Here is a 194581-nt window from a genome sequence, read left to right as displayed (position 1 = left end):
GATACGAGGGCGTGTCTGCGATGAATGCGAATGATGAAGCGACCCCGTCACCCCACACTCCGTCATTGCGAGGAGCCCTTGCGACGAAGCAATCCAGAATCCCTCCGCGGAGGCACTCTGGATTGCTTCGCTTCGCTCGCAATGACGACGTGGAAGCAACTGCGCCCCATCACCCCGCTCTCGTGCCCCGGACGCAGCGCAGCGTCTTTTCGACGCTGCGCTGCCGAGCCGGGGCCCATGTCTCGGCATTACCGTGGGGCTGCCGGGTCCCGGCTGTGCGCAGCAACGCCAAGAGCGTTGCAGCGCGTCCGGGACACGGGAGGAGAGAATGGCGGATCGGCACGCTCCGGCCATAAAGCGGCATACCCCAGACATGAGAAAGCGCCCGTGGGGGGCGGGCGCTTTCTGTAGTCGACTTGGGGTTGGGGTCGTCTACATATCCACGTGGCGACTTTGGGGGGCTGGTAAAGAGCCGCGTGAATTCACAAAACTCGTCAGATCTCCTCAGCGAACGAGGGACGCGTTCGAACTGGTGACAACGACCGGCTTGCCGGCCTTGATGACGCGGGCGGTCTGGGTCAGGCCTTCATCCGAACCCGAGCGCGCCGTCATGCCGAGGCCCGCCACCGCGATCCCTGCGACGAGCGCCACGACCACAATCTTCACATGGGTCGAGCGATCGGCGCTGTAGATCGAGTGGTTCATGGAAGCCTCCTGCCGCCATCTACCCGAAGTGGTCGCCAGCCCGTTCAGGCAGGTTCATGCTTCCGGTGCCCAACAACCTAGTATTGGGGGGATTCGTTCCCAAGAGGCGATCACAAGGGCGTGACAGGACGTGAAAGATCGCGATCAAAAGCGATCCCCTGATCGTTCTTTTTTATAATTATTTCAAAGCTGTAATGTGCCTGCCAGGCGTTTTTTCTCCCCTTGGTCGACCAGGCGCCAGGAACTCAAAAACCATTTGCCTGTGGCCGAAAAACACACGGCTTCTTAAGGCAAATCAGATGCTTCCGACCGTTTTCAACCTCGCCCTGGGGTGGATTTCGGCCTGCGACAGCACGGTGGTCTGGGCCCGGAACCGCTCCACCAGGGACCGCACAAACGGACGAATCGCCGCAGAGGTGACCAGCACCGGCGCCTCGCCTTCGCGGGCGGCGCGCTCGAAGGCCTCGCGCACGGCGGTCATGAACTCCGACAGTTTGGAGGGCTGCATCGCGAGGCTGCGCTCCTCGCCCTGGCCGATGATGGATTCGGCGAAGGCCTGCTCCCATTTCGCCGACAGTGCGATCAGCGGCAGATAGCCGTTGTAGGAGGTGTTTTGCGCGCAGATCTGCCGCGCGAGACGCGCGCGGACGTGCTCGACCATGGTCGCCGGATTGCGCGAGAAGGCGAGCGAATCCGCGATGCCTTCGAGGATGGTGGAGAGGTCGCGGATCGAGATGCGCTCGGCGAGCAAGAGCTGCAGCACGCGCTGGATGCCGGAGACCGTGACCTGGCCCGGGACGATGTCCTTGACCAATTCGCTCTGCTCCTTCGGCAGCTCCTTGAGCAGCTTCTGCACCTCGCCATAGGACAAGAGGTCCGACATGTTGGCCTTGAGCAGCTCGGTGAGATGGGTCGAGAGCACGGTCGCGGCGTCGACGACGGTGTAGCCCTTGAGCGAGGCCTCCTCCTTGAGGCTGGCGTCGACCCAGGTCGCGGGCAGGCCGAAGGTCGGCTCGGTGGTGTGGATGCCGGGCACCTGCACCTGGTTGCCGCCGGGGTCCATGACCATGAACTGGTTCGGCCAGATCTTGCCGGTGCCGGCGTCGACCTCCTTGATCTTGATGATGTAGGTGTTGGCCTCGAGCTGGACGTTGTCGAGGATGCGCACCGCCGGCATCACGAAGCCCATCTCGATCGCGAGCGAGCGGCGCAGCGCCTTGATCTGCTCGGTGAGACGGTCGGTGCCATCAGGGCCGTTGACCAGCGGCAGCAGCGCATAGCCGAGCTCGATCTTGAGGTCGTCGATCTTGAGCGCGGCCGAGATCGGCTCTTCAGTCGCGGCAGCGCCGGGCGCACCCGGCATGCCCGGCGCGGGCGCGGCCTTGGCGGCTTCCTCGGCCTTGACGGCGGTCTTCTTGTGGTTGCGGGCATGCCAGGCCAGCGCACCGGCGCCGGCGCCGAGCGCCAGGAAGGGGATGGTCGGAATACCCGGCAGCGCCGCCAGCACCAGCATAACCGCGGAGGACATCGCCAGCGCCTGCGGATAGCCGGAGAACTGCTTCATCAGCGCCTTGTCGGCGGCCCCGGAGACGCCGGCCTTGGAGACGAGCAGGCCGGCCGCGGTCGAGACGATCAGCGCGGGCACCTGGGTGACGAGGCCGTCACCGACCGTCAGCAGCGTGTAACTGCGCCCGGCATCGGCGAAGGACATGCCCTGCTGCGCGACGCCGATGATCATGCCGCCGACGACGTTGATGAAGACGATCAGGAGGCCGGCGATGGCATCGCCGCGGACGAATTTGGAGGCACCGTCCATGGCGCCGAAGAAGCCGCTCTCGTCCTCCAGCTCCTTGCGCCGTTCCTTGGCGACCTTCTCGTCGATCAGGCCGGCGGACAGGTCGGCGTCGATCGCCATCTGCTTGCCGGGCATGGCGTCGAGATGGAAGCGCGCGGCGACCTCGGCGATGCGGCCCGAACCCTTGGTGATGACGACGAAATTGACGATGATCAGGATGGCGAAGACGATGATGCCGATGACGAAATTGCCGCCCATCACGAAGCTGCCGAACGCCTCGATGACGTGACCTGCGGCGGCCGTGCCCTCGTGCCCGTGCGACAGGATCAGGCGGGTCGAGGCCATGTTGAGCGACAGGCGCAGCATGGTCGAGATTAGCAGGATGGTCGGGAAGGCCGAGAATTCGAGCGGCGCCTGGATGAACAGCGACGTCATCAGGATCAGGATCGAGAGCGTGATCGAGATCGCCAGGAACAGATCCAGCACGATCGCGGGCAGGGGCAGGATCAGCACCACCAGGATGGTGAGGATGCCGAGCGCCAGCGCGATGTCGCCGCGCTTGAGGATGTTGACGATCTCGTTGAGGGAGGGGATGCCGGGCTTCGCGCTGCCTACGCCCTGTCCCGCGGTGACGTCGACCATGGTAGCTGCCTCCCCGCGCGACTGCCGTCCGCGCGCCCCAAATGTCTGCGCGGCGGCCGAAGGGCCGCCGTTCCGAAAGTGAGGCACCGCACTGGCGTCCACGGGGGCTCTCCCGTTCTAAACGCGGCCGACGACACTCGACTTCACCCGGCAATTTTTGCCCGGTGTATGGTTAGCAAAGGGTTAACGGAGGGGCGGGGAGGGGACGAAACGCGGTGTTTTGGGGGAAGCTTGGCGTCGTTCCGGGGCGGCTCGAAGAGCCGAACTCTGGTGCGCAGTTGCGCACCTGAGAACCTCGAGATTCCGTGTTCGATGCTGCGCATCGCCCCGGAATGACGGGAAAGGGAAGCCGCCCTACTTCGCCTTCTCCATCCTGGTCACCGTATACCCGCTCGCCGCCTCCTCGGCCTCGAAGGTCACCTTGTCGCCGGCCTTCACCTGCTTGAGCATCGCGGTGTCCTTGACGCGATAGACCATGGTCATGGGCTCCTCCATGCCGAGGCTCTTCGCCGGTCCGTGCTTGAGCGTGATCTTGCCGGCGCCTTCGTCGATCTTCTTCACCTCGCCGCTGATCGCGGCGCCCCCGGCCGCGAGAGTCCCGGTTGCAAGGCCCACAGTCAGCGCCAGCGCAGCGGTGATACGGATGATGCGGTTCATGCTTAATCTCCTTCGTTACTTCACGGTGACGTGGCCGATCATGCCGTAGTCGCGGTGATCGGGAATCAGGCAGGAAAATTCGAACGTGCCGGGCTTGCTGAACTTCCAGAGGATCTCGGCCGTCTTGTTCGGAGCAAGACGAACGCCGTTGGGATCGTCATGCTCCATGTGCGGATGCTTCTTCATCACCGCGGCATGCGCGAGATTCTCCTTAGGTGTGGCGAGCAGGAATTCGTGGTCCTCCTTGCCGACATTGCGCAGCACGAAGCGGATCTGCTCGCCGCGTTTGACCTCGATCCGGGCGGGCGTGTAGTCCATCTCGTTCATCAGAATCTCGATCGTGCGCGCGGGCTTTTGCGGATTGCCGGGCTCGCCGGCCGAAAAGTTTCCGTGCCCGTGCTTGTCGTGAGCAAAGGCCGGTGCGAGCGAAAGCGCGGCCAGCGCAAGGCCGAGCTTGATGGTGGTCTTCATCGTGGTCTCCAGTTGGTGGTTCATCGAAACGCTCACATCTTGTGCTTCATCGGCGGGCTGCCGGGTTTTTGCCGGGCCGGCTCTGCGGCCGGCGCTGCGACCTCGTAGGCGACGGTGCCTTGCGGGAATTTGTAGGGACCGGGATCGCGGTAATCGTCGCGCGCGAGGCCCTCACGGATCTTCATCACCGTGAACATGCCGCCCATCTCGATCGGCCCGAACTGGCCGGTGCCGGTCATCATCGGCAGCGTATTGTCGGGCGCGGGCATCTCCATATTGCCCATCGCCATGCCGGTTGAACCCATCGCCATGCCGTCGGGCGCGAGCTTGCCAACGGCCTTGGCGAGATCCTTGCGCGACACGCCGATGAGGTTGCGCACGTCGTGTCCCATCGCGTTCATCGTGTGGTGCGACTTGTGGCAATGGAACGCCCAGTCGCCGGGATTGTCGGCGAGCACGTCGAACACCCTGACAGCGCCGACCGGAACGTCCGTGGTGGTCTCGGGGATCTGTGCGCTCTCCGGAACCCAGCCGCCATCAGTGCAGGTCACCGCAAAGGCGTGGCCATGCAGATGGATCGGATGGTTGGTCATGCTGAGGTTGCCCATGCGCACGCGCACCTTGTCTCCGAGCCTGACCGGCAGCGGATCGATCCCGGGAAATACCCGCGCATTCCAGGTCCACATGTTGAAGTCGGTCATCTCGTTGACATGCGGCAGATAGGTGCCGGGGTCGACGCGATAGGTGCTCATCACGAAGACGAAGTCGCGGTCGACGGGCCGGAAATTCGGATCGCGCGAGTGCACGACGATCATGCCCATCATGCCCATCGCCATCTGCACCATCTCGTCGGAATGCGGGTGGTACATGAAGGTTCCGCTCTTCTTCATCTCGAATTCGTAGACGAAGGTCTTGCCCGGCTCGATGTGCGGCTGGTTCAATCCGCCGACGCCGTCCATGCCGCTCGGAATGATCATGCCGTGCCAGTGCACGGTGGTGTATTCGGGCAGTTTGTTGGTGACGAAGATGCGGACCTTGTCGCCCTCGACGGCCTCGATGGTCGGGCCCGGCGATTGCCCGTTGTAGCCCCACAAATTCACCTTCATGCCTTCGGCGAACTCGCGCACCACCGGTTCTGCGACGAGATGGAATTCCTTCCAGTCGCCGTTCATGCGGAACGGCAGCGACCAGCCGTTCAGCGTGACCACGGGGCGATAGTCCGGGCCGCTGATCGGATGCAGCGGCGGCTGCATCACGACCTTATCCATGGTGGGCGCTTCCGGAATCGAGGCGGCCTGCACGCGGCCTTGAATAGCCGACGCGCCGGCAAGCGCGGCGGTGCCCAAAAATCCTCGGCGTGAAAACATCTTGGCCTCCATCTCAGTGGCCGCCGCCATCGGCAGGTGCTGCCGCGGCGATGGTGGTTGGATTGTCGCTGATGGCCGCCGGCGCGCTGCCGCCATTGACGGCGGTCTGCAGATCGGCCTGGGCGAGGAAGAATCTCTGCCTGGCGTCGATGGCGCCGCGCAGCGAGGCCAGACGCTGCCGCGCCTCGGTGAGCAGCGCGAAGATATCGACCTGCATGCTGGAGAAGCGCAGCTGCATCTCCTCGGTGATGATCTTGCGCAAGGGGATGATCTCGCGCTGGTAGTGGCCGGCGATGTCGTAAGCGGAGCGGTAGACGCGATAAGCATCGCGCGCCTCGGAGCGCACGTTGACGGCGCGCTCGGTCAAGCGGTTGAAGGCAAAGTTGTAAGTCTCCGCTGCCTGGCGCACGCGCACCTCGCCGCCGTCGAAGATCGGAATCTGGAACTGCACGTCGAAGCCGCGCTCGCGGAACGGCGGCCCCTCCGGATCCTGGGTGCGGCGGGACATGCCGGCGAGATCGAGCAGTGTCACGAAGCGCGTCGCCTCGGTGAGGTTCAGGGCCTTCGCCAGCGCCGCCAGCTCCAGCCGCGCGATTTGCAAATCGATGCGATGGGCGACCGCGTCGGCCTCGATCGCCGGCAAGGCCAGCGGCCGGCGCGGCAGCGGCGGCAATGCGTTGGGCAGGCGGAAGTCGAGGCCGTCGTCCCACAGCCCCATCAGGCGCGCCAGCCTTTCGCGCGCGCTTGCTGCCGTCTGCCGCGCGGTGGCGAGATCGGCGGTGGTCTCGGCGTAAAACACCTGCTCGCGGGCCTGGTCGAGCTTGTTGAGCGAGCCGGTCTCGCCGAGCTTGACCGCGAGCTGTGCGGTCGATTCCGCTGTCGCCTTCGCGTCGGTCAGCAGCACCACCATCTCGTTGGCGGCAACAGTGCGGATGTAGGCGCGGCGCACGTCGGCGGCGAGCCGCAGCGTCGCTAGGGCAGCGCGCAACTGCGCTCCGCGGAAGCGGTCGCGGGCGATGTCGGAGCGGAACGGCAGGGTGGCGAGCGCGAGGATATCGCCGACCACCTGACGCTCGATCTCGCTGGCGCCATTGCCTGATATCCGCGAGATCGAGAACACCGGATTGGGCGGCAGGCTCTGCTCGACGAGATCGGTCTCGGCCAGCGCCAGCTCGTTATAGGCGGCCTGCAGTCCCTTGTTGTTGAGCAGCGCGATCTGCACGGCAGCGTCTGCGCCGAGCGTCCGCGACAACAGCTGGCGAACGCGCGCGTCGACAGCTCTGGCGCCCTCGGCCGTTCGCACAAAGGCGACATCCTTGTTGATGGCGTGGCTCGTCAGATCCGAGACGGTGGTCATGCCGCCGTCGGGCGAGAACGCGGCGCAGCCGGAAACGCTGAGCGCCGTGATGACGAGCAGGCCTCGCGCAAGATGGCGTGTCATGGCGCGCTCCTACCGGTCTTGCTTTTGCTGCGGCGTCACCGCGTCGTTGCGGCCGCGCCATGGCGCCGGCGTCGCAGGCCGCAGGCTGGTGTAGGGCGCGATGGTCGAGCGATAGCCGATGCGCGCCACCTTCGCCGCGGGATCGGCGGGGTCGGCACTGGCGAGCTGTGTCGTTGCCGGCATGCAGCCGGACAGCGCCAGCGCGGCAACGGCGAGCAGCGGCCAATTGAATCGAAGATATCGTCGACCCACCGCAGATGCGGCGGACTTCGCCCCGGAAAGCGCAAACATGACCTAGTCCTTGATCTGGAGACCACAGGTTCGCGCGCGCACAAAGCGCGCTCGGCCCGAAATCGTCGCGTCAGATCAGGCGATGGGGGGGCGGTAGTGCTGCGGCGGCGCCGCGCTGTGCAGGCTGGCCACGATCTCGGGCGCGCAGGCGGAGACGGGCAGAACCGGCTTGGCGACATCAGGCAAATCGGCCGGCAGCGCGCTGACGCACATCATCGCGCAGCAAGGACCCACTGTTCCCTTGCCGTCATGATGATGCGGAGCGGGGGCATCCTTCGCGGCAGTCTGGTGATCGGCGTGGGTTCCCGCATGTTCGTGCGAGACGTCACCATGCAGATGGCTCGCCATCTGGTGATGCACCGGCACGAGGTCGGCGAGGAGCGCGTCGTCGACGCATGGCGCGGGACCAGTGCCCCAAGCGAGGCTTGCTGCCGGCGCGAGCACGCAGAACAAATAGGCGAGGGCGATGATTCGCCCCACCTTGATCCGCATCGATCGCGTCAATCGCAACACCATTCCGCCGATAGGCTCCTCGCGCGGCAAGATTGCACACGCTGATTGCAAACTAGTGTCAAAACGCGTGTTCGCCAAGCTCCTTCTTACCGCAGTGCACCGCGCATGCCCAATATATCGCCACGTTGCTTGACCGTGTGGCGATCCGCGGGCCATGGTCCGGCCCGTGCACGCGCCAAATCATTCAGGACAAACACCTGGTTCCTTCACCCCTGACTCCCGTCAGGCCTGGGTACGCTTGGTTATTGCGCTTGTGATCGGCTCGATCGGCGCTGTCGGCATGTGGGCGGTCGTGGTCGTGATTCCCGTGGTGCAGGCCGAATTCGGTGCCACGCGCGGCGCGGTGTCGCTGGCGTTCACCCTCATGATGTTCGGCTTCGGGCTTGGCGGCGTGATCGCCGGCAAGATCACCGACCGATTCGGCATCGTGCCGGCAATGGCGATCAGCATCGCCTTCCTCGGCGTTGCCAACGTGCTCGCGGGTCTGTCGACGCAGCTCTGGCAATTCGTGGCGGCGTATTTCCTCATCGGCCTCGGCACCTCCGCGACCTTCGCGCCGCTGATGGCCGAAGCCTCGCATTGGTTCGAGCGCTATCGCGGATTGGCCGTGACCATCGTCGCCAGCGGCAATTATGTGGCGGGAACGATGTGGCCGCCGATCGTGAGCTGGGGCACGCAGGAGATCGGCTGGCGCTACACCCATATCGGCATCGGCATCGTCTGCGCCGGCCTGATGGCGGTGCTCGTGCTGATCCTGCGCGCGCAGATGGGCGACGACCATGTCCGCGATCATGCCAACGCGCCGCCGCCGCGGGTCGATCTCAGGCTCTCGACCAACACGTTGACGGTGCTGCTCTCGATCGCCAGCATCTCCTGCTGTGTCGCCATGGCGATGCCGCAGGTCCACATCGTCGCCTATTGCGGTGATCTCGGTTATGGCGTCGCGCGCGGCGCCGAGATGCTGTCGCTGATGATGGGCTGCGGCATCGTCAGCCGGATCGGCTCCGGCTATCTCGCCGACAAGATCGGCGGCATCCGCACGCTGCTGGTCGGATCGCTGGCGCAGGGCTTTGCGCTAGTGTTCTATCTGTTCTTCGACAGCCTCACCTCGCTCTATCTGATCTCCGCGATGTTCGGCCTGTTCCAGGGCGGCATCGTGCCGAGCTACGCCATCATCGTGCGCGAGGCGATGCCGGCGAGCGAAGCGGCGACCCGCGTCGGCATCGTGATCTTTGCGTCCGTGTTCGGCATGTCCTTCGGTGGCTGGGTGTCCGGCGTCATTTTCGATGCCACCGGCTCATACGCTGCGGCATTCGCGAACGGCGTGGCGTGGAATGCGCTGAACATCGGCATCGTCGTGCTGCTCTTGATCCGCGCGCGGATGAGCCCGGTCAAGACCGGCCCGGGTTATGCCACTTAAACGGCCTGTCCTGCCTTCAGCAGCGAGCAGCCGGTGATCTTGTAGCTGCCGTCGCCCTGCTGCTCGAGCGTGTAGAGCGCCTCCCAGGCCTCGCCATTGGCGTCGATGATATGGACGCGCTGGGCGATCCAGCCGCCATCGGTCTTGCTCTCGCCGAATTCGAAACTCTTGTGACGGTAGACCGGCGCGTAGCCGTTCTGCACCATCGACATGAAGATGTCGGGTGCTGGAAAGATTTCCTTGATCGCCGGTGCCGCATAGGAATAGGCCGCCGTGGCATCGTCGCGAACGAACGCCTGCTCCTGGGCGCGGATGACGGTTTGGGCCGCGGCAACATCGCCGGCAAACGCTGAAGCGTGACTCCCGACAACAATGAGAGCGACCAGCAAGGCTGCGATGCGCATGACAGGCTCCGCGTTGAAATCCCGGCGGAGGCGATCTTAGCACATCCGCGGCGCTGGGGGGTGTACTCAGAAATCACGCGCTTAGCTTGGGTGCGGCAGATGCCCGCTCATCCCTCAACGGCGGCACAAACAGCGGACATCGTTGAAGGTCGCCGATGGGCCACAAGCGGAAGTTGGCGCAATGGCCCGAAAGTGGCAAGATGGGATAATTGCTTCAGGCGTGGTGGGACTTTGTAGTCACCTTGGTGCAATCAGGGACGCACGGCCGGACAGCATCGAAATGACTATTATCACAATAGAACTCGACGCTAGCAGTTGGGAAACAGCAACCGATTTTCGATCCGCACTTAAGGCTGCGATAGGAGCACCGGAATGGCATGGCGACATGGCGGGTGCTTTCCTGGACTCAATTTTCGGGGGAGGCATGAATGCCCTCAAGCCTCCATACATCATTAAGGTCGTGAATACCGCACAGCTTGCGCCGGAGCTTAAGAAGCTGATCCACGACCTTTCCTCAGCAATGGAAGCAACACGAACGCGTCGGCTCGCCCGAACAGGCGAGAACGTTGCCGCCAGTCTTGAAATTGCGAACTGAGCCGGCCTGCGAGCATCGGCTTTGATCGCGGTGCGTCCGCAAGCAGCAGTGCTCTGGCCGATCAGCAGATTTCCGCTCGGCCCCAGGAGCCGACATTATGAGTACAGGGCCTAACGCTTTCGCTTCGTCGCCGGATTCGTCGCCTTGGACGAGCGCGCCTTGACCTTGCTGGGCGGCTGCATCCGCAAACCATCCACGAACACGTCGAGCATCCGCAGCACCGAGGATTGCCAGCCGGGCTGGTCGTGCATGTAGCACATGCCGACAAGCGCCCGCAGCAAATCCTCCGGGCTGATATCGGCGCGCATCTGGCCGGCGGCGACGGCGCGGTCGAGCAGCGAGCCGATCGCCTTGGTCAGCCGGTCCATCGAGAACGCCGCAAGCTCCGACGAGCTCTGGAACGTCAGCGCCAGCGCGGCCGACATGCCTTTCTTGGTGGCGACGAATTCGACGTTGGAGCGCAGCCAGCGACGCAGCGCATCCACAGGGTCGTTGGCATTCTTCAGCTGCTCGGCGAGCTCGCTAAGCTGCTCGACCTCGCGCCGGTACACTGCCTCGAACAGATCCTCGCGGGTCGGAAAATGCCGGTAGAGCGTGCCGATGCCGACGCCGGCGCGTTTGGCGACGGCCTCGAGGCTCGCCTCGCGGCCGCCCGCGCTGAACACCACCTTCGCCGCTTCGAGCACGCGCTCGCGATTGCGCACGGCATCGGCGCGGGGCTTTCGGGTCTGGTCGGTGTGGTCGTCCATGGCGCGCAATGTAGATCACGAATTGGTTAGATTGAACCCTCGCCGGACCCGCGCAGCGCTGCATCGCGTTGGTGGCGCAGGGGCTTTTGACGAATTCCAAATATTTTTGGGCGGCCCTTGTTAAGCGGAGGGTGCCTCCGTATCTTCGCTCACGTGCCGGCCCGCATCATGCGGGCGGCACGCAATCGACGGCGGCCACGGCGGTGGCGCGCCGCGCGATCACTCATGTCCATCTCTGATCGGAGCCTTGTATGAACCACTCCATCAGCCTCACCGTGAACGGTGCGCGGCGCGACTTCGTCCTCGACGATCCGCGCGTCACGCTGCTCGATCTCCTGCGTGAGCGCCTCCATCTGACCGGAACCAAGAAGGGATGCGACCGCGGCCAGTGCGGCGCCTGCACCATTCTCGTCGACGGCAAGCGCATCAACTCCTGTCTCGCGCTCGCCATCAGCCATGACGGCGCCGACATCCTCACCATCGAAGGCATCGCACGCGGCGACCAGCTTCATCCCGTGCAGGCCGCCTTCATCGCCCATGACGGCTTTCAATGCGGCTTCTGCACGCCCGGCCAGATCGTGAGCGCGATCGGCATGATGCGCGAAGCCCAGGCCGGCGATGATCCCGAGCGCATCCGCGAATGCATGAGCGGCAATCTTTGCCGCTGCGGCGCTTATGCCGGCATCGTCGATGCCGTGCTGGAAGCGCAGGCCGGGATGGACGAGACCAATCAGAGGCGCTCCGCATGAAACAGTTCGACTATGTCAGGCCCGGCACGATCACCGAAGCCGTTGCCGCCGCGGCCCAGCCGGGCGCCGTCTATCTCGCCGCCGGCACCAACCTGCTCGACCTGATGAAAGGGGGCGTCAGCCGTCCGGATCGGCTGGTCGACGTCACGCATCTCGAAGGGCTCGATCAAATCGAGACTCTCGCCGACGGGTCCTTGCGCATCGGCGCGCTGGTGCGCAATGCCGATCTCGCCCATGATGCGGACTTCGCGCGGTCCTATCCCGCGGTGGCCGAAGCGCTGCTCTCCGGCGCGTCGGCTCAATTGCGCAATGCCGCCACCGTCGGCGGCAATCTCTTGCAACGGACGCGCTGTGCGTATTTCTACGACACCGCCAGCCGCTGCAACAAGCGCGAGCCGGGCTCCGGCTGCGACGCCAGCGACGGCGAGAACCGCGGCCATGCCGTGCTGGGCTGGAGCGAGAGCTGCATCGCCACGCATCCGTCCGACTTCTGCGTGCCCCTGGTTGCGCTCGACGCGATCGTGGAGATCGAGGGCAGGACCGGCCGGCGCGAGATCGCGCTCGACGAACTGCACCGCCTGCCGGGCGATGCGCCCGAGCGCGAATCCGTGCTCGAGCCCGGCGATCTCATCGTCGCGGTGCGGCTGCCGCCCGCCGCGCGCGGCTTTGCCGCGCATGCGCGCTACCTCAAGGTTCGCGAGCGCACCTCCTACGCCTTCGCCGTGGTCTCGGCCGCCGCTGCGCTGCGGATCGAGAACGGCAGAATCGCGGAGGCGCGGCTTGCACTCGGTGGTGTCGCCGCAAAGCCCTGGCGCGCTCGCGCAGCCGAGGACGTGCTTAGGAATGTTGCGCCAACGGCAGACGCGTTCCAGGAGGCGGCATGGCGTGCGCTCGCCGACGCAAAACCGTCCGGCGACAACGCCTTCAAGATCGAGCTCGCGCGTCGCATCGTCGTGCGCGCGCTCCTACTCGCCGCCGCAGGCACGCCCGCGCGCCTGCCGGCGCTGCCGGCCTCTCCCTTTGCCTCGACCTCCGGAGCCATCCATGCCTGAGCTCAACCTGACCAGCGCTCCCGCCCATCTGCGGCACGGCTCGAATATCGGCCAGCCGCTGACCCGCCGCGACGGCGTCCTCAAGGTCACGGGGCGGGCGACCTACGCCGCCGACAATCATCCACCCGGCATGCTGTTTGCGGCGATGGCCGTCTCCAGCATCGCGCGCGGCCGCGTGGTCTCGCTTGATGTCGCCGCCGCAAAGCGCCATCCCGGCGTCGTCGACGTCATGACGCCCGACCACAAGCCAGCACTCGCGATCGACCCAGACATCAAGACCAATCCGTTCGTGTTCCGGATGGAGGTGTTACAGAGCAGTGAGGTCCGCTACGCCAACCAGCCGATTGCGGTCGTGATTGCCGAAACGCTGGAGGCCGCGACGGAAGGCGCGGCGCTGCTGGCGCCGCGCTATGAGGTGCTGCCGGCGCTGGTCGGCCTCGATGCGGGCGAGAGCTACGTGCCGCCGGTCGTCGGTGTCGGCAACCCCGCGGAGCATCACCACGGCGATGTCGAGGCGGGCCTTGCCTCTGCCGAGAAGCAGATCGAGGCGGTTTACGAGACGCCTCCGCAATATCACAACGCGATGGAGCCGCATGCGATCGTCGCCAGCTGGGACGGCGACCATCTGTCGGTCGACATGCCGACCCAGGGCTTGATGCTGTCTTTGGCGCGCATCGCCGAACTGTTCGGCATCACGCACGACAAGATCCACATCCGCAGCCCGTTTCTCGGCGGCGGCTTCGGCTCCAAGGGGCTGATGGCCGGCCCGCCGACCCTCGGCATCATGGCTGCCAAGCTGGTCGGCAGGCCAGTCAAGCTCGTGCTGCGCCGCGAGCAGATGTACGGCCCGGTCGGCCATCGCGCGCCGACCCGCCAGCGCCTGCGCCTCGGCGCCGACGGCGAGGGCCGCCTGACTGCGCTCGATCATCACGCCAGAACGGTGTCGAGCACCTTCGACGATTTCTACGAGCCCGCCGCCGATGCTTCGCACACGCTCTATGCGGCGCCTGCGATCCGCACCTCGCACGATGCCGTGCGCGTCAACACCGGCACACCGCTGTTCATGCGCGCGCCGGGCGAGGCGACCGGTTCGATCGCGCTGGAGAGCGCGATCGACGAGGTGGCCTGGGCCTGCGGCATGGATCCGCTCGCCTTCCGCCTGAAGAACTACGCCGAGGTCGAGCCGATCAGCGGCAAGCCGTTCTCCTCGAAAGCGCTGCGGGCCTGTTACGAGAAGGGCGCGACGCGCTTCGGCTGGGCCAAGCGGCCGCTCCAGCCGCGGCAGATGCGCGACGATGCCGGCCTTCTGGTCGGCTGGGGCATGGGCACCGCGACCTTCCCGGCGCTGATGTTCCAGGCCGAGGCGCGCGCGGCGATCCGCCGCGACGGCTCGGGCGTGATGGAGATCGGCGCGCATGACATGGGGCAGGGCGCCTGGACGGCGCTGGCGCAGATCGCGGCCGATGCCGTGGGTCTCGATGTCGATCGTGTGGAATTCAAGGCCGGCACGTCCGACCTGCCGGATGCCGGCATCGCCGGCGGCTCGGCGCACACGGCAACTGCAGGCGCTGCGATCCACAGCGCCGGCGCGGCCGTGATCGCAAGGCTCGCCGATCTCGCCACGACCGACGAACGCTCGCCGCTGTTCGGTGCCGGCAATGCCGGCGTGATCGCGCGGGACGGCAGGCTGATCCGTCGTGACGACGAGAGCCGCAGCGAGAGCTATGCCGAGATCCTGGCGCGCGCCGGCGTTGCCGAGATCGAGGCCCGCGGCACCGGCGCGCCGAATCCTGCGGCGATGGAGGAATATGCCATGCATGCCCACGGCGCGGTGTTCGCGGAGGTGAAGGTCGATCCCGAGCTCGGCCAGGTCCGCGTCACCCGCATGGTCGGCGCCTTCGCCGCCGGGCGCATCGTCAATCCGCGCATGGTGCAGAGCCAGCTGTTCGGCGGCATGATCTGGGGCCTGTCGTTCGCGCTGCACGAGGAGGCGATCACGGACCGCCGCAGCGGACGGATCATGAATGCCAATCTCGGCGAGTACCATATCCCGGTGAATGCCGACGTGCCGCCGCTCGACGTCATCACTGTCGAGGAGCACGATCCGCACGTGAATGCGCTCGGCATCAAGGGCGTCGGCGAGATCGGCATCACCGGCAGCGCCGGTGCAGTCGCCAACGCCGTTTGGCACGCGACCGGCGTGCGTGTCCGCCGCTTCCCGATCCGGATCGAGGAGTTGCTGACGCAGCTCTGAAGCGCGATGAAATGAGGCCAAATCGCTGCAATGACGGAGGTGCGCTCCCTCTCCCGCTTGCGGGAGAGGGTTGGGGAGAGGGTGCTTCCGCGATGGGACAATCCCCAAGACGAGAAAGCCCTCACCCGGCGCGCGGGATGATGCTTCGCATCGCCCGGACGCGCCGACCTCTCCCGCAAGCGGGAGAGGTGAACGAGCCGCGCCGGATGCGCCGATCTCGCCTTCAGAACGTCGGTGGCGTGCAGGCCGAGATCACCTCGCACGGCTTGCCGCCGACGCAGCGGAAGCGATGTGGCCTGCGGCTCTCGAAATAATAGGCATCGCCGGGATTGAGGATGCGGCGCTCGTCCTCGACCGTGACCTCGAGCTTGCCCGAGATCACGATGCCGCCTTCCTCGCCGTCATGGACGAGATGGACGCGCCCGGTGTCGCTGCCGGGCTCGTAACGCTCCTTCAGGATCTGCAGGCTGCGGCCGAACAGATTGTCGCCGACTTGCCGATACGAGATCGGCTTCTTGCCGACCTCGGTCAGCTCCTCGGCACGGTAGAAGATCTTGCGCCTCGATTCCGGCTCCAGCGCGAAGAACTCGGCGAGGCCCATCGGGATGCCGTCGAGGATGCGCTTGAGCGCGCCGACCGAGGGGTTCATCTGGTTGGATTCGATCAGCGAGATCGTCGAATTGGTGACGCCGGCACGCTTGGCCAGCTCGCGCTGCGACAGCTTGTGGCGCGCCCGGATGAATCGCAGCCGTCCACCGATGTCGACGCTCATAGCCCAAACCCTGTTGCAGGTGTTGCGGATCGCGCAAATATGGACCGGCAGCCCCAGTCAAATCAATGGCTTGCAGGTCACCAGAAAAGGACTTGTTGCGGTTTCGAAGCCGTGGCTCAGCTATGGCGTCAGCAAAGGAGCGCGGCCGTGACCCTTCATCAGATTCCGAACACCATCAAGACCGATTCGTACTGGATGCCGTTCACGGCCAACCGGCAGTTCAAGAAGGCGCCGCGCCTGTTCTCCTCGGCCGAGGGCATGTACTACACCAGCGTCGACGGCCGCCAGGTGATCGACGGCTCCGCCGGCCTTTGGTGTGTCAATGCCGGCCACGGCCGCAAGCAGATCGCCGCCGCCGTCGAGCGCCAGCTGATGACGCTGGACTTCGCGCCCTCGTTCCAGATGGGCCATCCGCTGGCGTTCGACTTCGCCGAGCGTCTCGCCGAGATCGCGCCGAAGGGCCTCGACCGCGTCTTCTTCACCAACTCCGGCTCCGAATCGGTCGACACCGCGCTGAAGATCGCGCTCGCCTATCACCGTGCCAACGGCCAGGCGAGCCGCACCCGGCTGATCGGCCGCGAGCGCGGCTATCACGGCGTCGGCTTCGGCGGCACGTCGGTCGGCGGCATGGTCGCCAACCGCCGCGCTTTCACGACCCTGCTGCCGGGCGTGGATCACATCCGCCACACCCATGATCTCACCCGCAATGCCTTCGCCAAGGACCTGCCCGAGCACGGCGCCGAGCTCGCCGACGATCTCGAGCGTCTGGTCGCCCTGCACGGCGCCGAGACCATCGCCGCCGTCATCGTCGAGCCGGTGCCGGGCTCGACCGCGGTGCTGCCGCCGCCGAAGGGCTATCTGCAGCGCCTGCGCGAGATCTGCGACAAGCACGGCATCCTCTTGATCTTCGACGAGGTCATCACCGGCTTCGGCCGTCTCGGCACCCCGTTCGCCGCCAACTTCTTCGGCGTCACGCCGGACCTGATGACCACGGCCAAGGGCATCACCAACGGCACCATTCCCTGCGGCGCGGTGTTCGCGAGCCGCAAGGTGCATGACGGTCTGATGGTCGGTCCCGAGAGCCAGATCGAGCTGTTCCACGGCTACACCTATTCCGCGCATCCGACCGCCTGCGCCGCCGGCATCGCAACGCTCGACATCTACAAGGCCGAAGGCCTGCTCACGCGCGGTGCCTCGATCGCCGAGTACTGGCGCGATGCGCTGCATTCGCTCAAGGGCCTGCCGAACGTCGTCGACATCCGCAATTGCGGGCTGATGGGCGCGGTCGAGCTGGCGCCGCGCGACGGTGTCGTCGGCGCGCGCGGCTATGACGTGATGGTCGACTGCTTCAACACCGGTCTCTATCTGCGCATGAGCGGCGACAGCTTCGCGATGTCGCCCCCGCTCATCGTCGAGAAGAGCCACATCGACCAGATGGTCTCGATCCTCGGCGACGCCATCAAGAAGGTGGCCTGATAATTGCTCTCGCCGTTGCGAGTTGTTTCCTGGCAGCGGCGAGCGTGATGCCGCGGGAGTTTGACCAAGCGTGAAAGTTCTGATCCTCGGCAGCGGTGTCATCGGTGTCACCTCTGCCTACTACCTCGCTCGTGCCGGTCATGAGGTGACGGTCGTCGACCGTCAGCCGGAGCCGGCCCTGGAGACCTCTTTCGCCAATGCCGGCGAGGTGTCGCCCGGCTATTCCTCGCCCTGGGCCGGCCCCGGCGTGCCGGTGAAGGCGGTCAAGTGGCTGTTGATGAAGCACGGCCCGCTGGTGATCCGGCCGAAGCTCGATCCGGTGATGTGGGTCTGGCTGCTCAAGATGCTGCGCAACTGCACCAGCGCGCGCTATGCGGTCAACAAGAGCCGGATGATTCCGATTGCGGAATACAGCCGCGATGCCTTGCGCGATCTGCGCCGCGACATCGGCATCCAGTATGACGAGCGGTCGCAGGGCACGCTGCAGCTTTTTCGGCACCAGGCCCAGCTCGACGGCACGGCCGAGGACATCGCCGTGCTCAAGCAATATGGCGTTCCTTTTGAGCTGCTGAGCCGCGAAGGCTGCATCGCGGTCGAGCCGGCGCTATCAGGCGTGAAGGAGAAGTTCGTCGGCGGGCTTCGCCTGCCGCAGGATGAGACCGGCGACTGCCATATGTTTACGCAGTCGCTCGCCAAGCATGCCCAGGCGCTCGGTGTGCGCTTCATGTTCAACACCGGCATCGATCGCATCGTCACCGACGGCGCGCGCGTCAGCGGTGTCGCCACCAGCGCCGGCCTGCTGCAGGCGGACGCTTACGTGCTCGCGCTCGGCAGCTGGTCGTCTCGGCTGGTGGCGCCGCTCGGCATCTCGCTGCCGGTCTATCCCGTGAAGGGCTATTCGATCACGGTGCCGATCAAGGACGCTTCCGGCGCGCCGGAATCCACCGTGATGGACGAGAGCTACAAGGTCGCGATCACCCGCCTCGGCAATCGCATCCGCGTCGGCGGCACCGCCGAGATCTCGGGCTATTCGGACAAGCTCTACGATGCACGCCGCGCCACGCTCGATCACTCGCTGACCGATCTGTTCCCGCGCGGCGGCGATCTCGCCAAGGCGACGTTCTGGAGCGGCCTGCGCCCGATGACGCCGGACGGCCCGCCCGTGATCGGCCCGACCCAATACGGCAACCTCCACCTCAACACCGGCCACGGCACGCTGGGCTGGACCATGTCCTGCGGTTCGGGACGCGTGCTCGCCGACATGCTGTCAGGCAGGAAGCCGGACATCGACGTGAGTGCGTTGACGGTGGAGCGGTACAAGTATCGGTTTGGGTGATTGACGCTGTCATTCCGGGGCGATGCGCAGCATCGAACTATGGTGCGCAACTGCGCACCTGAGAATCTCGAGATTCCGGGTTCGCCGCTTCGAGGCGCCCCGGAATGACGCAACCAGGCTACACCGCCCCCGTCACGCAATTCACCCACAGCACCACCGCCTTCGCATCCTGCGCCGGATTGGAAAACCGGTGCGGCCTTCGGCTCGCGAAGCGAAAGCTGTCACCCGTCTTCAGCGACCAGGTCTCGCTGTCCACCGTCAGCATCATCTCGCCTTCGAGCACGAGTCCGGCCTCTTCGCCATCATGGGTGTAGAGCTCGTCACCGGTGGAGCCGCCGGGCTCCAGATGCACCAGGAACAGGTTGAGCTTGTTGTCCGCATTGGCCGGGCTCAGCAATTGTTTCGAGACGCCCGTGCGCCACAGCTTCAGCTCCGGCCGTTGCAGGCCGCGCGTCACCACCTGGTCGGATCCGCCGTCGGCGCTCGGGCTCGCGCCGAACAGCGCGGCGATGCCGACGCCGAGCACGTCGGCGAGCGTTGCCAGCACGCGCAGCGAGGGCGACGACAGGCCGCGCTCGATCTGGCTGAGAAAGCCGATCGACAAATCAGTGCGGGCAGCGACGGTCTCCAGGGAGAATTGCCTAACCCGCCTGAGATCCCTGATGCGGCGGCCGACCGCGATGTCCATCGCGGGCTTGGCCGGCTTGGCGACAGCTTTGGCTCTCGCCTTCCTGGCCGGCTTTGCGGCGGCCGGCTTGCGCATTCTTTTGCCACCGCTCACGTCAGGCCGCTTCCTTCATCTGCATGAAAACCGCTTGCATCGTCCGCGAAAGTGTGACCAAATTTTCATATTGGTGAAAATAGGCCGAAACGGCGCGGCCCGCAACGTCTGATCACGACATGCGTGAGCGCCGCCACCGGCCAGGCCCAAAGGGGGATGCGATGAAGCGTTTTGTTCAGGCCGCAGTCGCGGCACTCGCCATTGCCACAGCCGTGCCGGCTTCGGCACAACAAGTGCTGAAGGTCGGCTCGACGCCGACGGGCATTCCCTTCACCTTCCTCGACACCAAGACCAACACCATCCAGGGCATCATGGTCGATCTCATCACCGAGATCGGCAAGGATGCCGGCTTCAATGTGCAGATCGAGCCGATGCAGTTCTCGGCGCTGATCCCCTCGCTGACCTCGGGCAAGATCGATATCATCGCGGCGGCGATGTTCATCACGCCGCCGCGCAAGGAGGTCGTCGACTTCTCCGACCCGATCTACACCTACGGCGAGGGCCTCGTGGTGCCGAAGACCGACACCAAGGCTTACGCCACGCAGGACGATCTGAAGGGCGAGACGGTCGGCGCCCAGGTCGGCACCGCCTTCGTCGACGCGTTGAAGAAGACCGGTCTGTTCGCCGAGGTGAAGGCTTACGACACCATCCCCGACATCCTGCGCGACGTGAACACCGGCCGCCTCAAGGCGGGCTACGCCGACTATCCGATCCTCGCCTACAATCTGAAGCAGGGCGGCTTCCCCGAGGTGCGCCTGGTCGACGGCTACAAGCCGGTCACCGTCGGCTCGGTCGGCATCGGCGTCCGCAAGGGCGAGACCGCGCTGCTCGGCAAGATCAATGCCTCACTGGCGAAGTTGAAAGCCAACGGCACCATCGACAAGATCCTCGATAAATGGGGCCTGAAGGCGCAGGGTTGATCGATAACGTCTGATCGATGAAGGCTGCCCGATGAAAGGCTTCTGGCGCGACGCCGTCGAGTTCTTCCCGATCCTGCTGAACGGCGTCGCCCTGACGATTATCGTCACGGTGGGCTCGCTGCTGCTCTCGACGGTACTCGGCCTCGTCTGGGCGATGATGCGGGTCTCCGGCATCAAGGCGCTGTCGATGCTCAGCGCCAGCCTGATCAACGTGATCCGCGGCATCCCGATCATCGTGCTGTTGTTCTACCTCTACTTCGTGATGCCCGATCTCGGCGTCACCCTGACGGCCTTGCAGGCCGCGATTCTCGGGCTCGGCATCGCCTATTCGGCCTATCAGGCGGAGAATTTCCGCGCCGGCATCGAGGCGATCGACAAGGGTCAGATCGAGGCGGCGCAGTCGATCGGCATGGGCTGGTGGCTGACCATGCGCCGCGTGGTGCTGCCGCAGGCTGTGCGCATCGTGCTGCCGCCCTACGGCAACGTCATGATCATGATGCTGAAAGATTCCTCGCAGGCCTCCACCATCACGGTGGCCGAGCTCGCATTGCAGGGCAAGCTGATCGCCTCATCGACCTTCAAGAACACCAGCGTGTTCACCCTGGTTGCGTTGATGTATCTCACCATGAGCATTCCGCTGATCCTGCTGGTCCGTCACTTCGAGAAGCGGGCCGGCAAGCGATGATCGAGCTGAACGATATCCACAAGAGCTTTGGCAAGGTCGAGGTGCTCAAGGGCATCACGGCTTCCGTTGAGAAGGGCGAGGTGGTCTGCATCATCGGGCCGTCAGGCTCCGGCAAGTCGACCATTCTGCGCTGCATCAACGGCCTCGAAAGCTATGACCGCGGCGAGATCGGCGTCGAAGGCTTGAAGGTTGATCGCGACGCGCCGTCGATCGTGAACATCCGCACCCAGGTCTCAATGGTGTTCCAACGCTTCAACCTGTTCCCGCATCGGACAGTGCTGGAGAACGTGGTCGAAGGGCCGCTCTATGTGAAGAAGGAATCGCGAGCTGCCGCGCTGGAGCGCGGCCGGGCGCTGCTCGCCCAGGTCGGGCTTGCGGAAAAGGCCGACGCGCATCCGCCGCAGCTCTCCGGCGGCCAGCAGCAGCGCGTCGCGATCGCGCGGGCGCTGGCGATGCAGCCCAAGGCGATCCTGTTCGACGAGCCGACCTCGGCTCTCGACCCTGAATTGGTCGGCGACGTCCTCGGCGTCATGCGCAAGCTCGCCGACGATGGCATGACCATGGTCGTCGTCACCCATGAGATGGGCTTTGCCCGAGATGTCGCCGACCGCGTGCTGTTCATCGACGGCGGCGTCATCGTCGAGCAGGGGCCAGCCAAGGCGCTGCTCAACCAGCCGCAGCACCCACGCACGCAGGACTTCTTGCGCCGCGTGCTGCATCCGCTCTGACCGGACTTCGCCATGACGCGCCTGCCTCTGCCGCCCTCGCTCTATGCCGATACTGCCGTTGCGCCGGTCGCCACGCCGCCGCTCGATGTCGACAAGAATGTCTCCGTCGCGATCGTGGGCGGCGGCTACACCGGCCTGTCCACGGCGCTGCATCTGGCCGAGCAGGGCGTCGAGGCGCTGGTGCTGGAGGCGCAGGAACCCGGCTGGGGCGCATCCGGCAACAATGGCGGCCACACCAATCCCGGACTGAAGCACGATCCTGATCAGATCGAGGCCGATTTCGGCGCAGATCTCGGCCGCCGCATGATCGCGTTCTCCTACGGCACGACGAACTTCACGCACGACCTGATTCGCCGCTACCAGATTCCCTGCGAGGCGCGGCAGAACGGCACGCTGCGCGCGGCTTACAATGAGACCAGCGCCGCCGCGATCGAGAAGACCGCGCAGCAATGCATCCGCCGCGGCATGCCGGTGACGTACCTCAACCGCGAGAAGCTGCGCGAGATGACCGGCACCGACCGCTACCTCGGTGCCATGCTGGATACGCGCGGTGGCGATCTGCATCCCCTGAGCTACGCCCGTGGCCTTGCGCGCGCGGCGATCTCGGCGGGCGCGAAGGTCCATGGCGAGACACCGGCATTGTCGCTGCGCCGCGACGGCACGCGCTGGCGCATCGAGACGCCGCGCGCAGTGGTTCATGCGGATAAGGTCCTGCTCGCCACCAACGGGTTCACCGACGATCTCTGGCCGGCGCTCCGCCGCACCATCGTGCCGGTGTTTTCCTCGATCGCCGCGACCGCGCCGCTCTCCGACGCGCTCGCCCGTTCGATCATGCCGACCCGCCCCGTTCTCTACGAGAGCGGCCACATCACGGTCTATTACCGCATCGATCAACAGAACCGTCTCTTGATGGGCGGCCGCGGCCCGATGCGCTGGATCAAGTCGCCGTATGACGTGGCCTATCTCATGCGCTACGCCGAGCGGCTATGGCCCCAGCTCAAGGGCGTTGCCTGGACCCATGGCTGGAACAGCCGGCTTGCCATCACCGGGGATCACTATCCGCATGTGCATGAGCCCGCGGAGAACATCCTGATCTCGCTCGGCTGCAACGGCCGCGGCGTCGCGCTCTCGACCGCGATGGGCGCCCACCTCGCGCGCCGGCTGATCGGCGGCGCCAAGGCCGAGATCGACATGCCGATCACGGGCATCAAGCCGATCCCGCTGCACGCGTTCTGGCCGGTTGGGGTGACGACAGCGGTGATCGCGGGCCGGGTGAGAGATCGGTTGGGGATATAGAGAAGGCGCTGCCGAGGCAGCGCCTTGCTCGATGCGATGTCAGCAGCGGCCCTGTTTCCACAGGCCGGGCGGGCAGCCCATGCCGCGCCAGCCGACCTTGCGCCCGTGGTACCATCCCGGCGGCGTGCCATGGTAATGATGGCCCATCGCGTGGCCATGACCGTGTCCGTGCCCATGTCCATGCCCGCCCTTGGCCAGTGCAGGGCTGGTAAATGTGAGGCCAGCCGCAACGATCAGCGACGCGGCGAGCGCAAGTTTCTTCATCATGTCCTCCACTGGGGTGAGCGCATTTGTCCGTTCAATGAACGAACGGAGGGCAGGTAAGTTCCCTGTGAATGTGGAGGAGTCATGACGCTCGCGCAGATGCGCAATTGCGTATTGGCTCAACGAGCGATGGCATAATCTCGCATTGATCCGTGTGCTCAGCCTTCCACCACCGCCTCGGCCCACGGATGAAAAATCTCGACCGCGCCAAAATTCGTGTCGCCCTCGCGCATCACCACGCTCGGACAGGCGAATTTATGCGACAACGCCTGCACGCGGCTTTCTTCGTAGTCGAAGCGCGCGGCCAGCGCCTTGCGTGCTTCTTCTGGAAGCCGGCCGTCTCCGATCACGACCGCGCCCTCGCTGGCGTCGATGCGCGGCTGGTGGATGGCGGCGTCGAGATCCATGCCGAAATCCATCGCGAAGGATACGAGCTGCATCACCGAGGGCAGAATGCGACGTCCGCCAGAAGCGCCGATGGCAAGGCGCGTGCCGTCCTTCGTCTCGGCAATAACAGGCGTGTAGTTGCAGAGGCAGCGCTTGCCGGGTGCCAGCGAGTTGGTGGTGCCCGGCGCCGGATCGAACCACATGATGCCGTTGTTCATGGCGATACCGGTGTGCGGCGTCACATATCTCGAGCCGAAGGACGAGAGCAGCGTCTGCGTCACCGCCGCGATGTTGCCGTGACGGTCGACGACGGAGAAGTGCGTGGTGCAGGCGGGCGCCAGATATTCCGCGCCAAGCGAGCGCTTGCCGTCGGCATCGCCCATATCCTTGAGACGCTCGCGGAAGGCTGCTTGCAAGGCGAGCGCATATTCGACATAGGCGGCGGCATCCGGCGTGCCTGCCGGCGTCAAGTTCTGCTGCAACAGGCGCAGCGCATGCGCCATCGTCGGCCCCGCCGTGAGCTCCGGCGTCGCAAGCACCTTGCCGCCGCGATAGGGGATCGCCAGTGGCTCGCGCAGATGGCTACGGAACGCGGCGAGATCCTCCACCGACAGCGAGCCGCCGTCGGCCTTGATGTCGGAGGCGATGCTCCTGGCGAGGTCGCCCTGGTAAAAATCGCGAGGGCCGGCCTCGGCGAGATGTGACAGCGTCGCCTTCAGGGTGTCCTGCGGCAGCCGTGTCTCGGACTTGATGCCCCATGGCGCGCTCGGCGGCAGGCCGTCTTTCAGGAACGCTGCCGCGCTTGCGGGATAGCGCCTGAGATCGGCGGCCGAGCCCGCGATCGTCACCGTCGTCCACCAATCGACCAGCAGGCCTTCGCCGGCGAGCGCGGCGGACGGCGCGACCAGATCCTTCCACGGCATTTTGGCGTAGCGGCGATGCGCCTCTTCCATTCCGGCAGCGACGCCGGGCACGGCAATCGAGCCGGGACCATGGATGTTGCGATCGTCCTTCACCCGCGGCCAGGGAAACAGGTCGGAGGCCGCGCCTTCGCCACTGAGCGGATAGTCGGCCGCGCGCAGGCTCTGCGGCGCGCACATGCCGTAGTCGATCACCTCGTAGCGATTTTCCTTCGCGCGGTAGAGCACCATCGCACCGCCGCCGCCGATACCGCTATTCCAGGGCTCCAGCACGTTCAGGGCAAAAGTGGTCGCGACGATCGCGTCCACGCAGTCGCCGCCCGCGGCCAGCACCTGCGCGCCGACTTCAGCAGCCCGCCGCGATTGCGAGGCGACAATGCCGCCCTTCGATTCCACTGCAGGTTTGCGGACGGTTTGGTTGAGGCTGAACAGGTGAGGCATGATGTCGTCTTGATCTGTGTCTTGGCTTCATTGCGGGACCCCGCAATTAGCGGAGCGCGCGAAGAATGGCACATTGCCGCCAACGAGAACATCGAAAGCGAGGCGCGACATGGCAGGTGTGAAACAAGCGCGGGATGGCGCGGTCGGGATCCTGAAGCGCAAGGCGAAGTTTACCGGGAGGTGAGGGTGGGGTCCTGTCGCCACGTCGTCATGGCCGGGCTTGTCCCGGCCATCCACTTTTTCTGGATGCAAAGACGTGGATGCCCGGGACAAGCCCGGGCACGACGGAGTGGAGGAGACGGTTAGCCGAAAAAGGGGGACCGCCGCCTCAGCGCATGCGATCCAGCCGGCTGGCCTGATATTTGGCGTGCCATTTCGGGCCAGGTCCGCGCATGTAGTGCAACTCGGGGCGGTAGGGATTGCCCGCGACGCGGATCAGCGTCTGCCATTTGCTGGCGACGAAGCTCAGGGGCTGGCGGAGCAGGCTCAAGGAAGCGAGCAACATGGCATCACCTCAATGCGGCTTGCCGAGCATGGCGGTGAAGGGGAGATCGAAGATCTCCTCGCCGTCATCATCGCTGACATGGATCACCCAGTCGCGCCAGTCTTCGGCACCGGGCGTCTGGATCATCGAGTTCATGATCTGGGTGGCGCGGTCGCGCGCCTCGGTCAGATTGGCGACGGCGGCCCCGTAGCGGTCGATCAGCGTGCCCTCGGTATTGGAGCAGTGAAAATAGACCTGGACCATGAGCGCCTCCTGTAGAAAGCGATTGGGACGGCAAACCGCTACCACCCTAAGCATTCGCGAAACATTCGGGTCGAGCCCGGTAAGGGAATTTACGGAGATTGGTCGGCACCAAGGTCGTTACAGGTTTAATCACAGGCGGGTGATGGCTGGACGGGGCCCAGGCGGCGTGAAACAACGTCCGCGGGAAGTCGGGGGCGACCGTGAGCCAGTTCACATTCGAGAGCAGACGGCGAAATCTGCGCTTGCTTGCGGCGGTCTTGGCCGTGGTCTTGGCGGCCGCGCTGCTCGGCTTCGCTCCGGCGTCGTCCGAGCCGGTCAGGAAAAGCGGCTATGCGATCGGCACGGAATCGTGCGGCAGCGGCGATCTCGCCTTCCCCAGGATCCAGCTCGACATGAAGGCGGGATTCTGCGCCGGCCTCGTCGCCAGCGAAGAGGACCGCCTCAAGTTCCCGCGCTCGATCGTCCAGGTGCCCGGCCGTGACCTGTTCGTCGTCGCCGCATGGGCGGCTGGGGTCATGCCGACGGGCGGCTGCTCCTGCTCGATCCGCATGCACCCCAGGGGCAACGCTTCAAGGAGCTGCTGACGGGGATAGAATATCCGTTCGGCCTCGTCATCGGCCCGGACAGGAAGCTCTATGCCTCGACCGCGGAGGCGATCTTCCGGTTCGATCCGCTCGCCGACAATCCACGGAGCACGGTCGAGACCATCATCCGCCACTTGCCCGGCCGCAGGATCACGTTGCCTGACGGCACGAAGCTGGACGAGAGCGCGCATCCGCTCAAGCAATTCGTGTTCGACAAGTCCGGGCGCCTGTTCGTCAATGTCGGCTCGCACAGCGATGACTGCATCACACCGGCGCCGATCACAAAGCCCTGCGCTGCGGCCGAGGGCGCCTCCGCGATGGCATCGATCTGGCTGTTCACGCCGCCCGCAGGCGTCTTCCCGGCATTGAAGCCTGGCGATCCCGACCCACCGCACGCCGTCTATGCGCGGGGCTTGCGCAACTCGATGGCGCTGGCGCTGCATCCGAATTTTCCGGATGCCGGCTACGCCTTCCTGCAGGGCGAGAACGGGCGCGATCTGCCCGACATCTTCAAGCCGAACGAGGAGATCAACGCGATTGAACAGGGTAGGCACTACGGCTGGCCCTATTGCTACGATCTGTCGACGCCGAGTCCGGAATTCAGGCTCGTGCTGCAATCCGGGGCCTACAAGTCGCTCTGCACGGCCAATGCGCTCTACAAGCCGCCGCTCTCGCTGCTGCCGCCGCATGGCGCGCCGCTCGCGATGCTGTATTATCACGGTGGCAAATTCCCGGAGCTCGAGGGCAAGCTGCTGGTCGGCCTGCACGGCTATCGACCGACCGGCAGCCGCCTGCTCGTCTATGACGTCGACGATCACGGCTTCCCCAAACCTGCCCCGGCACCAGTGCGCTATCATGTCAGTTGCGCGGCTGAGCCGACCCGCAGTTTCCAGACCGATGCTGGCGAGGTCCCTGCCGCGCCGTTCGAGGAGCTGATTCCAGGCTGGCACCGCGTCAACGGCGCGCGGCCGCAAGGCGCGCCGGTCGGCATGACGGTCGCGGAGGACGGCGCGATCTGGCTGGTGGAGGACAAGAACAAGACCGTGATCCGCATCGATCGCGCCGCGGGTGATTCGCCGTCACCGCTACCCTGCGACACGCGCAGCCAGGCGATGATCGATCAGCTCGCGGCCTTCGTCGCCAGGGATGCACAGAGCAGCGTTCGCCTGACCACGCTGCGCAAGGGCCTCGTCGAGAAGCATTGCGTCGGCTGCCACTCGGATTTCGGCTTGAAGCCAGGCCAATCGGAGGCAGAGAAGGACGGCGCCGTGTTCCGTTTCATGCTGTCGCAGGACGGCTGGATCTATCCCGGTGATCCCGACGCCGGCAAGCTGCGCACGCGCCTGCGCGGCCTTGGCGCTGAGAAGCTGATGCCGCCGGGTGGTGAGAGCCTGCCGAAGACCGAGCCTGGTTACAAACGTCTGCTGGATGCGGCGGATCTGCTCGTCGCGAAGATGGTTCCGGGCACGCGGATGCGGATCAAGCCCGGCCCGCCGCAGCGCAAGTTCTTTGGCAAGACCAACAAGGAATGCGGCGAAATACCGGCCGCCAAGGTCGTTGTCGTGACACAAAGGAGCGCTGTAGACAAACCCGGCTTCAGCCGATTCTTCCGGCCGGCCGATCCCTATCTGAACGGCGAGTGCACCGACGGCGATGGCTATTACATCCGGCAGGAATTTCTGGTGCCTGTGCGGTAGCATCTTTGTCGTCATCGCCACGGCGCCCGCCTGGGCCGAGACCAAGCTGTTCGAAAGCGTACAGGTGACGCCCGCTGGCGAATACACGTTCGGCATCGAAGGACCCGCCGCCGACCTCGACGGCAACCTCTTCGTGGTCAATCTCGGCAAGCCCGGCACTATCGGCAGGCTGCCGCCCGGCGGCGCGGCGTCGGAGCCATTCACGGTGCTGCCCGAAGGCAGCGTCGGCAATGCCATCCGCTTTGCGCGCGACGGCACCATGTTCATTGCCGACTACAAGAAACACAACATCTTCGCGATTGCGAAGGGCGCGACCGAACCGTCCCTCTGGTTTCATTCCGACGAGATGAACCAGCCCAACGACATCACCATCGCGCACGACGGCACGATCTATGCGAGCGATCCGAACTGGAAGGGGCGCGAAGGCCACATCTGGCGCATCGCGAAGGCCGCCGACGGCACGGTGCAGGGGCAGATCATGCCGGCGCCGCGCGCGATGGGCACCACCAACGGCATCGACCTCAGCCCTGACGGCAAGACGCTCTATGTGGGCGAATCCAGCAGCGGCCAGATCTGGTCCTATGCGATCAGTGGCAACGAGCTCACCGGCGCAAGACTCGTCAAGACGTTTCAGCCCGACACCGTCGACGGCCTGCGCACCGACGTCGCCGGCCGTCTCTATGTCGCGCGCATTCTCAAGGGCACGATCGCGCTCATGAAGCCGACCGGTGCGGTCGAGCGCGAGATCCCGCTGAGGGCCAAGGAGCCAACCAACCTCGCCTTCGGCGGCAGCGACGGAAAAACCGTCTTCGTCGCCCAGCGCCAGGGTGGCTTCATCGAGGCCTTCCGCACCGACCAGCAGGGCCGCGAGCACTGCCTCCAGCGCGGGCGCTGCTAGAGCATGATCTGCTTCCGATCCAGAGCCGCGCGCACGGGTGCGGCATTCTTCTTGCTTGCATCTCGCCGCCGCGGAGATCAAGACTTTCGTGGCACGTCAAGAGAACCTGCGACCACGGAGTGTTGAGTGAAAGCCGTCCATACTGAGCTGCACCGCAGCCATGATCCGCAATTCTTCCTGGTTCGCGGTGTCGTCAAGCGCACCACCGAGCAGCCCGAGCGCGCCGACCGCCTGCTCAAGGGATTGAAGGATGGTAAGCATCAACTGGTCGAGCCGGCCAAGTTCGGCCAGGGGCCGCGCGCACGCATTCACAGTCCGGAATACCTGACATTCCTGAGCGAAGCCTGGGACGCCTGGACCACGCTCGGCGATTCCGGCCCGGAGATGATCGGCAACATCCACCCGGTGCGCCATGCCGCGACCTATCCGACCCATATCGTCGGCAAGCTCGGCTGGCACACCGCCGATACCGCAGCGCCGATTGGTCCTGGCACCTGGGCTGCGGCCTGCGCCGCGACCGACGTTGCAGTGACCGCCGCGCAGATGGTGATGGACGGCGAGGATGCCACTTATGCGCTCTGCCGTCCGCCCGGCCATCACGCCTATCGCGACATGGCCGGCGGCTTCTGCTTCCTCAACAACAGCGCGATCGCAGCCGCGCATCTGCGGCAGAAGCACGAGCGCGTCGTGATCCTCGACGTCGACGTCCACCACGGCAACGGCACGCAGGGCATCTTCTACGCACAGCCCGACGTCTACACGATCTCGATCCATGCCGATCCGACCGCCTATTATCCGTTCGTGTGGGGCTATGCGCATGAGCGCGGCGAAGGGCCGGGCCTCGGCACCAATCTCAACATTCCGCTTCCCATCGGCACCGGCGATGACGGCTACATGCAGGCGCTGGATCTCGCGCGCAAGGCGATCGAATCCTTCGCGCCCGGAGCCCTCGTCATCGCGCTCGGCCTCGATGCCTCCGAGCACGATCCGCTGAAGGGATTGGCCGTCACCACGCCCGGCTTCCGCCGCATCGGCCAGGCCATCGCGAAGATGGGCCTGCCGACCGTGTTCGTGCAGGAAGGCGGCTATCTCTCGGACATCCTCGGCGGCAACCTGACCTCTGTGCTGGCGGGCTTCGAAGAAGCGCGGTGAGATCTCTTCGCCTCTCCCCGCTTGTGGCAGGGCTATCGCAGTTGAGAGCCTTCCCCGCGGCCATCCTTAGACGCCCGCTTGAGGCGGGCTCCTCAGGATGAGGACGGAGTGCTTGGCTGCAGTCTCAAGGAGCACAGTGCTGCTTAGCCTCATCCTGAGGAGACCGCTGGAAGCGGTCGTCTCGAAGGACGAGGCGTGCGCGCGGCTGCAGCCAAGAGCGATATGCGATCGGCCTGCCGCAATCGGGGGAGAGGGAGAAAGACTCAAAAACATCCCACTCGGCGCAAGCGCCTTGCGGACACGAGCCGGCGTCATTCAGCCGCTTCCTGGAGCGGCCAGGCATGGCGGCTGATGGGAAGGCCGCCGTCCGCACCCGAGCCATCGGCAATCGCGAGGCGATGCGAGGGCGATGGCGAGCACAGCGAGAAGCGCCAGCCGTCCGGATCGTCGGCAATGCCGGGCTTGAAGCTGATCTCGATCGCCTCGCGTGACACCTGCATCGCGAAGGCGTCGAGCGGCAAATTGAGCCCGAAGCCCCTGGCCTTCAGATAGGCCTCCTTGAGCGTCCAATAGTCGAAGAAGCGCTCGATCGCCGCGGGCTCCGGCAGTCCGCGCAGCGTTTCGACCTCCTCCGGCGCAAAGAAACGATGCGCGGTGGACAGCGGGGCGACACGCCGTGACACGGTTTCGACGTCGACCCCGACGGCCTCATGCCGCGACACCACGCAGGCGACGCAGCCGTCGGCATGCGACAGGCTGAAATGCAGCGCGGCCGAGATGACGGGCGCTGCGACGAACGGTCGCCCATAGCGGCCCGCGCCAAACGACCAGTCGGAGGGCGCGACGTTGGAGGCGACCTGCGACAGCGCCAGGCGCAACATGGCATGTGCGAAGATGTACTGCCGCCGATGCCGCTCGAACATGAAGCGATCGGCCCGGGCCCGTTCGTCGACCGAGAGCAGGCGTCGGCATGCCTCGACCGCGCCCGGCGCGTCGATGGTCTCGATCAGCCCGACAAAGAGTTCAATTCTGTCGTCTGCCATCAATTGGGCCCATGGCGTCAGGCGAGGCCAAATCCCCGGTCCCGACGGAAGAATCAGCTGAACAGGAATCAACCAAGAGGACCTTTGCTAACGGTCCACCCGGGCGAATTCTTGTCGATTTGCAGGCCGGTTTACAGGCTCAAGCTTGTGCGAGACCCCAACTCGACGAGCGAGCGGCCCAATTCCGAAAACTGAAGCTCGAAAGTTGAAGGCTGGAAATTCGTGCGGCGTCCCGGCCGACGAATTTTACTTCTTTTTCTTCTTGGCCTTCTTCGACGCACCCAGCATCGAAAGGCTGGCGTCGACGTCCTTCAGCGCGGACTGGAGCTTCTTCTTCTCTTCGGTCAGCAACTTCTGCAGGGCCTTGCGGTCCTTGTCGCTCAGCGAGGTGCCCTTGGTAAATTTGATGAAACCCATAACACTCCCCCGGTTGAAAATAATCGTCCAAATCAAAACGCGGGAATAATCTTGCGCGGTGACGCCAAATAATCAAGATGCAACTTGATCATTCACAGCTTTGGCGCGTGAATCCGTACTCGTCCGGATGTAACCCGCTTCAGGCCGCCCTGCGCGCGAGTAACCGGCCGAGCGGTGCATTGGGTTGGGCGACGGCCGCCGTCAGCAGCGCGACGAGGTCCTCCATCCACTCGCCGACCATCCGGTCCTCGAGCAATTCGCGCTTGTAATTGCACGAGCCGGTGATGCCGGTCGGGCGCTCCTTGAGCATCAGCGACAGCCAGGTCTGGTCGATCGGCAGCACCGGCTGGCCCTCGCGCGCGATGTTGCCGATCGATCCTGTCGCGATATCCGGGAGCTCGAGCGGCTGGCGCAGCGGATTCTGCAGCGTGAAATAGACCTGGAGCAGCGAGGCCGGATCGATCCCCTCCTGCTCCAGATGATCGGCCAGGATGTTGAACGGCAGCTCTTGCCGCGCATGCGCATCGAGCACGCTCTGGCGTATCAGCGCCAAGGCCTGCGCGAACGACAGATCCGGCGTGATCCTCGTGCGGACGATCACCGTGTTCTCGAACGGGCCGATGATTCGGTCGGTGTCCGGGTGGGCACGATTGGCCATGGCGGTCGCGATCGCGATGTCGGTTCGGCCCGTCCGGGCCAGCAGCATGGCCTTCAGACCGGTGAGCAGGCACATGAACAGCGTGCAATTGTGCTGACCGGCGAACGCCGTCAGCCGGCTGATCAGCTCGCGCTCGAGGCTGATCGGATGGTGCCCGGTGGACGCGCCCGGGCTTGATTCGCCGTCGAAGACGGGGCCCGCTCCGCGCAGATTCTCGGTCCAGTCGGCAGCCTGGCGGCGCGCGGCGTCGGTGCCGCACCACCAGCGCTGCCAGCGTGCGACATCCGAAAAGGCCGGCGGCGGGCTCAGTAGCGGCACCGACGGATATCCAGCCAGCGCCGCATAGCGGCTCGACAATTCCTCGAACAGCACGCCGATCGACCAGCCGTCGACAATGGCGTGATGCAGCGTCAGCAGCAGGACATGATCATCGTCATGGAGCCGCAACAGCCGGGCGCGCAACAGCGGCGCGCGCGTGATGTCGATCGCGGTGTAGGTCTCCCGCTGGATCAGGAGATTGATCTTCCTGAGTTCGAGCGCCTTGCGCCGCTTGTTGTTATGGGGATGACCGTCGCCGATCGTCTCGACCGTCATGATTCGGCCGAGGGTGCGCGGCGCGACGATGCGGCGTTTGGGCTCATCGCCGTTCCAGCCGAACGCGGTGCGTAGCGATTCGTGCCGGCGAACGACATCATCGATCGCCCTTGCCAAGGCGGCCGAATCGAGCGGGCCCTGCAGGCGGAAGGCGAACGGCAGGTTGAACAGCGGCAGCTCCGGCAGCTTCCGCTCGATCCGCAGCATCTGGTCCTGCGCGATGGAAAGCGCAGGAGGTCCGCCTGCAGCCAATCGCGGCATGCTTGCGGCAGTCTTGTGCGGCTTCGCCGCCACGGCCTCGTCGACCCGGCGCGCGAGCGCTTCGATCGTCGGTGCCTCGAAGATGGTCTTGATCGGCAACGACACGCCGAGCGCGCGGGCAACGCGCGCCATCGCCTGGCCAGCCAGCAGCGAATGGCCGCCGAGATCGAAGAAATTGTCGGTGACACCGATGCTCTCGACCTTCAGCAGGTCGATCCAGATGTCGGAGAGCACCTTTTCGGTGAAGCGCCGCGCCGGCACGGCCGCATCCGGCCCGGGCGTTTCCGGCTGAGTTGGCGCCAGCAGCGCGGATCGGTCGATCTTGCCATGGGCGTTGAGCGGCACCTGATCCAGGAACAGGAAGGCGGACGGGATGGCGTGGGCCGGCAGCCTGGCTTTCAGGAACTCGCGCAGCTCGCTGGCGCTGCTCCGGCTGCCGGGCTTGGCGACGATATGGGCGATCAGCCTGATATCGCCGCTCGCCTCGCGGCGCGGCTCGACGATGCCGGCGCGCACGTTTGGATGCTCGGCCAGCGCGTTCTCGATCTCCTTGAGCTCGATCCGATAGCCGCGGACCTTGACCTGCTGGTCGGCGCGGCCGAGGCATTCGATGGTCCCGTCAGCGCGGCGCCGGGCAAGATCGCCAGTCCGGTAGAGGCGGCTGCCTGCCTGGCGCGAGAACGGATCGGGCAGGAAGCGCTGCCGGCTTTGCGCGGGGTCGTTGACGTAGCCGCGGCCGATTCCGGCGCCGCCGATGCAGAGCTCGCCGGCCACGCCGATCGGTTGCGGCTGGAGGTTTGCGTCGAGCACGTAGAGCTGGGTGTTCGGCAGCGGCGCGCCGACCGGAACGTTGCCCGCCGCAATCGCCGGCGCCTTGGTCAGGCGATGCAGGGAGACGTCGTCGGAGCATTCCGATGCGCCATAGGCATTGATCAGCGGCACTTTCGGACAGCGGGCGAACCAAGCGCGGCAGAGATCGACGGGCAACGGCTCTCCGGTCGAGATCAGCAGCCGCAATTTGGAGAAGGCGCTAAGCATCGGCGCCTCGTCCATACGATCGAGAATGACGCGCAGCAGCGAAGGCACGATCTCGAGCACCGTGATGCCCTCGCGCTCGATCTCCCGCGCCAGCAGGATCGGGTCCTGCACGATCGCGTTGCCACAGACATGGACGCGCGCGCCGACCATCGGCCCGGCGAGGAATTGCCAGACCGAGATGACAAAGCTCTGCGGCGCGGTTTGCGCGATCACATCCCTGGCTGAGAGCCCGAGCTCGGAGATGAGCGAGGCCAGATGGTTCGACAGGCCGCGCTGCTCGATCATGACGCCCTTCGGCGTGCCGGAGGAGCCGGACGTATAGACGAGATAAGCGAGGCTCGAGGCGGCGCGCCGCAGCGCGCGGGCCGACTCGTTCGCCCCCGGCGCGATCGCGTCTTCGAGCCTGGCCACCTGGATGCGCTCGACCAGCGGCTCGAGCAGGGCCTCGGCCATGGCGGACTGGGCCCGCCCGGTCAGCAGCAGGCGGGCGCAGCTCGATCCGAGGATGGTCGTGAGCCTTGCCGGCGGCTGGTCGGGATCGAGATTGAGGAAGGCCGCGCCGACGCGCTGCACCGCAATCATCGCAGCCAGCAGGTCGGGCCCGCGCTCCGCGAGCAAGGCGACGACGCTCTCAGCGCCGACACCCTCGCTTGCCAGCCAGCGTGCGGCCGCCTGGCTGCGGCGCGCCAGCTCGCGATAGCTCAGGGACGCGCGGCCGTCCGACACCGCAACGACGTCCGGTGTCTTCTTCGCCTGGCGGTCGAAGCGTTCGCTCAAATTGCCGCGTGTGGTGAAATTGGCCGGCACGCCCCGGCCTTTTGCCAGCAGCCGTTGGCGTTCGGCCTCGGTCAGGAGCGGCAGGCGCGAGATCCGCTGCTCCGGATCGGCGATGACGGCCTTGAGCAGCGTCTTGAACTGGCCGGCCATGTCTTCGATCGTCGCCGCGTCGAACAGGTCGGTGGCGTATTCGAAGAAGCCGGTGAAACGGCCATCGGCCTCGACCAGTTCGAGCGTGATGTCGAAGCGCGCCACCTTGGGATCGACTTCCAGCCGCCGCGTCGACAGGCCCGGGAAGCGTGCCGCCTCGATCGAGGCGTTCTGGAGGATGAACATGATCCGGATCAGCGGATTACCGTCGCTGCGGCGCGCGATCTGGAGCGCGCGCAACACCTCCTCGATCGGGAGGTCCTGGTTGCGATAGGCATCGAGCGTGACCTGCCGCACCCGCCGCAACATCTCGCCGAAGCTCGGATCGCCGCTGAAATCGTTGCGCAGGATCAGAGTGTTGGCGAACAGCCCGATCAGGCGCTCGCTCTCGATCTGATTGCGGTTGGCGATCAGCGAGCCGGTGGCGACATCCTCATGCGAGGTATGGCGGAACAACAGGCACTGGAAGGCGGCGAGCAGCGTCATGAAGGGCGTGACGCCCTGGTTCTGGCTCAGCGCGCGCAGTTGGCCCGAGAGCGTTTTGGAGAATTCGAGATAATGGCGCGCGCCGTGACCGCTCCAGACCTCCAGCCGTGGCCTGTCGGTCCGTAGCGGCAGCGTGGTGACGCCGTCGAGCTGGGCTCTCCAATAGTCGAGCTGGTCCTTCGCCGCCGGCGTCTGCGCCCAGCTCTGCTGCCAGAGCGCAAAGTCGCGATACTGGAAGGCAGGCGCAGGCAGTGTGGCCGGGTGCTTCTTGCGCGCCGCGGCGTATTGGATGGCGAGCTCTTCCCAGAACAGCCGTTGCGACCAGCCGTCGGTGACGAGGTGATGGACGTTGATCACCAGCGCATGGCTGTTCTTGTCGAACGACAGCAGCGAGACCTTCAGCGGCGGCTCGCGGGCCAGATCGAACGGATGTTGCGCGAGCTTGAGCGCCTCGCGCCTGACAACCGCGGGCCGCTTCTCCGCAGGGCAGGGCTTGAGCTTGATGCGCTCGAAGCGCGGCGGCGATGACAGCACAAGCTGTGCCGGCTCGCCCTGGGGTTCGATGAAGATCGAGCGTAGCGCCTCATGGCGCGTGCAGATCGCAGTGAGGCTCGCAGACAGCGCGGCAGCGTCGACCGCGCCATCGAGGAGCGCGACTTCGACGACATTGTAATTGTAGCGGGTCGGGTCGAGCCGCGAGAGCACGTACATCCGCTGCTGCTGGAACGACAGCGGTGCGTCCGTGCCCGCAGCGCGGCGCCAGGCCGGCAGCGCCGTCGCGCGCCGGCTTGCGGCGGTCTCAATCCGGGCCGCAAGCGCTGTGACCGTGGAACAATCGAAGATGTCCTCGAACGAGAAGTCGACATTGAAGCGTTCGCGCAGGCGCGAGCGCATCTGAGTCACCGCGAGCGAGTCCGCACCGAGCGCGAAGACATCCTGGTCGACGCCGACCTGCGGCAGCTCCAGGAGGCCGGCCCAGATCTCGGCGAGCTGCGTCTCCAGCGCGTTGCGCGGCAGTCGCGTCTCGCCGGCATCCGCCGTCTCCGCGATCAACCCGGCTAGCGCGTTACGCTTGACCTTGCCGCTGGCGCCTTTCGGCAGCGCCGCCACGCTGCGGATCAGGCTCGGTATCTTGTAGGCTGCAAGTCGCTTTCGCGCGAACTGGCGCAACTGGTCGGAGGTCGCCTCGGAATTCGGCCGCAACACTACGACGGCGGCGACGTTCTCGCCGAGCTTTTCGTGCGGAACGGCGAACACGCCGGCCTCGAGCACGGCGGGATGGCTGAGCAGGACCTCTTCCACCTCCAGTGGCGAGATCTTCTGCCCGCCGCGGTTGATGACGTCCTTGATACGTCCGACGATGAAGAGATAGCCGTCGGCATCGAGATAGCCGAGGTCGCCGGTCCGGAACCAGCCGTTGCGGAATGCGGCCTGCGTCGCCGCATCGTCGTTATAGTAGCCGCGGCTCATGTTCGGCCCGCGCAGCATGATCTCGCCATGCGTGCCGCTTGCGAGCGTGCGGCCCGTCTCGTCCATGATCGCGATCTCCGGGCCGGCGGCGCGGCCGACCGATCTGACTTTGCGCAGCTCGAATGGATTGGCCGCGATCTGCGAGGCCGCCTCCGTCATCCCGTAGGTCTCGAGCACGGGAACGCCGAACGTCGCCTCCAGCCCTTCGAGGATCGCCGGCGCGAGCGAGGCCGAGGCCGAGCGGATCACGCGCAGCGACGACGGTCGGGCGCGGTCCGGGTTCGCTTCCGCTGCGGTCAGCAGGGCGCGATGAATGGTCGGCACCGCGGTGTACCAGGTCGGTTGCAGCTCCCGCATCCAGCCAAAGAAGGAGGATGCGTCGAAACCGTCGGTGCAGATCACGCTGGAGCCCGCTGCCAGCGCGGTGAGAAGACCGGAGATCAAGCCATGGGCATGAAACAGCGGGAGGACGTTGAGCAGGCGATCGTGCGAATTGAGCGACAGCACATGGCCGGCATTGTAAGCGGACAGGCAGACATTGCGATGGGTCAGCGGCACCATCTTCGGCCGCGCCGCCGTGCCCGACGTCAACAGGATGAACGCATTGTCGTCGCCGTGCGTGCCGTCGCTGGCATTCGCCGGCCCGATCGTCGGCGCGATGAACGCGCAGCCACCGAGATCGTTGGCCGGTCCCGGCACGAAATCGATCGCCGCGATATCGAGTGCCCTGGCGACGTCGCGGCTCGCCGAGTTCATGTCGGCGCGGGTCACGAGCGCCGTCAACGTCAGTTCGCTGAAATAGCGTTGCAGCTCGTCCGCGGTCAGATCGGGATTGACGGGGACGCAGGCGCAGGTTGAGGCGACCGCGATCAATGCCAGCGCATTGTCGGCGCCGCGCGGCAGGGCAACCGCGATGCGGTCTGCGGGGCCGATGCCGAGTTCACGCAAGGTACGGGCCAGTTGCCGGATCGATCCGTCCAGCGCGCCATAGTTGAGGACCGGCCTGCCAGGGGCGAGGAGTGCGGGCGCCGCCGGTGTCGTGCGGGCGTAAAATTCGAGAAGGCCGCCGATATGCGCGAATATCCTGGTTTCGGCCGTCGTGCCGGCTGATCCCGCTTCCGCTCCGGATGCAATGTCCGACAACGCCATTCCCTTTTGATCTGATTGAGCTATTCTTCCAAGAAGTTAAGGAACGCGTCCAGTCCGAGGTGAAGTTTGGGCCCCAAAATCTGTGGTTGAGGAGCCCTAAAGCCCTTCGACGGAGTGATGGTCGGGCAGAATCACCATGCTGGATAATGAGTCGGGCACGGGATCGGAAGGCGGGCTGAAGCGCTGGCTCGATGGTATCGGCCTCGGGCACTACACCGATCTTTTCGCGCAGCACCGTCTCGATCTCGATGTCATGGGGGACCTGACCGAATCCGACCTGGTCGAGCTTGGATTGCCGCTCGGCGATCGCAAGCGGCTGCAGAGGGCGATGGCGGCGCTGTTTCAAGCGGAAACGGCGGAGGCGCCAACCGCGGCGGTGCGTCCGCAAACACGGGCGGAGGTCGGTGCCGAACGGCGCCAGCTCACCACCATGTTCTGCGACATGGTGGATTCCACCTCGCTTTCCGCGCAGTTCGATCCGGAAGACGTCCGCGACATGATCGCGGGGTTTCGCGAAACCTGCGTCCGCGTGGTCAAGCAGTACGAGGGCTTTGCCGCCCGTTTCGTCGGCGACGGTATCCTGGTCTATTTCGGCTATCCGACCGCACATGAGGACGATGCTGAGCGAGCGGTGCGCGCCGGGCTCGAGATCGTGCGGGTGCTGTCGACGGCGCGCGCGGTCGAGCCGCGGGGCGCGCTCAGCCATTCACCCGCCGTCCGCATCGGGATCGCGACCGGCCTCGTCGTCGTCGGCGACCTCGTCGGGCAAGGCACCGAAGAACGCGACTCCGCGGTCGGAGAAACCGTCAATCTCGCGGCGCGTCTGCAAGCCCTGGCGCCGCCCAACGGCGTGGTGATCTCCGCTTCGACGCAGTCGCTGCTGAAGGGGAAGTTCGACTACCGCAATCTCGGCGTCCATGACTTGAAGGGGATCTCCGAGAAAGCACAGGCCTGGCACGTGGTGCGGGCCTCGCGGGTGGAGACCCGCTTCGCTGCCGCCATGGGCACGCGGCTGACGCCGCTCGTCAACCGCGAGGAGGAGATCGCGCTGTTGATGGGACGCTGGCAGCAGGCCAAGGACGGCGACGGCCAGGTCGTGGTCAAGTTCGGCGAGCCCGGCATCGGCAAGTCGCGCATCATCCAGGAAATCTTCGAGCGGATATCGGGCGACCGCCATGGACAAGTCTCGCTCCAGTGCTCGCCTTACTACACCTCCACAGCGTTCCATCCGTTCGTCGAGCAGCTCAAATTCTCCCTCGGCCTCGATCGCGAGGATTCGTCCGCCCTGTCGCTGGCGAGCCTCGAGACCGCGATCGCCGCCGCGCATGGCGATATCGAGCAGGTCACGCCGCTGTTTGCCGCGCTGCTGTCGATACCGACCGGAGACCGCTATCCACCGCTCGAACTGTCGCCGCAGCAGCAGAAGGATGCGACCGTCGCGGCGCTGGTGAACCATTTCCTCGGCCTTGCGCGCGAGATGCCGCTGGTGATCGCGTTCGAGGATTTGCACTGGATCGACCCGACGTCCCGCGAGGTGATCGATCTCCTGGTCGACCGGGTGCAGAACCGGCCGATCCTGGTCATCATGACCGCGCGCTCGGAATTCCAGCCGAGCTGGAATGCGCATTCGCACATCACCACCCTGGTCCTGAACCGCCTGAGCCGGCAGCTCCGCACGACGCTGGTCGAGCGTGTGGCGGGACGCGAGCTGCCCAAGGAGGTCGTCGAGGAGATCATCGTCAAGACCGATGGCGTGCCGCTGTTCCTGGAAGAACTGACCAAGACGGTCCTCGAATCCAACCTCCTGACCGAGCGGCACGGGCGCTATGTGCTGTCGGGACCCTGGCGGCAGCTCGCAATCCCGGCAACCCTGACCGATTCGCTGATGGCGCGGCTCGACCGGATGGGGCCGTTCAAGCGGATCGCGCAGATCGGCGCCACGATCGGCCGCGAGTTCTCCTACGAGACACTGCACGCCGTCGCCAATACGCCGGCCGCGCAGATCGAGGCGGCACTCAATCATCTGGAGGAGGCGGGGCTGATCATGCGCCGCGGCCATCCTCCGGACGCGCTCTACTCCTTCAAGCACGTGATGATCCAGAACGCCGCCCATGCGAGCCTGTTGCACAGCGAGCGGCGCAAGCTGCATTCCCGCATCGTCCAGGTGCTCGCCGAGATGTATCCGGAGAAGACCGAGCGCGAACCGGAGCTGCTCGCCCATCACCTGACCGAATCCGGCCAGAGCGAGGGCGCCGCCAGCTTTTGGCTCAAGGCCGGCAAGCAGGCGGCCAAGAGTGGCGCCAATCTGGAGGCGATCGGCCATCTGCGACGCGGCCTCAGCGTCGTGCAGGCCAATGCCCGCATGCAGGGCGCGGACGAGATGGAGCTCGAGTTGCGCATCGCGCTGGGCAATGCGCTGATCGCCGCCAAGGGCTATGCCGTGCAGGAGGTCGAGCAGAACTACATTCGCGCGCTGGAACTCGGCCATCAGCTCGATGACGACGAAAAGGTCTTCGCTGCGACTCGCGGGCTCTGGGTATGCCATTTCATCCGCGCCGATCTCACGCGTGCGCACGATCTCAGCGTCGAGCTGCTGAAGTTCGCCAAGCGCGAGCGGCTGAACGAGCGGACGCAGCCGGCGCAGCAGACCGGCTATCTGATCGAGGCGCACCGCGCGATTGCGATGACCATGCTGTATCGCGGCCGGTTCGGCGCCGCCCAGCATCATTTGCATCGCTGCATCAACCTCTACAGCCCCGATCTGCACTCCGACCTGATGGAGCGCCACGGCATCGACCCCGGCGTCGTCTCGCTGTCCTATCTCGGCTACCTGCTGTGGTTCCTCGGTCGGCCCGACGCGGCGCGCCAGCACAGCGAGCAGGCGATCGCGAATGCGGAGAAGATCCGTCACCCCTTCACCCTCGCGTTCGCGCTCGTGTTCGGGGCATATCTCTGTCAGCATTTGCGCGACGTCGAGGGCACGCGCGATCATGCCAACCGCGCCATGATCATCGCCACCGAGCACAATTTCCTGCATTGGAAGCAGCAGGCGGCGATCCTGCGCGGCTGGGCGCTGGCCCAGCTCGGCGAAGCCGACGAAGGTCTCAGCCAGATGCGCTTCGGCCTCGACGAGTACGAGGCGATGGATTCCTGGCTCGCCGGCTGCTGGTTCCGCTGCCTGCTCGCGGAAACCTACGCCAAGCTCGGGATGCGCGACGCCGCCTTGCGCGCGCTCGACGGTGCGCTTGCGACGGCAAGGCGGACCGGCGATCACTCTTATCTCGCCGAGGTCTATCGCCTGCAAGGCGAGATCACGCTGTCGGATGGCGACCCGGCCTCGGTACAGGAAGCCGAGGACCTGTTCGGCCTGTCGCTGGAGATCGCACGCAAGCAGGGTGCGCTGTCCTGGGAGCTTCGCACCGCCGTCAGCCTCGCGCGCCTGTCGCATGAAGGCGGCAAGCGCGAGCACGCAAGTCTCCTGCTCATGCCGATCGTGAACAAATTCAGCGAGGGTTTTTACACCCCGGACCTGAAACAGGCGATGCAGCTCGTCAACGAGCTCGGTACGAACGCGTCCGTTCGCGAGCAGGCCGATCTGTGACATGAGCGATCTTGCCGCCGCGCGTGCGCGCTATGTGGAGTTGATTGCCAGGCGCGAGCGGATTGTCTCAAAACGCCTGCTCGACGCGCTTGCCACGGTTCCGCGCGAGGATTTTCTGCCAAGGGGACCCTGGCGCATCAAGAGCGAGACGGCGCGCAGCTATCGCCTGACGCGCAACGCAGATCCCGTTCATCTCTACGACAATGTGCTGGTCGCGATTGACGCACGCCGCAAGCTCGACACCGGCCTGCCGAGCCTGTGGGCGCATTTCATCGACCTGCTCGACATCAGGGAGAAGGACCGCGTCGTGCAGATCGGCTGCGGACTGGGTTACTTCTCCGCGGTGCTGTCGAAGATGGTTGGCCCAAAGGGCAGCGTCCATGCGATCGAATGCGACGAGCGGCTTGCGGCCCGAGCGGCGAGCTGCTTGCACGGCTATGGTAACGTCAGGGTCGTCGACGGCGACGGATGCAGGGACGTCGGCGAACCCGCCGACGTGATCATCGTGCATGCCGGCTTCTCGCAGCCGCACCCGCTCTGGCTAGAGGCGCTCCGTCCGCGCGGCCGCCTGCTGGTGCCGCTGACCCAGCGGGACCGCGAGGGCGCGGCGATCAAGATCACGCGCAAGGGCAGGGGGTTCGAGGCCGAGGCGGTGCAGCAGATCCGGATCTTCCCCGGTCTCGGCCGCGGCGTGACCGCGCTCGACGACCGCGTCGCCGACTGGTGGCAGCGCGCCTCAGCCCTGGCACCGCTGCGCTTTCGCCGGATCGAGCAGGGGCTGCCGTCGGATGGTTAATACTTCGTTTCATTTTACCTTGATTGGGATAGCAAGTTTCCAACGTCCGCCATTGCGGCTATGAGTGCCGCCTGATCGCCATTCGAGCGCGCCCATGCATTCCGTTGCCCTGCTGACTGCCAGCTACGCCAAGGACATCGAACGCTTTTCGCTGCTCAGCGAGAGCATCGATGCCTGGCTGACGGGCTACACGCGGCATTATGTTCTCGTTAACGATGAGGACGTGCCGCTGTTCGCGCGGTTCGCCTCCGACAAGAGGGTCATCGTCCCGGCCTCGCGCTATTTGCCGAGATGGTTGTTTGCGCTGCCGCCGGCCCTCCAGTTCGGTAACCGGCGCGTCTGGCTGTCGCTGCTGTCGTCACCGGTGCACGGCTGGCACATCCAGCAGATCCTGAAGATCGCCGGCGTCCTCAACACGCCGGAGCAGCGCGTCTGCATCCTGGATTCGGACAATCTGTTCTTCCGCGAATTCGACGTCGGCCAATATGCCGGCGCCGAGAAGACGCCGCTGTTCGTCACGCGCAAGGCGATCGGCGCCGACCACCCGCTGCATGGCCTCTGGCTCCGCACCGTCGATCAGCTTCTGGGTAGCAAGGAGCGCTCGTTCCCGGCGGACGATTATGTCGGCAACGCGCTGGTCTGGGACAAGGACACAGCCCGTGCGATGACAGACGCCATTAGGTCGGCGACCGGCTTGAGCTGGGCTCTGGCACTGTGCCGGAAGAAAAAATTCTCCGAATATCTGCTTTACGGAAACTTCGTCGCGACCTCGCCGGAACATCTGGCGAGACATCGGATCACCGAAGACAGCATCGCGGTCTCGCACTGGGACGACACCCCCCTCGACCGCCCCGCCATTGAAGCGATGATGCGCACGGCCTCGCCCGAGCAGGTCGCGCTTTGCATCCAGTCCTATTCGTCGACCTCGATCGACGACATCCGCGACGTGTTCCGTCTCTCCTCACGCGATCGTCGCAGCCCGAGCCTGGCTCCCGATCACACCGGAGATGCGGCGGCGTTCGAGGCGCCCAAGACACGCTAGTCTTCAAGCGTCCTTCGTGAACTTGCTGATGACGTCCATGAACGGCTTCGGCTTGAACTCGCCGTCGAGCGGCAGGGGGCGGTTCGGCTGCTTGTCCGCGCGGGCAAAGGTGCCGTTGATCCAGCTGTAGCGATCCGAAAGGCCCCAGGTCAGGATCGAGCGCACCGGGCCGCTGGTTGAAACGGCCGTCAGCAGATCGTCGACGCGCTTGGCAACGATGGCGTCGCGCTCTGCCGGATTGCCCGTCAGCTTCTGGTCGTCGACGTCGAGCTCGGTGACGAGCACCTCGAGTCCCCAGGAACGCAGCTCGGTCACGAATTCGGCGAGTCCGTGCGTATCGATCTCGAGCTCGGCGTGCAGATGCGATTGCAGCCCGACGGCGTGGAGCGGCACGCCCTGGTCGAGCAGATCCATGATGAGGTTGCGATAGGCCGCTCGCTTGGCGATGAATGAATCTTTCGCCGACTCGATGTCATATTCGTTGATCGCGAGCTTGACGAAGGGATCGGCCGCAGCCGCGGCGCGGAAGGCCAACGGAATCCAGCGGTCGCCGAGATGCTGCGTCCAGAACGTGTCGCGCCGGTCTTTCGGGCTGCGCGGGTTATCCGGAATCGGCTCGTTGACGACATCCCACGACGTCAGTTTGTCCTTGTAGTAGGAGACGACGGTGCCGATGTGGTCGAGATAGGCGCGCTCGACGCCGCGGGTGCTCTTGATCTGCTTGGTCCAGTCCGGAATGTCATGATACCAGGCGAGCGCGTGGCCACGCATCGTCAGATCGTTGTCTTGCGCGAAATCCAGGATCGCGTCGGCGCGCTCGAATGCGAACGTATGGGCGTCCGGCCGCAGCATCGGCCATTTCAGCTCGAGCACCGGCACCACCTGCGTGCAATAGGTGCTGATGGCCTCGCCGAGCCGCGGGTCGGCTTGCAGGTCCCAGAGCGTGGCCGCAGCGCCAAAGCCGGGACGGCGCTGGGCGCGTTTCGACGCCGGCACCGCGGACGCAGAAGCGCCCGCCGCGAGCGCTGCGGCGCTGCCGAGGAGAAATTCGCGTCTGTCGAGCCTGGTCACGGCAGTCCTCAATCGAGCCAACGCGGCACCGTACCAAGCGGCGCCTTGCGACGCCGGGGTTTTGCCTTGTTGGGTTAACCTCTGCCGTCCGCAAGTCATGGTTTCGTTCCATGATCAGGTCTTGCCGCCTAGGGAAGGGCAAATTTAACGCTAACGCGCGAAAGCGGCTTCACAGCCGCATTCGTCGCCCGATCTGCAGACTTATGTGACACTCTTGAGCGATGCTGCGGCGCAGTTCGTTCGCCAAGGTCCCATTGATTAACGGCCGTCATAATCGCAAGACCGCTGCCGGTCCCGTGCTCGCATGCTGAACCGCCATTTCTCGATCTATCTGGTCGCCTATATCCTGCCTGCGGCGGTGGGCTTCTTCGCTGTCACGGCCTATACGCGGCTCCTGAGCCCGGCTGAGTACGGCATCTATGTCGTCGGCATCAGCCTTGCGGGCATTCTGGGCGCGATCTTCTTCGCCTGGATCAAGCTGTCGGTGTCGCGCTATCAGGCGATGTCGGCGGAGGTCGATTTTCGCGGCACGGCGATGGTCGCCTTTGCCCTCACGGTCGCGGTGCTTTGCGCCACCACACCGCTGGTCTTCCTGTTCCGCAGCGACATCAGTGTCGAGCTGCTGCTCGCCAGCATGTTCGTCGCGATCATGGCCAACGGGGTCGATGTCGGCCAGGAGTTCGAGCGCGCCAAATTGCGGCCCTATCGGTTCGCGGCGATCTCGATCGTGCGCAGCGTCTCCAGCGTCGGCTTCGGTCTGCTCGGCATCTGGTTCGGCTGGGGTGGATTGGGGCTGCTGGCCGCGTTTGGTCTGGGATCGCTCGCCGGCATCATCCTGAACCTCGCAGGCGACCGCACCAGGATCGCGCGCTTCCAGCGCAGCCAGTTCATGCAGCTGGCGCGCTACGGCCTGCCGCTGACCTTGGCAGGATTGTCGGTTGCGGTCTATTCGGCCTGCGACCGGCTCATTGTCGCCTATTTGCTTGGCAAGGACGCTGCCGGCATCTTCGGCGTTGCCGCCGATCTGCCGCGCCAGTTCATGGTGATGATTGCATCAAGCGTCGCCGCGGCGACCGTGCCGCTGGTGTTCCGGTCATTGTCCGAGAACAGCAACGAGACGACGCGCGAGCGGCTGACCGAAAGTCTCGAGCTCCTGCTGGTCGTCGTGGCACCCGTTGCGGTCTGGCTCGCGCTTGCGGCGGACCAGGTCGCCGGCACGCTCGTCGGCATCGACTTCCGCGCCGGCGTCTCGGCGCTGCTGCCGACGCTGGTGCTCGCGCGGCTTTTCGGTATCGCCAATCAGTTCTACGTGCAGATCAGCTTCCAGCTCGCCGAGCGACCGTTCATGCTGGCGGCGCAATCCTTTCTCACGCTGGTGATCAGCGTGATCCTGATGTTCGCGCTGATCGGCGGTTACGGCCTTTACGGCGCGGCGCTGGCGACGCTGGCGACCGAGGCGATCGGCTTCCTCGTTGCCGTCGTCCTGATGCATCGGGCTCACCCGGTCCCGTTCGAGCTCAATCGCCTTGCCGGCATTGCCTTCTCCGCAGCGGTGATGGCGGCCGCGATTCTGGTTGCGCGCTCGCAAGCGGGCGGCACCGGCCTCGTGTCGCTCGTGATCGTCAGCCTTGCCGGCGGCTTTGCTTATGCGGTTGCGGCCTGGCTGCTGAATGTTGCGAACGTGCGAACCTTGTCGCTGCGATTCCTCCGCACGTTCAACCGCAAGGCGCTGGGCGTCTAGTTGCGCGCCGGTGGGCGTCGCCGTCACGCCCCCCGGGGCGGCTAACCGGACATTCTGCCGCAGCGATCGTGGCCAGCTTCACGCCAGCTTCGACCGGAGGCCGCCTTCCGCCTGTGGCAGCCGTCGTATATGAGTGATTTGTCGCGGGAACATGCCGAATCTCGCCACAGAGGGAACGTAAGGCGGCTGCGATTTCTTAATGCAATGATTCCAATCTGACACGTGATCGGCACAGGCGGACTGGCATTTCGACCGAGGATGACATGAAAAACCGACTGACGACGGCGCATTTCACCGTGGCGATGCGGCGTTGGAGGCCCGTCGGAATTGTGGCGCTGGCCGCGATGGCCGCATTGACTGCGGCGGCCCCGGCGACCGCCGCCAAGCAGCCGCGCCAGGTGACCGAGGCGGTGGCGCCACGTGTCGCCGGCGAGCCGATCATGGCGATCGTGTCGATCAAGAGCCAGCAGGTCACTTTCTACGATGCCGACGGCTGGATCCTGCGCGCGCCGGTGTCGACCGGCACCACGGGACGCGAGACGCCGGCCGGCGTCTTCGCCATCATCGAGAAGGACAAGGATCACCGCTCGACCATGTATGACGATGCCTGGATGCCGAACATGCAGCGCATCACCTGGAATGGCATCGCCCTCCATGGCGGACCACTGCCCGGCTATGCCGCCTCGCACGGCTGCGTGCGCATGCCGTTCGGCTTTGCCGAGAATCTGTTCGAGAAGACCAATATCGGGATGCGGGTGATCATCTCGCCGTACGACACGGTCCCGACCGACTTTTCTCACCCCTCGCTGTTCGTGCCGAAGCCGGAGGCCATCGCGGCCGTGCCGAGCCGGGCCGACAAGCTCTCCGCCGAGGCCGACGAAGCCACAAGGGCTGCCGACGAGGCCAAGAAGGCTGCTTCCGCTGCCGCGAAGGAAGCTGCCTCGCTCCCCGCCGCGCTGCGCAAGCTGGAACAGCAGAAGGCCCGTGCAGATGCCGAGCTCGCTTTCGCCGACAAGATGCTTGCGAACGCCAAGAACGATCAGGCCCGCGCCAAGGCCGAGGAGCTGAAGCAAAAGGCGGCAGCCAAGGCCGCGGACGCGGCGACGCAGCTCGACGCCGCCAGGGCCGCCGCGCAGCCGAAGCGCGATGCCGTGGCCGCCACGAAGGAAGCCGCGAAGGCGGCCGCGGCCAGGAAAGCCGACGCCGTCAAGGCGGCGACCGACGCAAAGCTCGCGGGCGAGCCGGTCTCGGTTTACATCAGCCGCGCGACGCAGAAGCTTTACGTGCGGCGGAACACGCACAAGCCGGCGCCCGACGGCGGCGGCGAGGTGTTCGACACCAGCATCGAGGTTCCCGTCACGATCCGCAATCCCGACCAGCCGCTCGGCACGCATATCTTCACGGCGATGGCGAAGACCGCTACGGGCCTGCGCTGGAGCGTGGTCACGATCGAAAACGGCGACGAGGCGCGCAATGCGCTCGACCGCGTCACGATCCCGCAGGACGTGTGGGATCGCATCGCGCCGACCGCGTTGCCGCGCTCCTCGATCATCATCTCGGATGAGCCGCTGAGCAGCGAGACCAATTACCGGACCGAGTTCGTCGCGGTGCTGAGCAACGAGCCGCAGGGCGGCTTCATCACGCGCAAGCCGACCGCGCCTGCCATGATCGCCAGCGATGACGGCTGGGACAACGGCGGCAACGGCTTCGGCTTCTTCTTCCAGCAGCGCGATCCGTACGTCCAGCCGGCCAACCCGCGCCGGCGCAGTCAATACCAGTATTATCAACCGGCGCAGCCGATGCAGCGGGGCTTTTGGTAAGGACGTGCTGCGTCGGTCGACGCCCGCAACTATGGGCGCGCCTCGATCACGATCGCCTGGATCTTGCCTTCGACCGGTCCGGACCCATGGCGCCTCCGGATCACCTCGGCAACGATATCGGTTGCAGCCTGGAGCTTGCTGGCATCCCTTGCCTCGATCTCGCTGCGCAGCGGCGTGCCCTGGCAGAGCGCGGTGGCGACATATTCGGCCGACGGCGCGCGGCTGATCTCAGGTCGGGTTTCAATCGATATGTCACGGAAGCCCGCTTGTTCGAGATCGTCTCTGATGACGGCCTGGTCGTAATAGCCGTGCGGCGTCCGAACCATGAAACGCGGCGGATCGTCGGGAAACAGCGTTTCGAGCGCGACCGTGGCTTCCTGCGTCAGCACATTGTCCTCGATGCGGTCCCAGACGTTGAAGACGAACGTGCCATCCGGCTTCATGACGCGCTTCACCTCTCCGTATGCCTTGATCCGGCCCGGAAAGAACATCGCGCCGAACTGGCAGCAGACCACGTCGAACTCGGCGTCGCCGAACGGCAGGGCCATTGCGTCAGCCTGGCGCCAGGTGATGCGGTCATCACCCGCCTGGCGCCGCGCGGCAACCGCGAGCATCGGCTCATTGAGATCGGTCGCGACGTAGCGGATGCCGCGCGGCAGCGCCGCCGCCACGGCGCGCGTCACCGCGCCGGTGCCTGCCGCGATCTCCAGCAGCACGGAGGGAGAGCGAGCGGCGACGCGTCTTGCGATGTCGTCGGCGTAAACGGCGAAGATCATCGGGACGAGATATTCGTCGTAGATTCCTGGGATCGAGCCGGCGAAAACCTTGTCAGTCGCGGACATGCTTGCCTCGCTGAACTCTGTGACGGGTCGGCGATGCCGATCATGTCTCATTTCGCCCTCGCGCGGCAAGGGTCCTATTCCGTTCGGGTGGCAGCGACAGCGTGGGAGATCGCCTATGCCGTGCTATCGGACGAGAGCGTCTACGTCACCGCACAGACGCTCGCGGTGGATCCGCGCTACGGACTTGCGCGTGCCTATCGCGCGTGCGATCGCGCGCGACAGATCAGATGGTCGAGCGAGATGTTCCCAGGTCCGTAAGCCATGAGGGCAAGTGCCATCGCCGCCCAGGTGAGGTGAATCGGCCAGCCGTCGGGCACCGTGAGCTCGACGATGACAGTCATGAACAGCAGCCCGAGCGCTGCGAACCGAGTGCCCAGTCCCAGCACCAGCAGGATCGGGAACATGATCTCGCCGGAGCCCGACAGGAACGCCATCACCGTCGGTGCCGGAAAGTGATACGGCCCGCCCGGCAGATGCAGCATGAACTCGTCGCTGAACAGCGCCACCGCCGTGTCGTTGAGCTTGAGGAAGCCGCCCCATTTGAGCATGCCCGAGCGCCAGAACGGCACGGCCAGCGCGAGGCGCAGCACGAGCTGGACGAGCGACGGCGTCGCGAGCGTCTGCACCAGATGATTGGCCCTGTCGAGGAGCGCGCCGGGCGACGGCAGGCCGCTGTCGGTGCTCATGTGGTGGTCCGTGATCATGATGGGTCTCCGCAAGAGAGCGAGGTGAAGGCGCCGGCTTCGATCAGCCCGGCGATGTTCGCGGCGATGTCGAATTCGCTTGCAGCCTCCAGCGCCAGCGCCGCGGCCTCGCCGAGTGGCCGCCCTGAGATAAGGCTGTCTGCGAAGACCGCGCCGCCGGGCGGAAGGCGGCGCACGGTGACGTCGAATTCGCCTCGTGTGATCAGGGCATCCTCCGGCGTCGAGGCATCGATGCGCATGACCGGTGCGCCGTCGCGATTGGCGGCAAAGATTGTCACGGCCGCGTATTGAGAACGCAGGCATCGCGCGGCCGGGTGCGGAATGAACACCAGATCGGCCAAACGGTCGGGTGTCACCGCCGAGAGCCGGGCCGGCGACAGCGGCACGGCGTCGGCGGCGTGATAGGCATCGAGCCAGGCCCGCTCGATACGCGCGACGTCGGCGAGCCAGGGCATTTCTCGCGCATGCTCGTACTGCGCAATGAACTCCGGGAAATCGCGGCCGTATTCGAACAGCAGCGGCGACGTCGGCGGATTGCTGCGCACATGGAAGCGCGCCATGGCACGGAAGAAGTCGGTGCCGGTAATGCGCTGCACGGCAGGATAGATCGCGGCGAGCGCGTCGATCAGGCTGACCGTGACGTTGTTGCGGTAGACGTCGTAGCGCCGGTTTGCGGCCTTGCCGCTTGGGCCGGTCACGATATCGGGCGTGCTGCGCGCCGGATCCAGCAGCGCCGGCGCGAACGAAGCGGCGAAAGACAAGCCGGATTCAGGCAGCATGACGGTCTCCTGCCATTGCTGTGGACTGATGACGGTCGAGGATCGCCTGTGCGGCAGCGGCCTCCGCTTGCAGCACCGGCCAGTCCGGAATCCTGCTGTCCCATTCGATCAGCGTCGGCACCGCGCCGCGGCGCCGGATCACGACTTCATAAAGTTTCCAGACGGCGTCGGCGACCGGGCCGTCGTGGCTGTCGATCAACAGCAGGTCACCTTCGTCGTCGGCCTGCTCGGCATGCCCCGCAAGATGAATCTCTCCGACGCGCGACAGCGGGAAGTCCGCGAGGTAATCGAGCGCCGAGTATCCCTGATTGCTGGCGGAGACGAACACATTGTTGACGTCGAGCAGCAGGCCGCAGCCGGTGCGCTCTGCAATTGCGCGGATGAATTCGGTCTCGCGCATCGACGATTCTCGGAAGGCGACATAGGTCGAGGGGTTTTCCAACAGCAGCGGACGGCGGATCGCCTCCTGCACCTGATCGATGTGATCGCAGACGCAAGCCAGCGTCGCTTGCGTATAGGGCAGGGGCAACAGATCGTTGAAGAAGCTGGTCTCATGCGTCGACCAGGCGAGATGCTCGGACACCAGCGCCGGCTGATAGCGCGCGACGAGGCCGCGAAAGCGTGCCAGATGCGCCTTGTCGAGCGGCCGGGGGCCGCCGATCGACATGCAGACGCCATGCAGCGACAGCGGATGGTCGCGGCGGATCGTCTCCAGCGTACGATGCGGCGGGCCGCCGGCGCCCATGTAGTTCTCGGCGTGGACTTCGAAAAAGCCGCGCCGAGGTCCGCCCTCGAGGATCGCCGGAAGGTGCTCGGGCTTGAAGCTCGTCCCGGCAACGCCGCCGATGGGCGTTGCGAAGCGGAGCGGCATCGCTGCTGGTGGGACCGGCTTGAACACCGTGCTCATCGTGCTGCTCCGTTCGTGTGTCTCCGTTCGTGTGTCCTGGCGATGTCGCGCCGGCCGTCAGACCGGCTTCAGCGAGCCCTTCTTGCCGCCCGGCAGCTCGATGCTGGTGCAGGTGCCGCCCTGCACGAATTTCCAGGCGTTACCCTGGAAATCGACGGTCGAGGTGCCTTGGCAGGTCGTGCCGGGTCCCGCCGCGCAATCGTTCTGGCCCTTCAGCGCGACGCCGAAGCACTTCTCCTTCTTGGCAGCGACGGCGGCATCGGCTTCGGCCTTGGTCAGGGGGGCGGCGGAGGCAAGGGTCGCGAGCGCGGTCGACATCGCGCCGGCGAGGACGAGGGAGGTAACGACATGTTTGGAAGACATCGAGGTTCTCCTGTTCGAGATGGCATCGCCCGACAGGGGATGCGCATGATCTCCTTCGCTCCGCGCGCCGCCCGCGTTACTGCCAGGCTGCTCACGAATCCGTGAGACCGATTGGATCGGGCGCACGAGCGGTGCGCTTGGGCCGGGATTAGCGGGCAAGCGTCGGCGCAAAGCCAATGCCCAGCTTCTATCGAGACGTTAGCCTCCGGGCATTGGCGACCGGCGTCCGTTCCTGCCAGACGTAACGAACGAGCGCCGGCGGCGTAAGGCAATGTCAGTGACCCAACGAGGCGCAGGCGAAGACAGCGATGAAGGTCGATCCCGAACGACGGCTTCATGCGATCGCAGGGCTGACGGTCAGCATCCGCCTTGCGGTGTCCGCGCTGGTGCTGGCCGCGATCCTGCTGACCGCCGCGCTCTCCAGCCTGCTGTGGTGGCGCACGGCGGAGGCGACCAGCCGGCAGCTCGCCTCGACCATCAACGAGCAGATCGTGGCGGCGGTGCGCAAGGAGGTCTCGGCCATCGTCGACGAGGCGCGCGCCGCCCACACCGCGATCCGCACGCTGTTCCTCCAGAACGTGCTCGACACCCGCGAGGCCGACAAGCGCGAGTTCGTCTTTCTCTCGCAATTGCAGTCGCAGGCGACGATTTCCTGGGTGGCGTTCGGTTGGCCTGACGGCTCCTTCTTCGCCGCGCACAAGCTCGGCGATCGGCGTCTGGAAATGATGGAGATCTCGCTCACGGATCATCAAGGCCAGCGCCGCGTCGACGAATATGACGTGGTGCCCGGCGACATCGAGTTCGCCAACCGCCGCTTCGAGCCGACCTCTTTCCATGTCGCCGACCAGGCCTGGTTCAAGGCCGGGCTCAGCGCGGACGACCCGCAATGGTTCAGGGTCATCGACCATGCGACCGGCGAGCGGCCGTCGATCGCCTTTGCCGGCCCGATCGACGTCTATCAGGAGCGGCAGGGCGTGCTTGCCGTCATCATCGAATACACCAGGCTTGCGCGGTTCCTGTCGCAGCTCGAGGTCGGACGCACCGGCACCGCCTTCATCGTCGATGGCAGCGGCGAGCTCGTTGCGGCGCCGGACAAGGAGGCCGACGAGCTGCACCCTGCGCGCGGCGACACGACGCTGCTGCCGCTCGCGCGCCTCGCACTCGAAAAGGCGGGTGAGGCCGGCCACAAGGAGGCCTGGCGGAGCCAGCTGACGTCAGGCGGCGCGGCCTATGAGGTTGCGCTGACGCCGCTGCCGTTTCCCGGCTGGTCGCTCGCGACCGTGATTCCGGAGGCTGAATTTCTCGGGCCGGTCGAGACGACGTTGCACCGCCTGATCCTTGGTCTTGCCATCGGCGCTGTGCTCGCGGCGCTGGCCTCGGCGATGCTGGCGCGGTCGGTCATCGCCGCGCCGCTGTCGCGCGTCGTCGGCGAGCTTCGCCATGTCGAGGCCTTCGCGCTGGAGCAGGTCCGCCGCCATCCCTCGCGGCTCAAGGAGATCGCGAGCCTGTCCGGTGCGATCGCCGAGATGGCGGCCGGCCTCTCCGCCTTCCGCAAGTTCATCCCTGCGGATCTCGTCCGCGGCCTGCTGCGCCAGGGCGTCGAGGCGAGGCCCGGCGGCAGCGTCCAGGAGCTCAGCGTGATGTTCATCGACATTGCCGGCTTCACCGGGCTGTCGGAGCGGCTCGGCGATCGCGTGGTGCCGCTGCTGTCGCGCTATCTCGACCTCACCTCGGAGATCATCGTCGCCAATGGCGGGACCATCGACAAGTTCATCGGCGACGCCGTGATGGCGTTCTGGGGCGCGCCGCAGCCGCAAGCCGATCACGCCGCGCGATGCTGCCGCGCGGCGCTCGCCTGCCGCAGGGCGGTCGACGAGTCGGGCCTCGTGGACGATCTCGGTCAGCCGCTCCAGATCCGGATCGGCATCAATTCGGGCCGCATGCTGGTCGGCAATATCGGTTCGGAGCTGCGGCTGAATTACACCGTGATCGGCGATGCCGTGAACGTTGCGAGCCGGCTCGAAGGCGCCAATAAATCCTATGGCACGCAAATCCTGATCGGCGCGGCGACCGAATGTCTGGCGCGCGGCACGCTCATCACGCGCGAAATCGACAGCGTCGCAGTCTACGGACGCGAGGAGGGACTCTCCGTTCACGAGCTGATCGGGATGGTGAATGATGACGCAAGCGAAGGCGGCCCCTGGATCGAGGACTACGAGCGCGGCCTTGCCTTCTATCGCGCAGGCCGGTTTGCAGCGGCGCTCGCCGATTTCGAAGCCGTGTTGAAGCAGCGCGGCCACGATCGTCCGGCCGAGCTGATGCGGGACCGCTGCCAGCAGCTCGCTGCAGCCGCGCCCGACGTCATTGGCGGCCGGTGGCAGCATTGACGTCGAAATAGCGATATCATCCGGGCCACAAACTCGGGTACAAACCCCGACGTTCCCGGACGACCTCGAGACATGAAAATCACGCTGCTCAAACCCGAAAACTACACCCGTTCGCCCTGGAAGAACGGCGGCGGCATCTTCACCGATATTGCGGACGCTCATCGGGCCGATGCGCCGCAGAAGAGCTGGGACAGCCTGCTCTGGCGCTTTGCCTCGACGCCGATCGTCGCGCCCGGTCCCTTCTCCCATATGCCGGGCATCGATCGCTTGCAGATGGTCGTCGACGGGCGTGGGCTGGTGCTGAAGTCGCCGACGCAGGAATTCGACGAACGTGAAGCTTTTACGACCGTACGCTTCGCCGGCGAGCTCGAGATCGTGACCGAGCTCGAGGCCGGTCCCGTCGAGGTCGTGAACCTGATGGCGCGGCGCGGTGCGGCGGAGATCGATCTCGTCGCGCTGAGGGAGCCCGTCGGCCGGCGGCTCGCCGCCGGCGCGCATCTGGTTTACGCCCCCCGCGGCGAATGCCGCATCCGTCTCGACAATGAGGACCTTGCGATTCCCCGCAACGGCACGCTGAAAGTCGAACTGGCCGGACCATCGCAGCTCGCGCTCGTGTCGGGCCTGGCGGTGCTGGGATCGATCCGGCTCCTCGGCTAGCTGCGCACAATCCGTGCAACTGGCTAGGTTGACGCCGCCCGGCCGGAGCACGATATCTGCTTCGCGATAGGCTGCAGCTCGAGGGGAAGGATATGAACGTGCCAGACAACCATGCCCCCATGCAGGCCGACGGCGTCGTCGACTGGCTGACCAACGGCACGCGCGACGAGCGCTTTCTCGACATCATCTTCGCGCAGATGTGCATCCGCCTGCAGCAAGCGGGCATTCCGGTGCAGCGCGCGACGCTTCACATTCTGATCCACCACCCGCAATGGCTGGGGGCCCGCATGATGTGGTCCGACGGGATGCGCGAGGCGGAGATCGCGCGGGTCGACTATGACGTGCGCGAGCGGTCCGAATATATCGGCAGCCCCGCCAACGAGATCCACGACGGCGCCGCCGAGGTGCGCGAGCGGCTCGAGCAGGATTCTTCGCTCGGCCGCAAGCACGCCCTCTATGACGAGATGCGGGCCAAGGGCCTCACCGATTATGTCGCCTGGCCGCTCTACCATACGCTCGGCAAGCGGCACATCGTCACTTTCGCGACCGATCGGCCCGGCGGTTTCGACGATGGCGATATCGCCGGCCTTAAGAAGTTGTTGCCGGTGCTGGCGCTGGTCAGCGAGATCCGCGTCAAGAACCGCCTGGCGCGCACGCTGCTGGAGACCTATGTCGGCTCCCATGCCGGCGAGCTGATCCTTGCCGGCGCCACAAGGCGCGGCAGCGGCACGACGGTGCGCGCCGCGATCATGATCTGCGACCTCAGGGATTTCACCAAGATTTCCGACAACTGGCCGCGCGACGACGTCATCGACCTGCTCAACGACTATTTCGACGCGATGTCGGAGCCGATTGCACGGCACGGCGGCGAGATCCTGAAATTCATCGGCGACGGACTGCTCGCCATCTTCCCTCTTCATGCGCCCAACGCCTGCGCCAATCTGCTGCATGCCGTGGCCGAGGCCCGCAAGGCCATGGTCGCGCTGAACGAACGGAACAGCGCGACCGGCCGCGCGCCGCTGAACTACGGCATCGGCGTTCATGTCGGCGATGTCATGTACGGCAATATCGGATCATCGAGCCGGCTCGACTTCACCGTGATCGGCCCGGCCGTCAACATGGCTTCCCGCCTCGAGGCGCTGACCAAGAAGCTCGGCAGGAACGTGCTGCTGTCACGCGATTTCGCCGAGCTGGTGGAGAAGCAGTTCGGGCTGGAGCATGTCGGCAGGCACGAGGTGCGCGGCTTCAGCGATCCGATCGAGCTGTTTGCGTATCAGGGGTGAGGGCAGGGCTAAAGCGGGATGGCTTTAGGTTGAATCGATTGCTGTGGCTCATTCACCTCTCCCGCTTGCGGGAGAGGTCGGCGCGAAGCGACGGGTGAGGGCTTTCTCCTCTTGGGGATTGTCCCATTGTGGAAGCACCCTCTCCCGCAAGCGGGAGAAGGAGCGCACCTCCGTCGTTGCAGCAATCAAGCCTCATTTCATCATGCTATCCCCGGGGCGCTCCGAAAACACGCGTGATGGCCCGATCGTTGCTAGGAAAATGAAGTCTTCCTCGACGGAGCAAGGTCAAGCGCCGCCAATCGCCCGGACGACGGTCCCACTTCCGCCGCAGGTAGCGCAGGGGGCGCCGTCGATGCGCCCCTTGCCGTGACAGTCGGGACAGACGTCTTCGCCGGTGCCGATGGTTCCGGGCGGGGCTTCATCGCCAGGATTGAGCGTTGGCTGGATCGCGGTCCTTGCGTCCTGCGTCTGGGAAGCCTTGGTCTTGGTCATCTGCGCCTCCTCGAAAAGAGCGCAACGCGCCGTGCCGCAGGAAGTGCCAATCGAAGCTCGCGGCGCCGCAGTCAACGGAACCGCGCTGCCTGTTCCACCCATGTCTCGACCGCCCCTGTACCGTGCCGCGCGTCGTGCGGATGCGCAATTGAGGTCGGCTTGGTGAAAGAGATTACCGCGCAGGACTCGTAAGCTGATTTCGTTGGCGGCTGCCCCCAGAGAACCGTGCGAGGATCCCATGACGCTCCAGATGTCACGACGAGGCAAGCAATACATGGAAACGGCGCAGAGCCTGCTCCGTGCAGCGCGGAGCATGACCGACGAGGTGGTTGCGACCCGGCTGCAGCTGCTGGCCGATGATTATCAGCGGCGCGCCGAAAAGGCCTCGAGCGCCGATGCCGCCGAATCGGTGACGCGCTCGGCCGCAAGAGCGGAATACGACTGGTCGACGGAGCTCGCGTGAGATGATCAGGATCATCGCCGTGCTCTGCAGCCTGTCGTCGCCGAAAAACTGCCGTGGGAGTCCGGTTGCCAATGCCGGGTTGTGCGACTAGGTTTTGCGCCAAGCTACGCGCAAACGGTCCTTGGCCGCACGTTCATGCCGAAATTCCTTCGCATCGGGGTCCATCAGTCGAACGTCTCCGGATACACGTCGAAGGCGTGGTGCGTCAGGCGCGTCGGCTCGGCAGTCTTCCTGAAGTGGGGCGCCGTGGAGGTGCACGGCGCCGGCGATGGGCGCAAGGTCTATTGGTCGCGTCTGCCGCAGGAGAAGACAGTTCGTTGCGGCTCCGCGCAGCGCGCGCAGGACTACACAAAAGCCGCGATCGCGCGGCGCCGCAATCATCGCTATGAGCCGCTGACCGGACCGATCGCGAACCGGCGCCCATCGGCCGCACGCAGCGCGGAGCTCAAGCAGGCGCTCGCCACCATCCTGATCGTCGACATCGTCGGCTCGACCGCGAAGGCCGCCAAGCTCGGCGATGCGCGCTGGACCAAGGTGATGGGCCATTACTATGCCGCCGTCCGCAAGGAGCTGAAGACGTGTCGCGGCAAGGAGGTCGTGACCACCGGCGACGGCGTGCTGGCGACGTTCAGGAAGCCCGCCGCCGGCATCGCTTGCGCGACCGCGATCCAGAAAGCCGTGCGCACGCTGGGCCTCGAGATCCGGGTCGGCCTGCACGCCGGCGAATACACCATCAGCGGCGGCGAAATGGTCGGCCTCGCCTTCCACATCGGCACCCGCGTCGCGGCGAAGGCGCGCGCGGGAGAGGTGCTGTTGTCGAGCGCGGTGAAGGAGCTGATGACGGCGCAGTCCGCGATCAGCCTGAAGGATCACGGCGTGCACCGGCTGAAGGGGGTGCCGGAACGATGGAGGCTGTATAGGGTGGAGGGGTGAGGGGGCGTGCGGCAGCCTGCAGCGCCTTCAGCTTTCGAAAGGCGCGGCGTCGATGATGTCACAGGCGTTCGGAATCTCGCCCCGACTCGAGTTGCAGCCAGGCCGCCGCGGCGGCGCTGGCGCTCGGCCTTGTCGTGCTCATCGCCTGGAGCGTGCTGGGCGACCAAGTGGAAGCGCGGCTTGCGCATCGCCCGCTTGCTGATCGGCAGCTACGTCACCTCGCTCGACATGGCCGGGTGCTCGCTCACGTTAAGCCCTCTTGATCGTACCAATTCGTCTGCGAAGCGAGGCCCCTGGTGGGATTGCCGCTCGCTGACGAGGCGATGGTCGCCGGCCCATCCGAACTCGCGCAGTCCTCGGCGAAACGCCTGCAGGGTGCGCCCGCCAACGGTGCCCCAGGCTTCCTCCTGGGCGCGCACACTGAACGGCAGTGCAACGATCTGCGGCCTGGGTTTGTTCTTGATCAAGTTCAGCAGCGTCGCCGCCACGATCATCGTCAGGACGCCACCAACGCTGAGCGTGATCTGCATCGCAACCCCCGCCGATATGTCGAGCAGCGCCAGGAGGCTAGCGAGCGTGAGCAGGACGCCGAGGCAGAAGATTGGCAACGAGTGTCTGCCACAGAGGATGGCGCCGCGCATTACCGCAGTCGTCAATGCTTGTCGATTGGGCGGCACAAACCATACCGCCACAACCGCAAGGGCCAAGAAATGCAATAGACGCAACGGATCGAGATTCGATTTGTCCACCTGGTAAGCCAACTTCGTCAGCCCCTGCGGGATCAACGTTTCCAGCGGCTTGATTCTCCAGCTCAATACGATGACGAGGCTGAGGACGAGATAGAGAACGGCAGGCACGAGCGCCATGCGTGACGTTAGCCAGGGCCGCACTCTTTCGCCCTCGATTATCACCCACGCGCCAAGGACCACCAGCAGCTGCCAGGCCAGCGGATTGAAAGCCCAGTGGCCGTTTGGCCACGCCGGCAAGGACCAGCCGAACATGTGCACCAGCGCATAAAGCGCCAGGGAGGCGCCAAGCGTCACGTTCGGCAGTCGGAGCAGCAACCACAGCAACGGCGCGAACAGGAGGTGGAGAAGCACGAAGATCGGCAACACGTCGGTATTGACGGGGCGGTATTGCAGAATCGCCGCGTGCGCGAGCGTTGCGCCCGGCTGGTCCAACAGAATGCGCGTATTGCTCTCGTCGGCAAGGCGTTCCACGCCAGCGATGTGGACGAGGATGGCGCAGGCGAGCGTGAGCAGCAGAAATGCGACATAGATGTCCCAGCTGCGCCGCAGCGTCCGGCGGATCACGCTGCTCCATCCCTCGCAGCTCCATACCTTGCCGTAGGCCAGTGCGCAGGTGACCCCTGAGACGAACATGAACACTTCCGCGGCATCGCTGAAGCCGTAGTTCCGCAGCGTCAGCCAGCTTCCAACGTTATTGGGGACATGATCAAGAAAGATGCACCAGAGCGCGATGCCACGGCAGGCATCAATGCGCACGTCGCGGCCGTTGGCTTTCAGGTCCGGCAGCGCGCCCGCCGATGGCGTCAGGGTGGCAGTTCGATCATGCATTGGCTTGCCTCGTCCAGCGTGCGCGCACGCTCCAAGAGGAACGATGGAGATGTATCGAATCTGACAAAAAAGCGCGGCCATGCTGCGGGTTCGTGACAGCGCCGCAGTTCAGAGTTGCTTCACACCGACCTGGCCACGACAGCAATTGAGCAATGGCCGCGCTGGGCAAGACGCTGATGGAGAGGACGGACTGTCGACATCATCATTCAAGTGGCGCAGTGTGTAAATCGGCCGAAGGTCGGTACAGAGAGGTGCCTAGGTCCTATGACCAAGGTACCGTCGGGCCACGGCATCTATTTGACACGGGTCGGCACGTGATGGACAATTTATCGCTCGCGTGGACGAAGGGCGGGCGAGCGGCGCGCTTCACGCAGTGCGCTCCTTCCTTACGATTGTGTGCCGATTGCAACTATAGCACACAGCAGCGCGCGGCGCCTACTTTGAGTGCCTGACGGCGAGCCGCCGGACCAGAGATAAGATGGACGGTTTCGAAGGTGGGTGTATGATTTTTCATTGATCTCCGGGCGGCCAGAAGACGGAGAGCATTTTTATGAAAGTACTTATTGTTGACGATCACACATTGATTCGCGAGGCGTTGCACGCTGTCCTGAAGCAATTGAAGCGAGAAGCCGTGATATTGGAAGCTTCGAGCAGTCGAGAGGCCATGCACCTCGTCGAGCAGCATCCCGATATCAGCCTCATTTTGCTCGATATCAATTTGCCTGACCGCGACGGCTTCTCCGTCCTTTGCGAACTGCGCCATCGCTATGCGACGATTGCTATCATCATTCTCTCGTCCTCCGATGATCAGGATACGGTCAGGCGCGCTTTCAAACTTGGTGCGCTGGGTTTCATCCCGAAAACCACGGAACGTGAGGTGATGCTCAACGCTATTGAGTTGGTGTTCTCCGGCGGAGTTTACATTCCCTCGAAGATTCTGGAGGAAACAGCGGGTCCGCCGTTCGCAGATAAGCCATTGGCGCGCGCCTCGCTCAAGGGGCTCGGATTGACCGATCGTCAGATCGACGTACTTGCGCTGCTGATGAAAGGAAAAAGCAACAAGGTCATTGCCAGGACGCTCAATATGGCCGTGCCGACAGTGAAGAATCACATCACGGTCGTTCTCAAGGCGCTCGGCGTAGCAACGCGCACTGAGGCTGTCATAAAGGTCGGAAAAATGGGCTGGGAATGGCCGCCGAAATCTGAATCATGAAACTGCTCCGGTGCCTCTTCCACCGTCATGATCCCGAAGGAGCTCATGCATGACAGCGCGGAGCTGCATCGGGTCGACGGGCTTGTGCAGCAAAATGTATCCTCTGTCCCTAGCGTCCCGCAAAGGTTCAGCTGCCGTATCGCCGCTGATGAGAATGGCGGGAATTGACGAGCCAAACGCCGCATTGATTTGTTCAATTGCCCGGATTCCGGTCTTCCCGCTTGCGAGATGATAGTCCGAGATTATGAGATCGGGGCGTTGTTCGCGCTCGGCAACTCGGACAAGGGCAGCTTCGTCGGATCCGGCGGCTAGAACCGAGTATCCCCATTTGCTAAGCAATCCGCCCGTTCCCTCCTGCACGATTGGAGTATCGGCAATGACAAGAATGGCCTTGCCGTCGGCCGTCAAGGTGCCGGGGTGGGGTAAGTCCGCGGGCGCCGCGGATCTGACGCATTGATCGACTTTCGGAACCAGGATCGCAAATCGCGAACCTCGGCCCACAGTCGAAGCCAGGTCGATTTGATGGTTGAGAAGCAGGCAAAGCCTGTCGACAATGGCCAGGCCCAGGCCCAGTCCGCCGGACCGGTTGTGTTCTGAGGTGAGAACCTGGACAAACTCGCCAAAGATATTGTGCTTCTGATCCTCGGGAATGCCAGGGCCGGTATCGTATACTTCGATGCGCAACATTTCACCGCGCCGACGGCATCCTATCAGGATCCCGCCCTGCAACGTATAACGCACAGCATTGGATACCAGATTCAGCATGATGCGTTCGAGCAGCATCGCGTCGCTACGCACCCAGGCGTCACTTGGCCTGACGCGTAGCCGCAGACCTTTTTTCTGCGTCGCCTGGTCAAACGCCGTCTCGATTTTTTGCAACAGGCGCTCGATCGGGAACTCAGTGATCTTGGGGGTGAGCATCCCGGCATCCAGCCTGGAAATGTCCAGGAGCGAATTGAACATTTCATCCATTTCCTTGCGGGTTGCGTCGAGCCGTTCGATCGTCCTTGTCCTTTCCTCCGGTCTGAGCGGCGTGCGCAGCTGTGCGACGAACAGTCCCAATGCATGTAAGGGCTGCCGCAAATCATGGCTTGCCATGGCGAGAAACCGCGATTTCGCTGCGTTAGCGAGCTGCAGTTCCTGCGTACGTTCTGCGACCTTCTGCTCAAGTTCGACATGCGCGCTGCGCAGGCTTCCTTCCGCTTTCTTGCGGACCTCGACGTCGGCGCTCAGCAGCAAGCTTGGAACGGTAATGCTGATCAAGAACATCAACACCAGCAGGAATGACGCATTGAGATCTTGGGTCGCGAAGGGGCCGCCGCCCGTGTGAGTCCCCCAAATCGTGATACCCGCAAGCACGAGGGCAACCGTTGCGGTATCGCGTGGACCGCGACGCAGCGCCGCCCATAGCATGGGCAGGATCGCCAGAAAACCGAGTGGATCTCGGCCGGGCGTCTGCTCGATCAGGGGGCTGAAAGCAATGAGGCCAACAGCCGCCGCTGTCGCGAGGACCCCGGCCGTCTCCACAACATCGTGCCGGTTGAAGGCATGATGGTGGTTTGGTGCCCACAGCACGATAACGGGGGTAAGTACCAGTGCGCCGGTCACGTCTCCCAGCCACCAGGTGATCCACGCGTCCGCGAAGTTCTTCGGCTCGATGTACGCGAAGAGTGCCAGGCTGGTTAGTCCAATGCTGGCACTGATCGGTGTCGCGATCACGACGCAGATCAAGGCAAACTTTGCAACGGAATCTGGCGTTGAAAACGTGTCGCACCCGCCTGACCACCGATTAATGAGATACGCGCCGGCGACAGCCTCAAGAGAGTTGCCGGTTGCAATCGCAATTGCGGTGGCAACGGAGCCCGCCGTCGTCGCATTGGCGATCATCGCCGCCGCAAAGATTGCGGGCCAAGTTCGATATCCCCGCAACAGCACCGCCGCCAGCGCGACACCTGTCGGCGGCCAAATTGGCGTTGCGCTGGGATGAATAGAGGCGAGGGCGAGGCCGCCCTTTGCCGCGGCGAGATAGATCGCTCCAATCACGACCAGACCGCCGACGTAGCTGGCGCCGCGGTATGATCCTATGTCGGAAGCTAGTGATCGTTGATCGGACATGGTCGGCGCCCCGACTAAGGCAATTAAATCGTCCAGTATGACTGACTTTTGATCTCTTGGTCGAAGATCAAAGCGTGCTAGCTCGATACGGCAGATGCGCTCAGATCGAATTGATCACCGCAGTCTGCTGGCGGACTAAGAGACGGCGCGTGCGATGGAGGAGCATCTGGCCGACTTGCGGTCAATCCCTGCGGATCGCCTCAGCACCAGTGGGAGACGAACAGGCCGCCGTGGCGCCCGGAGGAATTCGCGCCGTCTCGTGTTCACCCGACTTTTCGGGGGAGGCATCGTACGACGAAGATAGGCTCTCCGAAAGGCTCGATTTGAACTCGGACAAAGTCGCTGTGTGCGACAAAGGCCCTATCTGTCGTTGGAGTCTCTGGACCAAACGACTTGCACGATAACTTGCTGTGGCGGACGAGGAGCGCAAGCTTGACTCAAAAATAAAAGCATCCCCATGACCGCTGAGACGATGAGTCCGTTTGCGTCGATATCGAAAGCGTATAGTTGCACCTCGTGATCGTGCTTGCGGGCGTGCTGGGCGTTGAAATCGGAAACGCCATCGACGCCGTGCACCACAGCCTCACCATCGGTCACGAAATGCCTCTGCCGGTTCTTCAGCGCGGGCTCGGCAATCCAGGGATAGCGCTCGGTCCAGTCGGTGCCGTTGCGTGAGAAGTCGCACGCGTTCGTGATGACCAGCATCCGGTAGCCGTCATGTTTCACTTCATGAATCCAGCCCGGTCCTGACGAGACCTGCTTGCCGGCCGTCGCCAAGCAAAGCTCGTAAGCATATGCATGAAGACGAAACAGGCGCAGACGCCGGAAAAAAGCGAATCCAAACGGCCCCGGCTTAGCAGGGAAGGTCGAGCCGGCAAAATCCGGCGGCCGCAGGGGTTCCGCCGCGCGAAAGCCTTGTTCCCGCATTCCGACTTGCTTAGTCGGGCAGTAGCTCGGACGCTTTTACCCCGGCCCAGCTGTGGAAATTCTTGCAGTGACCAATGGCTATGCTGGCGACATGAAGCTTGGTCGACGGCGGGTAGGACCACGGCAAAGTCGTTGCAGCACCGATAAAGGTAACGGCCGCGAATGCAATTAAGATCGTGCGCATGGGAAACCTCTAGCTCTGGCTTCCCCCCGATTGAGGGTTCGTCCGGCGGCTCGAGTAAAGGTTCAATGGGAAAGCGCAGAAAAATCTGACCGCGCCGGCGTCGCGAGTTCCTCGTCTGCCGACGAAAAGGCCTCAGCTCTGAGGAAGCAGAGCCGAGGCCTTCGAGCGCGCAATTTGCGTGCGTGGAGTCCGACTAGGCCCCAGTTCGTCACCCCGGACTGGGCCTTCGTTGTGCGTCCGATTTACAAATTTGAATGCACAAGGGATCGTTTTGCGGGATGAAACAGCGTTTGCCGATCCAGACAGCGGCAGACCGCTCGGTCCCAGCTCGTTTTTTCATCCGAAAACCTCAGGCTGGGACCGATGTGATCTACGCCGGGCGCAAGCCGTTCCATCAGTACCAGCCCATCTTGAAACAGAGACCAAACCAACCAGCGAGCGCGATTAGAGCGGCGATGTTGATGTACTTCTGCGCGTTCTGCATCACTTCGCCGCACTCAAAGGCTCGGCCACGCCGTTTCTAAGCCGACCAACGATCTTGCTCGTCCTGATAGGCCTGCTCGTTAAGCCGCTCAGCGATCTCCCCCGCAAGCTCTTCCGTCTCGGCAAAGGCGACCGGCTCGCCCCTTTGGTTGAGCTTTTCCCTGTGCACTTCGATTGGGAAATCGTCCGGTGTCAGTGGGGGATCTTTGTTCATGGCGACCTCCAGGTTTGTTTGGTGCTGTAACCCAGCCGATCGTTGATGGTTGCTGGCTAGCGGCGCTCGAGCTCTGGAAGGTCAGGCGCATAGACCCTTGCGGCAGTATCTCTGGATTTGGCGCTGCCTTAGGAACGATCCTTGCGACGTTCCGTTTCTGCAAACTTCAGCAAGGAGATACCGACATGAAAATCGCAAAGATTGCCTTGGCAGCCGCGTTGGTGTTCGGATCGATTGCCGCAGCCTCGGCGCAAGGCGGAGGAGCTGGGGGCGGGACAGGTGGTGCGGGCGGCGCGGGTGCGGGAGCCGGCGCGGGTGCCGGCGCAGGCGCAGGTGGAAGCGGAGACGGCGGAGCAAGTGGGGCCAGCGGAGCCAGTGCCGGAGGCGGCGGAGATACCCCGGCTGCTACGACCGGACAGGGTGCATCAAGCAGTCCCAGCTCGGCCAACCCCGGCGCCACGATGAACGACCCAAAAGCAAAAGGGCGGCAAAAGTGACGTGCTGACACGCCGCGAGGAACGGGCTGCTCGCACGACAGTTTGGGACCCAGTCTGCGAGCAGTCCCGTCAGTAGCTTCACGTACGTCCCGCTCTCGTGGATCATCAGCCAACCGTGCTGAACCGCGCAACGAATGCCGGCGCCAAACTCCTCGCCGCTGGCTTTGAGGACGTACAGGAACGGCGCGTTGATCTTCTCGACATGGATGCGATCCTCCTGCACCGGCTCGATGCTGGAGGCGAGTTCGACCAGCTTGCGGGCGGCGGCCTCGGGGTAGCGTAGGGACGTTCAGCCGCAAATTTGGTCATAGTCGCACTAACGCTCCTCGCTAGGGTGGACCCATGGGGCGTTATCTGCCTTGTCTCGGTTAACGCCACGCAGCCGCCACTCCCGTGCATCCTCGACTTCTCGGACGATGTCAAAGAGCCCCAATTTTGGGAGGACGACCAGAGCGCTCGCTCGCCATCGTCCGCGCCGTGATCGGCCTCGCCCACGGGCTCGGCGTCTCCGTCCTCGCCGAAGGCATCGAGACCGAGGCTCAGATGTCGCTCCTCGTCCAGGAAGGCTGCGACGAGATGCAGGGCTATCTGCTGGGGCGGCCGAGGAGGATGGAAGCGGGCGGCCGGGAAAGTAGCTAGGCGAGCGGTCCTGAATGTCGCTCCCCGTTGTCGGAACCGAGGCCGGCCGTTCGTCTTGAATCCAAGCCGCCTCGAACCGGAGTTCTGCGTAAATGGCCCCGCGCGCCAATTGGAAAGGCTTCCTGAGACTGTCCCTCGTCACCTGTCCCGTGGCGCTCTATCCGGCCACCTCCGAGGGCGAGAAGATCTCGTTCAACCAGCTCAACCGGCAGACCGGCCACCGGATCAAATACGTGAAAGTCGATGCGGAAACCGGCGACGAGGTGCCGAACGAGGACATCGTCAAGGGCTACGAGCTCGAGAAGGGCCAGTACATCGAGGTATCCAAGGAAGAGCTCGAGGAGATCGCGCTGGAGTCCACGCGCACCATCGAGATCGACGAGTTCGTCGACAGGTCGGACATCGACCCCCGCTACCTGATCCGCCCATATTACATCCGCCCCGATGGCAAGGTCGGCCACGACGCCTTCGCGGTGATCCGCGAGACCATCCGCGAAATGAACAAGGTCGCGATCGGGCGCGTGGTGTTGACCAACCGCGAGCACATCATCGCGCTGGAGCCGATGGAGAAGGGCCTCGTCGGCACCCTCTTGCGCTACCCCTACGAGGTGCGCAGCGAGCAGGAATATTTCGACGAGATCCAGGACGTGAAAGTCACCAAGGACATGCTCGATCTTGCCAAACACATCGTCAACCAGAAGGCCGGACGCTTCGAGCCCGAGAAGTTCGAGGACCATTATGAGACCGCGCTGATCGACCTGATCAACGAAAAGCGCGCCGGAAAGGTCATCCGGCCGAAGGAGCGGCCGAAGGGCGAGAACGTCGTCGACCTGATGGAGGCGCTGCGGCGGAGCGTCGGCAAGGAGGCCGCGAAGGCGGACAAACCGGCGAAGAAGCCGAGGAAGGCGGCGGCCGGCCAGAAGGAGATGCTGATGCCGATCGCGGGCAAGAAGGCGACCGCCAAGGAGACGTCCACGAAGAAACCGGCGGCAGGGGCGCGGCGGAAATCGGCATGAAGCTTCCGGTAACGCCGGACGGACGCTACTTCGTCGTCCGCGGTCGCCTGTGGAGAATGGCCATCGTGATCTCACAGAAGGTGAGCGCGCAAGGCTGGTGAAGCGGCTGATGGCGGCGAGGCGCGCGGTCCGCGACGCCAAGGCGGACAAGGACCCGGACCTGGAGGCGCCCGCGCATCGCGCGGTGGACGAGGTCAAGCGCGCGCTGGGCGAGCGCCGGTCTCGTGGAAAGACGGCGCGCCGGACTTCAATCGCCACATGGCCAGGAACGCGCCTTATGCCGCTGGTACGCGAAGGTCGTTGCCGCAGGCCTCAAAGGCGCTCGTCGGGGCACTCCGGACAGGTATCGCCGATCGAATCGAGGACATCGTTGATCTCGGCGACGGCCTGATCGGCGGAGACGCCGTCCGGCGGATCCTGGCGCGCAAGCGCGACCGCGCGTTTCCGAGCGTGCGGGTCGGCACGATCTTTGGCCCAGCCATGTTCCTCGCATTCGCAAATCGCGCCGGCCTCCTGCAGCAAATTGATGGCCCATCCCCCTAAGGTACGGATCGCCGGCCGTCGTTGCTTCGTCATCAGCATTCGAGATCACTCCAGCGGGACGAATCCGTGCGGGTGCCGAATCGTTCCGGCGGTTAGCACGGGGCAGGGATTCCGGTGGCGCAGGGGTGCTGTCCACTTGTTCCGCGGGGATCTGTGGAGAATCCTAGGTCTTAGGCGCAGCGCCTTCTTTCGTTCCAGCCGCCAGAGGTGATACGCACGCCCGCTCTACAACCGCTGCAGCTTCAATGCCTTGGCTCAACGGCTGAGGAAGGATCTTTAGACCGCGGCGTGCCGGACAGCCAGCGATCCAAGTCATTAACGTCAACGCGTCATACGGACGGGCAGGCTTGAACTGCGGCCTTACGCCGTTTTGTGGGGTTACATCACCAAGTTTCGAACAACTTTCGGCTGTCCCGGAAGCGCTGGCGACTTGAGCGCGAGGGGTCAAATTGCTACGGGTCTTCCTTTGTCTGACCATATTACCGAACAACCGATATGGGTCGAGAATGCCGCTGTTTGAGGACTGGTGCGACAACGACGAAGAAGAGGACGATAAGAAGCGTCTTTGGAAGCTGACGGAGAAAGAGGATGGCCGCGAAGCAATTGCGGAGTCTCTCGCTGAGACTGTGCGCTCGCATTACGACGCGCTGGAAAGAATAGCGGAGGACGTTGAAGAACTTGGATATGAAGACGCGTCTGCGATACTTCGCGAAAGACTTCCGCGAGGAAAGAAAGCGCGCTCGGGCGACCTTGGAGAGATACTTGCATCAGAGCTCACCGAAGAAGAACTGGGGTTCAGTGTCCCTGTCCGCCGCATGAGGTTTAAGGATGGACGCGAGGTCGCCTTGCGCGGGGATGACTTTATCGGCATCCGCTACAACGAAGCAACCGATCGCCTTCGCCTTTTGAAGGGCGAGTCGAAAAGCAGGAGAACGCTGGGAAAAGCTACGATCGAGTCCGCAAGAACTGCACTAGATCGTGATGATGGACGCTGCACGCCGGCGTCCTTGCTATTCGTTGCCGATCGGATGATGGAACGCGGCGGAAGCGATGAGGTGCTTGGAAAAGTTATTCGACGCGAGGTCGCAAGACACGCCTTGCCGCCTTCTCGTATCGATCACGTCATGTTCACAATGTCAGGGAATGGAGCTCCGCAAGCTCTTGTCACTGACTATGAAGGGTTGGACCAAACGCGGCGGCAATTGGTCGTCAACCTGCATATTGAGGATCATCAGGACTTCATAACGGAAGTTTACGAGCAGGCGGGCGATATTGGAGACGATTGACGAGTTGCAAGCACTCCTCGGCGAGCTTGGCGACGATGGAGCGAGGGTCCAGCTTCTTATTCGGGGAGCAGCGTGGGCGCTGTTTCGTCAGGACGGCGTCTTGCCGGCTGATGCGCCTCCCTTGGGTGAAGGCATCGAAACCGATCTTGCCGAGTACGGGTTTTCGCTTTTGCGAATAGCGTTATCGATGCGAGAGAGAGTTGGGTCTACGAACGAAACACGCCGCGCGTTCGATCGAGCCGCGCGGGCCTTCGAGGCGATAACGACGAACGGTAGACCAGATGCGCCGGAGACGGGGTTTTACCGAATCCTCGCAGCCGCATCTTATCATCTCGCTAGTTACTCAGCGATCGCGTATTCACTGTTGCGTCCATTGCAAAATGCGAACGTGAATGCGGCAGAGCAGGCACTGATGCTGCTTGTGCTCCGCGATCTGATTGCGCTTCGTGGATTCACTCGGGAGTATTTGATATCGGATGATCATGACGACGCGGCAATCACTGGTATGCTGGAGGATGATGGAGAAGAACCGGATGAGGCGCTTTCGATCATTCTCAATGCGACTGTGTGCCGTGCGCTCGCTTACTTCGATTTTGCCTTACAGACAGGTGACGCAGGACTTGTTGAGCGAGCCGCCGCGATTCTCGGGACCGGACAGAGCCTCGCCGCCAATGCCGGAGCCGTTTCGTTATGGTGGATCATCCGGCTGACCCGCAGTTTCATTGATGACCTTTGGGAGCATTCCTTGCATCGCCGCCTGCCGCTAGTGCCTCCCGTCGGCGCAGAAGGCGCTTACGGCATGTTGCGTGAGCGCTTCATATCGTCGTTGTATGCTCGCAAAGTCTCCGAAGTCGAGCTGTGGCCATCGCAGCTTGAAGCTGCGCAGCGTTCGACCGATGTCGACGATGATCTCGTGGTTGCGCTGCCGACAAGCGCCGGAAAGACAAGGATCGCTGAAATTTGCGCATTGATGACCCTATCGCGGGCTAATCGAGTACTAGTTGTTACGCCACTACGGGCTTTGTCAGCGCAAACAGAACGTTCATTCCGAAACACCTTTGGGCCGCTCGGCTTTTCAGTTTCATCACTTTACGGCGCAAGTGGCGTTTCAGAGTCCGATGAAGACGCCTTGCGTTCGAAGAACATCGTCATCAGCACCCCGGAAAAATTGGATTTCGCGCTTCGTAACAATCCGGACATTATCGATGATGTCGGTCTGATCGTACTCGATGAGGGCCACATGATCGGGCCGACCGAGCGCGAAATTCGTTACGAGACGCTCGTCCAACGTTTGCTCCGTCGGGCAGATGCCGCAACACGCCGAATTGTCTGCTTATCGGCGATATTGCCGGAGGGCGATCAGCTAAACGATCTCACCGCTTGGATAAGGGGCGACCAGCCCGGCGGGCCGGTGGTTTTTCCGTGGCGTCCAACACGGCAGCGCTTCGGTCATCTCATTTGGCGGACCGCGACGCCGTTTAAACCTGCTGGTGCTCAGTTGTATTTCGACTCTCGAGCCGAAGTGCCATTCATTTCCCGCTTTGTTGAAGAAGTTCCCGCCCGTCGTCCCGAACGCCGATCACGACCGCGAGAAGAAAAAGACCTGTCGGTTTTCGCGGCTTGGAAGTTCGCCGAACAAGGAAAGCGAACTCTAATCTTTATCACGCAGGCAAACTGGGTTGAAGGTTACGGGAAGGCCGCTTTAGAACTCGTCCAGCGTGGCTATTTACCTTCGCTGCTTGATGATCCAGATGCCATCCAGCGCGCCATTGAAGTAGGGAAAGAATGGCTTGGCGACAATCATTGTGTGGTGGAGTGCTTGCAAATTGGAGTAGCCATTCATCACGGCGGCCTTCCCAATCCGTTCTTGCGCGAGCTGGAGCTTTTGCTCTCCCGCGGCACGATCAAGGTCACGGTTGCGTCACCGACGCTGTCTCAGGGACTCAATCTGAACGCAGCGGTGATGTTGGTGCCGATACTTCACCGTTCAGGAAATATCATCACGGGCGAGGAGTTCGCGAACGTGGCAGGTCGGGCCGGCCGCGCTTTTGTCGACGTTGAGGGGCTCGTCGTTCATGTCATGCATGCTGGAGGTGAATGGCGGCTTCAGGAGTGGCGCAATCTGGTGGCCTCAGCAAGAAGCCGAACGTTGGAGAGCGGTCTGATCCAGATCGTGAATGCAATTCTGCAGAAGTTTTCCGCTCAGGGAGTTTTGAATCGGGCTGACGCATTCGAGTTCCTCGCCAATTCCCGCGATCCATGGAACGCTGAAGGGCCGGTCATTGACGGTGACGAAGGCGAGCCGCTGCCGCAACTCGTGGAAAAGCTCGACGCGACTGTCTTTGGTCTGATCGAAGCACTTGATGCCGACAGTGCGGACCTGCCTCGCCTGCTCGATGAAGCGCTACAAGGGTCCCTCTGGGCGCGGCAACTTCGTCGCCGTGACCGAGGGGCCGAACTACAAGAATGGCACCGTTGGATACTTCAGGCGCGCGCTCAGCTCATTTGGCGAACGACCACCGCGCCCGCGCGTCGGGGCCACTTCGCTTTGGGCGTGGGATTGGAAGCAGGCATGGCTCTCGACGCCATGGCAGGTCAGCTGAACGTCCTAATCGATCAGGCCGATCATGCCGCGTTGGTGGGGAATCAGGAACAGTTGATCGCGGCGCTGGTCGGTCTCGCGGAGCGTCTTCTTGTTCTTCGGCCATTCGTGCCTGAAGCCAAGAATGCGCTGCCGCCCAACTGGCGGGATCTGTTGCGGCAGTGGGTAACCGGAATCGATGTGAACACGATCGGTACAGACAATATGGGTGTGGTCGAAGACGCATTTACCTACCGACTCGTCTGGGCGATGGAGGCTTTGCGGACCCGACGCGCATCGCTTGGCTGGGAGGCTGATATCATCTCAGGCGGTGGGGCGGCGACACTCGAAACGGGCGTGGCTCGATACATGATGGCGCTGTTAATCCGGGCCGGATTGCCGTCCCGGCGTGCGGCAATTGCCGCGGTGAACACCGGAGAAGCGCTATTCGTCGATCTAAGAGGCATGAAGGAATGGATGGAAAGCGCTGAGGTCAAAGCACTGACGGAGCACGGCGACTGGCCAACGCCTGAGACGGCAGCCTTGTGGCAACGATTTACAGATGAAACCCTCCGTGTAGGAGCGAAAACCGGCGAGATAAGTGAAATTGTGCTTGAGCTGGATGAGTTTGAAGAGCGACCGGCAGACGGGCTTTACAGGGTTGAGCTGGAAGATGGCGGAGACGCTTGGATTTGCACGCCCGACTTCCGGAAGGTCGCCAAACTTCGTCTCAAAGGCCGGGATCGCCGCCAAGGTCTGATGTCTGCAACATTCATTGCTGGAAGCGACAAGGCCCTCATCCGGCGTTACGGGCGGGGAAATGCGCGTTGGTTCGAGTAGCCGAACTGAATATTGACGGCGCTCGCGATCCGTGTGGGGAGAGCGAAAACTCCCGCGCCTAATCAACGGCAAGACGCTGACCGTAGGGTTTCGGGAGCTTGGAGGCTCCTCCGAGTGACGCTGGACAAGCCATAACGATTCGTCATGGTTGGGTGTCGGTGGTGCGGGTGGATTACGGTGACGGTGCACACAGCCTATCATCGAGCGCAAGCGGTGGATCCCAACACATTTCTTCGGATCCAGTCCGCCTTCGCCCGGTGGGCTTCGGCGTGACAGCCTTCGTTCGCTTCGCTGCGGTTCGTGGCAGCGGCTCGCCCAGCCGAACCTCGCGAAGCGAGCGAAGGCTGGTGGGCCCGGCAGGACTCGAACCTGCAACCAGACCGTTATGAGCGGCAGACTATCGATTACCTTCGTTGATTTTGCTGCGGTTTCGCCGGCGTTCGATCGCGTTTGTTGCGTTTCGATGATGTCGTTTCTGGTGCGAAACTGGTGCGGTTTGCCGGTTCGCGGTTTGGAGGTGATTGGCTCGACAGTCTCACCTTCTTCGAGCGCTTTGCCGTCGTCCTCTCAACGGCGAACAAGGATCCGAATACAGCCACACGGGCTCCGCACTGGTCAGACTTAGGATGTAGACTTTCGCCACAAAGGCTTTGCAGTGACTTGTAGCGCCAATCAAAATAAGGGAGAAATAGTGAGCCTCAATCGGAGGTGGTTTTTTCCTTCAGGCGGGTTCGGGGGCCCTCCAGCAGTTGAGTTCGAGCTTCGATCAGGCCGCAGCGCCGCGCATCATTGACGGCCGCTACGCTCTCACCAAGGACCCCATCAGGCACGGGGGCATGTCGACCGTCAGCAAGGCGGTCGACCTGCATACTAGTCGGTTTTGCGCGATCAAGAGAATGAAGGCAGGAGGCGGTGACAATGATCTCCGCTTCAAGGATAGCTTCAATCGGGAGTACGCCGCCCTAAACGAGCTCTGCCAGCATCCTAATATCGTGGAGCTGCTGGACGCCGGAGCTGATGAGGCCGGCTTCTACATGGTCCTAGAATGGGTGCCGACCAACCTCGTCGATCTCATTGCGCGACGCGGGCCACTGGAATGGCGGGAGTTCTATCCGTCCATAGGCCGTCCCATACTGGATGCGTTGGTCTATGCTCAGAACCGAGGGTGGAATCATCGTGACATAAAGCCTCAGAACATCCTTATCGATGATAAAGACGTACCGAAACTCTCCGACTATGGCATAGCAAAGCAGTTCGAGCGACCGTCCCTCGGATTGACTTTCGCGCAGTTCCGTTCGGCTCCGTTCACTCCCCCCGAAGACGACGGAGGAGAATGGAGCTGTTCTCGGGATTGCTTCTCGTGGGCTGCCGTGGCGGTATATTGTCTGTCCGGGAAGATGCCGGCCGACTACGGCGAGCTGTCCGAGCTGCTCGCGAGTCTGGACCAGAGTGCGGTCCCTTCATCGTTGTTGCAGCTGGCGCTCTCGCACATTCCTTCCGAGCGGCCTCCCCTCGCGAGCGGCCTGCTGGCGGACCTCGACGCGATTGCCGCCGTATCGGCAGCGAAATCACGACCAGCATTCACTTGCTACATTCGGCTCGAAGCTGAGTGCATGCAGCGCATTCTACGGCAGATCGATCGGAGCGATCCTAGGGAAGCCGAGACGTTCGTCCTGGACGAATTGCACGAGGTGGAAGTCGGGTTGCAGTATGTCCCCGCGAAAGAGGGCACCGACGAGCTGCTCCGTATTACTGCGGTGACCTGGACGTTCGAGGCCCGTAGGTTTTCTAAGAACAGCGAGCGATGGTCCCTCCGAAGGGCACGGCAAGCAGGAGCAGCCAACGTCGAGCGTGAGCGAGAGTTGTGCTTTCGCGCGCCGGTGATGTTTTCCTTCGGAGATCCACCGGATGTCGTGCAAGCAACCGAGGAAGTCCGGGAGCTCGTTTTTCAGATAGAGGCGTTCGAGCAGGAGAGGAGAGAGCGAGCGATTGCCCAGCGGCGCGAGCGGGTATTTCGGCTATGGTATTCGTTCCTTCGCAACAAGGCTGATTACGAGGAGAGTCGCGAAAATGCAATCGTCTACATAGACGCGAAGCGCACGGATAATGCGGTAACGTTGTCGACCGAACTGCCCGTAGGCCTCGAGTTGATCGGCCAATCGCGCGTGATCAAAACCGCGTCCGGCGCACATGTCTTTTGCGACATCGTTGACGTCAATCTTCAAGAAGTCGTGGTCATAGCGACTTTCGGCGACTCTAGTTTGATCCCACGACAGGGACGCCTCGAGCTCAACACGATGGCAGCAGAAAAGGCCATCGAGCGGCAGCGCAGAGCGCTCGATTCCATCAACTACGATCGGGCGGCGAGCTCAAGACTAAAGTCCCTGCTGGTCGAGCCCTTGGCGGCACGACCAGCGACTGCCTTGACCGTCCCACCTGCCACCGCGGGTTCGTTCGACCTGGAAAAGCAGGAGATCCTGTCGAGGGCCCTAGGGCTGCAGGACATCTTGGCGATCCAAGGCCCCCCGGGCACCGGAAAGACGAGGCTGATCGAGGAGATCATTATCCAGTATCTGCTCCGGAACCCGCAGCATCGCATCCTTCTGTCGTCGCAAACGCACGTGGCGTTGGACAATGTCATCGATCGGGTGCGGGGGCGACAGCCCACCATCGATATCGTTAGGATCGGAAGGCTTGATGACCTTAAGGTCAGCGCCTCCTGTCGGGACCTCATCCTCGATCGCAAGGCCCAGGTCTGGTCTGAAACGGTGCGCGAGCGGGCACGCGCCTTCATCGCCGAATTGGCGAAATCGAAGGGCATCGATCGGTCTAACATCGAAGTAGGTATGCTAGTCGAGCGATTGCTGCTTCTGCTCCAGCAGGAGTCGAATATCAAGGAGTCACTTTCTAGGGCCGACGACCGTGTCAAATCGGTAGCCGCACAGGCCGAGAAGACCCTGATGGAAACCGGTACTTCCGCCTCTGCGGGCACGGACGCCGCCGCCATCGAGGCCCAGGAAGCAGCTGGAGCATTCCGTAGTGCGCTCGCACGCGTCCGAGCGGATATCGAGGAGGTGAGGGCCCGCCTGAGCCAGTCTGGCGGCTACGGAACTGAACTCTCGACGCGCTCCGAAACGAAGGAGTTGCGGGATTGGTCGTCGATGCTCCTCGGCGATACCGACGAAGCGAAGCATTTCAGGGACTTACTCGAACTGCAGGAGGATTGGCTGCTCCGCGTCGGAAGATCATCGGATTTCCACGCTGCGATGCTGGCCTCGGCTCAGGTCGTTGCCGGAACGTGTATCGGAATGGCGAGCGTCCGCGGGATGGCCGAAGTGGCCTACGACCTTTGCATCGTGGACGAGGCCTCGAAAGCGACCGCCACGGAGATCCTGGTCCCGATGGCTCGCGGCCGCAAGTGGATCCTTGTAGGCGATCCGGCCCAACTCCCGCCGTTCTTTGAAAACGACGCCATAACACGTCTGGAAGAGTTTGACGAAGCAGAGGTGAGGCAGACGCTGCTCGACCGCTTCTTGTCGAGCCTTCCGGAGCATTCCGTGGCCCTGCTAACGAACCAACATAGGATGGTGCAGCCTATAGGAAACCTGATCAGCGAGGTGTTCTACGGAGGAAAACTGAACAGCCCTAAAGTAAAACCGGATGTCACCTTTCCGGGCACCCTTCCGAAACCGGTCACGTGGCTTTCGACGACGGAAACTTCCGACTTTCGCGAGGCACGTCGAGGCCAAAGCTTCCGAAACGAGGCGGAGTGCAGGATCATCAGGGACTTGCTTCAGCAGATCGACTTTCTGGCCAAGAAGAGGAAGGCGACCTACGACGTCGCGGTCATTGCCGGCTATGTCGCCCAGGTGAAGGCACTGCAGGACGCCATCCGCGACCGCACCCACGAGTGGTCGGGCCTGAAGATCACATGCAGTACGGTCGACGCCTTTCAAGGCAGTGAAGCAGAGGTCTGCATCTACAGCGTGGTTCGGTCCAACCGTGAAGGACGCCTCGGATTTCTGCGCGAGAAGCCGAGACTGAACGTCGCCCTGTCCAGGGGCAAGAGCGCATTGGTGATCGTCGGCGACGACGAGTTTTGCCGGCAGGCGGAAGGCGAGAACCCATTCAGGAAAGTACTCGATTTCATCGACGCCAATACCGATAGTTGCGAAAGAAGGGTGGCGCGATGAACGCAAGCGACGTCGCAAGGCGGTTCGAGCGCCGGCACGGCTATGATCTGATCGACTACGCGGAAGTCGCCCTTCCACTCTACCGCCTGACGGTCGACGCGATCACAATGGTGCATCACGGAATTCCTCCAATAAAGGAGTTCGTGATGAGATGCGTGGCGCTCGGCCTGACGAGTGCGCCGGAGGTAGGCGGCTTTCTCGGCATTGACGTGACAACAGTCATGGCGTCCCTCGATCAGCTTCGAAGCGACCGCTACATCACGAGCGCCGAAGAAGGCTCCGTAGGTTTGACCTCGCGCGGTCGCGAGGTGCTCGACAAGGCGATGGAGTCCGCGCCGCAGGACGAAATGCTTGTGTTCCTGTATGATCGATTGCTTCTCAAGCCTGTCAGACTTCCGCCTGAACAGTTGCTGACGCCGGCGAACATCGATGCGAAAAGGGTGATAGAGATCCGGCCGTATCCTGCGGAGGGACCGGAGATCGAGCAGATAGCACTGCCGGACGTCCTTCAGGTGCTGGCCCAACAAGCGGGGGGACGAGATGCCCTGGGGCGTGACATACTACGGTTGAAGAGGATTGTTCGCCGTGTGAGGCTCTACAGACCGGGAGTGGCACTGGTTTACAAGAAGTACAGGTCGTCCGAGATACAGATCGCGTTCATCGTGGACGAGGCCAGGAACGAAGCTCTCGAGCATGCCTTCGCGGAGCGCGGCGGACCGAAGAAGATGGGCTTCCTCAAAGCCATCGACGAGTCGGCTGCGCTCAGCGATCTCAGACGCTATCTGGGAACCGATATCTTGAAGAAGGTCGCCGAGCAGGAGTCGCTGGAGGATAAACGGCTGGCCGTATCGCTTGCCCGGATCAAGCATCAGGCTGCGCTGACAAAAGCCGAGCGGCAGTCCGCAATTGATCCGTCGCGGGGGGCGGACGATCGCGAAGGGGTCGCACTTGCCGCACAAGCGCTGGCGGACGCAGAGGCGGAGCTTGCGGCTTTCGCCGCGCGTCCAATTGCGCCGTTTGAAATAGCCGAATTGCTCGAAGCAGCGTTCGAGCGATGCGACAGCCAGCTCTTTGCCTCAAGCCGGATCGTCGATCGCTCCGTGGTCGATCCCTTGTTCCTTAAAAGGCTCGAGGAGCTGTTGAGTCGTGGTGTACGCGTCATACTCACGTTGAGAGAACCTCCCAAGCCCGAGTCTCCGGCAATTGAACTCGAGCGTTTGAACAAACGATATCCAAATCTTCAGATTACGACCGGTGGACGGGGGAGCCAATTCCATCACCTCGTCTGCGACGAAAAATTCGCGCTAATTAGCAACCGGCCGATGTTGGGCAATCTTGGTAAGGTGCGCTCCTTCGCGCACGTGGTCGGCTATGTCCTGCAGCAGCCTGATCTAGTGCGTGATTTCACCAGAAGACTCGATGGTACCGCGGGACGACAGGAAAAGAGCGAATAGAGGCATGCCTTCGCTTGAAGTTGCTGCTTTGACGAACGTCGGTCTTGTCAGGAAGATCAACGAGGATGCTGTGCTGATTGGAACGGATCTGATTTCCGAGGGGGAGTTCGGCCCGGAGCGATTTACGCTGCCAATTCATATTGGCCTTCTGATCGTCGCGGATGGCATGGGTGGACACCGAAACGGAGCTTTGGCCAGTAGGACTGCGCTTTCGGCCATACTTCAGATGTCTCCCAGCGGCACTGAGCTGTGGCGGTGGGAGAATGCGATTCACTTTGCTAATGATGCCATATACGACGCGATGGAGCGTACTCCGTCTTCTAGGGGAATGGGTACGACCATCGCGGGGGTAGCCGTCGGAGAGGACGAGATCGTCTACTTCAACGTTGGAGACAGCCGAGTGTATCGACATTTGCGAGGTGAGCTGATCAGATTGAGCCATGATGACGTGCCGTTAGGTACGGGACCCCGAACGAAGCGGCTGTCGCATCAGATCACCCAGTCACTTGGTGGTAGAACTGCAAAAACTACGATCCGTCCGCACGTCGGTACGACCTCAATTTTAGACGCGGAGGATACCTTGTTGATCTGCAGCGACGGCCTGACAGACATGGTCCCGGAGAAGCTCGTCAGTTCGACGATTGCGGAAGAGCAAGACTTGGAGCGGTGCGTTCGCAGATTGCTGAGGTTGGCCCTTGATGCTGGAGGGCGAGATAACATCTCGATCATAGCAGCACGCATGTCGCGGGTATGAAATATCCCGCCCTGCGCCATCAAGGGGACGCGTTGTTCCTTAGGTCACTTTCGGATCGAACGGGAAAGCAGCGATAGGCAATTTTCACATGACCGGGCGTCGAGCCCGCGAGTGCCTTCATTCCATAAGCGCCTTAAATACGGCATCAGGACCATCCTTGTAAAACTCGATGCTGATCTTCGTCCAAAGGTCGTCGGGGAGGTCATTCAGCTGCCGACGTGCGGAGACCGGCATGAGGAGCGTCTGAGCCTGTTTGTCGATCGCGAGTTCAGCAATTCGTACTGCGTTCGGAACCATATCGATTGAGCCGCCAAGATTGAGAGCACCTACGACGATCATTCCGCCACGCGTGTTCCGGCCAAGCACACCGCCACACAAGGCGACCAAAACCGGAATTCCCAGCCCAGCTCCGGTTTTGTCTGCATCCATCGGCCGCATCTGAACTGAGAATTCCTCCTCGCGCGGGTTTCGGTCGCCGACCAATTCCTTCGACCTGACGTAAAGATTCTGTTCGCCGACGCGCACGCTTTCACGAAAGGCTGGTGGCGTAGGCTGATTTAAGATCTTGACCCCGCCGCCGGGTCCGCAGGTCACGTCAATCCGGTAGAGCCCCGGGCCCGCTTCGCCTGCTCCCAAGCTGACACCCCAAACTTGACCAGGCGGCAACGGATCGCTCTCGATCGCTTCATCGCTATGCAATTCAGGAGTCGACACGAACTGCTCAGTGCCGTCTGGCCCTAAAACGTAGCTGAAATGCGTATTCCGAAATTCGCTCTTGAAGACGCGTCGCTGTTGCTCTTTGACGCGGCGCCGTGACTCCAACGCTATCCGAACGATCCACTCGAGGTCCTGGTCTGGGACCGACATGTCTGGAGCTGGAAATAGTAGCTTTATCAGTCCGCTGACAGTCTTGTTGACCGCTTCGAGATCTCGACCACTGAGGGCGCCGCCCAGATGAATACGACCCTGTAGCACAGAAGCCCGGTTGGAGGCCCGCAGCCGGGTCCAACATTCACTGAGGAAATCGCTGACAAGACCAAAGTGATCCGTCAGGTGCTCACTCGGCTTTAACTTCGGATAGTCCCAGCCTGGCGCGTAGGCATGAATCCGATCCATGAATGCCGTATCATCGCGCATCTCGGGGGGCATGGGGCTCAGGAGGTGACCGACCTTCTGCTGTTGCTCTACATCGACATCCAGATTCCCTACCATAACAATGCTGCCTTCAGCACGGATGCTCTCTTTGCCGCGACTGAATTGGCCCGAAGCCATGTAACCTTTCATGATGTTGACGCCGTCCTTCTGGTCGAAGGAAATCCCAGAAACTTCATCGAAGCAGACGACATCATATTGGCAAACCAACCCGCGTTGTCCGTTCGCATTGTTGACGAACATCTTTGCGACCGTGGCCTTGCCTCCCGAAATTAGATGAGCATAAGGCGATATCTGCTGAAACAAATGACTTTTGCCAGTCCCGCGCGGCCCGAGCTCGATGAGATTATAGTTCCGTTCGACGAAAGGAACCATGCGCAGAAGGACGACACGCTTCGCGCGCTCGTTGAAAGCCGCTGGCTCAAGCCCGATTGAACGCAACAAGAAATCGATCCATCGATCGGTGCTGAAGCTTCGACGGGCCTTGGCATAGACGTCGAGCACGTCCGCCTTAGACATCTGAATGGGACGAACAGAAGATATTCCGAACGGGCGACCGCCTTTTTCCTGAGCAATAATTCCGTCGTAGGCGAGCGTAACCTCACCATAGAAGCCGTCTGTCAACATCCGCTCATTGTCGCGCACGAGTTGATCGTCAATGCGGACGTCACGCAAATTCAAGCTGGGAAGTTCCGCGACATAGCAGTCGTTTTTTGGGTCGAGCTTGGCACGCAAAATGTCGATGATCTTTACTGACCCCGTCTCCTTGGCGCGAGCCTTGAATAGTTCTTCCTCACCCGTGCGGACGGTTCGATCTTTGAGTTGCTTTTCAACGATCTCTAGCCCTTCCACTATCTCGCTTTCGTTGACGCTGGCACAATAGCGCCCGAGCAGAAACTCGACCACATAGGTTGGAACCGGGTACTGGCGGGAGTATTTGCGCACGAGATCCTTGCGGACGAGGTATCCGTCGAAGGCCGACGCCGCCAAATTGTCGAGTTCATCGAGTTCAATGCTCATGCATCTTCTCCGACGGTTGTCGGCTTGGAATCGAGCACCCGTCCCACAATATCCGTGACGACGACCGAGGCCGCGGCTCCCTCGTGTTTGTCGTCCGATACAGCAAGGCTCGCTTCGCCGTTGCTTCCCAATTCTTTGACTGCCACGACGATGCTCGAGTCGGCCTGTTTCCAATTGAGGCGCAGGTCCACTTGCAAGGCTTTGGCGTTAGATTTTACAGTCACCCTGCATCTCATGCCGCGCCAGCTAATCTCTGCGATCGTAGCAGTCACGGCCTCCTCACCGCGCTCCACGACCAGCTCGGGAACGACACATTCTTGAAGGCTGATTCCTCCGTGTGCGTACTCAGAGTTCGCCATGAAGGCGCCGATGCCCGGTGGTGAAGCGATGCGCAGCAGTGGATTCCAATACCAGGGATAGGTAGGAATGTTCGGGGCAGAGCTACCTCTGACGGCGGCGCATCGGGACCACTTGGTCGCAACCAGGTGAGGGGAGAGCTCAATCTTCGGCAAGCCGCCGGGAAGAAGAAGCCACCCGTGGTCCGTTACGACACGAACTTTGCTCCATCCGGCACTGAGCAAACCGCTGATGCGATCAAGGAGGGAGTCGATCTCCGGATCAATCTGACGAACAAGAAGAGTATCGAGCGAGTGCCCAAGAGCGTCGAGCTTGCCGCTCTCGGTCCAGCCGCCACCATCCCCACTCAGGGTCATTCTCGATTGATCCTGGTCGAGTATTTCGACACCAGCTCGCGCCATCACGTCTCGTAACCGAGAGGCACTCGCCAGCTGATTGCTCGACGTGATGATAGGGGCGAAATCGTCGGCATCGGCTTTGCCAGAACACGATCCATGCGCCGGAGACGCTATGGGCTTCGCCGTCGCCGTAACAGTTGGAATTGGCGCGATCCGATGCGAAATCCGCGCTCGAAAGCCTTGAGCTTCCAAGCGTTCGTGTAGTATCGCGCCCACGTCGAAGCGAAGTCCGTCGGCGAACAGCACGCAGGTTTCTCGTTCCGCATTGACGGCCGTAGTCAGCTTGTGCGGATCCACACCAGGTGCAGACATGAGCTCCTGAAATCGCCGCGCAGAGCGATCGAGCCAAGGTTCGTAGAGCGTCCGCACGACCTTAGTAATCAGGCTATTTTCAGCACCTTGCTTCAGACGGCCAAGCGCTTCCATCGCCGCGCGGTCGCAACGCCAGCCCTGAGACGCATAGTCTGCGGCCATGACTTCAGCCGTTGCGCCGCCGAGCGTGGACTTGGCAATTCTCGCCAGTCGACCAAGCGGTTCAAGAGCCAACGCATAAGGGCTCTCACCAAGCAGTGCCCAAACCCAGCTGCGTCGTTCTTTGTGCTCATCCTCGAGTTTCTCGATAGTTTCGCAGGCCTGGGCGTGTGGGAGGGAGAGGGTGACCTCAAGGTCTCTGCGGAGTCGATCTTCCTGTTCCTGATTGAGGCTCGGTCGGCGGGAATGATCGGCAAGGCCAAGCAAATCGCGCGGGTGGGCCTGGCGCAACACGGCCGACACGCCTGGATAAAGGCGTGGAGCATCGCAAAATCGCCTCCAAACGTCGTCCCATCTACCACCGCCATGAAGCAGCGCATCGGCCGCCCATTGAATTCCGTCCTCGTCAGGATCGAATCCAAATTCACGCCAGCAAACATCTTTAAAGGTTGCCCAGCGATTTGGATCGCAGCGACCTTCGAACCCGTCTTTATCGCTCATCCAGCCGAGCAGATCGCGGACCGGATCGCCAATGGCCAGCCTGTCGAAATCATCAGCCTCCAGGCGGCGCCCACGAAGGCTCGAGATTGGCTCGGACGCCAACAATGCCAACGCCCGCAGCATGGATTCCCGCGTGCGGTTGTCCCTCGCGATGTCGAGCCCAACTCCATCGTCTGACGTCAGGAATGCTTCCACCGTCCAATCTCGTCCGTTGCGTTGGTGCCAAACCGCGCCGCGATATTGTAGCTCGATGAGAGGCTGCAGATGAGCGGGGCAATCTCCGCCAGCTCGGAGGTCCTGCCGGCTCACATTCGGCAAATAGATGATCGGGACTACCCCGGCCGCTGGCGAGTCATTAGGCAAAGTCCGCTCGACGATACACTTAAGCCAGATCACCGGCCCCTGCCGCTCTCTAGGCGCAAACGGAGCGAGGGCGTAAAGCTCGGGCAATACCTTCATCAGCCCCGGAATGAGCGGCCGCCACTGCCCGTCTGCATCTGTCCAAAGCAACGCAACCGGTGCGGCCGTGCCATCGGGCGACTTCAACGCGCCAGAGAAAGACTCCTGCAGCGCATCGATGAGTGTCTGGCGAGCCGAGTGGATCAAGCCTTGCCTCCCACTGACGAGTGGTGGCGACCACGAGCCAACGTTTTAGTAGCTCGACTGTAGTGGAGGTCGTTCCACCGGTTCCCATCGAATTGCGCCCCGCCAGCGAAGTCCGAAGTCGACTCGTCCCAGCTCCAAAACCACGGATAGTCGGCCTTAGATCGGGTCGGCTCTTTGCCGCGATCCTTGTCCCACCTAATCTTCGGCTGGCTGCGCAGGATACAACCGCCGGCGCCGCGCCCGTTCAGCGTTCGGGCAGTCATAAATGGACGAATGTTCATTCGCACGCCGTCATTGATGTCTGGATCCCAGCCAAGCGGCTGCTCATGCAGCTCTTTCCATCGTACGAAGATGTCATAGGGCGGCTCTCCCTCAAGTATCTTGATGAGTTCTGTTCTCAAATGCTCAGCGTGAGCCAGCCGTGCGTCCGCGCCCTCGATGTTGGCCCGCTGTTCGGCCCGCTGCCGATCAATCCAGTCGCCGAGATAGGAATAAATCAGCTTCTCCAGTGTACGCCTACCTTCCCCGTTCGGTGCGGCGAGCCGGTGATAGTTGATGAGAGCGTGGAAGCCGTCGCGCCTCCCATCCCAGATATGCCAAATGAAAGGCCGCTGCTGGAACAGCTCGCAATGCTGCGCGAAGAATCCATCGCGGAGCCAGTCGTCGAGCGACTTGCCCGCATATCCGGTTTCGTTCAATAGGCTTGCTAGTTTAGTGGCGGACCAATTTGGATCGTAAGCCTTGGCGAGGAGAGAGTTCAGGCGCTGCTCGGCCGGCGGTTCACCCTTTGTAGCAGTGAGGCAAACAATACCATCAAGGTTACCCAGATTCTCGAGGTCATCTTGCCCAATAGCGGGACAATCAGAGAAGCCGACTCCTTTTCCGCGCGGCCACTGGTAACCCATCAACCGTGCTAGCGCGACTTGAAGTGGAGTCTTTGAGCGTTCGGGTCGTCCACAAAATATCCATTGTGTCGGATCATCAGTGTTTGGTGCCGGAATCTTTCCGGCAAATTCTTCATCAGCACGTTTTTGCCAATGCGCAAGGTTGAACGGCACTTTCTGAACGTATCCATTGTCTACACTTACTTTTGGATTGACCTTTCTCAATTCGTCATGGAAGTCGGCGCTCTTGCAAAATGCCCAGATGGCTGGAAGGACCGCATCAACCTTTGGTACAATCACTGGCGTTGAATTTGAGAAAAGCTCACCAGAATAGAGCGTAGCGGGAATGTGCCGCATCTGACCTATTGCGATGCCTCGGTGACCCCAAGCTTCGGTACCACGCACAGCGGCAGCTTCAAACCCAGCCTGGATGCTGTCCCAATCTATGACGTCGACGCGACCGCCGAAGTCGATCGTCGTTTCTGGTGGAGATTGGAAGAACTTCCATTTTGGAGATGTCGCATCGATCTCCCAGAAACAAGCGACGAGCCTGCTGCTATCGCCCGGCGATATTCCTTGAAAGCAATCCGCATATGATCCGAGAAGATCAGAGTCACTCGCCGCAAATACAGCGATCGTAGCGTCTTTGGTTGTTGCCTGAACGCCTTGATCTATATGGCGGGCCTCTCCGTTTGCAAGGACGGCTGGCTTTGCGTGCAAGTCTCGTCCTGTGTCAGCGTACACTGCCAGATATCGATGCTTATCCGTCGGCTTTTTGTTGCTGTAGACGACAAGAGCAGTGCGAGCGGCCCACCAGTTCATCTCGTTAAAGGCCGCCGGCCCGAGATCGCTGACGACGTCAAATTTCGCTATGCGGAGAAGCTTTCTCCGAAGTTTTTTATAGCTACTCAAGAAGAGCCAGTTTTGTGGGGTGACGGCCGCAGACGTTCCGCCCTCCAGCGTAAAGTGTAGGTTGCGTTCTACAAAGCAGGTAGAGAGATCGGGTTTCGCTTCCGCATGCTCTCGTAGGCAAAAATCTTGCAGGAGCTCGTCTTGCTTGCCCCAACCGAGGTACGGCACGTTAGTACATACTAAGGTGAACTTGCTGCTTAGCAGCTGAGCTGCCCTTGCCATACCTTGTGCCGCCACCGCCATCTCGCGTACATCATCAGTATCGGCTGCAGCAAAGATCGAAGCCAACAGTGGCTCCAATCTATCGAAGCCCTCGCGAAGAATGTCAGCGCCAGCGCGACGCGGATTGATGAGGCTGCCCAGCCAGGGTGCCTTGGCAAACAGATCGTAAAGAGCTTCAAGGCCATTCTTGACCCGCTCCTCAAGCCCGACCGTCAGCAGAGTCTGCTCTGTCCCAAGCAGGTCACGCTTCGCTGCCGGATCGGCCGCAGTCACCGCTTTTTCCGCTAGCTTCAGCCATTCCGCCTTCGTTACGCCAATGGCGAGACCCGAACAGGCGAGATTCAGTTGTGGCAATGGTCGATAGCCTATCCTTCGCCAGGCCGCGAAGGCAAGATTGAAGGCTGCGATCTGCGTGCAACGGGGGTCGATTTCTAGTCCAAACAAATTGTCGCGCAACACGGCTTCAATCGCGCCGGGCTGCGATAGACCTTCCTCCGCTCTACGAAAGGCGACAAGAATTGGCAGCGCGAAGACCAGAAAATGACCCGAGCCCATGCAAGGATCGAGCACCGTGAGATCCTTCGCGGCCTTTGGCCAGTCCTCGAACTCGCCGGCTGCTGGGCGCCACCGCCCTTCCGCACCGTTCTCCCCCTTGCCACGAATAAACCGGAGATAGGTCCAATCTGTATCCCCTGCCTTGCAGGCGGCTCGCAATGCTGCTTCGTCCCGCGCCGACGTCGCAAGGCTCGGGTTCGCAGCCAATACCTTGCCGGCCCACCAGGCACCAAGCGTGTTATGGAGCAAGAAGAGAACCATATAGTCTTCAGTGAATAACTGTGTGACGGCCGGCAGCTCGTCCGCGCCAATCTTCACTTCAGATTTGTTGACCTCTTCCTTCTTATCCGCCTGCCAGAATTGGTAGACCCAACCGAGGCTGTCCTCCGCTTCGAAGATCGGCTTTGACAGGCCCTTTAATAGGTCCTCCAATTCAGACCGTGTTTCCGGCGGAAGTGCGATGTGCAACACCGGATCCTCTTTGCGGAAGATTTGTGGCAGCATTCGCTCGGCATAGTCGCTTGCCAATTCGAGCCAGTCAGTCGCCCTTTCGCGAGCGAGCTCCTGCGCTTCATCGAGCGTGATGGCAACGCCGGAGGCCGGTTCGATTAGGAGATTGGCTTCCGCGAGGAAGCGCGCAAAGAGCATGCGGTGCCAGTGCTCGTACGCGCATTCTTGCACGAGGTGTGTTGTGTCCTGTGCTCCCGTCCTTATATCGCGCCGGTCTCCCAGTTGTCGGCCATGGGCGCGAAGGCGAGTGCGGAGCGTGCGCTGCTCGGCGGAGAGGTGTTTCGGTGCTTCGGTCTCACCCACGCCAAGCTGCGCGACAGTCTTGCGGGCGCCGGCCTCAGCCACACGCCGCGCCTTCTTAACGGTTGTCTCAAGATCTTTGCGTAGGGCCCGCTCAAGGGATGCCATCGCGTGCGCTCCCTAGTTCACCAACACAGGGCCGTTAGCGACCTTGGATAGCAGCATCGTCTTCTGCCGGTCGATCCAACTTTCGACCTCAGCCTGATTTCGAAGCGTCGAACGCTCAAGCGTTACAGTCTGAACCTTCGGTTCGAGCAGTCGAGCCGCGCGCTCTATTGCCTGATTGATTCGGCCGGCAATGGCGTCGACCTCGGCCTGGAAACCGGAAAGCGGCTTGCGATCCAACGTGTCAGTCAGCGACTCATCCGTTGCCACCTCCGGCCTGGCTGGCGCAGTGAGGCCGATCGCCGATTTGATGCTATCTTGATCGGATGGCTTCAGTCTCGCCCAGATGTCATTCGTTGCCAGCGTCTCATTGGCGGCGGCGAATGCGACTTCATAAGCAGCATGGCACCTCTGAACGGCCTCGCGCAGAAGAGCGGCAAGAGCTTGACGCACCGTGTTGGCTGGGTCGGTGGCCTCCAGAAGAAGACGCTGCGAGCGGATCGCGTCGATCTGGTCTAGGTGCGGTTTCGCGTTAGGGATCTCAGCGGCGTGTTTTGCAAGGCGGCCAACGATTGCCCAAGTGGGGAGGCGCCTTGCGATCAGGTCACGCGTTCCACTCCACGCTTTTATTCTGTCCTCCCATTCGCCCGCCTTGTTCCTGATGGCGACCAGTTGCTCATTCCCAATCAGCCGTTGGACGTCTTCGATGTCGGTGACCACAGGGGTCGATGGGAGCGGAGCCTCTCCGCCGGCGGCCGTCGCCAGCGCAATGAGGCTGGTCAGGAATTCGTTGGCTCGCGCGGCCTCTTCACCGCTCTTGCACGACTGACCGAGGCCCTGGAATAGTTTGCGCAGGATTAGCCTGTCACTAACAGACAGCGTCGCATGCTCGACGCGAAATTCGGCTTTGGCGATCTTGTTCTGATCGAGCTGGCCAAGAGGAACAGCCTGTCCGTTTAGCGTCGCCGCAACGTGCTGCAGCCGGTGAAGCGCGATCAGTGCGGCATCGACGGCGTCGCGGGGCCAGCCGAATGGTGATCCTCCGAGCGTCTTGCGGACGTCCGATCCAAATTTGCCAGCGCCGATCGTAGCGACCACCTGCTGGCAAACAGCATGCTTCTCAGTAGCATCAGTGTGACCCGTTGGTTGAAATGGATGGTCTGCGCCCTCGCGGGCACGCTTGATAACTGCTTCCCAGGTCGCCGAATCCGCATCCTTGAAGCGCGGGAACATCCGAAGTAGCGACGCCTCCGTGGCGGTTTTGATCCGCTCATCCAGCGAGCCAAGCATCACCTCACTTCCGCCGCCCTGAAATACCTTGGTATTGGCCACGACGTCCCGGATCAACCGGTCGCGATCGCCCATGGCGCGTGCGCGGCGACTGTCCATGCTTTGACGGGCTTCTTGGCCTTCCGCTGTCGTTGGATTGCCTTTGGCATCGAGCGTTTGCTGAGCGGCATCGGCCTCGACGATCAACCGTCGAACGTCGTCGGCCGACTGTCGTGGAATAAATGCAAACAGGATCGGACTGTCGGTACCGGCGGAACGCGCCGCGTCCAGGACATCTTTCTCGGCGCAAGACCAGCCATCGCGAATCCAGACTGGAACGCTGCTGCCGTCGACTGCTGGCGCGTCCTGTTCTCGGTGGATCAGAAATTGGCGCGGTTCTTTAGCCGCCCCTTGAGTGACTCGGATTGCGCGGATCGCTTTGTCGATATCCCCATATATAAGCTGATCGCGCTTAAACTGGATCGCCGCATCGTCGTTGTTGAGCTTGGTTTGCCGATTGCGGAATTCGCGGTCCCAGTCACTACCCTCTCTGGTTTGAAGTCGATACTCATCGCCGACCAGCATCAACATCCCCTGGTCGGCCAATTTTCTCAGCTTGTCCTCAACATCGGACCGCAGTTTACCGTTGTCCGCTGCCAAGTCATCGATCAGCAGGTCCGCTATGTGATCCTTCGTCGCGCGAACACCGATATCGGCGCCGACCTCTCGCTTAAGCTTGCCGATCAAAAAGACGAGACCGCAAATACGCTGCGCGATAGCGCCTTCCGTCCGTCCAATCATGATGATGCGCTCGTTAATCTCGCGCAGCAGCACACCCGTGTTCACCATCTCTGGTGCGAGCGCTTCGAAGAGTTCGTCGGCGGGCACAACCGAACCAAGAGGTCGCTCTGAGAGCTTGGCGACCGCGTCATGTATGATACGCAATTGTGAGCGGAGCTGACTGCTTGTGCCGGCCGCGTCAATCTGGCGGAAGCAGTTCTCCCAAAAGCGCCGCCGAACCGGCAGTACCGGATAGTCATCAACGATGATTGCACGATCCTCGATCGTTTCGCCGATGCGTGTGCCTTGAAGTTGGCGCGACACCTCGCCCGCATGCTTCTCGAGCAGGGCACGTACCTTCGCAACAGCCGTTGGCTTTTTTTGCAGCAGCACCTTACGGGTGACCGTTTCGACTTCTGCGTCCGATAGTGGGACCCGAATGGTGAAGCGGTCGAGCAAGTAGGTCAGAAGCTGAATTTCGGTTAGCGCGCTTTGGCCGGCCGCCACGACCATCACATGGCTATCGAGCTGCTTTGAGATCGCTTCCGTGACCTCAGTAAGAAGCGACGCACGCTGCTGCGAGTCGCCGATGTATTGTTGCGCTTCGTCGAGAATGAGCAACGTACAGGGAAGCCGGCCATCTTTGGCTCTAAGCCTAAGCGCGTCCTTGGCGACCGAAAGGAATTGCTCCGTCGTGATGTCGGAGGGTTGGGGCGGAAACTGCGCCTTTAGTAGCTGTTTTGCTTCTGCTTCGCTTGCGGCGAAGTTGGTGTCGATCGCCATCACTGCGCGGGCGATTTGGCTGCTCACGTAGAGATTATTGAGTTCACGTTCAAAGGCCTTGCCGGTTGCTTCGACGGTCGCTTTCAGCTTGTCGTACTGGCCCTGCGCATGCAGCCATAGACAGAAGCGCGCCTGTGGGTATTGCTCAGGAAGTCCGACAGCTCGAAGCAGAATGGAAAGTATCGTCAGGCGCACGTTATCGGTAGTACCGCTAGGTAGTGCGCCAGCGGCAGCGAGGAGCCCGCCAGCTCGTTTTCCTGCAGTGTCAAGTTCTCGAAGTAAGTCACGAAGGTCTTCCGGCATTGATTGCACAAGGCTTCGAGCCATTGCGCCGTCCGGAAAGCTCGTGTCTTGCCAGAGGTGGCAGAGCATCTTCAGAAGGTGGGATTTACCACTGCCGAAAAAGCCACTGACCCAAGCGCCGCGTTGACTAGTCTTTCCGATATTGTCGAGGAAGGAACGGATTATCTTTTGCACGCCTTCCGCATATTGCCCTTCGCAAACGAACGTCTCGAGTTCTCCCCGTAGCTCGGATTGAGCACGTTCGTTTCGGCTGTCCGAAATCCTTGCCTGGCCTTGGTTTACCAGGGGATGGGAGCCCGGATCGCGCTGTAGGGCATCTTTGATTTTCATAGCGGTCCTCCTTCACCGTGCAAGGTGATGGGCACGGCGAGGTAATTCCAACCGTCGCGCGCATCGAGCAGCCGGTAGTTGTTGCGCTCAAACTGACCTGGGAAAAATACGACGAGGCGCCCCCGAACATCGGCCTCAAGGAGCTTCAGCACTTGCGAGATTCGAGCAAGCCCAAATAGGGAGCCCACGCCTAGAACGGCGACGACCGAATTGGAGTTGACATCGGGCTTCTCAAGTTCTGCCCGGATACGTTCCGCTACGAACTCGGGAAACTCTGCATCCAGCTTTAGCTGAAGATCCTCCGGCGATCGGAAGTATTCATCGCGATAGTCGTCAGCGGCCATCCACTCTGCGAAGGCACCGGAAAGGTCTATTTGACGCCAGTCGTGTCCCGCCTCGCGGGTGACAGTTTCGAATGCTAGGAGGCGTGCGCGCAAGGTGCGTTCAAGCTCTTTGTCATACACCACCATCAGAACTCGCTGTGCGCCGGCGACAGTGCGCTGCCACGGGGTGGCGATGTGACGTCCGTAGCGCTCCGCGAGATCCTCAATGCGCGCCATGATCATGCCCTCTCGGTGTAAGGATCGAGGCGTGCCAGATTGAGCTCGACGACGTCACCCGCCATTCGCAAGTCGAGCAAGCCAGACCGCTTTGCATCAAGCGCGACTTCGCGTGCTCGGGATGGGTCGCAGTCAAGTACCTTCAACCACCCGCACGCGAAGATCTCGGCGCCTCGGAAGCCGGCAGCATGGGCCAAGTAAATGGCGAAAGCGACCGCGGCCGTTGACGGCTCCACCATTCGTCGCTTCTTAAAGGTGCGGCCCTCCAGGTGACCTGATTGCGCCCAAGTGCTCGCCGCGTTGCGACAGACCTTCTCCAGGGTGCTATCGCTCAGTCGATCTTCGACGGTGGCTTGAAGGGCCCGCTTCAGCGCATCACGATGAAGCTCAGCGCTGGCTGGCATAGGGACAATTGCGGGACAAGTCGCAGCCAGTAACGGGTCTCTGGCGATCGCTGCTAAAAGTGCGAGAAGCGGCCGCCCGTCAGTACCTATGTCCCAGAGCCTGCGGAGGACCCGGAAGAGGGGGATTGTAGGGTCCAGACCATAGAGTTCGCCGAGTCTTTGGTTGCTGAGTCTGCGCGTAGAAGCGGTTGGCTTTGACAGGCAGTTGTCATCGACGATTGCGGCCGCATAGTCAGTTCGCCGAGCACTCTGTCCAACAGCCGCCAGCACGCGACTTAGCTCTTCCAGCATCATTGTCCTGCTGGTGTGAGTTCCCTTCGCTCCGAACCGAAAGCCAATCGTTTCCGCTTCGCGGGTCGGGCCGGAAAACAAAGAAAAATCAACAGTCGTTATCATCCAGCAGCTCTCTCGCCGGCAAACTTGCCGGCGTAACACTTGACCCATCTTGACGGCCGCGTCAATCCGGCCTATGGATAAGTCACGCCGGCAAACTTGCCGGCGAATTATATCCAGTGCCGTTGAGGGCTAGAGGGGGCGATTATGAGAAAAATCGGGGCTTCCTTCGAATTCAGCGCGACCGACTTGGTCGGTTACTTAAATTGCCATCACCTCGCGGCCATGGATCGTGCGGTGGCAGAAGGGGCGTTGTCGAAGCCGAAGGTCTGGGACCCGCTTCTCCAGGTCCTCTCCGAACGGGGCGCGGCGCATGAACAGAGCTATATCGAGCACCTTACGAAGGCGGGTCTAGACGTCGTCCGCATCGACGGCGTTGAGGTGACGAACGCTGCAGTCGCCGAAACGCGCGTGGCCATGCAGCGCGGCACTCCGGTCATCGTTCAGGCAGCTTTGACGCATCAAGGCTGGAACGGGCGGGCGGACATCCTGCGCCGCGTCGAGGTGTCGAGCGGGCTTGGTGATTGGTCGTACGAGCCAATTGACACCAAGCTCGCACGTGAGACGAAGGCGGGCGCGGTGCTTCAGCTCTGTCTTTATGCTGACCTGCTGGCCGCCATGCAGGGCCTGTCACCAGAATACATGTATGTCGTCGCACCTTGGTCAGAGTTTCGGCCACAACCGTATCGGTTTGCCGACTATGCGGCCTATTTCCGCAAGGTGAAGCGTGCGCTGCTGAATGCCATGGCCGTGCCAGCGACGGGTGACACCTACCCTGATCCGGTTGAGCATTGCGATATCTGCCGCTGGCGAGAGGCGTGCGACAAACGTCGCCACGATGATGATCACCTCAGTCTCGTTGCCGGAGCCTCGAAGATTCAGATCAACGAGCTCCAGATGCGCGGCGTCACGACCGTGCAAACCTTGGCAGGCATGGCATTGCCGCTCGATTGGAAACCCGATCGGGGTTCGACCGATTCCTATGTCCGGATCCGCGAGCAAGCTCGGATCGTAGTTGAGGCCCGCACAGCAAGGACAGGCAAATTCGAACTGCTGCCGGTGGAGGCTGGCTTCGGGCTCACACGTCTACCCGAGCCCTCCGCCGGCGACGTGTTTCTCGACCTCGAAGGAGATCCCTTTGTTGGCGAGCACGGCCTCGAATATTTGCTCGGTTATCTGTCCAAGGACTTACACGGTGCGCTCGCCTATGAGGGCGACTGGGCTTTCACCCGTGTTGATGAGAAGCGCGCCTTCGAGAAGTTCGTCGATTTCGTGATGATACGGTGGGCCCAGTTCCCTAGCTTGCACATCTACCACTACGCCCCTTACGAGCCCGCGGCCCTCAAGCGCCTGATGGGCCGCTATGCGACCCGCGAGGAGGAGATTGACCGGATGCTCCGCGCCGGCCTCTTCGTTGATCTCTACCAGATAGTGCGCCACAGTCTGCGCGCGAGCGTCGAAAGCTACTCGATCAAGCGACTAGAACCCTTTTATGGGTTCGAGCGCGAAGCGCCTCTGACGGACGCGAATGTCGCGCTTGCCAATCTGCAAGCCAATCTCGAACTCAGTGCTGCGCCGTCGATTGCTGAAGATATCAAGGCCGTGGTGCGCGCATACAACGAAGATGATTGCCGCTCCACCGTTGCCCTGCGCGACTGGCTCGAAGCGCACCGGGCCAAGTTGGTTGCTGACGGTATAGCCGTGCCTCGCCCGCAATCTGGCGACGGCGCGCCGAACGAGAAGGTCACCGACTGGCTGATTAAGATCAACGCGCTGATCGAACGACTGACGGCTGATGTTCCGACAGACGCGGCTGAACGAGATCACGAGCAGCAGGCCCGTTGGATCATGGCAAACATCGTCGATTGGCACCGCCGGGAGGAAAAGGCGGTTTGGTGGGAGTTTTTTCGGCTGGCCGCTCTCTCGGGCGAAGATTTGCTCGAGGAGCGCGCCGGGCTCTCCGGTCTCGTTTTTGCAGGCGCGGCCGGCGGCACCGCCAAGGCGCCGATCCATCGTTACGTCTTTCCGCCTCAGGAGACAGAGATTCGCGGCAGCGAGGAGCTCTTTAACGTTGGTGGTGCGAAGCTAGGCTGGGTCGAGGCGATCTCTTTTGCGGACAATACCGTCGATATCAAGAAGCGCCAGGACACCGCCAACCTTCATCCCCAGGCCGCGTTCGCGCACAGCTACGTCAGCGGCAAGGTGATGGCCGAGGCACTGGTGCGGATCGGCAATTATGTCGCCGATCACGGCGTGCGTGGGATTGGGCCTTATCAAGGGGCGCGTGATCTACTCCTCAGAGAAAGCCCGCGTGTCGGCGACGAGCCGTTGCAGTGCACAGGAGAGGCGACGATTGAGGCCGCCATTCGGCTCTGCGGGCACCTTGCGGGCGGCGTTCTGCCGATCCAGGGACCACCCGGCGCGGGCAAGACCTTCACCGGTGCGCAGATGATCTGTGAGCTGGCGCGTCGTGGCAAGAAAGTCGGCATCACGGCCAACAGCCATAAGGTCATTCGCAACCTGATCGATGCGACTATCAAGGCGGCCAACGAATTGGGAATCGACCTGCAATGCTGCCAAAAGACCGATGAGGTCGAAGACCCGCAGCCTCACCTCTTCTTCGCCAAGAGAAGCGAGGACCTCTTCACGGCGTTAAGCGGCGGTGGCGCCTCAGTCGGCGGCGGCACGGCTTGGCTGTGGTCACGGCCAGACGCTTTCGAGACGGTCGACGTGCTCTTCGTGGACGAGGCCGCACAGATGTCGCTTGCCAACGTGCTCGCGGTATCACAAGCGGCGAAAACGGTGGTTCTGATCGGAGATCCGCAGCAGCTCGACCAGCCGATGCAGGGTAGCCACCCGGAGGGCACCGATGTATCGGCGCTCGATCACATTCTGGGTGGCGAGCACACGATACCCGCGGACAAGGGACTGTTCCTCGAAGAGACTTGGCGGCTCCATCCCCTTATTTGCGCCTACACCTCCGAGCTCTTCTACAGCGGTAAGCTCCGCCCGAAGAGCGGGCTTGAGAAACAAGTTGTTAGAGGATCCGGGCCTGTCGCCGGGTCTGGACTCTACTTCCTTCCCATCGCGCACAGCGGAAATCAAAATTGCTCGCCTGAAGAGGCGCAAGCCGTCGGACGGCTTGTCGAAGCGATCCTCGCCGGCAGCGCGACTTGGGTCGATCGTGAGGAGAAAGGGAGGCCTGTTGCACTCGATGATATCGTCATCATCACGCCCTACAACGCACAGGTCTTTGAGATTCAACAATGCCTGCCCGGCGCGCGCGTAGGTACGGTTGACAAGTTCCAGGGCCAGGAAGCGCCGATTGCCATCTATTCTATGGCGACATCCAGTCACGCAGATGCTCCGCGCGGGATGGAGTTTCTCTATAGCCTCAATCGGCTCAACGTCGCGACTTCCCGCGCGAAAGGCGTGTCGATCCTCATTGCGTCGCCGCAGATCTTCGAAGCCGAGTGCCGAACTCCAAGGCAAATTCAGTTGGCGAACGCGTTCTGCCGATATCTTGAGATGGCAAAATGCATTTGATGTGAACCGCGGGAGTGTCCGCGGATAAGGGGGCAGAAAATGAGTTGGCCGAAAGGATCGAAGTGGCGCAAGTGGGACCTCCACGTGCATAGTCCCGCCTCCGCAAATTTTTCTGGAGACTGGAACCAGTTTGTCATCCAGCTCGGCAACGCCGATTGCGATGTCATCGGCATCAACGACTATTTTTCAGTCGCGGGATATAAAGAGTTGAGGCGCCGGTTGAGTGATCCCGGCGCGGCGGCCCAGGGCAACAAGCCCTACCGAGAAGCGCTGGAGAAACTCAAGGCGAAGACGCTGCTTCCCGTCGTCGAGTGCAGGATGAACAATGTCGTCGTGGACAAGAAGTTCAAGTCGGGCCCCCGCATCAATTTCCATCTGATCTTCAACCCGGAGCTACCCGCCGACGACATTGAGACTTTCATCAAGAACTTGAAGGTCAAGGGGACTTCGATCGGCAGCCGCTACAGCGATTCGAAATTTCTGCTAGATGAGGTCTCCGTCCACTTCGGCGAAACCTGCCGCGCGCTGCGCGAGGATGGTCATTTTGCTGGACGTTTCCTGATCTGGATTCCCTATGACGAGTACGGGGGGATCGACAACATCAATCCCGAAACCGACACCTTGTTCAAGGAGGGCCTAGTCTATGATGCCGATATTCTGGGATCTTCCAACAAGGCGCAGGCGGACTTCTTCCTGTGGAAGTCCGGCAAGTTCACCGAGGAGCAGTGCCGGAAATGGTTTGGTCGCCGCAAGCCGTGTATCAAAGGCAGCGATTCCCATAACGTCAACGACGAACTCGGCAAGCTCAAGGACAAGCATTCGAAGCCAGCGGACAAATATTGCTGGATTAAGGCCGATCCCACCTTCAACGGTCTGAAGCAGATCATTAACGAACCTGAAGACCGGGTTCATATCGGGCGGCTTCCGCCGAAAATGGAAGAGGTGCGGCAGAACTCGACCCGCTACCTCTCGCATGTGAATGTCCGCCGAACCGCCGGCGCGGACGTGGACGACATCTGGTTCGACTGCGAGATTCCCATCAACTTCGACATGGTTGCGGTCATCGGCAACAAGGGCACAGGCAAAAGCGCGCTTGCCGATGTGCTCGCCTTGGCCGGCAACACGCACTGCGATTCCAAATATTTTTCGTTCCTCACCAAGGAGCGGTTCTGCGAGCGCAACGGCAGGATCGCAAAGCAGTTCGAGGTTGAAACGGTCTGGGAAGACGGCACGAGGGCCGTTACCTCACTGAATGCCAAGCCCGACCTCAACAACGTCGAGCTGGTCAAGTACATTCCGCAAACATATCTGGAGAAGGTCTGCACCGAAACGGAACCGGGCCAGCAAAGCGAATTCCAGCGCGAACTGCGGAAGGTGATTTTCTCGCACATCGACGATGCGGAGCGGCTCGGAAAGGAGTCGCTAGACGAACTGATCGAATACAAGACCGAGGAACTGAACGCCCAGCTGGCCGCACAGCGACACGAAGTCTCTGCTCTAAATGCCGAGCTGGCGAAGCTCGAAGCCAAGGGCACGGTGGACTTCGCGGCGCAGCTCGACGCCAAGCTCAAACTCAAGCAGAAGGAGTTGGAAGCGCAAGAGGCGAACAAGCCCGCGGCGGTTGATCAACCGAGCAATCTTACTCCTGAGCAGCAGGTAGCGAACGCCAAGATCGCGGTCGAGCTTGGCAAGGAGCGCGCCGCGCTCGCTGCCATTGAGACGCAGATCGCCGAGAAGCGAGTAAAGCAGAAGGCCCTGACGGAACACATCGCTCTTGCGAAAAAGCTGGAAGGCAAGCTTGACAATTTCGTAGCAGAATTCATGCGGCTCAAACAGGAATGCACCGTCGACTTCAGCAAGCTCTCCCTGGACATAGAGGCGATCGTCACGCTGGTGCTAGACAAGAGCTCGCTGACGGAAAAGCAGAATGTGCTCTCGGCCGAGAAAAGCGCGATCGATCTCGACTTGTCTCAAGCCGAGGACTCGGGCCTGCCGGGGCAGAAGGCGGCCTGCGAAGGCCGGATCAGGGCGCTTCAGGACAAGCTCGATGCGCCAAACAAGCGCTATCAGACCTACCAGGAAACGCTCAAAGCTTGGCAGGAACAAAAAGACGCGATTATCGGCAGTCCTGAGAAGGTCGATAGCCTCAAATACTATGAGGCGCAGGTCAAATACATCAAAGAGCAGCTTCCCGGAGAGGTCGCAGCGATTATGACGAGGCGCCGGGACGCCGCGCGCAAGGTGCACGCAAGCATCGCCGCGATCAAGGACGTCTACGTGGAGCTATTCACCCCGGTCCAGCAGCTGATCGAAGACAGCATCATCATCAAGGAGGGTTTCAGGCTAACCTTCGACAGCAGCATCATCGAGCGTACTTTCCAACGCGATTTCTTCGAGACCTACATCAATCAGGGAGTCGCCGGATCGTTCTGCGGCAAAGAAAAGGGCGCGGCCATGCTGGAGGAGCTGCGTGCCGACTACGACTTCAACAAATCCGAGAACGCCATCGCCTTCATTGAAAAAATTACTGCACACCTGGAGCGCGACATGCGAACGGCGCAGCAGGGGAGGATGAGTATCGCTTCCCAGCTCCGCAAACACGTCGAAGTAAAGGCCCTTTACGACTACCTGTGGACGCTTGCCTACCTGGAGCCGGAATATTCTCTCAAGCTCGACGGCAAAGACCTAAGTCACCTGTCGCCGGGTGAACGCGGCACGCTGCTACTTGTTTTTTATCTGCTCGTCGATAAGAGCAGCAAGCCGATTATCGTTGATCAGCCAGAGGAGAATCTCGACAGCCAGACCGTCTACAGGCTGCTGATCCCGGTCATAAAGGAGGTGAAAAAGCGTCGGCAGATCATCATGGTGACGCATAGCCCGAACATCGCGGTGGTGTGCGATGCCGAGCAGATCGTCCATGCCTTCATCGACCGTGCGAACAAGAATGAAGTAATCTACACGATGGGCTCGATTGAGTCGCCGCACATCAACAAGTACCTTGTCGATGTGCTGGAAGGCACGCGGCCGGCGTTCGACAATCGCGGGTCGAAATACTATGCGGGCTAATTAGTGATAAGTACGATCTTATCCCATCAATTTGGCCGGCGATTCGCTTTGCGTATTTTGCTTGCGAATTCGCGTCGGAATTCGTTATGAGCCCTCAATCGACCTGATCTTTTTTTCGAGCTCGGTTGGGCAGCCGGGTCGTTCGGCATATCCTTGCCGCCTGTACCAGGCCGCTAGGCGCTTCGGGGAAAAGCCCAACTCGAGCGGCCAGGGCGAAAGGGTGACCTGTTCGTAGCCTCGTTCGCTTGCACAGGCTTCAATCGCTTCGAGCAGCAACCTGCCGAGTCCCAGTCCCCGCAGTCGCGTGGGTACAAATAGTTCGCAAAGTGTCAGGCAATTCATTTCCGGAAGCTCATCCATCGAGACGAAACCGATCTCAAGGCCGTTCCTTCGCGCGATAAACTGTGTGGTGCGCCTTCCTTTCGAGCTGGACAGAATGCGTTGGGCGATCTCTGTATCGTGTCCGCCATATCCATTATCTATGGCAATAAACTCAATCATCGTTAATCCTTCCACGGACTCAACGCCAATGAGATGGTTAGCGGCCCTACCGATTTGAGCCTAGGCAGGATGTCGTCTTTCCACCTGTCCCGTTGCCCTGTGCAGGAGCCGCCTACGCTGCGATGTTGTCTTCCTTCTCTGCGCCGCGCATGACGATCTTCAGCGCGTCATCAGGCAAAGGGCGCTGCAGCGTCTTTGCCTGATCCCAGGGAGCGCGCATCCAGACGTCGCGCTCCTCCTCGGTGGTCAGGATCACAGGCATCGCCTTCGAGTGGATCGGTTCGACGACGGCGTTCGGCGATGTTGTGAGAAACCCGTAGACGAGGTGAGGACCCTGGATCGGCTTCGATTTGGTGCCGCGGTCCCCCTTGAACTCGGTCCAGATGCCCGCGAAACAGAATAGCGGCCGGCTCTTCTCGAGCGCGAACCAGACGACGTCCTTTTTCTTGGTCTCCGGATTTGGCTCGGGGGCGTATTCGGCAAAGCTGTTCGCCGGCACGAGGCAGCGGTTCTCCGGCTTCAGCCCAGCCGCGCCAATGCGGCGAGGACGTGTTGCGGATGTTGGTGACCGGGGGCCCGCCCGTCTTGGGTGGGGGCGGCATGCCCCAGCGCATCAGCACCATTTCTTCGGCGTCGCCGACATTGCGGATCACCGGTGCCGGATAGTCCGGAAACACACCGGGCATTGGCGCGAGATTACCGACATAGCGGTTCATGCGCCTGAACAGACCGGCGATTGCCGCCTGGTTAGTTGTGATCGAATAGAGATTGCACATTCAGCGCCGCCTATCCCGTGTGGGTCCGAAAGCGCCCTCGCGTGTAGGCGTGCGAGACGGCCTTCTTCAACTCTGAATTCTCCGACTCCAGGAAATTGTTCGCAACGATCAGAGCGCGAATAGCCGCACGCATATCGCCGCCGCAAACGAGATTGCCTGTTCGACGGCGGCTTCCAGCCCATTGTCCCGTTCGTTCGGTTCAGAGACGAAGGACACGGTCCTGTTCCAGGTTGACCGTCGATAATGTATGTTCTTATTTTGTTCTCATGGAGTCAAGCCGCCGTTTCAAGCCGCCCTGGACATTGGTCCGGGAGAATTCCGAGTGCTACGTGGTCAGGGACGCCAACGGCGTGACCCTCGCGTGGCTCTATTGCCGCGATGATGCGCAGCACTACAGCTTCGGCGTCGGCAAGCTTTCGTCGGATGAGGCGCGCCGGATTGGCAAGGCGATCGCGCGCATTCCCGAATTCCTGATGCCGCGCCAGGGCTTCTACCCACGTGGCGGCGGCCCGCGCTGGCGTGCCGACCGGCCGTATCGCGTGGCGCTAGAGGATCGCTATATCTGCGAGCGCTGGGATGAGATCTACGCGCTCTGCAAGCTCAACAGCCTTCCCTTCAACGCAACTGGTGAAGTCATAAGAAGCGACGGCGTTTGGAAGGTCTATGAGTTTACCTGGCAGATGGATGCGATCCTGTTCTGGGCGCGTTTCGAGGGACGCTGCCTGCGTGGCACGGAGTTTCATTATCCCGAGCGGCCAGAGAACCTGCCGGTAGTGAAGCCGCTTGAGAACTGGCCGAAATTCAATCCCCGCAATCTGCGCTAACCGCTGGTACCCAACGCCATGAGCAAACGCCGAGTCCTTGTAGTGATACTCCTGCTGTCGTCGCGCGCGGCCCTTGCCGATAGCTTTGTCGGTCAGGCCAGCGTGATTGACGGCGACACGTTGGAAATTCATGGAACGCGGATCCGCCTTTGGGGTGTGGATGCTCCGGAAAGCACCCAGCTATGTCGCGGAGAGCATAGTTTGCAGTACCGCTGTGGTTCGCAGGCAGCGAATGATCTCGACGCTTACATTGCCAGGCGTCCCGTCAACTGTGTCCCGCTCAGCCTCGACCGGTATGGCCGCACGGTCGCGACCTGTTCGGTCGCGGGCAAGGATCTTGGGGAATGGCTTGTGCGCAACGGTCTCGCGCTGGATTGGCCTCAATATTCGAAGGGCAGATATCACGAAGCGCAGCGCGAGGCTGAGCGCGACGGCCAGGGCCTCTGGAAGGGTAGCTACGTCGAGCCGTGGCTCTATCGTGCATGCATTCGCGCCAGCGGAAACCCGTCCGCCTGTTCGGACGATGCAAATGCCCATCCTTGATGGGGATCAAGTGCGAGACGTTAATCCACCGCGTGTGATGACCGGTCACCGCGTTTTTGCGGGTGGTTCTGGTCTGGCGTGGTTCAGGCGACTCACGCTACCCATCACACTCCCAACCACCTCACTGAACAATGGGAATGAAATGGTTGCAGCTACCCGTGAACTGCCGGCCTCTGGTTACGCGCTTGAAGTGGACGGCCGACCCAAAGCTGAATTTGCGACCAGAGATGGCGCCAGGGCAGGTGGAGCAGAACTAAAGAAACGTTTTCCCCTGCTTCAGATCAGGATCTATGACGCGCAGACGCATGCGCGCGAGGAAATCTAGATCTTCGATCGGTGATTTCTTTCGCTTGCGCGCGTGCGGCTTTCGCCGCACCGGGCTCTCGTGAACCGAGCCGCTTTGCGTCTCGGCCATCCGGCTTCGATCCCTCGCGCAAGGACTGCGGAGCTCCTCGCCCGGGGGTACTCGGGAAAGGGGCTCGCCTGCGGCGATCGCTATCACTGCCCCGTGCCCTTTTAACCGGTCTCGTCGCTGCACTCGGTCCCGCGTGCCGCCTTCGGCGTCGCTATGCTCACGCTCCTGCGGGTGCCATTTTGCGTTGAGGCGATGCGCCTTGGGCGCAAGCCTGATAGGGCCTGCGGCCCTAAAGCACCTCACGGCCAAGTCTCTTCGTGGCCAACATCTGGCCCATTCCGTAAACAAGAGAAACTGCAACCCGATGTACTGGCGCCAGCGCTGAACTCGCTGAACCAATTGAGCGGCACTATGCAGCGATGCTCGGGGCCGAGCCAACGGGCCTAGTGTTTGCTCGTCACGTTGCGGATTATTGGTCGTCCCGCCGTCCGGCTCCATTCTGAGCAGTTCTTTGAAATCCACCGCCTTGCCTTTTGGCCTTCTCGACTCTCTTCTTCGTGGCGTCCATCAGCGCTTTTGACGACGATGGCATTCCCCATCTCGCCGTAGCGAGCTCACGGCCCTCGGCTCCGTTCCGCACGATCGGTGCATTGTAGTCGGGAAAAACCCCGGGCATCGGCGCCAGATTTCCAACGTATCGGTTCACGACGCGGAACAGCGCGCTGATCGCGGCTTGGTTGGTCGTGATCGAATAAAGATTGCACATCGGTCAGGATTCGTTTCGAGGGTGGCGCGGCTGCCACGTCAACTGTAGCAGAGTCGCGGATGGACGCCGGCCCGCCTTGGCGCATTTGCGGCAGCGCAGACGGCTGGCGAGATCGTGCACGAAGGTGGTTGGCGGGTGCTTCATCGCCGCGAGGTCCACGTCGCTTGGCGTCTTGCAGCGCGCACACCTGATCTCCAGCCAGGGGAAACCTCCGTTTACCGCCTGGTCGATGGTCGGCGATGGATCGATCGGTTCGCCGTCACTCCACATCCGCTCGTTCCAGCTTTCGCAAAGCAGCCTGTCGGCTTGCTGGATCATCGCCTCGCCCTTGGCCCGCATCTCCGCCGATTGGGTAGCCAGAATGTTCGCCATCGCGCGTGCCTTGCCGAGCTCTTTTGCCAGAGCCTTGCGATCGCCGCCCGACAGGGGCGTAGGGTGATACTTCGGGGCCATCCGGACATCCAGGCGCAAAGAAATCGGATCGGCAAATCCAGAGCGACTACGGCGTCTCGAACGCTGGCCAGCACCCGTCTTCTTCATGCCTGCCGGTGCGCTGCTGGCAGGTATTGTCGAGCAACCGCTGCGCCACATCCTTCCAGAGCGCGTTGGCGCCATACAAGCGGACGGCATCGGCGGTCTGAATTTCCAAGGTCCGCTCGCAGCGGCGGCAGGAGACGCGCAGCACGTGACCCTTGATTTCCGAAAGGCGTCGCTGTCGCGCCCGGGCCACGGGCGCGCCGGCGCGAGGGTCCTTGAGGACTGATTCCCAATATTCGGCCGGGAGGGGGGCATCTGGGCCCGCAGCGGACGGCGCTCGTCTACGGCCAGCTTCAGCGGCCAGTTTTTCCATCTGCTTCGGGGTCGGCATGCGCCAGCTCGCGGGTCGGTCGGTCATGCCCGAATTAGAACATAACAAGAACAAATGTCGAGTCCGACCAGGCAGCCGCTGAACAAAAAATCCCCCTGTGGGACGGTTCGCGGTGTCGGAACCAAGCCGGGTCGTTCGTCTTGAATCCGGCATCAGTAATGGAGTTCCCCTGCGATGGCCCCGCGCGCCAACTGGAAAGGCTTCCTGCGTCTTTCCCTCGTCACCTGTCCGGTCGCGCTCTACCCGGCCACGTCCGAATCCGAGAAGGTCTCGTTCAATCAGCTCAACCGGAAGACCGGCCATCGGATCAAGTATGCCAAGGTCGACGCCGACACCGGCGAGGAAGTGGACAACGAGGACATCGTCAAGGGCTACAAGGTTGATACCGATACCTTCATCGAGGTGACCAAGGAGGAGCTTGAGAACGTCGCGCTAGAATCGACGCGAACCATCGAGATCGACGAGTTCGTCGACCGTAGCGAGATCGATCCGCGATATCTCATCCGCCCCTACTATCTGCGTCCGGACGGCAAAGTCGGGCACGATGCCTTCGCCGTCATTCGGGAAACCATCCGCGAGATGAACAAGGTCGCAATCGGCCGCGTGGTGCTGACCAATCGCGAGCACATCATCGCGCTCGAGCCACTTGACAAGGGACTGATGGGCACGCTGCTGCGCTACCCCTACGAAGTCCGGTCCGCCGATGAGTATTTCGACGATATTCAGGATGTCAAAGTTACCAAGGACATGCTCGATCTCGCCAAACACATCGTCAATCAGAAGGCGGGCCATTTCGAGCCGGACAAGTTCGAAGACCAGTACGAAAGCGCCCTCATTGATCTGATCAACCAGAAGCGCGCCGGCAAACCCATCATCGCAAAAGCGCGTCCTCGAGGTGAGAACGTCGTCGACCTAATGGATGCGCTGCGCAAGAGCATCGGACGAGAGGGGGCCGCGACAGAGGCACCCAAGAAATCAGGCAAAAAGCCACGTAAGGCCGCCGCTGGGCAGAAGGAAATGCTGATGCCGATCGCAGGCAAGAAGCCGGCGAAGGAGACCGCTTCGAAGAAGCCGGCGGCTAAGCCGCAGCGGAAGTCGGCTTAGGGGTCGTGAAGCATCCGGTGACGCTGGGCGGGACCCGACTGTGGGTGCAGCGCACTATCTGCAAATTTAACATGCCTGAATCCCAGAGTGAGCGAAACCGCGCTAGGATATAATTTTCCCTCGCGGGGGCGTCTCATGTTCGACACGGCAACAACCGCGCTTTTGCGCGCGGTCCTCGATGAAATCTGCGAAGGCATCTCACAGCGCGAGACTGGTGCGCGCGCACACGTCGCATCGAAGATCCTGGAAGCTGCGACCGAGGGCGAAGTCTCTCGCGAGAGGCTTAAGCAGGTTGGCCGAGACGCCCTCTCGCATGCGCCCACGATGTGGCGCTGATCGCGGGAGCGGGCGTGAACTTCCAGGTCACGGTCCTGAAGATCCTGGTGGCATATCCGGATGGATTTGCCGTCATGGAGGACCTCAAGCGTGACATGGCCATCCTGGCGACCAGTGGCCGCGACTGGGCGGACCGGACCAGGCGGCTCGCGGCCGGGGTACCCGACCTCGACATCTGGTCACAAGGCCTGGTCGAACGCGTAAGCGGAGGATGGAGGATCACGGACAAAGGACGGGCGGTGCTCGAGATGATGGAGGCTCGCCCAGCGATGTCTGAGGCGACCCAGGCGCCTTCAGTCGAGGATACCATTCCGATCTCGCCGCCACCCGTTCCTCCGCTGCGGCAGCCCGCCGATCGTGCCAAGCGGCGGCGCGAGCGGCGGGAGCGTCGTCGCGAGGCTCGCGAAAGGGCAAGAGCGAACACTTCTTGAGTAGCGAAGGAGGGAAAGAAAAAGCCGCCAGCTGCGCGCGGCGGCTCGATAGTCCCGGACAGTCGATTGCCGCCTCAGCCCCAAGCGTGCCGCCGCTAGCTTGTTTGCGACCATGCCGCCCTGATCTATCGATCACGTTTCGATTCGGGACGGCGACCCGCGCACGGGTCCGTCTGGAAAGCCGGCAGGGCGCGAAATGGCGAGGACGGAAGCCGAACCACGTGCGGTATCGCCAGCCGAGACCGTCCCGCCGGCCGTCACCACGTCAATCATCGGGATTTGAACGAAGGGCCTGTTTCTTCCGAGGACAGCACCCGCCATTGAGGCGTGCTCGGAAGCATCGAGCACGACGCAGCGTCCTTATACTGGTACGCGTGGCTAGGTGGGGGCCTTCAGAGAATCGAGACGTTTGCGGAGAAATGCCAGCACCACGATCTCATCGGAGGTGAGCTTGGCGTACTGCCGCTTAAACTTCTGCGCGATCTTGGCTTCGATCATCTTCACCAGATCGCCGGACATGTAGGCGTTCAGGACTTCCGGATGCACGTAGCACTTGCGGCAGATGGCCGGCGTGTTGCCCAATTGCTTCGAAACCTTTTCGATCGCGGCGACGACGTTGCGCTTCGCCTCGGCCTGGTTATCGTACTTCTTGAATTCGGTTAGCGCCAACGCCGCCAAAACCGTCCCCGCCCAAGTGCGGAAATCCTTGGCGCTGAAGTCCTCGCCCGTGATGTCCTTGATGTAGGCGTTGACGTCGCCGGAATCCACGGTGCGAGGCTGTCCGTCGTCGTCGAGGTACTTGAAGAGCTCGTGTCCTGGGATCTCAGCGCAGCGCTTCACGATCGCAGCTGTCCGCTTGTCCTCGACGCGAAGCTTCCACTGCTTGCCGGACTTGCCCGTGAAGTCGAACCGAAGCGCGCCGCGGCCGACCTCAACGTGCTTGCGGCGCATGGTGGTGAGCCCATAGGATTTGTTTTTCTCGGCATACTCGGCGTTACCGACCCGGATCAGCGTCTTCTCCAGAAGACTGACGATCGTGGCCAGCACCTTCTCGCGGGGAAGCCTGTCCAGCTTCATGTCGGCGGCGACCCGGTCCCGCAACGCAGGCAGGGCGGCCGCGAACTGGATGATATGCTCATACTTGTTCTGGTCGCGGAGCTCCCGCCATTTCGGATGATAGCGGTACTGCTTGCGACCCCGCGCATCGAGCCCGGTCGCCTGGATATGGCCGTCGGGCGAGGGGCAGATCCACACAGATTCGTAGGCCGGCGGGATGCCGATGGATTTGATGCGCCGGATGACGGCGGCGTCGGTGATGCGCTTCCCGTCCGTGTCGTAGTAGCTGAAGGTGGTTCCGTTTCGCTTGCGCGTGTAACCGGGAGCGGAGTCGCTGACGTATCGAAGCCCTTCCTCCGCGATGGTGGCCGCCACCTCGGCGGTGCGGTCCAGGATCTGTTCTTCGTCGCTGGTCTGTCGGAGCATGGGCCTGTCCCTCGGAAGCGCCGCTGGGATCGAGGCTCCGCTCCCTGTAAAGGGATGAAGACACCAGTTGGTTCCGTTCTGAGGCCGGGAGGCCCGATTTGCAAATTCGGCGGCGCACAGAATCGGGCCTCCGAGAACCGGCTCCGGTTCCTTCCGATCAGGCGCTGCATGGTCGCTGAGGGCGACATGGCTTAACTTCAGACAATCGCCACAAAGTTCACCGAGATGCTACCCAAAAGCCAGTCTTCGCGAAGGCCGATATGTCCCAATATCCACTCGATGTGCTGCGTCAGCGCTATGTCGTCGAGAAAAGACCGCTTGAGGCCAGCGTGGAGCAGATCTTGCGGGCCGACACTCGCGCGGGTGCCCGCGCCATCCTGGCTTCGATCGATAAACGGCGCTTCGAAAACAGGTCCGAAGGGCAGCGCCTCCGCAAGATGCTGCGCTTCGAGACTTCTCTCTGGGAAAGCGGCCATCATGCCGTGGCAGGCGTGGACGAGGCCGGAATGAGCCCCCTTGCCGGGCCAGTTTCCGCTGGCGCCGTGATCCTGAAGCCCGGCACGCGGATCATCGGAATTGACGACTCCAAGAAACTCGACGCCGCAGCCCGCGAAGAGCTCGCGAAAGAGATCAAGGAAAAGGCCGAGAGTTGGTGTGTGGCGTTCGTCGACGTCGAGGAGATCGACGCGATCAACATTTATTGGGCAGGCATCCAGGCTATGCAGCGTGCCGTCCGGGGGCTGGGGCTGACGCCGCAGCACTTGCTGATCGATGCGAAGCGATTGAAGGAAGTCGATATCCCTCAGCAGGCCATCATTAAGGGCGACGCCAAGTCCGCCAGCATCGCCGCCGCCTCCATTCTCGCGAAAGTGGAGCGCGACACCGTCATGCGGGCGCTCGACGTGCGTCACCCCGGCTACGGATTTGCGGATCACAAGGGTTATCCTGTGCCGGCTCATTACGATGCGCTTGCTCGGCTTGGCGCATGCGCAGCCCACCGGAAGTCGTTTGGACCTGTACGCAAGGCTCTCGGGTTACCGCCGCTGCCGCCATGGCCCTCTGCATCCGAGCGCGAAGCAGTTTGAACCACATCAGGTCGTACGCTGCGTCTCAGCGTTGTTTCCGCGACCAACTCTTTTCGCGAACGACATCCTTGGCCCTCTTGTCGGACCGCAGGCCGAGATAGACCGGCTGGCGCAGCTCGCCCTTGCTGGTCCACTCCGCGAACTTTACTTCCGCGACCAGCGAAGGGCGCACCCAAGTCGTGACTCCCTCATCCTTTACCTTCGCAGGGAAGGGCGACTTCGCGGTCTTGAGCCTTACGAGCTTGCCGTGAAGCTCTTCGAGAACCTGATGACTAAAGCCAGTACCGACGTGTCCGATGTACCGCCATCCATTGTCTTCGCGCACCGCCAGCACGAGCGCGCCGAAGAAGGGCCGGGTTCGCCGCGGCGCCGTGAAGCCGGCGATCACCACTTCCTGCCGCTGCGCGGTCTTCACCTTGAGCCAGTCCGCGGTCCGGCCTCCAGATGCATACGCGCTATCGGCGCGCTTCGCCATGATGCCTTCCAGGCCTTTCTTCTCGGCCTCAGCAAAGAACTTTTTTCCGTAGGCTTTTCGGTGCCGGCTGAACGCGATCAGCCTGTGCCGCGGCAGGATGGCCTTCAGCCTTTCCTTGCGCTCGAGGAGAGGAAGCTTCCGGAGGTCTTCGCCGTCGGCGAACATGAGATCGAACACGCAGTAAAGGAGCTTGGCTTCGTGTCTCAACGCGTTCTGCAGCAACTGAAAGTGCGAAACGCCATCCTTGCCAAGGGCGACGAGCTCGCCATCGATCACAGCGTCGCCCTTCACTCCTTCCAGGGCCTGCGCAACCTCCACATACGAATGGCTGATGATCTTGCCGTTGCGGCTATACAAGGCCACCTTGCCCTCGCGGATCTCGGAGACCATCCGGAATCCGTCGTACTTGTCCTCAAACACCCAATGGGGATCGTCGAAGGGGGCATCGGTGAGCGTGGCCAGCATCGGCTGCAAGCGTTTAGGCAGCGTTGACTTTCGGCTCATTTCGAAGCCGACTGCCGATCGAGAACTGTGTCATCGGTGCGGCCGACACGGAAGACGCCGACCACGCGCGTCCGAACCGAGACGAACGCTTTCCAGAGTTTCGCGAACCAGGATATCGTGAGCAGCTTCGGTTTCACGATGACGAAAAGCCGCTCAACCACCAGAAGGCTTAATGCATAGCACACCGCGATCATCGCGGTCCCGGTGATCCAATGGCCTTTTCCCGCCACGGCCACCGCGGCGAGCTTGAGGGGTTCGACGGTCGCCGTGGGCAGCGCCAACACGAATAGCGATGGGTAGGGGCCCAGTCTCTGAATTGACCGTCTCAAGCTCATTGACTTCTCCTCCGCAGAGAACGGCCGTGGCTCACCTGTTGTTCCCTGTGGCGGAACATCTCTTGCCTAGATGGACGGGCGTACCGAACGAGCGATGGGTCGCGCGCGGGCAATCAGGCAGCGCGGGCGGGCGAGCGCCGCTTCTGGCGCAGGTAGCGCGTGATTTCCGGCAATGTCATCGCATTCAGGATCCGGTCGGCAGGGACGCCGCCCTTGCGTGCCATCTCGACGCCCCAGTGCATGTGATCGAGCTCGGGTATCGAGTGCGCGTCCGGATTGATGCTCAGCATGCAGCCAAACTCGAGGGCGGCTTGGTGCCAGCGCCAATCCAGGTCGAGACGCCACGGATGGGCGTTGATCTCGACGGCGACGTCGTGCTTCGCGCAGGCCCGCAGCACCTTCTCGATGTCGATTTCATAGCCCGGGCGGCGCTGCAGCTGCCGCCCGGTCATGTGGCCGATGATGGTGGTCTGGGGATCGGCGATGGCCCGCAGTAGCCGCTGCGTCTGCGTCTTGCGGTTCAGCTTGAAACGGCCGTGGATGCTGGCAACGACAAAGTCGAAGGTCTCCAGCACATCGTCGGGATAGTCCAGCGAGCCGTCGGCCAAGATGTCGGACTCGATCCCTTTCAGGATCCGGAAATCCATGCCGAAGCGCTTGTTTAGCCGGTCGGCTTCCCGGTGCTGCTGCGCGATCTCCTCCACCGACAGACCTCCGGCATAGTGCGCAGACTTGGAATGGTCGGCGACCCCGAAATATTCGAACCCGCGCTGGCGGGTCGCCTTCGCCATTGTCTCAAGAGTCTCGGTGCCGTCGGAGGCATCGGTGTGGCAGTGAAGGATTCCGCGGAGGTCGTCGTCGGTGACGAGCTTCGGCAACTTGCCCTTCCGGGCCAGCTCGAGCTCGCCGCGCCCCTCGCGGAGCTCGGGATCGATGAAAGGCAAGCCTAGAGCGCGATAGATGTCGGCCTCCTCGCCCGCGACCACTGTGCGAGCCTTGTGCAAGCCGTCGGCTTCCAACCGCATCCCTTTCTCGGCGGCCATCGCCTGGAGCTGCTCGATGTGAGCGGCGGATCCGGTGGCGAAGAGAAGGGCGGCGCCAAAATGTTTGCGGTCGGACACCCGGACTTGCAGCCCTGCGGCCGATGGCGACGATGTCTTGTCCGGCTTGGCAGCCTCCGCAACGATCGCGAGGTCACCCACAAGTTCGCAGCCTCGACGGAAATCGCCGGCGATCGTCACGCGCTTGAGTTCGGGGCGGACCTTCCGGATGGAATCCTGCGCGTGCGCGAGCAGGGCGGCTGCGCGATGCAGGTGGAGGCGGCCTTCCCCGCTTTTGGCGATAGCCAGGTTCTGAAGGATCTTGGTCTGCAGCGCGGCGCCGAAGCCCTTGGCCTGCTTGATGCGGTCGTCCTTGGCGGCGGCCTCCAATTCCGCGAGCGACGTGATGCCGAGATCCTTATACAGGCGCAGCACCTTCTCCGGACGAAGGCCAGGCACAGCAAGCATCTCGAGCACGCCCTCGGGAATCTCCTTCCGCAGCTTTTCGAGGCTCGGGTGAGTGCCCGTCTTGTGAAGCTTCGTGATGATGTCCGCGATCGCATCGCCGACGCCCGGGATCTCGGTAAGACGCTCTTCGGCGATGAGCACGTCCAGAGGAACGGCAAGGGCCACCAGGCTGTCGGCGGCTCTCGAATAGGCCTTCGCCCGGTAGGGATTGCCGCCGCGCAAGGCGGTACGCTGAGCGTACTCTCGCAAAAGACTTGCGACACCGCGAGCGTCGAGCGAAGGCATTCAGCGAGCCTCCCTGTCCGCGCTTTGCCGCACCGTTGCAGTAGGGCGATCGCCGGAGCGGTCACCGGACCGGCGATCGAGAGAGCTCTCGAGCTTCTGGGCCGCGCGGAAGTCGTCCAGGTGCTGGATATTGGGGCCGTAAGCAGCCTCCTTCTTGAGGAGATTGTAGATCCGACCGGCCACAAGCTGCAGGTGCTTCATCCGGCCCTGCGGCATAGATCTCGCTTTGCAGAGGGCGCGAACGGCGTAGGCCCGAAAGTAATCGAATGCATCTGACATGATAGGTAAACGCCCGCTATCGACCCGAGTTCGATGCGGGAGGGATCGGCCTTTTCGGCACTGCAATCCGTGGAGGTCGCTGATATTCGAAAGCTTGAGAACCAGTGAGGTCGTGGGAACTCCTCGCCGCCTTCGAAGTTGCGAGACTCGTTGATTAAGGTAGGTACACTGCCCGCCGTCGGCCCCAACCCGGCGGCGGGTTTTTTGTGAGTTGTGTAGCGTGGTAAAGCGTACAAAACTGGCGCCTCCGGTCGAGAAGCCAGAAGCTCCTCAGATGCCGGGGTTCATCAGCCCCCAACTGGCGACCCTGAAGATCAAGGCGCCTTCGGGATCTCGATGGATTCACGAAGTCAAATACGACGGGTACCGCATCCAGCTTCGGATCGACGGCGACGATCGCCGGGCCTACACGCGGAACGGCTACAATTGGGTCAGCAGGTTCTCGAGGATTGCAGCCGCCTTCGATATCGAGGGGCAGGCCATCGTCGACGGCGAAGTCGTCGTGATCCATGAGGGCCGCACCAATTTTTCCGAGCTGCAGGCGGATCTCGGCAGAGGCGATCAGGACCGCCTGATCTACTTTGCGTTCGATTTGCTGTGGCTCGACGGCAAGGATTTGCGCAAAGAACCGCAGATCGAACGCAAGAGGCTGCTCAAAGAGCTGATCGAGGAGCATAGGCTCGAGGAGCCCATCTTCTTTAGTGATCACTATGAAGGCGACGGGCAGGCGCTGTTCGTCGCCGCCAGCAAGTTGAACTATGAGGGCATCATCTCCAAGCGGGTCGATGCGCCATACCGATCGGAACGGGTCGAGGCTTGGCAGAAGATCAAGGTCATCCAGAAGGGCAAGTTTCCCGTGGTCGGCTTTATCAAGGACCCATCTGGTGTGGCCGCGCTCTATCTGGGCAAGAGGGAAGGCAAGGATCTCGTCTACATGGGGAAGGTCGGCACGGGGTGGAATCGAACCACCTCGGCGCAGATCCGCAAGGCGCTCGACACGGTGGTGAGCCCGAAGCAGAGGCTGACGAAGACCATTAGGAAGCCCAAGGCCACTTGGGTCGAACCCAAGTTCTATGCCGACGTCGAGTACCGTGACATCACCTCCGAAGGTCTTCTGCGGGCGAGCTCGTTCAAGGGGCTGAGCAAAGGAACGCGCGGTTCATAGCCGCGTTTTCCTGTGAGTATGTGGAGTACCGGCCATGGATCCGGAACAGCGAGTCGCGAAGGCCTTGCAAGAGGCTCAGGGCATTCTGGCCCGGTATGTCGAGCCCGGCCCCAGAGATTGCGAGCAAACCATAAGCCAGCTGCTGGATGTGCTCGACGACGACGCTGTCGTGCAGGCGCTCAAGGATTCAAAAATGGAAAAACCAACTACCGAACAGCTCACGGAGCTCAAGAGGCTCAGCGCAATCGCACGGGTGCCGGATGAATCGGAGATCGTGACTTCGAAGGAAGAAGCCGAAATCCGAATCCGCGACCTGAAAGACAAAGCACGGATTGAATGATGCCCGAGAGGCCGATGAATGGCGTCGAGCCCGAACGCTCGGAGGATGACATCCAGCGCGAAGAGCTCGGTCCTCGCGGCGTGCCCGGCAAAGAAAGTCCGGCGAAGATGACGCCCCAGCGGGAGAAGAAGACGCCGAAGGACGTCGATCCGGGGCATCCGGCATGAACTCGATGGACACGTTCGCCCCCGATATGCCGTGCCGCGTCCACGATGGCCTCAATGACCAGATCATCGAATGGTGCCCTCAGTGGGCTGCGATGTACCGCGAGCACGCGTCGAAATGGGATGAGGGCGTCGTAGCTTGGGACGGTCTGTTGCTCGACGGCTGGGCTCCCATAGTCCACGGCCATTCTTGTGGCCATTGACCCGCGGCTAGAGCTTGCACGGAACCCGCGAATCCCTGCGGCGTTGCACCTCATCACCAAGCATTCGCAAGAGGAGAAGCCGATGGCGACACCGAAGAAGACCGCTCGTGGACGAAAGCAGGACCGCGCCCGGGTAGCCAAGGGTCAAGACTACGAAGTCCGGTATGAAGCCAGGAAGACCGGGCGCTCGGCCTCGGCGGTGAAGAAGGCCGTCAAGAAGGTCGGGAATTCCCGCAAGCGCGTCGAGAAAAAGCTGGGCCACTGACATTGGAAGCCTGGCTGGCGTTGGCTCAGCACCAGCCCTTCTAGTCTGGAGGGCACTCTGGGCAGGTATCACCGATCGAGTTCAGCACGTCGCGAACCTCGTCGACCGCTGCATCAGGGGAGACGCCTGCCGGCGGGTCTCCACGGGCGATATCGAAGGCCCGCTCTCGTGCATGCGAATCGGCGCGGTCCTGCATCCAGCCGTGGTCCTCGCACTCGCAGATGGCGCCGGCCTCGTTCAGCACGTAGATCGCCCAACCGCGCAGGGTGCGGATCGCCGGCCGTCTCTGCCTGGTCATCAGCATTGAAAGGTTCTCCCACGCTGAGACGAATCGTTTAGTCCCGCAGACGTTCCCCATCGCTAACACACGACTGGGATTCCGGATCGTGGGATCTCGTGGCTTTTCGAGGACCGAAGTTTCCGCTCGGCCAGGTGCTGGGGTGGGCAAGAACGAACTGAAGAAACCGTTTTCCGATACTTCAGACGTCGGAGCCCAGGTGGTTGCTCGTTGTCCGTTTTGCGCGTGCGGCTGTCGCCGCACCGGGCTCTCGTGAACCGAGCCGCGCAGCGTCTCGGCCTTGCGGCTTTGATCCCTCGCGCATGAGTAGATCACGCCCTAGCGGGGGCAGAAACGAAAAACCGGACCTTTATGCAGCAGCCACCTGCACAAAGGTCCGGCCTTATCTTAACGTGCCGCGATACCGAACGGCTGCAAAGGACGCTTCATATCCTTTGGGAGGTTTCGCTTTTCATCCGGGTTGCGACCCGGAGGCGGCATAGATCAGTAGCCGATACGGCTACTTCTTTTTCTTTGAAGTCTTCTTTGCCACCTTCTTGGTAGCTGCCTTCGCGGTCTTCTTTGCCTTCTTGGCTTTCTTGGCCATGTCGTCCTCTGTAAAAATTTGACTCAGTGAACATGCCCACGCCGTGCATCGACATGCGCACGAGTGAGACGTTATCACAAAAGCAAAACTGATACCAAGGAGATGTGAATCCGCATTGAGTCTCTCGCTGGAGGCACTCGCCCTCGGGCCCGCCGTCATTACATGCCGGCGTCGCTATCACTGTCCTTCGGGTCGGGTGCCTTCTTAACCGGTCTCGCGACTGCACTCGGTCCCGGGTCCCGCCACTACGCGTCGGCGCTATGCTGACCCTCCTGCGGGTGCCTCCTTTGTTGCGTCCCGCGAGCGGTCTTCGCTTTCCCTTCGCCCACAGGCCTCTCTTCCATAGTTGCGAGAGTCCTGTAAAAATGCCGGGCGGTTCTCGTATCATTGCCCGCATCACGTTCGCTCAGGTTTTGGCGCGTGCGGCAAGAGCCGCACCGGGCTCTCGTGAACCGAGCCGCGCAGCGTCTCGGCCTTGCGGCTTCGATCCCTCGCGCGAGAGCCTTAGTGCTCCTCGCCGGGGGCACTCGGGAAAGGGGCTCGCCTGCGGCGATCGCTGTCACTGCCCCGTTCCCGGGTGCCGCTATTGAACCGGTCTCGTCGCTGCACTCGGACCCGCGTGCCGCTTCGGGTCGCTATGCTCACGCTCTCCGGGTGCCATTTTCCGTTGAGGCGATGCGCCGTTGGCGCACGCCTGATCGGGCCTGCGGCCCTCAGGCAGATTGCGAAGGGGCTGAGAGTAAGAGTGCAGGCTGGTTTTTCCGTGACGGGTTACAAGCTGCGAGAGAGGCTCGCGGTGCCCGTCGCGGAGACCCGCGATGTCAAACCCTAACGCTTGCGCGCGCGCCGGCAAGGACCGGGCGAACATCTATACCGAAATCACCGATAAGATCATTGCAGAACTGGAGGCCGGCCGTATCCCTTGGGTGCAGCCATGGGGAACGGCGGCGATCAAGGCACCCCTCGCCATGCCGCGCAATGCTTCGACGCTGCGCGGTTATTCGGGAATTAACGTGCTGATTTTGTGGGGGGCCGTTATCGAGTGCGGCTTCTCCAGCCAGAGCTGGCTGACTTTTCGTCAGGCGCTCGGGCTCGGCGGGCATGTCAGGAAGGGAGAGCGAGGTACGACCGTTGTCTACGCGGATCGATTCATTCCCGAGGACGAGCGTCGACGTACCGCAGAGACCGGGGAGGAGCCGGGCACGATCCCGTTTCTCAAGCGGTTTACCGTTTTCAACATAGAGCAGTGTGACGGCTTGCCCGAGGATGTCGCTCGCTCGGTCGTCCCGCCGCCAGCGGGTCAGATCGAACCGCAGGCAGAATCGCTGATCGCCGCAATCGGCGCCGACTTCCGGATTGGCGGGGTGCGCGCATACTACGACACGACCGGCGATTTTGTGCAGGTCCCGCCGCCGGCAGCGTTTTTCGAGCCGATCAACTGGCATCGGACCGCGTTCCACGAACTATCGCATTGGAGTGGAGCTGTTTCCCGGCTTGCTCGTGATCTTTCGGGGTCGTTCGGCTCCAAATCGTACGCGCGCGAGGAACTGGTCGCCGAGATGGCGGGTGCATTCGTCTGCGCTTCACTTGGCATCGTGCCGACCGTGCGCCACGCCGACTATATCGGCTCCTGGCTGGAGGTGCTGCGTGAGGACAACCGGGCCGTGGTACGGGCGGCGAGCGCGGCGTCGAAGGCCGCCGATTTTCTGCTCGGCTTTCAGCAACGGCCGATCGTCTCTGTCGGCGAGGGCGATGAGGAGACCGCGTAAGCATCCGCCGGCCCTTTCGACTTGCCTTCGTGGCGGGCCCCAGAGAGTGAGAGGATGGCCGGTGCAGTTCGTGACGGGTTGGAGGTCGAGAGAGAGTCTTTCGGCCGCCCGTCGCGGAGAATCCGACATGGCTAGCGCCATTCAGAAGATCAAACTCAGTCCATCCCGGGACATTCCCTTCAACAAGCTGGTCTTGAGCCAGTCCAATGTTCGCCGGGTCAAGGCTGGCGTCTCGATCGAGCAACTGGCCGAGAGCATTGCGCAGCGTACCTTGCTACAAAGCCTCAGCGTCCGTGCCGTCGTCGGTGCCAACGGCACGGAGACCGGCATGTTCGAGGTTCCTGCGGGCGGGCGGCGGTACCGTGCCCTTGAACTGTTAGTGAAGCAGAAGCGCATGGCGAAGACCCAAGCGGTCCCCTGTGTGGTCAGGGATGGCGGTGTCGCCGAGGACGACTCGCTTGCGGAAAACGACGAGCGCATCGGCCTGCATCCGCTCGATCAATTCCGCGCGTTCCAGATCCTCCGCGATGGCGGTATGAGCGAAGAGGAGATCGCCGCGCGGCATTTCGTGGCGCCGACGATCGTCAAGCAGCGCTTGCGCCTGGCGTCGGTCTCGCCAAAGCTGCACGACGTCTATGCCGACGATGGCATGACGCTGGAGCAGCTCATGGCGTTTGCCGTCACTGGCGATCATGCGCGTCAGGAGCAGGTTTGGGATAATGTGAGCCGCTCGCAGAACGACGAGCCGTACCAGATCCGCCGGATGCTTACGGAACACACGGTCCGCGCCTCCGACCGCCGTGCCCAATTCGTCGGGCTCGATGCGTTTGAGCAGGCCGGCGGCATCGTGCTGCGCGACCTGTTTCAGCACGATGACGGCGGTTGGCTGCAGGACGTCGTGTTGCTCGAGCGCCTCGTGACGGAAAGGCTCAAAGCCGAAGCCGAGACGATTGCTGCTGAGGGGTGGAAGTGGATCTCGGTGGCTACGGAGTTTTCCTACGGTCACACTCAAGGCCTGCGAGAAATCGAAGGCAAACCTATCGATCTCTCGCCTGAGGAGCAGGCCACCATCGATGCTCTGAATGCCGAGCAGGCCAAGCTTGAAACCGACTACCAGGATGCGGACGAGCTGCCCGGTGAGGTCGATCAGCGTCTCGGCGAAATCGAGGCGGCGCTGGCGGCGTTCGAAGACCGGCCAATGCTTTACGATCCGACGGAGATCGCCCGAGCTGGTGTCTTCATCAGCATCGATTCCGAGGGGCGCCTCTCCGTGGACCGGGGTTACGTCCGGCCAGAGGACGAGCCGCCGGCTGGTGATCTTGATGTCGGGCAGGGCGCCGACGCATCATCGACCGAAGGTCAAGAAGGGGGCCCTTCCATGCAGCGCGCGGTGATCGCGGTCGCAGGCGGCGCTGCTGACGCCGAAGAAGATGATGAGGACGCGGCCAAGCCTCTGCCGGATCGGCTGATCACCGAGCTGACGGCGTATCGGACGCTGGCATTGCGCGATGCGCTGGCAGAAAATCCCGCGGTCGCGTTCCAGGCGGTGCTGCACAATTTCGTGCTCACGGTCTTTTACCGGTTCGCGTCGTCCGGGAGCTGTCTTGAGATCGGCCTTCGCACGCCGACCTTTCCCGCCCAAGCTCCGGGGCTGAGGGAAAGCGTCTCTGCCAAAGCTGTCGAAGCGCGGCACGAGGCCTGGAAGGCGCGGTTGCCGAAGAGCGAGAGCGATCTTTGGGATGCACTGACGGCTCTCGATGGTGGTGCACAGACATCCCTGTTCGCCCACTGTGCGTCATTTGCGGTCAATGCCGTCTATGAGCCGGCCAATCGCTACAATCAGTCTCGCGTCTCAGCCCACGGCGTCAGCACGCGTCTCGACCAAGCTGATGTGCTGGCGCGGGCGGTCGGGCTCGACATGGTTCAGGCTGGCTGGCGACCGACGGTCGACAACTATCTCGGCCGGGTCACCAAGCCGCGCATTCTGGAAGCGGTGCGAGAAGCCAAGGGCGAGTCGTCGGTCCAGCTGATCGACCATCTGAAGAAGGCCGACATGGCCAAGGAGGCCGAGCGTCTTCTGGATGGCTCGGGCTGGTTGCCGGAGCCGCTGCGTCTCGTCGATCCCGATGCAGCACCAGTGGGGCAGGAGGGCGAAGCGGGGGCGCTGCCCGAATTCCTCGCCGACGAGGAGGATCAGGAGAAAGTCAGCGACGAGGATGCACAACAGCTCGACGCGGCTGAGTGACGTCCATAGAGATGGATGGCTTCGGCCGTCCCGTGGTTGTTTGGGGACCGGTGCGCAGCGCTGGTCCCCATTTTTATGGGCGGGCTTGAGAGGAAGAGCCAGGCCGGGAAGGGTTTGAGCCGTCGGGATCAGAGGAGAGCGCCTGATGGTTCGACCCATTCCTGCTCTCCTGAGACATCCTGCCATGACCGAATCCCTCGCGGGCGGCGCTGCCGCCGCGCCGCTCTCGATGCGTGCCGCTGCAAGTCTCACCTCCGCCGCTGTTAGGGCCGCGCGACAGCTCCTGACCGAGCTCGAACGCGGCCGGCGCATCGATGCCGCTGTTCTGCGTAGCGCCATGGAGGGTGCCTTTGGCGCCTCCGACGCAGCCGGCGCCTGGAACTGGAAGACGGCCTATGACGTCTGCGAGGCGGCAACCGTTCTGTTTCTTCGGAAGTTCGGACCGGCCATACGGGCCACGGCTGGCTCGACGGCTGCCATGCTGCCGATGCTGGCGAAAGTCGCGAACCGTCTGCCGACCCACACGCGGCGTTCCGAGGACAGTCAGGCGCTTCAGCAATTCTCGACGCCGATCCCGCTTGGGCTGGTTGCATGCACCGCAGCCGGCATTACATTCGCCGATCGCGTTCTGGAGCCCTCCGCCGGGACCGGTTTGCTCGCCATCTTTGCCGAGCTCGCCGGCGGCGCCTTGGTGTTGAACGAGTTGGCCGAGACCAGGGCGGGGTTGCTCGAGCATCTTTTCGCGGGCGTTAACGTCTCGCGGTTCGATGCTGCTCAGATCGATGACCACCTCGACGTGAGTGTCGCGCCGAGCGTCGTTCTGATGAACCCGCCGTTCTCCGCGGTGGCGAATGTCGATCGACGGATGGCGGATGCGGCTATCCGCCACATCGCTTCGGCGCTCGCGCGTCTTCGCGACGGCGGACGCCTCGTCGCCATCGCTGGCGCAAGCCTCGCGCCGGATAACCTTGCATGTCGAGAAGCCTTTGTGCGGCTCCAGGAACGCGGGCGCGTGGTGTTTTCTTCGGCGATCGATGGCGCCGTCTACGCCAAGCATGGCACTCAGACGGATACGAGGCTGCTTGTAATCGACAAGCTGCCTGCTGCCGATCCGACCGCTTTTCCCCCCTCGCCAAGCATGGCGGGTGATGTCGCTACCTTGCTTGACTGGGTGGGTCAGCGTGTACCGCCAAGGCTGCCCGTCGCCACGCCATTGGAGATCGCCGCTATCGGGCGGCCGGCGAAGTCGCGACCGACCAGTGCCGTCGGACCGCACTCATCGTCCTGTTCGATAAGCCCAGCGCCTGAAGTCGTCGAACTTGCGTTCGAGAAGGTCGAATGGTCGCCACCGGAAGGCGCCCGACTCACCGATGCACTCTATGAAGAGTACGGATTGCAGTCGATTCGTATTCTCGGATCGTGCGCACATCCGACTAAGCTCGTGCAGTCCGCGGCGATGGCCTCCGTTGCGCCGCCTAAACCGTCCTATCGGCCGCACCTGCCTTCTGGTTTGGTGGCAGATGGAATTCTGTCGGACGCGCAGCTCGAGAGCATCATCTATGCCGGCGAAGCGCATTCTGATTTTCTCGCGGGCTCCTGGACGGTCGATGCGACCTTCGATGTTGTGGCCGCCGCGTGCGATGATGCGGAGAACGCCGTCCGCTTTCGTCGCGGCTGGTTCTTGGGCGATGGCACCGGCGCGGGTAAGGGGCGGCAGGTCGCTGGCATCCTGCTCGACAATTGGCTTAAGGGGTGCCGCCGTGCCGTCTGGATCAGCAAGTCCGACAAGCTGATCGAAGATGCGCAGCGCGACTGGTCCGCGCTCGGCATGGAGAGGCTGCTTGTGACGCCTCTGTCCCGGTTTCGCCAGGGCACGCCGATCCGGCTTTCGGAAGGCATCCTTTTCACCACCTATGCCACGCTACGCACCGATGAGCGTGGCGAAAAGCTTTCGCGTGTCAGGCAGATCGTTGAATGGTTGGGCTCCGACTTCGAAGGAGTGATCGTCTTCGACGAGAGCCACGCCATGCAGAATGCTGTCGGCGTCAAAGGCGAGCGCGGCGACCAGGCTGCCTCTCAGCAGGGGCGCGCAGGCCTGAGGCTCCAGCACGCCTTGCCCAATGCTCGCGTGGTTTATGTGTCGGCGACGGGCGCCACCACAGTCCACAACCTCGCTTACGCTCAACGCCTCGGGTTGTGGGGCGGCGCCGACTTTCCGTTCGCCACACGTTCCGAGTTCGTCGAAGCGATCGAGGAGGGCGGAGTCGCGGCGATGGAGGTGCTGGCGCGCGATCTCAAGGCCCTCGGTCTGTACGCCGCCCGTTCGCTCTCCTACGAGGGCGTCGAGTACGAGCTCGTTGAACACCAGCTGACGCCAGAACAAGTTCGCATCTACGACGCCTATGCCGATGCGTTCAGCATCATCCACAACAACCTCGATGCGGCGATGCGGGCCGCCAACATCACCGGCGAAACCGGAACGCTGAACGGGCAGGCAAAATCCGCGGCCCGATCCGCCTTCGAGAGCGCCAAACAGCGCTTTTTCGGCCATCTGCTCACCTCGATGAAGACGCCGTCGCTGATCCGGTCGATCGACCGCGATCTCGACGCCGGCCATGCTGCCGTCATCCAAATTGTCTCAACGGGCGAAGCGCTGATGGAGCGCCGGCTCGCCGAGATCCCGAGCGAGGACTGGGGTGACGTTCAGGTCGACATCACCCCGCGCGAGTATGTGCTCGACTATCTCGCCCATTCCTTCCCGGTCCAGCTCTACGAACCGTTCACCGATTCGGAGGGCAACCTCTGCTCCCGGCCTGTCTATCGCGATGGTCAGCCGGTCGAGAGCCGGGAAGCCGTCGCACGACGCGGCCGCCTCATCGAGAAGCTCGCGTCGCTCCCGCCGGTACCGGGCGCGCTGGATCAAATCGTGCAGCGCTTCGGCACGGACTTGGTCGCCGAAGTGACTGGGCGTTCGCGCCGTATCATTCGTAAAGGCGACCGGCTGATGGTCGAAAATCGAGCCGGTTCGACCAATCTCGCGGAGACATCGGCCTTTATGGACGACGTCAAGCGGATCCTCGTCTTCTCCGATGCTGGTGGTACGGGAAGGAGCTATCACGCCGAACTGTCAGCCCGGAATCGCCGTCTGCGCGTCCATTACCTGCTCGAGCCCGGCTGGAAGGCCGACGCCGCGATCCAGGGGCTCGGCCGGACCAACCGCACCAATCAAGCGCAGCCGCCACTGTTTCGGCCCATCGCGACCGACGTGAAGGCCGAAAAGCGCTTCCTCAGCACCATCGCACGCCGGCTCGATACGTTAGGGGCCATCACGCGCGGCCAGCGCCAGACCGGAGGGCAGGGCCTGTTCCGGCCTGAGGACAATCTCGAAAGCCAATACGGGCGCGATGCGTTGCGTCAACTTTACACCTTGCTGGTGCAAGGCAAGGTCGAGGGATGCTCGCTCGACAGGTTCGAGGATGCGACCGGCCTGAAGCTGATGGACGCCAATGGGCTCAGGGATAATCTGCCGCCGATCACGACCTTCCTGAACAGGTTGTTGGCGCTCACCATCGATCTGCAGAACGTCCTGTTCACCGCCTTCGAGCAGCTCTTGGCCGCTCGGATCGAGGGCGCGGTTGCATCCGGTACCTACGATGTAGGGCTGGAAACGCTCTGGGCCGAAAGCTTTGTCGTCACCGACCGGCGGACGATCTATGTCCATCCGGGTACTGGCGCCGAGACCCGGCTGCTCACAATCACCCAGCGCCAGCGCAATCATCCTTTGAGACTGGATGACGCTCTTGCTCTTCTTTCCGATCGTGGTGCTGTCCTGCTGACTAATGAGCGGTCGGGACGAGCCGCCGTGCAGGTCCCGGGGGCGAGTGTCATGCTCGATGACGGCGAGATCGAGCGCCGCGTCTGCCTGATCCGGCCTATGGAACAGCACAGGGTCCCCCTGGCCATGATGGCGGAGAGCCATTGGGTTGAAGCGGATCGCGACCGTTTTGCTGCGATCTGGCTGGCGGAGCTTGCCGATGTGCCTGAATTCGCGGAAAGCACGATCCACGTCGTTGCGGGATTGCTGCTGCCGATCTGGAAGCGGCTGCCCAACGAATCGACCCGCGTCTATCGGCTTCAAACCGATGCGGGCGAACGCATCATTGGCCGCAAGGTATCTGCCGCGTGGGTCGCAAACGTCATCTCGGCGGACGCGCCTACGTTGTCACCGGACGCTGCCTTTGCCGCGGTGATGGAGGGACGCACCGTCCTCGACCTCGCTGAGGGGCTCCAGCTTCGCCGCGTCCGGGTCATGGGCGCATATCGCATCGAGCTGTCGGGATTCAACGATACGATGCGCGATCGCCTCCGTGCTTACGGCCTCTTTGGAGAGATCATCTCCTGGAAGCTGCGGATGTTCGTACCCACGGACGCAAGCGGCGTGGCGATCCTGACAAAGGTGCTCGACACCTATCCGGTTGCGTGTGTCGGTGCGCGGGAGGTCGCGTGATGATCTCCGACGCTTCCGAACTGGCACGCCGCCTCGCGCGCGAGGCCGAGGCCGTGTGCCGATACTATCTCTCCAATGGCAAGCGGGCGGGGCGGTACTGGGTGGTTGGCGACGTCCACAACACGCCGGGCCGCTCGATGTTTGTGCGGCTCCAGGAATCGCCGAAGGGGCCCGCCGGCAAGTGGACTGATGCTGCGACCGGCGAGCACGGCGACCTCCTCGACATCATCCGCGAATGCCGGGGCTTGCGCGACTTCAGCGAGGTCACCAAGGAGGCGAGGCGATTTCTAAAGTTGCCTCGTCCTGAGCCGCAGCTGGCCTCCAAACCCGTTCGTTCGCTTGTACCGGCCGGATCGCAGGAAACCGCTCGTCGGCTCTTTGCAATCTCCAGTTCGATTGAAGGCACGGTGGTCGAGACGTATTTGCAGCGCCGCGGAATAGCCCGCATCCACCATGCCGGCAGCTTGCGCTTCCATCCACGTTGTTACTACCGATCGGACGAGCATTCGCCGACCGAAAACTGGCCGGCAATGATCGCCCGCGTCACGAACCTCGAGGGACGTATCACCGGCGTGCACCGAACCTGGCTCGATCCAAACGGCTTTGATCGCACTCGTCTCGGCAAAGCTCCGATCGACACGCCACGGCGGGCCATGGGCGACCTCCTCGGCAACGCCGTTCGCTTCGGCGTGGTGGACGACGTGCTCGCTGCCGGCGAGGGAATCGAGACCATGCTTTCATTGCGTTACGTGCTGCCGACCATGCCTATGGCGGCGGCGCTCTCGGCCAATCACCTCTCGGCCATGATGCTACCATCTGGCCTCCGTCGACTCTATATCGCCCGCGATGACGATGCCGCCGGAGATGCCGTGCAGGTAACTCTCACCCAGCGCGCGGAAGACGCCGGCATTGAAGCGATTGCATTGTCCCCCCGGCTCGGCGATTTCAACGAAGACCTGCACGTCTTCGGTATCGAGACCCTCCGAGCAGCGTTGCGGCTTCAACTCGTGCCAGAGGACGTTGTCCGCTTCCTGCATTCGTCGAGGGTGGCTGCGGAATAGGCCAGTGTTTCGATCGACGTTGATATGTCGGTCATAACGAGGCCATTGGCGGAAGAGGACCGCGACCTCGGCCTTCTAGAGGGCGATCGGACGGCAACCGGACCGGGCCGGCAATGGCTACGCCCGGCCATTTTCCGCCGCGCGCCGACGATGAGAAGACACGACAGCCATCAAACCGGCGCGCTTTGCATCGCGAAGCAAAATAGCCGGCCTCCGCCATCCTCCGCTGCCGCTTCGGCCCTTGCGGGTTCTGGCCCGTTCCGTCCGCCGTCTGAGTGATCGCCACGAAGGCCGCGATGGGCGCGGCCGATCCGGCAAAGGATCCCTCCAATGACCGACCATGACGACATTGAACCGCCGCACGCCTCTTCTCCAACTGACCACGTCCTGACCGAACTACAGCTCTTCGGCTACCGTCCCTTCGACGACCAGCCTGATCCGCGACCTCTTCCCGAGGGCAAGATGATCGCAGGCGCCGTCGCCGATATCTTCGATGCCCTGGTTGCGACATTGAGCGACACTCGGCTCGAGCCGGATCTAGGCGATCTGCTTTGGTCGACGGTCAATCTGTTCCACCGCGCCGTCGACCGCATCGAACGCCAACTCGACGATAACGAACAGGCGCAGCAGAAAAGTCAGCGCGAGCAGAACGGCTCGGAAGTCCGATCGGTCGAACTCGAACGCTTGACGGCCGAAGGCATCACGTTGATCGAGCGCCGCAACTGCCTGGAGCTCTTCCGCGACCAGGCCATCGAGCGGTTTGAGACACACACCGGCTCATTCTGGCGTCCCCGAACGGGCTCGCTGCTGAACCACCGCACGCTGACCGCAGCGATGATCGACTCCCGCGACTTTGTCGCTGCCAAGCGCCGCGCCGAGACCGAGGTCATGCTGCCCTCTGGGCCGAAGATCGCGCTCACCGGAGGGCTAGACTTCACCGACCATCACCTCATCTGGGATCGCCTCGATAAGGTTCACGCCAAGCATCCCGACATGGTGCTGCTCCACGGCGGCTCCCCTAAAGGAGCCGAACTGATCGCGTCCAAATGGGCGACGACCCGCAAGGTCCCTCAAATCGCATTCAAGCCCGACTGGACGAAACATGCCAAGGCGGCACCGTTCAAGCGCAACGATGCCATGCTCGAACTCCTGCCGATCGGCGTCATGCACTTCCCAGGTACGGGAATTCAGGACAACCTCGCCGACAAGGCAAAGCGCCTTGGCATCCCCGTGTGGAGGTTCGGCGGCGCGTGAGCGCCGTTCGCCCTCGCCGATCGAAGCGGAGTTGCACGCGCCGCAACTCCGCCTCGTTTCGACCCTATGTCCAGGTTGCGCCGTGGTGGTGGTGGAGGGCGCGACCGCTAGACCTATGCACATGGAGCCACCACCATGCTCGCCCTTGGGCTTGTTCTCAACACACTCGGAATTGGCTTGTTCTGCTGGGCCATCTTTGCGCTTGCTGTGTATGCCCTGCCGTTTTTCGTCACACTGAGTATCGGGATGACCGCGTTTCGGAGCGGCGCTGGCCTCATAGGTGCGCTGCTTATCGCGACGGCCGGCGGCGCGTTGACGCTCGTCCTCGGCCAAGTTGCCGTTGCAATTACCCGGTCCTTGACCTTGCGCATCGCCATCGCGACTGCATTTGCTGTTCCGGCTGCCGTCGCCGGCTATCATGTAGCGTTTGCCGTGTCCCAGATCGGGATGCCGTCGCTGGCTTGGCGTGAGATCTTCGCTTGCCTGGGCGCGATCTGTGTTGGCGGCACAGCGTGGACCCGCTTGGCCGCTTTTGTAGAGCCCCGCCCGTTCGAACTGGGTAGGGCGGTCGAGAATCCGTCGCAACCAATTCTTTCAGCCGCCTCGCGCGAGGGATGATCGTTCACCGCCTTCATCGTCGAGCAGGTTCGCGTAGATCGGCGCATCGAACGAGGGATAGCCTGGACCTGAGCGAGGAAAGGCAGTCCTCCTCGGAGTGCCTAGACCAAGTCGAACGCATTTCGGCCGGCCCACTAGGCCCGCGGCGAAGCGGCCATGAACGATCGTTTCTTCGGAGACGTTACCGCCCTTTGCGGCAGATTGTTTCTCTTTCTGCGCTAAATCGTTCCGACCTCTTGTTCATCAAAACCGAGATAAGCCACGTCTTCTCCCGAGATTGCGGTTCAGCACGCGGACGCACGTGGCCTCGTTGATGGCTTGATCTGGCCGAAAACCGGCTTCGCCTCGATCGTCTGAGCCGCAACGCCGTTGATGCGACTTTCTTCCCCTGGGCTTTGCCCATTCCTCGCGAGACAAGAAAGTCGCCACAACGGCGTCCTCCGCTCCGCTCCGGCCCGCGAGCGGGTGCGTCGCCGATCGTCTTCGGCCCTAGATCGCCATCGAGGCCGCGGTGGTCGCGGGCTCGAAACACAACAGGAGAAGTGACATGGCTAACATCGGTTCCTTCAAGAAGGTCGGCAATGATTTCCAGGGCGAGATTGTCACCCTGAGCCTGCAAGCCAAGGGTGTCCGTATCGTCGCCGAGACCAACCGCTCCAATGACAACGCTCCCAGCCACCGCATCTATGTGGGGCGCGCGGAGATCGGGGCCGCCTGGTCGAAGCGCTCCGAGGAGGGCCGCGACTACCTCTCGCTCAAGCTCGACGACCCCTCGTTCAACGCACCGATCTACGCGAACCTGTTCGACGACGAGGAAGGCGACGGTTACACCCTCATCTGGTCGCGGCCGCGCAAGAGCGGCGACTGAGGCTCCGCAAAAAGCCCCGTCCGGTCCGCCGGGCGGGGCTTCTCAATCGAGGCGGCTGGCAATTCGGAGGCATGCCGCGGGATCCAAGAGGTCGCTGCGGCGATCCGGCAAGCCGGAACGGCAACGGCGACGCTCGCCAGTATCCCTGTCGCGCAAATCAGGATCGAATTCTAGCGGCTCTTTCCTCAAGTAAATCCGCAGGCCGCACTTCCAGGGCCTGGGCGGTTTCCCAGATGGTAAGCAGGGTCGCGTTTTGCAGCCCTCTTTCCATGCTGCTTATGAAGGCCCTGTCGACGCCCATGCGTTCCGCGACAGCCTCTTGGCTCAAACCAAGGGCGAGCCGGAATCGGCGCGCATTCCCTCCAAAGACCTTGCGAATGTCCATCCGCAGGATAGGAAGCAATCGCGTATTTTAACGCTACGTGTTATAATACGCGGACATGGCGCCCCGCTTGTGATCGCGAACGGAGATTCGATTGCCGAAATTTCGAGAAATGAGTTCCAGCCCAGTTCCTGGTGGCATGCCATATGCTACACTTGCAAGCTATTCGAGGTCGCAAGATGCGACCGCCTATTTCTCAATTCGATTGCTTGTGCAGCCGTAGCAACGATGCCGAAACCACCACTTGATCCTGACGTCGCGGATGTTGCGCCGTCTGACTCAGCTCTGACTCCCTATGACGAGCAACACGTCGTGACCTACACACGCCTATTGCAGGCCGAGAGCGAGGGCGCCGACTGGCGGGAGGTCGCGCGAATAGTGTTGCACATCGATCCGGAGCAAGAACCCGATCGCGCGCGCAAAGCATACCTGACCCATCTTAAGCGCGCCAAATGGGTTACAGAACAGGGACGTCTCTTGCGCGGTACTGGCACGAAATAGAAGAAATTCATCGACGCTCTTCGCGTCGAGGATACAATCTTCTTCCACTGATCGGTGGTCATCCCGGAGCACCACGTGGTGCCAAACTAGGGACTTCCTACAACCGCTTCGTTCATACCTATTGCGCCGCAATCCTTGTTAGCTACGTGCAATGGGGCGGAAGCAATGCCTGAATTCGACTGGCGGTCGCCGGAATCCTACAAGAGCCTACAAGATGCTGAAATCACCGACATCGCCTGGGAATGTCTACGCCGCAACGCGGATTATCGACGCGACTATGAGGCCATGATCGCCAGCAGCCCGGATGGCGAAGTGACCGCGGAATTCAGGAGGAGGTGGGGCCTCTGCTTTCGCCCATGACCCGCAGAGGTCCTTCCACGAGCAGACGATCTTTTGGGCGCCTGAGGTTTTAGCGGCGGTCGTTCCAGTCAAGGTCGCAGTGCCTGAAGACGGCGAGGCGCCGTCTCAGCCACTGCTCGACCTTGCAACTGGTCAGGTGCGCCGCGCTGTCGATGGCTGGCATGCCGTGCTGCGCATCGGTGCGGTGGATCACCGTATCTGGTCCAAGGACCCGCCGGTGCTTGGCGCGTCATATGCAGCCGAATTGCCGTTTGATGGTGACTTCGACGCGCGCGCGTATGCAGCCCGGCGGCTGTGGCGTGCGATGAATGGACGCGCGCCAGGCCCTGCCTTTCATCAACTTTCGAAACAGCGGCGCGATCGCTTGAGTGCTGCGATCCGTGCGCTCGATGCGCATAGCGCCGGCGGAAGCTATCGCGTTATCGCCGAAGCGCTGTTCGGCAGGAAGCGTATCCCCGATCGCGCCTGGAAGACGCATGATCTGCGCAATCGAACGGTCCGCCTGGTGCAAGGCGGCCTGGCGTTGATGCGCGGTGGTTACCGCAAACTCCTGCGGCCCAGGCGCAGGGACGAGTAGCGCCCCCGAGGGGTGCCGAAAATCACACCCCCGACATTCGGCATCCCCCTCCGAGATCTTGCTCCTCCATGATGACCGCACACACGCCGGCCTAGCCAAGCGTGGTGCGCTGTCCTCTTGGAGTCCTCAAATGCCCGATCCGATGGCCGGCCTTCCCCCGCGATTCCTGCGTACACCTGAGGCCGCGCGTTACCTTGGCCTGTCCGGTCGCACGCTCGAGAAGCACCGCACATACGGTACGGGGCCCACGTATCGGAAGATCGGTGGACGTGTCGTCTACGCCGTCGATGACCTTAAGGCTTGGGCCGACCGGGGAGCCAAGACGTCGACCTCCGATCCCGGGAAGGGCACTGTTCTGCCGGCCAAGAAGCAGCCTGCCTTGCGCCCATATGCGGGCCAGGAACGTCGCTGATTGGCCGCTTGGTGCACCGATCATGCGACGCAAGCAGCATTCCGAGCGCGATCAGCTTGAGCTCTTTCGGGCTTTGCCCGGTGACCTTGCGCCCCGCGACGCGCAGGATCTGATGGCTTATCCGTTCTTTTCGCTGGCAAAGACCAAGCGCGTTGTGCCGATCGATTTCCGCGCGGGTGCAATCGCAATTCGTGTCGAAGCGGTGCCGGAACACGGCATGGCGACCATCTGGGATGCAGATGTCCTGATCTGGGCTGCGTCGCAGATTGTCGAAGCCCGTGACGCTGGTTTGAAGACCTCGCGCTTGATGGCTGCAACTCCATACGAGATTCTGACATTTGTCGGCCGCGGCACCAGCGCGCGAGACTATGACCGGCTGAAGGCCGGTCTCGACAGACTTCAGTCAACGACCGTGCTGACATCGATCCGGCAGCCGGCAGAACGGCGACGGCATCGCTTCTCCTGGATCAACGAGTGGAAGGAGACGGCCGATGCAAATGGTCGTCCATTTGGCCTCGAGCTGATCCTGCCGGATTGGTTCTATGCCGGCGTCATCGACGACGCGCTCGTGCTCACGATCGACCGCGCCTATTTCGATCTGACGGGCGGGCTCGACCGGTGGCTCTACCGGCTCGTGCGCAAGCACGGTGGTCGCCAGGACGGCGGCTGGAGCTTTGATCTTGTGCACCTCCATGCCAAGTCCGGCATCCTCTCGCCGCTCAAGCACTTTGCTTACGATGTACGCCAGATCGTCCGGCGCCAGACATTGCCCGGCTATCGGCTCGTGCTCACGCGCGATCCTGATGGCACGGAGCGGCTGAATTTCGCACCTACGCCCGTCGATCCCTTAACGGCGCGCCAGCGCCGGCGTGGTCTCATTCCCAATTCGGAGGACAACCTGTGAATCAGCTCGTGCTATCGGGGACCGCAACCCTCGTGCTATCGGGGACCCGATCCTCGTGCTATCGGGGACCGGAATCGAGCTTAAGAGCTTGTTTCTCCGCGCTTTCCAGCCGCTCTAACTTTACTAACCAGAAATCCTTCGGATTTCTTCTAACGGACCAGGCTGGAAACCGCATCGCAGGCGACTGGCAACCGCGGGGCGTCAATCCTCCTTGTCGGCAGAAGCCGCACAGGTGCTTCACTGCTGCCAATGCTTACGGCTCTCCATTCCCGTCTCCGGGAGCGGCGGCATGAGCGATCTCACCGAAGTGGAAGTGCTGTGGCTCGAGAAGCGGATCGAAAACCGCGTTCGGTTCGGTCGCATTGTCAAGGAACGGAAGCTCGATCGCCACCGGCGCGTCCTGTCATTTGCGCCAGGCAGCATCTTTGGCTTCGTTCGCTGGGCGTCCAATGACTTTGGCACGGTCATTTCGCGGATCGATATCCTGCGCGCGGTCGCGCTGGGACAGCGCTGCTTGACTGTGCCGTATGTGAAGCCTGGCGGCGATATTTTGCTGCGGCTGTCTGGTTGGCCGAAGGTCGAACGGGTGCTGCAGATGGTCGACGCCATTGAGGCCCTCGGCATCGATCCCGCTGATGTCGCGCCTGATCATTGGCATCACGTTCATAACCGTTTGTTCGTCAACGAAAACCCGCGCCCCTACACGAAGGCGCGCCACCAGGCTTGGCTTCACCGGCAGAGGGTGATGCGATGAGAGGGCGCTTCAAGACTCTTGCGGCGACGTTTGGTGCCGCTGCCGCGCTCGTCGTGACACTCGTCCTCGAGCCGCTTCCGCTCTGCATCTGGAATGCATCGGCAAGCGTACCGATCGGTCTCTATCGTCTGCGACCGGCTGAACGCTTCCACGTTACTGAATTAGTCGCCGTGCAGCCGCCGGAGCCGCTCGCGTCATTCCTTGACCTTAACGGCTATCTGCCCATCGGCGTCCCCATGCTCAAGCGGGTCCTTGCGCTGCCCGGGCAGATGATCTGCAGAAGCGGGTCCACGATCTCGGTCGACGACATTGCAATGGGCAAAGCGCGGGATCGTGACGGTCGCGGCCGGCCGCTGCCGAAATGGCAGGGCTGCCGCGTAGTCGGCGACGGCGAGCTGTTTCTGATGAACTGGCAGTCAGACGATTCTCTTGACGGCCGATATTTTGGATTTCTTCCGGCATCTAGCGTGATCGGCCGTGCGATTCCGGTGTGGACGTGGGAGGAGTGATCGTGCGTATTCCACGTGTTCACCCCGCCATTCCTCTGTTCGATCGATCGCGGGATCCTTCCTCAGCCTCGATCGACGTCTGCACGGCCGGCGCGAGCCAGAGCGCTCGTTTGAGTCGGTCGAACACGCGCGTTTGTGCTGTCGTTCCCCTGATGCTCCTCCTGACCACGTTTGACAGCGCAGCTTTGGCCCAGAGCGGATCAGCCGCCCAGCCGGCGATCAGTCAGACCGCTCACGCATTTGCCGGCTTCATCGATGAAGCCTCACAACGCTTTGCGATTGCGCCGAACTGGATCCGATCAGTCCAAAGCATCGAGAGTGCTGGTGACGTGCACGCCAGATCGCCAAAAGGCGCAATGGGCCTGATGCAAATCATGCCGGCGACTTGGGCGAAACTTCGCGAGCGATACAATCTCGGAAACGATCCCTACGATCCGCACGACAACATTCTGGCCGGGACGGCGTACCTGCGCGAATTGCTCGATCGGTATGGCGTGCCTGGCGCGTTTGCCGCGTACAATGCGGGACCATCTCGCTATGAAGATCATCTCGCAGGCGGCTCTCTGCCAGACGAGACGCGAGCATACGTGGCAAAGCTTGCAAGTCTGCTTGCCATCGAACTGCCGCCGAAGTGGGCGTCCAGCGGACAGTCATCAGCAGCTGGGACGCTATTCGTTAGGCGATCCGATCTCATGAAAGCGCGCGATCGGTTGCTCGCGCTTATGCCGGCGAGCGGTGCCACGGCCGCAATCTCGGTGTCCGATGTTTCGCCCATGGTCCCCCGGCCTTTTGGCGTGTTCGTCCCTCGATCAGATTCGGGAGTATCGCAATGACCAATTGCGCGAGTTCGCAAGTCTTGGCGTGCTTCACCGAGCAGGTGATATGTGCTGATGGAGTACGGGCGATGCCTTCGGCCCGCGCTCTACTCGTCGCTTCGCTCCTCACCGAGCCACCCTACGGGTGTCTCGGCCCTTCGGGTAACGATCGCTATCGCAAGCACTCGGAAGCAGTGGGGGCTTCGCGATTTGGCTGCCAGGTCGCGGTGGCTTTTTCGGGAACCGGTGACCCGGGGACAACGACGGCAGGACGGCGAGATAAAAGGCGCTCGCCGGTCGAACCGCAAGCCATTGACATGGCTTGTGTTCTGGCGTGCCGGTCGGTCGGGGCGCGTGCCGCGCCTTGCGCCTTGAACAATGTGATCAAGGGCATTTTCGGCACTGTAGCTGTTTTAATGCTGTTAGAGGCTCGGCCATGACCGCCGGCGACAGCGATCTGCGCATTCGGCCCGGGCGTATCCGCAGCACCCGCGCGCCGAAGCCCAAGAGCTTCATCAACCAAGTGCTGCGTGCCGCGAAGAAGGCCGGTCACACTTCTGGTCAGGTGGCGGCCGGCAGGCGTTCTGCGGTCTACGGACGTTCGACGTTCGGCCGCGGCCGGCTCGCTTTTAATCGCAGCCGGTTGTTCAGTCCGACACGGCGCGTGGTGGTGAAGGCGCGCGTCGTTCGCCACAAGGGACGAGCCTTCCGTTCAGCACCACTGATCGCCCATCTCTCATACTTGAAGCGCGATGGGGTGACCCGGAGCGGCGAGAGGGCCGAGATGTTCGACGCTGGTGGCGACCGGGCTGATGGTGCGGCTTTCGCTGAACGTTGCAAGGACGATCGACATCATTTCCGGTTCATCGTCTCGCCAGAGGACGCCGGCGACATGATCGACCTCAAGGCCTTCACCCGCGATCTCGCCAAGCAGATGGAGACCGATCTCGGCACGCGGCTTGATTGGGTGGCTGTCGATCATTGGAACACCGACAACCCCCATGTTCATCTTCTCGTTCGGGGAGTAGATGAGGAAGGGACGGATCTCGTGATCTCCCGCGACTACATCAGCCAGGGCCTGCGCTCACGCGCCGAGGAACTGGTTGCCATCGAACTGGGACCAAAACCAGAGCACGAGATCCGCAATTCGCTGGAGACGGAAGTTACGGCGGAGCGATGGACGCGGCTCGATCGGGAGATCCGGCTGACGGCAGATGCGACCGGCTATATCGATCTTCGCCCAGAGAATCCCGGCAAGTCCGATCCTGAGATCAGGCGTTTGATGATGGGTCGCCTTCAGCACCTGGAGAAGATGGGCCTTGCTGCATCCGCCGCGCCCGGGGAGTGGATGGTCGGGCTGGAAGCCGAGCGCAGCTTGCGCGACCTCGGCATGCGCGGCGACATCATCAAGACCATGCACCGCGCCTTCACCGAGCGCGGAGAAGCTCGCGGCATTTCCGACTACGTCATCGAGGGTGAACAGCCGACATCTCAGATCATCGGACGACTGGTCGACCGAGGACTGCATGACGAACTGACCGGCGAGGCCTACGCCCTGATCGATGGGACAGATGGACGAGCGCACCACGTGCGCTTTCGAGGCCTAGGGGCTTTCGAACATGCTCCGCCGGCGGGCGGTATCGTTGAAGTCCGACGCTTCGGTCAAGCCGGCGATCCGCGGCCAACCGTAGTGCTCGCAACCCGTTCCGATCTCGATCTCCGTGAGCAGATCACTGCGAGAGGGGCCACCTGGCTCGACCACAGGCTGGTTGACCGAGATCCCATGCCGCTCGCGATGGTTGGCTTCGGCCGAGAGACCCGCAACGCCATGGAAGCGCGCGCCGAGCATCTGGTTCAGGAAGGTCTGGCGCGACGGCAGGGACAGCACGTCATTCTGCAGCGCGACCTCCTGAACACGTTGCGCCGACGCGAGCTGGACGAGGTGGCTTCAAAAGTCTCGGCCGACGCCAGCCTGCCTCATGTAAACGCCGCGTCCGGGGAGCGTGTGGCGGGCACGTACCGCCATCGGCTGACGCTCAGCTCGGGGCGCTTCGCCATGATCGACAACGGGCTTGGCTTCCAGCTCGTGCCCTGGTCGCGCGAGCTCGAAAAGAGGCTCGGCCAGCACGTCACCGGCGTCGTGAAGGACGGCGGCGGTGTCGAATGGGCCTTTGGTCGAAAGCGCGACCTCGGCCTCTAGCAATCTCTCCAATTCAGTTGCGGAAGGGCGTTCGAGATGTCCGGAACCAAAATCCTCTGGGGACAAGTGATCGTTGTCGGGCTGATCGTTTTAGTGGCCATCTGGGGGGCAACTGAGTGGACGGCTTGGCGGCTCGCCTGGCAGCCGGAGCTTGGGCGACCCTGGTTTGAGCTGTTCGGCTTCAAAATCTATTACCCACCGGTCTTTTTCTGGTGGTGGTTCGTCTACGACGCCTATGCGCCGCAGGTCTTTGTCGAGGGTGCCTTCATCGCGGCGTCGGGCACCATCGTTTCGATCGCGGCGGCGATCGGCATGTCGGTGTGGCGGGCGCGCGAGGCCAAGAACGTCGAGACTTATGGCTCGGCGCGCTGGGCTGATGCGGAAGAGGTTCGAGCGGCCGGACTTCTCGGTCCGAATGGTGTGGTGCTGGGCAAGCTAGACCACGACTACCTGCGCCATGACGGGCCGGAGCACGTCTTGTGCTTTGCGCCCACTCGGTCCGGTAAGGGGGTGGGCTTGGTCGTTCCTTCGTTGCTGGCCTGGCCGGACTCGGCCATCGTGCACGACATCAAAGGTGAGAACTGGCAACTCACGGCCGGCTTTCGCTCGCGACATGGCCGCGTACTGTTGTTCGACCCGACCAACCCGAAATCCTCAGCTTACAATCCGCTGCTCGAGGTCCGGCGCGGGGAATGGGAGGTTCGTGACGTCCAGAACGTCGCCGATGTCCTGGTCGACCCCGAAGGCTCACTCGACAAGCGGAACCATTGGGAGAAGACCAGTCATTCGCTCCTGGTCGGCGCCATCCTCCATGTCCTCTATGCCGAGGCGGACAAGACGTTGGCCGGCGTGGCCGGCTTTCTGTCCGACCCGAAGCGGCCGATCGAAGCGACGCTGAAGGCGATGATGACAACGCCGCATCTTGGCGAACACGGCGCTCATCCCGTGGTTGCCTCGACCGCGCGCGAACTCCTCAACAAGTCCGAGAATGAGCGCTCTGGCGTCCTGTCCACCGCGATGTCGTTTCTCGGGCTCTACCGTGATCCCGTCGTGGCCCGGGTGACCTGTCGTTGCGACTGGCGGATCGCCGATTTGATCGCAGATAGCCGCCCTACGACGCTGTATCTTGTGGTGCCTCCCTCGGATATCTCACGGACCAAGCCCCTGATCCGGCTGGTGCTGAACCAGATCGGCCGACGCCTGACCGAGGACTTGCACGCCCGTGACCGCCGGCATCGAGTCCTGATGATGCTCGACGAGTTCCCAGCGCTCGGGCGGCTTGATTTCTTCGAGTCTGCGCTCGCCTTCATGGCGGGGTACGGCCTTAAGAGTTTTCTGATCGCGCAATCGCTCAATCAGATCGAGAAGGCCTACGGGCCCAACAACGCCATCCTCGACAACTGTCACGTCCGCGTCAGCTTCGCGACCAACGACGAGCGGACCGCCAAGCGGGTGTCCGACGCGCTGGGCACCGCGACGGAAATGCGGGCGATGAAGAACTACGCCGGTCACAGGTTGAACCCCTGGCTGGGTCATCTCATGGTCTCGCGTCAGGAGACGGCAAGGCCACTGCTGACCCCGGGCGAAGTCATGCAGCTTCCGCCAATAGACGAGATCGTCATGGTGGCGGGCACGCCGCCGATCCGCGCGAAGAAGGTCCGCTACTACGAGGATCGGCGATTCAGCGAGCGGGTTCTACCGCCGCCCAATCCGGCGAAGGCCGGTCGATCATCGCGAACGGACGGATGGTCAGCGCTCGGAACGCCGAAGCTGCCGGGAGGTCCAACTGACAAAACCGCGGAGATCGAGGAAGACACCGCGAACAGTGGTCTTCGGCGAGAGCCCGAACTGCCCGACCACGTGGCAATCGTCAAGGAGACGACCGAGCCGACACCAGCAGAGGAGTTTGCAGTTGTTCTTGACGACGATGAGGACGCGGTCCGTCAGTCCCGGCTCTTGCGACAACAGATGCGAGGTGTGGCCCGTCAAGCCGCACTCGACCCGAATGACGGTATGGAGCTCTGAGGCAATATGCGCGACCGGATGAACGTCTATTTCCCGCCAGAGCTTCTGAAGCAGATCTCGGAACTCGCCGATCGCAAGAAGCTTTCTCGTTCTGCGATCGTGGAGGCGGCGGTTGCTTCGTTTCTGTCACCGGACGGAGCGGACAGGCGGGAGGCAGCATTTACTCGGCGCTTGGATCTGCTGTCGCGTCAAATGCAGAGGTTAGAGCGCGACGTCGCTCTGACGGCGGAGACCCTGGCCCTCTTCATCCGGTTCTGGTTGACGATCACACCACCATTGCCAAACGACGCGCAGGCGGCCGCGCAAGCAAAGGGCAGGGAGCGCTTTGAAGGATTTGTCGAGGCGCTCGGGCGCCGTTTGCAAAAAGGGCAAAGCTTTCTGCGCGAAATCCCAGAAGATATCCGCCGTCAGGAACCGGCCGAAGAAACCTGATTGAACCAGTAGAAAGACCCTTTCGCCGGTCCTTCTTTTTCTACGCCAGCCTACGACCGCAGCAGTTCAGCCGATCTGACAAAAAGCTGGACGCGCTATCGGCTCGCACGAGCTGAGAGCAAAAGGGGCCAGCATGCAAATCTCAACAGCATGGCGTCGAATCGCGTTCGTTTTTCTCCCTTTCGCTGCCGGATACTATCTTTCGTATCTGTTTCGAACGATCAACGCTTTGATCGCCAGTCGTCTCAGCTCGGATACTGGGCTTGGGACTGCCGACCTCGGGTTGCTTACGTCGGTCTATTTCCTTGTCTTCGCGGCGGCTCAGATCCCCATCGGCATTTTGCTGGACCGCTTTGGTCCGCGTCGCGTCCAGAGTGTTCTACTCTTGATTGCCGCGGCGGGCGCCGGACTGTTCGCGGTATCGACCAGCTTCCTGTCATTCTTGATCGCGCGTGGAATGATTGGGCTTGGCGTCGCGGCGGCGCTGACGGCAGGGCTGAAGTCCATCATCCTTTGGTTCCCCAGGGAACGAGTCGCCTTGCTTAACGGCTACATGATCATGCTGGGATCGCTCGGAGCGGTGACCGCTACGGCTCCCCTTGAACACCTACTCGCCTGGATGGGCTGGAGGCAACTCTTTGAGATCCTGGCGGCCGCTACCGGTGCCACGGCCATTTTTATCTATGTCGTGGTGCCCGAACGAGGCAATGTCCCATCGATAGCGTCAACCTCCACGACCCTAAGCTCTGTTTTTGGAGATCGGCGCTTCTGGCGAATGGCCCCGTTGTCGGCGGCTTGTATTGGATCGGCCTGGTCCCTGCAGGGATTGTGGGCATCGCCATGGCTGACCGACGTGGAGGGGCTTGATCGCGCAAATCTCGTCAGACAGCTTTTCATGATGTCGATCATACTTAGCGGTGGTGCCTGGTTATTCGGTATGACGGTCCATTGCATCAAACGAAGGGGAATAGGGGCGGAGACAATATTGGCGCTGGTTGCAGTTCTGTTCATCGCAGCTGAGTTTGCCTTGATCCTGCGAACGCCTCTGCCATCCATCTTGCCTTGGTCTGTTGTCGCAATTGTCGGAACGGCAACCGTGGTCAGCTTCGCGGTGATAGCAGATTACTTTCCGCCCGAGCTTGCCGGTCGTGCCAACGGCGCCTTGAACGTTTTGCACTTTGGTTGGGCGTTTCTAGCACAATACGCGACAGGTCTGATTCTGGAGCAATGGTCTGCGAATGATGGCCATAGGCCCGTCCAAGCCTATCAAGTCGCGTTCGGTTTCAACGTAGCACTGCAGATCGCGGCGTTCGTCTGGTTCGCGATGCCCTGGCGCCGATCAATCGCTTCGTGGATGAGTTCAATTCTCTTCTTCAAGCCGGCTGATGTTTCCTACGCTGTCGAGTCAGTTGGGTTGTATGAGGATTCGGTCATCCTGCTGCCCGCGGATGACGATGCGGAGTGGTGAGCAGCAACTCGCAGCGAACGGATACGATTAAGTAGCCGTCAAATATCGGTTCTCAGTCTTCCTTTTTGTACGCCAGCCTACGATCACCGAAAGCGCTTGTTGCGCCAAGTCCATTGGTCGCTTTTCTAATTGTCCCCATCTGAGGGCGCTCTTTGGGCGTCCTCATTCGTGGGGGCGAACCGTGGCAATCCATTCTATTCAATCGGAAGCGAGTTCGCGCGGTGCGCGAATGCTGCGCAGCGCGCTTGGCTCGGCGGTTGCGGGCTACCTCGAGGATGAAACGATCATCGAGGTAATGCTCAACCCAGATGGGCGGCTGTGGGTCGACCGGTTGTCGAATGGCCTGATCGACACAGGCGAAACTCTGTCCGCAGCGGATGGCGAACGCATTGTTCGCCTGGTAGCGCATCACGTCGGTGCCGAGGTGCATGCCGGTTCGCCACGGATCTCGGCCGAATTGCCTGGGACCGGCGAGCGCTTCGAAGGTCTTTTGCCTCCGGTCGTTGCAGCACCGACCTTTGCTATCCGCAAGCCCGCCGTCGCAGTGTTTACGCTCGACGACTATGCCGCGACGGGGATCATGACCTCGGAGCAGGCCAGGACCCTGAAGGATGCGGTCGCCGCACGGAGGAATATCCTCGTCGCGGGCGGGACATCGACCGGCAAGACAACCTTGACGAACGCGCTCCTGGCCGACGTCGCGAAGAGCTCCGATCGGGTCGTGCTGATCGAAGATACGCGCGAGCTGCAGTGCAAGGCACCCAATCTCGTCGCTTTGCGGACAAAGGATGGTGTGGCCACGCTATCGGACCTCGTTCGGTCCTCGTTGCGACTGCGTCCCGATCGTATCTCGATTGGAGAGGTCCGCGGTGCCGAGGCGCTCGACCTGCTCAAGGCCTGGGGCACCGGTCACCCTGGGGGCATCGGCACTATCCATGCGGGCAGCGCGCTCGGAGCGCTGCGGCGGCTGGAGCAACTCATCCAGGAAGCCGTCATCACGGTTCCGCGTGCCCTGATCGCCGAGACCATCAACATTATCCCCGTGCTGGCGGGGCGCGGTGCTGACCGTCGCCTCGCTGAGCTCGCCCTGGTCTCGGGCCTTGGCGCCGCCGGCGACTACAGCCTTTCAACAGCAGGAGACTGACATGTGTCAGCAATTTCCCTTTCTTCGAGGTGCATCGTTGGCAGCCTTCAGCACGGTGCTTTTGGGAGCGGCGCCGGCATGGGCGGCTGGCTCGAACATGCCGTGGGAGCAGCCACTCAATCAGATCTTGCAGTCGGTCGAAGGTCCGGTCGCTAAGATAATCGCCGTCATCATCATCGTGGTGACCGGGCTCACGCTCGCGTTCGGGGACTCGTCAGGTGGTTTCCGCAGGCTGATCCAGATCGTGTTCGGTCTGTCGATCGCGTTTGCCGCCTCGAGCTTCTTCCTGTCGTTCTTCTCCTTCGGCGGCGGCGTGGTGATCTGATGGATGATCAGGTGGCAGGCTTTGTCGTGCCCGTTCATCGCGCGCTCACTGAGCCAATCCTGATGGGCGGCGCGCCGCGATCGGTTGCGATCGTGAACGGCACGCTTGCGGCAGCCCTTGGGCTCGGACTTCGGCTGTGGATTGCCGGTCTTGTCCTCTGGTTCATCGGCCATATGGCCGCCGTCTGGGCCGCCAAGCGCGATCCCGCCTTCGTCGATGTGGTGCGCCGACATCTGCGCATTCCCAGCCATCTCAACGTCTAAGATCTCGGTCATGATGAACCTTGCCGAATATCGCCATTTCAACGCCCGTCTTGCCGACTTTCTGCCCTGGGCAGCCTTGGTCGACGAGGGAATCATCCTCAACAAAGACGGTTCGTTCCAGCGGACGGCGAAGTTCCGTGGGCCTGACCTCGACAGCGCGGTACCGGCCGAACTTGTCGGCGTCGCCGGTCGCCTGAATAACGCCTTGCGTCGCCTGGGATCGGGCTGGGCCGTATTCGTCGAGGCGCAGCGTCATTTTGCGGGGGCCTACCCGCCTAGCTCCTTTCCGGATGTCGCGTCTGCGCTGGTTGATGCGGAACGCAGAGCTCAGTTCGAGGAGGCGGGTGCTCATTATGAGTCCAGCTACTTCCTGACCTTCCTCTATCTGCCTCCAGAGGAAGGGGCCGCCAGGGCAGAGCAACTGCTTTACGAGGGGCGCGACCGCACCGTCGGAGCCGACGCACGCGAGATCCTCCAGGGGTTTATCGACCAAACGAACCGCGTGCTTCAACTCGTCGAAGGGTTCATGCCGGAATGCATCTGGCTCGATGATCAGGACACGCTGACCTACCTGCATTCGACGATCTCGACCAAACGTCATCGCGTTCGGGTGCCAGAAATTCCGATGTACATCGATGCGCTTTTGGCGGACCAGCCGCTGACCGGCGGGCTCGAGCCGATGCTGGGTTCGGCCAATGTGCGGGTGCTGACTATTGTCGGCTTCCCGGGCACCACGACGCCGGGGATCCTGGACGACCTAAATCGTCTGGCGTTTTCGTATCGCTGGTCAACCCGGGCGATCATACTCGACAAGACCGACGCCACAAAGCTGTTGACCAAAATTCGTCGCCAGTGGTTCGCAAAGAGAAAGTCTATCGGCGCCATCCTCAAGGAGGTCATGACCAACGAGGCGTCGACGCTGCTCGATACCGACGCTCACAACAAAGCTATCGACGCCGACGCGGCGTTGCAGGAGCTTGGGTCGGATCAGATCGGACAAGCCTTTGTCACGGCAACCATTACCATCTGGGATCGCGATCCCAATGCGGCCGACGAAAAGCTACGGTTGGTCGAGAAGGTCATTCAGGGTCGCGATTTCACCTGCATGATCGAGACGGTGAACGCCGTCGAAGCTTGGCTCGGCAGTCTGCCGGGGCATGTCTATGCAAATGTGAGGCAGCCGCCGGTATCGACACTCAACCTCGCCCATATGATTCCGACGTCGGCCGTGTGGGCCGGCGAAGCCAGGGACCTGCACTTGAAGGGTCCGCCTCTTCTGTTTGGCAAGACCGAGGGATCAACACCGTTCCGATTCTCGCTCCACGTCGGTGACGTCGGCCATACCCTTGTGGTCGGACCGACGGGGGCTGGCAAGTCGGTACTGCTCGCTCTGATGGCACTGCAATTCCGCCGTTACCCGAACTCTCAAGTCTTTGCATTCGATTTCGGTGGTTCAATCCGGGCGGCCGCGCTCGCCATGGGGGGCGACTGGCATGATCTCGGCGGCGCGCTGTCCGACGGAAGCGAAAACCCCGTTGCGCTGCAGCCGCTGGCCTGGATCGATGATGCTTCCGAGCGCGGATGGGCCACGGAATGGATCTGCGCGATCCTGGCACGGGAAAAGGTCGAGATCACCCCGGAGGTCAAGGATCATTTGTGGTCAGCGCTGACATCTCTCGCCTCGGCCCCGAGCGAGGAACGCACCCTCACGGGCCTGTCAGTCCTGTTGCAATCGCACTCCCTAAAACGCGCCTTGCAACCCTATTGCCTGGGCGGATCCTCTGGCCGGTTGCTTGATGCCGAATTCGAGCGTCTCGGTGAGGCATCGGTCCAGGCGTTTGAGACCGAAGGCTTGATCGGAACGAGTGCTGCACCGGCCGTGCTGGCGTATCTCTTCCATCGTATTGGGGACCGTCTCGATGGCCGGCCGACGCTCCTTATTGTCGATGAGGGTTGGCTTGCCCTCGATGATGAGGATTTTGCCGGTCAGCTCCGGGAATGGCTAAAGACGCTTCGGAAGAAGAACGCGTCCGTCATCTTCGCCACCCAGTCGCTTTCTGACATCGATGGGTCCGCAATCGCGCCGGCAATCATCGAAAGCTGCCCGACCCGCCTGTTGCTGCCGAACGAACGCGCGATCGAACCGCAAATCACTGCCATCTACCGCCGCTTCGGCCTCAATGACCGCCAGATCGAGCTACTGAGCAGGGCCACGCCGAAGCGCGACTACTACTGTCAATCCCGTCGTGGCAACCGGATGTTCGAACTCGGGCTCGGCGAGGTTGCGCTCGCATTCACCGCGGCGTCGTCAAAGACAGACCAGGCTGCCATCGCGCAGCTCCTCGCCGAACACGGACCTGACGGCTTCGTGCCGGCCTGGCTCCAGCACCGTGGTGTCGCTTGGGCCCTAGACCTGGTCCCCAATCTCGTCAATCTGGAGAAATCGCTATGAAGCCTCTTGGTCTATTGGCGGCCGCTAGCGCCATCTCTCTTCTGCTTGGCGTCACGGTGCCCGCACGGGCGCTGATCGTCTTCGATCCCAACAACTACGTTCAGAACGTCCTGACCGCCGCACGAGAGCTGCAGCAGATCAACAATCAGATCACCTCGTTGCAGAACGAGGCGCAGATGCTGATCAACCAAGCGAAGAACCTGGCTAACCTGCCGTATTCCTCGCTGCAGCAACTGCAATCCTCGATCCAGCGCACCCAGCAATTGCTCGCCCAGGCGCAGCGCATCGCCTACGACGTCCAGCAGATTGATCGCGCCTTCTCGACGAGCTACGCGCCAGCTACTGGTAGCCAGTCCAGCCAAATGCTTGTCACAAACGCGCAATCGCGGTGGCAAAATACGTACGCGGCAACGCAAGACGCGCTCCGGGTTCAGGCCGGAATCGTCGGCAACCTCGATACCAATCGCATCCAAACGTCCGCACTTGTAACTTCAAGCCAAAGTGCCGGCGGCGCCCTGCAGGCAACTCAAGCCGGCAACCAGATCCTCGCGCTTCAAGCGCAACAGCTTGCCGATCTCACGGCGGCCGTGGCGGCGCAGGGTAGGGCGCAGAGCCTCGAAGCCGCTCAGCGCGCCTCAGCCCAGGATCTGGGGCGAGAGCAGCTCAGACGATTCCTGACGCCAGGACAGGGCTATCAATCCTCCAACGTGCAGATGTTCCATTGATGACCGATGTAAAGGCATTCAGGGCGCTCTCGCTGCTTACGACAATCGGCCTAGTGGCCGTCGCCGCCTGCACGATCCAACTCCGAGGTGGAGACGATTCTCCGCCGGCACCAAAGGCAGAGCAGACGACCTATCCAACCAGCGCCGACCTCGCGCGCTGCCGCGTCGTCGCTCCAGAGGAAACGGCAAGCTACCGCCATTGCCAGCAGGTTTGGTCCGAAAACCGGCGCCGCTTTTTTGGCAAGAAGAACGGTCCCGCAGATGCTGGTCAAAGCGATTCCACCACGGGCCTAGCGCCCGCCCCCAAGGATCAGAGCCGAATCCCACAAGGATATCCACCGCTGGCGATACCTGACACGAGCAAGCCATGACCGGTACGGGGATCATTGACCAGTTCCTGGAAACGTTCACACGTTATATCGACAACGGCTTCGGGCTGCTCGGTAGCGATGTTGGGTATCTCGCAGCGACCCTTGCCGCGATCGACATCACGCTCGCCGCGTTGTTCTGGAGTTGGGGAACGGACGAGGACATCATAGCGCGCCTCGTCAAGAAGACGCTCTTCGTCGGGGTCTTTGCCTACCTTATCGGCAACTGGAATAGCCTGGCGCGTATCATGTTCGAGAGCTTTGCCGGACTTGGGCTGAAAGCGTCTGGCTCAAGTCTCTCCGCGGCAGATTTCCTGCGACCGGGAAGGATCGCCCAAGTCGGACTCGACGCCGGTCGACCGCTGCTCGATTCCATTTCTAACCTAATGGGCTACATCAGTTTTTTCGAGAATTTCGTCCAGATCGTCGTTCTCCTGTTCGCTTGGGGCGTGGTGCTGCTCGCTTTCTTCATTCTGTCGATCCAGCTCTTCGTCACCCTGATTGAATTCAAGCTTACGACGCTGGCCGGCTTCGTGCTCATTCCCTTTGGCCTGTTTGGCAAGACCGCCTTTGCGGCGGAGCGGATTTTGGGCAACGTTATATCTTCAGGGATCAAGGTCCTCGTCCTGGCCGTCATCGTTGGCATCGGCTCGACCCTGTTCTCGCAGTTCACCTCTGGTTTCGGCGGCGCGCAGCCGACCATTGAAGACGCGATGACCCTGGTGCTTGCGGCGCTCTCTTTGCTGGGCCTCGGTATCTTCGGTCCGGGTATCGCAAACGGCCTAGTATCGGGCGGACCCCAACTCGGCGCCGGTGCCGCGATTGGAACAGGCCTTGCGGCGGGCGGCCTTGTTGCGGTAGGCGCAGGTGTCGCCGCCGGCGGTGCTGGTCTCGCTGGCGGCGCGATTGCAGGCGCCGCGCGCGGTAGCGGCACTGTCATTAGCGGAGCACCAGCCGCCTATCGAAGCGGCGGCCTTGCTGGCGTCGCGGAGGCCGGCGCCTCGGCTGCGATGAGTCCTTTGCGCCGAGCAGCGGCTGCCTTCGGGGGTGGCCAAGCCGGCGAGCAGGCCACGAGCACCTCGGCCGAAGGGCAGCCCGATTGGGCTCGCCGCATGAAGCGTGCTCAGACCATTCGGCACGGTGCCTCGGCTGCTGGCCACGCCGTCCGCTCGGGCGATCATGGTGGCAGTGGTTCCTCCGTTGACTTGTCCGAACGAGAGCGCTGAGGCGGACCAGTGCACCTCCGCCGCACAGCGCGCCTCAAATCCTTCCATCCCACGACTTGAAAGCGATCACTCGATATCAGGGTCAACCATCGATGTTCAAACGACCATCAGTTCACTACGGGCGCATGCCCGAGCCGATTACGCCTTATCAAAAGGCGGCGCAAGTGTGGGACGAACGCATTGGATCAGCGCGGGTGCAAGCCAAGAACTGGCGCCTGATGGCGTTCGGCTGCTTGATGATGTCGGCCGGTCTCGCTGGCAGCCTTGTCTGGCAATCTAACCAGGGATCGATCACGCCTTGGGTGGTAGAAGTCGATCATCTCGGCCAGGCCCAAAGGGTTGCGCCCGCCAACATCGACTATCGACCAACCGATGCGCAGATCGCTTACCATCTGGCGCGCTTTATCGAGGATGTCAGAGGTCTGCCAGCCGACGGCATCGTTCTGCGCCAAAACTGGCTCCATGCCTATGATTTTACGACCGATCGCGGCGCCGCTGCGCTCAACGACTACGCGCGCAACAATGATCCCTTTGCCAAGCTGGGTAAGGAGCAAATCTCCGTCGACGTATCGAGCGTCATTCGCGCTTCGTCAGAAAGCTTTCGGGTCGCGTGGACCCAGCGCGTCTACGACAACGGCGCGTTGAGTTCGATCGAGCGTTGGACGGCCATTCTCACCATCGTAATCGAAACGCCGCGCGATGCCGAACGCCTGCGCAAGAATCCCCTTGGCGTCTACGTCCGCGCCATCAACTGGTCGAAGGAGTTGAGTCAGTGAACGATATGACGTTAGAAGTATCTACGAAGCGTCGCATCCAACATCGTAGGCTCTATTCGGCTCGGCGCGAGTTCGTGAACTCGAAACGTGCATTTTTGTTCGCTCTCCTGCTTAGTTCGTCGATGCTTGGCGGGTGCGCGACCTACATTCCGCCGGAGATCAGCTATGACGCTGAAGTTCCTCCGTTGCCGGCACCGCCTGTGGCTCTCGACGACAAACCAAAACCCCTTCACGTTCCTCCCCTCTGGAAGCCAGCACTCGGCGGTAAGTCAGTAGGGAAGGAAGACGCGGAGCCGGTGAGCCGGGTCGAGACGGCAAACAGCGCGGCCCGTGTTGAGCCGCGCAAGCGGGGGTATTTCAACGCAGCCCAAATCTACGCCTACAGTCCCGGAGCGCTCTATCAGATTTACGCCGCACCGGGGCAAATAACGGATATCGCGCTCGAGGAGGGAGAACAGTTGACGGGATCAGGACCGATCGCGGCCGGAGATACCGTACGCTGGATCGTGGGCGATACCGAGAGCGGGAGCGGGGACACACGGCGCGTCCATATCCTGGTCAAGCCGACGCGAGCTTTGATCGAGACCAACCTCGTGGTCAATACTGACCGGCGCACCTACCTAATCGAGCTCCGCTCCCGCGAGCGGCCTTACATGCCCTCCGTTGCTTGGTACTATCCAGAAACTGTACGGGAACGATCGCGCTCGGTCGCTCTGAAGCCCGTCCTTCCGGAGCCGCCGCAGCGCATCTCCCGCTATGCCATCGAAGGGGACAGTCCTCCCTGGCGGCCGCTCGCCGCATATGACGATGGCCGCAAGGTCTACATCGAATTTCCGGCAGGGATCGTGCAAGGCGAGATGCCTCCGCTCTTCGTCATTGGTCCAGACGGCAAGAGCGAGCTGGTCAACTATCGCGCTTACGCCAACGTATTGATCGTCGATCGGCTGTTTGCTGCCGCCGAACTGCGGCTTGGGGGCGAGCATCAGCAGAAGGTCAGGATTGTCAGGACTGACGGGAGGCCGTCGACATGAACACCCGGAATGCAAACGATGAGGAGCAAGCAGTTCCCTCGGAGACACAAGGGGAGCAGTCCGAAAGTTTCCGCTTGAGAGCAGAGCATCCGCGCGTGATGCGGTTGTCGCGGAAGGTCTTAGCCGGCGGGAGCGCGGTTGCCCTGCTTGTCGTTGGCGGAGCGGTGCTGTGGTCGCTACAGAACAATCGCTCACGCAATCAAGCGGCCGATGGGCTTTACAGTACCGACCACCACAATGTGGCCGACGGCATAACGACGCTGCCGAAGGACTATACTGGCGTCCCGCGCCAGTCGATCCCGCAGCTTGGTCCGCCGCTCCCCGGGGACCTCGGTCGACCGATCGTCGCCGCTCAAGGTCAATTGCCGACGAGCGGCGCTGATCCGGACCAGCAGCGGCGGGATCAAGAGACCGAAGCTGCTCGCATCAGTCATCTATTCGCTTCGACCAATGGAAGTGAAGTACGTCCGCCCGTCGCTGCGGCTGTTGGAAGTGACCGCGCTGTGCCATCGAATGCAGCGGGGACCGGCGATGACGGATCCGCGCAAAACGGTCAAGACCGAAAGCTTGCCTTTGTGAGCGGTTCTGTGGATCGCCGCACGGTCAGTTCTGACCGCATCGCCAGGCCCGCTTCACCCTACATCATGCAGGCCGGAACTGTGATTCCGGGAGCTCTGATCACAGGGATTAGATCGGATCTTCCAGGCCAAATCACCGCGCAGGTGACCGAAAACGTATACGACACGCCCACCGGTCGGTTCTTGTTAGTGCCCCAAGGAGCGCGCCTAATCGGGGTCTATGATAGCCAAGTCACTTTCGGCCAGTCGCGCGTTCTGGTCGTTTGGACCCGACTGATCATGCCGAATGGACGTTCAATCGTTCTCGAGCGGCAGCCTGGCGCTGATACTGCCGGATATGCAGGCCTCGAAGATCAGGTCGAAAATCACTGGGGTGAACTGTTCAAGGCTGCGGCACTATCGACGTTTCTGGCGGTCGGGACCGAATTGGGTGCCGGCTCGGATACCAACAGCAACGACAGCGCAATCATCCAGGCGTTGCGACACGGCGCCTCCGACTCACTGAATCAAACCGGACAGCAGGTCGTTCGCCGCAGTCTCGGCATCCAGCCTACTCTAACTGTACGACCTGGATTCCCGGTTCGTGTTCTTGTCAATCATGACCTCATACTTACGCCCTACAGAGGGTGACACCATGCCAAAACTCAAAATTGGAGAGCTTCCAGACGACAAGCCGGTCAAAGTGAGTACGGAGCTGCCTGCGGCCGTGCATCGTGATCTCATTGCATATGCAGAAGCGCTTACGCGTCAGGGTGGCCAAGTGGTTGATCCGACTAAGCTCATCGCTCCCATGTTGGCGCGCTTTATGGCCACGGATCGAGGATTTTCTAAACTGAAACGTGAAGTCCACGTACCGGCCGCTGGCGAAGGACAGTGATGCTCAAGGTTTCCGAAACTGTTGGTCGAGGCTAAATCTAGGCGCTGCCAAGCTGGCGCCAAGAGCCGAGATATCTTGTCGGAAAGGTGTGTTCGCGCCCGATACAACTCCGATTACCAGGTTTTCTCAGTTTTCAGACGCGAGGCGTTGGGTGCCGACTGCAGTTATTTGGTCGCCTTGAAGCGCGTTACACTGCTCCGGCCATCGACGCTGACAGGCACGTCACCCTCGACCGTGGCCCGCCGTACGACGCGATGCTGGTCCCCGTAATCGTTGACCGCGTAATGCTGCGTTGCGCGGTTGTCCCATATTGCAATATCGCCCTCTATCCAGTTCCAGCGCACAGTGTTTTCGGGCGCGGTGATGTGAGATTGGAAAAGATCGAACAACTTTTGTCCGTCGTATTTGCCGATCCCTACAAAGTGCTTCACCAAGGTGCCGAGCACTAGCGTCCGCTCGCCTGTTTCGGGGTGGACGCGCACAACGGGATGCTCGGTCTCAAAAACCGTTCTGGTGAACACCTCGTCAAAGTGCTTCTTGTCGACCTCGCGGACACGCGCGATCCCGGCGTAATCGAAAACGTTGCTGTGAACGGCCCATAGGCTGTCGGCAAGCCGTTGTAGAGGCGGCGGCAGACCAAGATAAGCGGCAGCTGTGTTCGACCACACCGTGTCGCCTCCGAACCTTGGCATTACAACGGCCCGCAGGACCAAAATCTTGGGATAGGCGTCGGCGAAGGTTCCATCTGCATGCCAAACGTCTGCGCGACCGCCGCCGCGAGAGGAGTCCAGTTCGAGGAGCGACGCCATCCCCTTGGTGGCACCGAGCATCGGATGCGGCACTAACTTTCCGAGACGAGCGGCAAAGCGCTCCTGCTCGGCGTCATTGAGATGTCCTTGATTACGGAAGAAGATCACCTTGTGCTCGAGCAATAAGCTGTTGATCGCAGCGATCGCGTGATCCGGTAGATCGCCTGATAGCTTGATATTTTTGATTTCGGCGCCGATGCGCGCTGCACGTTTCACTACATCGGTGCTCGGAATGACGCCACCGATCAAAGCCGTTGTGCTCATGTTGCTTTTGTAAGCCCTTGCAGTTTTTCTCTCTCTCGCCTCTCGGAGCGAATGATCTTCAGCAAGCATCGTGCCAAGCGAAAGACGACCAGGTATCGCCAATGGCACCGAACGAATATGGTATTTGGCGCGAGTCATAGAAGCCGATGGTTGGACCGAGTGACGAAAGAACTCGATCATCGAACTTCCACTTCCAATGTCGAACTGTGAAGCCGAAGCGGAGAGCAGGAGGCGCCAACCCGGAACATCTTCAGTTATGCTTTTGTAATCATTCAATTGCGTTGAAAAAACAATGCTTCTGTAGAATTGGTAAACTTCATGCGAGATTGTGCCTCTGTCAGAATACGGACAAGTGTCTACAGCGCGGTAAGCTCGAGCTGACTGTTCGGTTAGTAAATGTGGCGAGGTAATTATATTGCCCAGGTTAATCTCTACTAATGCCGCTGGAGCGTGTAAGAGCTGCAGATGTAATGTCCATCGGCGCTGTTGGCCACGGTCATGCACATTATCGTTTCAGTCCTGAGCCAGGATAAGAGCTGCAACTTCCTGGTCCTGTGCCAGTTTGCTCGCCGCTAGGCCGGTGGCGACACCAACGCGATCAGGCGTAGGGCGGTTTTGGCTCATCTTGCGCTTGCCTTCTACCATAGTGATCGGGATGCGCACGCCGACGATTTCACGCAAATGGACGGCAATGAAATCCGCGGGAGCATCGCTGACTGCCCAGGGCGTCGCACGTGACATCTCATGGATATTCGTCAGACGCGTCACGATCTCAAGCAGGCGTTTAGGATCCTCGAAGAACTCAATCGGCCCATGGACGTGGACCGCGATGTAATTCCATGTAGGCACCACGCGTTCAGTTTGACGCTTGCTTGGATACCAGGATGGTGTCACATAAGCCTCTGCGCCACTAAAGATCGCCAGAGCTTCTCCAATCGGGGCCGTGCGCCATTGCGGATTGCCCTTCGCCAAGTGCCCGTACAGTGCGCCGTGTTTGCCTTCGCTCTCGTCGAGGAAGAGCGGAAGAGGCGTCGCAAGTGGCCCATCTGATGTCGCTGTGATCAGGTTGGCCAATCGGGCGCAGCGGATTGTCGCTCGAATGCTCTCGAGGTCGTAATCTCGAAAGTGGGCTGGTATGTACATAGAGGGTCTCCGGTGGCTGTCGTCCAGATAAAACGCAAGTCAAGAAGCTAGAAAACCGCCAGTTTCAGTAGCTCGCGTAGAGGTGCTCCGCTTTCTCTCTTGACGTGAAGTTTTCGGATTGTCTGGGACGTGACCTGCCACTAAGTATTTGTTCCAGAAGGCCTGGATCGTAGCGCAACTGTATCGCAACATTTCTCGTTCTGCCGCCGGTCCGACAGACTTTGAGACGATAACCGTAGCCATCCAGCGTACTGCTCTGACTTAATTCAGATGAAGTTCGAGGGATGTCTGGCACTTTGATTGGAGAGGATCTCACAGTTCTGCTTCAGAAAGTCGGTTTGAAGCTCAGGAGCCTCGGTGATCGCGCAAACGCGCCCGCAAGGACCTACCAAGAATGGTCGGTCGCACTGTTACGGGAAGTTAGTTATACCGTCGCTCTCAACGAGGGGGATCCGTGCCTTACAGTATTAGGTGTCATCGAACGGGGTTTAGCCGGAGGCATTTTTCGGTTCAAAGTTTGAGCGCAAGAGAAGCCCTGTGTAAGTCGGAGTGTCTTGAGAGATCGGGAGTAGACATAGACTATATTGATACTCCCTCAGGCGGACGTGTCGACCTCCGCACGCTCCGGAAGCTGGCTGAGACGGAGGGCGGCTTCGAACAAGAAATTCCCAGCCAATGATGGTGATCATACCTGCGCTTTCAGGAAAATACTCAAACATTTGAGCTCGCACCTACGAAGCCCTGTCACTTCAAAGCGCTGGCGCCTTCACGTTTCGATGCGATAGTACCTGGTGCATCGAGCGCGATGGTCTGCACCGGGGTCGTGTCGGTTTCGGCCTGGAATCTCAGAGGCACTTCTTCGGATACCAGTGGGCCGGCCAATTTAGGTTGTCTCGAATACGCGCATCGTTGCCCTCTCTAGCATCCATCAACTTCGCGCAGATTCCACCATGCACAACAACTAATAAGACGAGCGGCTGCCATGAACGATGGACATTGATTTGGTTCACTCTCAAGAGCGCGGCTACTCAAGCGAGTTCAGTATTGCGAGCTGCCTCGGACTGCCACCGAAGCAGTGTCCCCTGCCGTTAAGATTGTTTCGTCGAGAAGATGCTGCGCATTTCAGGATGCGTTTAGAAGACCGTTCACAGTCTTCAAGCCGAGCCCGTCTTACGGCAGGATGCATGATCCGACGCAGCAGCCTAATCTGCACAGTAGGCGACCGTTGTTGAGCCACGAGCCTACGACCGTTTTCCGGGCCGGCAGCCTCAAGCCGAGACCTTACTCACCATAGCGAAGTACGTGCAGATTGCCGAGTGACGCGCACGTGAGGTGCGGCGCGGTTTTGGTCCGGCGCAAACGATCCATGCTTGCTTGGGCCTGCCAGTCCAGCTTCGCGAACTGTCCTAGACATGCACTAGTTCCGGCGCTTGACCTTGCGCGGCACTTAGCTAGCCGAGGCGCCACGCTGACATAAAGAGGATTTGACGTCAGGGCCTGTGAAACAGGCAGTGTGATTTTGCTTTGGGAGGAGTTCCTGGTTCATAGTAGCCAGCGGGAGCGAAGATAAAACAGAAATCCGGACCGGGCAAAGCACCGGCAGAACAAGTTGTAAAAAGACATTAGGCGACAAAGCCGGCCGGCATTATTCGGCGGAAGAGAGGATCCGCATGGTGCTGTGCACGGAATGGAGAACATCTCGAGATCCGCCGCCCAGAATGCATTGCCGCCTCGATGTACTACAGCTGGTTCAAGGAGTCTGACGACGGACGTCAGCTCTCAAACGAATGTCGACAACTTGACCCTGCAGCCCGCTACGAAGTCCCCGCTGAACCTCCAATTCTCAATTCGGCACGGCCCTTGCTTGGTTAGGGGTACCATCACGTATTGCTCCAGATACGGCGATGTTAGGGGCGGGCTCGGCGTCACGAGCGTCTGGTCCGCCCCGCCGATTCGCTGCGGCTTGCGAATCCGGTGCCCAAGCGGCCATGCCATAGCCTTGAACACACGTTAGATCAGAGATGCAGACTGGAACGGTAGTCTCCTACAGTGTTGAGAAGGGCTGGGGCTTCATCAGACCCGACAACTGCGACGGCATGGATTTGTTCGTGCACATTTCGGACCTTTGCGACTGCGCAGGCGCTGATCTGGTGCCGGGGACGCGCGTGTCTTTCGATCGTCACTTCAACAAACGCCGCTCGAAGTACAGAGCCGCCGAGGTCAGAGTAATCAATTGAGATGCCGTATTTTCTGAAGCACGCGTTGCTTATCATTTGATATCGGAAAGGCGATGCAGGAGCGCGTCCCTTGCAGAGCGCAAAAAATTGACGGCTTCCTCTCTGTACGTTCAGGTCGATCTTCAGAAGAATCTTGCCCACTCCAAGATTCCTTTTGGCGTAGTGACGTGCCACCTGGATGCCGTGAGCAATCCTGGTCAAAATCGTTCAATGAAGCATCGAAGATGTTGGACAAGTTTTGAACGCCGGGGTCATCAGACGGCAGCGTTTCGGCACGGAACTCGTACAAATACGATCGTCCCCAAACAACCGAAACTGGACGGCCGCGCCGATGGATCATACATGGAGTCGGCGACGCCCGCGGTGACGCTCAGCGTAGTGCAGTCGACGATCTTAACGAGATCCTAGCCACGCCGCGTGTATTGGCCATCGGTATGTCCCAGACATGCCAACAACGCGGCGCTGAGCGTAGCGAAGATCAGACACGAACAGGCTATGGACGATGCGCGCTTTCACTTACTCGCTCTCGACATTAAGTTCGGCCAGCCGCTGATCGAGTTCTCGGATCGAGTTAACTACCTCGAGGCCGAACTCGCGCCAGCCCGCGACGGAGTCTTCGTCGGGAGTCCTACAATGAGGCGCCTTTGCTGGGTGCAAGTGCGCAGCACCTCCAGCGCTTTGATCTCACCGTGATTGTTTCAGATCTCGCAGGAGAGCCAGATTTCGGCTGCGCGATTGGGGGTACTAGACGCGTTATCTTCACCGGCGGCCCGATCGCACAATTCCGTCGGTTTCTTACGCGCTACGGGCTCTGATGCTGCTGCCCTCACGACTCTTTGCCGCTTTCCACGGCCTTTTGTCGCCGTACTTGACGCCGATTTCGTTTCGCAGACGCCGCTTTCACAATCGGGTTCCGCCTTACCGTCGTTCCGTTGCTCAATCCGGCGAAATGGTATTGGCGCGCTCTTCTCCTAGGAGCGGCTGCCATAGTGTCTTAGCGTCATGTGGTTTGGCGCTTCGCGGATACGCTGGTGCCGCTCGGCTGGACTGCGGGCGCGCTTCCTCATGCGGACTTAATCGAGCGGACGTTGGCACTGTTTAACGAGCCGAGCGTTGTCGAGTTGAAGATTCGCATGCTCGAAGCGCTACTGTGCCGTCCTCGTCCTCGTCCATTGCGACTCGAATCAACCCGGACCTGACGCCTTATCGTGGAGGAATACGGTGATCTGTTGCCGTACTCGAGCGCTTGTTCCTATCGACGAACAGATGCTCTTCAGATCGTCCCAGAGCTAGTTGGAGGATCAAGTCGGGCTGGAGGACAGGCGCAGTCCGCCCCTGCCATAACTTGCGGGATCGACGATGCTTGAAAGTAGAGATCCAAGACAGGCCAAGTCGGCAGCGTCCTTCATCAAAAGCCCCGTGAAGATGACGTTGCCCTGGCATGCGGCCTGCCCGGTCACGACACCGATCACAGTCCATCCGAACCCATCGCGTCAGACCGCGTAGCGAGCTAATCTGGGTGAGAGCTCGATCGCGTTTCACCACTGTGCTTTTAGCCGACGCGGCGCTATGGTATGCTTTGCCACTCAGACAAGTCTCGCGGATACCCATCTTTGTAGGATCGCCAGCCCACGGCCAATGACATCTCGCGTTTGCCAACTCTTCTGCTGCTATGACTTGCGAGATATACTGGCCTAAAACCTGGCCCATCAAACGGGAGGGCGCATCCTCCCGGCACGATGATGATCTCGGCTAGCCCGGCGTAGGTTTCATACCTCCATTGCCTAGCTAACTACCGGGTTAACCCCTTTGATATTGACGGCAACGCAGGTGCGACTCGGCGCCTTTCCTCAAGAGAACTCGACGCTGTCCCTGCCGCGCCCACGCTGCCGGTGAAGTTAGCCCCGACGTGACTCGGCGCTTGTGCTGGTCCGAAAAAGCGCTGTCCCTACCACGCCCCACTAACTTCAGTGGCCAACTTTGCCATAACAACGCTAACCACCTCGCCTTTCGCGGGAGTGTCTCAAGCTCCCACAGGCCGCGGAATTGTAGCGCCAAGAGCGATCAAGGGACGCCTACCAGGATTGGTGGCTGGCCTACGGCGTAAAGGCGCACTATCGGTGTGGTAATGACCGCACGAGATGGGCACATGCACATCAACACGATTGCCCGCGCCAAGCTTGGGCAATTACGGGCGCTCACCTCAGCCACGTAGAAACGGACCCAGCATATCTGGCGAGGATGCAGACAAGCCGGCACTACAACCGTAGTGATACGGGCGTGGCGTGTGCGATGCTACGAGCCGCATGCAGGTTGACGACGTGCTCAAGCTTTAACTCAGTGAGCTGCTGCCGGTTTAATGGACACCGGGTTCAGCTAAACCCGTCTTGCGCCCGAACTCAACCGGGCTGACATAGGCGTGGTGGAGTCCCTGCGGGGTCTTGTTGCAAAATCTTTCAGTTTAGCTAAACACGTTGGCGCGTGCGTCTGGTTCTGTAGATCTTTCCTGCCGTCCGTTCGGTCTTGAGAAGAGAAGACGCTCTCCGTGGCCGCATCGTCCCACACTTCCCGGAACGGCTCATGCTGCAAAGGATGCCATCGTCGGCCATCAGGCGCTACAACTGCTCGCTCGTGTGCCGGCGCACCAGTCGGGTGCTTCGCGATGATGGATGATACCTGGGCGACAACGCTACTTTCAAGCCGCCACCAAATATCTCACTGGCCGACGCATTCCATCGCGACAGCAACTGACGCCGCATGGCCGGCGCTACGGGCGAGTCCTCATCAGTTCGGAGAGGTCGCCGGGCCCAAAGATATCCATTTGGCCCTGTTTAGACTACGCACCCTCACGATCCGCAAACAACATTGGGAAAACGGCCTTAAACTGGCTCCAAGGCTGCAAGCCAATCCCGCTGTCGACCGTGTTTTGCACCCAGCACCAGTTCCCCAAGCTTCGGTGGACATCAATGCCAGTCACCCGTCGCATTCGCGACTCCTGCCAGACACGATGACCCGAGAACTTAGGGCTGGTCGCCTCTGACACGCCGAGAGTGCGAATCCGTAGTTGTCGTGTCGCCCGCAGCTCCCGTCAGGTCATTTGGAGCCGAGAGTTTTTAGGCGCGAGCAGCCTTTTCGGAGTTGTGCTGAAGCGATGCCGCGCGCTCAGCTAGCGAGCGTAGCAGGGACAGCGTGGGGTTCTCACTCACTCGAGGCGCCGAGGCACGTCCGCGCTGCTCCGGAGGCGACATGGTGCATCGACAGCTAGGAATCCAAGCCGAGGCACCGGAAGCACGGTGCGGGCAGCCCGATATACACACGACACATGCAGGCCGCATTGATATCACGCGGGCTGCACTGCAGGATCAGCCGGTTCAACAGCCCGCAGAAGCTGGTGAGCTATTTCGGGCTGAACCCACGGGTGCGGCAGTCGGGACTGGGAGCCGCCCATCACGGTCGCATCAGCAAGATCGGCCGCAGTCACGCGCGCGCCATGCTGGTCGAGGCGGCCTTGGCTGCGCCCAAGGCACCCCGGTCCACTGCATGCGTTTGGTACTTCCGGTTCTGGCCGCGGCGGGCGATCTTAGCGATAGGCCATCGCACGCAGGTTAACTCCAGGGCCGCACGCCCATCTCACAGGTTGACCGTCACGGTCTGGGTGAGTCCTAGTGGCTCCAAGATTTCGTTGGCATAGGAGCAGCTTCGGCTATGCCAACGTATAGCTTTCGAAGGAATTCCTCCGCCGGCATTTATGAGGAGGATACGATCACTGCGTAGCCGAGGCGACGCCATGGGAGGCCATACAGTTGATCACACTTAAATCTGTTCAGATGAGTTTTCGTCATCCGGATTGGGACTGTACTGCGCATTCCAGAACACGAACGCGGAGATCGCAGAGCAAGCTTGGCAATGCGCTCGGCACGGAACAGGTTGGCCGCGGCTGGCGGACAGTTCTTCTCTAGAACCGCATGAATTCAGGGCTAAGAGGTTAACTTGAAGGCGGCTCTCCGCTCTCCTCGCTGGACCAGACGGGAAGATGAACTGTTGCGCGAGCTTGTTGATGCAGGCGCGCCTGTGGAATCCATTTGCGAAACGCTCAACAGGCCCGAGCCGGAACTTCGGAGGCGTGGCTACTACATTGGCCTACCAAGGAAATGGTTTAAGCGAAGAGTCGCCCTCTGACGTTGAGGCCGCGCTCGACTGCGATCCTGGTGTTGGCAAAGTAAGGCGAGGCCGCCTCTTTCATTCAGCAAAAAAGGCGACGTCGACTTCCGGGCCCTCCGGCATACGACGATTGTAAGCGCGCATTTTGGCGCGCGGCTATGCGCTCACTCGGCCGCTGGCACGATCTGACGCCGGGCTGGCTTGATTGAGCCCGGCGATCGAACGTCAGCATCTTCGTCGACCCCACTCAGTTTGGACTGAACGAGGATCTCAGCACCTACACGCCCGACTTCTTGCAGGATGAGGGACTGTGCCGCGACGCCGATGTTGCGTTCCTCTTTGCGCCGGATGCACAGGAAGTTTATTCAAGTCATTTCGAGACGTTAATTGAACCGGGCGACCTCGCCAAACCTCTGTGCGGAGCCTTCAGGCCTGGACATTTTCGCGGTGTCGCGATTGTCGTATGCCAGTTGTTGAACATGGTGCAGCCCGACGTGCTGTTTTTTCAAAAGGATTTTCAGCAATGCGCAGTCGTGCGTCGCATGGCGATTGATCTCAATCGCCCAATCGAGCTCGTCACCGTACCGACCGTTCGCGAGCAGGATGGGCTCGCGATGAGCCGTCGCAACCGGTATCGCGGCAAGGAAGAACGTCAGCGGGCCCTTGCGTTCAATCGTGGACTCTCCGCCGCGCTGGATGAATTCCGCTCGGGAGAAAGGCTAATTGCGATCGCCAATGCATTTAGAGACTGTTGACCGACTCCAGTATCTTGAACTTCTGGACGGTGACACGCTCAACGCCGCCCACAGTCCACTGCGACGCCCCGCGGCGCTTTGTGCAGCAGCCTACGTTGGATCGCCCGGCTGATCGACAACGTAATACTGGCGTTGCGCAACTCCGTAGCGCACTGCGTAGCCAACATTACGCAGCATATTGAGCTGGAAGAAGTGCTCAAGCCAACCGTTCCGACCGTCTTGGTACCAAGGGCGAACTCCGAGCAGCCGTTGTTCAGCGAGTTTGCGATGCGAGAGGGGGGCTTGCTGAATATTGTAGGATCGAGAACTTTGCGTCTGGCAAGGTCACAAGTTTCGCGGGTCTGCGATCAGCGAGCGTTTCGACAAACCTTGGTATAGTGTTTTGCAGCCCATTCAATATTGCCCACTTACCTTTGTAGAGTTGAGCACCCGTCAGGTCGTTTGTACTTTCGATCTCGAACCCGGATCATTCGATCGACGGGGCGGCGCGAAGCCCGAAGTGACGCCTTGCTAGAAGTCGTTGCGTTCCAATCAGGTGTGAGGACGAACATCTTGAGTCTGACCGTTGGCCGGCTGCACGCAAAAAGACTGGGGGCTGTGTCTTAAAAAGGTGCCAACTATTCGAGATCGCGATGAGTGATCAGAACAGCGCAACCAACCTGCATTCAAGCGACGAAGGTGAAGAAGCGGAGGATTGGGCACGCTATGCTCCGCAACGTGTGAGTCCTTAGAGTAGCCGATAATGCTTCCCTCATATTACGGGCTTTAGCGCAGTCGCCGCATTGATAATCCATTGCTGTACCGCAATTGCTGGCGTATTTGCATCCCCCTCTGGAAATGCGAGTCGAGATGGCGTTTACCGAGCTTTTCATGAAACGTCCGGTATTGTCTATTGTCGTCAGTCTCCTGATCTTGCTGATCGGCTTTCGCGCGGCCACTGTGCTGCCGATCCGGCAATATCCCAAGCTGTCTAATACGGTCGTCAATATCACGACTTCCTATCCTGGCGCCTCCGCCGACATGATCCAGGGGTTCATCACGACTCCCCTGGAGCAGGCAGTCGCTTCCGCCGAGGGCGTCGACTACATCAGTTCCTCGTCGGTGCTCGGTACCTCGACGATCCAAGTTTACATCAAGCTGAATTTTGATCCCAACGAGGCGCTCACCGAGGTGCTCTCCAAGGTCAACTCAGTCAAATATTTGATCCCAAAGGAATCAAACGATCCGGTCGTCACCAAATCGACCGGTCAGGCCACCGCTGTCATGTATATCGCGTTCTCCAGCGAGGAATTGACGGCAAGCGCGATCTCCGACTACCTCTCGCGCGTCGTGCAACCCGTTATGGCAACCGTTGATGGTGTCGCAGCGGCAGACATCCTGGGCGGTCAGAGTTTTGCGATGCGGCTATGGCTCGATCCTGCGAAAATGGCGGGGCACGGCGTGTCGCCGGCTGAAGTTTCGGCTGCAATCGCCGCTAACAACTTCCAGGCTGCAGCCGGCCAGACCAAGGGTAATTTCACTATCTCCGATGTCACTGCAAACACGGATCTGCGGAGTGTCGATGACTTCAAGCGCATGATCGTCAAAGCCAATGACGGCGGCTTTGTGCGCATGGAAGACATTGCCGTAGTCGAGCTTGCCGCGCAGACCGCAGACATCAGCGTCGCCATGAACGGCGAGCACGCGGTCTTTATCGGCGTTCAGGCGAGCCCGGAAGGCAATCCGCTAAACATAGTGCGAGGCGTTCGGGCACTGTTTCCAGACATCGAGCGTAACTTGCCGCCGTCACTGAAGATGAAAGTTGCCTACGACTCCACCAAGTTCATTCAATCATCGATCGATGAAGTGGAGAAGACGCTCATTGAGGCGGTCGTTGTCGTGGTGGTGGTGATCTTCCTATTCCTGGCCTCGCTGCGGTCGGTCATCATTCCTGTAGTCACTATTCCTTTGTCGCTCGTTGGTGTCTGCAGCATGATGCTGGCGCTCGGGTTTTCATTGAATCTCCTGACCCTTCTTGCCATGGTTCTCGCGATCGGTCTCGTGGTCGACGACGCGATCGTGGTGGTGGAGAATATTCATCGCCATTTAGAAGAAGGTGCGCCGCCTGTACAAGCTGCTACGAGGGGCGCGCGAGAGATCGTCGGCCCCGTTGTATCCATGACGATTACCTTGGCTGCTGTATATGCCCCAATCGGATTTCTCGGCGGCCTCACCGGTGCGCTGTTCCGCGAGTTCGCGTTTACGCTAGCCGGAGCGGTAATCGTGTCGGGCGTGATCGCTTTGACGCTGTCGCCGATGATGTGCTCGCTCTTCCTGCAGCGCGCTGAGGAGGGGCGGGTCGCAAGAGTTGTGAATCGCGGGTTCGGCGCCATGACACGATGGTACGGCCGCAAGCTCGACCGCTCGCTCGACTATCGTCCGATTACCGGGCTGTTTGCGCTGACCATGTTGGGCCTCGTCGGCTTTCTCTATATGAATATTTCCAAGGAACTCGCACCCGAGGAGGATCAAGGTATCGTATTCGCTCTCATCAAGGCGCCGAAATACGCCAATATCGACTACCTCGACTACTACGGGACCAAGCTTGAGAAAGCGTTACAGAAATTTTCCGAGACTGATTTGAGTTTCGTGCTCAATGGCGTTAGTGGCCAGCAGAGTGGCATGGCCGGCATGTTGCTCAAGCCATGGGACGAGCGCAAGCGCTCATCGAGCGCCCTACAGTCCCTTGTCCAAGCCGAGCTGTCGAAAATCGAAGGGATTAACGCGTTTGCCTTTAGCTTGCCGCCACTTCCCGGCGGCTCTGGTGGCCTACCAGTGCAGATGGTGATCAATTCGACGCTTGGCTTCCAATCCGTCTACGAGCAAATGTCGAAACTGAAGGATGCCGCGCGCAAGAGCGGCCTGTTCATGGTGAGCGACTCCGACCTCGAGTTCAACCAGCCGGTGGTACGAATCAAGGTTGATCGATCCAAGGCCAACGAGCTTGGCATCACCATGCAGACCATCGGTAGCGCGCTCGCCACCTTACTTGGCGGTAACTACGTCAATCGCTTCAATCTGCAGGGTCGCTCCTACCAGGTGATCCCGCAGGTGCCACGTGAGGAACGCCTGGCGCCGCAAGCAATCGGGAGCTATTATGTGAAGACTGCGACGGGGGCGATGCTCCCGCTGTCTACCGTAGTCTCCATCGAGACTGCGACCGATCCGAACGCGCTCACCCACCACAATCAGCTCAACTGCGCGACCTTTCAGGCTGTGCCGATGCCCGGCGTCACGATCGGTCAGGCTGTGGACTTCCTCGAAGCCGAGGCAAACAAACTGCCCACGGGTTTCAGCCACGACTTTCTCGCCGACGCCCGGCAATATGTGCACGAGGGCAACCAGCTGGCGATTACCTTTGCTTTTGCAATCATCATCATCTTCTTGGTGCTTGCGGCGCAGTTCGAAAGTCTGCGCGATCCCTTCATCATCATGATCAGCGTGCCGATGGCAATCGTCGGCGCCTTGATCCCGCCATTCTTTGGCTGGGCGACTATGAACATCTACACCCAGGTCGGATTGTTGACACTGGTCGGGTTGATTTCCAAGCACGGCATCCTAATGGTTGAGTTTGCCAATGAGCTGCAGCTCAAAAAGGGGCTTGACCGTCGCTCGGCTATAGAAATAGCTGCGCGCGTCCGACTGCGTCCAATCTTGATGACTACGGCGGCGATGGTCACGGGCTTCGTACCCTTGTTGACTGCAACGGGAGCTGGCGCCGCGAGCCGCTTCTCCATCGGGCTCGTGCTCGTCGCTGGCATGTCTGTCGGCACGCTGTTCACGCTCTTCGTGCTGCCGGCGGTCTATGTCGCTATCGCGTCCGATCACCGTGCCGATGCAAGCTCCGGCCGCGCGAACATTGCCGCCGAGCTCGACCTCACCGGCGCTGCTGATGCCCAGCTGGCCAAGCAATGACGATAGATTCAAGCCAGTTCGCTCGGTGTGGTGAGCGGAGGAGCCTGCGACCGGTTCCGCTGGGGAGAGAGAGTTGATGCTCGCCTGCTAAAAATGGCTTCGTCCTCCACCGAACGAGAGGTGAACTTTGGCTTCTTGGGTCCTGTCTTCAGATCACTGACGGAGCCGGGTCTCTTCCACTTTGGCGACCGAGTTGGGATTGATCCCGTAGCGCTTAGTCTCTAGCCAGCGCTCTTAAGCTCTCTTGACTGTTTGTATTACTCGACGGACCGCCTTCGCCGTGGTGGCGCAGCCGTGTAAAACTTGTCCCATAGCTTCCTTCGAATCGTGCGATAAGGTTGCACCATCAAAGCCCGGGACTAAACATCTAGCGAACCTGACCCCGCGGTAAGCGCGCCGCAGGCAAGCGGACGACGATCTGGCTGTCCGTGATGTCGACGACTTCCTTGCGCTTCCTCCCGTCATCGTACCGCAATTCGAACGTCACTCCCGATGCAGATGGGGCAAAGGGCTCAGGCGTAAGGCTGATCCGTCCCTCCCCCAAATTTAGAATGATCGGTCGATCCGCCCGGAATCGGGCGTCGAGCAGGACCAAGTCCAATCGGAGAGACTGGAGGCGCACGTTGAGCCGTCGCCGCACGCCATCACGTGGCCAGATATGCAGGGTGTGAGCGAACGTCTCGATGGTGCCACCGTAACAAACCTGCCCAAAGATGGGATCGTCGGCAACGATCGTCGCGGCAGCGCGGACCGCCCCACAAAATCCCAGGTCGATCTCGCACGAGTAATACCACGATCCACGGTGATGCGGCTGACCGAGCCATGTGGTCCCGCTCGGCGCCGGCTCGAAGCCGCCACCGGCCGCGCCGTCATTCTCCTCGCCCGGATACCAATAGCCATGACCGGCCGACGCAGGGCCGCTGTTCAGCAAAGCCCACGCACTGAGTTGTGACGCATAGCCGAGACGAAGGAGCGGATGCGGGTCGTCTGCATCGTTCAGCGCATGATCAAGCAGCGCCCAGCCACCCATCTGCGCCATGTAAGTCAGCGTATAGGCGTCGCCCGCAGTGCGGCGATAATCGCTGCCCAGGTAGTAATAAGCAGGTTCCAGCCAGCCACGGCAGAACAGATTTGCAGCGATCTGACGCTCCGCGAAGGCACGCGCTGTCGCCTTCGAAACCCCCATGGCGACAGGATCGTCAAGGGCCGAGCGCGCCAGTGCCTGCGTTGATTCGAAGGCTGTGGAATCGAACGGATATTCAGACTTGAACAGGTCCGTCTTCGGATCGACGAAGGCGCGCACCTTACGCGCCCAGTGCGCCTCCAAAGTCGTCGCCTCGCGCATCAAGCCCGCCGTCTTGAGCGCCGAAACCAGTTCGGGGATCACACATTCGTTGTAGAAGCCGGTGTGGTAGGCAGACCACATCACCACGCGCATCGGCACCGTGAACATGGCCAGCGCCGTACCATAGGCGCGTACCAAATAATCTCGTGCGCTCTGGCGGGTGGGTATCGCGGGATGGTCACGCGCGATGCGGTGCATGGCCAAATACATCGCGAAGATGTGCGGATAGTCATAAGGCCGCCAGATATGCAGGCGACCCTTTGGGCCGGGATCGCGGCTTTCCCTGTTCTGCTTCCAATCGGGTATGCCGTAGAGGCCGTAGGCGTATGCCTCCTGTGTGGTACGTTGCAGCCCGCCCCAGACGAACGTATCTATATACCGATCCAGCGCCGCCACTTCCGCCACATCAGGATGCTCGGCATTCTTGGTCGCGAGGTAAGCGGGCTTGCTCAGCCCGGGATCGTCGCACGTCACCTCGTAGATGCGCCAGCCCTTGATCCGGTCGTAATTGTCCGGGCCAAGCAGGACCTGCGTCTCCATATTCCACTCGCCAAACAAACTGTCGTACCATTTGGAAGGGTCACGATGCTGCCGCTTCACGATGAAGGTTGCGCGCTTCTTCATCATCGTCTCGACGGGCTCGGTAGCGAAGAATTCAAGAAAGGTCTGGCGCGCACCAGGCTGGTGCAGCGTCAGCCGGTTCTCGCCCAATCGCGAAAACCGGACCCGCCACAGTTGCCTGCCAGCCCGATCCGGCAACCGTTGCACCACCGTGTCGTCGGTAAATTCCGCTTCGATTCGCTCCACCGGAATGGAGGACGCGAGCGCGATGTCGACATGCAGGTCGTTGGGAACCGTCATGCCGGGCATTACTTCCACGTCCACCAGACCGGCGTTCGCGATAGCCCTGCGCGCCGCCTCGTAATCGGCAACCCACTGGAAGCGGAGACGGTAATGCCGTTGCTCGGCCGGCGACAGGGACAGAAAATGGGTCGGCTGTCGCCAGCGAGTCCCGCCCGCCACTGCCTCGCCGGCGGCCGCCGCACCCAAGATGTAGGCGCACCACGTCCCACTGGCTTCGGCCGAATCCTTGTGGACATCCCAATATTCCAGTGACGTGTCCGCGTCCGGTAAGAGCATGAGGAAGGGACCGGTGCTGTTGCCGCGAATCCAGAAGATGTGCGATCCATGCCCCGAGACGAAGCTATGCTTCAAAACAGCCACCGATAGCGGTTGCCCTGCCGGAAATTCGGTGTTCATCGGCATGGGCAAATAGAGGTCGCCAACCTCCACGCTCGCCATGGCGTCGTTCCGCAGCATGATCTCCCACGTCAATCCAGCCTCGTCGACTGCGAGGCGGGTCGTGAGAAGGACACCGGCATCACGGGCGGCTAGTTCAAGGGCCGCGCTTTGCATCGGCTTCGTTGCATCAACGCTGGTTTGAAGCGTATGCCACTCAGAACCGGCACGGCGAACTCTAGCGTGAGCCGTCCCCAGCACGGCTCCAGGCAGAACATAATCCGTGTCATACGTATCGTAACGATAACGCAACGAGGTAATGCCGTCTTGTGTGCACCCAACGACGAAGGGAGAGTCGGCCGCCTCCAACACCATGGCAACGTTGCGCTGCGGCCGATTGGGTGTAGGCACCATAACGCCCCCGAACAACGCGCTACCCAAGAAGCTACTGCCCAACAGCATCGTACGACGCGTATACGTCCGAGCTTCAGACATGCCTTTGGTCTTCGTCAACTACCGTATCCGGTATCGCTACATACGGATGATCAAGGCGTGCCGTTTCCTGCCGTAAACGTCAACGCGACAAAGCGACATACGTTCTCAAGTACCCAGCGTTCGGTCGGCACCGCTTCGGCACCATCGGTCCTGATGGTGCCTTCGGACACCAGACCTTGCACGCAAGGGGGCCAAGCTGCTCTGGGCCTGGTTGCCAATGGCAAAGACGCGGTCGACGACAAAGCCACGGCGCGCCTGAGGCGTCCATATAAGGACCATGATCCCAGCTTCAACCCAATCACGCTGAAGCCACCAAGGAGGTCGATCATCGAGCCCCCTGGGCGATCGTCTTGCCATCCGCGCTCAACTGGGAAGCAAAATTGATTGTTACGTGAGGTCAGCTAGGGTGGACGTTCACCGCCGATTGATACGTAGGATCGGCCCGTTATCGGGAACAGGCAGATCACTCGGGTGCCGTCCGTCGCTGTCGGCCCGATACGCCCGGTACGCCAGCCGAATCCCGTCCTCGAGCGAGGTCGTGGCGCGCCAGCCGAGCCCGGACAGCCGCCCGACGTCGAGCAGCTTGCGCGGCGTGCCGTCCGGGCGCGACGCGTCGAAGCTGATCTCACCGCGAAAACCGACGGCGGCCGCCACCATGAGTGCTAACTCGGCGATGCTGATGTCCTCGCCGGTACCGATATTGACCAATTCCGGCGAGGAATAGGTCTTCATCAGATGGATGCAGGCGTCGGCGAGATCGTCGACGTAGAGAAATTCCCGGCGCGGCGTGCCGGTGCCCCACACCACCACGTTGCCGCCGCCCGAAATCTTGGCCTCGTGGAAGCGGCGGATCAGCGCGGCGATGACGTGGCTGTATTCGGGGTGATAATTGTCGCCGGGGCCGTAGAGATTGGTCGGCATCACGCTTATGAAATCGGCGCCGTACTGGCTGCGATAGGCCTCGGCCATCTTGAGGCCGGCGATCTTGGCGATGGCATAGGGTTCGTTGGTCGGCTCCAGCGGGCCCGCCAACATCGAATCCTCTCGCAGCGGCTGCGGCGCCAGGCGCGGATAAATGCAGGAGGAGCCGAAGAACATCAGCTTCTCGCATCTAGTGGCATGGGCCGCCTGGATCACGTTGCTCGATATCGCCAGATTGTCGTAGAGAAACTCGGCGCGCAGTGTGTTGTTGGCGACGATGCCGCCAACCTTAGCGGCGGCGAGGAACACGGCCTGCGGCCGCTTCGCGGCAAACCAGGCATTCACCGCGGCCTGGTCGCGCAGGTCGACCTCGCTGCGCGACACCGTCAAGAGATCGGCCTGTTCGCGCGCCAGCCGACGCATCAGCGCCGCGCCGACCATGCCGCGATGGCCTGCGACGAAAACCCTCTTGCCCTTCAGCTCAAACCCCGTGCTTGCCATCGGCTGCGTCCTGCTTCGCTTGGACGAGATCGCTGGCGACCATTTCCTTCACCAATTGCGAGAACGGCGTCTTCGGCGCCCAGCCGAGTTTCGCGCGCGCCTTGCTGGCGTCGCCGATCAGGAGATCAACCTCGGTCGGACGGAAATAGGTCGGATCGATCTGCACCAAGGTCTTGCCAGACGTCTTGTCGACGCCGACCTCCTCGATGCCCTTGCCGCGCCATTCGATGCTGCGTCCGACCTCGGCAAACGCCAACTCGACGAACTCGCGGACCGACCGCGTCTCGCCGGTCGCTAGCACGAAGTCACCGGGCTCGTCGACCTGCAGGATCCTGTGCATGCCCTCGATATAGTCGCGAGCATGGCCCCAGTCGCGCTTGGCGTCGAGATTGCCGAGATAAAGCTTGTTCTCGAGGCCGACCTCGATGGCGGCGACAGCGCGGGTGATCTTGCGCGTCACGAACGTCTCGCCGCGAATCGGACTCTCATGGTTGAACAGGATGCCGTTGCTGGCGAACATGCCATACGCCTCACGGTAGTTCACCGTGATCCAGTAGCCATAGAGCTTGGCGACGCCATAGGGCGAACGCGGATAGAATGGCGTGGTTTCCCTCTGCGGCACCTCTTGCACGAGCCCGTAAAGCTCCGAGGTCGAGGCCTGGTAGAACCGTGTCTCATTTTCCATGCCGAGGATGCGGATCGCTTCCAAAAGGCGCAGCACGCCGATCGCATCGGCATTGGCGGTGTATTCCGCGCTCTCGAAACTGACCTGAACGTGGCTCTGGGCGGCCAGGTTATAGATCTCGGTCGGCCGGATCTGCTGCACCAGGCGGATCAGGTTGGTCGAATCCGTCATGTCGCCATAGTGCATCAGGAACCGCACGTCGCCGGCATGCAGATCTTGATAGAGATGATCGACGCGCGCGGTGTTGAATGAGGACGACCGGCGCTTGATCCCATGCACGGTGTAGCCGAGACCGAGCAAATACTCCGTGAGATATGCGCCGTCTTGCCCGGTGACGCCGGTAATCAGCGCAACGCGCCGCTTTGAGTCCTGAGCCGCCATGGTCTCCCTTAGTTGCGTCGTAAAGAGCCCCGCTGTGAAGCACCATTGCGAAGCCGTTTCTCGAAAAATCTAGATGCGCACGCGCGCTCCACCCGGAATTAAAGGAAAGCGATCGTTAGCTCCAGTCATACACATCATGCAGGAATGCACACCATATACATTGATTTATAATTGCACTGAAGGATGCCAACACATTGAGCTTCAAAAAATGGAGCCACTAACCCTCGCAACGCGATGATCCCAAGCAGGCGAGATGGATGGCAAACGACGTTACGCGTGCTCCGCAACGGTCTGTGCTCCTTATCTATCCTCAGGCGCATGTATGCATTCTCGTGGTGGTCTCGTCATTGCGAAGAGCGGCGAGTTGAGGCCGCACAATGCATTTGTTGGAATGACGGCATGCAAGCCAGCACCAGTCAAGCCTGCGCATCGGGTCGCAGTCTACAAAGCGCTGTTAACTTCCGAACAGAACACGCAGTCTTAGCGGTCGACTCATCAACCATGATCAGCCCTGTTGCCAATATCCAATTCGCGGCAGGAAGTGGACGACCGACAAGACAAAATGAGAAAGAGTAACAAACGTTGGTATAGATCGTGGAACGTTTAGATATCCAGAGCTTACGTTCGTACAATGGAGCTTCGACGTTAATCCTTTTACCTACTGCGCGTAAGTTGGCCTAGGTCCGAGTATGCTAAGTCTCTTAAACCCGCGCGGGAAAAATGTCTCCAGTAAGACAGGACAATTCAAGCTAGAGCTGCTGCGCAGTTTGTACTCGATCGGAAATCAAACGCGGAATGTGGCCGGGCGAAGCGATGATGGCTGAAGGAGGTCTAACTCACGCTTGCGGATGCGGCGGCGATACAGGCCGCCGCGAAAAAGCCCGAGCTTGACACCTCTTACCATCGGGCAAGCGAATTTCATGATCGGATTCCTATAGGGGGACCTCGGACTCCTTGAACTTGGGCTGCATTGATCGATATGTGTGGAATTGTTGGCATTTTGGGGCGTGGTCCGGTCGTTGGCCAGTTGGTCGCGTCGCTCAAGCGATTGGAATATCGTGGCTATGACTCCGCAGGCCTCGCGACTCTCGAAGGTCTCCGTATCGAGCGCCGCCGCGCTGAAGGTAAGTTGAGAAACCTTGAAGAGCAGCTGCGCTATTATCCGCCGTTGGGTCATACCGGCATCGGTCATACCCGCTGGGCGACTCACGGAAAGCCGACCGAGAGCAATGCTCACCCGCATGCGACGGAAAATGTCGCGGTCGTTCATAACGGGATCATTGAGAATTTCCGCGAGCTGCGAGCCGAACTGGAGCGGAATGGAGCTCATTTTAACTCAGAGACAGACACGGAGGTGGTGGCGCATCTCGTCGAATCTTATCTCAAGAGGGGCTACTCGCCGCGGGATGCGGTACAGGCGTCGCTGCCACGACTGCGCGGTGCGTTCGCGCTGGCATTCCTTTTCAAAGCCCACGACGATCTTTTGATCGGTGCGCGTAAGGGGTCCCCCCTTGCGATCGGACATGGTGACGGCGAAGTGTATCTAGGATCGGACGCGATCGCGCTCGCGCCTCTTACCGACACCATCACCTATCTTGAAGACGGCGACTGGGCCGTGCTTACGCGCGCGATGTGCATGATTTATAGCGCAGACGGATCTGTCGTCCAGCGGGAAACATCAAAGTCTGGCGTATCGTCACTCCTCGTGGACAAAGCGAATTATCGCCACTTCATGGCCAAGGAAATCCACGAGCAGCCGACAGTGGCCGGCAAGACATTGGCGCATTATCTCGATATGGCCGCCAAGCGCGTCGTCCTGCCGGTCACATTGCCGTTCGACTTTAAAACCATTCAGCGTATCTCAATTACCGCGTGCGGCACTGCAAGCTATGCCGGGCACATCGCCAAATACTGGTTCGAGCGGCTGGCGCGCTTGCCTGTCGAGATCGACGTAGCGTCCGAGTTCCGCTACAGGGAGGCGCCTTTGCGCCGGGGCGATCTCGCGATCGTCATCTCGCAGTCGGGCGAAACCGCTGACACGCTAGCTGCACTGCAATATGCCAAGAACCAGGGCGTGCACACGATATCTGTGGTCAACGTCGCAACGTCGACGATTGCGCGCGAGAGCGAATCCGTTCTGCCGACGCTGGCGGGGCCGGAAATCGGCGTCGCCTCGACCAAGGCATTCATCTGCCAGCTGATGGTATTAGCGGCGCTTGCCGTCGCAGCAGGCAAAGAGCGCGGTAAGGTGTCTGAGATCGATGAAACGAGGCTCGTGCGTGAGCTTATCGAAGTGCCGCGGTTGATTGCTGCGGCGCTGTTGATCGAGCCGCAGATCGAGAAGCTCGCGCGTTATATCGCCGATTCAAGGGACGTGCTCTATGTCGGTCGTGGCACATCGGCCCCCTTGGCGTTGGAGGGCGCACTCAAGCTGAAGGAAATTGCCTATATCCACTCAGAAGGTTATGCCGCCGGCGAGCTCAAGCACGGACCGATCGCACTGATCGATGAGGCCGTGCCTGTGGTGGTGATCGCACCTTATGATGATGTCTTCGAGAAGACCGTCTCGAATATGCAAGAAGTTGCGGCTCGGGGCGGCAAAATCATCCTGATCACCGATTCGAAGGGTGCTTTGGAAGCGGCGGTGGACACACTCATGACCATTGTGCTGCCTGAGATGGTCGCAAGCTTTACGCCGATGGTCTATGCCATTCCGGTTCAACTCTTGGCTTACCATACCGCTCTCGTAAGGGGCGCGGACGTGGATCAGCCGCGTAACCTAGCAAAATCGGTGACTGTGGAATGAGGCTACAGTGTTATATCGGACCTTGAGGGCACTAATGGCCTGGGCGAGCTCAGAAAGAGAACGATCCCTGTATCAATAGGTCAATCATAGACCGATCAGCTCGATGAGCAGAATCAGCCCTGCTTGCGTCATCATCGTCAACCGACTAACGTAATGGGAGCGAGCGTTACCTTCCTGCCGTTCGAGCGGAACGAACGGTCGATAACAAGTGGGATTACGGACAATTGGAAGATCGAAGTCGGCTCTCGGTTACCCAGCCCGCGATCTGCTTTGCAGGGCCAAGTCAGCCTGAAGCTCGGTTTACAAAAGATACTCTCTAACTCATCCTCCCACCTCGCCGATGTCGACGACCAAGTCGGCGCACAACGGCTTCGGGCCGCTCCGGCCCAGCTTATTCACTGGCGGCGCATACGTGCGACAACTTACTTTTCCCGATTGCCAGCATTCGCGCGATGTCGGGCACGTCGAGCATGCATTTCGCCCCGGGACGATTGCTTAGGATTAGCAGTCCAGTGTGTCTCTTCGATCGCGCGTGGCAGCGGTTCACGCAATCTGGTTGGGCCACACGCACCACCGCGGCCCTCCGGCCTGATACGTGTTATCAAATGGATTGTTAGATACCTGACATTCCCGCGCAAGGTCGAGGGCCCAAAACCAAGTGCAGGGGCCGCCGCACCGGAAGGGCGCGGCGCCCCTGGCTGTATATGCGGCAGGCGAGTACTATTGACCACTATCTGATCCAGCGATAGTCACCCGCTCGTATAGCAGGATCGATTAGCCTTGCGACGACGTGGGATTAGCACGATTTGCCAAATCCGGTTGGTGGGCCAGCGATCGCATCGGGTTCCTAACGCGGAGCTGCAGATCGGGTTGCCCGAAGAACCGGTCCTCATAATCGGCAGGGGAATTGCTGTCCCCCTCGTCGAACGACTGCTGTCACCGCACGTCTGGGAGTGCGGCGCCTTAGGGCAGCCTCACCATTTCTATCGTTTGAACCCTCGCACCGAAACTACGAGTGTGCAGCCGCAAATCTCAGAGCCACAACCTCAACGACGTAATCGTGGTGAGGTGGCTTACTGGGCTCCCTTCGCCGCACGCCAAGGAGGAACGAGATGAGTGATCGGAATGTGGCCGAAGTCGATCTTCACAATCTAGAAGTCTTGGATCCGCTGATTGGGCAATGCCAGCAACTGGTCAGGGAAGTGGCAATTCCCTACCAATGGGAGGTGCTAAACGATCGGAATCCTGAGGCGATACCGAGCCACGCGGTAGAGAACTTCCGCGTTGCGGCCGGACTTGCGAGGGGCGAGTTCCATGGCACGGTTTTTCAGGACAGTGACGTCGCAAAATGGCTTGAGGCGGCTGCATGGTCGCTATGCCAGACACCAAATCCAGACCTGGAGAAAGCCGCCGATGAGCTGATTGAATTGATGGCGGCCATCCAATGTGGCGACGGCTATCTCAACACCTATTTCATACTGAACGCGCCTCAGGAGCGCTGGACCAACCTAGCGGAGTGCCACGAACTCTATTGCGCGGGCCACTTGATTGAAGCCGGTGTCGCGTTCTTTCAGGCAACTGGCAAACGGCGATTGCTGGAGGTCGTTTGCGGGCTTGCTGATCACCTCGGCACAGTTTTCGGCCCAGAGCGCGATCAGTTGCACGGCTACGATGGCCATCCGGAAATCGAACTTGCGTTGGCACGCCTCTACGAAGCGACAAAGGAGCGGCGATATCTCACACTAGCCAATTATTTCGTGGAGCAACGCGGCACGGAGCCGCACTTCTACGACATTGAGTACGAGAAGCGCCAGAAATCCCGCGCCGCCAAATCCGACGGCACGCCTTGGATGATAAAAAACAAAGCATATAGCCAAGCGCACTTGCCGCTTTCGGAGCAGCGGACTGCAACAGGTCATGCAGTTCGTTTTGTATACCTAATGACGGCACTAGCTCATCTCGCGCGTCTGCGCCAGAACGAGCAGCAGCGCCAAACTTGCCTACGGCTATGGCAAAACATGGTCCAGCGCCAGATCTATCTTACCGGAGCCATCGGCTCGCAAGGTGCCGGCGAAGCGTTCAGCAGCGATTACGATTTGCCGAATGATACGGCGTACGCGGAAAGTTGCGCGTCGATTGGCTTGATGATGTTCGCGCGCCGTATGCTGGAGTTGGAACTGGACAGTCGCTATGCCGACGTGATGGAGCGAGCGCTCTACAATACCGTTCTCGGCAGTATCGCGTTCGACGGGCGTCACTATTTTTATGTTAACCCGCTCGAAGTGCATCCAAAAACGCTGAGGTCGAATGGCATCTACAATCATGTCTCGCCGGTGCGACGACCTTGGTTTGGCTGCGCCTGCTGTCCACCGAACATTGCACGGCTTTTCACATCCATTGGTCATTACATCTACACGCCCAGCACTGATGCGCTCTATGTAAATCTCTACGTTGGTAATAGAGTAGCAATATCCGTCGACGGACATGCGCTGCAGTTGCTCATAAGCGGCAGCTATCCCTGGAGAGAAGAGGTAGAAATTGCCGTCGAATCTGCGCCGCCAATTGCCCACACGCTCGCCCTGCGCCTGCCAGAATGGTGCAGCGTGCCGCAGGCGAGTCTGAACGGCGAGCCTGTGAATTGCGAGCCGCGCAAGGGCTATTTGCACATTCGCCGAACGTGGCAGCAGGGAGATCGCGTCAAATTATCGCTGCCGATGCAAGTGCGTCGCGTATACGGCCATCCACAACTTCGCAATTTGGCCGGCAAGGTGGCTATCCAGCGTGGCCCCTTAATTTATTGTCTGGAGGAGGCCGACAACGGGACCGAGTTACACAACCTTTGGCTTCACTCAGACAGCCGGTTTTCCCTTATGGAAGGAACTGGTCTCTTTAACGGCAAGATTTTGCTGCAGGCCGACGGGGCACGGTTGCAACACACGCATTCTGAAGAAACGGCGCTTTATAACTACGACAAAGTACCTGGACAGCTAGAACCGCAGCGGCTGACATTCATTCCGTGGTTCAGCTGGGGTAACCGCGGCGAAGGCGAAATGCGGATTTGGATAAATGAGCGCTGACGCCGGGCGCGCGGGTCGCGCTTCCACGAGTCGACGTTAGACGGCCTTTCTGGCGCAGGCGATATCGTTGGTCAAAGTCTGGAAATCGGCCAATCTATGGAAGGCGGTGCGCGAGCTCCACTGGAACGTTGAAAAAGCCCGAATATGAAGCGGCGCGGCGGAACTCCGAAAAGAGTACGATCCGATTGGCGTCAGCAGGTCAATCAGCGATCGGCCCAATTCCCAATATAGGAGCTTCCTCGGAGGTGTTCGCCTCATCAAACCTGATGAACGCCGATGGCACGCAGTTCATCTTCGGCAACAAGACCGTATTCGCACGTTTCAACCCCTCTCATAATAGAGTTCAAGGATCGTCAGTCATTCCGAAAAGCCGCGGAGTCCTATCATGGTGACGAAATCATGAAAATCGCCCACAACCCCCAAGAGTACTCGGACTTCGTGTCCGGCAAGGCAAGGCGAACTGCAGAAGTTGCCAAAGACTTACGGGCGAACCCGAGATTCCGAGAATGCGCGATACTTCAGCTACCAATTGGGCAACAAGAGTGTCGGACTTCTAAGAACGGAAGGCGGCGACAGCATGACCGAGTTCGACGTCAAAAGGTGGAAGAAGCTATTTCTTGGACGCCACGGGACTACCTCTACTGCGGATCTTCAAGTCGTTCATCCGCTTGTCGAGAACGCTGGCGATATCCTGCTCGAGCACCAGCTTCGACTAGACGGAAAACAGCCGCTGCTCAATTTGCGTCCGGCTAATTCGGAAGCAAGAGCCCGTGCGGCAAAGATGGGATTCGTCGAGGTTGACGCCGATAACATGGTTCTCGACCCAGACAAGTCAGACAAGTGGGTAAGGAATAGCGACGGCGAATGGCAGCGCAAAGGTACTGCTGCGCTGTATCTATCCAAAGCTGACGACAGTGAAGTAGTGATACCGAGATCTCAGCGAGCCCCTCAACATACGACTATGAGGATGATTTTATGTGACAATGGGATCACCGGTGATTTGGCGCGATGGAGTAGACCAATCTAGCCTGCTCCGGGCTCCTCTGTGTTTATCGCCCTTTCGCCTGAGTGTTTCTCTGAGTTGGCTCAGAAGACTGTCCTCAGAGTGCTCTTTGGCTTAGCGGTTGCTGATTTGTTTGAGCCTTGGAAGTACGGGCTCACTGCGCAAGGCAATTGCGACAATGCTCGCTGGGCGAGGACCTGCATGGGGTGTCGCCAAAGTGCGCCCGGCCGCCGAGGGCCGGGCGTGTTGTGCCGAGCCGTTGGACGGCTTGGAGCCAGAACTCGTCTACAGATGACGGCTACGAAGTAGTAAGGGCGCGGGCGCCTGCCGTGAGTCGGTAGGCAAGGAAATGCACAGCGAAGCGGCGCCCGATGGGCAAGACGGCTGGCATGCGTCAACGGACATAACGACGCCGAGAGCACGATCATCGTGCAGAGCACTTTCACCAGAAAATCCTCAACAGAAGACGCGAGGCGGTGGTCCTGGGCGAAGCTCCATTATCATCGTCACTGCAGTCGGCTGCGAACAGCCAATCTCTTGCTTTGTCGATCGCTCTCGGCCAGCTCCGCTCTGCAATGGAATATATAGAAACCATCCAGACGAGTTAAGAAGGGCTTAGGGTCGTCGATTGCTTTGGGTGAGCATTACGTTGAACGTCGACCTGCAGAATGAGTCGAGCTGGCGTGCCCTTCCAGCACTCGCAGCGATAAGGTTGTTCTGCACCAATGTAGCCGCCCGGCGATGGTCGCTAAAGTATCGACAAGGCGACAATTGGCCTCTCGCTCGCTTGGTTTTAGAGCAAGTAGCATCTTTGACTCGAAGAGGTTATCGGCGGCCAGATCGACGCGTGGAGCGTTTAGATCGGACATCAACCCAAGCCGCAGGTTGATTGCATCAGATGTCGCGCCGGCCGTCATACGCGTTCAGTGCGGTGTCGAGGCATTCGATTAACGCTTGTCCTGCAAAGGGTTTCGCGAGGAAGCCAATCGCGCCGGCGCCCAGCGCTGACGCGCGCACGCGGTCGTTGGGGAAAGCAGTAATGAAAATGAATGGTGCGTCGTAACCACGTGTCCGCATCTCTGCCAACAGCTCCAGGCCGCTCATAGCCGACATCTGCACATCGGTAATGACACAGGATGTTTCGTCCAATTGCGGGGACCTCAGGAGTTCCTCGGCCGACGCAAATATTTGGGCGATGTAGCCACGCGATCTCAAAAGATTCTCTGTCGCCGCACGGACTGAGGCGTCGTCGTCAACGACGGAAATCAAAGGCGTGGACAAGACGAGCCCTCCTGACGCGGGAATAGCGGCTGCAAGCATTAGCCACCTTCGGCGAAAAGTGGGCTCGACTGATGAAATTGTAAAATCATACTTGGGTTTGTTCAGGACGATTAGCGCGAATTCCCAGCGTCTCAGTCATCCTGATCAAGTCGGCCAGCGACCGTGCACGCATCTTTTTCATTACGTGTCCTCGGTAGATCTTGACCGTAATCTCGGCGAGCCCAAGCTCGGCGGCTACCTGCTTGTTCATCAGGCCGGCAGCGACCAGTTTCATCACCGCCTGCTCGCGCGGGCTTAAGGTCTCAAATAGAGACTGCAGGTTCGCGACCGTCTGCTGAGCATCCCGTCTTTTGCGATCGCGTTCGGTCGCCGCAACCACGGCATCAAGCAGTTCCTGATCGCGAAACGGTTTGCTGAGAAAATCGACCGCTCCTTCCTTCATGGCCCTGACGGTCATGGGAATGTCGCCATGGCCGGTAATGAAAATGATCGGAATATGTATGTTCAACCTCGCTAGCTCGGTCTGGTAGTCAAGGCCGCTCAAGCCTGGCAGCCGGACATCAAGAACTAGACAGCTATTAACGTCCGGAATTGTGCTCTGCAGCATTTCGCGGGCCGATCCGAATGCAATGACGTCTAACCCTACCGATTGAAAAAGGTTCGTAAGCGAGCGACGCATGGAGATGTCATCCTCGACGACGAAGACGATCGCCTTTGTCGAAGCCTTGGCGTTGCTGCCTTCACCTGGCGTGTCAAATCGTCCTGTCACGAGACAGCCTCCTTATGCAGCGGCAGGGCGAACTGGAAGGTCGCGCCCGGTCCATCTTTGTGGACCATTGACAGCCGTCCGCCATGAGCTTCCACGATCGACCGGCAGATCGAAAGACCCATTCCAAGACCACTCGATTTGGTGGTGAAGAAGGGATCCAAGACGCGGTCCGCGTCGTTCTCGGCGATGCCGACGCCGCAATCGGTCACGGCAATCTGGACGTGCCCCAGATCGTCCTTTGATGATTGAATCAGCAGTTCGCGCGTCCGGTCTGTAACTGCGTCCATGGCTTCGATTCCGTTCATCACCAGATTGATGATCACCTGTTGTAGCTGAATCCGGTCGCCGAGGATCGTAGGCAGCGCTGCGGCCAACTCGGTTCGTAACGTCACTCGGTGGCTCACCAGCTCTCGTGTTACCAGCGCAATGACGTCCTTAACGACCTCATTGATATCGAGCTGCACCATCTCAATCTCGCCTTTCTTCGCGAGTGCGCGAACACGACGGATCACCTCGCTTGCCCGGATTGCGTCTTCGATGATCCACTCCACCGAAGAGCGCGCGGCGGAAAGATTAGGAGCTTCGCGACCCATCCAACCGAGGCAGGCATCGGCGTTGCTGATAATAGCGGCGAGTGGCTGGTTTATTTCGTGGGCGATGGAAGTCGTCAGCTCTCCTAACGTCGTTACACGCGTCACATGCGCAAGCTCCGCCTGTGCCTTTCGTAGTTCTTGTTCGACTTGATCGGCGCGAATGGTAGCGGTGATGTCAGTGCTGACGCCACGGTAGCCGAGAAAATTGCCCTTTCCATCGAAAAACGGCTTGCCACTCGTGCGGACGTAGATCGGAGATCCTGTCCGATTCACGGTACGGTAGACGAGATCTCGAAACGGAAGATGGGCTTCCAACGTCGCCCGATGCTGCCGCCACTTCTCGGGTTCCTCTTCGACGTCGCACGCAATTTCCCAGCGAAGCAGGCCCATCAATCCTGTCGCCAAAATTCCCGCAGCGCTGGTGTGCTCGGACAGGTGAGTGACCTGATGATCCGGCCCAGTCTCCCAGAGCCAGTCGGAAGCTGTTTCGGCGTAGTCGCGAAAGCGCTGTTCGCTTTCGCGCAGCGCAGCAAGTGTGTTTTCCAGGCGTTCCCTAGCTGCGTGTTGCTCGGTGACATCCATATGTGTTCCGATCAGCTCGCTGACGTTACCGTCGCTGCCGACCGCCACGTGCGCAACGGAGTGTATGCGTCTTATCCCGCCATCTGGTAGAAGGATACGAAAATCATACTCGAACCGCTCCTCCTCGTGTTCAATCGCCTGGCGCTGCACCTCCTGTAGCCGCGGCAAGTCCTCGGGATGGATGCGCGATCGAATGATCTCTATCGAAACCGGCTCTTGTGGGCTAAAGCCAAACAGACGATCGACCTCGGCGGAGCGATATATGAAATCTCGATGGTAGACGTCCCAGGACCAACTGCCCGTGTGACTGAGATGCTGGGCTTCGGCCAGATAGGCCTCGCTCCGGCGCAGCTGCTGTTCTGCTCGCCTCGCCGCTGTGACATCCGTAGCCGCTCCAACAAACTCGATCTCACCAGAGGCTGTCCTCGTCGCTCGTGCCTGCGCATGAATGTGCTTTACCGAGCCGTCCGGTAGCAGAAGCCGGTATTCGTGCTCAAAATCGCTCGGGTCTCGCATCGCGCGATCGATAATTTCTCTAACCGAAGCCCTATCATCTGGATGAGTGCGCTCAACGACGAGCTGCGGCCCCGGCGGCACTGTCTGAGGATCTAATTGGAAAATCCGAAATGTTTCCTTTGACCAGAAGGCCTCACCCGTAGTGGGGTTCCAGCTGAAGCTCCCTGTGTGACTCAACTCCTGCGCCTGGGCTAAATGTGCTTCGCTCCGCTGCAGGGCAAGTTCGGTCCGCCTTCGCTCCGTGATATCTTCGCAGGCGATAAGGATAATGGGCTGCTCATTCGCCCAGAGCATGGCTTTGGCGTTTTCTCGTACCCACAACAACGAGCCGTCCTTCCTGACTTTCTGGACGTCCCACGTGCGCGTTTGTCCGACATCCTCAAGGCACGTCCGAACGCATTCGCGAACGAACGCGCGATCCGCCTCGAGAAATACGTCCAGCACGGATCGACCGATCAGTTCAGCACGAGCATAGCCGAGTTGTGTCGCGCCGAGCGTATTGACGTTGAGGACAGTGCCGGCTTCATCGACCATGAAATACATGGCCGGATTGTGCTCGAAGATGGCGCGCCACCGTCTTTCGCGATCTTCCAAATCGGCCGAACTCCGCTGAAGCTTGGCCGCAACCACACGCGCAGCCTCTCTTTCCTGGCGCAGCTTTCCGATCAGGTGCGCTCCGACAATCGAGGCAATAAAGAATGCAATAACCACCGGCAGATCTTGGGGGTCATCGATTCGCAGGCTGAACGCCGGCGGCGCAAAGTAGTAATCGAGAGCAGCGATGGCTACGATGCAAAGCGCGGACGACGCGATGAAGCTGCCCATCAACGAAAACAGCAATACCACTAACAAATAGGCGAACGCCGTCGTGGCGAAATGCGCGTGAAGGTACAAGCAAGACAGTGTTACCACCGCCAGCGTTATGGAGCCGAAGGTAAACTGAGAGGCTGGGCGCTTTAAACTGCTGATCTGGTTACGCATTTTGATACCGTCCGGCCTGTTCTCCGGCGGGAGAGCTATAACATTTTAGGCAAAAATGGGGCAATACTCGGCACCCCGCTGTCAGCGGTTCCGAGATCGATTGCTTGCTACTGAGCACGCGCGAAGAAAAAAGGCATCACAGACATACGTATAGTTGTCCTAAACCTTTCAATATGGCGCGCTGACATGCCTAGAATGGAAGCTGAGATGTCTGCTTTCGTCCGCTGCCGATAACTTCCGGGCAGGCGCTTGAGGTTGCAGCCGAGGACAACCCACTTACGCCAGCCGGACGAGGACAGCGGCTGCAGTTCGGTCAAGACGTTGAACCGAAACAATCAGGCGCGCCTCGCCGAACCGGAAAGAACAGGGACAAGCTGCCGGACGATTCATCTCGCCGTTACGATCGGCATGCGGAAGAAAGCGCAATCGTCATGTGCCGAGATACGAAGGTGAAGTTACGCGACTGCCTTGTATGCCTTAGGGCCATTATACCTAGGTGAGAGGACACTTGTCTCCGGTTAGCCGGTGAGCGCGCGCCAACGACGCCGAACCGGCACTAGCCGTGTGCGAGCCGCCATGGCTCCGTAGGCGGACCAACACCTAGGTCCGTCAGGTGGACCGTTCTGTCGCAGTCCCATTATCTGGCACGGCAAAATGTTGCAGAAACGTTCAGATGGCCGGGAGCTTGATCGGCTAAAGACGCGTGAAAATGACTGTTAAAAATCTCCTACTCTTTTGCTCGGGTGGCAGCTTTTCAGGGTGGCTGCCGGGACGCGACGCGGAGCAAGGGCCTGCGCACTGGAATCATCGTGCGTCGATAGTGGTGGAAACGTTGGGCTGGTTGAGCCGAGCCTGCAGCGTCGCGTGCTCGAGCTCGTCCTCCCACCAGGATATGAACACGGCGGCGATGCCATTGCCGGTGATGTTAGTAAGGGCGCGCACCTCGCTCATGAACTTATCGATTGAAAACACGATTGCCATGCCCGGCACCAGCGCTGGGTTGACCACCGACAACGTAGCAGCGAGCGTGATGAAGCCCGCGCCGGTGACGCCGCTTGCTCCCTTCGACGTTAGCATTGCAACGAGCAGGATCGTGAGCTGCTGGCCAAAGGAGAGCTCGACCCCGAGTGCCTGGGCAATGAATAATGTCGCAAGTGTCATATAGATATTGGTGCCGTCGAGGTTGAAGGAGTAGCCAGTTGGCACAACCAGGCCGACCACGGGCTTGGAGCAGCCCAGCCGTTCGAGCTTCTCCATTAATTGCGGCAGCGCGCTTTCAGAGGACGAAGTGCCGAGCACGATCAGAATCTCGTCCTTGATATAGACAATGAACTTGAATATTGAAAAGCCGACGAGGCGCGCGATCAAACCGAGCACCATCACGACAAATAGCGCCGCAGTCGCGTAAAACAGCGCTATCAGAGCGATCAAATTGCCGAGTGCTGCCGGCCCGAACTTGCCGACGGTGAAGGCCATGGCGCCGAAGGCGCCGATCGGAGCCGCTTTCATGATGATAGCGATTACGCCGAACACCGCGTGCGCGACGTCGTCGATCATGCCGCGCAGCCGCTCCCCACGCTTTCCCAGCGCCATCAACGAAAAGCCGAATAGAATCGCGAACAAGAGAACCTGCAGAACATCGCCACGAGCGAAGGCGCCGACCACGGTGTCGGGAATGATGTTGAGAAAGAAATCGACGGTCTTCGAGGCTTCCGCCTGCTTCACGTAATTGGCGACCGCCGCAGCATCCGGCTTGACCGCAAGGCCATGGCCGATTTGGACCAGATTGCCCATAACAAGGCCCAACAGCAAGGCAAAGCTGGAGACGATCTCGAAATAAACCAGCGCCTTGACGCCGACGCGCCCGACTTTCTTCGCATCCTGAATATGCGCAATACCGGATGTGACGGTGCAGAAAATGATCGGCGCGATCACCATCTTGATGAGCTTGATAAATCCGTCACCGAGCGCCTTGACCCAGTCGTTGGTCGCGACGGACGGCCATAGGCAGCCGACCATGGCGCCAATCATGATCGCAATCAGCACCTGCACGTAGAGAATCTTATACCAAGTTTGCGACGCGCGCGCGGGCGCCGCAGTTGACATGGTGGTCATGACGCTTCCTTCCCGAATATCCTCGAATGTGAGCCGCCGCGTCTTTGAGAGGCGACGGCGTCATACGAGACTCATTTTTAGCCGTGTGCGATTGAAGACGGTTCCGAGAGTCGGCGCGTCGTTCCAAAGGCAGGCGAGTTGCGTTTATCCTTTCTCTTAAGCAAGATCTGCACCAGATGCCCAAAATGCGCCGACTAAGCAGTGGCGGACAAACCGTCTGTCTCCGGCGGCATCGGCTTGGGTGCTCGGACCGCGTTCGCAAGGTCGAACAAAAAGTTTTTCCAGCGTGACTCGTAACTTGATCGGCTGGGCGCATTAGCGGAGTCGCGTCTCGGCCGCGAAGCCCTAGCGTGATCGATATGCGCCGACTGCTGAGATGGATGCAACAGTACGTGACATCGGTAAAATTCATAGTTTGGATTGTAGGCATCCACGCGATGGAAGCCTGGTTTAGGAACTCGATTGTCCGGAAGAATCTTTGATCGATGCACTGCGTTGTCGCCAACGGCAAAGCTCATTCGCGCACGGGGCATTGTCTCCAGGCCTGTGCTAGCGATGCGCATTAAGCAGGCGGCCTTCGCTCTCGGCTCCTCGTGCCTTTTGCCGCGTCACAGAAGCAGCGTTACGATGATTTCTCAGCAAGATCGTTCCCGTTACTGCCAAACGGCAGTCCTGCTGAGATCCGTTCCATTGCCAGCGCGGCGAGTGCGGCGGTTGAGCCATCGACGAATCAAACAGGCATCATGAGGGCGTCAAAAGCGACCCCTTCGTTGCGCGGCGTGTCGCTGTCTGCTCGGGAACAAAAATGCCTGAAATCTGACAGAGCGTTAGCTTCACCCCACAGTGATGTCGGGGTCTATGCAAATTTCGCACGTTGAGCATAGAGCGCGCAACAGTTCGCACGCGGCACAGGAATTGCTGATGACGAACGAGGAGCTTCCGCCGTCAGATGGATGGAAGTGACCCAGTCGCAGGAGTTGCCGATGAGTATTGCGATGCTGCTGTTGCTCGCAGAAACGACGCGCGTGAATGTGGGGGCCGCCATGAAGTGCCGCGCGACCAAGGGGCGATCTGCGCCACATTCCTGGATGAGCCGGACGTGCAGGCGATCACTGTGCCGACACGGCGACCTGCTCGGACTGTTTGGCTGACCCACATGGATGTCTTTTCGGCAGAGATTTCGCAATCGGTTGCGCTCACGATTGAACTCGCCAGCGTGACGACCGTGATCCTCCTCATGATTGGTGTGCCCCTCGCTTGGTGGCTGGCGCGCTCAAGGACTCTTTTGAGCGAGGCGGTGGCGACGATGATCGCCCTGCCGCTAGTGCTACCGCCGACGGCTCTCGGTTTTTGCGTACTCGTGTTGCTCGGCCCAAACGGACCGGGTGGCGTTCTCGCCTCTTTGTGGGGCGAGCGCACGCTCGCTTTTACCTTCGCGGGAATCGTGATCGGATCGGTCCTCTCGGCGCTGCCGTTGGTGGTGCAGCCGATCCGTAACGCCTTTGTTGCGATAGGCGATCGCCCATTGAAAACTACGGGACGCGTTTCGTCGTTGTATGCCTTCATTACCATCAGCGGGCCGCTGGCGCGACTGGAGTTTGTCAAAGCCGCCGTGGTTGGCTTCTCTCATACGATCGGCACATTCGGCGTCGTGATGATGATCGGCGGCAACATTCCTGGGCGCACCAAGGTGTTGTCAGCCTACGTCGTAGACTACGTCCAAGCGTCGCGCTGGCGCGAGGCGAGTGTGATTGCCGGCGGTATGGTGATGTTCGCGTTTGCGGCGATCTTCACCTTAGCCCTCATCGACAAATACTGTGCCAAGAGAGGCATTGAACCGTCTTAGGCTTGCCGGTCGGACATATCCGATCACGACCGAGGAGCGGATCTATCCATCTTTGCGAGGCTACAATGAATAAGCTTGTTATGGCCGCGGCGGCTGCTGGAATCGGCTTCAATTCAGTGCACTCCGCGCCTCTGCCTGAAGCGACGGCCGATGCTGTTGGCGTTTCTCAGCAGCGCCTCGCCAAGCTAGACGAGTTCTTCGCTCGCGAGATCGCGAGTAAACGCGTGCCGGGCGCGGTGGTTGCAATCGCCAGAGACGGCAAGCTGATCCACTACAAGGCGTACGGGCAACTCGATCCTGCGAAAGGAAAATCGATGCCGCTCGATGCGATGTTCGCGCTTGCGTCTATGACCAAACCAATGGTGGCCGTTGCCGGGCTTATCCTCATGGAGCAAGGTCGCCTGCCTCTACAGGCGAGGCTTACGGATTACTACCCGGAATTCGCAAACATGAAGGTGGGAGTGCCACTGCCAGACGGCTCATTAGAATTTCAAACGCAGAGTTCTCCGATCTACATCCACGATCTATATCGCCACACATCTGGGCTGACCTATGGCGCGCCCCCCGACAGCTCAGACCAAGTGGCGCGTCTCTATCCCGATTTCGCCGCTCCGCCACTAAGGGGCGATAAGCAGGCGTTCATCGAAGCCATTACCAAGCTGCCGCTAGCGCACCAACCGGGGACGGAATTCGAATACGGCTTCTCGACCGATGTGCTGGGAGCTGTCGTGGAGCAGGTCAGCGAACGACGATTGGGCGACTATCTTGCCAGCAACCTGTGGAAGCCGACCGGAATGCAGGATGCCACTTTCCATTTGTCGGAATCGCAACGCGAGCGCCTCGCGCATCCATTTCCAGACGACCCGCTGACAGGAAAGCCACAAGACATCGAGCTCCTCGAAATTCCGACGAAATTTGACTGCGGGGGAGCCTGCGCGTTTGCGACAGTCGGTGACTACGTGCGCTTTGGACAAATGCTGCTCAACGGCGGGGAGCTCGATGGGCAGCGCATTCTCGGTCCGAAGACGGTGCGCCACATGATCTCCGACCACCTCGGGCCAGAGATCAAGAATAAGGTCGCCAATGTGGAGCCGCACCGTGCCGGCTTCGGCTTCGGGCTCGGAGTGGCTGTACGCATAAACGAGGGTCTCTCGGCGGTTCCGGGCAATCCAGGTGAGTTCACCTGGACCGGGGCCTACGGGACACAATTTTTCTGCGACCCAAAGGAGCATCTCGTCGTGGTGGTCGGAACGGCAGCGCCCCGGAGAAATCCGGAAGTATTACCGCGAACAGGTCCAGTATATCGTCTATGCTGCAATAATCCGATAATCCGCTTCCCGTCGAAAGGCGCGATCAACCGTTTTGTTTTTTGGCAGACAGCGTTGCTACTACCCATCGATGTCGACTGAAAACCGGCGCCGTCACCTGCTATCCGCGTCGGCCGAGTCGCGCTAGTGCTTCAATAACGGGCTCACCTCCGCTATCGCGAAGACGCTCTTGCAAGCGGGTTGGTGTCGCCATGCGCCAAGACGATCGCGCATTGCTATCGATCGGCTCGCGCGATGAACGCTCCTGTGATAGCTCTGAACGTCCAGGCTCTCGCCCAAGATACTGCAGCGATGCGGTGCGGCGCGCCCCTTTGAATAGAACGCAGATCGGATCGATCAGACCTAAAAAGCGAACGCTGCGTGCGCATCGGGGCTCACATTGCGGCTTCTCTTCGTCGCTCGACAGCCGCTCTGGGTGCGGGCTGCTTTCCGCAGTTGCGACTACGAGCTGGCTTTAACGCCCCATTGGTCAGCAATCGGCAAGTCTGATTGAGACTGGGGGGAGTGCGGTCCCCGTCAACTGCACCCATTCTATTCAACAATCGGCATGCCGCGTCAGTGTCGCGGTCGTGCAAGAGCGAGCATGACATGGTCACCGCGCAGTAGTGAGCCATCGTGCTGCTCTGTTGAAGTGCTCACATCGACGTCCAAAACCCGACACGAATAGCATGACAGATCAATGGCGCAGCTTGTGGCTCGCTGGCTGGTTTCGACTGTCCGGAAGCCAGAAGCGGTGGCGTGCCATCTGTCAAGTGTTTCGGTTCGCTGGCTTGTTTCTTGCTAAACGTCAGTAATTCGTTACGGCCGACGCCCCTCACATGGAAGGCTTAATGGGTGGTGCAACAGAAACGTTCTACAGCGTGATCAGACGTCAGGGTATCACGCGTCGTAGTTTCCACAAATTCTGCAGTTTGACTGCCGCGAGCTTGGGACTTAGTCCGCTCGCCGCAGTCAGTATTGCCAATGCCCTGGAGACCAAACCGCGTGTGCCCGTCATCTGGCTGCACGGGCTCGAGTGTACCTGCTGCTCGGAAAGCTTTATCCGCTCGGCCCATCCCTTGATCAAGGACGCGCTGCTGTCGATGATATCGCTCGACTATGACGATACAATAATGGCGGCGGCAGGACACCAGGCCGAAGCCATCCTGGAGGAAACTCGTGCCAAGTACAAAGGCAGGTATATGCTCGCCGTCGAAGGCAATCCGCCGCTGAACGAGGGTGGCATGTTCTGCATTGACGACGGCAAGCCGTTCGTTGAAAAGCTCAGGTCCATGGCGGAAGAGTCCGTGGCGGTCATCGCTTGGGGTACGTGTGCGTCCTGGGGATGCGTGCAAGCGGCCAAGCCCAATCCGACAGGCGCGGTGCCGATCGATAAGGTGATCACTAACAAGCCGATCATCAAGGTGCCCGGGTGCCCTCCTATCGCAGAGGTCATGAGTGGCCTCGTGACATTTATGACCACGTTCGGAAAGCTTCCGGAGCTCGATCGCCAGGGGCGTCCAAGTATGTTCTATTCCGAGCGGATTCACGACAAGTGCTATCGGCGTTCCCATTTCGACGCTGGCCAATTCGTCGAAAAGTGGGACGATAAGTACGCACGCAAGGGCTATTGCCTGTACAAGATGGGCTGCAAGGGGCCAACCACCTACAATGCATGTTCTGCCATTCGGTGGAACGGCGGCGTTTCATTTCCGATTCAATCGGGCCACGGCTGCTTCGGCTACTCCGAAGACGGCTTCTGGGATAAGGGGCATTTTACGACCGCCTCACAACCATCAAGCAGTTCGGCATCGAGGCGAACGCGGACCAGATCGGCATGGCCGCTGCCGGCGTAGTTGGGCTAACCGTCGCTGCCCACGCGGCGGTCACCGCCGCGAAGCGGTTGACGCACACCGGGATCGCACAGCCCACAAAAGCAAACCGAGCTGAGGAGGGGGCGACGGTGGCCGTCCAGACACCGAATGGGTTCAATCTCGATCGTTCCGGCAGGCGAATCGTCATCGATCCGCTGACGCGGGTCGAAGGCCACCTGCGTGTCGAAGCCAATCTCGATTCAGACAATGTGATCCGCAACGCGGTCTCAAGCGAGACGATGTGGCGTGGCATCGAAGTTATCCTGCGCGGGCGCGATCCGCGCGACGCCTGGGCGTTCACCGAGCGGATTTGCGGTGTATGCACAGGCACCCATGCGCTCACCTCCGTGCGCGCGGTTGAAAATGCACTAGGAATTGCGATTCCGGAGAATGCCAATTCGATCCGCAACATCATGCAGCTGTGCCTGCTCGTGCATGATCACCTCGTACATTTCTATCACCTGCACGCGCTGGATTGGGTCGACGTGGTCTCCGCGCTCAAGGCCGATCCCAAGTCGACCTCCGCGCTCGCGCAGTCTATCTCGCCCTGGCCGCTGTCGTCCCCTGGCTATTTTAAGGATTTGCAGATCCGGCTCACCAAATTCTTCGGATCAGGGCAACTCGGTCCGTTCAAGAATGGCTATTGGGGGCATCCGGCCTACAAGCTGCCACCGGAAGCGAACCTGATGGCTGTAGCGCATTATCTGTATCGCAGATATTCGAACCGCGCGAGCAGTTCGAATGGCGAGGGCTCGGACTCGTACCCAACAGCGGACTGAAGCTGAAGCGGGCTTACGCGCAATTCGACGCCGAGACGCGTTTTGCGATCCACGACCTGCGTGTCGCAGACAATCCGGCATGCGAGTGCTGCGCGATCTTGCGTGGCGCCAAGCGGCCGGTCGACTGTAAGCTGTTTGGAACCGTCTGCACGCCGGAAACTCCCATAGGGTCCTGCATGGTGTCATCGGAAGGCGCTTGTGCGGCGTATTGGACCTACGGCCGAGTTCGCGATGAACAGTTGAGGCGGCCGTCATGAGCGTAAAGGTTATCAACGCAAGCTCGACGTCGAGAACGGACGCGTTGATCTTTCCCATGGATCCGGGGGCCGCGCTATGGCACAGCTGATCTCCGGCCTTTTTCACCAAGCCTTTGGTAATGAATGGCTCGCCCGCTGCAATGATCAGTCGGCCTTTGACGTTGCGGCAGGCAGGATGGTGATGACGACCGACGGCTACGTGGTTTCCCCGCTGTTCTTTCCCGGCGGCAAGGGTCACTGGCTGTGCACGGCACGATCAATGATGTCGCGATATCCGGCGCGCGTCCCTCTATCTGTCGGCCATTTTTATCATCGAGGAGGGCTTCCGGTTTTCGGATCTGAAGGCAATCGCGGATTCGATGGGCGCGGCAGCGCGGGCGGCCGGCGTTTACATCATTGCCGGAGACACCAAGGTCGTCGAGCGCGGCAAGGCGGATGGTTTGTTCATCTCTACGACCGGCATCGGGATTGTGGCCGATGGGCTCGATCTCTCCGCCGACAAGGCAAGGGTCGGGGACCGTGTGCTGGTGTCCGGTAGCCTCGGGGATCATGGGGTGGCGATCATGTCAAAACGTCAGAACGTCGCTTTTCAAACCGAGGTGGTCTCGGATTCCGCAGCGTTGCATAATCTCGTAGCGGTCATGGTTGCCGCCGGCGGTAGCAGCATCCGGGTGATGCGCGACCCCACGCGGGGTGGGCTTGCCGCGACCCTCAACGAGATTGCGCATCAGTCCGATCTCGGGTTCCGTCTGCAGGAAACATCCATTCCAGTGAAGCCCGCGGTTGCAGCTACCTGCGAGCTCCTTGGTCTCGATCCGATCCATGTCGCCAATGAGGGCAAGCTCGTTGCGATCGTCGCGCCTGATTTGGCCGATGCCGTGCTTGCAGCCATGAAGGCGCATCCGCTCGGGTCCGATGCAGCTGATATTGGCGAGGCGGTAGCTGACGATCGGAAATTTGTGCAGATGGCAACCGGTTTCGGCGGCCGGCGAATCGTTGATTGGTTGTGGGGCGAACAATTGCCTCGGATCTGTTGAACACATATGGGCAAGCCTACCCAACCTGTAGACTGCGACCCCGCTCTTTAAGAAGTTTCGGCGAGGCTGGATTTCGGTTGTTAGCTTTTCCACGAGCCGAGAACGCAATTCGAAACTTCATCGCGATCACGCATTTTCGACGGTTAAGCTCAGCGAGCATGGCCACACGATCCGCTCGGCACCGGTGGGTTTGAAATCCTGCGAAGCTTGCCAAATATCGCTGAATTTCTGCGTCATTTTGACGGCTGCGTCGCAATATCCCTGCTCGCTTCCGATTAGAAAGGCGCTCCAGGCAGGGAGTTTTCAAATGAAGGTCGGAGTCCCCAAGGAAATCAAGGCGCACGAATATCGCGTGGGCCTTACCCCGGGAGCTGTCCGCGAATATGTGGCAGCGGGCCACCGCGTGATGATCGAGACCAATGCCGGCGCTGGCATTGGTGCAACCGACGACGATTATCGCAATGCTGGCGCAACGATTCTAACTTCCGCAGTTGAGGTATTCGCATCGAGCGAGATGATCGTAAAAGTTAAGGAGCCTCAGCCGTCCGAATGGTGTCAGCTGCGGGAAAATCAGATCCTTTTCACTTATCTGCATCTGGCTCCCGACCCTGATCAGGCCAAGGGCCTCCTGAAATCTGGATGCACCGCGATCGCCTATGAGACCGTAACTGATGCGCATGGTGGTCTTCCGCTGCTGGCGCCGATGAGCGAGGTCGCGGGTAGGCTTGCGATCGAAGCGGCGGGTAGCGCCCTGAAGCGGAGTGCAGGCGGACGAGGGCTGTTGATCGGTGGGGTGCCCGGTGTTCAGCCTGCCCGAATCGTGGTGATCGGAGGTGGCGTCGTTGGTACGCACGCGGCACGCATGGCGGTCGGTTTGGGCGCAGAAGTGACCATCATCGACCGTTCGATACGCCGGCTCCGCGAGCTGGACGAGCTCTTCGAAGGACGCGTTCGCACCAGATTTTCGACTATCGAATCTGTGGAGGAAGAGGTATTTGCGGCGGATGTGGTGATTGGTGCGGTGCTCGTTCCAGGTGCGAGCGCGCCGAAACTGGTCCGCCGGAGCATGCTGAGCTCGATGCGCAAGAGGGGGGTGCTCGTGGACGTCGCTATCGATCAGGGCGGCTGCTTTGAGACATCGCGCCCAACCACTCACGCTGATCCTACTTACGAAGTGGATGGCGTCATTCATTATTGCGTCGCCAATATGCCCGGGGCTGTACCGCTGACCTCGAGCCAGGCACTGAATAACGCGACGCTGCCGTTTGGTTTGGCTCTGGCCAACAAGGGTTTTTCCGCCGTGCTCGAAAATCCGCATTTGCGCGCGGGCCTCAACGTCTATCGGGGCCGACTAACTTACAAAGCGGTGGCCGAAAGCCTCGGGCTGCCCTTCTCACCGATCGAACAGGCTGCGGCCTGATCCCAGAGGCCCTTATGGGCGTTTCCTCCCTGACTTAGGCCACCCCTCGGGGTGGCTTTTTTTCGGCTCCATCGATCTGCTGACCGCCGTCGGCATTTATTTGGAACGCGGAGCGAAGCGAAGGATCACCAGACGAACGCCTGGCTTCAGTCGCCCGCACGATGCGAGACAATGTACGTTCGCCCATACAGCGCATATGAATGCCTAATCCAAGGCAATTGAGAATGTGTCCCGCGGGTCCGCAGAGGACCCGCAATCACGGAGCGACTTTATCTGGCGCGATCGCCGCTGGCTGTGGAACGCCGACCGGACCGGCGATGACTGCGCGGGTGGTTTATCGCAGTGCGGTCGCCGAAGCCGCCGCTGTCCCGATGAGTGGGACCAACAAGGTGCGGTTTGGGGTCGACCTGACACACCGGCGGAGAACTTTGTGAAGTCGCGCGGCGTATCGATCGAGAGATCGATCATGCGCAAACCACGGCATCGAGATCAAGCTGCTGTCATGCGCGTTGTAGGAATTGCGACACCGTGTCGAGGCGGCGCCTTGCGTTATCGAAAATAGCCCAGACAAATCAAGGTTAACTGTCTGGCACAAGACTTGAAGGCAAGAAACTGTTGCGCAACTTTTGCTCATGGAATCGCAGTGATGGCCTACAAGATAATTGCATCCCAGTGCACCGTCTGCGGTGCGTGTGAGTTCGAATGTCCCAATGCCGCGATCAGCCTGAAGAACGATATATATGTGATCAATCCGACCCAGTGTACGCAATGTGAGGGGCAATTTGACTCGCCGCAATGCGCGGTCGTTTGCCCGGTGCCCGATACCTGCGTGCCGGCATAGGTGGGGTAACCGATGAGAGGAGCTCCGACGCGAAACATGATGAAGACGCTATCGTCAGCCGCCGTCTTTTGGATCCATCTCCTGTTTCTCTCACTCGCTGGCCCCGAGTTGGCGGCGACTTGCGCGATCCGCTCAGAGAGATTGCGAAGCTATCCTCGCCGGCGGGAGTTGTCGTTGCGCGAGTGGAGCGGGCAATGGTAGCTCTACAAGAGACGGTCGAGCGCGTGAAGCGCATCGACGTCGACCAGTATCGTTATGGGTTTGAGACCCTGATCGACTCCGAGAAGGCCCCCAAGGGGCTCTCGGAAGAGACCGTCAAGTTCATCTCGCAGAAGAAGAACGAACCCGCCTGGATGCTCCAGTGGCGGCTGGAAGCCTATCGGCGCTGGCTCACCATGACCGAGCCGACCTGGGCGCGCGTCAATTATCCCAAGATCGACTTCCAGGACATCTACTACTACGCGGCGCCGAAGCCGAAGAAGACGGTCTCCTCGCTCGACGAGATCGATCCGGAGATCCTGAAGACCTACGAGAAGCTCGGCATTCCCCTGCGGGAAGTCGCGATGCTCGAAGGCATTGAGCCGAAGGTGGGCGAGCAGGATCCGGCGCAGCGCAAGATCGCGGTCGACGCCGTCTTCGATTCGGTCTCGGTTGCGACCACCTTCAAGGCGGAGCTGAAGAAGGCCGGCGTGATCTTCATGCCGATCTCGGAGGCGATCCGCGAGCACCCTGAGCTGGTGCAGAAATATCTCGGCTCGGTGGTGCCGACCTCGGATAATTTCTACGCGACGCTGAACTCGGCGGTGTTCTCCGACGGCTCGTTCGTCTACGTGCCGCCCGGCGTGCGCTGCCCGATGGAGCTGTCGACCTATTTCCGCATCAACGAGCGCAACACCGGCCAGTTCGAGCGCACGCTGATCATTGCCGACAAGGGCTCCTACGTCTCCTACCTCGAAGGCTGCACCGCGCCACAGCGCGACGAGAACCAGCTGCACGCCGCCGTGGTCGAACTCGTCGCGCTGGACGATGCCGAGATCAAATATTCGACGGTGCAGAACTGGTATCCGGGCAATTCGGAAGGCAAAGGCGGCATCTACAATTTCGTCACCAAGCGTGGCGACTGCCGCGGCAATCACTCCAAGATCTCCTGGACCCAGGTTGAGACGGGATCTGCGATCACCTGGAAATATCCGAGCTGTATCCTGCGTGGCGACAATTCGCGCGGCGAGTTCTACTCGATCGCGATCTCGAACGGCTTCCAGCAGGTCGATTCGGGCACCAAGATGATCCACCTCGGCAAGAACACGTCGAGCCGGATCATCTCCAAGGGCATCGCCGCCGGCAAGTCGCAGAACACTTATCGCGGCCTCGTCACAGCGCACCGCAAAGCCACCGGCGCGCGCAACTTCACCGCCTGCGATTCCTTGTTGATTGGCGACAAATGCGGCGCGCACACCGTGCCGTACATCGAGGCCAAGAACTCCTCGGCAACGTTCGAGCACGAGGCGACGACATCGAAGATCTCCGAGGACGTGCTGTTCTACTGCGTCCAGCGCGGGCTTTCGCAAGAAGAGGCTGTCGGCCTCGTCGTCAACGGCTTCGTCAAGCAAGTTCTGCAAAGACTGCCGATGGAGTTCGCAGTGGAGGCGCAGAAGCTAATCGCGATCTCGCTCGACGGATCCGTCGGATAACCAAACCTCCCGCGCGCCCCTCGAATGCGGCTCGCCACATGATGCATTTCAGGGGTCAGATCAGAATGGCGCTACTCGAAATCCGAGATTTGCATGTTGGTGTCGAAGACCGCGAAATCATTCGCGGCCTGCATCTTAGCGTCCATGCCGGTGAAGTGCACGCGATCATGGGGCCGAACGGCTCCGGCAAGTCGACGCTCTCGCACGTCATCGCCGGCAAACCCGGCTATGAGGTCACCGACGGGCAGATCCTGTTCAAGGGCGAGGACCTCCTGGAGATGGAGCCGGACGAGCGTGCCGCCAAGGGCGTGTTCCTGGCGTTCCAGTATCCAGTCGAGATCCCCGGCGTGACCACCATGAACTTTCTGCGGGCGGCACTGAACGCCCGGCGCAAGGCGCGCAACCAACAGGAATTCTCCACCCCCGCATTTCTGAAAAGAGTCCGCGAGGTGGCCGGTTCGCTCAACATTCCCCAGGACATGATCAAGCGCGGCGTCAATGTCGGCTTCTCCGGCGGCGAGAAAAAGCGCAACGAGATTTTACAGATGGCGTTGTTCGAGCCGGGTCTGTGCATCCTTGACGAGATCGATTCCGGCCTCGACATCGACGCGCTGCGTATCGTCGCCAGCGGCATCAACGCCTTACGTTCGCCGGAACGAGCGATGATCGTGATCACCCACTATCGGCGGCTTCTCGAGCATATCGTGCCGGACATTGTGCACGTGATGTCGAAAGGGCGGGTCATGAAGAGCGGCGGCAAGGAACTCGCGCTGGAGCTCGAGGCTTGTGGCTACGCCCAATTCGAAGACGCGGCCTGACGGCTCTAGGGATTTCCCGATGAAGCAGGTTTTGGTCAAAGCCGACGCCGAGCGCCCAATGGGCAATGTTTTCGCTGCGGCGCGTGGACGGCTGCCTGGTGCAGGCCCTGTCCCCCAAATCCGGGAGAGGGCATTCGAGAACTACGAGCGTACCGGCCTCCCGCATCGGCGCATGGAGGATTGGAAATACACAGATCTGCGCGCCCTGATCGGCGAGGTACTGCCACTCGCTCCGCGACCCGATGCGGAGGCGCTGGTGCGCGCAAAGGTCTCGGTCAAGCAAGTGGCTGCCGATCAGGCGGTCAAACTGGTTTTGGTGGATGGCATATTCGCGCCGGAGCTATCCGATCTCAGCGACCTGGAAAACGAAGTCGTTGTGCGGTCGCTGCGAGAGGTTCTGGAGAATTCGGCCACTGGGGCCATGGCCGGTCTGGTGTTGTCGACGACGAGCGATCCGGCGATCTCGCTCAATGCCGCGATGGCGACAGATGGCTTGGTGATTACGGTCGCCGACGGCAATGCGCTGGAGCGTCCAATCCAAATCGTTCACGTCGCAACCGGACTGTCGGTGTCCACCTTTACACGCTGCTATCTGCAGCTCGGTAAAGGAGCGCATGCGGCCATCGTGGAAAGTTTCGTCCCGGCTGAACGCGCGAGCGGCTATCAAGCCAACGATGCGATAATCGCCCTGGTTGGTGACGAGGCGAGCCTTTCGTATATCCGCGTGGCAGCTGCTGCCTCTGACGCCGTAAACATCTCGTCGGCGATCATCGCAGTCGGCGCCAGGGCCAAGCTCGACCTCTTCAGTATGACCTGCAGCGGCTCCATCAGCCGCTATCAGGAATTCATCACGCTGGCCGGCGAGGGAACCAAGCTCTCGGCGAATGGGGTTAATCTCATCAGGGACAGGCTCCACGCGGACACAACGATCGTGGTCGACCACGCGATGCCACATTGCACCAGTCGGGAGAAGTTCCGCGCGGTCGTAGACGATTGCGGTCGCTCGGTGTTTCAAGGCCGAATTATCGTTCGTCCCGCCGCCCGGAACACGGACGCCACCCTGACGACGCGAGCGTTGCTCCTATCCGACCAGGGCGAGGTCGACAATAAGCCGGAGCTTGAAATCTTGGCTGACGACGTGACCTGCGGCCACGGAGCGACATCGGGTGCGCTGGACGACACTCTCGTATTCTATCTGCGCGCCCGGGGGCTACCAGAGAAGGATGCGCAGATGTTGTTGATTAAAGCGTTCATTGGCGAGTCGATTGAGGAGATCACTTCCGAGAATCTGCGCGATTTTGTGACGGCGCAAGCTGAACACTGGCTGCAGGCGGGGCGATGAGCGCACATCCCGCCGTGAGCAATGGCAGTTACGAGGTCGACCGTCTGCGTAAAGACTTTCCTGCGCTCGCCATGACGGTGTACGGCAAGCCGCTTGTTTACCTCGATAACGCTGCATCCGCGCAAAAGCCCATCGCGGTGCTTGACCGTATGATGCAGGTGTACTCCAGCGAATATGCCAACGTTCATCGCGGCTTGCACTACCTCGCTAACGCGGCGACAGAGGCGTATGAAGACGCCCGTACCAAGGTGGCGCGGTTTGTGAACGCGCATTCAAACGAAGAGATCATCTTCACCCGGAGCGCCACGGAGGCAATCAATCTGGTGGCCCAGACTTTTGGCCGTGAACGCATTACCCCGGGTGATGAGATCGTTCTCTCGATTATGGAACACCATTCCAACATTGTGCCATGGCACCTTCTCAGGGAACGACTCGGTGCAGTGATCAAATGGGCCCCAGTGGATGATGATGGAAACTTTTTGCTCGATGATTTTGAGCGACTGCTGACCCCGCGCACCAAGATGATTGCAATCACGCAAATGTCGAACGTGCTCGGCACGGTATTGCCGGTGAAAGACGTGGTGAGGATCTCGCATGCTCGTGGTATCCCGGTGCTGGTCGACGGCTCGCAAGGATGCGTCCATCTGAGCGCCGACGTATGCGACATTGACTGCGATTTCTACGTCATGACAGGCCACAAACTCTATGGTCCGACGGGGATCGGTGTGCTCTACGGCAAATCTGGGCATCTGGCATGGATGCCGCCCTTCAATGGCGGCGGGGAGATGATCCGCGAGGTCTCGCGCTCCGGCGTCACTTATGGTGATCCGCCACATCGGTTCGAAGCGGGTACGCCGCCGATCGTCGAAGCCATCGGTTTAGGGGCGGCTATCGATTACATCAATTCAATAGGCAAGGCGCAGATCCGCAGGCACGAGAGCGTACTGCTCGCTTACGCGCAGGAGAGGCTGGCGGACATCAACTTCGTGCGCATGATCGGGACCCCGGCCGAGAAGGGGCCGATCATTTCCTTTGATATGAAGGGTGCGCATGCCCATGATATTGCCACCATCGTCGACCGCGCTGGTGTAGCGATGCGGGCGGGGGCCCACTGTGCGATGCCGCTGCTCAAGCGCTTCGGCGTGCTAGCGACGTGCCGTGCGTCCCTCGGACTTTACAATACACGTGAAGAAATTGATGTGCTTGTGCGTGCGCTGATCAAGGCGCGGCAGCTGTTCTCGTGATTGGCGAGCCTACGACTCCAGGTGGCGAGGCAGCTCGCATTGAGATATGGAGCATGCGGTCATGCACCTCATCGTCTACGCAGCACGTAAGCACCTGCAGATCTCAGCAGGCATAGATAGCATTGGCAGGCCTAGGCCAGCCGGCCTTCCAGTTCGGCCCGGCGAGAGCGATCGCAGAGCATTGCGATCGCGGACACGCCCGAGAATTGGGCGGGCAATTTCACCCATAACCAGCTCTTGTTCCATCTCGAACAGCGCCAAACCAAGAGTTCTCTGCCCTAAGCGTGATGTCGGGTTCGCAACAATACCCACTGTCACCGCACGAGGTGCGCTAAGTGATCTTGATTGCTCTGTTTTTTGTGCTCACGAGACGCTGGCATGCTGGTTGCAAAAGTCTTGGTCAAGAAGCCGCCCCCGCAACAGCTAACCTTTGAAGGACATCAGATGAGTCTCGCCACGACCCAGAGCATCGCAGAAATCAGGGCTCGCAACAAAGAGCTGATCGAGGAGGTGCTGAAGGTCTATCCGGAGAAAACCGCGAAACGGCGTGC

At 61.3% G+C, this 194581-nt stretch carries 144 protein-coding genes and 14 pseudogenes (1 of these 158 only partly in view); 96 read left to right on the top strand and 62 right to left on the bottom strand.

Annotated elements, in window-relative coordinates:
* Positions 1-504: 504 nt before the first annotated feature.
* The 8 genes from YU9_RS0103785 to YU9_RS0103750 all read right to left on the bottom strand — a co-directional run bounded on the left by YU9_RS0103785 (position 505) and on the right by YU9_RS0103750 (position 7885).
* Entirely contained in the window at positions 505-705 is a 201-nt protein-coding gene (locus tag YU9_RS0103785) for a hypothetical protein (RefSeq protein ID WP_027571560.1), read from the bottom strand.
* Between the two features lie 295 nt (positions 706-1000).
* The gene (gene flhA / locus YU9_RS0103780) at positions 1001-3142 is read right to left on the bottom strand and encodes a flagellar biosynthesis protein FlhA (RefSeq protein WP_027571559.1); all 2142 of its coding nucleotides are present in this window, start codon (positions 3140-3142) and stop codon (positions 1001-1003) included.
* 354 nt (positions 3143-3496) lie between these two features.
* Positions 3497-3799 carry a copper-binding protein gene (locus tag YU9_RS0103775; protein ID WP_027571558.1) on the bottom strand — a complete coding sequence of 101 codons (303 nt, stop codon included), beginning with the start codon at positions 3797-3799 and terminating at the stop codon, positions 3497-3499.
* Positions 3800-3814: 15 nt separating this feature from the next.
* Positions 3815-4270 (bottom strand): cupredoxin domain-containing protein, encoded by a 456-nt coding sequence (locus YU9_RS0103770; protein WP_027571557.1) that lies wholly within the window; start codon positions 4268-4270, stop codon positions 3815-3817.
* Between the two features lie 32 nt (positions 4271-4302).
* Positions 4303-5637: a multicopper oxidase family protein gene (locus YU9_RS0103765; protein ID WP_027571556.1), complete on the bottom strand. Its 1335-nt coding sequence runs from the start codon at positions 5635-5637 to the stop codon at positions 4303-4305.
* Between the two features lie 13 nt (positions 5638-5650).
* A complete protein-coding gene (locus tag YU9_RS0103760; RefSeq protein WP_027571555.1) occupies positions 5651-7078 on the bottom strand; it encodes a TolC family protein in 1428 nt (475 codons plus the stop codon).
* Between the two features lie 9 nt (positions 7079-7087).
* Positions 7088-7369, bottom strand: a complete 282-nt coding sequence (locus tag YU9_RS0103755; protein WP_027571554.1) for a hypothetical protein — start codon at positions 7367-7369, stop codon at positions 7088-7090.
* 75 nt (positions 7370-7444) lie between these two features.
* A complete protein-coding gene (locus YU9_RS0103750) occupies positions 7445-7885 on the bottom strand; it encodes a hypothetical protein (RefSeq protein WP_027571553.1) in 441 nt (146 codons plus the stop codon).
* Between the two features lie 151 nt (positions 7886-8036).
* Here YU9_RS0103750 and YU9_RS0103745 point away from each other — a divergent pair, with 151 nt between their 5' ends.
* Positions 8037-9302: an MFS transporter gene (locus YU9_RS0103745; protein WP_027571552.1), complete on the top strand. Its 1266-nt coding sequence runs from the start codon at positions 8037-8039 to the stop codon at positions 9300-9302.
* On the opposite strand, the gene YU9_RS0103740 is transcribed toward YU9_RS0103745, so the two are convergent.
* The gene (locus YU9_RS0103740; protein WP_027571551.1) at positions 9299-9706 is read right to left on the bottom strand and encodes a DUF4864 domain-containing protein; all 408 of its coding nucleotides are present in this window, start codon (positions 9704-9706) and stop codon (positions 9299-9301) included. The two genes, YU9_RS0103745 and YU9_RS0103740, sit on opposite strands and share 4 nt — an antisense overlap.
* Before the next feature lie 142 nt (positions 9707-9848).
* On the opposite strand from YU9_RS0103740, the gene YU9_RS0103735 reads away from it, so the two are divergent.
* Positions 9849-10301: a hypothetical protein gene (locus YU9_RS0103735; RefSeq protein ID WP_156951654.1), complete on the top strand. Its 453-nt coding sequence runs from the start codon at positions 9849-9851 to the stop codon at positions 10299-10301.
* 110 nt (positions 10302-10411) lie between these two features.
* On the opposite strand, the gene YU9_RS0103730 is transcribed toward YU9_RS0103735, so the two are convergent.
* Positions 10412-11050 (bottom strand): TetR/AcrR family transcriptional regulator, encoded by a 639-nt coding sequence (locus tag YU9_RS0103730; RefSeq protein ID WP_027571549.1) that lies wholly within the window; start codon positions 11048-11050, stop codon positions 10412-10414.
* A gap of 251 nt (positions 11051-11301) precedes the next feature.
* Between YU9_RS0103730 and YU9_RS0103725 the strand changes: the two genes are divergently transcribed.
* From YU9_RS0103725 to YU9_RS0103715, 3 genes are read left to right on the top strand one after another with little or no spacing between them, the layout of a single operon-like run.
* A complete protein-coding gene (locus tag YU9_RS0103725; protein WP_027571548.1) occupies positions 11302-11799 on the top strand; it encodes a (2Fe-2S)-binding protein in 498 nt (165 codons plus the stop codon).
* Entirely contained in the window at positions 11796-12851 is a 1056-nt protein-coding gene (locus tag YU9_RS0103720) for a xanthine dehydrogenase family protein subunit M (protein WP_027571547.1), read from the top strand. Before YU9_RS0103725 ends, YU9_RS0103720 begins: the two co-directional genes overlap by 4 nt.
* The gene (locus YU9_RS0103715; RefSeq protein ID WP_027571546.1) at positions 12844-15105 is read left to right on the top strand and encodes a xanthine dehydrogenase family protein molybdopterin-binding subunit; all 2262 of its coding nucleotides are present in this window, start codon (positions 12844-12846) and stop codon (positions 15103-15105) included. The genes YU9_RS0103720 and YU9_RS0103715 overlap by 8 nt, the downstream gene beginning before the upstream one ends.
* A 223-nt stretch (positions 15106-15328) precedes the next feature.
* On the opposite strand, the gene YU9_RS0103710 is transcribed toward YU9_RS0103715, so the two are convergent.
* On the bottom strand, positions 15329-15877 hold the full coding sequence (locus YU9_RS0103710) for a cupin domain-containing protein (protein WP_018646206.1): 549 nt from the start codon (positions 15875-15877) through the stop codon (positions 15329-15331).
* A gap of 147 nt (positions 15878-16024) precedes the next feature.
* On the opposite strand from YU9_RS0103710, the gene YU9_RS0103705 reads away from it, so the two are divergent.
* Both YU9_RS0103705 and YU9_RS0103700 read left to right on the top strand, forming a co-directional pair.
* Positions 16025-17353, top strand: coding sequence for an aspartate aminotransferase family protein (locus tag YU9_RS0103705; RefSeq protein ID WP_036016914.1), 1329 nt, complete (start codon positions 16025-16027; stop codon positions 17351-17353).
* Between the two features lie 70 nt (positions 17354-17423).
* Positions 17424-18689, top strand: a complete 1266-nt coding sequence (locus tag YU9_RS0103700; RefSeq protein WP_027571544.1) for a D-amino acid dehydrogenase — start codon at positions 17424-17426, stop codon at positions 18687-18689.
* Between the two features lie 118 nt (positions 18690-18807).
* Here the strand turns inward: YU9_RS0103700 and YU9_RS0103695 are convergent, their stop codons facing one another.
* Positions 18808-19452 (bottom strand): helix-turn-helix domain-containing protein, encoded by a 645-nt coding sequence (locus YU9_RS0103695; protein WP_036016984.1) that lies wholly within the window; start codon positions 19450-19452, stop codon positions 18808-18810.
* Between the two features lie 179 nt (positions 19453-19631).
* Between YU9_RS0103695 and YU9_RS0103690 the strand changes: the two genes are divergently transcribed.
* Genes YU9_RS0103690 through YU9_RS0103675 form a run of 4 tightly spaced genes read left to right on the top strand, consistent with a single transcriptional unit; the run spans position 19632 to position 23099 of the window.
* A complete protein-coding gene (locus tag YU9_RS0103690; protein ID WP_027571542.1) occupies positions 19632-20390 on the top strand; it encodes an ABC transporter substrate-binding protein in 759 nt (252 codons plus the stop codon).
* A gap of 31 nt (positions 20391-20421) precedes the next feature.
* Positions 20422-21075: an amino acid ABC transporter permease gene (locus YU9_RS0103685; protein ID WP_027571541.1), complete on the top strand. Its 654-nt coding sequence runs from the start codon at positions 20422-20424 to the stop codon at positions 21073-21075.
* Positions 21072-21803, top strand: a complete 732-nt coding sequence (locus YU9_RS0103680) for an amino acid ABC transporter ATP-binding protein (protein ID WP_027571540.1) — start codon at positions 21072-21074, stop codon at positions 21801-21803. The genes YU9_RS0103685 and YU9_RS0103680 overlap by 4 nt, the downstream gene beginning before the upstream one ends.
* Positions 21804-21815: 12 nt before the next feature.
* Positions 21816-23099 (top strand): FAD-binding oxidoreductase, encoded by a 1284-nt coding sequence (locus YU9_RS0103675; protein ID WP_027571539.1) that lies wholly within the window; start codon positions 21816-21818, stop codon positions 23097-23099.
* 39 nt (positions 23100-23138) lie between these two features.
* Here the strand turns inward: YU9_RS0103675 and YU9_RS48865 are convergent, their stop codons facing one another.
* From YU9_RS48865 to YU9_RS0103655, 4 genes are all read right to left on the bottom strand, one after another.
* The gene (locus YU9_RS48865) at positions 23139-23363 is read right to left on the bottom strand and encodes a hypothetical protein (protein WP_198028203.1); all 225 of its coding nucleotides are present in this window, start codon (positions 23361-23363) and stop codon (positions 23139-23141) included.
* A 158-nt stretch (positions 23364-23521) separates the two neighbouring features.
* Positions 23522-25111, bottom strand: a complete 1590-nt coding sequence (locus YU9_RS0103665; RefSeq protein ID WP_027571537.1) for a gamma-glutamyltransferase family protein — start codon at positions 25109-25111, stop codon at positions 23522-23524.
* Positions 25112-25439: 328 nt separating this feature from the next.
* Positions 25440-25616 (bottom strand): hypothetical protein, encoded by a 177-nt coding sequence (locus YU9_RS48860; protein ID WP_198028202.1) that lies wholly within the window; start codon positions 25614-25616, stop codon positions 25440-25442.
* Positions 25617-25625: 9 nt separating this feature from the next.
* Positions 25626-25859, bottom strand: a complete 234-nt coding sequence (locus YU9_RS0103655; RefSeq protein WP_027571536.1) for a hypothetical protein — start codon at positions 25857-25859, stop codon at positions 25626-25628.
* Positions 25860-26059: 200 nt separating this feature from the next.
* Between YU9_RS0103655 and YU9_RS40935 the strand changes: the two are divergent.
* The 3 genes and pseudogenes from YU9_RS40935 to YU9_RS0103640 all read left to right on the top strand — a co-directional run bounded on the left by YU9_RS40935 (position 26060) and on the right by YU9_RS0103640 (position 30190).
* Positions 26060-28140: pseudogene (locus tag YU9_RS40935) on the top strand (sorbosone dehydrogenase family protein).
* A complete protein-coding gene (locus tag YU9_RS0103645; RefSeq protein WP_027571535.1) occupies positions 28097-29038 on the top strand; it encodes an SMP-30/gluconolactonase/LRE family protein in 942 nt (313 codons plus the stop codon). Before YU9_RS40935 ends, YU9_RS0103645 begins: the two are co-directional and overlap by 44 nt.
* A gap of 126 nt (positions 29039-29164) precedes the next feature.
* Complete coding sequence (locus YU9_RS0103640; protein ID WP_027571534.1) at positions 29165-30190, top strand: histone deacetylase family protein; 1026 nt, start codon at positions 29165-29167, stop codon at positions 30188-30190.
* Between the two features lie 311 nt (positions 30191-30501).
* Here YU9_RS0103640 and YU9_RS0103635 read toward each other — a convergent pair whose 3' ends face one another.
* The 3 genes from YU9_RS0103635 to YU9_RS0103625 form a co-directional block, all read right to left on the bottom strand.
* Positions 30502-31233, bottom strand: a complete 732-nt coding sequence (locus tag YU9_RS0103635) for a 4'-phosphopantetheinyl transferase superfamily protein (RefSeq protein ID WP_027571533.1) — start codon at positions 31231-31233, stop codon at positions 30502-30504.
* A gap of 246 nt (positions 31234-31479) precedes the next feature.
* Positions 31480-31650, bottom strand: a complete 171-nt coding sequence (locus YU9_RS48855; RefSeq protein WP_198028201.1) for a hypothetical protein — start codon at positions 31648-31650, stop codon at positions 31480-31482.
* Between the two features lie 139 nt (positions 31651-31789).
* Positions 31790-38233, bottom strand: a complete 6444-nt coding sequence (locus YU9_RS0103625; protein WP_027571532.1) for a non-ribosomal peptide synthetase — start codon at positions 38231-38233, stop codon at positions 31790-31792.
* Between the two features lie 136 nt (positions 38234-38369).
* Between YU9_RS0103625 and YU9_RS0103620 the strand changes: the two genes are divergently transcribed.
* From YU9_RS0103620 to YU9_RS0103610, 3 genes are all read left to right on the top strand, one after another.
* Complete coding sequence (locus YU9_RS0103620; protein WP_027571531.1) at positions 38370-41834, top strand: AAA family ATPase; 3465 nt, start codon at positions 38370-38372, stop codon at positions 41832-41834.
* A 1-nt stretch (position 41835) separates the two neighbouring features.
* Positions 41836-42630, top strand: coding sequence for a protein-L-isoaspartate O-methyltransferase (locus tag YU9_RS0103615; protein ID WP_027571530.1), 795 nt, complete (start codon positions 41836-41838; stop codon positions 42628-42630).
* 94 nt (positions 42631-42724) lie between these two features.
* A complete protein-coding gene (locus tag YU9_RS0103610) occupies positions 42725-43672 on the top strand; it encodes a DUF6492 family protein (protein WP_027571529.1) in 948 nt (315 codons plus the stop codon).
* A 3-nt stretch (positions 43673-43675) separates the two neighbouring features.
* Here YU9_RS0103610 and YU9_RS0103605 read toward each other — a convergent pair whose 3' ends face one another.
* Positions 43676-44743: an endo-1,4-beta-xylanase gene (locus YU9_RS0103605; protein ID WP_027571528.1), complete on the bottom strand. Its 1068-nt coding sequence runs from the start codon at positions 44741-44743 to the stop codon at positions 43676-43678.
* Between the two features lie 304 nt (positions 44744-45047).
* Between YU9_RS0103605 and YU9_RS0103600 the strand changes: the two genes are divergently transcribed.
* Together YU9_RS0103600 and YU9_RS0103595 are read left to right on the top strand one after the other, a co-directional pair.
* Positions 45048-46484 (top strand): lipopolysaccharide biosynthesis protein, encoded by a 1437-nt coding sequence (locus YU9_RS0103600; protein WP_027571527.1) that lies wholly within the window; start codon positions 45048-45050, stop codon positions 46482-46484.
* Positions 46485-46747: 263 nt separating this feature from the next.
* Complete coding sequence (locus YU9_RS0103595) at positions 46748-48304, top strand: L,D-transpeptidase (protein WP_027571526.1); 1557 nt, start codon at positions 46748-46750, stop codon at positions 48302-48304.
* Between the two features lie 29 nt (positions 48305-48333).
* Here the strand turns inward: YU9_RS0103595 and YU9_RS0103590 are convergent, their stop codons facing one another.
* The gene (locus YU9_RS0103590) at positions 48334-49146 is read right to left on the bottom strand and encodes a class I SAM-dependent methyltransferase (RefSeq protein WP_027571525.1); all 813 of its coding nucleotides are present in this window, start codon (positions 49144-49146) and stop codon (positions 48334-48336) included.
* Positions 49147-49201: 55 nt separating this feature from the next.
* On the opposite strand from YU9_RS0103590, the pseudogene YU9_RS49750 reads away from it, so the two are divergent.
* Positions 49202-49317: pseudogene (locus YU9_RS49750) on the top strand (oxidoreductase); the annotation flags it as partial.
* 23 nt (positions 49318-49340) lie between these two features.
* On the opposite strand, the gene YU9_RS0103585 reads toward YU9_RS49750, so the two are convergent.
* From YU9_RS0103585 to YU9_RS0103570, 4 genes are read right to left on the bottom strand one after another with little or no spacing between them, the layout of a single operon-like run.
* Entirely contained in the window at positions 49341-49850 is a 510-nt protein-coding gene (locus YU9_RS0103585) for a DoxX family protein (protein WP_027571524.1), read from the bottom strand.
* Positions 49847-50629, bottom strand: a complete 783-nt coding sequence (locus YU9_RS0103580; protein WP_027571523.1) for a DNA-binding domain-containing protein — start codon at positions 50627-50629, stop codon at positions 49847-49849. The genes YU9_RS0103585 and YU9_RS0103580 overlap by 4 nt, the downstream gene beginning before the upstream one ends.
* Positions 50619-51536 (bottom strand): DUF692 domain-containing protein, encoded by a 918-nt coding sequence (locus YU9_RS0103575; RefSeq protein ID WP_027571522.1) that lies wholly within the window; start codon positions 51534-51536, stop codon positions 50619-50621. Before YU9_RS0103575 ends, YU9_RS0103580 begins: the two co-directional genes overlap by 11 nt.
* A 57-nt stretch (positions 51537-51593) precedes the next feature.
* Complete coding sequence (locus YU9_RS0103570) at positions 51594-51899, bottom strand: DUF2282 domain-containing protein (RefSeq protein ID WP_027571521.1); 306 nt, start codon at positions 51897-51899, stop codon at positions 51594-51596.
* A gap of 308 nt (positions 51900-52207) precedes the next feature.
* Between YU9_RS0103570 and YU9_RS40930 the strand changes: the two are divergent.
* The 3 genes and pseudogenes from YU9_RS40930 (at position 52208) to YU9_RS0103555 (ending at position 56226) form a co-directional block, all read left to right on the top strand.
* Positions 52208-54297, top strand: a pseudogene (locus YU9_RS40930) (adenylate/guanylate cyclase domain-containing protein).
* Positions 54298-54358: 61 nt separating this feature from the next.
* A complete protein-coding gene (locus YU9_RS0103560; RefSeq protein WP_027571520.1) occupies positions 54359-54943 on the top strand; it encodes a HutD family protein in 585 nt (194 codons plus the stop codon).
* Positions 54944-55035: 92 nt separating this feature from the next.
* On the top strand, positions 55036-56226 hold the full coding sequence (locus YU9_RS0103555) for an adenylate/guanylate cyclase domain-containing protein (RefSeq protein ID WP_027571519.1): 1191 nt from the start codon (positions 55036-55038) through the stop codon (positions 56224-56226).
* 285 nt (positions 56227-56511) lie between these two features.
* Here YU9_RS0103555 and YU9_RS40925 read toward each other — a convergent pair whose 3' ends face one another.
* Positions 56512-56718, bottom strand: coding sequence for a hypothetical protein (locus tag YU9_RS40925; RefSeq protein WP_036016910.1), 207 nt, complete (start codon positions 56716-56718; stop codon positions 56512-56514).
* Between the two features lie 238 nt (positions 56719-56956).
* Between YU9_RS40925 and YU9_RS0103545 the strand changes: the two genes are divergently transcribed.
* Both YU9_RS0103545 and YU9_RS0103540 read left to right on the top strand, forming a co-directional pair.
* Positions 56957-57181: a hypothetical protein gene (locus YU9_RS0103545; RefSeq protein ID WP_051380329.1), complete on the top strand. Its 225-nt coding sequence runs from the start codon at positions 56957-56959 to the stop codon at positions 57179-57181.
* A gap of 135 nt (positions 57182-57316) precedes the next feature.
* Entirely contained in the window at positions 57317-58114 is a 798-nt protein-coding gene (locus YU9_RS0103540) for an adenylate/guanylate cyclase domain-containing protein (protein WP_027571517.1), read from the top strand.
* A 470-nt stretch (positions 58115-58584) separates the two neighbouring features.
* Here the strand turns inward: YU9_RS0103540 and YU9_RS40920 are convergent.
* Positions 58585-59691: pseudogene (locus YU9_RS40920) on the bottom strand (OpgC domain-containing protein); the annotation flags it as partial.
* Positions 59692-60241: 550 nt separating this feature from the next.
* On the opposite strand from YU9_RS40920, the gene YU9_RS0103530 reads away from it, so the two are divergent.
* Positions 60242-60904 carry a response regulator transcription factor gene (locus YU9_RS0103530; protein WP_027571516.1) on the top strand — a complete coding sequence of 221 codons (663 nt, stop codon included), beginning with the start codon at positions 60242-60244 and terminating at the stop codon, positions 60902-60904.
* Here the strand turns inward: YU9_RS0103530 and YU9_RS40915 are convergent.
* The 4 genes from YU9_RS40915 to YU9_RS48850 form a co-directional block, all read right to left on the bottom strand.
* Entirely contained in the window at positions 60899-63019 is a 2121-nt protein-coding gene (locus YU9_RS40915) for an MASE1 domain-containing protein (RefSeq protein ID WP_084298892.1), read from the bottom strand. The genes YU9_RS0103530 and YU9_RS40915 overlap by 6 nt on opposite strands.
* Positions 63020-63379: 360 nt before the next feature.
* Complete coding sequence (locus YU9_RS47410) at positions 63380-63946, bottom strand: hypothetical protein (RefSeq protein ID WP_156951652.1); 567 nt, start codon at positions 63944-63946, stop codon at positions 63380-63382.
* 10 nt (positions 63947-63956) lie between these two features.
* Positions 63957-64130: a hypothetical protein gene (locus tag YU9_RS47405; RefSeq protein WP_156951651.1), complete on the bottom strand. Its 174-nt coding sequence runs from the start codon at positions 64128-64130 to the stop codon at positions 63957-63959.
* Between the two features lie 520 nt (positions 64131-64650).
* Positions 64651-64827: a hypothetical protein gene (locus YU9_RS48850; protein WP_198028200.1), complete on the bottom strand. Its 177-nt coding sequence runs from the start codon at positions 64825-64827 to the stop codon at positions 64651-64653.
* 612 nt (positions 64828-65439) lie between these two features.
* Between YU9_RS48850 and YU9_RS47400 the strand changes: the two genes are divergently transcribed.
* The 3 genes from YU9_RS47400 (at position 65440) to YU9_RS0103495 (ending at position 66979) form a co-directional block, all read left to right on the top strand.
* Entirely contained in the window at positions 65440-65607 is a 168-nt protein-coding gene (locus YU9_RS47400; protein WP_156951650.1) for a hypothetical protein, read from the top strand.
* A 152-nt stretch (positions 65608-65759) separates the two neighbouring features.
* The gene (locus tag YU9_RS0103500; protein WP_027571514.1) at positions 65760-65963 is read left to right on the top strand and encodes an EAL domain-containing protein; all 204 of its coding nucleotides are present in this window, start codon (positions 65760-65762) and stop codon (positions 65961-65963) included.
* A 92-nt stretch (positions 65964-66055) separates the two neighbouring features.
* Positions 66056-66979: a Ku protein gene (locus tag YU9_RS0103495; protein ID WP_027571513.1), complete on the top strand. Its 924-nt coding sequence runs from the start codon at positions 66056-66058 to the stop codon at positions 66977-66979.
* A 312-nt stretch (positions 66980-67291) separates the two neighbouring features.
* On the opposite strand, the gene YU9_RS0103485 is transcribed toward YU9_RS0103495, so the two are convergent.
* Positions 67292-67561 carry a hypothetical protein gene (locus YU9_RS0103485; RefSeq protein WP_027571512.1) on the bottom strand — a complete coding sequence of 90 codons (270 nt, stop codon included), beginning with the start codon at positions 67559-67561 and terminating at the stop codon, positions 67292-67294.
* 467 nt (positions 67562-68028) lie between these two features.
* On the opposite strand from YU9_RS0103485, the gene YU9_RS0103480 reads away from it, so the two are divergent.
* From YU9_RS0103480 to YU9_RS0103460, 5 genes are all read left to right on the top strand, one after another.
* Entirely contained in the window at positions 68029-68808 is a 780-nt protein-coding gene (locus YU9_RS0103480; protein ID WP_027571511.1) for a Hachiman antiphage defense system protein HamA, read from the top strand.
* Positions 68795-72229, top strand: coding sequence for a DEAD/DEAH box helicase (locus YU9_RS40890; RefSeq protein ID WP_051380327.1), 3435 nt, complete (start codon positions 68795-68797; stop codon positions 72227-72229). The genes YU9_RS0103480 and YU9_RS40890 overlap by 14 nt, the downstream gene beginning before the upstream one ends.
* An 836-nt stretch (positions 72230-73065) precedes the next feature.
* Positions 73066-76422 (top strand): AAA domain-containing protein, encoded by a 3357-nt coding sequence (locus tag YU9_RS0103470; protein WP_156951649.1) that lies wholly within the window; start codon positions 73066-73068, stop codon positions 76420-76422.
* Positions 76419-77876 (top strand): hypothetical protein, encoded by a 1458-nt coding sequence (locus tag YU9_RS0103465; protein WP_027571509.1) that lies wholly within the window; start codon positions 76419-76421, stop codon positions 77874-77876. The genes YU9_RS0103470 and YU9_RS0103465 overlap by 4 nt, the downstream gene beginning before the upstream one ends.
* Positions 77877-77880: 4 nt before the next feature.
* Positions 77881-78630, top strand: a complete 750-nt coding sequence (locus YU9_RS0103460) for a PP2C family serine/threonine-protein phosphatase (protein ID WP_027571508.1) — start codon at positions 77881-77883, stop codon at positions 78628-78630.
* Positions 78631-78747: 117 nt separating this feature from the next.
* Here YU9_RS0103460 and brxL read toward each other — a convergent pair whose 3' ends face one another.
* Genes brxL through YU9_RS0103430 form a run of 6 tightly spaced genes read right to left on the bottom strand, consistent with a single transcriptional unit; the run spans position 78748 to position 91448 of the window.
* Positions 78748-80802, bottom strand: coding sequence for a BREX system Lon protease-like protein BrxL (gene brxL / locus YU9_RS0103455; protein WP_036016902.1), 2055 nt, complete (start codon positions 80800-80802; stop codon positions 78748-78750).
* Positions 80799-83135, bottom strand: coding sequence for a BREX-1 system phosphatase PglZ type B (gene pglZ / locus YU9_RS0103450; RefSeq protein WP_027571506.1), 2337 nt, complete (start codon positions 83133-83135; stop codon positions 80799-80801). Before pglZ ends, brxL begins: the two co-directional genes overlap by 4 nt.
* Positions 83132-86626: an Eco57I restriction-modification methylase domain-containing protein gene (locus YU9_RS0103445; RefSeq protein ID WP_027571505.1), complete on the bottom strand. Its 3495-nt coding sequence runs from the start codon at positions 86624-86626 to the stop codon at positions 83132-83134. The genes pglZ and YU9_RS0103445 overlap by 4 nt, the downstream gene beginning before the upstream one ends.
* A gap of 12 nt (positions 86627-86638) precedes the next feature.
* Positions 86639-90088 carry a BREX system P-loop protein BrxC gene (gene brxC / locus YU9_RS0103440; RefSeq protein WP_027571504.1) on the bottom strand — a complete coding sequence of 1150 codons (3450 nt, stop codon included), beginning with the start codon at positions 90086-90088 and terminating at the stop codon, positions 86639-86641.
* Entirely contained in the window at positions 90085-90654 is a 570-nt protein-coding gene (locus YU9_RS0103435) for a BREX protein BrxB domain-containing protein (protein ID WP_245266295.1), read from the bottom strand. Before YU9_RS0103435 ends, brxC begins: the two co-directional genes overlap by 4 nt.
* The gene (locus tag YU9_RS0103430) at positions 90651-91448 is read right to left on the bottom strand and encodes a hypothetical protein (RefSeq protein WP_027571502.1); all 798 of its coding nucleotides are present in this window, start codon (positions 91446-91448) and stop codon (positions 90651-90653) included. The genes YU9_RS0103435 and YU9_RS0103430 overlap by 4 nt, the downstream gene beginning before the upstream one ends.
* Before the next feature lie 144 nt (positions 91449-91592).
* Here YU9_RS0103430 and YU9_RS0103425 point away from each other — a divergent pair, with 144 nt between their 5' ends.
* Together YU9_RS0103425 and YU9_RS0103420 are read left to right on the top strand one after the other, a co-directional pair.
* Positions 91593-94991 carry a TM0106 family RecB-like putative nuclease gene (locus YU9_RS0103425; RefSeq protein ID WP_027571501.1) on the top strand — a complete coding sequence of 1133 codons (3399 nt, stop codon included), beginning with the start codon at positions 91593-91595 and terminating at the stop codon, positions 94989-94991.
* Positions 94992-95030: 39 nt separating this feature from the next.
* The gene (locus YU9_RS0103420; RefSeq protein WP_156951648.1) at positions 95031-98057 is read left to right on the top strand and encodes a TrlF family AAA-like ATPase; all 3027 of its coding nucleotides are present in this window, start codon (positions 95031-95033) and stop codon (positions 98055-98057) included.
* Positions 98058-98141: 84 nt separating this feature from the next.
* On the opposite strand, the gene YU9_RS0103415 is transcribed toward YU9_RS0103420, so the two are convergent.
* Together YU9_RS0103415 and YU9_RS40885 are read right to left on the bottom strand one after the other, a co-directional pair.
* Positions 98142-98558: a GNAT family N-acetyltransferase gene (locus YU9_RS0103415; protein ID WP_027571499.1), complete on the bottom strand. Its 417-nt coding sequence runs from the start codon at positions 98556-98558 to the stop codon at positions 98142-98144.
* Positions 98559-98670: 112 nt separating this feature from the next.
* Positions 98671-99334: pseudogene (locus YU9_RS40885) on the bottom strand (SOS response-associated peptidase).
* A 230-nt stretch (positions 99335-99564) separates the two neighbouring features.
* Here YU9_RS40885 and YU9_RS0103405 point away from each other — a divergent pair.
* A complete protein-coding gene (locus tag YU9_RS0103405) occupies positions 99565-100158 on the top strand; it encodes a hypothetical protein (protein ID WP_245266294.1) in 594 nt (197 codons plus the stop codon).
* An 18-nt stretch (positions 100159-100176) separates the two neighbouring features.
* Complete coding sequence (locus YU9_RS0103400; protein WP_027571497.1) at positions 100177-100701, top strand: thermonuclease family protein; 525 nt, start codon at positions 100177-100179, stop codon at positions 100699-100701.
* 253 nt (positions 100702-100954) lie between these two features.
* Here the strand turns inward: YU9_RS0103400 and YU9_RS48845 are convergent, their stop codons facing one another.
* From YU9_RS48845 to YU9_RS0103380, 4 genes and pseudogenes are all read right to left on the bottom strand, one after another.
* Positions 100955-101116: a hypothetical protein gene (locus YU9_RS48845; RefSeq protein WP_198028199.1), complete on the bottom strand. Its 162-nt coding sequence runs from the start codon at positions 101114-101116 to the stop codon at positions 100955-100957.
* Positions 101117-101436: 320 nt separating this feature from the next.
* Positions 101437-101822, bottom strand: a pseudogene (locus tag YU9_RS49735) (SOS response-associated peptidase); the annotation flags it as partial.
* 3 nt (positions 101823-101825) lie between these two features.
* The gene (locus YU9_RS0103385; RefSeq protein WP_027571495.1) at positions 101826-102275 is read right to left on the bottom strand and encodes a hypothetical protein; all 450 of its coding nucleotides are present in this window, start codon (positions 102273-102275) and stop codon (positions 101826-101828) included.
* A 46-nt stretch (positions 102276-102321) separates the two neighbouring features.
* Positions 102322-102717, bottom strand: coding sequence for a hypothetical protein (locus YU9_RS0103380; protein ID WP_027571494.1), 396 nt, complete (start codon positions 102715-102717; stop codon positions 102322-102324).
* A 147-nt stretch (positions 102718-102864) separates the two neighbouring features.
* Here YU9_RS0103380 and YU9_RS0103375 point away from each other — a divergent pair, with 147 nt between their 5' ends.
* The 3 genes from YU9_RS0103375 (at position 102865) to YU9_RS0103365 (ending at position 104561) form a co-directional block, all read left to right on the top strand.
* Positions 102865-103794 carry a Ku protein gene (locus tag YU9_RS0103375; protein ID WP_027571493.1) on the top strand — a complete coding sequence of 310 codons (930 nt, stop codon included), beginning with the start codon at positions 102865-102867 and terminating at the stop codon, positions 103792-103794.
* A gap of 135 nt (positions 103795-103929) precedes the next feature.
* The gene (locus tag YU9_RS0103370) at positions 103930-104130 is read left to right on the top strand and encodes a hypothetical protein (protein WP_027571492.1); all 201 of its coding nucleotides are present in this window, start codon (positions 103930-103932) and stop codon (positions 104128-104130) included.
* 14 nt (positions 104131-104144) lie between these two features.
* On the top strand, positions 104145-104561 hold the full coding sequence (locus tag YU9_RS0103365; RefSeq protein WP_027571491.1) for a hypothetical protein: 417 nt from the start codon (positions 104145-104147) through the stop codon (positions 104559-104561).
* Positions 104562-104939: 378 nt separating this feature from the next.
* On the opposite strand, the gene YU9_RS0103360 is transcribed toward YU9_RS0103365, so the two are convergent.
* Positions 104940-105992: a DNA topoisomerase IB gene (locus YU9_RS0103360; RefSeq protein WP_245266293.1), complete on the bottom strand. Its 1053-nt coding sequence runs from the start codon at positions 105990-105992 to the stop codon at positions 104940-104942.
* Positions 105993-106303: 311 nt separating this feature from the next.
* Between YU9_RS0103360 and YU9_RS0103355 the strand changes: the two genes are divergently transcribed.
* Positions 106304-107128 (top strand): ribonuclease HII, encoded by an 825-nt coding sequence (locus tag YU9_RS0103355; protein WP_027571489.1) that lies wholly within the window; start codon positions 106304-106306, stop codon positions 107126-107128.
* A gap of 25 nt (positions 107129-107153) precedes the next feature.
* Here the strand turns inward: YU9_RS0103355 and ligD (YU9_RS0103350) are convergent, their stop codons facing one another.
* From ligD (YU9_RS0103350) to YU9_RS0103335, 4 genes are all read right to left on the bottom strand, one after another.
* Entirely contained in the window at positions 107154-108107 is a 954-nt protein-coding gene (gene ligD, locus YU9_RS0103350) for a non-homologous end-joining DNA ligase (RefSeq protein WP_027571488.1), read from the bottom strand.
* Positions 108104-108391: a hypothetical protein gene (locus YU9_RS40875; RefSeq protein ID WP_245266299.1), complete on the bottom strand. Its 288-nt coding sequence runs from the start codon at positions 108389-108391 to the stop codon at positions 108104-108106. Before YU9_RS40875 ends, ligD (YU9_RS0103350) begins: the two co-directional genes overlap by 4 nt.
* 164 nt (positions 108392-108555) lie before the next feature.
* Positions 108556-110235 (bottom strand): DNA polymerase/3'-5' exonuclease PolX, encoded by a 1680-nt coding sequence (locus YU9_RS0103340; RefSeq protein ID WP_027571487.1) that lies wholly within the window; start codon positions 110233-110235, stop codon positions 108556-108558.
* Positions 110236-110436 carry a hypothetical protein gene (locus YU9_RS0103335; RefSeq protein WP_245266292.1) on the bottom strand — a complete coding sequence of 67 codons (201 nt, stop codon included), beginning with the start codon at positions 110434-110436 and terminating at the stop codon, positions 110236-110238.
* A gap of 352 nt (positions 110437-110788) precedes the next feature.
* On the opposite strand from YU9_RS0103335, the gene ligD (YU9_RS0103330) reads away from it, so the two are divergent.
* The 4 genes from ligD (YU9_RS0103330) (at position 110789) to YU9_RS0103310 (ending at position 112651) form a co-directional block, all read left to right on the top strand.
* Positions 110789-111679: a non-homologous end-joining DNA ligase gene (gene ligD, locus YU9_RS0103330; protein ID WP_063623701.1), complete on the top strand. Its 891-nt coding sequence runs from the start codon at positions 110789-110791 to the stop codon at positions 111677-111679.
* A 34-nt stretch (positions 111680-111713) separates the two neighbouring features.
* On the top strand, positions 111714-112019 hold the full coding sequence (locus YU9_RS40870; protein WP_036016896.1) for a hypothetical protein: 306 nt from the start codon (positions 111714-111716) through the stop codon (positions 112017-112019).
* Positions 112019-112186, top strand: coding sequence for a hypothetical protein (locus YU9_RS48840; RefSeq protein WP_198028206.1), 168 nt, complete (start codon positions 112019-112021; stop codon positions 112184-112186). Before YU9_RS40870 ends, YU9_RS48840 begins: the two co-directional genes overlap by 1 nt.
* A 282-nt stretch (positions 112187-112468) precedes the next feature.
* The gene (locus YU9_RS0103310; protein ID WP_027571483.1) at positions 112469-112651 is read left to right on the top strand and encodes a DUF3606 domain-containing protein; all 183 of its coding nucleotides are present in this window, start codon (positions 112469-112471) and stop codon (positions 112649-112651) included.
* A gap of 40 nt (positions 112652-112691) precedes the next feature.
* Here the strand turns inward: YU9_RS0103310 and YU9_RS0103305 are convergent, their stop codons facing one another.
* A complete protein-coding gene (locus tag YU9_RS0103305) occupies positions 112692-112955 on the bottom strand; it encodes a hypothetical protein (RefSeq protein ID WP_027571482.1) in 264 nt (87 codons plus the stop codon).
* A gap of 419 nt (positions 112956-113374) precedes the next feature.
* Positions 113375-113575, bottom strand: coding sequence for a hypothetical protein (locus YU9_RS48835; RefSeq protein ID WP_198028198.1), 201 nt, complete (start codon positions 113573-113575; stop codon positions 113375-113377).
* A gap of 778 nt (positions 113576-114353) precedes the next feature.
* Between YU9_RS48835 and YU9_RS0103295 the strand changes: the two genes are divergently transcribed.
* The 7 genes from YU9_RS0103295 (at position 114354) to YU9_RS0103265 (ending at position 125857) form a co-directional block, all read left to right on the top strand.
* Positions 114354-115304 carry an ArdC family protein gene (locus tag YU9_RS0103295; protein ID WP_027571481.1) on the top strand — a complete coding sequence of 317 codons (951 nt, stop codon included), beginning with the start codon at positions 114354-114356 and terminating at the stop codon, positions 115302-115304.
* Between the two features lie 127 nt (positions 115305-115431).
* Positions 115432-117549, top strand: coding sequence for a ParB/RepB/Spo0J family partition protein (locus YU9_RS48830; RefSeq protein ID WP_027571480.1), 2118 nt, complete (start codon positions 115432-115434; stop codon positions 117547-117549).
* 184 nt (positions 117550-117733) lie between these two features.
* Positions 117734-122056 carry a strawberry notch-like NTP hydrolase domain-containing protein gene (locus tag YU9_RS0103285; RefSeq protein ID WP_027571479.1) on the top strand — a complete coding sequence of 1441 codons (4323 nt, stop codon included), beginning with the start codon at positions 117734-117736 and terminating at the stop codon, positions 122054-122056.
* On the top strand, positions 122056-123117 hold the full coding sequence (locus YU9_RS0103280) for a toprim domain-containing protein (RefSeq protein WP_027571478.1): 1062 nt from the start codon (positions 122056-122058) through the stop codon (positions 123115-123117). The genes YU9_RS0103285 and YU9_RS0103280 overlap by 1 nt, the downstream gene beginning before the upstream one ends.
* 330 nt (positions 123118-123447) lie before the next feature.
* Positions 123448-124371, top strand: coding sequence for a DUF2493 domain-containing protein (locus YU9_RS0103275; protein ID WP_027571477.1), 924 nt, complete (start codon positions 123448-123450; stop codon positions 124369-124371).
* A 135-nt stretch (positions 124372-124506) separates the two neighbouring features.
* On the top strand, positions 124507-124989 hold the full coding sequence (locus YU9_RS0103270) for a hypothetical protein (protein ID WP_027571476.1): 483 nt from the start codon (positions 124507-124509) through the stop codon (positions 124987-124989).
* A 547-nt stretch (positions 124990-125536) separates the two neighbouring features.
* A complete protein-coding gene (locus YU9_RS0103265) occupies positions 125537-125857 on the top strand; it encodes a DUF736 domain-containing protein (RefSeq protein ID WP_027571475.1) in 321 nt (106 codons plus the stop codon).
* Positions 125858-126014: 157 nt separating this feature from the next.
* Here YU9_RS0103265 and YU9_RS0103260 read toward each other — a convergent pair whose 3' ends face one another.
* Positions 126015-126242, bottom strand: coding sequence for a helix-turn-helix domain-containing protein (locus YU9_RS0103260; protein WP_027571474.1), 228 nt, complete (start codon positions 126240-126242; stop codon positions 126015-126017).
* A gap of 225 nt (positions 126243-126467) precedes the next feature.
* On the opposite strand from YU9_RS0103260, the gene YU9_RS40865 reads away from it, so the two are divergent.
* From YU9_RS40865 to YU9_RS40855, 23 genes are all read left to right on the top strand, one after another.
* Positions 126468-126740 carry a hypothetical protein gene (locus YU9_RS40865; RefSeq protein WP_036016891.1) on the top strand — a complete coding sequence of 91 codons (273 nt, stop codon included), beginning with the start codon at positions 126468-126470 and terminating at the stop codon, positions 126738-126740.
* A gap of 165 nt (positions 126741-126905) precedes the next feature.
* On the top strand, positions 126906-127100 hold the full coding sequence (locus tag YU9_RS0103250) for a transcriptional regulator domain-containing protein (protein ID WP_027571472.1): 195 nt from the start codon (positions 126906-126908) through the stop codon (positions 127098-127100).
* A gap of 79 nt (positions 127101-127179) precedes the next feature.
* Positions 127180-127677: a DUF2285 domain-containing protein gene (locus YU9_RS0103245; RefSeq protein ID WP_027571471.1), complete on the top strand. Its 498-nt coding sequence runs from the start codon at positions 127180-127182 to the stop codon at positions 127675-127677.
* Positions 127678-127807: 130 nt separating this feature from the next.
* A complete protein-coding gene (locus tag YU9_RS0103240) occupies positions 127808-128089 on the top strand; it encodes an AlpA family transcriptional regulator (protein ID WP_006018718.1) in 282 nt (93 codons plus the stop codon).
* Between the two features lie 22 nt (positions 128090-128111).
* Complete coding sequence (locus YU9_RS0103235; protein ID WP_027571470.1) at positions 128112-128993, top strand: replication initiator protein A; 882 nt, start codon at positions 128112-128114, stop codon at positions 128991-128993.
* Positions 128994-129282: 289 nt separating this feature from the next.
* Complete coding sequence (locus YU9_RS0103230; protein WP_027571469.1) at positions 129283-129747, top strand: DUF2840 domain-containing protein; 465 nt, start codon at positions 129283-129285, stop codon at positions 129745-129747.
* The gene (locus YU9_RS0103225) at positions 129744-130256 is read left to right on the top strand and encodes a S26 family signal peptidase (protein ID WP_027571468.1); all 513 of its coding nucleotides are present in this window, start codon (positions 129744-129746) and stop codon (positions 130254-130256) included. The genes YU9_RS0103230 and YU9_RS0103225 overlap by 4 nt, the downstream gene beginning before the upstream one ends.
* A gap of 2 nt (positions 130257-130258) precedes the next feature.
* Positions 130259-131089, top strand: coding sequence for a lytic transglycosylase domain-containing protein (locus YU9_RS0103220; protein ID WP_027571467.1), 831 nt, complete (start codon positions 130259-130261; stop codon positions 131087-131089).
* A gap of 418 nt (positions 131090-131507) precedes the next feature.
* The gene (locus YU9_RS0103215) at positions 131508-133271 is read left to right on the top strand and encodes a DUF3363 domain-containing protein (protein WP_027571466.1); all 1764 of its coding nucleotides are present in this window, start codon (positions 131508-131510) and stop codon (positions 133269-133271) included.
* A gap of 36 nt (positions 133272-133307) precedes the next feature.
* Positions 133308-135296: a conjugal transfer protein TraG gene (locus tag YU9_RS0103210; RefSeq protein WP_027571465.1), complete on the top strand. Its 1989-nt coding sequence runs from the start codon at positions 133308-133310 to the stop codon at positions 135294-135296.
* Between the two features lie 6 nt (positions 135297-135302).
* Positions 135303-135728 (top strand): CopG family transcriptional regulator, encoded by a 426-nt coding sequence (locus YU9_RS0103205; protein ID WP_027571464.1) that lies wholly within the window; start codon positions 135303-135305, stop codon positions 135726-135728.
* 133 nt (positions 135729-135861) lie between these two features.
* Positions 135862-137196 carry a nitrate/nitrite transporter gene (locus YU9_RS0103200; protein ID WP_027571463.1) on the top strand — a complete coding sequence of 445 codons (1335 nt, stop codon included), beginning with the start codon at positions 135862-135864 and terminating at the stop codon, positions 137194-137196.
* 229 nt (positions 137197-137425) lie between these two features.
* The gene (gene trbB / locus YU9_RS0103195) at positions 137426-138340 is read left to right on the top strand and encodes a P-type conjugative transfer ATPase TrbB (protein ID WP_027571462.1); all 915 of its coding nucleotides are present in this window, start codon (positions 137426-137428) and stop codon (positions 138338-138340) included.
* A 1-nt stretch (position 138341) separates the two neighbouring features.
* Positions 138342-138665 (top strand): TrbC/VirB2 family protein, encoded by a 324-nt coding sequence (locus YU9_RS0103190; RefSeq protein ID WP_027571461.1) that lies wholly within the window; start codon positions 138342-138344, stop codon positions 138663-138665.
* Entirely contained in the window at positions 138665-138928 is a 264-nt protein-coding gene (locus YU9_RS0103185) for a VirB3 family type IV secretion system protein (protein ID WP_027571460.1), read from the top strand. Before YU9_RS0103190 ends, YU9_RS0103185 begins: the two co-directional genes overlap by 1 nt.
* Before the next feature lie 10 nt (positions 138929-138938).
* Positions 138939-141380, top strand: coding sequence for a conjugal transfer protein TrbE (gene trbE, locus YU9_RS0103180; RefSeq protein ID WP_027571459.1), 2442 nt, complete (start codon positions 138939-138941; stop codon positions 141378-141380).
* Positions 141377-142105, top strand: a complete 729-nt coding sequence (gene trbJ / locus YU9_RS0103175) for a P-type conjugative transfer protein TrbJ (RefSeq protein ID WP_027571458.1) — start codon at positions 141377-141379, stop codon at positions 142103-142105. Before trbE ends, trbJ begins: the two co-directional genes overlap by 4 nt.
* Entirely contained in the window at positions 142105-142476 is a 372-nt protein-coding gene (gene trbK-alt / locus YU9_RS45390; RefSeq protein WP_036016881.1) for a putative entry exclusion protein TrbK-alt, read from the top strand. The genes trbJ and trbK-alt overlap by 1 nt, the downstream gene beginning before the upstream one ends.
* Entirely contained in the window at positions 142473-143699 is a 1227-nt protein-coding gene (trbL, locus tag YU9_RS0103170; protein ID WP_027571457.1) for a P-type conjugative transfer protein TrbL, read from the top strand. The genes trbK-alt and trbL overlap by 4 nt, the downstream gene beginning before the upstream one ends.
* A gap of 92 nt (positions 143700-143791) precedes the next feature.
* On the top strand, positions 143792-144475 hold the full coding sequence (trbF, locus tag YU9_RS0103165) for a conjugal transfer protein TrbF (protein ID WP_027571456.1): 684 nt from the start codon (positions 143792-143794) through the stop codon (positions 144473-144475).
* Between the two features lie 5 nt (positions 144476-144480).
* Entirely contained in the window at positions 144481-145506 is a 1026-nt protein-coding gene (trbG, locus tag YU9_RS0103160; RefSeq protein WP_036016879.1) for a P-type conjugative transfer protein TrbG, read from the top strand.
* Positions 145503-146714: a TrbI/VirB10 family protein gene (locus YU9_RS0103155; RefSeq protein ID WP_027571454.1), complete on the top strand. Its 1212-nt coding sequence runs from the start codon at positions 145503-145505 to the stop codon at positions 146712-146714. Before trbG ends, YU9_RS0103155 begins: the two co-directional genes overlap by 4 nt.
* A 4-nt stretch (positions 146715-146718) precedes the next feature.
* Positions 146719-146961: a DUF2274 domain-containing protein gene (locus tag YU9_RS40855; protein ID WP_036016877.1), complete on the top strand. Its 243-nt coding sequence runs from the start codon at positions 146719-146721 to the stop codon at positions 146959-146961.
* Positions 146962-147125: 164 nt separating this feature from the next.
* Here YU9_RS40855 and YU9_RS0103150 read toward each other — a convergent pair whose 3' ends face one another.
* Together YU9_RS0103150 and YU9_RS0103145 are read right to left on the bottom strand one after the other, a co-directional pair.
* Positions 147126-148034 carry a TauD/TfdA family dioxygenase gene (locus tag YU9_RS0103150; protein WP_027571453.1) on the bottom strand — a complete coding sequence of 303 codons (909 nt, stop codon included), beginning with the start codon at positions 148032-148034 and terminating at the stop codon, positions 147126-147128.
* Positions 148035-148547: 513 nt separating this feature from the next.
* The gene (locus YU9_RS0103145; RefSeq protein ID WP_027571452.1) at positions 148548-149177 is read right to left on the bottom strand and encodes an FMN-binding negative transcriptional regulator; all 630 of its coding nucleotides are present in this window, start codon (positions 149175-149177) and stop codon (positions 148548-148550) included.
* 2021 nt (positions 149178-151198) lie between these two features.
* On the opposite strand from YU9_RS0103145, the gene YU9_RS0103140 reads away from it, so the two are divergent.
* Positions 151199-151414, top strand: coding sequence for a cold-shock protein (locus YU9_RS0103140; protein ID WP_027571451.1), 216 nt, complete (start codon positions 151199-151201; stop codon positions 151412-151414).
* 2356 nt (positions 151415-153770) lie between these two features.
* Here the strand turns inward: YU9_RS0103140 and YU9_RS49730 are convergent.
* A pseudogene (locus YU9_RS49730) lies at positions 153771-154029 on the bottom strand (IS3 family transposase); the annotation flags it as partial.
* Positions 154030-154775: 746 nt separating this feature from the next.
* Here YU9_RS49730 and YU9_RS45385 point away from each other — a divergent pair.
* From YU9_RS45385 to YU9_RS0103125, 3 genes and pseudogenes are all read left to right on the top strand, one after another.
* A pseudogene (locus YU9_RS45385) lies at positions 154776-154962 on the top strand (transposase); the annotation flags it as partial.
* A gap of 837 nt (positions 154963-155799) precedes the next feature.
* Positions 155800-156462 (top strand): annotated as a pseudogene (locus tag YU9_RS40840) (pantoate--beta-alanine ligase); the annotation flags it as partial.
* A gap of 717 nt (positions 156463-157179) precedes the next feature.
* On the top strand, positions 157180-160284 hold the full coding sequence (locus YU9_RS0103125) for an efflux RND transporter permease subunit (protein WP_027571449.1): 3105 nt from the start codon (positions 157180-157182) through the stop codon (positions 160282-160284).
* Positions 160285-160651: 367 nt separating this feature from the next.
* Here the strand turns inward: YU9_RS0103125 and YU9_RS40835 are convergent, their stop codons facing one another.
* The 3 genes from YU9_RS40835 to gmd all read right to left on the bottom strand — a co-directional run bounded on the left by YU9_RS40835 (position 160652) and on the right by gmd (position 165851).
* A complete protein-coding gene (locus YU9_RS40835; protein ID WP_245266291.1) occupies positions 160652-163381 on the bottom strand; it encodes a DUF5695 domain-containing protein in 2730 nt (909 codons plus the stop codon).
* A 396-nt stretch (positions 163382-163777) separates the two neighbouring features.
* Positions 163778-164785 carry a GDP-L-fucose synthase gene (locus tag YU9_RS0103115; protein ID WP_027571448.1) on the bottom strand — a complete coding sequence of 336 codons (1008 nt, stop codon included), beginning with the start codon at positions 164783-164785 and terminating at the stop codon, positions 163778-163780.
* Complete coding sequence (gene gmd, locus YU9_RS0103110) at positions 164766-165851, bottom strand: GDP-mannose 4,6-dehydratase (RefSeq protein WP_027571447.1); 1086 nt, start codon at positions 165849-165851, stop codon at positions 164766-164768. Before gmd ends, YU9_RS0103115 begins: the two co-directional genes overlap by 20 nt.
* Before the next feature lie 979 nt (positions 165852-166830).
* Here gmd and glmS point away from each other — a divergent pair.
* The 3 genes from glmS (at position 166831) to YU9_RS50935 (ending at position 172761) form a co-directional block, all read left to right on the top strand.
* Entirely contained in the window at positions 166831-168657 is a 1827-nt protein-coding gene (gene glmS, locus YU9_RS0103105) for a glutamine--fructose-6-phosphate transaminase (isomerizing) (RefSeq protein ID WP_027571446.1), read from the top strand.
* Positions 168658-169769: 1112 nt separating this feature from the next.
* Positions 169770-171734 (top strand): glycoside hydrolase family 127 protein, encoded by a 1965-nt coding sequence (locus YU9_RS0103100; protein WP_027571445.1) that lies wholly within the window; start codon positions 169770-169772, stop codon positions 171732-171734.
* Positions 171735-172311: 577 nt separating this feature from the next.
* The gene (locus YU9_RS50935; RefSeq protein WP_305728060.1) at positions 172312-172761 is read left to right on the top strand and encodes a hypothetical protein; all 450 of its coding nucleotides are present in this window, start codon (positions 172312-172314) and stop codon (positions 172759-172761) included.
* An 870-nt stretch (positions 172762-173631) separates the two neighbouring features.
* Here the strand turns inward: YU9_RS50935 and YU9_RS0103090 are convergent.
* The 4 genes from YU9_RS0103090 to dctA all read right to left on the bottom strand — a co-directional run bounded on the left by YU9_RS0103090 (position 173632) and on the right by dctA (position 179574).
* A complete protein-coding gene (locus tag YU9_RS0103090; protein WP_156951643.1) occupies positions 173632-174057 on the bottom strand; it encodes a response regulator in 426 nt (141 codons plus the stop codon).
* 46 nt (positions 174058-174103) lie between these two features.
* The gene (locus YU9_RS0103085) at positions 174104-174787 is read right to left on the bottom strand and encodes a response regulator transcription factor (RefSeq protein ID WP_027571443.1); all 684 of its coding nucleotides are present in this window, start codon (positions 174785-174787) and stop codon (positions 174104-174106) included.
* Positions 174784-177459, bottom strand: a complete 2676-nt coding sequence (locus tag YU9_RS0103080; protein WP_027571442.1) for a PAS domain S-box protein — start codon at positions 177457-177459, stop codon at positions 174784-174786. The genes YU9_RS0103085 and YU9_RS0103080 overlap by 4 nt, the downstream gene beginning before the upstream one ends.
* 804 nt (positions 177460-178263) lie before the next feature.
* Positions 178264-179574, bottom strand: coding sequence for a C4-dicarboxylate transporter DctA (gene dctA, locus YU9_RS0103075; protein WP_027571441.1), 1311 nt, complete (start codon positions 179572-179574; stop codon positions 178264-178266).
* Between the two features lie 1156 nt (positions 179575-180730).
* On the opposite strand from dctA, the gene YU9_RS0103070 reads away from it, so the two are divergent.
* The 13 genes and pseudogenes from YU9_RS0103070 to nifD form a co-directional block, all read left to right on the top strand.
* The gene (locus YU9_RS0103070) at positions 180731-181420 is read left to right on the top strand and encodes a molybdenum ABC transporter permease (protein ID WP_027571440.1); all 690 of its coding nucleotides are present in this window, start codon (positions 180731-180733) and stop codon (positions 181418-181420) included.
* 65 nt (positions 181421-181485) lie between these two features.
* Positions 181486-182749, top strand: a pseudogene (locus YU9_RS40820) (serine hydrolase domain-containing protein).
* 829 nt (positions 182750-183578) lie between these two features.
* Positions 183579-184677, top strand: a pseudogene (locus YU9_RS40815) (hydrogenase small subunit).
* Positions 184678-184690: 13 nt separating this feature from the next.
* A pseudogene (locus YU9_RS44540) lies at positions 184691-185308 on the top strand (nickel-dependent hydrogenase large subunit); the annotation flags it as partial.
* A pseudogene (locus YU9_RS45375) lies at positions 185308-185637 on the top strand (hydrogenase formation protein HypD); the annotation flags it as partial. The pseudogenes YU9_RS44540 and YU9_RS45375, both read left to right, overlap by 1 nt.
* 4 nt (positions 185638-185641) lie before the next feature.
* Positions 185642-186674: pseudogene (hypE, locus tag YU9_RS40810) on the top strand (hydrogenase expression/formation protein HypE); the annotation flags it as partial.
* A 307-nt stretch (positions 186675-186981) separates the two neighbouring features.
* Positions 186982-188094 (top strand): alanine dehydrogenase, encoded by a 1113-nt coding sequence (gene ald / locus YU9_RS0103050; RefSeq protein ID WP_027571439.1) that lies wholly within the window; start codon positions 186982-186984, stop codon positions 188092-188094.
* Positions 188095-188740: 646 nt separating this feature from the next.
* On the top strand, positions 188741-188935 hold the full coding sequence (locus YU9_RS40805) for a 4Fe-4S binding protein (protein WP_036016870.1): 195 nt from the start codon (positions 188741-188743) through the stop codon (positions 188933-188935).
* A 194-nt stretch (positions 188936-189129) separates the two neighbouring features.
* On the top strand, positions 189130-190626 hold the full coding sequence (gene sufB / locus YU9_RS0103045; RefSeq protein ID WP_027571438.1) for a Fe-S cluster assembly protein SufB: 1497 nt from the start codon (positions 189130-189132) through the stop codon (positions 190624-190626).
* A 65-nt stretch (positions 190627-190691) separates the two neighbouring features.
* Positions 190692-191444 (top strand): Fe-S cluster assembly ATPase SufC, encoded by a 753-nt coding sequence (gene sufC, locus YU9_RS0103040; protein WP_027571437.1) that lies wholly within the window; start codon positions 190692-190694, stop codon positions 191442-191444.
* Positions 191445-191463: 19 nt separating this feature from the next.
* Positions 191464-192786 (top strand): Fe-S cluster assembly protein SufD, encoded by a 1323-nt coding sequence (gene sufD / locus YU9_RS0103035; protein ID WP_027571436.1) that lies wholly within the window; start codon positions 191464-191466, stop codon positions 192784-192786.
* On the top strand, positions 192783-194030 hold the full coding sequence (locus YU9_RS0103030; protein ID WP_027571435.1) for a cysteine desulfurase: 1248 nt from the start codon (positions 192783-192785) through the stop codon (positions 194028-194030). Before sufD ends, YU9_RS0103030 begins: the two co-directional genes overlap by 4 nt.
* Before the next feature lie 444 nt (positions 194031-194474).
* Positions 194475-194581: the beginning of a nitrogenase molybdenum-iron protein alpha chain gene (gene nifD / locus YU9_RS0103025; protein ID WP_027571434.1), read on the top strand. Its footprint extends 1396 nt past the window's final position; the window shows 107 of its 1503 coding nt (coding positions 1-107); the start codon lies at positions 194475-194477; the stop codon falls past the right edge of the window.

The organism is Bradyrhizobium sp. WSM1743 (assembly GCF_000473065.1).
GTDB lineage: Bacteria > Pseudomonadota > Alphaproteobacteria > Rhizobiales > Xanthobacteraceae > Bradyrhizobium.
The sequence above is the reverse complement of the archived record's forward strand: the minus strand, read 5'-3'. Positions and strand labels throughout refer to the sequence as shown.

Bases quoted from the DNA above. Each gene is read 5' to 3' on its own strand.
- YU9_RS0103785 (WP_027571560.1), bottom strand. From the start codon at position 705: ATGAACCACTCGATCTACAGCGCCGATCGCTCGACCCATGTGAAGATT.
- flhA (WP_027571559.1), bottom strand. From the start codon at position 3,142: ATGGTCGACGTCACCGCGGGACAGGGCGTAGGCAGCGCGAAGCCCGGC.
- YU9_RS0103775 (WP_027571558.1), bottom strand. From the start codon at position 3,799: ATGAACCGCATCATCCGTATCACCGCTGCGCTGGCGCTGACTGTGGGC.
- YU9_RS0103770 (WP_027571557.1), bottom strand. From the start codon at position 4,270: ATGAAGACCACCATCAAGCTCGGCCTTGCGCTGGCCGCGCTTTCGCTC.
- YU9_RS0103765 (WP_027571556.1), bottom strand. From the start codon at position 5,637: ATGTTTTCACGCCGAGGATTTTTGGGCACCGCCGCGCTTGCCGGCGCG.
- YU9_RS0103760 (WP_027571555.1), bottom strand. From the start codon at position 7,078: ATGACACGCCATCTTGCGCGAGGCCTGCTCGTCATCACGGCGCTCAGC.
- YU9_RS0103755 (WP_027571554.1), bottom strand. From the start codon at position 7,369: ATGTTTGCGCTTTCCGGGGCGAAGTCCGCCGCATCTGCGGTGGGTCGA.
- YU9_RS0103750 (WP_027571553.1), bottom strand. From the start codon at position 7,885: ATGGTGTTGCGATTGACGCGATCGATGCGGATCAAGGTGGGGCGAATC.
- YU9_RS0103745 (WP_027571552.1), top strand. From the start codon at position 8,037: ATGGTCCGGCCCGTGCACGCGCCAAATCATTCAGGACAAACACCTGGT.
- YU9_RS0103740 (WP_027571551.1), bottom strand. From the start codon at position 9,706: ATGCGCATCGCAGCCTTGCTGGTCGCTCTCATTGTTGTCGGGAGTCAC.
- YU9_RS0103730 (WP_027571549.1), bottom strand. From the start codon at position 11,050: ATGGACGACCACACCGACCAGACCCGAAAGCCCCGCGCCGATGCCGTG.
- YU9_RS0103725 (WP_027571548.1), top strand. From the start codon at position 11,302: ATGAACCACTCCATCAGCCTCACCGTGAACGGTGCGCGGCGCGACTTC.
- YU9_RS0103720 (WP_027571547.1), top strand. From the start codon at position 11,796: ATGAAACAGTTCGACTATGTCAGGCCCGGCACGATCACCGAAGCCGTT.
- YU9_RS0103715 (WP_027571546.1), top strand. From the start codon at position 12,844: ATGCCTGAGCTCAACCTGACCAGCGCTCCCGCCCATCTGCGGCACGGC.
- YU9_RS0103710 (WP_018646206.1), bottom strand. From the start codon at position 15,877: ATGAGCGTCGACATCGGTGGACGGCTGCGATTCATCCGGGCGCGCCAC.
- YU9_RS0103695 (WP_036016984.1), bottom strand. From the start codon at position 19,452: ATGCGCAAGCCGGCCGCCGCAAAGCCGGCCAGGAAGGCGAGAGCCAAA.
- YU9_RS0103690 (WP_027571542.1), top strand. From the start codon at position 19,632: ATGAAGCGTTTTGTTCAGGCCGCAGTCGCGGCACTCGCCATTGCCACA.
- YU9_RS0103685 (WP_027571541.1), top strand. From the start codon at position 20,422: ATGAAAGGCTTCTGGCGCGACGCCGTCGAGTTCTTCCCGATCCTGCTG.
- YU9_RS0103680 (WP_027571540.1), top strand. From the start codon at position 21,072: ATGATCGAGCTGAACGATATCCACAAGAGCTTTGGCAAGGTCGAGGTG.
- YU9_RS0103675 (WP_027571539.1), top strand. From the start codon at position 21,816: ATGACGCGCCTGCCTCTGCCGCCCTCGCTCTATGCCGATACTGCCGTT.
- YU9_RS48865 (WP_198028203.1), bottom strand. From the start codon at position 23,363: ATGAAGAAACTTGCGCTCGCCGCGTCGCTGATCGTTGCGGCTGGCCTC.
- YU9_RS0103665 (WP_027571537.1), bottom strand. From the start codon at position 25,111: ATGCCTCACCTGTTCAGCCTCAACCAAACCGTCCGCAAACCTGCAGTG.
- YU9_RS48860 (WP_198028202.1), bottom strand. From the start codon at position 25,616: ATGTTGCTCGCTTCCTTGAGCCTGCTCCGCCAGCCCCTGAGCTTCGTC.
- YU9_RS0103655 (WP_027571536.1), bottom strand. From the start codon at position 25,859: ATGGTCCAGGTCTATTTTCACTGCTCCAATACCGAGGGCACGCTGATC.
- YU9_RS0103645 (WP_027571535.1), top strand. From the start codon at position 28,097: ATGGCTATTACATCCGGCAGGAATTTCTGGTGCCTGTGCGGTAGCATC.
- YU9_RS0103635 (WP_027571533.1), bottom strand. From the start codon at position 31,233: ATGGCAGACGACAGAATTGAACTCTTTGTCGGGCTGATCGAGACCATC.
- YU9_RS48855 (WP_198028201.1), bottom strand. From the start codon at position 31,650: ATGGGTTTCATCAAATTTACCAAGGGCACCTCGCTGAGCGACAAGGAC.
- YU9_RS0103625 (WP_027571532.1), bottom strand. From the start codon at position 38,233: ATGGCGTTGTCGGACATTGCATCCGGAGCGGAAGCGGGATCAGCCGGC.
- YU9_RS0103620 (WP_027571531.1), top strand. From the start codon at position 38,370: ATGCTGGATAATGAGTCGGGCACGGGATCGGAAGGCGGGCTGAAGCGC.
- YU9_RS0103615 (WP_027571530.1), top strand. From the start codon at position 41,836: ATGAGCGATCTTGCCGCCGCGCGTGCGCGCTATGTGGAGTTGATTGCC.
- YU9_RS0103610 (WP_027571529.1), top strand. From the start codon at position 42,725: ATGCATTCCGTTGCCCTGCTGACTGCCAGCTACGCCAAGGACATCGAA.
- YU9_RS0103600 (WP_027571527.1), top strand. From the start codon at position 45,048: ATGCTGAACCGCCATTTCTCGATCTATCTGGTCGCCTATATCCTGCCT.
- YU9_RS0103595 (WP_027571526.1), top strand. From the start codon at position 46,748: ATGAAAAACCGACTGACGACGGCGCATTTCACCGTGGCGATGCGGCGT.
- YU9_RS0103590 (WP_027571525.1), bottom strand. From the start codon at position 49,146: ATGTCCGCGACTGACAAGGTTTTCGCCGGCTCGATCCCAGGAATCTAC.
- YU9_RS0103585 (WP_027571524.1), bottom strand. From the start codon at position 49,850: ATGATCACGGACCACCACATGAGCACCGACAGCGGCCTGCCGTCGCCC.
- YU9_RS0103580 (WP_027571523.1), bottom strand. From the start codon at position 50,629: ATGCTGCCTGAATCCGGCTTGTCTTTCGCCGCTTCGTTCGCGCCGGCG.
- YU9_RS0103575 (WP_027571522.1), bottom strand. From the start codon at position 51,536: ATGAGCACGGTGTTCAAGCCGGTCCCACCAGCAGCGATGCCGCTCCGC.
- YU9_RS0103570 (WP_027571521.1), bottom strand. From the start codon at position 51,899: ATGTCTTCCAAACATGTCGTTACCTCCCTCGTCCTCGCCGGCGCGATG.
- YU9_RS0103560 (WP_027571520.1), top strand. From the start codon at position 54,359: ATGAAAATCACGCTGCTCAAACCCGAAAACTACACCCGTTCGCCCTGG.
- YU9_RS0103555 (WP_027571519.1), top strand. From the start codon at position 55,036: ATGAACGTGCCAGACAACCATGCCCCCATGCAGGCCGACGGCGTCGTC.
- YU9_RS40925 (WP_036016910.1), bottom strand. From the start codon at position 56,718: ATGACCAAGACCAAGGCTTCCCAGACGCAGGACGCAAGGACCGCGATC.
- YU9_RS0103545 (WP_051380329.1), top strand. From the start codon at position 56,957: ATGACGCTCCAGATGTCACGACGAGGCAAGCAATACATGGAAACGGCG.
- YU9_RS0103540 (WP_027571517.1), top strand. From the start codon at position 57,317: ATGCCGAAATTCCTTCGCATCGGGGTCCATCAGTCGAACGTCTCCGGA.
- YU9_RS0103530 (WP_027571516.1), top strand. From the start codon at position 60,242: ATGAAAGTACTTATTGTTGACGATCACACATTGATTCGCGAGGCGTTG.
- YU9_RS40915 (WP_084298892.1), bottom strand. From the start codon at position 63,019: ATGTCCGATCAACGATCACTAGCTTCCGACATAGGATCATACCGCGGC.
- YU9_RS47410 (WP_156951652.1), bottom strand. From the start codon at position 63,946: ATGCGGGAACAAGGCTTTCGCGCGGCGGAACCCCTGCGGCCGCCGGAT.
- YU9_RS47405 (WP_156951651.1), bottom strand. From the start codon at position 64,130: ATGCGCACGATCTTAATTGCATTCGCGGCCGTTACCTTTATCGGTGCT.
- YU9_RS48850 (WP_198028200.1), bottom strand. From the start codon at position 64,827: ATGAACAAAGATCCCCCACTGACACCGGACGATTTCCCAATCGAAGTG.
- YU9_RS0103495 (WP_027571513.1), top strand. From the start codon at position 66,056: ATGGCCCCGCGCGCCAATTGGAAAGGCTTCCTGAGACTGTCCCTCGTC.
- YU9_RS0103485 (WP_027571512.1), bottom strand. From the start codon at position 67,561: ATGCTGATGACGAAGCAACGACGGCCGGCGATCCGTACCTTAGGGGGA.
- YU9_RS0103480 (WP_027571511.1), top strand. From the start codon at position 68,029: ATGCCGCTGTTTGAGGACTGGTGCGACAACGACGAAGAAGAGGACGAT.
- YU9_RS0103470 (WP_156951649.1), top strand. From the start codon at position 73,066: ATGTCGACCGTCAGCAAGGCGGTCGACCTGCATACTAGTCGGTTTTGC.
- YU9_RS0103465 (WP_027571509.1), top strand. From the start codon at position 76,419: ATGAACGCAAGCGACGTCGCAAGGCGGTTCGAGCGCCGGCACGGCTAT.
- YU9_RS0103460 (WP_027571508.1), top strand. From the start codon at position 77,881: ATGCCTTCGCTTGAAGTTGCTGCTTTGACGAACGTCGGTCTTGTCAGG.
- brxL (WP_036016902.1), bottom strand. From the start codon at position 80,802: ATGAGCATTGAACTCGATGAACTCGACAATTTGGCGGCGTCGGCCTTC.
- YU9_RS0103445 (WP_027571505.1), bottom strand. From the start codon at position 86,626: ATGGCATCCCTTGAGCGGGCCCTACGCAAAGATCTTGAGACAACCGTT.
- brxC (WP_027571504.1), bottom strand. From the start codon at position 90,088: ATGAAAATCAAAGATGCCCTACAGCGCGATCCGGGCTCCCATCCCCTG.
- YU9_RS0103435 (WP_245266295.1), bottom strand. From the start codon at position 90,654: ATGATCATGGCGCGCATTGAGGATCTCGCGGAGCGCTACGGACGTCAC.
- YU9_RS0103430 (WP_027571502.1), bottom strand. From the start codon at position 91,448: ATGATAACGACTGTTGATTTTTCTTTGTTTTCCGGCCCGACCCGCGAA.
- YU9_RS0103425 (WP_027571501.1), top strand. From the start codon at position 91,593: ATGAGAAAAATCGGGGCTTCCTTCGAATTCAGCGCGACCGACTTGGTC.
- YU9_RS0103420 (WP_156951648.1), top strand. From the start codon at position 95,031: ATGAGTTGGCCGAAAGGATCGAAGTGGCGCAAGTGGGACCTCCACGTG.
- YU9_RS0103415 (WP_027571499.1), bottom strand. From the start codon at position 98,558: ATGATTGAGTTTATTGCCATAGATAATGGATATGGCGGACACGATACA.
- YU9_RS0103400 (WP_027571497.1), top strand. From the start codon at position 100,177: ATGAGCAAACGCCGAGTCCTTGTAGTGATACTCCTGCTGTCGTCGCGC.
- YU9_RS48845 (WP_198028199.1), bottom strand. From the start codon at position 101,116: ATGGCCGAGACGCAAAGCGGCTCGGTTCACGAGAGCCCGGTGCGGCGA.
- YU9_RS0103385 (WP_027571495.1), bottom strand. From the start codon at position 102,275: ATGGCCCCGAAGTATCACCCTACGCCCCTGTCGGGCGGCGATCGCAAG.
- YU9_RS0103380 (WP_027571494.1), bottom strand. From the start codon at position 102,717: ATGACCGACCGACCCGCGAGCTGGCGCATGCCGACCCCGAAGCAGATG.
- YU9_RS0103375 (WP_027571493.1), top strand. From the start codon at position 102,865: ATGGCCCCGCGCGCCAACTGGAAAGGCTTCCTGCGTCTTTCCCTCGTC.
- YU9_RS0103370 (WP_027571492.1), top strand. From the start codon at position 103,930: ATGTTCGACACGGCAACAACCGCGCTTTTGCGCGCGGTCCTCGATGAA.
- YU9_RS0103355 (WP_027571489.1), top strand. From the start codon at position 106,304: ATGTCCCAATATCCACTCGATGTGCTGCGTCAGCGCTATGTCGTCGAG.
- ligD (WP_027571488.1), bottom strand. From the start codon at position 108,107: ATGAGCCGAAAGTCAACGCTGCCTAAACGCTTGCAGCCGATGCTGGCC.
- YU9_RS0103340 (WP_027571487.1), bottom strand. From the start codon at position 110,235: ATGCCTTCGCTCGACGCTCGCGGTGTCGCAAGTCTTTTGCGAGAGTAC.
- YU9_RS0103335 (WP_245266292.1), bottom strand. From the start codon at position 110,436: ATGAAGCACCTGCAGCTTGTGGCCGGTCGGATCTACAATCTCCTCAAG.
- ligD (WP_063623701.1), top strand. From the start codon at position 110,789: ATGCCGGGGTTCATCAGCCCCCAACTGGCGACCCTGAAGATCAAGGCG.
- YU9_RS40870 (WP_036016896.1), top strand. From the start codon at position 111,714: ATGGATCCGGAACAGCGAGTCGCGAAGGCCTTGCAAGAGGCTCAGGGC.
- YU9_RS48840 (WP_198028206.1), top strand. From the start codon at position 112,019: ATGCCCGAGAGGCCGATGAATGGCGTCGAGCCCGAACGCTCGGAGGAT.
- YU9_RS0103310 (WP_027571483.1), top strand. From the start codon at position 112,469: ATGGCGACACCGAAGAAGACCGCTCGTGGACGAAAGCAGGACCGCGCC.
- YU9_RS0103305 (WP_027571482.1), bottom strand. From the start codon at position 112,955: ATGCTGATGACCAGGCAGAGACGGCCGGCGATCCGCACCCTGCGCGGT.
- YU9_RS0103295 (WP_027571481.1), top strand. From the start codon at position 114,354: ATGTCAAACCCTAACGCTTGCGCGCGCGCCGGCAAGGACCGGGCGAAC.
- YU9_RS48830 (WP_027571480.1), top strand. From the start codon at position 115,432: ATGGCTAGCGCCATTCAGAAGATCAAACTCAGTCCATCCCGGGACATT.
- YU9_RS0103285 (WP_027571479.1), top strand. From the start codon at position 117,734: ATGACCGAATCCCTCGCGGGCGGCGCTGCCGCCGCGCCGCTCTCGATG.
- YU9_RS0103280 (WP_027571478.1), top strand. From the start codon at position 122,056: ATGATCTCCGACGCTTCCGAACTGGCACGCCGCCTCGCGCGCGAGGCC.
- YU9_RS0103275 (WP_027571477.1), top strand. From the start codon at position 123,448: ATGACCGACCATGACGACATTGAACCGCCGCACGCCTCTTCTCCAACT.
- YU9_RS0103270 (WP_027571476.1), top strand. From the start codon at position 124,507: ATGCTCGCCCTTGGGCTTGTTCTCAACACACTCGGAATTGGCTTGTTC.
- YU9_RS0103265 (WP_027571475.1), top strand. From the start codon at position 125,537: ATGGCTAACATCGGTTCCTTCAAGAAGGTCGGCAATGATTTCCAGGGC.
- YU9_RS0103260 (WP_027571474.1), bottom strand. From the start codon at position 126,242: ATGGACATTCGCAAGGTCTTTGGAGGGAATGCGCGCCGATTCCGGCTC.
- YU9_RS40865 (WP_036016891.1), top strand. From the start codon at position 126,468: ATGCCGAAACCACCACTTGATCCTGACGTCGCGGATGTTGCGCCGTCT.
- YU9_RS0103250 (WP_027571472.1), top strand. From the start codon at position 126,906: ATGCCTGAATTCGACTGGCGGTCGCCGGAATCCTACAAGAGCCTACAA.
- YU9_RS0103240 (WP_006018718.1), top strand. From the start codon at position 127,808: ATGCCCGATCCGATGGCCGGCCTTCCCCCGCGATTCCTGCGTACACCT.
- YU9_RS0103235 (WP_027571470.1), top strand. From the start codon at position 128,112: ATGCGACGCAAGCAGCATTCCGAGCGCGATCAGCTTGAGCTCTTTCGG.
- YU9_RS0103230 (WP_027571469.1), top strand. From the start codon at position 129,283: ATGAGCGATCTCACCGAAGTGGAAGTGCTGTGGCTCGAGAAGCGGATC.
- YU9_RS0103225 (WP_027571468.1), top strand. From the start codon at position 129,744: ATGAGAGGGCGCTTCAAGACTCTTGCGGCGACGTTTGGTGCCGCTGCC.
- YU9_RS0103215 (WP_027571466.1), top strand. From the start codon at position 131,508: ATGACCGCCGGCGACAGCGATCTGCGCATTCGGCCCGGGCGTATCCGC.
- YU9_RS0103210 (WP_027571465.1), top strand. From the start codon at position 133,308: ATGTCCGGAACCAAAATCCTCTGGGGACAAGTGATCGTTGTCGGGCTG.
- YU9_RS0103205 (WP_027571464.1), top strand. From the start codon at position 135,303: ATGCGCGACCGGATGAACGTCTATTTCCCGCCAGAGCTTCTGAAGCAG.
- YU9_RS0103200 (WP_027571463.1), top strand. From the start codon at position 135,862: ATGCAAATCTCAACAGCATGGCGTCGAATCGCGTTCGTTTTTCTCCCT.
- trbB (WP_027571462.1), top strand. From the start codon at position 137,426: ATGCTGCGCAGCGCGCTTGGCTCGGCGGTTGCGGGCTACCTCGAGGAT.
- YU9_RS0103190 (WP_027571461.1), top strand. From the start codon at position 138,342: ATGTGTCAGCAATTTCCCTTTCTTCGAGGTGCATCGTTGGCAGCCTTC.
- YU9_RS0103185 (WP_027571460.1), top strand. From the start codon at position 138,665: ATGGATGATCAGGTGGCAGGCTTTGTCGTGCCCGTTCATCGCGCGCTC.
- trbE (WP_027571459.1), top strand. From the start codon at position 138,939: ATGATGAACCTTGCCGAATATCGCCATTTCAACGCCCGTCTTGCCGAC.
- trbJ (WP_027571458.1), top strand. From the start codon at position 141,377: ATGAAGCCTCTTGGTCTATTGGCGGCCGCTAGCGCCATCTCTCTTCTG.
- trbK-alt (WP_036016881.1), top strand. From the start codon at position 142,105: ATGACCGATGTAAAGGCATTCAGGGCGCTCTCGCTGCTTACGACAATC.
- trbL (WP_027571457.1), top strand. From the start codon at position 142,473: ATGACCGGTACGGGGATCATTGACCAGTTCCTGGAAACGTTCACACGT.
- trbF (WP_027571456.1), top strand. From the start codon at position 143,792: ATGTTCAAACGACCATCAGTTCACTACGGGCGCATGCCCGAGCCGATT.
- trbG (WP_036016879.1), top strand. From the start codon at position 144,481: ATGACGTTAGAAGTATCTACGAAGCGTCGCATCCAACATCGTAGGCTC.
- YU9_RS0103155 (WP_027571454.1), top strand. From the start codon at position 145,503: ATGAACACCCGGAATGCAAACGATGAGGAGCAAGCAGTTCCCTCGGAG.
- YU9_RS40855 (WP_036016877.1), top strand. From the start codon at position 146,719: ATGCCAAAACTCAAAATTGGAGAGCTTCCAGACGACAAGCCGGTCAAA.
- YU9_RS0103150 (WP_027571453.1), bottom strand. From the start codon at position 148,034: ATGAGCACAACGGCTTTGATCGGTGGCGTCATTCCGAGCACCGATGTA.
- YU9_RS0103145 (WP_027571452.1), bottom strand. From the start codon at position 149,177: ATGTACATACCAGCCCACTTTCGAGATTACGACCTCGAGAGCATTCGA.
- YU9_RS0103140 (WP_027571451.1), top strand. From the start codon at position 151,199: ATGCAGACTGGAACGGTAGTCTCCTACAGTGTTGAGAAGGGCTGGGGC.
- YU9_RS0103125 (WP_027571449.1), top strand. From the start codon at position 157,180: ATGGCGTTTACCGAGCTTTTCATGAAACGTCCGGTATTGTCTATTGTC.
- YU9_RS0103115 (WP_027571448.1), bottom strand. From the start codon at position 164,785: ATGGCAAGCACGGGGTTTGAGCTGAAGGGCAAGAGGGTTTTCGTCGCA.
- gmd (WP_027571447.1), bottom strand. From the start codon at position 165,851: ATGGCGGCTCAGGACTCAAAGCGGCGCGTTGCGCTGATTACCGGCGTC.
- glmS (WP_027571446.1), top strand. From the start codon at position 166,831: ATGTGTGGAATTGTTGGCATTTTGGGGCGTGGTCCGGTCGTTGGCCAG.
- YU9_RS0103100 (WP_027571445.1), top strand. From the start codon at position 169,770: ATGAGTGATCGGAATGTGGCCGAAGTCGATCTTCACAATCTAGAAGTC.
- YU9_RS50935 (WP_305728060.1), top strand. From the start codon at position 172,312: ATGACCGAGTTCGACGTCAAAAGGTGGAAGAAGCTATTTCTTGGACGC.
- YU9_RS0103090 (WP_156951643.1), bottom strand. From the start codon at position 174,057: ATGCTTGCAGCCGCTATTCCCGCGTCAGGAGGGCTCGTCTTGTCCACG.
- YU9_RS0103080 (WP_027571442.1), bottom strand. From the start codon at position 177,459: ATGCGTAACCAGATCAGCAGTTTAAAGCGCCCAGCCTCTCAGTTTACC.
- dctA (WP_027571441.1), bottom strand. From the start codon at position 179,574: ATGACCACCATGTCAACTGCGGCGCCCGCGCGCGCGTCGCAAACTTGG.
- YU9_RS0103070 (WP_027571440.1), top strand. From the start codon at position 180,731: ATGGATGTCTTTTCGGCAGAGATTTCGCAATCGGTTGCGCTCACGATT.
- ald (WP_027571439.1), top strand. From the start codon at position 186,982: ATGAAGGTCGGAGTCCCCAAGGAAATCAAGGCGCACGAATATCGCGTG.
- YU9_RS40805 (WP_036016870.1), top strand. From the start codon at position 188,741: ATGGCCTACAAGATAATTGCATCCCAGTGCACCGTCTGCGGTGCGTGT.
- sufB (WP_027571438.1), top strand. From the start codon at position 189,130: ATGGTAGCTCTACAAGAGACGGTCGAGCGCGTGAAGCGCATCGACGTC.
- sufC (WP_027571437.1), top strand. From the start codon at position 190,692: ATGGCGCTACTCGAAATCCGAGATTTGCATGTTGGTGTCGAAGACCGC.
- sufD (WP_027571436.1), top strand. From the start codon at position 191,464: ATGAAGCAGGTTTTGGTCAAAGCCGACGCCGAGCGCCCAATGGGCAAT.
- YU9_RS0103030 (WP_027571435.1), top strand. From the start codon at position 192,783: ATGAGCGCACATCCCGCCGTGAGCAATGGCAGTTACGAGGTCGACCGT.